The organism is Desulfobaculum xiamenense, from assembly GCF_011927665.1.
Classification (GTDB): Bacteria; Desulfobacterota; Desulfovibrionia; order Desulfovibrionales; family Desulfovibrionaceae; genus Desulfobaculum; species Desulfobaculum xiamenense.
This window is the reverse complement of sequence record NZ_JAATJA010000002.1, coordinates 171901-402586: the sequence shown is the minus strand read 5'-3', so window position 1 is coordinate 402586 and position 230686 is coordinate 171901. Positions and strand designations below refer to the sequence as shown.

At 65.3% G+C, this 230686-nt stretch carries 212 protein-coding genes, 4 tRNA genes, 1 other RNA gene and 2 riboswitches (1 of these 219 cut by a window edge); of the genes, 121 read left to right on the top strand and 96 right to left on the bottom strand.

The features are described 5' to 3' along the window. Nucleotides 1-355 precede the first annotated feature (355 nt). Both GGQ74_RS09720 and amrA read left to right on the top strand, forming a co-directional pair. On the top strand, nt 356-820 hold the full coding sequence (locus tag GGQ74_RS09720; RefSeq protein ID WP_167941363.1) for a hypothetical protein: 465 nt from the start codon (nt 356-358) through the stop codon (nt 818-820). Nucleotides 821-1265: 445 nt separating this feature from the next. Then, nucleotides 1266-1823, top strand: coding sequence for an AmmeMemoRadiSam system protein A (gene amrA / locus GGQ74_RS09715; RefSeq protein ID WP_167941362.1), 558 nt, complete (start codon nt 1266-1268; stop codon nt 1821-1823). Nucleotides 1824-1918: 95 nt separating this feature from the next. Here amrA and GGQ74_RS09710 read toward each other — a convergent pair whose 3' ends face one another. The 3 genes from GGQ74_RS09710 to GGQ74_RS09700 all read right to left on the bottom strand — a co-directional run bounded on the left by GGQ74_RS09710 (nt 1919) and on the right by GGQ74_RS09700 (nt 4710). After that, nucleotides 1919-2677, bottom strand: a complete 759-nt coding sequence (locus tag GGQ74_RS09710; protein ID WP_167941361.1) for an RNA methyltransferase — start codon at nt 2675-2677, stop codon at nt 1919-1921. A 30-nt stretch (nt 2678-2707) separates the two neighbouring features. Beyond that, nucleotides 2708-3808: a redox-regulated ATPase YchF gene (gene ychF, locus GGQ74_RS09705; RefSeq protein ID WP_167941360.1), complete on the bottom strand. Its 1101-nt coding sequence runs from the start codon at nt 3806-3808 to the stop codon at nt 2708-2710. A gap of 320 nt (nt 3809-4128) precedes the next feature. Then, nucleotides 4129-4710, bottom strand: a complete 582-nt coding sequence (locus GGQ74_RS09700; RefSeq protein WP_167941359.1) for a hypothetical protein — start codon at nt 4708-4710, stop codon at nt 4129-4131. 137 nt (nt 4711-4847) lie between these two features. On the opposite strand from GGQ74_RS09700, the gene aroC reads away from it, so the two are divergent. Continuing rightward, nucleotides 4848-5900, top strand: coding sequence for a chorismate synthase (gene aroC, locus GGQ74_RS09695; protein ID WP_167941358.1), 1053 nt, complete (start codon nt 4848-4850; stop codon nt 5898-5900). Nucleotides 5901-5957: 57 nt separating this feature from the next. Here the strand turns inward: aroC and GGQ74_RS09690 are convergent, their stop codons facing one another. From GGQ74_RS09690 to GGQ74_RS09670, 5 genes are all read right to left on the bottom strand, one after another. Next, nucleotides 5958-6896: a DUF1848 family protein gene (locus GGQ74_RS09690; RefSeq protein ID WP_167941357.1), complete on the bottom strand. Its 939-nt coding sequence runs from the start codon at nt 6894-6896 to the stop codon at nt 5958-5960. Between the two features lie 17 nt (nt 6897-6913). Further along, nucleotides 6914-7978, bottom strand: coding sequence for an aminofutalosine synthase MqnE (mqnE, locus tag GGQ74_RS09685; protein WP_167941356.1), 1065 nt, complete (start codon nt 7976-7978; stop codon nt 6914-6916). A 434-nt stretch (nt 7979-8412) separates the two neighbouring features. Beyond that, nucleotides 8413-9087: a phosphoribosylglycinamide formyltransferase gene (gene purN / locus GGQ74_RS09680; RefSeq protein ID WP_167941355.1), complete on the bottom strand. Its 675-nt coding sequence runs from the start codon at nt 9085-9087 to the stop codon at nt 8413-8415. 34 nt (nt 9088-9121) lie between these two features. After that, entirely contained in the window at nt 9122-10630 is a 1509-nt protein-coding gene (gene cobA, locus GGQ74_RS09675; RefSeq protein WP_167941354.1) for a uroporphyrinogen-III C-methyltransferase, read from the bottom strand. Nucleotides 10631-10844: 214 nt separating this feature from the next. Next, entirely contained in the window at nt 10845-13499 is a 2655-nt protein-coding gene (locus tag GGQ74_RS09670; RefSeq protein ID WP_167941353.1) for a valine--tRNA ligase, read from the bottom strand. 205 nt (nt 13500-13704) lie between these two features. On the opposite strand from GGQ74_RS09670, the gene GGQ74_RS09665 reads away from it, so the two are divergent. Then, entirely contained in the window at nt 13705-14970 is a 1266-nt protein-coding gene (locus GGQ74_RS09665; protein ID WP_167941352.1) for a BPL-N domain-containing protein, read from the top strand. Nucleotides 14971-15028: 58 nt separating this feature from the next. Further along, nucleotides 15029-16162 carry an AI-2E family transporter gene (locus tag GGQ74_RS09660; protein WP_167941351.1) on the top strand — a complete coding sequence of 378 codons (1134 nt, stop codon included), beginning with the start codon at nt 15029-15031 and terminating at the stop codon, nt 16160-16162. Nucleotides 16163-16518: 356 nt separating this feature from the next. Here the strand turns inward: GGQ74_RS09660 and GGQ74_RS09655 are convergent, their stop codons facing one another. After that, nucleotides 16519-17817, bottom strand: a complete 1299-nt coding sequence (locus GGQ74_RS09655) for a phenylacetate--CoA ligase family protein (protein ID WP_167941350.1) — start codon at nt 17815-17817, stop codon at nt 16519-16521. Between the two features lie 107 nt (nt 17818-17924). Between GGQ74_RS09655 and GGQ74_RS09650 the strand changes: the two genes are divergently transcribed. Next, nucleotides 17925-18746, top strand: a complete 822-nt coding sequence (locus tag GGQ74_RS09650) for a prepilin peptidase (RefSeq protein WP_167941349.1) — start codon at nt 17925-17927, stop codon at nt 18744-18746. Nucleotides 18747-18828: 82 nt separating this feature from the next. On the opposite strand, the gene trpA is transcribed toward GGQ74_RS09650, so the two are convergent. The 15 genes from trpA to GGQ74_RS09575 form a co-directional block, all read right to left on the bottom strand. Next, entirely contained in the window at nt 18829-19602 is a 774-nt protein-coding gene (trpA, locus tag GGQ74_RS09645) for a tryptophan synthase subunit alpha (RefSeq protein WP_167941348.1), read from the bottom strand. 53 nt (nt 19603-19655) lie between these two features. Beyond that, nucleotides 19656-20822, bottom strand: coding sequence for a tryptophan synthase subunit beta (gene trpB, locus GGQ74_RS09640; RefSeq protein ID WP_425338090.1), 1167 nt, complete (start codon nt 20820-20822; stop codon nt 19656-19658). Continuing rightward, nucleotides 20819-21505: a phosphoribosylanthranilate isomerase gene (locus GGQ74_RS09635; protein ID WP_167941346.1), complete on the bottom strand. Its 687-nt coding sequence runs from the start codon at nt 21503-21505 to the stop codon at nt 20819-20821. The genes trpB (GGQ74_RS09640) and GGQ74_RS09635 overlap by 4 nt, the downstream gene beginning before the upstream one ends. After that, nucleotides 21502-22278 carry an indole-3-glycerol-phosphate synthase gene (locus GGQ74_RS09630; protein ID WP_167941345.1) on the bottom strand — a complete coding sequence of 259 codons (777 nt, stop codon included), beginning with the start codon at nt 22276-22278 and terminating at the stop codon, nt 21502-21504. The genes GGQ74_RS09635 and GGQ74_RS09630 overlap by 4 nt, the downstream gene beginning before the upstream one ends. Next, nucleotides 22271-23299 (bottom strand): anthranilate phosphoribosyltransferase, encoded by a 1029-nt coding sequence (gene trpD, locus GGQ74_RS09625; RefSeq protein WP_245168228.1) that lies wholly within the window; start codon nt 23297-23299, stop codon nt 22271-22273. Before trpD ends, GGQ74_RS09630 begins: the two co-directional genes overlap by 8 nt. A 266-nt stretch (nt 23300-23565) precedes the next feature. Further along, complete coding sequence (locus GGQ74_RS09620) at nt 23566-24150, bottom strand: anthranilate synthase component II (RefSeq protein ID WP_167941344.1); 585 nt, start codon at nt 24148-24150, stop codon at nt 23566-23568. Beyond that, nucleotides 24134-25549 (bottom strand): anthranilate synthase component I family protein, encoded by a 1416-nt coding sequence (locus GGQ74_RS09615; protein WP_167941343.1) that lies wholly within the window; start codon nt 25547-25549, stop codon nt 24134-24136. Before GGQ74_RS09615 ends, GGQ74_RS09620 begins: the two co-directional genes overlap by 17 nt. A gap of 192 nt (nt 25550-25741) precedes the next feature. Next, nucleotides 25742-26506 (bottom strand): prephenate dehydrogenase/arogenate dehydrogenase family protein, encoded by a 765-nt coding sequence (locus GGQ74_RS09610; RefSeq protein ID WP_167941342.1) that lies wholly within the window; start codon nt 26504-26506, stop codon nt 25742-25744. A 40-nt stretch (nt 26507-26546) separates the two neighbouring features. Continuing rightward, entirely contained in the window at nt 26547-27884 is a 1338-nt protein-coding gene (gene aroA, locus GGQ74_RS09605) for a 3-phosphoshikimate 1-carboxyvinyltransferase (RefSeq protein ID WP_167941341.1), read from the bottom strand. A 22-nt stretch (nt 27885-27906) separates the two neighbouring features. Continuing rightward, nucleotides 27907-28131 (bottom strand): DUF2283 domain-containing protein, encoded by a 225-nt coding sequence (locus GGQ74_RS09600; protein ID WP_167941340.1) that lies wholly within the window; start codon nt 28129-28131, stop codon nt 27907-27909. A gap of 24 nt (nt 28132-28155) precedes the next feature. After that, nucleotides 28156-29313 (bottom strand): prephenate dehydratase, encoded by a 1158-nt coding sequence (gene pheA / locus GGQ74_RS09595; RefSeq protein ID WP_167941339.1) that lies wholly within the window; start codon nt 29311-29313, stop codon nt 28156-28158. Nucleotides 29314-29315: 2 nt separating this feature from the next. Then, nucleotides 29316-30290, bottom strand: a complete 975-nt coding sequence (locus GGQ74_RS09590) for a 3-dehydroquinate synthase II family protein (protein ID WP_167941338.1) — start codon at nt 30288-30290, stop codon at nt 29316-29318. A gap of 25 nt (nt 30291-30315) precedes the next feature. Beyond that, nucleotides 30316-31122: a 2-amino-3,7-dideoxy-D-threo-hept-6-ulosonate synthase gene (locus tag GGQ74_RS09585; protein ID WP_167941337.1), complete on the bottom strand. Its 807-nt coding sequence runs from the start codon at nt 31120-31122 to the stop codon at nt 30316-30318. Nucleotides 31123-31591: 469 nt separating this feature from the next. Next, the gene (locus GGQ74_RS09580; protein ID WP_167941336.1) at nt 31592-32392 is read right to left on the bottom strand and encodes a MogA/MoaB family molybdenum cofactor biosynthesis protein; all 801 of its coding nucleotides are present in this window, start codon (nt 32390-32392) and stop codon (nt 31592-31594) included. Between the two features lie 15 nt (nt 32393-32407). Continuing rightward, complete coding sequence (locus GGQ74_RS09575; protein WP_167941335.1) at nt 32408-33112, bottom strand: DUF1614 domain-containing protein; 705 nt, start codon at nt 33110-33112, stop codon at nt 32408-32410. 165 nt (nt 33113-33277) lie between these two features. Between GGQ74_RS09575 and rfbA the strand changes: the two genes are divergently transcribed. Beyond that, nucleotides 33278-34147 (top strand): glucose-1-phosphate thymidylyltransferase RfbA, encoded by an 870-nt coding sequence (rfbA, locus tag GGQ74_RS09570; protein ID WP_167941334.1) that lies wholly within the window; start codon nt 33278-33280, stop codon nt 34145-34147. A 97-nt stretch (nt 34148-34244) separates the two neighbouring features. On the opposite strand, the gene GGQ74_RS09565 is transcribed toward rfbA, so the two are convergent. The 7 genes from GGQ74_RS09565 to cbiR all read right to left on the bottom strand — a co-directional run bounded on the left by GGQ74_RS09565 (nt 34245) and on the right by cbiR (nt 42897). Then, nucleotides 34245-35528, bottom strand: a complete 1284-nt coding sequence (locus tag GGQ74_RS09565) for an EAL and HDOD domain-containing protein (RefSeq protein WP_167941333.1) — start codon at nt 35526-35528, stop codon at nt 34245-34247. Between the two features lie 28 nt (nt 35529-35556). Then, nucleotides 35557-36615 (bottom strand): N-acetyl-gamma-glutamyl-phosphate reductase, encoded by a 1059-nt coding sequence (gene argC, locus GGQ74_RS09560; protein ID WP_167941332.1) that lies wholly within the window; start codon nt 36613-36615, stop codon nt 35557-35559. Nucleotides 36616-36624: 9 nt separating this feature from the next. After that, nucleotides 36625-36891, bottom strand: coding sequence for a DUF1844 domain-containing protein (locus tag GGQ74_RS09555; protein WP_245168263.1), 267 nt, complete (start codon nt 36889-36891; stop codon nt 36625-36627). A gap of 66 nt (nt 36892-36957) precedes the next feature. Next, nucleotides 36958-38133, bottom strand: coding sequence for a pyridoxal-phosphate-dependent aminotransferase family protein (locus tag GGQ74_RS09550; RefSeq protein WP_167941330.1), 1176 nt, complete (start codon nt 38131-38133; stop codon nt 36958-36960). Between the two features lie 183 nt (nt 38134-38316). Then, nucleotides 38317-41058 carry a DNA polymerase I gene (polA, locus tag GGQ74_RS09545; protein WP_167941329.1) on the bottom strand — a complete coding sequence of 914 codons (2742 nt, stop codon included), beginning with the start codon at nt 41056-41058 and terminating at the stop codon, nt 38317-38319. A 46-nt stretch (nt 41059-41104) separates the two neighbouring features. Further along, nucleotides 41105-42115 carry a DHH family phosphoesterase gene (locus GGQ74_RS09540; protein WP_167941328.1) on the bottom strand — a complete coding sequence of 337 codons (1011 nt, stop codon included), beginning with the start codon at nt 42113-42115 and terminating at the stop codon, nt 41105-41107. A gap of 26 nt (nt 42116-42141) precedes the next feature. Then, complete coding sequence (gene cbiR, locus GGQ74_RS09535; RefSeq protein WP_167941327.1) at nt 42142-42897, bottom strand: cobamide remodeling phosphodiesterase CbiR; 756 nt, start codon at nt 42895-42897, stop codon at nt 42142-42144. Between the two features lie 158 nt (nt 42898-43055). Here cbiR and GGQ74_RS09530 point away from each other — a divergent pair, with 158 nt between their 5' ends. Continuing rightward, a complete protein-coding gene (locus GGQ74_RS09530; RefSeq protein ID WP_167941326.1) occupies nt 43056-43202 on the top strand; it encodes a hypothetical protein in 147 nt (48 codons plus the stop codon). Nucleotides 43203-43266: 64 nt separating this feature from the next. Here the strand turns inward: GGQ74_RS09530 and GGQ74_RS09525 are convergent, their stop codons facing one another. The 5 genes from GGQ74_RS09525 to thrB all read right to left on the bottom strand — a co-directional run bounded on the left by GGQ74_RS09525 (nt 43267) and on the right by thrB (nt 49681). Continuing rightward, entirely contained in the window at nt 43267-46407 is a 3141-nt protein-coding gene (locus GGQ74_RS09525) for a UvrD-helicase domain-containing protein (RefSeq protein WP_167941325.1), read from the bottom strand. Nucleotides 46408-46482: 75 nt separating this feature from the next. Then, nucleotides 46483-47796, bottom strand: coding sequence for an HD domain-containing phosphohydrolase (locus GGQ74_RS09520; RefSeq protein ID WP_167941324.1), 1314 nt, complete (start codon nt 47794-47796; stop codon nt 46483-46485). A 197-nt stretch (nt 47797-47993) separates the two neighbouring features. Then, entirely contained in the window at nt 47994-48515 is a 522-nt protein-coding gene (locus GGQ74_RS09515; RefSeq protein WP_167941323.1) for a hypothetical protein, read from the bottom strand. A gap of 16 nt (nt 48516-48531) precedes the next feature. Beyond that, entirely contained in the window at nt 48532-49137 is a 606-nt protein-coding gene (locus GGQ74_RS09510; RefSeq protein ID WP_167941322.1) for a hypothetical protein, read from the bottom strand. Next, nucleotides 49127-49681: a homoserine kinase gene (gene thrB / locus GGQ74_RS09505; protein ID WP_245168227.1), complete on the bottom strand. Its 555-nt coding sequence runs from the start codon at nt 49679-49681 to the stop codon at nt 49127-49129. The genes GGQ74_RS09510 and thrB overlap by 11 nt, the downstream gene beginning before the upstream one ends. A gap of 53 nt (nt 49682-49734) precedes the next feature. Between thrB and GGQ74_RS09500 the strand changes: the two genes are divergently transcribed. Both GGQ74_RS09500 and GGQ74_RS09495 read left to right on the top strand, forming a co-directional pair. Next, nucleotides 49735-51117: a type III PLP-dependent enzyme domain-containing protein gene (locus GGQ74_RS09500; protein WP_342448610.1), complete on the top strand. Its 1383-nt coding sequence runs from the start codon at nt 49735-49737 to the stop codon at nt 51115-51117. A gap of 91 nt (nt 51118-51208) precedes the next feature. Next, nucleotides 51209-51976, top strand: coding sequence for an MBL fold metallo-hydrolase (locus GGQ74_RS09495; RefSeq protein WP_167941321.1), 768 nt, complete (start codon nt 51209-51211; stop codon nt 51974-51976). A 92-nt stretch (nt 51977-52068) separates the two neighbouring features. Here GGQ74_RS09495 and purU read toward each other — a convergent pair whose 3' ends face one another. After that, nucleotides 52069-52932 (bottom strand): formyltetrahydrofolate deformylase, encoded by an 864-nt coding sequence (gene purU, locus GGQ74_RS09490; protein WP_167941320.1) that lies wholly within the window; start codon nt 52930-52932, stop codon nt 52069-52071. After that, entirely contained in the window at nt 52929-53408 is a 480-nt protein-coding gene (locus GGQ74_RS09485; RefSeq protein ID WP_245168226.1) for a pyridoxamine 5'-phosphate oxidase family protein, read from the bottom strand. Before GGQ74_RS09485 ends, purU begins: the two co-directional genes overlap by 4 nt. Before the next feature lie 61 nt (nt 53409-53469). Here GGQ74_RS09485 and GGQ74_RS09480 point away from each other — a divergent pair, with 61 nt between their 5' ends. The 3 genes from GGQ74_RS09480 to GGQ74_RS09470 all read left to right on the top strand — a co-directional run bounded on the left by GGQ74_RS09480 (nt 53470) and on the right by GGQ74_RS09470 (nt 55663). Then, on the top strand, nt 53470-54210 hold the full coding sequence (locus GGQ74_RS09480; RefSeq protein WP_167941319.1) for a TIGR04283 family arsenosugar biosynthesis glycosyltransferase: 741 nt from the start codon (nt 53470-53472) through the stop codon (nt 54208-54210). Then, nucleotides 54207-54887 (top strand): TIGR04282 family arsenosugar biosynthesis glycosyltransferase, encoded by a 681-nt coding sequence (locus tag GGQ74_RS09475; RefSeq protein WP_167941318.1) that lies wholly within the window; start codon nt 54207-54209, stop codon nt 54885-54887. Before GGQ74_RS09480 ends, GGQ74_RS09475 begins: the two co-directional genes overlap by 4 nt. A gap of 143 nt (nt 54888-55030) precedes the next feature. Continuing rightward, the gene (locus GGQ74_RS09470) at nt 55031-55663 is read left to right on the top strand and encodes a Crp/Fnr family transcriptional regulator (RefSeq protein WP_167941317.1); all 633 of its coding nucleotides are present in this window, start codon (nt 55031-55033) and stop codon (nt 55661-55663) included. Nucleotides 55664-55976: 313 nt separating this feature from the next. Here GGQ74_RS09470 and trpB (GGQ74_RS09465) read toward each other — a convergent pair whose 3' ends face one another. The 3 genes from trpB (GGQ74_RS09465) to rlmD all read right to left on the bottom strand — a co-directional run bounded on the left by trpB (GGQ74_RS09465) (nt 55977) and on the right by rlmD (nt 59664). Then, nucleotides 55977-57182 carry a tryptophan synthase subunit beta gene (gene trpB, locus GGQ74_RS09465; RefSeq protein ID WP_167941316.1) on the bottom strand — a complete coding sequence of 402 codons (1206 nt, stop codon included), beginning with the start codon at nt 57180-57182 and terminating at the stop codon, nt 55977-55979. A 240-nt stretch (nt 57183-57422) separates the two neighbouring features. Beyond that, nucleotides 57423-58007: a GDSL-type esterase/lipase family protein gene (locus tag GGQ74_RS09460; RefSeq protein ID WP_167941315.1), complete on the bottom strand. Its 585-nt coding sequence runs from the start codon at nt 58005-58007 to the stop codon at nt 57423-57425. 292 nt (nt 58008-58299) lie between these two features. Beyond that, on the bottom strand, nt 58300-59664 hold the full coding sequence (gene rlmD, locus GGQ74_RS09455; RefSeq protein WP_167941314.1) for a 23S rRNA (uracil(1939)-C(5))-methyltransferase RlmD: 1365 nt from the start codon (nt 59662-59664) through the stop codon (nt 58300-58302). Between the two features lie 85 nt (nt 59665-59749). On the opposite strand from rlmD, the gene GGQ74_RS09450 reads away from it, so the two are divergent. Continuing rightward, nucleotides 59750-59893 (top strand): hypothetical protein, encoded by a 144-nt coding sequence (locus tag GGQ74_RS09450; RefSeq protein WP_167941313.1) that lies wholly within the window; start codon nt 59750-59752, stop codon nt 59891-59893. Nucleotides 59894-60225: 332 nt separating this feature from the next. Here the strand turns inward: GGQ74_RS09450 and GGQ74_RS09445 are convergent, their stop codons facing one another. Further along, nucleotides 60226-61281, bottom strand: a complete 1056-nt coding sequence (locus tag GGQ74_RS09445; protein WP_167941312.1) for a TOBE domain-containing protein — start codon at nt 61279-61281, stop codon at nt 60226-60228. Between the two features lie 294 nt (nt 61282-61575). Here GGQ74_RS09445 and GGQ74_RS09440 point away from each other — a divergent pair, with 294 nt between their 5' ends. The 4 genes from GGQ74_RS09440 (at nt 61576) to GGQ74_RS09425 (ending at nt 66838) form a co-directional block, all read left to right on the top strand. Then, nucleotides 61576-62484, top strand: a complete 909-nt coding sequence (locus GGQ74_RS09440) for a sulfite exporter TauE/SafE family protein (RefSeq protein ID WP_167941311.1) — start codon at nt 61576-61578, stop codon at nt 62482-62484. A gap of 606 nt (nt 62485-63090) precedes the next feature. Next, nucleotides 63091-64473 carry an ammonium transporter gene (locus GGQ74_RS09435; protein WP_167941310.1) on the top strand — a complete coding sequence of 461 codons (1383 nt, stop codon included), beginning with the start codon at nt 63091-63093 and terminating at the stop codon, nt 64471-64473. A gap of 17 nt (nt 64474-64490) precedes the next feature. Next, complete coding sequence (locus GGQ74_RS09430; RefSeq protein WP_167941309.1) at nt 64491-64850, top strand: P-II family nitrogen regulator; 360 nt, start codon at nt 64491-64493, stop codon at nt 64848-64850. 233 nt (nt 64851-65083) lie between these two features. Continuing rightward, nucleotides 65084-66838 (top strand): histone deacetylase family protein, encoded by a 1755-nt coding sequence (locus GGQ74_RS09425; protein ID WP_167941308.1) that lies wholly within the window; start codon nt 65084-65086, stop codon nt 66836-66838. A 12-nt stretch (nt 66839-66850) separates the two neighbouring features. Here the strand turns inward: GGQ74_RS09425 and GGQ74_RS09420 are convergent, their stop codons facing one another. The 3 genes from GGQ74_RS09420 to ahbB all read right to left on the bottom strand — a co-directional run bounded on the left by GGQ74_RS09420 (nt 66851) and on the right by ahbB (nt 69623). Beyond that, on the bottom strand, nt 66851-67330 hold the full coding sequence (locus GGQ74_RS09420) for a cytochrome c3 family protein (protein WP_167941307.1): 480 nt from the start codon (nt 67328-67330) through the stop codon (nt 66851-66853). Between the two features lie 370 nt (nt 67331-67700). Continuing rightward, nucleotides 67701-68969, bottom strand: coding sequence for a glutamate-1-semialdehyde 2,1-aminomutase (hemL, locus tag GGQ74_RS09415; RefSeq protein ID WP_167941306.1), 1269 nt, complete (start codon nt 68967-68969; stop codon nt 67701-67703). Nucleotides 68970-69143: 174 nt separating this feature from the next. Then, on the bottom strand, nt 69144-69623 hold the full coding sequence (ahbB, locus tag GGQ74_RS09410) for a siroheme decarboxylase subunit beta (protein ID WP_167941305.1): 480 nt from the start codon (nt 69621-69623) through the stop codon (nt 69144-69146). Nucleotides 69624-69811: 188 nt separating this feature from the next. Between ahbB and GGQ74_RS09405 the strand changes: the two genes are divergently transcribed. From GGQ74_RS09405 to GGQ74_RS16485, 3 genes are all read left to right on the top strand, one after another. Further along, nucleotides 69812-70804 carry an NAD(P)H-dependent glycerol-3-phosphate dehydrogenase gene (locus tag GGQ74_RS09405; RefSeq protein WP_167941304.1) on the top strand — a complete coding sequence of 331 codons (993 nt, stop codon included), beginning with the start codon at nt 69812-69814 and terminating at the stop codon, nt 70802-70804. 243 nt (nt 70805-71047) lie between these two features. Then, nucleotides 71048-71215, top strand: coding sequence for a hypothetical protein (locus GGQ74_RS09400; RefSeq protein ID WP_167941303.1), 168 nt, complete (start codon nt 71048-71050; stop codon nt 71213-71215). Between the two features lie 22 nt (nt 71216-71237). Then, nucleotides 71238-72497: a ubiquinone/menaquinone biosynthesis methyltransferase gene (locus GGQ74_RS16485; RefSeq protein ID WP_342448609.1), complete on the top strand. Its 1260-nt coding sequence runs from the start codon at nt 71238-71240 to the stop codon at nt 72495-72497. Nucleotides 72498-72510: 13 nt separating this feature from the next. On the opposite strand, the gene GGQ74_RS09390 is transcribed toward GGQ74_RS16485, so the two are convergent. Beyond that, complete coding sequence (locus GGQ74_RS09390) at nt 72511-72708, bottom strand: DUF2065 domain-containing protein (protein WP_167941302.1); 198 nt, start codon at nt 72706-72708, stop codon at nt 72511-72513. Between the two features lie 82 nt (nt 72709-72790). Between GGQ74_RS09390 and GGQ74_RS09385 the strand changes: the two genes are divergently transcribed. From GGQ74_RS09385 to GGQ74_RS09355, 7 genes are all read left to right on the top strand, one after another. Next, a complete protein-coding gene (locus tag GGQ74_RS09385; RefSeq protein ID WP_209280144.1) occupies nt 72791-74104 on the top strand; it encodes a nucleotide sugar dehydrogenase in 1314 nt (437 codons plus the stop codon). A gap of 78 nt (nt 74105-74182) precedes the next feature. Beyond that, nucleotides 74183-74350 carry a hypothetical protein gene (locus tag GGQ74_RS09380; protein ID WP_167941301.1) on the top strand — a complete coding sequence of 56 codons (168 nt, stop codon included), beginning with the start codon at nt 74183-74185 and terminating at the stop codon, nt 74348-74350. 3 nt (nt 74351-74353) lie between these two features. Then, nucleotides 74354-75082 (top strand): futalosine hydrolase, encoded by a 729-nt coding sequence (mqnB, locus tag GGQ74_RS09375; protein WP_167941300.1) that lies wholly within the window; start codon nt 74354-74356, stop codon nt 75080-75082. 63 nt (nt 75083-75145) lie between these two features. Next, nucleotides 75146-75949, top strand: coding sequence for a 1,4-dihydroxy-6-naphtoate synthase (locus tag GGQ74_RS09370; RefSeq protein ID WP_167941299.1), 804 nt, complete (start codon nt 75146-75148; stop codon nt 75947-75949). Between the two features lie 52 nt (nt 75950-76001). Continuing rightward, the gene (locus tag GGQ74_RS09365; protein ID WP_245168225.1) at nt 76002-76991 is read left to right on the top strand and encodes a polyprenyl synthetase family protein; all 990 of its coding nucleotides are present in this window, start codon (nt 76002-76004) and stop codon (nt 76989-76991) included. 18 nt (nt 76992-77009) lie between these two features. Then, entirely contained in the window at nt 77010-79493 is a 2484-nt protein-coding gene (locus GGQ74_RS09360; protein WP_167941298.1) for a sensor domain-containing diguanylate cyclase, read from the top strand. Nucleotides 79494-79636: 143 nt separating this feature from the next. Next, nucleotides 79637-82648 carry an AIR synthase-related protein gene (locus GGQ74_RS09355; RefSeq protein WP_167941297.1) on the top strand — a complete coding sequence of 1004 codons (3012 nt, stop codon included), beginning with the start codon at nt 79637-79639 and terminating at the stop codon, nt 82646-82648. 403 nt (nt 82649-83051) lie between these two features. Here GGQ74_RS09355 and GGQ74_RS09350 read toward each other — a convergent pair whose 3' ends face one another. The 3 genes from GGQ74_RS09350 to GGQ74_RS09340 all read right to left on the bottom strand — a co-directional run bounded on the left by GGQ74_RS09350 (nt 83052) and on the right by GGQ74_RS09340 (nt 86278). After that, nucleotides 83052-84746, bottom strand: a complete 1695-nt coding sequence (locus GGQ74_RS09350; RefSeq protein ID WP_167941296.1) for a hypothetical protein — start codon at nt 84744-84746, stop codon at nt 83052-83054. Between the two features lie 72 nt (nt 84747-84818). Next, nucleotides 84819-85220 carry a cytochrome c3 family protein gene (locus GGQ74_RS09345; protein WP_167941295.1) on the bottom strand — a complete coding sequence of 134 codons (402 nt, stop codon included), beginning with the start codon at nt 85218-85220 and terminating at the stop codon, nt 84819-84821. Nucleotides 85221-85426: 206 nt separating this feature from the next. After that, nucleotides 85427-86278 (bottom strand): DNA polymerase III subunit delta', encoded by an 852-nt coding sequence (locus tag GGQ74_RS09340; RefSeq protein ID WP_167941294.1) that lies wholly within the window; start codon nt 86276-86278, stop codon nt 85427-85429. A gap of 193 nt (nt 86279-86471) precedes the next feature. Here GGQ74_RS09340 and GGQ74_RS09335 point away from each other — a divergent pair, with 193 nt between their 5' ends. From GGQ74_RS09335 to thpR, 7 genes are all read left to right on the top strand, one after another. Beyond that, on the top strand, nt 86472-86966 hold the full coding sequence (locus GGQ74_RS09335; protein ID WP_167941293.1) for a CinA family protein: 495 nt from the start codon (nt 86472-86474) through the stop codon (nt 86964-86966). A 789-nt stretch (nt 86967-87755) separates the two neighbouring features. After that, nucleotides 87756-89441 carry a nickel-dependent hydrogenase large subunit gene (locus GGQ74_RS09330; protein WP_167941292.1) on the top strand — a complete coding sequence of 562 codons (1686 nt, stop codon included), beginning with the start codon at nt 87756-87758 and terminating at the stop codon, nt 89439-89441. 26 nt (nt 89442-89467) lie between these two features. Then, nucleotides 89468-90478, top strand: a complete 1011-nt coding sequence (gene hydE / locus GGQ74_RS09325; protein WP_209280143.1) for a [FeFe] hydrogenase H-cluster radical SAM maturase HydE — start codon at nt 89468-89470, stop codon at nt 90476-90478. Then, the gene (locus GGQ74_RS09320; RefSeq protein WP_167941290.1) at nt 90475-91242 is read left to right on the top strand and encodes a nucleotide-binding protein; all 768 of its coding nucleotides are present in this window, start codon (nt 90475-90477) and stop codon (nt 91240-91242) included. Before hydE (GGQ74_RS09325) ends, GGQ74_RS09320 begins: the two co-directional genes overlap by 4 nt. Before the next feature lie 25 nt (nt 91243-91267). Then, nucleotides 91268-92566, top strand: a complete 1299-nt coding sequence (locus GGQ74_RS09315) for a nitrogenase component 1 (protein WP_167941289.1) — start codon at nt 91268-91270, stop codon at nt 92564-92566. 35 nt (nt 92567-92601) lie between these two features. After that, complete coding sequence (locus GGQ74_RS09310; protein WP_167941288.1) at nt 92602-93804, top strand: nitrogenase component 1; 1203 nt, start codon at nt 92602-92604, stop codon at nt 93802-93804. A 223-nt stretch (nt 93805-94027) separates the two neighbouring features. After that, on the top strand, nt 94028-94591 hold the full coding sequence (gene thpR / locus GGQ74_RS09305) for an RNA 2',3'-cyclic phosphodiesterase (RefSeq protein WP_167941287.1): 564 nt from the start codon (nt 94028-94030) through the stop codon (nt 94589-94591). Between the two features lie 66 nt (nt 94592-94657). Here the strand turns inward: thpR and GGQ74_RS09300 are convergent, their stop codons facing one another. Beyond that, nucleotides 94658-95146 (bottom strand): hypothetical protein, encoded by a 489-nt coding sequence (locus GGQ74_RS09300; protein ID WP_167941286.1) that lies wholly within the window; start codon nt 95144-95146, stop codon nt 94658-94660. A gap of 355 nt (nt 95147-95501) precedes the next feature. Here GGQ74_RS09300 and GGQ74_RS09295 point away from each other — a divergent pair, with 355 nt between their 5' ends. The 9 genes from GGQ74_RS09295 to GGQ74_RS09255 all read left to right on the top strand — a co-directional run bounded on the left by GGQ74_RS09295 (nt 95502) and on the right by GGQ74_RS09255 (nt 103257). Further along, a complete protein-coding gene (locus GGQ74_RS09295; protein WP_167941285.1) occupies nt 95502-95945 on the top strand; it encodes a universal stress protein in 444 nt (147 codons plus the stop codon). A 65-nt stretch (nt 95946-96010) separates the two neighbouring features. After that, a complete protein-coding gene (locus GGQ74_RS09290; RefSeq protein WP_167941284.1) occupies nt 96011-96457 on the top strand; it encodes a universal stress protein in 447 nt (148 codons plus the stop codon). 34 nt (nt 96458-96491) lie between these two features. Next, a complete protein-coding gene (locus tag GGQ74_RS09285) occupies nt 96492-96935 on the top strand; it encodes a universal stress protein (protein WP_167941283.1) in 444 nt (147 codons plus the stop codon). A 158-nt stretch (nt 96936-97093) separates the two neighbouring features. Continuing rightward, nucleotides 97094-98212, top strand: a complete 1119-nt coding sequence (gene hisC / locus GGQ74_RS09280) for a histidinol-phosphate transaminase (RefSeq protein ID WP_167941282.1) — start codon at nt 97094-97096, stop codon at nt 98210-98212. Then, the gene (gene cmk, locus GGQ74_RS09275) at nt 98205-98873 is read left to right on the top strand and encodes a (d)CMP kinase (protein ID WP_167941281.1); all 669 of its coding nucleotides are present in this window, start codon (nt 98205-98207) and stop codon (nt 98871-98873) included. The genes hisC and cmk overlap by 8 nt, the downstream gene beginning before the upstream one ends. 391 nt (nt 98874-99264) lie before the next feature. Then, nucleotides 99265-99660 carry a secondary thiamine-phosphate synthase enzyme YjbQ gene (locus GGQ74_RS09270; RefSeq protein WP_167941280.1) on the top strand — a complete coding sequence of 132 codons (396 nt, stop codon included), beginning with the start codon at nt 99265-99267 and terminating at the stop codon, nt 99658-99660. Between the two features lie 560 nt (nt 99661-100220). Beyond that, entirely contained in the window at nt 100221-101477 is a 1257-nt protein-coding gene (gene tyrS / locus GGQ74_RS09265; RefSeq protein WP_167941279.1) for a tyrosine--tRNA ligase, read from the top strand. 162 nt (nt 101478-101639) lie between these two features. Next, nucleotides 101640-102488, top strand: coding sequence for a UbiA-like polyprenyltransferase (locus tag GGQ74_RS09260; RefSeq protein ID WP_167941278.1), 849 nt, complete (start codon nt 101640-101642; stop codon nt 102486-102488). Nucleotides 102489-102852: 364 nt separating this feature from the next. Further along, nucleotides 102853-103257 carry a rhodanese-like domain-containing protein gene (locus GGQ74_RS09255; protein WP_245168224.1) on the top strand — a complete coding sequence of 135 codons (405 nt, stop codon included), beginning with the start codon at nt 102853-102855 and terminating at the stop codon, nt 103255-103257. Between the two features lie 613 nt (nt 103258-103870). On the opposite strand, the gene GGQ74_RS09250 is transcribed toward GGQ74_RS09255, so the two are convergent. From GGQ74_RS09250 to GGQ74_RS09190, 13 genes are all read right to left on the bottom strand, one after another. After that, nucleotides 103871-104299, bottom strand: a complete 429-nt coding sequence (locus GGQ74_RS09250; protein WP_167941277.1) for a F0F1 ATP synthase subunit epsilon — start codon at nt 104297-104299, stop codon at nt 103871-103873. Nucleotides 104300-104322: 23 nt separating this feature from the next. Next, complete coding sequence (gene atpD, locus GGQ74_RS09245; RefSeq protein ID WP_167941276.1) at nt 104323-105735, bottom strand: F0F1 ATP synthase subunit beta; 1413 nt, start codon at nt 105733-105735, stop codon at nt 104323-104325. Nucleotides 105736-105753: 18 nt separating this feature from the next. Continuing rightward, nucleotides 105754-106629: a F0F1 ATP synthase subunit gamma gene (locus GGQ74_RS09240; RefSeq protein ID WP_167941275.1), complete on the bottom strand. Its 876-nt coding sequence runs from the start codon at nt 106627-106629 to the stop codon at nt 105754-105756. Nucleotides 106630-106646: 17 nt separating this feature from the next. Beyond that, nucleotides 106647-108155, bottom strand: a complete 1509-nt coding sequence (gene atpA / locus GGQ74_RS09235; protein WP_167941274.1) for a F0F1 ATP synthase subunit alpha — start codon at nt 108153-108155, stop codon at nt 106647-106649. A 4-nt stretch (nt 108156-108159) separates the two neighbouring features. Then, nucleotides 108160-108711, bottom strand: a complete 552-nt coding sequence (atpH, locus tag GGQ74_RS09230; protein WP_167941273.1) for an ATP synthase F1 subunit delta — start codon at nt 108709-108711, stop codon at nt 108160-108162. Beyond that, complete coding sequence (atpF, locus tag GGQ74_RS09225) at nt 108708-109286, bottom strand: F0F1 ATP synthase subunit B (protein ID WP_167941272.1); 579 nt, start codon at nt 109284-109286, stop codon at nt 108708-108710. The genes atpH and atpF overlap by 4 nt, the downstream gene beginning before the upstream one ends. Before the next feature lie 87 nt (nt 109287-109373). Next, nucleotides 109374-109790: a F0F1 ATP synthase subunit B gene (locus tag GGQ74_RS09220; protein WP_167941271.1), complete on the bottom strand. Its 417-nt coding sequence runs from the start codon at nt 109788-109790 to the stop codon at nt 109374-109376. 154 nt (nt 109791-109944) lie between these two features. Beyond that, entirely contained in the window at nt 109945-110370 is a 426-nt protein-coding gene (locus tag GGQ74_RS09215; RefSeq protein ID WP_167941270.1) for a bactofilin family protein, read from the bottom strand. Nucleotides 110371-110427: 57 nt separating this feature from the next. Then, nucleotides 110428-111543, bottom strand: coding sequence for a rod shape-determining protein RodA (gene rodA, locus GGQ74_RS09210; RefSeq protein ID WP_167941269.1), 1116 nt, complete (start codon nt 111541-111543; stop codon nt 110428-110430). Beyond that, on the bottom strand, nt 111540-113327 hold the full coding sequence (gene mrdA / locus GGQ74_RS09205; RefSeq protein ID WP_167941268.1) for a penicillin-binding protein 2: 1788 nt from the start codon (nt 113325-113327) through the stop codon (nt 111540-111542). The genes rodA and mrdA overlap by 4 nt, the downstream gene beginning before the upstream one ends. Next, nucleotides 113311-113775 carry a hypothetical protein gene (locus GGQ74_RS09200; protein WP_167941267.1) on the bottom strand — a complete coding sequence of 155 codons (465 nt, stop codon included), beginning with the start codon at nt 113773-113775 and terminating at the stop codon, nt 113311-113313. Before GGQ74_RS09200 ends, mrdA begins: the two co-directional genes overlap by 17 nt. Before the next feature lie 9 nt (nt 113776-113784). Then, nucleotides 113785-114510, bottom strand: coding sequence for a rod shape-determining protein MreC (gene mreC, locus GGQ74_RS09195; protein WP_167941266.1), 726 nt, complete (start codon nt 114508-114510; stop codon nt 113785-113787). A 127-nt stretch (nt 114511-114637) separates the two neighbouring features. Further along, nucleotides 114638-115678 carry a rod shape-determining protein gene (locus GGQ74_RS09190; protein ID WP_167941265.1) on the bottom strand — a complete coding sequence of 347 codons (1041 nt, stop codon included), beginning with the start codon at nt 115676-115678 and terminating at the stop codon, nt 114638-114640. A 143-nt stretch (nt 115679-115821) separates the two neighbouring features. On the opposite strand from GGQ74_RS09190, the gene mnmL reads away from it, so the two are divergent. The 14 genes from mnmL (at nt 115822) to cydB (ending at nt 129298) form a co-directional block, all read left to right on the top strand. Next, entirely contained in the window at nt 115822-116790 is a 969-nt protein-coding gene (gene mnmL, locus GGQ74_RS09185) for a tRNA modification radical SAM protein MnmL/YtqA (RefSeq protein ID WP_167941264.1), read from the top strand. After that, nucleotides 116787-117269: a methylated-DNA--[protein]-cysteine S-methyltransferase gene (locus GGQ74_RS09180; RefSeq protein WP_167941263.1), complete on the top strand. Its 483-nt coding sequence runs from the start codon at nt 116787-116789 to the stop codon at nt 117267-117269. Before mnmL ends, GGQ74_RS09180 begins: the two co-directional genes overlap by 4 nt. 108 nt (nt 117270-117377) lie before the next feature. Then, nucleotides 117378-118760, top strand: a complete 1383-nt coding sequence (glmU, locus tag GGQ74_RS09175; RefSeq protein WP_167941262.1) for a bifunctional UDP-N-acetylglucosamine diphosphorylase/glucosamine-1-phosphate N-acetyltransferase GlmU — start codon at nt 117378-117380, stop codon at nt 118758-118760. A gap of 45 nt (nt 118761-118805) precedes the next feature. Beyond that, nucleotides 118806-119036, top strand: coding sequence for a cell division protein ZapB (locus tag GGQ74_RS09170; RefSeq protein ID WP_167941261.1), 231 nt, complete (start codon nt 118806-118808; stop codon nt 119034-119036). A 13-nt stretch (nt 119037-119049) separates the two neighbouring features. Further along, nucleotides 119050-119319 (top strand): cell division protein ZapA, encoded by a 270-nt coding sequence (gene zapA / locus GGQ74_RS09165; RefSeq protein ID WP_167941260.1) that lies wholly within the window; start codon nt 119050-119052, stop codon nt 119317-119319. Between the two features lie 20 nt (nt 119320-119339). Next, nucleotides 119340-119523: non-coding RNA, 6S RNA (gene ssrS / locus GGQ74_RS09160), on the top strand. A gap of 237 nt (nt 119524-119760) precedes the next feature. Then, nucleotides 119761-121362: a ribonuclease Y gene (rny, locus tag GGQ74_RS09155; RefSeq protein WP_167941259.1), complete on the top strand. Its 1602-nt coding sequence runs from the start codon at nt 119761-119763 to the stop codon at nt 121360-121362. A gap of 731 nt (nt 121363-122093) precedes the next feature. Beyond that, complete coding sequence (locus tag GGQ74_RS09150; protein WP_167941258.1) at nt 122094-122552, top strand: cytochrome c family protein; 459 nt, start codon at nt 122094-122096, stop codon at nt 122550-122552. 13 nt (nt 122553-122565) lie between these two features. Next, nucleotides 122566-124581: a methyl-accepting chemotaxis protein gene (locus tag GGQ74_RS09145; protein ID WP_167941257.1), complete on the top strand. Its 2016-nt coding sequence runs from the start codon at nt 122566-122568 to the stop codon at nt 124579-124581. A 297-nt stretch (nt 124582-124878) separates the two neighbouring features. Next, a complete protein-coding gene (locus tag GGQ74_RS09140; protein ID WP_167941256.1) occupies nt 124879-125253 on the top strand; it encodes a desulfoferrodoxin in 375 nt (124 codons plus the stop codon). A 39-nt stretch (nt 125254-125292) separates the two neighbouring features. Then, nucleotides 125293-125451 (top strand): rubredoxin, encoded by a 159-nt coding sequence (gene rd, locus GGQ74_RS09135; protein ID WP_167941255.1) that lies wholly within the window; start codon nt 125293-125295, stop codon nt 125449-125451. Between the two features lie 168 nt (nt 125452-125619). Continuing rightward, nucleotides 125620-126825, top strand: coding sequence for an FprA family A-type flavoprotein (locus GGQ74_RS09130; RefSeq protein WP_167941254.1), 1206 nt, complete (start codon nt 125620-125622; stop codon nt 126823-126825). 93 nt (nt 126826-126918) lie between these two features. Further along, the gene (locus GGQ74_RS09125) at nt 126919-128217 is read left to right on the top strand and encodes a cytochrome ubiquinol oxidase subunit I (protein WP_167941253.1); all 1299 of its coding nucleotides are present in this window, start codon (nt 126919-126921) and stop codon (nt 128215-128217) included. Between the two features lie 55 nt (nt 128218-128272). Then, nucleotides 128273-129298 carry a cytochrome d ubiquinol oxidase subunit II gene (gene cydB, locus GGQ74_RS09120; protein WP_167941252.1) on the top strand — a complete coding sequence of 342 codons (1026 nt, stop codon included), beginning with the start codon at nt 128273-128275 and terminating at the stop codon, nt 129296-129298. A gap of 352 nt (nt 129299-129650) precedes the next feature. Here cydB and GGQ74_RS09115 read toward each other — a convergent pair whose 3' ends face one another. Together GGQ74_RS09115 and GGQ74_RS09110 are read right to left on the bottom strand one after the other, a co-directional pair. Further along, nucleotides 129651-131117 carry a dihydrolipoyl dehydrogenase family protein gene (locus GGQ74_RS09115; protein WP_167941251.1) on the bottom strand — a complete coding sequence of 489 codons (1467 nt, stop codon included), beginning with the start codon at nt 131115-131117 and terminating at the stop codon, nt 129651-129653. Nucleotides 131118-131140: 23 nt separating this feature from the next. Then, entirely contained in the window at nt 131141-131827 is a 687-nt protein-coding gene (locus tag GGQ74_RS09110) for a TVP38/TMEM64 family protein (protein WP_342448608.1), read from the bottom strand. Between the two features lie 802 nt (nt 131828-132629). Between GGQ74_RS09110 and GGQ74_RS09105 the strand changes: the two genes are divergently transcribed. The 15 genes from GGQ74_RS09105 (at nt 132630) to metK (ending at nt 146711) form a co-directional block, all read left to right on the top strand. Then, nucleotides 132630-133871, top strand: coding sequence for a [FeFe] hydrogenase, group A (locus tag GGQ74_RS09105; protein WP_245168259.1), 1242 nt, complete (start codon nt 132630-132632; stop codon nt 133869-133871). A 10-nt stretch (nt 133872-133881) separates the two neighbouring features. Continuing rightward, nucleotides 133882-134223, top strand: coding sequence for an iron hydrogenase small subunit (locus GGQ74_RS09100; protein WP_167941249.1), 342 nt, complete (start codon nt 133882-133884; stop codon nt 134221-134223). Between the two features lie 474 nt (nt 134224-134697). After that, nucleotides 134698-134940, top strand: a complete 243-nt coding sequence (locus GGQ74_RS09095; RefSeq protein ID WP_167941248.1) for a TM1266 family iron-only hydrogenase system putative regulator — start codon at nt 134698-134700, stop codon at nt 134938-134940. Nucleotides 134941-134955: 15 nt separating this feature from the next. Beyond that, nucleotides 134956-136368 (top strand): [FeFe] hydrogenase H-cluster radical SAM maturase HydG, encoded by a 1413-nt coding sequence (hydG, locus tag GGQ74_RS09090; RefSeq protein WP_167941247.1) that lies wholly within the window; start codon nt 134956-134958, stop codon nt 136366-136368. A gap of 578 nt (nt 136369-136946) precedes the next feature. Next, complete coding sequence (locus GGQ74_RS09085; RefSeq protein ID WP_167941246.1) at nt 136947-137543, top strand: hypothetical protein; 597 nt, start codon at nt 136947-136949, stop codon at nt 137541-137543. Then, the gene (hydE, locus tag GGQ74_RS09080; RefSeq protein WP_342448607.1) at nt 137540-138544 is read left to right on the top strand and encodes a [FeFe] hydrogenase H-cluster radical SAM maturase HydE; all 1005 of its coding nucleotides are present in this window, start codon (nt 137540-137542) and stop codon (nt 138542-138544) included. The genes GGQ74_RS09085 and hydE (GGQ74_RS09080) overlap by 4 nt, the downstream gene beginning before the upstream one ends. After that, nucleotides 138537-139742: a [FeFe] hydrogenase H-cluster maturation GTPase HydF gene (gene hydF / locus GGQ74_RS09075; protein ID WP_167941245.1), complete on the top strand. Its 1206-nt coding sequence runs from the start codon at nt 138537-138539 to the stop codon at nt 139740-139742. The genes hydE (GGQ74_RS09080) and hydF overlap by 8 nt, the downstream gene beginning before the upstream one ends. A 402-nt stretch (nt 139743-140144) precedes the next feature. Further along, complete coding sequence (locus GGQ74_RS09070; RefSeq protein ID WP_342448606.1) at nt 140145-140468, top strand: AtpZ/AtpI family protein; 324 nt, start codon at nt 140145-140147, stop codon at nt 140466-140468. After that, entirely contained in the window at nt 140437-140868 is a 432-nt protein-coding gene (locus GGQ74_RS09065) for an ATP synthase subunit I (RefSeq protein ID WP_245168223.1), read from the top strand. Before GGQ74_RS09070 ends, GGQ74_RS09065 begins: the two co-directional genes overlap by 32 nt. Before the next feature lie 5 nt (nt 140869-140873). Continuing rightward, nucleotides 140874-141566: a F0F1 ATP synthase subunit A gene (atpB, locus tag GGQ74_RS09060; protein ID WP_167941244.1), complete on the top strand. Its 693-nt coding sequence runs from the start codon at nt 140874-140876 to the stop codon at nt 141564-141566. A gap of 81 nt (nt 141567-141647) precedes the next feature. Beyond that, on the top strand, nt 141648-141962 hold the full coding sequence (gene atpE / locus GGQ74_RS09055) for an ATP synthase F0 subunit C (protein WP_167941243.1): 315 nt from the start codon (nt 141648-141650) through the stop codon (nt 141960-141962). Between the two features lie 98 nt (nt 141963-142060). After that, nucleotides 142061-142696 (top strand): redox-sensing transcriptional repressor Rex, encoded by a 636-nt coding sequence (locus tag GGQ74_RS09050; protein ID WP_425338089.1) that lies wholly within the window; start codon nt 142061-142063, stop codon nt 142694-142696. 906 nt (nt 142697-143602) lie between these two features. Further along, nucleotides 143603-143703: riboswitch (SAM riboswitch) on the top strand. Nucleotides 143704-144009: 306 nt separating this feature from the next. Then, nucleotides 144010-144864 carry a pantoate--beta-alanine ligase gene (gene panC / locus GGQ74_RS09045; RefSeq protein ID WP_167941242.1) on the top strand — a complete coding sequence of 285 codons (855 nt, stop codon included), beginning with the start codon at nt 144010-144012 and terminating at the stop codon, nt 144862-144864. A 21-nt stretch (nt 144865-144885) separates the two neighbouring features. Beyond that, nucleotides 144886-145521 (top strand): DUF502 domain-containing protein, encoded by a 636-nt coding sequence (locus tag GGQ74_RS09040; protein WP_209280141.1) that lies wholly within the window; start codon nt 144886-144888, stop codon nt 145519-145521. A 17-nt stretch (nt 145522-145538) separates the two neighbouring features. Beyond that, nucleotides 145539-146711 (top strand): methionine adenosyltransferase, encoded by a 1173-nt coding sequence (gene metK, locus GGQ74_RS09035; RefSeq protein WP_167941241.1) that lies wholly within the window; start codon nt 145539-145541, stop codon nt 146709-146711. A 77-nt stretch (nt 146712-146788) separates the two neighbouring features. Here metK and GGQ74_RS09030 read toward each other — a convergent pair whose 3' ends face one another. The 5 genes from GGQ74_RS09030 to GGQ74_RS09010 all read right to left on the bottom strand — a co-directional run bounded on the left by GGQ74_RS09030 (nt 146789) and on the right by GGQ74_RS09010 (nt 151498). Beyond that, nucleotides 146789-148174 (bottom strand): MFS transporter, encoded by a 1386-nt coding sequence (locus GGQ74_RS09030; RefSeq protein WP_167941240.1) that lies wholly within the window; start codon nt 148172-148174, stop codon nt 146789-146791. Further along, the gene (locus GGQ74_RS09025; RefSeq protein WP_167941239.1) at nt 148171-148632 is read right to left on the bottom strand and encodes a MarR family winged helix-turn-helix transcriptional regulator; all 462 of its coding nucleotides are present in this window, start codon (nt 148630-148632) and stop codon (nt 148171-148173) included. The genes GGQ74_RS09030 and GGQ74_RS09025 overlap by 4 nt, the downstream gene beginning before the upstream one ends. Nucleotides 148633-148815: 183 nt before the next feature. Further along, nucleotides 148816-149613: a sulfite exporter TauE/SafE family protein gene (locus GGQ74_RS09020; protein ID WP_167941238.1), complete on the bottom strand. Its 798-nt coding sequence runs from the start codon at nt 149611-149613 to the stop codon at nt 148816-148818. A 59-nt stretch (nt 149614-149672) separates the two neighbouring features. Continuing rightward, nucleotides 149673-150701, bottom strand: a complete 1029-nt coding sequence (locus tag GGQ74_RS09015; RefSeq protein WP_167941952.1) for an alpha-hydroxy-acid oxidizing protein — start codon at nt 150699-150701, stop codon at nt 149673-149675. A gap of 62 nt (nt 150702-150763) precedes the next feature. Continuing rightward, a complete protein-coding gene (locus GGQ74_RS09010; protein WP_167941237.1) occupies nt 150764-151498 on the bottom strand; it encodes a FadR/GntR family transcriptional regulator in 735 nt (244 codons plus the stop codon). Nucleotides 151499-151648: 150 nt separating this feature from the next. Here GGQ74_RS09010 and GGQ74_RS09005 point away from each other — a divergent pair, with 150 nt between their 5' ends. The 5 genes from GGQ74_RS09005 (at nt 151649) to GGQ74_RS08985 (ending at nt 156711) form a co-directional block, all read left to right on the top strand. Further along, on the top strand, nt 151649-152572 hold the full coding sequence (locus tag GGQ74_RS09005; RefSeq protein WP_167941236.1) for an ArsR/SmtB family transcription factor: 924 nt from the start codon (nt 151649-151651) through the stop codon (nt 152570-152572). A 17-nt stretch (nt 152573-152589) separates the two neighbouring features. Next, complete coding sequence (ahcY, locus tag GGQ74_RS09000) at nt 152590-154017, top strand: adenosylhomocysteinase (protein ID WP_167941235.1); 1428 nt, start codon at nt 152590-152592, stop codon at nt 154015-154017. 258 nt (nt 154018-154275) lie between these two features. Beyond that, entirely contained in the window at nt 154276-155130 is an 855-nt protein-coding gene (locus GGQ74_RS08995) for a YitT family protein (protein WP_167941234.1), read from the top strand. A gap of 1 nt (nt 155131) precedes the next feature. Continuing rightward, entirely contained in the window at nt 155132-155950 is an 819-nt protein-coding gene (locus GGQ74_RS08990; protein WP_167941233.1) for an SAM-dependent chlorinase/fluorinase, read from the top strand. After that, the gene (locus tag GGQ74_RS08985) at nt 155947-156711 is read left to right on the top strand and encodes an adenosylcobinamide-GDP ribazoletransferase (protein ID WP_167941232.1); all 765 of its coding nucleotides are present in this window, start codon (nt 155947-155949) and stop codon (nt 156709-156711) included. The genes GGQ74_RS08990 and GGQ74_RS08985 overlap by 4 nt, the downstream gene beginning before the upstream one ends. A gap of 373 nt (nt 156712-157084) precedes the next feature. Here the strand turns inward: GGQ74_RS08985 and GGQ74_RS08980 are convergent, their stop codons facing one another. Continuing rightward, nucleotides 157085-158809, bottom strand: a complete 1725-nt coding sequence (locus GGQ74_RS08980; RefSeq protein ID WP_167941231.1) for an aldehyde ferredoxin oxidoreductase family protein — start codon at nt 158807-158809, stop codon at nt 157085-157087. 260 nt (nt 158810-159069) lie between these two features. On the opposite strand from GGQ74_RS08980, the gene GGQ74_RS08975 reads away from it, so the two are divergent. From GGQ74_RS08975 to GGQ74_RS08955, 5 genes are all read left to right on the top strand, one after another. Continuing rightward, nucleotides 159070-159654 (top strand): hypothetical protein, encoded by a 585-nt coding sequence (locus GGQ74_RS08975; RefSeq protein ID WP_167941230.1) that lies wholly within the window; start codon nt 159070-159072, stop codon nt 159652-159654. 125 nt (nt 159655-159779) lie between these two features. Further along, nucleotides 159780-161024: a molybdopterin-binding protein gene (locus tag GGQ74_RS08970; RefSeq protein ID WP_167941229.1), complete on the top strand. Its 1245-nt coding sequence runs from the start codon at nt 159780-159782 to the stop codon at nt 161022-161024. Between the two features lie 97 nt (nt 161025-161121). Continuing rightward, complete coding sequence (locus GGQ74_RS08965) at nt 161122-163065, top strand: molybdopterin biosynthesis protein (RefSeq protein ID WP_167941228.1); 1944 nt, start codon at nt 161122-161124, stop codon at nt 163063-163065. Nucleotides 163066-163187: 122 nt separating this feature from the next. After that, nucleotides 163188-163415, top strand: coding sequence for a MoaD/ThiS family protein (locus tag GGQ74_RS08960; protein WP_167941227.1), 228 nt, complete (start codon nt 163188-163190; stop codon nt 163413-163415). Nucleotides 163416-163418: 3 nt separating this feature from the next. Continuing rightward, nucleotides 163419-164270, top strand: coding sequence for a HesA/MoeB/ThiF family protein (locus tag GGQ74_RS08955; protein ID WP_245168222.1), 852 nt, complete (start codon nt 163419-163421; stop codon nt 164268-164270). 82 nt (nt 164271-164352) lie between these two features. Here GGQ74_RS08955 and GGQ74_RS08950 read toward each other — a convergent pair whose 3' ends face one another. From GGQ74_RS08950 to fliJ, 4 genes are read right to left on the bottom strand one after another with little or no spacing between them, the layout of a single operon-like run. Further along, on the bottom strand, nt 164353-166434 hold the full coding sequence (locus tag GGQ74_RS08950; RefSeq protein ID WP_167941226.1) for a hypothetical protein: 2082 nt from the start codon (nt 166432-166434) through the stop codon (nt 164353-164355). A 57-nt stretch (nt 166435-166491) separates the two neighbouring features. Next, nucleotides 166492-167265: a tRNA pseudouridine(38-40) synthase TruA gene (gene truA / locus GGQ74_RS08945; protein ID WP_167941225.1), complete on the bottom strand. Its 774-nt coding sequence runs from the start codon at nt 167263-167265 to the stop codon at nt 166492-166494. Nucleotides 167266-167268: 3 nt separating this feature from the next. Next, nucleotides 167269-167913, bottom strand: coding sequence for a MotE family protein (locus tag GGQ74_RS08940; RefSeq protein ID WP_167941224.1), 645 nt, complete (start codon nt 167911-167913; stop codon nt 167269-167271). Beyond that, on the bottom strand, nt 167873-168316 hold the full coding sequence (gene fliJ, locus GGQ74_RS08935; protein WP_167941223.1) for a flagellar export protein FliJ: 444 nt from the start codon (nt 168314-168316) through the stop codon (nt 167873-167875). Before fliJ ends, GGQ74_RS08940 begins: the two co-directional genes overlap by 41 nt. 263 nt (nt 168317-168579) lie before the next feature. Here fliJ and GGQ74_RS08930 point away from each other — a divergent pair, with 263 nt between their 5' ends. From GGQ74_RS08930 to GGQ74_RS08825, 22 genes are all read left to right on the top strand, one after another. Then, nucleotides 168580-169092, top strand: a complete 513-nt coding sequence (locus tag GGQ74_RS08930) for a DciA family protein (protein WP_167941222.1) — start codon at nt 168580-168582, stop codon at nt 169090-169092. After that, entirely contained in the window at nt 169089-169427 is a 339-nt protein-coding gene (locus tag GGQ74_RS08925) for a hypothetical protein (RefSeq protein WP_167941221.1), read from the top strand. Before GGQ74_RS08930 ends, GGQ74_RS08925 begins: the two co-directional genes overlap by 4 nt. Before the next feature lie 72 nt (nt 169428-169499). Continuing rightward, a tRNA-Gln gene (locus tag GGQ74_RS08920) sits at nt 169500-169574 on the top strand. 5 nt (nt 169575-169579) lie between these two features. After that, nucleotides 169580-169657: transfer RNA gene (locus GGQ74_RS08915), tRNA-Glu, on the top strand. 328 nt (nt 169658-169985) lie between these two features. Then, nucleotides 169986-170060, top strand: a tRNA-Gln gene (locus tag GGQ74_RS08910). Between the two features lie 4 nt (nt 170061-170064). Continuing rightward, a tRNA-Glu gene (locus GGQ74_RS08905) sits at nt 170065-170142 on the top strand. Nucleotides 170143-170387: 245 nt separating this feature from the next. Then, on the top strand, nt 170388-170885 hold the full coding sequence (gene tsaA / locus GGQ74_RS08900; RefSeq protein WP_167941220.1) for a tRNA (N6-threonylcarbamoyladenosine(37)-N6)-methyltransferase TrmO: 498 nt from the start codon (nt 170388-170390) through the stop codon (nt 170883-170885). A gap of 242 nt (nt 170886-171127) precedes the next feature. Continuing rightward, nucleotides 171128-172294, top strand: coding sequence for an efflux RND transporter periplasmic adaptor subunit (locus tag GGQ74_RS08895; RefSeq protein WP_167941219.1), 1167 nt, complete (start codon nt 171128-171130; stop codon nt 172292-172294). A 3-nt stretch (nt 172295-172297) separates the two neighbouring features. Further along, entirely contained in the window at nt 172298-175426 is a 3129-nt protein-coding gene (locus tag GGQ74_RS08890; RefSeq protein WP_167941218.1) for a multidrug efflux RND transporter permease subunit, read from the top strand. 72 nt (nt 175427-175498) lie between these two features. Further along, nucleotides 175499-175957, top strand: a complete 459-nt coding sequence (locus tag GGQ74_RS08885; RefSeq protein WP_167941217.1) for a MarR family winged helix-turn-helix transcriptional regulator — start codon at nt 175499-175501, stop codon at nt 175955-175957. 330 nt (nt 175958-176287) lie between these two features. Beyond that, entirely contained in the window at nt 176288-179380 is a 3093-nt protein-coding gene (locus GGQ74_RS08880; RefSeq protein ID WP_167941216.1) for an ATP-binding protein, read from the top strand. Further along, on the top strand, nt 179377-180327 hold the full coding sequence (locus GGQ74_RS08875) for a substrate-binding domain-containing protein (RefSeq protein ID WP_167941215.1): 951 nt from the start codon (nt 179377-179379) through the stop codon (nt 180325-180327). Before GGQ74_RS08880 ends, GGQ74_RS08875 begins: the two co-directional genes overlap by 4 nt. 9 nt (nt 180328-180336) lie before the next feature. Further along, nucleotides 180337-183525 (top strand): ATP-binding protein, encoded by a 3189-nt coding sequence (locus tag GGQ74_RS08870; RefSeq protein ID WP_167941214.1) that lies wholly within the window; start codon nt 180337-180339, stop codon nt 183523-183525. Nucleotides 183526-183581: 56 nt separating this feature from the next. After that, a riboswitch (cobalamin riboswitch) is annotated at nt 183582-183786 on the top strand. A gap of 130 nt (nt 183787-183916) precedes the next feature. Next, entirely contained in the window at nt 183917-185872 is a 1956-nt protein-coding gene (locus tag GGQ74_RS08865; RefSeq protein ID WP_167941213.1) for a TonB-dependent receptor, read from the top strand. Nucleotides 185873-185928: 56 nt separating this feature from the next. Continuing rightward, on the top strand, nt 185929-186636 hold the full coding sequence (locus GGQ74_RS08860) for an adenosylcobinamide amidohydrolase (RefSeq protein WP_167941212.1): 708 nt from the start codon (nt 185929-185931) through the stop codon (nt 186634-186636). Continuing rightward, nucleotides 186618-187526, top strand: a complete 909-nt coding sequence (locus tag GGQ74_RS08855) for an ABC transporter substrate-binding protein (RefSeq protein ID WP_167941211.1) — start codon at nt 186618-186620, stop codon at nt 187524-187526. Before GGQ74_RS08860 ends, GGQ74_RS08855 begins: the two co-directional genes overlap by 19 nt. Next, nucleotides 187526-188524, top strand: a complete 999-nt coding sequence (locus tag GGQ74_RS08850) for a FecCD family ABC transporter permease (protein WP_167941210.1) — start codon at nt 187526-187528, stop codon at nt 188522-188524. The genes GGQ74_RS08855 and GGQ74_RS08850 overlap by 1 nt, the downstream gene beginning before the upstream one ends. Further along, nucleotides 188521-189309, top strand: a complete 789-nt coding sequence (locus tag GGQ74_RS08845) for an ABC transporter ATP-binding protein (RefSeq protein ID WP_167941209.1) — start codon at nt 188521-188523, stop codon at nt 189307-189309. The genes GGQ74_RS08850 and GGQ74_RS08845 overlap by 4 nt, the downstream gene beginning before the upstream one ends. A gap of 228 nt (nt 189310-189537) precedes the next feature. Further along, nucleotides 189538-190755 (top strand): precorrin-6y C5,15-methyltransferase (decarboxylating) subunit CbiE, encoded by a 1218-nt coding sequence (cbiE, locus tag GGQ74_RS08840; protein ID WP_167941208.1) that lies wholly within the window; start codon nt 189538-189540, stop codon nt 190753-190755. Between the two features lie 48 nt (nt 190756-190803). Further along, nucleotides 190804-191070 (top strand): helix-hairpin-helix domain-containing protein, encoded by a 267-nt coding sequence (locus tag GGQ74_RS08835; protein ID WP_167941207.1) that lies wholly within the window; start codon nt 190804-190806, stop codon nt 191068-191070. Continuing rightward, nucleotides 191067-192038 carry a biotin synthase BioB gene (gene bioB, locus GGQ74_RS08830; protein WP_167941206.1) on the top strand — a complete coding sequence of 324 codons (972 nt, stop codon included), beginning with the start codon at nt 191067-191069 and terminating at the stop codon, nt 192036-192038. Before GGQ74_RS08835 ends, bioB begins: the two co-directional genes overlap by 4 nt. After that, a complete protein-coding gene (locus GGQ74_RS08825; RefSeq protein ID WP_167941205.1) occupies nt 192035-192592 on the top strand; it encodes a biotin transporter BioY in 558 nt (185 codons plus the stop codon). The genes bioB and GGQ74_RS08825 overlap by 4 nt, the downstream gene beginning before the upstream one ends. A gap of 257 nt (nt 192593-192849) precedes the next feature. Here the strand turns inward: GGQ74_RS08825 and GGQ74_RS08820 are convergent, their stop codons facing one another. Next, complete coding sequence (locus GGQ74_RS08820; protein WP_167941204.1) at nt 192850-195117, bottom strand: DNA topoisomerase 3; 2268 nt, start codon at nt 195115-195117, stop codon at nt 192850-192852. Nucleotides 195118-195424: 307 nt separating this feature from the next. Here GGQ74_RS08820 and GGQ74_RS08815 point away from each other — a divergent pair, with 307 nt between their 5' ends. The 7 genes from GGQ74_RS08815 to GGQ74_RS08785 all read left to right on the top strand — a co-directional run bounded on the left by GGQ74_RS08815 (nt 195425) and on the right by GGQ74_RS08785 (nt 203048). After that, nucleotides 195425-195823, top strand: a complete 399-nt coding sequence (locus GGQ74_RS08815) for a hypothetical protein (RefSeq protein ID WP_167941203.1) — start codon at nt 195425-195427, stop codon at nt 195821-195823. 152 nt (nt 195824-195975) lie between these two features. After that, nucleotides 195976-196737: a hypothetical protein gene (locus GGQ74_RS08810; protein WP_167941202.1), complete on the top strand. Its 762-nt coding sequence runs from the start codon at nt 195976-195978 to the stop codon at nt 196735-196737. Between the two features lie 161 nt (nt 196738-196898). Next, the gene (locus GGQ74_RS08805) at nt 196899-198728 is read left to right on the top strand and encodes a triose-phosphate isomerase (RefSeq protein ID WP_167941201.1); all 1830 of its coding nucleotides are present in this window, start codon (nt 196899-196901) and stop codon (nt 198726-198728) included. Beyond that, nucleotides 198703-199848, top strand: a complete 1146-nt coding sequence (locus tag GGQ74_RS08800; protein WP_167941200.1) for a potassium channel family protein — start codon at nt 198703-198705, stop codon at nt 199846-199848. The genes GGQ74_RS08805 and GGQ74_RS08800 overlap by 26 nt, the downstream gene beginning before the upstream one ends. 14 nt (nt 199849-199862) lie before the next feature. Beyond that, complete coding sequence (locus GGQ74_RS08795; RefSeq protein WP_167941199.1) at nt 199863-200375, top strand: cyclic nucleotide-binding domain-containing protein; 513 nt, start codon at nt 199863-199865, stop codon at nt 200373-200375. 134 nt (nt 200376-200509) lie between these two features. Further along, nucleotides 200510-201475, top strand: a complete 966-nt coding sequence (locus tag GGQ74_RS08790) for a radical SAM protein (protein WP_167941198.1) — start codon at nt 200510-200512, stop codon at nt 201473-201475. Nucleotides 201476-201701: 226 nt separating this feature from the next. After that, nucleotides 201702-203048 carry a glutamine synthetase family protein gene (locus GGQ74_RS08785; protein ID WP_167941197.1) on the top strand — a complete coding sequence of 449 codons (1347 nt, stop codon included), beginning with the start codon at nt 201702-201704 and terminating at the stop codon, nt 203046-203048. A gap of 186 nt (nt 203049-203234) precedes the next feature. Here the strand turns inward: GGQ74_RS08785 and hisG are convergent, their stop codons facing one another. The 7 genes from hisG to GGQ74_RS08750 all read right to left on the bottom strand — a co-directional run bounded on the left by hisG (nt 203235) and on the right by GGQ74_RS08750 (nt 210588). Further along, nucleotides 203235-204140 (bottom strand): ATP phosphoribosyltransferase, encoded by a 906-nt coding sequence (gene hisG, locus GGQ74_RS08780; protein ID WP_167941196.1) that lies wholly within the window; start codon nt 204138-204140, stop codon nt 203235-203237. Continuing rightward, nucleotides 204140-204514, bottom strand: coding sequence for a phosphoribosyl-AMP cyclohydrolase (gene hisI, locus GGQ74_RS08775; RefSeq protein WP_167941195.1), 375 nt, complete (start codon nt 204512-204514; stop codon nt 204140-204142). The genes hisG and hisI overlap by 1 nt, the downstream gene beginning before the upstream one ends. Nucleotides 204515-204534: 20 nt before the next feature. Then, nucleotides 204535-205590, bottom strand: a complete 1056-nt coding sequence (gene rlmN / locus GGQ74_RS08770) for a dual-specificity RNA methyltransferase RlmN (RefSeq protein WP_167941194.1) — start codon at nt 205588-205590, stop codon at nt 204535-204537. A 170-nt stretch (nt 205591-205760) separates the two neighbouring features. Further along, nucleotides 205761-207086 carry an HD domain-containing protein gene (locus tag GGQ74_RS08765; RefSeq protein ID WP_167941193.1) on the bottom strand — a complete coding sequence of 442 codons (1326 nt, stop codon included), beginning with the start codon at nt 207084-207086 and terminating at the stop codon, nt 205761-205763. Nucleotides 207087-207174: 88 nt separating this feature from the next. Next, a complete protein-coding gene (locus GGQ74_RS08760) occupies nt 207175-208446 on the bottom strand; it encodes a dihydroorotase (RefSeq protein ID WP_167941192.1) in 1272 nt (423 codons plus the stop codon). Continuing rightward, on the bottom strand, nt 208433-209383 hold the full coding sequence (locus GGQ74_RS08755) for an aspartate carbamoyltransferase catalytic subunit (protein ID WP_167941191.1): 951 nt from the start codon (nt 209381-209383) through the stop codon (nt 208433-208435). The genes GGQ74_RS08760 and GGQ74_RS08755 overlap by 14 nt, the downstream gene beginning before the upstream one ends. Before the next feature lie 41 nt (nt 209384-209424). After that, a complete protein-coding gene (locus GGQ74_RS08750; protein WP_167941190.1) occupies nt 209425-210588 on the bottom strand; it encodes an amidohydrolase family protein in 1164 nt (387 codons plus the stop codon). A gap of 252 nt (nt 210589-210840) precedes the next feature. On the opposite strand from GGQ74_RS08750, the gene GGQ74_RS08745 reads away from it, so the two are divergent. Next, nucleotides 210841-211635 (top strand): septal ring lytic transglycosylase RlpA family protein, encoded by a 795-nt coding sequence (locus GGQ74_RS08745; RefSeq protein WP_167941189.1) that lies wholly within the window; start codon nt 210841-210843, stop codon nt 211633-211635. Here the strand turns inward: GGQ74_RS08745 and GGQ74_RS08740 are convergent. Further along, the gene (locus GGQ74_RS08740) at nt 211625-211912 is read right to left on the bottom strand and encodes an integration host factor subunit alpha (protein ID WP_167941188.1); all 288 of its coding nucleotides are present in this window, start codon (nt 211910-211912) and stop codon (nt 211625-211627) included. The two genes, GGQ74_RS08745 and GGQ74_RS08740, sit on opposite strands and share 11 nt — an antisense overlap. A 437-nt stretch (nt 211913-212349) precedes the next feature. On the opposite strand from GGQ74_RS08740, the gene GGQ74_RS08735 reads away from it, so the two are divergent. Beyond that, the gene (locus GGQ74_RS08735) at nt 212350-213399 is read left to right on the top strand and encodes an elongator complex protein 3 (RefSeq protein WP_167941187.1); all 1050 of its coding nucleotides are present in this window, start codon (nt 212350-212352) and stop codon (nt 213397-213399) included. Between the two features lie 354 nt (nt 213400-213753). Here the strand turns inward: GGQ74_RS08735 and mazG are convergent, their stop codons facing one another. Further along, the gene (gene mazG, locus GGQ74_RS08730; RefSeq protein WP_167941186.1) at nt 213754-214602 is read right to left on the bottom strand and encodes a nucleoside triphosphate pyrophosphohydrolase; all 849 of its coding nucleotides are present in this window, start codon (nt 214600-214602) and stop codon (nt 213754-213756) included. Between the two features lie 4 nt (nt 214603-214606). Beyond that, nucleotides 214607-215239, bottom strand: a complete 633-nt coding sequence (locus tag GGQ74_RS08725; protein ID WP_167941185.1) for a CvpA family protein — start codon at nt 215237-215239, stop codon at nt 214607-214609. Nucleotides 215240-215610: 371 nt separating this feature from the next. Here GGQ74_RS08725 and GGQ74_RS08720 point away from each other — a divergent pair, with 371 nt between their 5' ends. The 7 genes from GGQ74_RS08720 (at nt 215611) to GGQ74_RS08690 (ending at nt 223418) form a co-directional block, all read left to right on the top strand. Beyond that, a complete protein-coding gene (locus tag GGQ74_RS08720; protein ID WP_167941184.1) occupies nt 215611-215862 on the top strand; it encodes a DUF4212 domain-containing protein in 252 nt (83 codons plus the stop codon). 39 nt (nt 215863-215901) lie between these two features. Beyond that, on the top strand, nt 215902-217677 hold the full coding sequence (locus GGQ74_RS08715; RefSeq protein WP_167941183.1) for a sodium:solute symporter family protein: 1776 nt from the start codon (nt 215902-215904) through the stop codon (nt 217675-217677). 78 nt (nt 217678-217755) lie between these two features. Then, nucleotides 217756-219678 carry a putative nucleotidyltransferase substrate binding domain-containing protein gene (locus GGQ74_RS08710; RefSeq protein WP_167941182.1) on the top strand — a complete coding sequence of 641 codons (1923 nt, stop codon included), beginning with the start codon at nt 217756-217758 and terminating at the stop codon, nt 219676-219678. Nucleotides 219679-219691: 13 nt separating this feature from the next. Continuing rightward, nucleotides 219692-220432 (top strand): 3'-5' exonuclease, encoded by a 741-nt coding sequence (locus GGQ74_RS08705; protein WP_167941181.1) that lies wholly within the window; start codon nt 219692-219694, stop codon nt 220430-220432. Between the two features lie 89 nt (nt 220433-220521). Next, nucleotides 220522-221451, top strand: a complete 930-nt coding sequence (locus tag GGQ74_RS08700; RefSeq protein WP_245168221.1) for a metal ABC transporter solute-binding protein, Zn/Mn family — start codon at nt 220522-220524, stop codon at nt 221449-221451. A gap of 16 nt (nt 221452-221467) precedes the next feature. Next, complete coding sequence (locus GGQ74_RS08695) at nt 221468-222487, top strand: ABC transporter ATP-binding protein (RefSeq protein WP_167941179.1); 1020 nt, start codon at nt 221468-221470, stop codon at nt 222485-222487. A gap of 448 nt (nt 222488-222935) precedes the next feature. Then, nucleotides 222936-223418 (top strand): hypothetical protein, encoded by a 483-nt coding sequence (locus tag GGQ74_RS08690; protein ID WP_167941178.1) that lies wholly within the window; start codon nt 222936-222938, stop codon nt 223416-223418. A 66-nt stretch (nt 223419-223484) separates the two neighbouring features. On the opposite strand, the gene GGQ74_RS08685 is transcribed toward GGQ74_RS08690, so the two are convergent. The 10 genes in view from GGQ74_RS08685 to GGQ74_RS08640 are tightly spaced (at most 59 nt apart) and all read right to left on the bottom strand, a layout consistent with a single transcriptional unit that may run on beyond the window. After that, complete coding sequence (locus tag GGQ74_RS08685) at nt 223485-224351, bottom strand: F0F1 ATP synthase subunit gamma (RefSeq protein WP_167941177.1); 867 nt, start codon at nt 224349-224351, stop codon at nt 223485-223487. After that, complete coding sequence (locus GGQ74_RS08680; protein WP_342448605.1) at nt 224348-225898, bottom strand: F0F1 ATP synthase subunit alpha; 1551 nt, start codon at nt 225896-225898, stop codon at nt 224348-224350. The genes GGQ74_RS08685 and GGQ74_RS08680 overlap by 4 nt, the downstream gene beginning before the upstream one ends. After that, nucleotides 225885-226646, bottom strand: coding sequence for a F0F1 ATP synthase subunit B family protein (locus GGQ74_RS08675; protein ID WP_167941175.1), 762 nt, complete (start codon nt 226644-226646; stop codon nt 225885-225887). Before GGQ74_RS08675 ends, GGQ74_RS08680 begins: the two co-directional genes overlap by 14 nt. 59 nt (nt 226647-226705) lie before the next feature. After that, the gene (locus GGQ74_RS08670) at nt 226706-226984 is read right to left on the bottom strand and encodes a F0F1 ATP synthase subunit C (protein WP_167941174.1); all 279 of its coding nucleotides are present in this window, start codon (nt 226982-226984) and stop codon (nt 226706-226708) included. Nucleotides 226985-227001: 17 nt separating this feature from the next. After that, nucleotides 227002-227694: a F0F1 ATP synthase subunit A gene (locus tag GGQ74_RS08665; RefSeq protein WP_167941173.1), complete on the bottom strand. Its 693-nt coding sequence runs from the start codon at nt 227692-227694 to the stop codon at nt 227002-227004. Continuing rightward, nucleotides 227685-227975: an ATP synthase subunit I gene (locus tag GGQ74_RS08660; RefSeq protein WP_167941172.1), complete on the bottom strand. Its 291-nt coding sequence runs from the start codon at nt 227973-227975 to the stop codon at nt 227685-227687. The genes GGQ74_RS08665 and GGQ74_RS08660 overlap by 10 nt, the downstream gene beginning before the upstream one ends. Further along, nucleotides 227962-228276: an AtpZ/AtpI family protein gene (locus GGQ74_RS08655; protein ID WP_167941171.1), complete on the bottom strand. Its 315-nt coding sequence runs from the start codon at nt 228274-228276 to the stop codon at nt 227962-227964. Before GGQ74_RS08655 ends, GGQ74_RS08660 begins: the two co-directional genes overlap by 14 nt. 5 nt (nt 228277-228281) lie before the next feature. Further along, nucleotides 228282-228665, bottom strand: a complete 384-nt coding sequence (locus GGQ74_RS08650; RefSeq protein ID WP_167941170.1) for a F0F1 ATP synthase subunit epsilon — start codon at nt 228663-228665, stop codon at nt 228282-228284. Next, complete coding sequence (atpD, locus tag GGQ74_RS08645) at nt 228662-230065, bottom strand: F0F1 ATP synthase subunit beta (protein ID WP_167941169.1); 1404 nt, start codon at nt 230063-230065, stop codon at nt 228662-228664. Before atpD (GGQ74_RS08645) ends, GGQ74_RS08650 begins: the two co-directional genes overlap by 4 nt. A 56-nt stretch (nt 230066-230121) precedes the next feature. After that, nucleotides 230122-230686, bottom strand: the 3' portion of a protein-coding gene (locus tag GGQ74_RS08640; RefSeq protein WP_167941168.1) for a universal stress protein. The gene runs 311 nt beyond the window's last position; the window shows 565 of its 876 coding nt (coding positions 312-876); its start codon lies off the right edge, out of view; the stop codon is at nt 230122-230124.

Below are 230686 nucleotides of genomic sequence, written 5' to 3'. Positions count from 1 at the left end.
AAGAAACTCCTTAAAACTCGGATTAATAGCTGAACTGAGAATAGTGTAATATTCACATAAACGCCTCATAAGGCATATACTCTCAAACATCCCCCACCTACCCCAATCATATACTAATCTTTCTTGCCTTATGCCGTCGAACTGTACACAACCAATGCTTGATTCATTAAAGCCCAACGCCGATATCGCTTTCGTTATAGGTGGATGCTATTTTTACAAATCAGACATCCAAAGCCACTATCCGTATCTGCGAAAATAGCAACAGCTTATTGACTTCTATATATAGGAACATTATCCACATTGGCGGCGCGTATAACGGTACACATATTTTTACCAACATTAAGGGAGGATGAAAATGGCTGAAATTCACACACTGAAAAATGAAGTCGCCACAAAAACATGGAACCTTGTTCTTCTCGCCGCTGCCACTGGCGGCATTTTCCCTATCATGTGGCTTTACAGAAAAGCTCCTATCATCAACAAGATTACAAAAATCACCGGCGTTAACGATCTGCTCATTATCTGGATCGCTGTTTGTGCTGGCCTGTGCGGAGTTTTCTCCTCCGACCCCACAAACGAACTGATGATCGGAATTTCGGGCTTGCTTGGTCTCGGCAACTTCGTTTTGTACATTACCGCAGCATTCAAGATGAAGACTCAAATCCAAGAGTACGCGCTGCATGAGCTCAAGCTCGACTTGCCCATGAACAGATTCTACACCTGCATCTTCAATATCTTTTATATCAACTACTGCATCAACGACATGGAAAACGTTTACAGAAAGCATCAGATCATGTCTGAAGCCCCCCAGCACGCCTAAAATACACCGTCATCCAGATGCCATTGTCATCCAATGGCATCTGGATGAGCCACATTTCAAGCCGCCTCCATTCATCTCGAATCCATCGACAAAACTCTACGGCTTGCATCCATCCCACTCCCCGCTGCCCCGGACCTCGGTCAAGCCCTCCCCTTGACAATCCTCACTAGGGCTTCGTCGCGCAAAGCCGCACGCCACGCCAAAGGCCCCCACGGTTATCACATATCGGGGCTCCAAGGGGCCAGCGGCCCCTTGGCCGGCGGAGCCTACGTCTTGCACCCGTCAACGAACGATACGCCCCGCCCACTGCGCCCCAACCGCCCACTGCCCCTACAGCCACTCCCCCCCAGCGCCGCGCCCCAGCCCACCGCACCCTTGCGCGCGACGTTGGTGGGACGTATTCTACGGGTATCGCAACGCATCACGCATCGGATGGAGGCCGCCAATGCCCGAAAGGTTCAGTTTCACGCTGACGGACGAAGAGAAGACCGCCCTGAAGGGCCTTGTGCGGCGCGCCATCGCCAGCCGTCTGGAGACGGGCCGTGCCGAGCCCGCCGGGGAGCCGCCGACGCCACGCCTGTTGGAGACGTTCGGAGCGTTCGTGACGCTGACCCTCGGCGGGCAGCTTCGCGGCTGCATCGGGCGCGTCATCGGCGACAGGCCGCTGTGGACCACGGTGCACGCCATGGCGCAGGAGGCGGCCTTCGGCGACCCACGCTTTTCGCCGCTCACGGCCGAGGAGTTTGGGCGCGTGGAGATCGAGATTTCAATCCTGAGCCAGTTGACTGTGTGCCCGAACCCGGAGTTGGTGACGGTGGGCCGCCATGGACTGCTCATCAGCCACAGGGGCCACTCTGGCTTGCTGCTGCCGCAGGTGCCAGTGGAATGGGGCTGGGACCGCGAGACGTTCCTGAAGCAGACCTGCCACAAGGCGGGCCTGCCGCCGGATTCGTGGCAGGAGCCAGGTGCGCAGATATTCTGGTTCGAGGCGGAGGTCTTCTAGCCTGGATGACGAAAACGCCACACACAGGGCGCACGACGCAAAAAAGGGGCACTCTTTGAGAAGAGCGCCCCTTTCGTCGTCATGGGAGTGGCGGTTCAGCCGTCCGAGCGGGAGGCCTTATCGGCGACCCACTTCACCTGACGGCAGATGCCCATAAGCATGTTGAACTCGCTGCGGCGGAAAGGCGCACGCTGGAGGAAGCGCCGCACGGGCAGCATCCAGTAGTCCGTGTTCTCGTCCTTCAGGTAGTCGATGGCCGCGAGCGTGTCCTTGAGATTGGCGAAGAGCAGTTCCATCTCCTCATGGGTGGCGAGGTTCGAGGTCACGGGGGTGGGAGCCGGTGCGTCCTCGGCCTCGGGATTCTCCACGGAGTGCTTGAAGCACTCGTAGAGGACCACCAGCACGGCCTGCGCGAGGTTCAGCGAGCTGGCCTCTGGCGAGGTGGGGATGGTGAGGAGCCGTCCGCAGATTTCGGTCTCCTCGTTGGTGAGGCCGCGATCCTCGGGACCGAAGACGACGGCCACGCGGCTCGCGCCCTGCATCTGGGCGACCATTTCCGAGGCGGCGCGCGACGGCGTCCACAGGCCCTTGCGCCAGCCGCCAGTGCGGGCGGTGGTGCCGTAGACGTGCTGGAATCCGGCAAGCGCCGTGGGCAGATCGTCCACCACGCGCATGGAACGCAGAATGTCCTCGCCCTTGGGCGTGGCCAGTGCGCCGGCGCGGCCCATGTCCCAGTTCCTCGGGGAGACGACCACGAGGTTCGGACAGCCCATATTGGCGCAGGCGCGCGCGGCACTGCCCACGTTCTCGGGGAACTTGGGGTGGAAGAGGACGATGGTCAAATTGTCGAGCATCCGGAATCTCCGAGCCGCGCGGAGGCGACCTTAGACGTTGAACAGGAAGTGCATGACGTCGCCGTCGTGGACGACGTATTCCTTGCCTTCCACGCGCAGCACGCCCTTGGCGCGGCAGGCGGCCTCGGTGCCATTGGCCACGTAGTCGTCGTAGCCGATGACCTCGGCGCGGATGAAGCCGCGTTCGAAATCGGTATGAATGACGCCCGCGGCCTTGGGCGCGGTGTCGCCCTCATGGATGGTCCATGCGCGCACTTCCTTCACGCCGGCGGTGAAGTAGCTGATAAGGCCGAGGGTGGCATATCCGGAGCGGATGATAAGGTCGAGACCGCTCTCGCTCACGCCGTAGGATTCAAGGAATTCGCGGTACTCCTCGTCCTCCATGCCCACAAGCTCCTCCTCCATGCGCGCGTTGATCTTGACCACGCCGGAGCCGGACTGCGCGGCGTATTCGCGCACGCGGGTGACGAATTCGTTGTCATCGACCAGCGCGTCATCGTCCACGTTGCAGCAGTAGATGATGTTCTTGTCGGTGATGAGCTGGAGTTCGCGCATGAGTTCGCGGCAGGCGTCGTTGTCGCGGCCGGGGAAGCTGGATGCGGGGCGGATGGCGCTCATGTGTTCGAGCAGCGCGGCGCAGCAGTCCACCTTGGCCTGAAGCTTCTTATCGCCCTTGAGCTGCTTGCGCATGCGGTCGAGGCGATTTTCGAGGGTCTGGGTATCGGCCATGACCAGCTCGGCCTCGATGACCTCGATGTCGCGAATGGGATCGACGGAGCCGTCCACATGCACCACGTCATCGTTCTCGAAGCAGCGCACCACGTGCAGGATGGCATCGGCCTCGCGGATGTTGGCGAGAAACTTGTTGCCAAGACCCTCGCCACGGCTGGCACCCTTCACCAGACCGGCGATGTCAATGAAGTCCACGGTGGCGTGGAGCACGCGCTGGGGGTGCACCAGCTCGGAGAGCTTGTCGAGGCGCGGATCGGGAACCGGAACCACGGCCTTGTTCGGCTCGATGGTGCAGAAGGGATAGTTCGCGCTTTCGGCGTTCTGGGCCTTGGTCAACGCATTGAAAAGGGTGGACTTGCCCACGTTAGGCAAGCCGACGATACCTATGCTCAGTCCCATGGGATGATCTCCGGAATTGGATTTGCGCGCGGCGGGCGGGGATGGATTGATCGAATGGCGCTGATTGTGCGGCCCCTGCGCGCGCGTTGCACGCAGTTCCTACCAGCGAAGAGGCCGTGCGGCAAGCCCCGCGTGAGCATGCCGAGCGGACGGTCATGCACGACGTGGGACCAGACGTTGGTTAAACGGGAAAATTCGGCGCGACGCGACGGCGTCAACGTCCCGCAGGCAATGCCGAAAGCGCCCTCGGCAGCGATGCGGCCGTGCGACACGGACAGCGAAAATCACACTTGCAGACATCGACGGCCGGTCGATGCATATCAGACCACGGACTTCCGCTTCTCCCGCCGCGTGGTACGTTCGCCCTCCGCCCGCGTTGCATCCTCGTCCGCAGCGGCCTCGGCATAGGCCTTCATGGCTCTGCGCCGGGCAGGGGTCAACTGACTGCGATCCTCGCCGTCGCCGGAATCAAAACTCATGGAGCGGGTGATCTTCCCATTGCCCTTGGCGTCGATCTTGGTGGCGTAGACGTGGACCTTGCCCTCGTCCTCGGGGTCCTGCACGGCCATGGCCAGGGTCTCATGGGCCAGCCCCGGCAGATGTTTCTTCGGGTCCTCGCCCTCGCGCTGGAGATACTCCAAAAAGCTCTCCTCGGCCCGATCGCGCTCCAGCTCCTCGGGCGCGCCCTTCGAGCGAACATACTCCCGCACATAGTCTATGCCCTGCTTGGGTAGCGCGGCGGCCTCGGCCTCGCTGCGTTCGCGCTCCTCACGCTCTTTCTCGACGGCACGGTCAAAGGCCTCCTGCGAGGTCGCTCCGCCGCGTGAGGCGCGCGTGCCGGGGGCACCGGACATGGTGCCAAAAACACTCTGCACCCCCGAGCCGATCGCTCCGATTTCCATGACGATTCCTCCAATGGCGGCAGGTTCTTCCGCCTACGACGGGGCATGCAGGAACCATACCCCCTGGGGGACGCCAAACTCCGCCCTTGGCCGGGCGGCGGCTTTTCTGCTAACGGTGTGAGGCATCGGGAGGAAACATGAGCGCAAACACCTTCGGCACACTCTTTCGGCTGACCACCTACGGCGAATCCCACGGCCCCGGACTCGGCGGCGTCATCGACGGCTGCCCGCCCGGCGTGGAGCTTTCCGAGGAGATCATCCAGCGCGAGCTGGACCGCCGCAAGCCCGGACAGGGCTCGGCATCCACAGCGCGAAAGGAGAGCGACACCGTACGCATCCTCTCCGGCGTCTTCGAGGGCCGCAGCACAGGCACGCCCATCGCCTTCCACATCGCCAACGAGGATCAGCGCTCGCGCGACTACTCCACCATCAGCGAGGTCTACCGCCCCGGCCACGCGGACTTCACCTTCGACGCCAAATTTGGTGTGCGCGACTATCGCGGCGGCGGACGCTCCTCCGGCCGCGAGACAGTCTCGCGCGTGGCGGGCGGCGCGGTGGCGCAGGCGCTTCTGGCCCGCGCGGGCATCGCCGTCACGGCCTACACGCTGGAACTCGGCAGCGTGCGCGCGCAGATTGCGGACCCGCAGGGCGCGCAGGACCGCCCCTTCTTCGCCCCCGATCCGGACATCGTCCCCCGCTGGGAGGAACTGGTGCGCGAGACCAAGGGGCGCGGCGACACCCTCGGCGGCATCGTGGAAATCGTCGCCACCGGCGTTCCCGCAGGACTGGGCGAACCCGTATTCGACAAGCTCGACGCGCGGCTTGCCTACGCTCTCATGGGCGTTGGCGCGGTCAAGGGCGTGGAGATCGGCTCCGGATTCGCCGCCGCCCAAGCCAACGGTAGCACCAACAACGACCCCATCACCCCGCAGGGCTTCGCCTCCAACAACGCTGGCGGCATCCTCGGCGGCATCTCCAGCGGCCAGACCATCGTGGCCCGCGTGGCCGTGAAGCCCATCCCGTCCATCTCCCGCGAGCAGCAAACCATCACCCGCTCCGGCGAGGCCACGACCATCACCGTGGGCGGCAGGCACGACATTGCGGCCATTCCGCGCATCAATCCCGTGCTGAAGGCCATGACACTCCTCACCCTCGCGGACTTCTGGCTGCTGCAAAAGCGCAACGCCTGACCGCCACGCCCCGGCGCGCCCCGGCCCACCCGTTCCGCACGCCCATGACGCCGGACGCTACAGCGGCAGCCTGAACTGACGCGGCCGCTCGGGCGGGACGTCAGGATGCCCCACCAGCGCGGGCGAGCCCGGATCGTGACGGGCCACCGTGGCCGCCACGGCCTGTTCGCTCGTGGTGGCATAGCAATAGGCGCAGCCGAAGCGGCAGGTGTCGTAGGCACCGATGTCCACAGACGGCACGCAGCGGCACAACGTCCGCTGTCCGCCATCGCGCCCGCCGATCACGGGCCGTCCCGCCACCTCCGAAGCGAGTTCCCCGTCGATGCACGCCCCGGCCGGAATGCCGTAGGGAGCAAGGTTTGCGGACTCCGCGCAGGCGTGGATGGCCATGCCGTTCTCCCGCGCGGCCTGCGCAAGGGCCCGCGCCGTGCTCCCCACCAATTCATGCTCTCCCCGCACGTCCTCGCAGCGCATGCCGTGCTGCCGGGCCAATTGCTCCAGCCGCCCGCCATTTCGCCGATACACGGCCAAGAGGCTCACGGCCACGCGCAGCGTCGAGCCGCGAAGCGCCCGCGCCAGACGTCCAAAGGCCTCGGCGTGGTATTCCGGCGGCGTCCGCTCCGAGATGATCACCGGATCGTACCGCCAGACCACGCGCCGAGGTCCAAGGCGCTCGGCAAGCCTGCGAAAGGTCGCCACCCGCTCGCAAAGCGGCGGCAGACGCGGCTCCAGTGCTTGCGGATAGTCGTTTAGCGTATACATGAAAAGATGCCTGAACCCCCTCTCGTCGAGGAGGTTCAGGCATCGAAAGAACGGTGCGGGATGTTTAGTCCAGAAGACGATGAGGTCCACGTCCTGCGGCGTTAGCGGCACGCGGCGGACCTGCTCCGGATTGCGCGGATTCACGGCCAGCGCGAAGCCCTCGCGGATGCGGCGCTCGAACCACGGCCCGTAGAAGGCCGGAATGTCGGTCCGCCTGCTGGCGCTGACGATCACTGTCGCCCCGGCGCGGCCTAGGCCCCTTCCGTCTCACGGAAGAAGGTGTCGCGCTCCACGGGCACGAATCCGGCCTGACGGATGGTCTCCTTCAGGCGCTCCACGGTCATGCCCTTGGGCGAGGACGCTCCAGCAGCATGGCCCACCTTCTCCTCCACGAGGGTGCCATCGAAATCGTCGGCACCGGCGTGCAGGGCCATCTGGGCGGGCTTGATGCCCGAGAATGCCCAGTACGCCTTGAGATGCGCCACGTTGTCCATGAACAGGCGCGAAATGGCGATCATGCGCAGGTAGTCCGCCCCGTCGGTGCCCTCGGCCTCCAGCGGGTTGTTCTTCGGCTGGTACTGGAGCGGGATGAAGACCTGGAATCCGCCGGTGCGGTCCTGCAAACTGCGCAGGGCGTCCATGTGCTCCAGCCTGTCGCGCCACGTCTCGATGTGTCCGAAGAGTAGCGTGCAGTTGGTAGGCAGGCCCATGCCGTGGGCCGTCTCGTGAATCTCCAGCCACTGTTCGCCGGAGAGCTTCTCCGGGCACAGGCGCTTGCGCAGCTCGGGCGAGAAAACTTCCGCCCCGCCGCCGGGCAGTGCGTCCAGTCCTGCCGCCTTCATGTCAGCCAGCACCTCGCGCACGCTGCGCCCGGTGTGCCCGGCCAGATAGGCCACCTCAACGGCGGTGAAGGCCTTGATGGCCACGCTCGGGCTTTCCTCGCGCACGGCGGCGATGAGGTCCATGTAGTAGGAGTACGGCAGATCCGGATTCAGGCCGCCAACGATGTGCACCTCGCGGATGGGCTCGTGGGCGCGCTCGCGGATTCTGGCGCGGATGTCGTCGATGGAATAGGTGTACGCGCCATCGTCCCCGGCGCGCTTGGAGAATGCGCAAAAACGGCACGCATTGGCGCACACGTTCGTGAAATTCAGATGCTGGTTGTAGACCCAGAAGGCCTTGTCGCCGAAGCGCCGTCTGCGGGCGGCCAGCCCCAGTTCGCCCAGCGTGTGGATGTCGCAGGATTCGGCGAGCACAAGCGCCTCGTCAACCGAGATGCGTCCGCCTTCCGCAAGCCTGTCGATGATCTTCTGCATGTCCCTTTCGCCTCGCATGCGTTTTCTGCCGCCGCGATGAAGCCCGCGACGCGTGGAGACCATACGGACACACGCCGCGCGAGTAAAGCCCCGCCTCCCGAACACCACGCAAAAGGCCCGAAACGGTAAAACCGTTCCGGGCCTTGTCGATTCGTATGAATGCGCTGGAAACGAGGCCTCCGGCGGTCGCGCATGGCCTCCGGCGGCCGGGCGCTGCCCGGACCCGGTCAAGGGGGTGACCCCCTTGACAATCCTCACTAGGGCTTCGTCGCTCAAAGCCGCACGGCTCGCCAAGGGCACCCACGTTTATCGCAGATCGGGGTTCCAAGGGGCCAGCGGCCCCTTGGCCGGCGGAGCCTACGTCTCGCACCCGTCAATGAACGATACGGCTGGCAACTGCGCCCGTGCGCTACGCCACGCGCTCGCCACCCGCCCTAAAAGCCCTCTTCGAGCGGCGGGCTGACCAGTGCGCCCTGCGGCTGCGCCGCGAGCGGCGCGTCCGAGGGTTCGAGGTGCACGTGGCGGTCGTTGACGCGCAGGCGTCCTTCGGCCAGCCACTTGATGGCCTGCGGATAGATGCGATGCTCGTAGGCGAGGATGCGCTCGCCGAGGGCCGCGCCGTCCTCGCCCGCCATGACCGGCACGGCGGCCTGAATGATCACCGGGCCGTTGTCCATGATCTCGTCCACGAAGTGCGCGGTGCATCCGGCTATTTTCACGCCGTAGGCTGCGGCGTCACGCTGACCGTGCACGCCGGGGAAGCTCGGCAGGAGTGCCGGATGGATGTTCACGATGTTGGGCGCGAACTCGCGGATGAACATCGGCGTCAGCAGCCGCATGAAGCCCGCCAGCACGATGACCTCCGCGCCGTGGGCGCGGATGATGCGGATCATTTCGCGGTCGAAGTCCTCACGCGAGGCAAAGGCGGCGTGCTCCACCACCGCGGTGGGGATGCCATGCTTGCGCGCCCGCTCGATGCCATTGGCATCGGCCCGGTTGGACAGGACCAGCCGGATTTCCGCGTCGATCCGGCCCGCCTCCACAGCATCGATGATGGCCTGGAGGTTGGACCCGCCGCCGGAAACCAGAACCGCTAAGGGCAGGGACATTCGCGTGCTCCTTGTTGCTGCGTGAGCCGTTGGCCTAGGCCTCAGCCAGTGCCCGCGCCAGCGCGGGGATGGTGTAGTCCTCGGGCTGGATGTCGGGAGTGAAGCCGAAGCCTTCGAGAGTCTTGGCCGTGACGGGACCGATGCAGGCCAGTTTCACACGGGGCTGATGCTTCCGCAACTCGTCCGGGGGCAACAGGCGGAAGAAGTTCTCCACGGTGGAGGAGCTGGTGAAGGTCACGAAATCCACTTCGCCCGCTTCGAGGCGCTTCACGAGGGCCTCGGGGCCGCTCTCGTTGAGACCGGTCTCGTAGACGGGCAGGATGCGCACCTCGGCGCCGACCTTGCGCAGTTCGTCGGGCAGCACCTCGCGGGCTACGCGCGCACGGGGGACGAGCACCTTGGTGCCCTGCCCCACGCCACGGGCGATAAGCCCCTCCACCACGTGCTCGGCGACGTACTTGTCGGGCACGAAGTCCGCACGGATGCCGCGCAGGGCGAGTTCCTCGGCCGTGGCGGGACCGATGGCCGCCACCTTGCGTCCGCCGAGGACGCGGGTGTCGAGATTCATGGATTCGAGCACGTTCCAGAAATGCCGGACGCCGTTGACGGAGGTGAAGACCACCCAGTCGTAGCTGTCGATGCCACCGATGGCCTCGCGCACCTCGGCATAATCCGGCAGCGCATTGATGCTGATGGTGGGGAACTGCATGACGCATGCGCCCTGTTCGCGCAGGATGTCGGCAAAGCCGCTGGCCTGCTCGCGAGCGCGGGTGACCACGACGCCCTTGCCCAGAAGCGGACGCTTCTCGAACCAGTTGAGCTTGTCGTGCAGGGAGCACACGCTGCCGACCACGATGATGGACGGAGCCTGAAAATTGCGGCGTGCCGCCTCGTCGGCCACGTTCTCCAGCGTGGAGACCATGGACTCCTGATTGCAGCGGGTACCCCAGCGCACGAGGGCGACGGGGGTCTTGGGATCGCGACCGCCGGAGATGAGACGCTCGGCGATCATGGGCAGGTTCTTCACGCCCATGTAGAACACGAGGGTGCTCTCGCTCTTGGCGTAGACGTCCCAGTTGTGTCCGGTGCGCTCCTTGGTGGGGTCCTCGTGGCCGGTGATGAAGCAGACCGAGGTGGTGTGCTCGCGGTGGGTCACAGGAATGCCCGCGTAGGCGGGCGCGGCCACGCCAGCGGTCACGCCGGGCACGACCTCGAAGGTCAGACCTGCGGCAATGAGTTCCTCGGCCTCCTCGCCACCGCGTCCGAAGACGTAGGGGTCACCGCCCTTGAGCCGGGCGATGGTCTTGCCCTCGCGGGCGCGCTCCACCAGAAGGTCGTTGATCTTGTCCTGCGGCAGGGTGTGATCGCCGCCCTTCTTGCCCACGTAGATGATCTCGGCACCGGGCTTGGCGTAGTTCAGGAACTCGTCGTTGGCGAGATAGTCGTAGACCAGGATATCGGCGGTCTCCAGAATCTCCTTGGCCCTGAGGGTCAGAAGCCCCGGATCTCCGGGTCCCGCGCCGATGAGATACACGTCTGCCATTCTGGCTCCTTTGCAGATGACTGCGGCAACAGGGGTGCGCCCCGTCTGGGTTCGAAATGCTGCGACGCGACGGAAAGCGCCCACGGACACGCCGCATTGCGCGGCCCCGCAGTACGTGACCGGGCACCCCGGCGTGCGCCGGGATGCCCGGTTGGCATTCCTGTCATGTCAAAGGCGGCGTCCCGTGGGGCACGCCGCCGGAGAGCGGCTCGGCCTAGGCCATGGCGTCGCGCAGACGCTGCTGAAGCCGAGCGAGCTTTTCCTTCTTTTCCTGGAGTTCAGCGGCCTTGGCACGCTCACCCTCGACCACCTCGGCCGGGGCGTTCTCCACGAAGGAGGTATTGGCAAGCTTCTTCTCGATGCCCGAGAGCACCTTGTCCACCTTGCCGAGTTCCTTGTCCATGCGCGCCAGTTCGACATCGAAGTCCACCGCGCCGATGAGCGGCACGAAAACCTCGTTGCCGGACACCACATGCGAGGCGCAGGCCTTGGGAGCGACGACGTCGGTCCCGGCGGTGACGCTCTGCACGCGGGCGAGGGCCACGATGAGGTCCTGATGATCAATCAGGAAGTCGCGGGTGGCGTCGTCGGTGGTGCGCACGAGCACGTCGAGGGGCAGGGACGGCTTGATGTTCAGCTCGCCACGGATGTTTCGCACGCTGACGATGACATCCTGCAGAAGCTGCATGTGCTCCACCACACCGGCCATGCGGCACTCGGGACGGCGCTCGGGATAGCGCTCGCTGGCGAGGTCGGCGTCCTCGTGTCCGGGCAGGGTGGCGTAGATCTCCTCGGTGATGAAGGGGATGATCGGATGGGCGAGGGTCAGCAGTTCGCTCAGCACGGTGTGCAGGACCTTCTGCGTCATGGCCTTGCGGGCCTCGTCCTCGCCGTTCAGGTCGCCCTTGATCATTTCGAGGTACCAGTCGCAGAACTCACGCCAAGTGAAGTTGTAGATCGCCTGCGCGGCATCGTTGAAGCGGTAGCCCTCGATGGCCTCCTGCACGGCGTCCTTCACTTCCTCGATGCGAGTGAGGATCCAGCGGTCGGCCACGCTCGATGCGTCGCGCACGTCCACGGCCGGAACTTCCTCGGGGAGGTTCATCATGGCGAAACGTGCGGCGTTCCACATCTTGTTCATGAAGTGGCGGTAGCCCTCGATGCGCTCCTCGGCGAGCTTCACGTCGCGGCCCATGGCCGCCAGCGCGGCGAGAGTGAGGCGCAGGCTGTCCGTGCCGTACTTGTCGCACATGATGAGCGGGTCGATGACGTTGCCGGTGGACTTGGACATCTTCTTGCCTTCGCCGTCACGGACGAGGGCGTGGATGTACACGTCGTTGAAGGGCACCTTGTCCAGGAAGTGCAGGCCCATCATCATCATGCGGGCCACCCAGAAGAACAGGATGTCGAAGCCGGTGCTCAGGCAGGACGTGGGGTAGAACTGTTCCAGTTCGCGGGTCTTGTCCGGCCAGCCCATGGTCGTGAAGGGCCACAGGGCGGAGGAGAACCAGGTGTCGAGCACGTCCTCGTCCTGCACGAGGCGGCTTGCGCCGCACTTGGGGCAGGTGGTGGGATCCTGACGGGACACGACAAGCTCGCCGCACTCCTCACAGGTCCACGCCGGGATGCGGTGGCCCCACCACAGCTGGCGCGAGATGCACCAGTCGCGGATGTTGTCGAGCCAGTGGAAATAGGTCTTGTTCCACGACGCGGGGTAGATCTTGGTACGTCCGTCCTCGACGGCCTTGGCGGCCTCTTCGGCGAGGCTCTTCACGGCCACGAACCACTGGGTGGACACGAACGGCTCGATGACCGTCTTGCAACGGTAGCAGTGGCCCACGTTGTGCTCGTGCTCGTCGATGCGCACGAGATGACCGGCCTCTTCGAGCATGCCGATGATCTTCTTGCGCGCATCGGGGCAGGTCATGCCCGCGAACTCACCGGCCTTCTCGTTGAGAGTGCCGTCCTCGTTGAGGATGGAGATGACTTCGAGGTTGTGCTTGCGGCCAAGCTCCCAGTCGTTCATGTCGTGGGCGGGGGTCACCTTCAGGCAGCCGGTGCCGAACTCACGGTCGACGTACTTGTCGCCGATGATGATGAGGCGGCGGCCCACCAGCGGCAGGATGGCGTACTTGCCAATGAGGTGATTGAAGCGCTCGTCCTCGGGATGCACGGCAATGGCCGTGTCGGCGAGCATGGTCTCGGGACGGGTGGTGGCGATGGTGATGTCGCCGGAGCCGTCTTCGAGCTTGTAGGTGATGTAGTGCAGGGCACCCTTCTCGGCGGAGTGATCGACCTCGTCATCGGCCAGCGCGGTGTTGCAGCGCGGGCACCAGTTGACGATGTAGTCGCCCTTGTAGATGAGGCCCTCTTCGTAGAGCTGCACGAACACCTCACGCACGGCGCGCGACAGGCCCTCGTCCATGGTGAAGCGCTCGCGGGTCCAGTCCACGGAGCAGCCCAGGCGGCGAATCTGGTTCAGAATCTTGCCGCCGTACTCCTCCTTCCACTCCCACACGCGCTCGATGAACTTCTCGCGGCCGAGATCCTCGCGCTTGAGGCCTTCGGTGGCGAGCTTACGCTCGACGACGTTCTGGGTGGCGATACCCGCATGGTCCATGCCGGGAACCCACAGCACCTTGCGGCCCTGCTGCCGGTTGTAACGGCACAGGATATCCTGCAGGGTGAGGTTCAGCGCGTGGCCGATGTGGAGCTGGCCGGTGACGTTCGGCGGGGGAATGACGATGGAATAGGGCTGGCCCTCGGCGTCCACGTCGGGGGTGAAGGTCTTGTTCTCTTCCCAGTAGGCGCGCCAACGGGACTCAACGTCCGCGGGCTCGTAACCTTTGGGCAGGGTCTTTGCTGCCATGGCGATTATCTCCTCGTCTTCACTTCTTGACGTAATTTCCGTAGATTCTCCCCGTCCGGGGAACGCGCCCGTTCATACACGGCCCGCAGATGGGATTCAATGACCATGTTGCGGAGCTGAAATCGCCGCAGCGAACGCGGAAGGCTCCGCCCGGACAAGCCACCGCGGAACAGCGCGGCACCACAGCCTAATGAGCACACACGCAATGTCAAGCATCTATATATACTGGGACGAGTCGCACCTGTGGGGTCTTCTGGCCTGGAGAGCCATCAAATCGTGGGGGTTGCCGCATCGTCTCGTACGCGGCGACGAAATCGCGGACGGCCTTCTTTCTGCCGAACCGCCCCTCATGCTGCTGGTTCCCGGCGGTTGGGCCCGGGCAAAATACGATCACCTCGGCGAGCAGGGCGTCTCCGAAGTCCGCAGCTACATCCGCCACGGCGGCGTGTACATGGGCTTCTGCGGCGGCACCGGCCTCGCCCTCACCGGGCCCTACGGTCTCGGCCTGTGCCCGTGGAAGCGCCGCGCCTTCACGGATCGCCTTCAGCACGCATGCAGCGGGCACATGTTCACCCGCCTCGGCGAACGCGGCGGCCTGACCCCGGACGTTCTGCCCGAGCGGCCGCTCATCCCCGTGTGGTGGCCCGCCCGCTTCGAGTACCAGCCGCGCGACGACGTGCGCGTGCTGGCCACCTACGAGGCTCCCGGCCCGGATTTCTGGGTGGCGGACCTGCCGCTGGACAGCATGCCCAAGCAGCCGCTGGCCGACCTCGAAACCCAGTACGGCATCCGCATCTGGCCGGAATTCATGACCGACCAGCCCTGCATCATTGAAGGCAATTTCGGCAAGGGACGCTATCTGCTGTCCTACGCGCACCTCGAAACGCCCTCATCGCCCGACGCCAACCTCTGGTTTGCGCATATCCTGCAGCGCCTGACGGGCCTGTCCCCCGCCGTAGGCTCGCCCTCGGTCCTGCCCGCGTGGAATCTCGACAGCCTCGAGCGCCGCTGGCCGGATGCTGCGGGCGGAGAGGCACTGGCCGCGGCCAAGGCCGCCCTCGAAGAAATCATCGCCCTCGGCATGGACCACCTGCTCATCTTCCGGCGCAACTCGTGGCTTCTGGGCTGGCGGCGCGGCATCCCCGGCGCGTACATCAATTCGCTCTACTCCATGGCCTGTCAGGCCCAGAACCTCGTGCCCACGCCCGAGGCCGAGGCCTACTGGAAAAACCACTGCGACGCCTTCCTCGAAAATCTCGACATGTTCAGCCACGGGCTGGCCGGATACCTGCTGGCCGAGCGGCTGGCCATGAGCGTTCCCGAATCGTCCGGCGACATCCCGAGCGACAGCCTGCGCGAGCAGCGCACCGCCCTCTTCGGCCAGCACATGCAATACGGCGGACTCTTCGCCAAGCTCGCCCGCGTGCTGGACAAGCTGCTCTGGCTGGCCCTTCGCGACGGAGGAGACTGACCCGGCGCAGCGCGCCACGAACCATAACGCCCGGCAGCGGGCACAGCGGGAGGTCCGCGTGTTTTCAGACAACCGCCCCTACACCCTCGACCGTGTCGTACGTCTTGCCCTGTCGGCGGGCGTCCTCGCTGCCGGGGTCTGGCTGCTGAACCTTCTGGCCGACGCGCTCATCCCCTTCGTCGTGGCCCTCGTTCTGGCATACCTGCTCAACCCGCTGACCGAGGTCATCGAACGCCGCATCGGCAATCGAGCCACGGCCGTCGTCGCCGCCCTCACCCTCGTGGGGGCGGCCATCTGGCTCGCCCTGTGGCTGCTCACGCCGGTCATCACTGGCGAAATCCGCCACATGGCGCGGCTCGTCGCCGAAATGGCCGACGGCTCCACCCTCGACCACAAGGCCCTGCAAAGCCTGCCCCCTGAACTCTGGCAGGCCGTCAAGGACACTCTCGCCCAGCAGAACGTGCGCGACATCCTCGCCTCGCCCGACGTCCTCTCCCTCGCACGCACCGTCCTTTCCAAGCTCCTGCCGGGGATGTGGGGAATCATGCAGGGCGCGGCCAACGCGCTCTTCGGCGTGGTCGGTCTGTTCGTCATCCTGCTCTATCTCGTGTTCCTGCTCATCGACTACCGCCGCGTACGCGAGGGCTGGACCCAAGTCATCCCGCCCGCCCGCCGCGAGGGCGTCACCGCCTTCATCGACGAATTCAGCACCGCCATGAGCCGCTACTTCCGCGCGCAGGCCGCCGTGGCGGGGCTCGTGGGCGTCCTGTTCGCCATCGGCTTCGGCCTCATCGGCCTGCCGCTTGGCATTCTCCTCGGCCTGTTCATCGGCCTGCTCAACATGGTGCCCTACCTCCAGATCGTCGGCTTCATCCCGGCCCTCGCCCTCGGCATCGTCCACGCGCTGGAGACCGGAACCCCCATCTGGACCGAAACCGCCCTCATCCTCACCGTGTTCGCCGTGGTCCAGATCATTCAGGACGCCGTGCTCACCCCGCGCATCATGGGCAAGGTCACCGGCCTGTCGCCAGCATTCATCCTGCTGTCGCTGTCCATCTGGGGCCAGCTCCTCGGGATGCTCGGCCTGCTCATGGCCATCCCCTGCACCTGCCTGCTCTGGGCCTACTGGCAACGCTACCTCGGCACACTCACCCCAGCCGCAGCACCCGCGCCGCCCGACAGCGACGCCTGACGGCACACGGGGCGCTGTGGCGCTGTGGCCAGCCGTATCGGTCTTTGCCGCATGCAAGCCGTAGGCTCCGCCGGCCAAGGGGCCGCTGGCCCCTTGGAACCCCGACATGCGATGGACGTGGGCGCCCTTGGCGAGCCGTGCGGCTTTGAGCGACGAAGCCCTAGTGAGGATTGTCAAGGAAATCATTTCCTTGACTGGGGTCCGGGGCAAAGCCCCGGCCGCCGGAGGCATCCCTCCCGCCCCCACGCCCGGCCGCCGGAGGCTTTTCCCCCCACACGTCAAACGTGAAAAAGGGGCGGCATCCGTCGGATGCCGCCCCTTGTCGTTTCGATATGGCGCAGGTGCGAAATGCGGCGTCAGTTGCCGTTTTCGCGGTCGTCGATGATGCGGCGGGTCTTGCCGAAGGAACGTGGCAGGCTCCCGTGATCAACGATCTCGATCCCGGCGCGAGCCATGAGTTGCTTGTGCATCACGCCGCCAACTGCGCGAGCGAGATCGGCGTCGCCACCGGAATGCGCATCACGGGCACGCTCGATGGAGATGGTCATGTTGTCGCGGCCTTCGACGCGGCTGAGGCGGACCTGATATTCCGAGGACACGCCGGGGAAGCCTTCGAGAACGGCGGCGATCTGACCGGGGTAGATGTTCACGCCACGGAAGATAATCATGTCGTCGGAGCGGCCCATGATCTTATCGTGGCGCGGCATGGTGACGCCGCAGGAACAGGTTCCGGGGATGAGCCGCGTGAGGTCGTGGGTGCGGTAGCGCACGAGGGGCGCGGCCTCCTTGCGCAGGGAGGTGAGGACCAGCTCGCCCACCTCGCCGGGGGCGACGGGCCTGAGCGTCTCGGGGTCGATGATCTCGGCGATGTACATGTCGGCCCAGTAGTGGATACCCTCGTGGGCCGGGCATTCGAGACCGGCACCGGGACCGTAGAGTTCGGTCATGCCGGAGATGTCGAAGCTGTCCTCAATGCCGAGAAGCTCCTCGAAGCGGCGGCGCATCTTGGGCGTGTGGGCCTCGGAACCAAAGATGCAGGTGCGCAGGCGCAGCTTGTCGCGCAGGCCGTGCTTCTCGACTTCCTCGCCCATGAGCAGCGCCATGCTGGCCGTGGAGCACATGCAGGTGACGCCCATGTCCGTGAGGAGCTGAAGCTGCATGTCGAGGTTGCCGGGGCCGACGGGAACGGCCATGGCACCGAAGTGCTCACAGCCAAGCTGGAAGCCGACGCCCGCCGTCCACAGGCCGTAGCCCGCGCAAATCTGGATGCGGTCGAGCCGGGAGAGCCCGGCCAGCTCGAAGCAGCGGGCCATCATGTTCTTCCAGTCGTTGACGTCCTTTTGCGTGTAGCAGAGCACCTTGCGCTTGCCGGTGGTGCCGCTGGAGGCATGGATGCGCACCACTTCCTCCTCGGGCACGGAAAGCAGGGGGAAGGGATAGCCGTCGCGCAGGTCCTCCACCGAGGTGAAGGGCAGATGCTGGAGGTCGTCGAGGCTCTGCACACCCGCCGGGTCGATGCCCGCCTCGCGGAATTTCGCGGCGTAGGCAGGGCTTCCGGCCGCTGCATGCTGCACCGTCCACTTGAGACCGTTGAGCTGGGTGTCGCGGATCTGTTCCTCGGAAAGAAGCGGAATGAAACGGTCCTTGTACTGCATACGCCGCAGTCTCCTTTGACTTGCAATGGGGCGCAAGCGTGTTCGCGCTTGTCCGAACCCCTAAAATTCATTAACGATCACGGCAGGAGTGCCCGAACCGGGAGACAATGCCTCAATTCAGGCCGCCGTTCAACCTCGGACCCAACACGGAATTGCGCATGGACCTCTATCTGCATGCATTCCAGGGGCTGGCCCTCGTACTGGGCCTGTGCCTCGGAAGCTTCTACAACGTCTGCATCCACCGCACGCTCTCCGGCGAGACCGTGACCAATCCGCCACGTTCGAAATGCCCAAAGTGCGGGCACTTTCTCGCATGGTGGGAAAACGTTCCCCTCGTCAGCTACCTGCTCTTGCGCGGTCGCTGCCGCCAATGCCACCTGCCCATCAGCCCACGCTATCCGATGGTGGAGGCCCTCACCGGCGTCGTTGCGCTGGCACTGGCGCTGCGCTTCGGCCCCGGCCCGCAGTGGGCCGTGCATATGGCCTTCACGGGCCTGTTCATCGTGACGAGCTTCCTCGCCTTCGACACGCGGATCATGCCCACGCGGTCCCTGCTCATCGGCGCGGCTGCGGCCCTCGTCGTCGCTCCCACGCTGCTTGGCGTTCCCCTGCGGGATTCGCTCTTCGGCGTAGCGGTGGGAGCCGGACTGTTTTGGGTCCTGCGCCTCGGCAGCGCACGCCTGCGCTCCGGGCAATGGCTCGGCGTGGGGGACATGGCGCTCGTCGCGCTTGCGGGAGCGCTCCTCGGCGTGGGACTCTTGCCCCCGGTCATCGCGCTTGGCGCGGCGCTCGCAGGGCTTGCCGCATTGGTTGGCAGACGCGGGGCAGAAGAATCCGCGAAGGCCCCCCTGCCCTTCGGCCCCTTCCTATGCATCGCCATAACGGCGGGCATCCTGTGGGGCCACCGCTGGCTCGCCCTTCTCGGCTAGCCAAACGAGGGCGGGGCGCACAGGCCGCCCCGCCTCGCGAAATCCGAACGCCCGCTCACGCGCGCGCCGGACGCCTTCGGGCCTAGCGCCCGGTCCAGACCTTCATGAATTCCCCGGCGCTACCACCGCCACGCAGGTGGGTGATGAGCGAACTGCCGAAAACCGCCGCGTCCGGCTTCTCGGCCATGGCCGCAAGCTGGTCCGGCGTTTTCAGACCGAAGCCGAGGGCCACGGGGATGTCAAAGCAGGCCCGCGCCTCGGCGATGGTACGCGCCACATCGCCGGAGATGTCCACCCGCTCGCCGGTGACGCCCATCACGCTAACCACGTAGCAGAAGCCGCCGAAGCCCTTGGTGTAGAGCTTCATGCGCTCGGCGGGGGTGTTGAGGCCCACCAGCGGCACCAGCGCGATGCCAGTGTCCGCCAGTGCGGCCCGCAGGTCTCCAGACTCCTCGAAGGGCAGGTCCGGGACGATGAATCCGTCCACCCCGGCGCGCGCGGCGTCCTTGGCGAGGCGCTCGTAGCCGTAGCGGAAGAAGGGATTCACGTAGCCCATGAGCACGATGGCCGCCCGAATGCCTGCACGCCGCCCTTCGAGTTCGGTCAGAATCCACGACAGGGTCACGCCGCGTTCGATGCACTCCAGCGAGGCCTGCTCCACGGTTGGGCCGTCGGCCACCGGGTCCGAGAACGGCACGCCGATCTCGATGACGTCCGCCCCGGCGGCGTCCAGCTCGGCCAGCACGTTCCAGAACTCTTGAAGCCCCGGAAAGCCCGCCGGGATGTAGGGGATGAGCGCGGTGCGGCCCTCGGCCCGCGCCTGCCGTATGCTCTGCGTCAGTTTCGATTCCTTCATGTTGTATCGCTCCACTGCGGCCATGCCGCGAAAGGTGTGAGCGGTTCCCGCGCCTACGCGCCGAGTCCCGCGATGATGCCGAGGTCCTTGTCGCCACGTCCGGAAAGGCAGACCACCACGTTGCTTCCGCGCTCGAAGGTGTCCGCGTTCTCAAAGACGTAGGCCAGCGCATGGGACGATTCGAGGGCGGGGATGATGCCCTCGCTGCGGCACAGCCGATGGAAGGCGCGCAGGGCCTGATCGTCGGTGACGCTCACGTACTCCGCGCGGCCCGAGGCATCGAGGAAGGCGTGCTCCGGTCCCACGCCGGGGTAGTCCAGCCCGGGTGCCACCGAATGCGAGGGCAGAATCTGCCCGTCTTCGGTCTGCAACAGCTTGCTCTTGGTGCCGTGCAGCACACCGTCGGTCCCCTGCGTCACGGTGGCGGAATGGTAACAGCCCGCCTCGCCGGTTCCCGCCGCCTCCACGCCCACCAGACGCACCTCTCGATCCTCCACGAAGGCATGGAAGATGCCGATGGCGTTGGAGCCGCCGCCCACACAGGCCACCACGGCGTCCGGCAGGGTGCCGAACTTCTCCACGCTCTGCTGACGCGACTCGTGCCCGATGACGGACTGGAAATCGCGCACCAGTTCGGGGAAGGGATGGGGACCGACCACGGAGCCGATGCAGTAGTGCGTGGTCGCCTGCTCGGCGATCCAATGGCGCAGCGCGGCGTTGATGGCGTCCTTGAGGGTGCGGGTTCCGCTCTCAACCGGGCGCACCTGCGCGCCCAGAAGCTCCATGCGCCGCACGTTGTGGGCCTGACGCTCCACGTCCGTCGCGCCCATGTAGACGATGCACTTGAGGCCGAGCATGGCCGCCGCCGTGGCCGAGGCCACGCCGTGCTGGCCCGCCCCGGTTTCGGCCAGAAGCGTTTCCTTGCCCATGTGGCGGGTCAGAAGCGCCTGTCCGATGGTGTTGTTGATCTTGTGCGCGCCGGTGTGGGCGAGGTCCTCGCGCTTGAGCCACACATTCACGCCAAGCTCGCGCGAGATGTTGCGGCACAGGTAGAGCGGCGTGGAACGGCCCACGTAGTCGGCCAGAAGCTGCGCATAGTCCGTGAGAAAATTGCGCGAACGCACGATGGTCTGCTGCGCCTCCTCCAGCTCACGAAGCGGCGGCATGAGCAGCTCGGGCACGAACTGCCCACCGAAATCGCCGAAGTATCCCTTCTTCATCCGATGCATCCTCCAGACCCGCGCGGTGCGTCCGCGCGGGGGTCGTTCGTTTCGTCAAACGTGCGGATGAGGCGTATCGCCTCGCGCACGAGGGTTTCATCCTTGATGCCGGGGGCGCTTTCAAGCCCGGAGTTGAGGTCGAAGCCGTCGGGCGCGACCAGCCGCAGCGCCTCGGGCAGCGTGCGCGGCGACAGCCCACCGGCCAGAAGCCACGGCACCGGCGCGCGAAGCGTGGATAGCGCCGCAAAGTCAAGCGTACGCCCGTGCCCACCGCCTGCGGTTCCCGCGTCCAGAAGCGCCATGGTCATGCACTGCGCATACTGCGCCATCTCCGCCGCAAGCCCCGCCACATCCGCATGGCGCTGCGGGCGAAACACGCGAATCACACGCCCCGGCCCCACGGCGCGGCAGCACTGCGGATCGTGCTCCCCGGCCAGTTGAGCGTAATCCAACCGGGCGCGGTCCATGATGTCCCGCACCTCGGCGGCGTCCTGCTCCACGAACACGCCCACGCGCAGGGCGCGCCCCGTGTCGATCTGCGCCGCGTTGCCCGGCTCTATGAAGCGCGGGCTGGCCGGATGGAAGATGAAGCCGACGAGGTCCGCCCCATGGCGGACACAGGCCTCGGCGTCCACCTGCCTCGTGATGCCGCACACCTTCACCAGTAAACGGCGCGGCGTCATGTCTCGCCCTCCCCGGACCGCAACCGCTCCAGAGCGCCCGCCGGGTCGCCGCCCTCCATGAGCGAGGTGCCGACGAGCACGGCGTCATAGCCTTTCGCAGCCATTTCCGCGACCTCCGCGTGGCGGGTGATGCCGCTGGCGCTGATCCATATCTCGCCGGGAATGCGCCGCGCGACCATCGCGCGCGACACGTCGAGGTTCACGGCCAGCGTATCCAGATCGCGATTGTTGACCTGAATCACCCGCGCCCCGGCCTGCCGTGCACGGTGGAGGTCCGCCTCGTCGAAGATTTCGGTCACGGCGGTCAGCCCCAGTTCGCGGCACAGGGGCACCAGCAGGGCGAGGCGCTCCACCGGCACCATCCGCGCGATGAGCAGCACCGCCGAGGCGGGCGTGGCCGCCGTGCGCCGCACCTGCAAGGGGTGCAGGATGAAATCCTTGCGCAGAAGCGGCAGCCCGCAGCCTGCAGCCTCGTCCAGAAACTCCAGCCGCCCGCGGAAATGCTCCTCTTGCGTCAGGACGGATACCGCCGCCGCGCCGCCCCTGGCGTAGGCCATGGCCACGTCCGCCGCCCGCAGTTCGGGGGCGATGTCCCCCCGGCTCGGCGAGGCGCGCTTGTATTCGGCGATGATCGCGCCCGGTCCCCGCCGCAGCAGCGATTCCACGAAGGACGGACGTTCCCCAGCCCATGGCGCGGGGAAATCCCCCGCCGCCGCCAGCGCCTCAAGCGCCGCAATCTCGGCCTGTTTGGCTTTCGCGAAGGCATCAAGCATGGAGCACCCGCTCCCCGGCTCCGGCGGCCAGTGCCGCACGCGCCGCGTCCATGGCCTGCGCCATGTCCATGCCGTCCTCCAACAGATGCACGCACATGCCGACGTTCAGCGCCGCCATGTCGCGCATGGCCTCGGGTCCGCCGCCGGCCAGCACCTCGCGCAGCACGGCCACGGCCTCGTCGCGTCCGGTCACGGCCACGGCCTCCGGCGCGTGCCGCGCGAAACCGTAGTCCGCTGGGTCAAACTCCGCCTCGCGCAGCCAGCCGTCGCGCACCTCCACCATCCGGTTCACGCCGAAGGGCGTCAATTCGTCGAAGCCCCCGGCCCCATGCACCACCGCCGCCCGGCGCACGCCGGTATTGGCGAGCACTGTGGCCATGCGCAGCAAAAACTGCGGCAGCGCCACGCCGAGAAGCTGATGCGTGGGCCGCGCCGGGTTGAGCAGCGGACCCAGCATGTTGAACAGCGTCCGACAGCCGATTTCCTTGCGCACGGGCATGATGTGCCGGAACGCCGGGTGGTACTCCGGCGCGAACAGGAACGCGAAATTGCAGCGTTCCAATTCCCCGGCAACGGCCTCGGGCTTCGTGGTCAGGGACAGGCCCACGGCCTCCAGCGCGTCCGCGCTGCCGCAGGTGCTCGACACCGACCGGTTGCCGTGTTTCACCACCTTGTAGCCCATGCCCGCCAAGGTCAGCGCCACCACCGTGGAGCAGTTGAAGCTGCACGTCGCGTCGCCGCCGGTGCCGCAGGTGTCGATGCGCGCTCCGCTCAAGCCCGGCACCAGCCGCGCATGCGCAAGGGCCGCATTCACCGCTGCCGTCAGTTCGCGGGCCGTCTCGCCCTTGGTCTTGAGCCCCATCAGGAAGGCCCCAGCCTGCGCCGGACTCATGGTCCCGTCCATCAGCCGCCGAAAGCTCTCGTCCGCCATGTCCTGCGGCAAATCCTTGTGAAAGGCCAGAAGCTCCAAGACCTCCGCCATGTGCATTCCCTTCGCGTCCGTTGTCTGCGTCATCGTCATCGTCATCGTCTCCCTTTGCGGGTTATGTGCGTGTGTCTGGCCGTATCGTTCATTGACTGGTGCAAGCCGTAGGCTCCGCCGGCCAAGGGGCCGCTGGCCCCCTGGACCCCCGACATGCGATAACCGTGGGTGCCCTTGGCGCACCGTGCGGCTTTGCGCGACGAAGCCCTAGTGAGGATTGTCAAGGGGGTCACCCCCTTGACCGGGTCCGGGCAGAGCCCGGCCGCCGGAGGCCTTTCCCCGCCGCACCTCGCCGCCCCACCCCATCACACGATGCCATCCGGGAACCGCGCGATGAGGCGGTCGCCATCCGGGGTGAGCACCGATTCGGGATGGAACTGCACGCCTGCCCATGGGCGGTCTGCGTAGCGCAGGCCCATGACCTCGCCCTCGTCGGTACGCGCGGTGACGACGAGGCGCTTGCGAACGTCCTCTGGCGCGGCGTCCACATCCACGAGGAGCGAGTGGTAGCGGCCGACCTCCACGGGATTCGGCAGGTCCGCGAAGAGGCCGGTGCCGTCGTGGCGGACGGGCGAGGTCTTGCCGTGCATGATGCGCTCGGCCTGCACCACGGGCGCACCAGCGAACGCGCCGAGAATCTGGTGCCCGAGGCAAACGCCGAACACGGGCACCGTCGCGGGCAGGCGCTTCAGGAATTCGAGGCACAGCCCGGCGGTCTCGGGACGGCCGGGTCCCGGCGAGATGCACACGCAGCGCAGACGGCCGGAGTCCGCCAGTTCGAGAACGGCGGGGTCGTCGTTGCGCAGGACCTTCGGATCGTGCCCGAGGCGCTGGAACGCCTGCACGAGATTGAAGGTGAACGAGTCGTAGTTATCAATCAGCAAGAACATCGCAGCCTCCGCGTCCGGTGAGGATTTCTCCGAGCACGCGCGCCTTGTTGGCGCATTCCTCCCATTCCCGCACGGGGTCGGAATCGAACACGATCCCCGCGCCCGCCTGCCAATGGAGCTTTCCATCGCGCACCCACATGCTGCGGATGGTGATGCCGGTGTCCATGTCCACGCGGTCCCGGTCCAGCCCAAGCCAGCCAATGGCTCCGGCGTAGGGCCCGCGCGGGCGGCGTTCGAGGTCGGCGATGATCTCCATGGCCCGCACCTTGGGCGCGCCCGAGACGGTCCCAGCGGGAAAGGCCGAGGCCAGCACGTCCAGCGCATCCAGCCCGTCGCGAAGCGTCGCGCTGACGTAGGACGTGAGGTGCATGACATGGGAGAAGCGCTCCACCTGCATGAACGTGTCCACGCTGACGCTTCCGGGGGTGGCGATGCGCCCGAGGTCGTTACGCCCGAGGTCCACCAGCATGACGTGCTCGGCACGCTCCTTGGGGTCGGCCAGCAGCTCGCGGGCGAGGGCCTCGTCCTCGGCGGGGGTGGCCCCGCGCCTTCGGGTGCCCGCGATGGGGCAGGTGGTGAGCTGCCCACCGTCGCAGCGCACGAGGAGTTCCGGCGAGGAGCCGAACAGCTCGATGCGCGGCAAGCGCATGAAGAACAGATACGGCGAGGGATTCACCTGCCGCAGCCTGCGGTAGAGCACGAAGGCGTCGCCGGAGAAGGTGGCCGAGAAGCGCGTGGAGAGCACAGTCTGGATGCACTCGCCCTGCCGGATGAGCTCGATGGCGTCGGCCACGGCGCGGGTGTAGTCGCGCTCGCCGGGGTTGGCGGTGACCTCGCCGATGTCCGGATTGACCATGGCTCGCGCCACGGCCTTCATGTCCACGGCGGGGCGCATGCCCGGGCTCAGGGTCAGAAGGCATAGCCTGCTACGCAGGTGGTCGAGGATGGCCACGCAGCCCGGCAGCACGAGGCAGGCCTCGGCGTCCTCCGGCGGCAGTGCCTCCGCGAGCTTTGGTTCGAACAGCCCGGCCGTGCCGTAGCCGAAATAGCCCACGAGGCTACGGGCGATGGACGGCAGGTCCTCGAAGCCCTCTTCCGGCTCGATGCGTATGCGCCGCATGGCCTCGCGCACGCCCTCGATAAAGGGCTGCCCCGCCAGTTCGCGAAGCGGCTCAAAGCGCGAGTCCCGCACGCCGACCTCCAGCCGTCCGTCCGCGCAGGACAGACGCAGAGCGAAATTCCACGCCACGATGCTGTAGCGGCCGAGCCTGCCGTCTACCTGCGCGCTTTCGAGCAGAATGCCCTGCTTCTGCCCCACCAGTCCCAGAAAGAGGCTGATGGGCGTCTGTATATCCGCCGGCATCCATCTGCCGTGTTGCCTCACCGTTATCTCGCTCATGTCGTCCTCCGCCGTTCGCGGGTTCCTGTTATGCGCACCATGTTTCGGACGCGCCTTGTTCCATTCTACGCCATATTTCGATTCGTCACACCGTCCCTGTCGCTTCGTCCGCCGTGGGCGGGAAACGAAAAGGGCCGCATCCCCGGGAGAGGATGCGGCCCTATGACTGTCGTGCTGACGACTGGCAAAAGGTTACACGTCTCCCCCTGAATTGCGCTCGCGCCACCACCAGTTGGCCTTTTCGGCCAGAAGTTCGATATCGCCGCCAGCGGCGATGTTGAGCATGGAACGGAATGCGCGCACGGATTCCTGCGTGAAGGGGTTGGCGTCCATGAGACCACAGAAGAGTTCCGCGTCCTCGGTCAGCATCTTGCGCGCCGCGTCGAGGCGGCGATTGAAGGACGGCGTGATGAAATTCTCCAGCTCAGGCCTGTCGGCCAGCGCGGCGAAGTAGGAGACCGTGGTCACGAAGTTGAGGCCCTGAATGGCGGCCATGGCGCGGTCGTGCTCCTCGGCCGTGGTGCGGAAGGGAGCGAAGCCCATCCGCGCGAAGAAGGCTTCCACCGCGTCGCGGGCCGCGTCGTCGCGTCCGGGGGTGACGGCCACGCGTGTCTCGCCGTCCTTCGGCTCGGGCCCGAAGAGCGGATGCGTGCCCACCACGGGGCCGGAATATGCGGCCAGCATGGCCTGCACGGGCTTGACCTTCACCGAGCAGATGTCGGCCAGAATCTGTGAGGCGTCCATGACTCCGGCACACATGACGGCCACGTCGACCATGGCGGCGGCGGGCACAGCCAGCAGCACGAGGTCGGCCCCACGCGCGGCCTCGGCCACCAGCGCAGGCGACAGCGGCCTGTCCACACCGCGCACGCCAAGACCAGCGGCTTGTGCGCGCGTGGCGAACAGCCGTCCCATGCGGCCCTGACTGCCAATGACGAGGATAGTCTCTATCTGCATGTCTCGTTCGTTCATCGTTGCATGTGTTGCGAATGGTTTCCTAGCGCCGGGGGTGGACCTTGGCCCACTCGTCCCAGAAGCCGGGGAAGGACTTGGACACGCAGCCGGGATTGTCGAAGGTCGGCCGCACCCCGGCCAGTTCCAGCACGGAAAGGCTCATGGGGATGCGGTGGTCGCCGTAGGTCTCGAAATCCACGGGACCGGGCGTGATGGCCGCAGGATCGATAATCAGCCCGTCCGAGGTGACCGCGACGCGGGCCCCCACCTTGCGCAGCTGGGTAGCCGTAGCGTCGAGGCGGTCGCACTCCTTGATGCGCAGGTGCGCCGCGCCGGTGATGACCGTGCGCGTGGCGGCCTGTGCGGCCACGACGGCCACGGTGGGCACGATGTCCGGACAGGAGGACATGTCGACCTCCACGCCGCGCAGACAGCCCGTCACCGGCGGGGCCACGAGTACACCGTCGGCCTGCCACGTGATGCGCGCGCCCATGAAGCCGAGAATATCGAGCATGGCGCGGTCGCCCTGCAGGGAATCCATGCGCAGGCCGGACACGGCCACGGGATGCGGCCCCACCGCGCCCGCCGCGAGGAAGTAGGAAGCGTTGCTCCAGTCGCCCTCGACGTCGTAATCCTGCGCACGGTAGCTACCGGGGCTGACCACGAAACGCACGCGGCCGGGAGCGGCCTCGTCCATGTCGCGCCAGTCGGCGTCGATCCATCCGTCACCCTGCGCAATCTGGACGCGCACCGGCACGCCGAAGTCGTCCATGATCTGCAGGGTGAGGGCCACGTACGGCCACGACACGACCTTGGCCCCCCCAAGGCCGACGATGGTTTCGGAACGACCGCAGGCGCAGGCCAAAAGCACGCCGGAGATGTACTGGCTGCTCTCGCCCGCGTCCACGAGCACCTCGCCGCCGGGAATGCCCGAAGCGGCAAGAACGAAGGGCGGATACCCCTTTTTCCCTTCCCATGCGAAACCCGCGCCGAGGTCTTCGAGCACGCTGGCAAGCGCGCCGATGGGACGCTCGTGCATGCGCGGCGCTCCGTGAATGCGGAAGCGCCCGTCTCCCGCCGCGACGACTCCCGTCATCAGGCGGCAGGTGGTGCCGGATTCGTGCACGTTCAAGTCCGCCGGTTCGTCCTTGCCGCCCATGGGCCGCCCCGCCACGCCATCGACGACGACAACGTCGCCCCGGCGTTCGATGACGGCCCCGCAGGCGCGCAGGCACCCCATGGTCCGTTCAAGGTCCACGCTGTCCAGAACCCCGGTCAACTCGCTTCTGCCCCCGGCAAGGGCCGCTGCGATGACGGCCCTGTGGGACATGGATTTGCTGGCCGGAGCCTTCACCCGGACGGTGGCATGCGCAATGTTCATGATCGTTCCGTTGTGTCGCGGTTTACAAAAGCCGCACGCCGTGGACGCTACGGCCGTTCATGGCCAGGTCCACGCTGCGGGGATCGTCGATGCGGCGCGAGGCGTCCCTGATCTCGAGATCGACGAGGGAGCCGTCGCTGCCGTATCCGAGCACGATGCCCGGCTTGTCGTAATCACACTTGCGCACGGGCGTTGTGGACAGCACAATCCGCAGCACGTCCTTCTGCGCGTCGTAATTCACCTTCATTCACGCACCCCTTTCAAGACGGTATCATTCCGGGCCATCGGCCCCGAGGTCCGCGGAAACGTCCAGCGACGGCCCCGCGGGGTAGCATCCCAGTATCCGCACGGTGTGGCAGCGCTCGCGCATCTCGGCCAGCGCCGAGGCGTATTCCCCGCGTTCGAGGTCGCACTCCACATCGACGAAAAATACGTACTTCCACTTCTCGCTCCGCATGGGGCGCGATTCCAGCTTCTTCATGTTCACGCCGTGGCGGGCGAAGACGTCCAGCACGCCGGACAGCGCGCCGGGCTTGTCGGGCAGCGTGAACAGGAGCGAGGTCTTGTCGCGCCCGCCGCCGCTCTCGCCGCCAATGCCGATGACCACGAAGCGCGTCCAGTTGTCCGGCAGATCCTCCACCCCGCGCGCCAGCACGTTGAGGCCGAAGATGTCCCCAAGGCGGACGTGGCCGATGGCGGCGGCGTCCGGCTCGTTCTGAACGCGGGCCGCAGCGGCGGCGGTGCTCTCCACGGGCACGAGCACGGCATTCGGCATGTTGGCCCGAAGCCAGCGCGCGCACTGGGCCAGCGGCTGCGGGTGCGAGTACACCCGGCGCACGTCGGCAAGCGAGGTGCCCATGCCGAGCACATTGTGGCTGATCTTGCAGAACAGCTCGCTCTGGATGCTCACGCCGAAGCGCAGGAACAGATCGAGGCTCTGGCCCACGGTGCCGTGCAACGAGTTTTCGAGCGGCACGATGCCAAGCTCGGCCTCGCCGGTGGACACGGCGCGGAACACGCCTTCAAGATCGTTCTGGGGGATGTAGTCGGCGCTGTGGCCGAGGAATTCGATGCCTGCGAAGTAGGAGAAGGTGCCCTCGGGACCGAGGTATGCCACCTGCTGGGGCCGCTGAAGATGGCGGCTGGAGGAGAAGATTTCGCGGTAGATGGCGCGCAGGTGGCGTTCGGGAAGCGAGTCGGCATGCACCAGCAGGCGCTCCATGACCTGCCGCTCGCGCACGGGTTTGAAGATGCAGTCCCCCGCGCCACGCTTGATGCGCCCCACTTCCAGCGAGCACGATGCCCGCCGGTTCAACAGCTCCACGATGCGCAGATCGAGTTCGTCGATCTCGCCGCGCAGGACGCCCAAACGCTCGTCGGCTTCGGGCTTGGCGGGGATGCGTGTCACGTCGTCTTTCTGGTCCGCCATGACTAGCCTTCCTTGATGTCTTCGCTGATGCGCATGCCGAAGTGCCGCCCCGCCGCGTCGGTCCGCACGAGAATCTCGTCGCCAGGCTTCAGTTCCACCACGGACACCGGCGAGCCGTCGGCGCGCACCACGCGGATGGTCTCCGCGTTCTGAAGAAAGACCCGCCCGAGCGTACCATCGGCGGTACGGGCCGTGACGAGCAGCATGGGCCGCACCTCCACCTTCACCCGACCCACCGTGGCAAGGGAGGTTCGTCCCGTCGCGTCCACGATGAGCACCTGCGTTCCGGCGGAAAGCTCTTCGAGGTAGTTGGTGCGGTCGCCGGGCATCACGACGTAGGCGTGCACGGCACCGGCGTTGACCCGAAACGGCCGCGCGGCCACGTAGGGATTGGACTCCGTCTCGGCATGGACGAGGACGGTAAAGGCGCTGGAATTGCCCACCAGCATGCCCTGTCCGCGCCGGAGCATGCTCAGTGTGTCCACGCACACGCGGTGGCCCAGCCCGGCCTGCTCCACGGCGGTGACCGTGGCGGTTTCGAGGTCGAGCACGCCCTGACTGAGCTTCAGCTCGGCCACGATGGCCTTGAGGTCCGCGGACGCGGACGGCGGAACCACGATGAAGTCCACGCCGCGCTCCAGAATGCCCGCCGCGAGCACTGCGCGCTCAAGAGATGCGACCTCGACGCCGAGGCCCTGCCCCTGCGCCAGAAGGTTCTCCACGGGGATGATCTCCCAGCCCTCGCGAAGCACCACACGCCCGCCAGCGGCCAGCGCCTCGGCGGCGGTCTTCTCGTCGTCCTTGCCACCAAGGGTCACGTAGGTGAAGGCGTCGGTGCCGAGCACCTCGGTACGGGCGAGGGTGGCCACCTTGTCCCGGTCGGCCGGGTCCACGATGACGCCGTCCACGCCGGATTCCAGCGCGAGGGTCACCAGATGCTTATCGAAGGGCACGGCCTGCACGAATATCTTCTTCATCGTCTCACTTCCCGTGTGGTTTGCGCTAGTCCAGTTCGTCGCCCATGAAGTCGACGGCCTGATCGAGATCCCAGTCCTTGTGGACGATGCCGTTGAGAGCCTTGAGGAGCAGTGTCACGTTCTTGTGCTGGAAGACGTTGCGCCCGATCGAGAGGCCGGAGCCGCCCGCCTGCACGCTGTCGTGCACCATGCGCAGAAGGTCGCGCGTGCTGTCCAGCTTCGGACCTCCGGCGATGACGACGGGGACGCAGCAGGACTCGGCGACGGTGGCGAAGCTGTCGGGGTCGCCGGTGTAGGGTACCTTCACGATGTCCGCGCCCAGTTCCTCGCCCACGCGGGCGCAGTGGCGGACCACCTCGGGAGCGTATTCGTCGGCGATCTTGGGGCCACGGGCGTAGATCATGGCCAGAACCGGCATGCCCCACTCCGTGGCGTGGGAGCTCACCTCGCCAAGCGCGTGCAGCATGTGCCGCTCCGTCTCGTCGCCGAGGTTCACATGCACGGACACGCCGTCCGCGCCGAGCTTCAGGGCGTCCTCCACGGTGCCGACCAGCGTCTTGGCGTTGGGCGAGGGGCACAGCGAGGTGCTGGCCGAAAGATGGATGATGAGGCCCACGTCGCGCCCGGCCCCGCGATGCGTGCAGCGCGGCAGGCCCTTATGCATCAGCACCGCGTTGGCGCCGCCCTCGGCGATCTGGTTCACCGTGCCCTTGAGGTCCACGAGACCGTAGATCGGGCCGACGCTCACGCCGTGATCCAGCGGGACGATGATCGTGCGTCGCGTGTTCCTGTCGAAAATCCGTTCCGAGCGAATGGCCTTGCCCAGCATCATGGCTGCGTCTCCTTGAAGATTGCGCCCCGTCGTGCCCGCACCTGCCCACAGCCCTCGGATGGAAAAAAAAGGGCCGCAGGCTTGATGCCTGCGGCCCCGATGAAGGCTGGTTTACAGTACGGCTACAAACCTCTCCATCCCTGACCGCAGGCCGGCATAAAATACATAAAGAACAGCCAGAAATACATCAGGCTGAACATGCTGCTGCGGGTGGAGGTGGTCATGGAGGTGTTGCACATTTGAAAATTTGTTACGCTCGCCCCCCGCGCTGTGTCAAGCGCTTTGCGAGGCGCATGCGAAACATCCCATTGCGTCGAGGCCTTGCGCGGGCTCTCAACGCGCGCGTTGATCGTTGCGAATTTTTCTTCGCCGTCTGCGGCCCCCGCCCGTCCTCGCGCCGCATAAACCCAAAAAGGGCGGCGCGCCCCACACGGAACGCGCCGCCCCTTCACTCAAAAAATCTCCTCGCCTAAAGCTGGGCGCAGTCGCTCGGGTCGCCCTGCAACTTCTCCATGGTGTGCTGGAGTGCGGGTAGCACGGCGGCAAGGTTCTCGCGCACGGCCTTGGGACTGCCGGGCAGATTGACCACGAGCGTGGTGCCAATGGTGCCCGCCACAGCCCGCGAGATGACGCCATGCGGCGTCTTGGCGAGGCTGGCGGCGGTCATGGCGTGCTCGAAGCCGGACAGACGCTTCTCGATGACCTTGAGCGTCGCCTCGGGCGTAATGTCGCGCGGGCCGACACCGGTGCCGCCGCTGGTGAGAATGAGGTCATAGCCCTGAAGCAGGGCGAGGTCCGACAGAAGCGCCTTGAGCTGACGCGATTCGTCGGGGATGAGGAACCCCTGACACAGGCACACGGGCAGCGTCTCGCGCACGGCGGCCTCGATGATGGGGCCGCACTCGTCCTCGCGCATTCCGGCAGCGCCCTTGTCGCTCAGCACGATCCACGCCACGCTGAAGCCGTCCTTGACGCAGGAGAAGCCGTAGGAACCGGGGACGAAATCCACGTTGGCCACGGCTTCGAGCACCGCGCCACGGCGGGCCGTGGCGCGGGGGTCCGGCGCGGGGGTCCAAAAGATGGAGCGAATGACGAACTCCTCGTCGCGCCCACGCGAAAGGCGCGCGCCGACGCCAGGCATCTGGTGCGGATGCTCCGGCCACAGGATATGCCCGGCCGAGGGGTAGGTCGGCAGCGGGGTCTGGTCCCCGACGCGAAACGAGAGTTCCGTTTCGGTGAGCAGAACGATGTCCTTGTATTGGGTCCGCATCGAAGGCCTCCTTGGTTAGGCGAGCAGAACGGCGATGATGCCGGTGACGAAGATTCCGTCGAAGGTTCCGGCTCCACCGATGGATAGAAGCGGCGCGTCGAGCAGTTCGCCGAAGCGCCTATCGACGAGATGCAGCACATCCGCACCGAGCAGGATGCCCATGCAGCCCGCGATGTAGGCCACCTGCGGCCCATGCCCCTCGGGCGCGAAAATGATGGCGGCCAGCGCGGCCACCAGCGGGGGCACGAGCATGGGCACGCCGATGCCGCGCCCCGGAATGGGACGCGCCAACGCATAGCATACCGCACAGACCGAGGCGAGGGCCAGCCCAAGCCCAACGGACGGACCGACCTGTCCGAGAAAGAGCACGCACAACAGGCAGGGGATCACGCAGCCGCCCACATTGACGGCCACCACCTGATCGACCAGCTCCATCTCCTGCGGGGAGACCTGAATGGAGCCGTTGCGATCCATGAACATGTGGCGCGGCCCGGCGGGCACGCGGACCACCCGCCCCGTGCGAAACAGGGGCAAGTTGACGCCGCTGCCGAAAAGCGTGGCCAAGAGGATGAGAAAGGCCTGCCCGGCGCTCAGTCCGAGCTTGCCGAAGGCCACGGTGACCAGCCCCACCTGCACAAGGATGAACAGCACGACGAGGGAAAGGAACAGCCCGACAAGGGCCAGCAGCATAAACGGGAAGGATATGAACGGGGGTCTCATGTCGAAATGATCACTCCTGCGGGGTTTCACTGTCTCCGAAAATGCTCTATCTTTCCGGACGGCAGGACGAAAAAACGGCCGCAAAGCCAAACGCCTGCGCACTCATGCAGACTAGCGCAGCCATCACGTGAAGTAAACGACACCGAATATCGCGAGGATTCGCCCATGAAAGGCATCATTCTGGCAGGCGGCTCCGGGACGCGCCTCTACCCGCTGACCCGCGCGGCCAGCAAGCAACTGCTTCCGGTCTACGACAAGCCCATGATCTACTATCCGCTGTCCGTGCTCATGCTGGCGGGCATCCGGGACGTGCTCATCATCTCCACCCCGCAGGACCTGCCGCGCTTTCGGGACATCTTCGGCGACGGCTCCCAGCTGGGCCTCAAGATATCCTACAAGGAGCAGCCCAAGCCCGAGGGCATCGCACAGGCCTTCATCCTCGCCGAGGACTTCATCGATGGCGAGCCGGTGAGCCTCATCCTCGGCGACAACATTTTCTACGGCCACGGACTGTCGGTCACGCTTCGCGCCTGCGCCCAACTGGAACGCGGCGGTATCATCTTCGGCTACAAGGTGCGCGACCCCGAGCGCTACGGCGTGGTGGAGTTCGACGAACTCCAGAACGTGGTGAGCATCGAGGAAAAACCCGCCAAGCCGCGCTCCAAGTACGCCGTGACCGGCCTGTACTTCTACGATTCGCAGGTGGTGGACATCGCCAAAAATCTCAAGCCCTCGGCCCGGGGTGAACTCGAAATCACCGACGTGAACAACGAGTACCTGCGCCGTGGCCAGCTCAAGGCCGAGTTCTTCGGGCGCGGGCTGGCGTGGCTCGATACCGGCACCCACGAATCCCTGTTGCAGGCCGCCAACTACGTGCAGGCCATTCAAGAACGCCAAGGCGTCATCGTGGCGTGCATCGAGGAAATCGCCTACCGCATGGGCTACATCAACGCCGCCCAGCTGGAGGCGCTGGCCTCGGACATGCTGAAGAACTCCTACGGCAAATATCTGCTGGAGGTCGCTCGGGGCGACTGATCCGCCCCCGCGCGGCTGCGGGTATCCCCATCGCGAAAACGAAACGCCCGGTCGGCACTGCCAACCGGGCGTTCTTCGTCGTGAAATCGAAACGGCCTCAACATTCCTCGCGTCCACGGCCGAGGATGTCCTGCGTCCACGCCATGGCCTGCACGAAGCATCGGTCGGCGTGCTCCTGCGTCAGGCCCACGGAATGCACGGCCTCGCGCACATAATCCCAATGCCCATGCTCGTAGGCGCGCGACAGGTCGAGCAGATGCTTGAGACGATTGTCCTGCCCAACCAGCGCCGCATAGACCTCGTCGTCCAGCGGAACGTTCTTCAGCACGACGTCCATGGGCTGGCCGAGCAGCGCATCGAGTAGCGAAAACAGGCCGAGCAGAAACATGGAATCCGGCGACACGCCGTAGCTCTTGGCCACCCCTTCGAGCATTTCGAGGAAGCGCCCCCGGTGCACGGAGAGAAACGCGACCTCGGCGGCCTTTCTAGAGGGACTCAGGTCCGACATGATGGCCACGCGCAGCCACTGGGCAAGCTGGCGCTGGCCGAGGAGCGTCAGCGCGCGCGACACGGAATCCACCTTGTAGCGCACGCCGAGTCCGGCGGAATTGATGTACTGAAACAGACGATAGGACAGGGACAGGTCGGACTGGATAATGCGGCCAATCTTGGCAACCTCGAAATCCGGCCGCCCCAGTTCCTGCAACAGTTGCAACTTGGCGATCTCGCTGGAGGATATCTTCTTTCCGGGGATGATCTCCGGCTTGGAAAAGAAGAAGCCCTGAAACAGCGTGAAGCCGAGTTCCTTGGTCAATTCGAAGGTTTCGAGATCCTCGACCTTCTCGGCCAGAAGCGTGCAGCCGTACTTCGCGAGCTTCTCCACGGTCTGGCGGATGCGTTCCGGATCGCCCCCCAGCCCGAGGATATCGACCTTGATGATGTCCACGAACTGCAAGAACGGTTCGAGTTCCGGCTCGCCCATGTAGTCGTCCATGGCGAGCATGAACCCGGACTGCTTGATGGCCTGAATGGCGTGCAGGACGTCAGGCTCCGGCCGCACATCTTCGAGAATCTCGACGATGGCGATGTCCGGCGGCAGAGCGAAGGCAGCGTCATCGAGGAGCAGCCTGCGCGGAAAGTTAATCAGCGCCCGCTGCCCCGGCTCCATGCCCGCGTGCGCCAGCAGGAACCCGTCGGCGATGACCTTGGTCGTCGCCATGTCGGAATCGGTGACGAACGCGCAGGCCGCCTCGCCGGAGCTGCGAAAGAGCAACTCATAGCCAAAGACGTTCTGCTGCACGTCGAAGATGGGCTGGCGCGCGACGAAGACGGACTCCGCCGCGCTGGTAATCTCGTCGCGCTCGTTGCACTTTGAAGGCATTTCAGTTCCTCGAAGGCAGGGCCGACTGCTAGGGAACAAGGGGAGCCAGTTTCAGGCCCTCGTCCACGGCAAGGCCGAGCATCAGGTTCGCGTTGGCCAGAGCCTGCCCCGATGCCCCGCGGCAGAGGTTGTCGATGACCGAGACCACGATGAGTCTGTTGGTGCGCGGATCGACGACAATCCCGATGTCGCAAAACATCGTCCCCCGCACGAAACGGGTCTCGGGCAGCGAGCCAAGGGGAAGCACCCGCACCCACGGGGAGTTCTGGTACATCTCGGAATATACCAGATGCGCCTCTTGCGGTGAAACGGTTTTTTGGAGCCGCGCGTAGGCGGTGGTGAGGATGCCTCGGTTGATGGGCAACAGGTGCGTGTTGAAGGAAACGGTCATTCCCGCCTGCCCGCACACGGCACCCAACTCCTGCTCGATCTCCGGCGTGTGGCGGTGACGGCCGAGGTTGTAGGCCCGAAACGTGTCGGACACCTCGCAGAACAGGGAGCCGACGCTAGCCTTGCGCCCGGAACCCGTGGTGCCGGACTTGGAGTCGATGACGATGCCGTCGGTCTCCACCAACCCGGCGCGAAGCGCCGGAGCAAGGCCGAGTATGGCCGAAGTGGGATAGCAGCCGGGATTGGCCACGAGCTGCGCCGTGCGCACGCGGTCCGCGTAGAATTCGGGCAGGCCGAACACGGCCTCGGGCAGAAGCTCCGGATGGCGATGCTCCAGCCCGTACCACTGGGCGTAGACCTCGGCATCGTGCAGGCGGAAGTCCGCCGAGAGGTCCACCACCTTCACCCCGCGCTCGACGAGGGCGGCGGCCATGTCCATGGCCGTGCCGTGGGGCACGGCCAAAAACACCAGCTCGCACGCGGCCGCGAGGTCGTCGGGGTCAGGCAGGGAAATGGTCAGCTCGCCGATGGGAAAGCCGGACAGCGACGGAAACAGGTCACGCAGGGTCTTCCCCGCCTCGGAGCGCGACGTGGCGCGCACCAGTTCCATGCCGCCGTGGCAGGCCAGAAGCCGTGCCAGTTCGATGCCCGTGTAGCCCGTCACGCCGACGAGGCCGACGGGAATGCGATGTGCCATGGGCGTCTCCTATTTCGTGTGCAGCACGTACTTCATGCGCAGTTCATAGAGCAGACCCGACAACAGTCGAGCTTCCTCGGCGTCCAGCCCACCCGTCGTCTTTTCCTCAAGCATGGACAGGATGTCGATGGTGTGCTTGGCCAGCGCGAGATTCTCCGCCGTGCGGCCGGACTCCGGCTCGGGCACCTCGCCGAGGTGCACCAGGGCCGAGGACGCAAGCGACATGACGAAGGTGGAAAACGTGACCTGCGGCAGGGGGATGTTCCCGGAGGACATCCGCTCCCGCGACTCGTCCACGGAACGCTTCTCGTCGGACATCTTCGATCTCCTTCGGATATGCCGTTACAGGAATGCCTCGGGCAGGCCCTGTTCGAGGGCGGCCTCGTAGGCGCGCATGCCGGTCTCCATGTACTCGCGCGAGGCGCTGTATCCGCCGCATGCGGCGATGGCGCGATCGAGCGCGTACAGCCCGGCCAGCACATCGCCGAAATCCACGTGGCCCATGTGGCCGAAGCGCACGATGCGGCCCTTCAGGCGATCCTGACCGCCAGCCATGATCACGCCATAGCGTTCGGCGCAGCAGGCCAGCACGGCGGAACCATCCACACCGGCGGGCAGCACGATGCTCGTGAGGCCCCAGGTGCAGTGATCGTCCTCGGCCAGAAGCGACAGGCCCATGGACCGGGCGGCGGCGCGCACCATCTGCGTCAAGGCCCACTGACGGCGGAACACCGCATCCAGCCCCTTCTCACGGAACATGGCCAGACAGGTGTGCAGGCCCATGAGCAGGTTGATGGGTGGGGTGAACAGCGTCTGGGAATTCTTGACGATCTTCTCGCGCTCACCGAGCAGGTTGAAATAGAATTCGCGGGGCTTGTTCTCTTCCACACGCTTCCACGCGCGCTCGGACAGGGCGAGGAAGGCCAGTCCGGGGGGCAGCATGAGGCCCTTCTGGGAGCCGGTAAGCAGGCAATCCACGCCCCACTCGTCCATGGGACAGGGCGAGATGCCAACGGCGGAGATGCCGTCCACGACAAGCATCACGTCGCGCTCGCGGGTCAGGGCGGCCAGCTCGCGCACGGGGTGCATCGCGCCGGTGGAGGTCTCGGAGGCCTGCACCAACACGCCCTTCACGTCGGGGTACTGGGCAAGTGCGGAGCGGACATGATCCACGGTGATGGCCTTGCCCCACGGCACGGAGATGATGATGGCGTCAACCGCGTGGGTGGAGGCGATCTCGCCCCAGCGCTCGCCGAACTTTCCGCCATCGACGATGATGACCTTCTCGCCCTTGCGGAAGAGGTTGTTCACCGCGGCGGTCATGGCTCCGGTACCGGAACAGGCCATGGAGATCACCGGCTGCTCGGTGCCGAACAGCCAACGCAGATCCTTCTGGATTTCGCCGAGCAGGGCCGTGAAGCCGGGCTTGCGGTGGTGCACCATATCCATGGCCAGCGTCAGGCGCACCGCTTCGGGAAGCGGCGTAGGGCCGGGCGTGAGAAGTCGCATCTTGTCCATCGTGTTCCCTTGTCCCTTGCGATTGAATGATGTTGCCGCGCATGCGCAGTGCCGTTCGCGCGATACGGAGAAGCGCTGCGCACGCGGACGCGCCGGAGCACGGCGGACGGCACACGCGGCACGATGGTGCAGGCGGCACGGTCCGAAGGCTCTCCGGCGCGCGAAGACTGCGGTGCGAACGCGCTAGTGCGCCTCGCCCCAGTTGCTCCCGGTGCCCCAGTCCACGACCAGCGGCACCGAAAGGTCATAAATCCCAGTCATGATTTCTTCAAGTCTGCGTCCTGCCCTTTCGGCGACGGCCCGAGGGGCCTCGATGAGCAGTTCGTCATGCACCTGCAGGATGAGCCGCGCGCCCATGGAACGCAGATCCTCGTCACGCCACGCGCGCAGCATGGCCATCTTGATGATGTCGGCGGCGCTGCCCTGAATGCGCGTGTTGATGGCCTGCCGCCGCGCCTGCGACTGATGGTGGGCATTGCGGGAGTTGATGTCCGGCAGAAGCCGCCTGCGTCCGGCCAGCGTGGTCACGAAGCCGTCGGTGCGGGCCTGCGCCTCCACCGCGTCGTAGAAGGCAGCCAGCCCGGACAGGCGCTCGAAATAACGCTCGATGAAACCCTTGGCCTCCTTGAGCGAAATGCCGAGTTCGCCAGCCAGCTTCTGCGGCCCCATGCCGTAGATGAGCCCGAAGTTGATGGTCTTGGCGCTTCGGCGCTCGTCTGGCTCCACGGCGTCCGGCGTGCGGTCGAAGAGGAGCGCGGCGGTGCGGGCGTGGATGTCCTCGCCATTGCGGAAGGCCTCCACGAGGGCGGGCTCTTCCGAAAAATGCGCCAGCACGCGCAGTTCGATCTGCGAATAGTCCGCCGCCACCAGCAGATTGCCCTCCGAGGCCGTGAAGCAGGAGCGCATGCGCTTGCCCATGTCGCCCCGGATGGGAATGTTCTGGAGATTCGGCCCGGAGCTGGACAGGCGGCCCGTGGCCGTGGCCAGCTGGTTGAAGGACGTATGCACGCGCCCGGCGGCGTCTGCGGCGCGAGGCAGCGGCTCCAGATAAGTGGAACGCATTTTCTCCAGCTTGCGCCAGCTCTGGATGTCCTCCACCACGGGATGCTCGGAGCGGATCTTCTCCAGCACCTCGAAGGCCGTGGACGGCAGGCCGCCGGGGGTCTTGCCGCGCGGCTTGAGGCCGAGGTCCGTGAACAGCACCTCCGCCATCTGCTGGCTGGAGCGGATGTTGAACTCGCGCCCTGCGCGCTCGTGGATGCGCACGGTGAGCGCGTCCAGCTCCGCCTGCACCTCATCGAGAAAGGCCGAGAGCGCGGCGGTGTCGATGGCTATGCCAGCCTCCTCCATGTCGGCCAGCACCGGGATGAGCGGCATTTCAAGCTCGCTCATGAGCGGCGACAGGTGCGCGGCGTCGAGGCGTCCACGCAGGGCAACGGCCATGGCCGCGGCCGTGCGGGCCTCGCCCTCCATGGGCATTCCCAAAAACTCAAGGGCCATGCGCTCGCGCAGGTGTTCCCAGCCGTAGTCGCGGTCCTCCGGCGAAAGCAGATAGCAGGCAAGGCCGAGATCGAAGAAACGTTCCGCCGGCAGGCTGCGCCACGCGTCGTCGGCCCGCAGCAGGTCCTTGACCGAGGGCACGGCGATACGGCGCGCGGCGGCCAGATGCTCCGCCAACTGCGCGGGCGTGCCGCACACGGCCCACTCCTGCCCCTTGATGCCCACCAGCCAGCGTCCGTCCTCGTCCGTAGGCACAAGGCCCACGTCGACACCGGCCACATCCGGCAGAGCGCGCGGCTCCGAGGCCTCGCGCAGGACGTAGGGCTCGCACAGTCCCTGCGTGACGGAGTCGGCGGCGGACTCGGCACATTCGGCGTCGGCAACCGATGCGGGCTGCGCGGCGGGAGCGGCGGGGGCCAGCCCGAACAGCGACAACTGCTGCGCGGCGGGAGCGGCGGATGCGGCAGGCCGCGTGGCCTCCGGAACCGGCTCCGGAGCGGGAGCGGGCTTTGGCGCAACCACCGGCCGGGGCAGATAGCTCGGCAGGGTGCGCAGCATGGTCCGGAATTCGTAGTGCGCAAGGAAGGCCTCCACCTCGTCGTAGACGGGCGGCTTCACGGCCAGCGCGGCGAGGTCGATGCCGGTGCAGACCTCGGTGGAGAGCGTGGTCAGGGTCCGGAAAAGGAAGGCGTCGTTCATACCGGTTTCCAGCTTGCGGCGCACCGACGCGGTAAACGTGCCCTTCCCCTCCACGATGGCGTCGCGCAAGGCCTCAAGGGTCGGGAACTGCTCCATGATCGTGGCGGCGGACTTGGGACCGATGCCCTGCACGCCGGGGATGTTGTCGGCCGAGTCGCCAATGAGCGCCTGAAAGTCCGGCCACTGGGCTGGCTCAAGCCCCGTGTCTCTACGGAAATCCATGATGGTGGTCAGCTTCTCGCGCTTGACGTCGGGGTCCCAGAGCACCACGGAATCGTCGAGGCACTGCTTGAGGTCCTTGTCCGCGCCGACGATGACCACGGGGCACTGGGCCTTCACACGGGCGGCCACGCTGGCCATGCAGTCGTCGGCCTCCACGCCCTCGGCCACGTGCAGCGGCAGGCCGAGCACGCGCACGGCGTCGCGCATCGGTTCGAGCTGCATGGCGAGGTCCTCGGGCATGGCCGGACGCTGGGCCTTGTACGGCTTGTAGAGCTCGTGACGGAAGGTCGGCCCCTTGCCGTCGAAGAAGACGCCGAGATACTCGGGCTTCTCGTCGCGCAGCAGGTTCATGAGCATGCGCAGGAACAGGTAGAGCGCGTTGGTGGGAAACCCGTCGGAGCGCTGCATATCGCGCATGGCGTAGTAGAAGCGGTAGGCGAAGGCGTGTCCGTCGATGAGGAACGCGGGAGACTGCTCGAATCCGAGACGATCTTTCAGGGACATTTAGGCTCCGTGCGCCGCGGCTGCGGCGGTGAATGGCGAGGCGCGGCTATTCTTCCCCCGCCTCGGCGGAGGGCTTGCGCACGCGCGTTTTCTTCGTTTTCAGACGGTTCCAGAGGAAGACTTCGACGGGGACGCCGTCAACGGCGTCGAGCGGTATCTCGGCGCGGGCCGCATTGCGGTGTCCGCCTGCGGAGCCAACGTCGCCGAAGCAGCGCGCGGCGAAGCGGCCCATGTCGCGCCGCAGGCCGTCGCCACGGAACACGGCCACCACGCGCCCGCCCGTGGTGCCGCTGATGACGGTCCACGCCGCACCCTGCACGCGCATGAACAGGTCCGCGAGGATGACGAGGATGTCCGGGCTGTCCACCTCCTCAAGGTAGGCGAAGATGCCCTGCCCCGTCAGGCGCAGCTTGAAGTAGGCCTGACAAAAGTAGCGCAGCCATTCGAGGTGGAATTCGCTGCGGTAGACCTTGCGCAGAAGCAGGTGGTCGGCGTGCTTCGACAGATACTGGAAGGCGCGCATGTCGGCCTCGCAGAAGGACCGCTCGAAGCTCGAAGTGTCGGTCTTTATGCCGTAGAGCAACGCCGTGGCCAAAAGCTTTCCGGGCCGGATGCGCAGGTTGTAGAGGTACTGCGTCAGGATGCTCGAATTGGAGCCGTACTCGGGCTTGATGTCCACATAATCCGCCGTGGCGGGCTTTTCCGCCGACAGGGGATGGTGGTCGATGATCACCGAGAAACGGTACTCCGAAAAGATGTCGCTATGGTGGGGCTGGGAGTCCACCAGCGCGAAGCGGTCGTACTGGGCGGCAACGTTGGGCGTGAGCCTGCGGGTGGGAATGCGCAGGCAGCGGATCATCTCTAGATTGTCCGGCCGGGATATCTCGTTGATGTGCGCGATGCCGCAGTCCTGCACGCGGCGGGCCATGATGCGCTTGAGGGCCATGGCCGAGGCCAGCGCGTCCGGGTCCGCGTTGATGATGATGAGCCAGCGCTCCTCGCGGCGGAACAGGGCCAGCATCTCGTCCAGCCGGGGAATAGAGCGGAAGTATGCCATCGTCGTCTCCAGGCGCGTGTGTCGCGCTAGCGGACCGACACCGCGCCGAGCATGTCGAGCAGAACACGCGCGGACTCCATGAGTCCGCGTTCCTCGAACACCTCGATGGTCAGCACCGCATCCGGGCGCAGTCGGTCCAGCATACGCTGTACCAGTGCTTGCCCCCGCTCGTCCAGTGCGGCGAGGGACAGATGGCGGCCGCCCGGCCCGGGCGCGTTAAGATGCAGCATGCGCACGCGGGCAAAATCCGCATCCTCCGCCAGAAACTCCTGTTCATAGGCCAACATGTGCCCCAAGTCCAGACACAGGGCCAGTCCCCGGTCCTCGGCCAGCCGCAGGTGCCGCGCGAGGTCGCACTCCCGCGTGTTCTCCAGAAGCAGGGCCGCCGGATCATACCCCGCGCCCTCCCAGCGGTCCGCGAAGGCCGCGAGCACGTCCGTGCGCGCCGGGGGGTGCAGCACGAAGGCCTGCGGCGAAAGAAACGCCGCCCGCGAAACGAGGCGCTCCACGACGCGCCACGCGGCATCGGCCCCGTCCTCCCACGGCAGATCCAGCGGCAGGTGGACGTGGTAGCGCAGCCCGAGCTGCGCCAGCCACGGCGGAAGATCCTCGTCCGTGTAGCGCAGGCAGGCGTCGGACTCGAAGAAGAGCAGCGCCACCTCCGGGAAAAGCCCCGCCAGATGGCGACAATTTTCCGCCACCCCGGAGGGGATCACGAAGGACGGCGCGGCCAGCACGCGGGGCGCACCCTGAATTTCCGCGACAATCTGCCGATAAGACATGCGTAGGCTCCGTGCGTCACGCGCCGGTTTTCCGGCAGGGAATGCCGCCGTCGCCCCGGGCCGGGAAACGAACCGGCCGCAGACGCTGGCGAAGCCCGCCGGGGCATGGATATTGCTGCTCACCCCAAAAAGGCAGACACACGGACCAGGAGGCCGCCATGAGCGCTTTCAAATGCCTGATGCAGCACTACCTCAATCCGCTGCACGTGTACTGCCGTCTGAGGGACATGGGCGTGAGCACCTCGCTCACCCGCCACATGTGTTCCGTCTACGAGCGGTACGTGTACAGAATCTTCTCGGCCTGAACGCCACAACCAGCCGCGGTATCCACAGGAGGACGGTCCGCGGCTCCGGCGCGCGCGAGGCCGACTACTCCCCGCCCCCAAGCAGGCCGAGCTGGCGCGTCTGGCGCACCACATGGCTGACCACCCGCGTCCGCGTCAGCAACTTCGCGTCGAGATCCGCGAGATACGGCGATGCGGACAGCCGAAGCTCCCGTCCGTAGAGCGTCCGCGACGCGGCATGGCTGAGATACAGCCGCCCACGCGCCCGCGTCAGCCCCACATAGAACAGCCTGCGTTCCTCGGCCTCGTCCGCCTCGGCGGCGTGGTTCGCGCTTCCCGTCAGCATTCCCGCCCCGGCAAAGGGCACTATGCCGTCCTCCAGCGCGGGCAGGAACACGGCCTCGAACTCAAGGCCCTTGGCCGCGTGCAGGGTCATGATCTGAATCTTCTCGGCCTTGGCGCGGACCTGATCGAGTTCCGACTGCAGGCCCACCCAGTTCAACAACCCCTGCCAGCCGCCGTGCTCGGCGTGGGCGCGTTCCAACTTGCGGAATTCCGGCCCCTGCCAGAACAGCGGGTCGAAGGGCCGCGCATCCTGAAGATAGGCGGCAATGCCAAGCGGACCGCGCTCGACGATGCGTTCCGGCAACTCCACGCGCTCGGCCTGTGCGTCGGCGGCGGGGCCGTCGATGCCGAGAGTCCGGCCCACGGCGTCCAAAAGCGCCGCCACGCGGGTATCCATCCAGAAGGCCTCGGCCTCGGGCACGGCGCAGGGCAGCCCCATGCGCTCCAGCGTGTTACGCAGGGTCGGGATGAGCGCCTTCATGCGCACCAGAATCGCCACGTCCCCCGGCGCGAGGCACGGGGAATCCGAAGCCGAATCGACCATGGTGTGGCTGGTGCCGCCCACGAGTTCGCGCACGCGCTCGCCGATCCACGTGGCCTCGCGCGCGGCGCTTGGCGCGGCGAAGAGCCGCAGGTCGGCCGCCACGTCGCAGCGCGCCACAAGGGCTGGACCACCGGGGACCACGGGCCGCGACAGATCAAGAACCTTCTGCGAGGAGCGGTAGTTCTCGGTCAGACTCACGACGTCCAGCCCCGGCCACGACGCTTCGAGGTATTCACGCACGTTGCCGCGCGCTCCACGGAAGGAATAGATGGACTGGTTGGGGTCGCCGATGGCGAAAAAGCCTCGCCCGTCGCGCCCGGACAGCGCGCGCACCAGCCCGAGTTGCAGGGCGGACAGGTCCTGCACCTCGTCTACAAGGACATGGGTGTAAGGATTGGCCCACGCGCCGGAATCGAGACTTCTGCGCCAGAAGACGAGCAGGTCCGTGTAGTCGGCGAGATTCAGGGCGGACTTGGCCTCGGCGTAGGCACGGGCCGCATCGGCCAGTTCGCCCGGTTCCTCCAACCGCTCGCGCACGAGGCCCAGCCGCTGCCACGCGGCGGACAGTTCGTGCCCGGACAGCGCCGGATTGGCCTTGGCGAACACGCGCCGGGACGCATCCTCGGTCAAAAGAATTGGTTCCTCCCCGCGCACCGAGGTCCAGCACTCGAAGGCCAGCGCGTGCAGCGTGTCGGCACGGGGCAGGGCCGCCTGCTCGCCGCGCATGTCCACGAGCCTGCGGCGCATTTCCGCCGCCGCGCGCCGGGTGAAGGTCAGGGCCAGAATGTGGCGGGGATTCTCTCCCGCGTCCAACAGGGCGTCGATGCGCCCCATGAGGGTCTGGGTCTTGCCGGTGCCGGGTCCGGCCAGCACGAGCACTGGTCCGGGACCGGCCGCGATGGCCCGCTTCTGCGCGGCGTTGTACCCCACGCCCGAGGTCTTGCCCTGCCCGGCGGTCTCCCGCTTCGGCGACGCGTCGTCTGAAACGGCGGCATCCGCACGCGGCACGGGCACGGCGCGCGGAGCGCGCGGCGCAGGCATGGTGATAAGCGAGCCACCACGGCGAATCTCGTCGCGCTCGGCAGGGGAAAAGACTGTGATGACGCCATACTGGCCGTCGAAGCCCGGCTGGCGCAGCACCTGCCCCCGGCGCATGCGGGCGATGCCCTCGGCCAGCGGAGTACTCACGTGGGCGATGTCCTCCAGCGGCACCTCCTGCAACACGGCCAACTCGGAACCAAAGCGGGCGATGAGCCGCCCGTAGAAGGCCTGCACCTTCTTGCTGGACGGGCCGACGCCAAGTACCTCGCCCACGATCTCGGGCAGGGGCACGAGGGAGCTGAATCCCGGCTGCCCCGAGGGCTGGAGGGGCGTCTCGCGGTCCGCCAGTTCCATCACCCGATTCAGCACGCCCACGGTCAGCGGCTTGCCGCACACGGGGCACAGGCCGCCACGGGCGCGGGTCTCCTGCGGGTCCATGACCACGCCACAGGCTCGGTGCCCGTCGAGGTGGTACTTGCCCTCCTCGGGGAAGAACTCCAGCGTGCCGAGGAAGCGGTGGCCGAGGGCCTCACCGCGCAGGGCGCGGTAGATGCCCTCGTAGGACATCTCGCCGCTAAAGAGATTGGCCTCGCGCGCGAGCTTCTCGCCGGAGTGTGCGTCGGAGTTGGAAATCATGCGATAACGGTCCAGAGCGGACCACATGCGGTTCATGTCCGGGTCCGAGGACAGGCCGGTCTCCATGGCGAAAATTTCGGAGGACAGATCGCCGAAGCACTCCTCCACGCTGTCGAAGCCGGACTTGGAGCCGAACAGCGAGAACCACGGCGTCCAGATGTGGGCTGGGACGAGGAAGGCGTTGGGACCGGTTTCGAGGACCATCTCCAGCAGGTCGCGGGCATCGAGGCCGAGGATGGGACGTCCGTCGGATTCGAGGTTGCCCACCTGCGCCAGCCTCCGGGTGAAGGACTTGGCCATGTCCAGCGTGGGCATGAACACGAGGTTGTGATTCTTGCGCACCCGCCCGCCGCGCTTGTAGATGCTGCTTATCTCGGTGCACAGCATGAAGCGCACGCGCCCCGAGAGCGGATAGCCCTCAAGCAGGGGAATCTCGCGCTCAAGGCGTCTGGGGTCGCGCAGGGTGAGCAGGCCGGAGTCGTCCTGCTCCAGCATGTCCTCGATTTCGGCCATCCACGCTGGGTGGGTGAAATCTCCCGTGGCGAGGACGTCGAGGCCCTTGACCCTCGCCCATGCGGACAGCGACCGAAGGTTCAACGCCTTGCTCGTTGCCCGCGAAAACCGTGAATGGATGTGTAGATCGGCTCGAAAGAGTTCCATGTGCTCCGTCGCATTGCAGAAGGTGTGTCTGGTGCGACGGAACTATAGAACCCAATCTGACGAGCTTCAAGCTCCTTATGTCCCGGTCCGCAGCGGCGCGGCCTCGATGGGACAGGAACTGGAAAAATTCTCGAAATCCCTGCGTGCCATGCGCTGGGCCTCCTCGCGCGTGCCGTTGCAGCGTCCGTAGCCGTCCAGCACCAAGCGCACGACCTCGCGATCCAGCGCGCCTGACTCGGTCATGGCATACAGCACTTTCGCCACATCGGGACGCGCCATGCCGCTGCGATAGGGGCGGTCCTCGGTAAGCGCCGTGAACACGTCGGCCACGGCCATGATGCGCGCACCGAGATCGAGCCGCGATCCGTCGAGATGGAAGGGATAGCCCGTGCCGTCGAGGCGTTCGTGATGGCGTCCGCTCCACGCGGCTATCTCGCGCAGGCCCGGCACTCCGGACAGCGCGGAGTTGGTGAAATAGGCATGGCCCTTCATGACGCCGTACTCGTCATCGGCCAAAGGCCCCGGCTTTTCGAGTAGCTCCGAGGAGATGGCCAGCTTGCCCACGTCGTGCAGGTTGCCCGCCACATGCAGCATGAGCGCCTCCTCGCGCCCAAGCCCGGCGAGGAGGCCCAGTTCCTCCGCCACGCACGCCACGCCGCGCGAATGGGTGGCCGTGAAGCGGCTGCGAAAATCCACCACATGCGCCACGAGGCGCGATACCTCCACCAGTTCCTCCGGCGTGAGCACCGTGGAGCGCGGCGCACAGGCCTCGCCGAGACCCACGATGCGATCCGGCGCGCCAAGCCCGCGCCAAAACGCCCCGGAGCGGCACAGGTCCAGCATCGGTCGGCACAACTCCGGAATGAACATCGTCCCCCTGCCGGATTCGATATGCGCGGCAATGCCGTCCAGATCAGGCGGTTCGCCGGGGCGGCGCGGGGAGAGCACATCCACGCGGTCCGCCAGATGCACGATGCCCGCGAGCCACAATAGCCCCCCATCGTCATCACACCGTTCATAATCCCTGAAGGGCACGTGATGCCTGCGGATGATGCGCGCCATGGTCGCGAAGCGCGCGGAACCGGCCAGCAGGTGGTAGCCCGTCTGCATGTGGCTTATGTCGTCCGTGTCGAACTGGAGGGTGTCTATGCGCGAACGCAGGGTGAACACGCCCACGTCGTGCAGCAGCGCGGCGAGAACCACGTCCGCCCGCTCCTCAGGGGTGGCTCCGGCGGCCTGCGCCAGCGCTCCGGCGATGTAGGCGGTCCGATGATGATGCCCGACGACAAGCGGGCTGATGAAATCCAGCACAGCTGATACCGCGCCCACCAGATCGAAAAACTTCACCCGCGGGAACGCTCCGGCCCGCGCCTCGTCGATCACACTCATGGTCGCACCTCCAACTATCCCCACTCTACCCCACGCAAGGCTTCGTGCAAGCCATTTCCAGCGTTTTGCCCGTCAGTCGGGCACTTGCGGCACAGAGGGACGCGAAACGCCACGAAATACATGAAAATCTATTTCGAAATCACAAAAAAGGCCTCCGTCCCAGTGGGGCGGAGGCCTTTGCACGTCGTTCGAAAAATCTAGTAGCGGGTCAGCGCGCCTTCGCTGGCGAAGAAGACCTCGCCGCCGGTGTCGTCGCCGGGGCTCTTGTCGACGTCGCCGTAACGCTCGGACGTGAGCTTCATGCGGTAGCCGAAGGTGATGAACAGGTCGTCTCGTGTTTCCAGCTTGTCGGGCCGCAAGATGAACTCGAACTCGACGCCCTCCGCCCGGTCGAGGCTGCGCGGCAAATACACCCGCAGGTCCTTGGCGATGACGTTGCCGTCGCGGTCGGAAAGGTAGGCGGCGAGCCACAGGTCCCCCACCCACTCGGCCCATCCGGGCACGGCGTCGGTCACGGGGTAGGCCCGGCCGCGCACGCCGAAGCGGTCGGTCAGCGGCACCACCGCGTAGTCGAAGCGCCAGAACTTCATGGGCAGGGACTGCCCCGCCTCAAGCACCCACGGCTGACGCTTGAGGTGCTTCACGCTCATGTGCGAACAGCCGGTCACGATGGCCGCGAGAACGACGAGGGCCGCTATCCACGCGACATGACGTTTCATGAATGCCTCCGGGCCGTTACTGGTTCAGATTGGGAGAACCTTGCACCAGCATCTCGGCAAGAGTCAAGTTCACTTTCGGCAACGCATGTATGCGCGATCCCAGAAAATCCATCTCCAGCGCGGCAAGGTCGCGATACAGGGGCGTGCGATCCAGCGGACGCAGATTCTGCGCCTCGGCGGTGACCTCGGTGAAACGCCAGCATCCGGGGTAGCGCTGCTCCACGGGCCGCCCGAGGGGACCGCGTCCCACCAGCGTATGCACCACGCCATGCAGGCGGCAAATCATAAGCCGATGCCGATACAGACCGCACAGGCCGTCGTCGTTGAGGGGGCACATGGCGTCGGGGCGCGTGCCAGCGGCGAGGCTCTCGTTCATGCTGCGCACGTAGTCGTGGGCGCGCTCCAGATACAGGGCGCGGCGCTCCTCGGGCAGCTCCTGCATGCCCTTCCACAGAAACGCCCACTCCACGTAGGTGTGGTGCTGGAAATAGCTCGTACAGCAGTTCTGCGGACAGTCCGCGCAGGTGAAGCCCGTCCCGGCGACGGTGGCGTCGTACTCCTTCTGCATGCGGGCATAGAGGGCCTCAAGACGTCTGAACACACCAACGCTGTTACGCTTCACGTTCGCCTTCCCGTTGATTGAGCCAGTCCCGAATGGCCTCGGCGCACGCGTCGGGACCAAGGCGACCCGAGTCCACGGTGAAGTCCGCGGCGGCCTCGTACAGGGGCAGGCGTTCGTTGAAGAGATCCTCCACGGTCTGGCCAGGGGCGATGGCCAGTCCGCGATCCGGATTCGCGGCCACGCGGGCGAGGATCACCTCACGCGCGGGGGCGAGGTACACGATGGGACCAAGCTCGCGCAGGCGGTCCATGCATCGCTTGCCATAGACCACGCTACCACCGGTGGAGATCACCGCGCGCCGCACGGCCAGACCGGAGACGATCTCGTCCTCGACCTCCACAAAGCGGTCGCGGCCGAAGGCGTCGGCCAATTCCTGAAGGGGGCGGCCGAAATGGGCCTCGATGAGCTGATCCGTATCGAGCTGCGGCCACCCGAGCAGGGCGGCCAGCCTGTTGCCGACGGTGGACTTGCCCGCACCGGCCATGCCGATGAGAGTCACGCATCCGCCGCCGGTGGCGTAGAGACTGCTACCTTTTCCAGACATGTATGATTCCGTTCGTTGCTGTCGTGATGAATCCGGCACAGCCGGAGAGGCCCGTGTACAATCTCTGGCGCGCCGGGTCCAGCCTTATGCCTGTTCCCTTCCGCGACGGCCCGTTGTATACCCGCCGCATGCGAAAGAGACTCTCCCCCACTGCAATGTCGCTCGCGCTCGTCCGCGCCCTTGAGGCCGGGGCCGTGCGCGACGAGGATACAAGCGTCCTGTTCCACGACCTCTCGCTCATCGAAGAGCGCGTTCGCGAACTGGGCGAGGCCTTCCCCGCAGACACCCTGCACGCGGTGGCCGTCAAGGCCAATCCCCTGCGCAAGGTTCTCCGGCACATCGAAACCCTTTCCAAACCGGGCACGGGTCCGCTCCTCGGCCTCGAAGCCGCATCGGAGCCGGAGTTCGAATTGGCGCTCTCCAGCGGCTTCACGCCGGAGCGCATCGTGTTCGACTCCCCGGCCAAGACCGTCCGCGAGCTTGGGCGCGCCATCGACCTCGGCGTGCACCTCAACATGGACAACCTGCAGGAAGTCGAACGCGTGGCCGCCATGGTGGCCGAACGGAATAGCGCCCCCACCGGTGGCTTCGGCATCCGCATCAACCCGCAGGTGGGCAGCGGCACCATCGGCGCGACCTCCGTGGCGGCGGAATACTCCAAGTTCGGCGTGCCGCTCAAGGTCTTCCGGAGCGAACTGGCCGAGGCCTACGCGAAGAATCCGTGGCTCACGGGCGTGCACGTACACGTCGGCTCGCAGGGCTGCCCCATGGACCAGATTGTCACCGGCATTCGCGCGGTGCTCGATTTCGTCGAAGAGGTCAACGCGGCCACCGGCGGGCGCATCCGCACCTTCGACATGGGCGGCGGCCTGCCTGCGGACTACGGTCAGGACGGCTTCGACGCCCCGGACTTCACCCGCTACGCCGCGGCGCTTCGCGAGCGCTGCCCGGAACTCTTCTCGGGCCGCTACCGACTCATGACCGAATTCGGCCGCGCCGTACACGCCAATGCGGGCTTCGCCGCCAGCCGCGTGGAATACGTGAAGCCGCAGGGCGACATCCGCACCGCCGTGATCCACCTCGGCGCGGACATGTTCCTGCGCAAATGCTACAACCCCGGCGACTGGCACCACGCCTTCACCGTCTGCGCCCCGGACGGCAGCCTCAAGAGCGGCGGCGAGCGGCCCTACCGCATCGCGGGTCCCCTGTGCTTCGCGGGTGACCTGCCCGGACGCGACGTGGTGCTGCCCGAGATCGAACCCGGCGACTGGATCATCATCCACGACACCGGCGCGTATACCCTGTCCATGTGGTCGCGCTACAACTCGCGCGCCGTGCCCGCAGTGCTCGGCTTCGACAGCCCGGACGCAACTGGCGGCGTCATCGTCCTCAAGCGCCGCGAGCGCCCCGAAGACGTGCTGCGCTTCTGGGAATAGCCATCCACGCGCGGGCACAGCGCTGCGCCGCGCGAACCCCCTTTCGGGGCGGGCCGGATGGTCCGCCCCACCCCTTCACGCGGAGGCGTCCATGCTCGTCACGTTCACGGGTGTCGGCGAGGCGTTCGACGAACGCATCCCCAACTGCTCGATCCTGCTCGAAGCCAACGGGGCGAACGGCCCCGTCACCGCACTTCTGGACTGCGGCTTCACCGCCGCGCACGCCTTCTGGCGCACGGCCCGCGCCCCCCTCGATCTCGACTGTCTGTGGATATCGCACTTCCACGGCGACCACTTCTTCGGCGTGCCGCTCCTGTATCTGCGCTTCTGGGAGGAGGACCGCACGCGTCCGCTCACGGTCATCGGCGGTCCGGGAGTGGAAGCGGCCCTGACGCAGGCCATGGACGCCGCCTATCCGCGCTTTCGCGAGCGCATGCGCTTCCCTGTCCACTACATCGAGGCCGAACCGGGCCGTCCCTTCACGGCCTGCGGGCTGAACTGGAACACCGCCTTCGGCGGCCACGGCCAACCCTGCCTCGCCGTGCGCGTGGACGACGGCGAACGCGCCGTGTTCTACAGCGGCGACGGCCGCCCCACGCCGGAAACCCTCGCCCTCGCCACGGGCTGCGACCTCGTGGCGCAGGAGGCCTTCAGCCTCGAACTGGACACCGAGGGCCACGGTACCATTCCCGGAGCCATCGACTTCGCCCGCAAGGCCGAAGCCAAGCGGCTGGCCATCGTCCACGTCAACCGCCGCGTGCGTCATGGCCGTACCGACGAAATCCGCGCCCTGCTCGCCACGGCGACGGACATCAACGCCTGTATGCCCGAAGCCGGTGACAGCCTGCGCCTCGGCTGATTCCCAGAGATTTCCACGCCACGCGAAAAGGGGCCGGAAGCGATGCTTCCGGCCCCTTTCGTTCGTGATTCGCGCGTCTGCTGGAGTACCGTCTACTTGAAGACGATAGTGCGGTTGCCGTAAAGGAGAATGCGGTCCTCCAGATGCCACTTCACCGCACGGGCCAGCACCTGCCGTTCGAGGTCTCGGCCGAGGTCCTTCAGGTCCTCCACGCTGTGGCGATGGGTCACGCGGGCCACGTCCTGTTCGATGATGGGACCGGCGTCCAGCTCCTCCACCACGTAGTGCGCCGTCGCGCCGATAACCTTCACGCCCTTGTCGTGGGCCTGCCGGTAGGGATCGGCACCCGCGAAGGCGGGAAGAAACGAGTGGTGGATGTTGATGATGCGGCGGGGATAGCGGCTGACCAGCTCCCCGGAGAGAATCTGCATGTAGCGGGCGAGCACCACCAAATCGGCGTTGCCCTCCAAAAGCTCCACGATGCGCTCCTCGCTGGCCTCCTTGTTGGCGGGGTCCACGGGAACGTGGTGGAACGGGATGCCGAAGGCCTCCACGGGCGCACGCAGGTCGTCATGGTTGCTGATGACCATGGAAATGTCCGTCTGGAGCTTACCACGCTTCCACAGCCACAGCAGTTCATACAGCGCGTGGTCGAACTTGGAGACGAGGATGGCCGTCTTCTTGCGCGGCTTGGCGTAGCTGATGCGCCAGTTCATGCCGAAGCGCTCCGCCACGACCTCGTCGAAGGCCTTCTCCAGCGTGGAGGCGGAGACGTCCATGTACGGCGTCTGAAATTCGAGGCGCATGAAGAAGTCGCCGCCCTCGGGGTCCGTGGAGTGCTGAGCGAGTTCCGTGATGTTCACGCCGTGGGAATAGAGGAAACTGCTCACGGCGGACACGATGCCCGGCCGATCCGGGCAGGAGATGAGCAGTCGGGCGATATTGTCGTTTTTCATGATTCGTTCCATCCGTTGAGCTTCGCGGTCATGCTCTCGATGTCGATGCGCACCACCGCAATGCGTTCACATGTCTTCTCCGGGAAATCCTCGTCCCGGAACGTTTCCTTCGCATACTGGGCCATCACGGCGCGCAGGCCGCGAAGTATCTCTTCGCGCCCGGATACGACATGCGCCGTGCCAAAGCCGACGACGCTCGCGTAGCGCATGCTCCATGCGCAGGGCGTCGCTCCGGCCATGGGCTCGCAATCCACGTCCACCTCGAAGCACACCTGCGGATTGGCCTGCAGAATGTCCATCTTGCGGCCATGCGGCCCGGAGTGCACATACAGGCAGCCCTCGCCGCAGCCAAAGCACACCGGGACCACGTAGGGCCGCCCGGCGTCGCACAGGCCAAGGCGCAGCACCCGCGCCCTGCGCAGGATGCCCCAGATTTTCCCGGAATCCCCGGTAAGCCGCTCCGGCCTGCCCATCATGGCCTCCCAATGCGACAATCATCGCATTTACAGCACTGTTCTGCGGCGCTATGACAGGGCCATGCATGAAGAAAGCGCATGGGCACCCGAACATCCAGCCGTCTCGATCATCATCCCCGTCCTTCGCGAGGCCGAGGGGGCAAACGCGCTCGTCGAGCACGTCCTCGCCCTGTCGCCCGCCGGAACGGCGGAAATCCTCATGGTGGACGGGTCAGAAAACGGGGATACAATAAAAGCCCTGCGCCATAAAGAGATTAAAACCCTCCTCGCCCCGCGCGGCAGGGCGCGGCAGATGAACGCCGCCGCACAGGCCGCCTCGGGCGACATTCTGCTCTTCCTGCACGCCGACACACGCCTGCCGCAGGACGCCCTGTCCCTCGTCACGCAAGCCGCTACGGACGGCTGCGTGGGCGGCGCGTTCACCCTGCGCTTCGACACCGATTCCCCCGGAATGCGCCTCATCGCCGCCGTGGCCAACCTGCGCTCGCAGCTCACCCGCGCACCCTACGGCGATCAGGCCCAGTTCTTCCTGCGCGACTACTTTCTCGCCATCGGTGGCTTTCGGGACATGCCGCTCATGGAGGACCTCGAAATCATGACGCGCATCCGCAGGCGCGCGGACCGCATCCGCATCCTCGACGCCGCAGTGACCACCTCGGCCCGGCGCTGGCGCGAGGAAGGCCTCCTGCGCTGCACGCTGCGCAACTGGGCGCTGCGCCTCGCCTACCACGCCGGAATCTCCGCGCACAGACTGGCCGCCTTCTACTCCTTCGGACGCACCACAACGGAGAAACGCCCATGAGCCGCCCCGCTGCCGCCCTCTTCTTCGTCAAACTGCCCGAACCGGGCAGAGTCAAGACACGCCTCGCCGCCGCCATCGGTGACGACCGCGCCATGCGCCTCTACGACGCCTTCGCCCGCGACCAGCGCGACGCGCTCCTCGCCTCGGGCTTGCACGTCATCGCCTGCTGCGATCCGGCGGCCTCGTCCCGGCGCTACCGCACATGGCTTGGCCAGAGCGTGGGTTACATGGACCAACGCGGAGACGACCTCGGCCAACGCATGGCAAACGCCTTCGCCGACGCCTTCGCCGATGGCCGCGAAGCAGCCGTGCTCACCGGCAGCGATGCCCCGCACATGCCCTCGTCCCTCGTCGCCGAAGCCCTCGCGCAGGCCACGTCCGTCGGAGCGGCCATCGCCCCGTCCCCAGACGGCGGCTACTCCCTCATCGCCTTCAAGCGCGACGCCTTCGCCCCAGAAATCTTCGAGAACATGCAGTGGAGCACCCCGGAAGTTCTCGCCACCACCCTCGATTCCTTCGCCCACGCAGGGCGCGCGGTGCATCTTCTGCCCGCCGTCGACGACATCGACACCATCGAGGACCTCGAAGCCCTCGTGCAACGCTTCGCCAACGGCGGCGGTCCGGCGCGCACCCTGCGCCTTGCCGCACAGTTCGGCATTGGCGAACAAGTGGACTGAAAGGCCGAAAGTCCCGCCAAATCCAGCATTCCGCCTGTTCCCACTTCGCGGCGCACAAACGTTGTCCGCAAGCGGGAAAGGCCGTATACAGAAGATTGCGGATCGGCATCGCTCCGCGCTCACACTCTCTTCCGGGGGCAGGCATGGGCAACCCGTCGAAAGGCTCCTTTCTGGTCAAAAACTTCCTGCGCTATTCCGTGATCTTCTCAGAAGGCACGCGCGGCGACACGGCCTATCTGCTCAAGGAAGGCATGGTCGAGATCTCCAAGGAGATGGACGGCAAGAAGAAGGTCTTCGCGCACCTGCGCCCGCCGTCCATGTTCGGGGAAATGGCCATCCTCCTCGATGACGAGAAACGTACCGCCACCGCCGTGGCGCTGGAGGACTCCAAGGTCGTCGAAATCAAGAAGTACGACTTTCAGGAATACCTGAAGCAATCCCCCGTCATCATCTCCACATTGGTCAACGTGCTGGTCCACCGGCTCAAGACCGCCACCGTCAAATCCCTGCGCGTCCCCAACCTCTTCATCGGCATCTGCAACGTCTTCGGACTCATGGCGCAGGGCGGCGTGACCACCTTCAACTACCTCGATACCCTCAACACCCTCGCCGCCACCTTCAACACGAACAAGGAAAGCATCGACAAGGCGCTCTCCATGCTCGAACAGCACAAAATCATCGAATTCTTCATGAACGACAACCACGAGAAGACCATCCGCCTCCTCGAAACCAAAGACCTCGCCCACAAGGTCGCCGAGCGCACCAAGGGTGCCTGACGCTCCGCCGCCCCGCGCAGCGGCTCATCGCTGTGGCCGACCGTTTCGGTCATTGCCACATGCAAGCCGTAGGCTCCGCCGGCCAAGGGGCCGCTGGCCCCTTGGAACCCCGACATGCGATAACCGTGGGTGCCCTTGGTAGACCGTGCGGCTTTGCGCGACGAAGCCCTACTGAGGATTGTCAAGGGGGTCACCCCCTTGACCGGGGTCCGGGGCAGCGCCCCGGCCGCCGGAGGCCTTTCTTTTGGACACAAAACGGCCCCGCTCGCCACATGGCGAACGGGGCCGTTCACAGTCGTGCTTCCTGCCGAAATTAGCGGTCGGTGATGGTGCCCTCGTGCAGCATGCGCTGGATCTGGGCCACGTCCTTGTCACCGCGTCCGGAGAGGTTGACGATGACGATCTTGTCCTGACCGAGGGTCGGGGCGAGCTTCAAGGCCTGCGCCAGCGCGTGGGAGGATTCCAGCGCGGGAATGATACCTTCGGAGCGCGACAGGGTGAAGAACGCGTGCACAGCCTCGGCATCGGAGGCGGAGACGTACTCGGCGCGACCGATGTCCTTCAGGTAGCTGTGCTCGGGGCCGACGCCGGGGTAGTCCAGACCGGCAGAGATGGAGTAGACCGGGGCGGGTTCGCCCTTGTCGTCCTGCAGCACGTAGGACTTGAAACCGTGCAGTACGCCGGGGGTGCCAAGGCTCAGAGTGGCGGCGTGATTGCCGGGGGTCAGACCGCGTCCGGCAGGCTCCACGCCCTGCATGCGCACGCCCTCGTCTTCGAGGAAGGGATGGAACAGGCCGATGGCGTTGGAGCCGCCGCCCACGCAGGCCACCAGATAATCGGGCATGCGGCCTTCGAGTTCGAGAATCTGCTTGCGGGCCTCGCGGCCGATGACGGACTGGAAGTCGCGCACCATCTCCGGATAGGGATGCGGACCAACGGCGGAACCGAGCAGGTAGAAGCTCTCGCCCGCGTCGGCCACCCATGCGGCGATGGCCTCGTCCACGGCCTCCTTGAGGGTACGCTGGCCGCTCATGGCCGGAACGACCTTCGCGCCCATCATCTCCATGCGGAACACGTTGAGCTTCTGACGTTCGATGTCCTCCGCACCCATGTACACCGTACATTCCATGCCCATGAGCGCTGCGGTGGCCGCGGTGGCCACGCCGTGCTGACCGGCACCGGTCTCGGCGATGATGCGGGTCTTGCCCATACGCTTGGCCAGCAGAATCTGGCCGATGGTGTTGTTGACCTTGTGCGCGCCGAGGTGGTTCAGGTCCTCGCGCTTGAGGTAGATGCGCGCGCCGCCAAGCTGGCGGGTCAGGTTGCCGCAGAAATAGAGCGGGGTGGGACGGCCCGAGAAGTGCTTGAGCAGGCGCTTGAAGTCGGCGAGGAAATCGTCGTCATCGCGGTAGCGCTCGTAGGCCTCGGCCAGTTCGGCCACGACGGGAAGCACCTCGGCAGGAAGAAACTGGCCGCCGTATTCGCCAAAGAAACCGTCCGCATTGGGAAGCATGGTCATTGTCGTACTCCTTCCGGTCGCGGGGCAGCTCGGCCGCCAGAAATGAAAAAACCGCGGCCAGTCTGCACTGCCGCGGTTGATGTGTCTGTCTTTCGGTTTTTTATTGTCGCAAAAGCATCACGCGCGGCTCTGTTACCAGAGCCACCACCAAGAAAAGCAGGAGGTGAGAGCGATGTGACACTTGCGCATGCGTGATCTCTACCCGCCAGTGGGCACCGCTGTCAAGCCCCCCTGCGAGAGCTAGTCGAACCACTCGCGCCAGCCGGGCCACTCCACCAGCAGGCGGGCCATGCGCGCGTAACCTGCGGAACGCGGATGGATGCCGTCCGACGCGCGCACGTCGGCGATGTAGTGCGCATCACCGCCAAGGCGTCCCACCATGTCGAAGTAGGGCACGCCGAAGCGTGCGCACACGGTGCCGAGGCGCATGGACAGCTCGGATATGCGAGCCGTGTGGCCAGGATCGGACACCGGAGGCGGCCCCACGAAAAGGGTGTCGTAGCCGCGCGCGGCCTCAAGCAGGATCTGCGTGTTCTCTGCGGCCTCGTCCGCCGTGGCGCGGGGGCGGGACCCTGCCATGGCCATATCGCCCACGCCGTAGGAGAACACCAACCGGGTGCGCAGGCCCTGCAATTCGCGGCGTTCGAGCTCGCCCCGCCAGCGGGCGAGGATCTGGGCGCTGGCGTCCCGGCGCACGCCGAGGTTGTAATAGGTGAGGTCCAGCCCCGCCGCGATATGCGGCGCGCACAAGCGTCCGGGCCAGCCGAGACATTCCGCGTCGCGCGTGCCGTTGACCAGCGAATCCCCGAAGAAGCAGATGACCATGTCGTTTCCTCCCTCATGCATGCGCAAACAGTGCGCAGTCTGCGGCACGAACCGTCGGACGCCGCATCCGCGTCATTGTGCCAGAACGGAGAAAAAGCGAAAGGGTCCGCCGGACGAACCAACGGACCCCTTTCGGAAATACGGACGCGACAGACCTACTCGCCGTTCTTCCAGGACTGCTTAATGTAGAACATGCACAGGCCCACCATCACCAAACCGAGAAAGAACCAGAAGAAATCCATAGTTCACTCCTTGCATGGAAAATTCAGATTCACATAACGGGATTTTCCCATCATTTCAACTCAAGAAGTGCCACGCACTCCACATGGGCCGAATGGGGGAACATGTCCACCGGGCACGCCTCCACCAGCCGATAGGACTGCGAAAGAAGCGCCACGTCGCGCGAGAGCGTCGCCGGATTGCACGACACGTAGACGATGCGCTTCGGCGCGGCCTTGGCGATGGCCTGCACCACGTCCTCGTGCATGCCCTTGCGGGGCGGGTCGGTAATGACGACGTCCGGGCGTTCCCCGCGCGAGGCGATCATGTCGCGCACGTCGCCAGCCACGAACTCGCAGTTGCCGATGCCGTTGAGCTTCGCGTTGGCGCGGGCATCCTCCACGGCGGACTCCACCGTCTCGAAGCCTACCACACGTCCGGCCGCCTGCGCCATGACCAGCGACAGCCCGCCGGAACCGCAGTAGAGATCCCACACGGTCTGCTCGCCGGACAGGGCCGCGTAGTCGCGCGCCTTGGCATACAGACGCTCGGCCGCGCCGGTGTTGGTCTGAAAGAAGGAATCCGGCGAGATGCGGTAGCGGATGCCGAGGACCTCGTCCTCGATGACACCGGGGCCAAGCGTCGCCACCACGCGCTCGCCAAAGGCGATGGCGCTTGGCGCGCGGCGTTCGGAATGCACGAAGGTGGTCACGGCGGGCAGGGCCTCCATGAGCTGCGCGCCAAGGGCACGAGCCACGGCGGCACCGGGACCAGCCGAAGTGATGAGATGCACCATGACCTGCCCGGTCGCGCGGCCCTCGCGCACCACGAGGAAGCGCCACAGGCCCTTGCGAGTGCGCGGATTCCACGACGGCACGCCGGAGTCGCGGCAGAACTCGCGGGCGCGGATGACGATGTCCATGGCCAGCGGGGATTGCAGGCCACAAGCCTCCACGTTGACGATGCTCTCGTCGGAGCCGCGTTTATGCAGGCCAAGCGAGAGATTACGCTCGCTGCCGCCACCGGAGAAGGCGAATTCCATCTTGTTGCGGAAGTGGAGCGAATCGGGCGAGGGCACGGTTTCGAGCACCTCGGGCGTCTCCTCGCCGCCAAGGCGCGACAGGCTATCCGACACGAAGCGCCGCTTCCAGAGAAGCTGCCCGGCCTGATCCATGTCCTGCAAATCGCAGCCGCCGCACTTGCCGTAGTGGGGGCAGAAGGGTTTCACGTCGTGCGGGCCGGACTCCAGCAGCCGGACGGTTTCCGCCTCGGCGAAGCGCTTCTTCACCGACGTGATCTGCGCCTCCACGCGCTGTCCCGGCAACGCTCCCTCGACGAAAAATACGAAGCCCTCGGCGCGTGCCACACCGCGTCCGCCAAAGGCCAGCGCGTCAACGGTCAGTTCCAGCCTGTCACCATTGTGAATATTTTCTCTCATTGCCCCACTTCCATTTTCAATCGACTTGACTTTTTCGATTTTTCATTCGATTTCAAGAACTCCAAAGCCAACGAGGAGGAGCACCATGGAAACCCTGTTCGAACTGATGCGCAATGCCTATCACAGCACCCCGCAGGGCTGGGTCGGCGTCCCGCTGATCTACATGTATATGGCGCTGATCGTGGGCACTGCCCTCTATCGCATTCGCCAGCACAAGAACCACCACTAGGCGGATACTCCGCGCCGGATGTCACCACTTTCCGGCCGGTGGTCAAGCAGATTTTCGCGAAAGGGCCAAGACGTCAGACCTGTCTGACGTCTTGGCCCTTTCGCGTTTGGCAAAAGGCAGCAACGCCGAAACACGTCCCCGTCTGCAACTCGGCAGGCACAGCGCGCGAACCGTCACGCCGCATGCGCCTATCCCCTACTCGGCAGAGCCGCCACCCGGCAGCCCCACCGAGGCTCCCCGCTTGAGAGGCGGGTTTCCGCCGCCGAGCGCATCCTCCCACATATCGCGGCGATGGCACGGCCCGGCGGCAGAGACAATGCTTCCGTCGTCGGCTAGTCCGCCCGCAGAATCACCGAAAAGGCCGAACACACCACCCACGCGGGCATGCCCGGCGCAAAGGCGCCCACGCGCAGGCTGTCCACGGTGACGATGGCGCAGATTTCCGTCCCGTCCTCCAGACGTACCACAACTTCCGCCGATACGTCGCCAAGGCCGACGCGCTCCACCACACCCGAAAAGACATTCCCAGACGCCACGGCGGGGCGCTGCGCCCCCGGAACGACCACCACCCACGGGGCCTTGATCTCCGCGGCCAGCAGCACGCCGGGGCGAATGCCCAACGCCTCCACGCTGTCGTTGGTCACCACGCTCGACACGTCGTGCCCGCCCAGTGTGCGCAGGGTCACCATCGACTGGATGCCACCGCGCGTCACGTCCACCACCTTGCCGTAGAAGGCGTTGCGCGCACTCGTGCGCCGGTCGGCCTCCTTCTCCACGGTCATGCGCTGGATGCGGCGCACATCGACATCCGAAAAATCCATCAGCGCGGCGGTGAGGTCCGCCGAGGCCTGCCCCAGAATGGCCTGCACCACGGTCAAGGGCACGTCCTGCCGCAGCAGTTCGATGGCACGGGAGCGCCGCAGCACCGAGGGGTTGCCGAACTCCTTGGGAAGCCCCAGCTCCTGCGCCCGCTCGTAGAACTTGCGACGCACGTGCCCCGGATCGAGGCTCAACAGCCGCCCCCGCCACGGTGCAAAATCCTCGGATTCCACGGCCTCGCGAAGCTCACCCGCCACGTCGCCGGGCAGGCTCACCTCGCGCCGCTCGCGCCCGAGGCGGCACACGCCGGTCGCGGCATCGAAATCGCGCAGTTCGTCAAGGGCCAACACCTCGCCAAGCTTGGCTCCCGTATGCCGCAGCACAAGGAAGACCAGACACAGCCGCCTGCGCGACACGCGAACGTCGCGGCGCGGCGAGTCCACGGCCCAGCGGCGAAACGAGGCGGCCAGCGCCTCCAGCTGCACCGTGTCGAGATGCTTCACGTCCCTCGGAATGGAAAAGATGCGCGCCGGATTCACTCTGCGCCCGACGCCGAACTGCTCACCCATGCACCCGTCCTCCGTATCGGAAAAACCATTGCTGCGGATGCCACGCCCCCTTCGCGACCAAAATACCCCATCATCCGGCAATACGCAGCCGCCGCCCCCGCAGCCGCCGCGCCCCCGAACATCACCGAGCCCGGCTTGCCATGCGGACGCCGAGCATCGCGCAAGCTATCCCCCCGTAAAGATTCCTGTCAACGCACCGTTGCATGGGCAACTTACACGAATACACTTTTTTTCGTGACAATTCATTCGAGAGCACCTAGCATTGAATCACGAGGCGGGCACAAGGAGGCACCCATGCAGTTCACGGTTTCCGGCGTTGACGTCGCAGTATGGATTCCACCACTCACGGCCTTCGCCATCTCCTTCTTCACGTCCATGGGCGGCATGTCCGGGGCCTTCCTGCTGTTGCCCTTCCAGATGTCGATCCTCGGCTTCACCTCGCCCTCGGTCAGCGCCACCAACCAGCTCTTCAACATCGTCGCCATTCCAAGTGGCGTGATGCGCTATGCCCGCGAAGGGCGCATGGTCTGGCCGCTCACGTGGGCGGTCGTCTTCGGCACGCTGCCCGGCGTTCTCATCGGTGCGGTGGCCCGCGTCCACTGGCTACCGGACCCCGTGCGCTTCAAGCTCTTCGCCGGGCTGGTGCTCCTCTACATCGGCGTCCGCATGGCCCGCGACCTCGTCTCCAACAGACAAAACGGTGCCGAACGTCGCTTCCGCGCCAATGTCCGCTCCGGTGCCGCCGCAGGAAAGGTCGACATTCTCGAAGCGTCCGCCACCCGCATCCGCTTCGCCTTCAACGGCGAAACCTTCACCGTGCGTACCCCCGCCCTCGTGGCGCTCACGTTCACCGTCGGCATCGTCGGCGGCGTCTACGGCATCGGCGGCGGCGCCATCATCGCCCCCTTCTTCGTTTCCATCCTCGGCATCCCCGTCTACGTGGCCGCAGCACCGGCCCTCATGGGCACCTTCGTCACCTCCATCGCCGCCGTGGCCTTCTACCAGCTCCTCGCCATCCTCAACCCCACCCTGTCCATCGCCCCGGACTGGGCGCTCGGCATCCTCTTCGGCATCGGCGGAGCACTCGGCATGGCCCTCGGCGCACGCTGCCAGAAGCACGTCCCCGCCAAGGCCATCAAGCTCATGCTCTGCGCCGTCATCGTCACCACCGCCACCCGCTACATCGTCGCGTTCTTCCTCTAGGGCCGTAATGCGTCACGCCACGGCATAAGCCGTGGCGTCACCGGGGCCGGGACGTATCGCTCCCTGCCACGCGTAAGGCGTTGGCTCCGCCGTCGCTGTGTCTGGGCGTATCGTTCGTTGCCATATGCAAGACGTAGGCTCCGCCAGCCAAGGGGCCGCTGGCCCCCTGGACCCCCGACTTGCGATGGACGTGGCCGCCCTGCGCCGACCTTTGGGCTTTGCCCAAAAATCCCCCCATATAAGGATTCTCAAGGGAATGATGTGAATTGCCATTCACATTATTCCCTTGGCTGGGGTCGGGGCAAAGCCCCGGCCGCCGAAGGCCAGAATTGGCCGCTATTTTTCATCCAAAGCCTTTTGCCAAGCGCTATTTCGAAGTTTTTCAATTTATCACATTTATGTTAATTTATATGTGTCAATTCTTGGCATTTATGTTAATTTTATAACAACACAACATGCACGTTTTGTCGGCCTTCCAAACAAAACGCTGCGAATACGCATAGTTATATATTTTGGCCCACATGTTGCTTTAGTTGGGGCATCGGCGCCTGAAACGCAGGCAACCACACGAACCCGCCGCTGGCGGTTGCACCATGGAGGTGCCCCATGTCCCCGTTCTGGTTCAGTCCGAAACGCCCGCTGTCTGTGCCGTTTCTGGCCGCGACGCTGTTGGCCGTCCTCGCCACCCTGCCCCATGCGGCGCATGCCGCCGAGGGCACCGAAGCGCTCAGCCAGTTCAACGCCAACATCCTGTGGACGCTCATCGCCGCGATACTGGTCATGTTCATGCAGGCGGGCTTCGCCATGGTGGAGACCGGATTCACGCGCGCCAAGAATGCCGGAAACATCATCATGAAGAACTTTCTGGATTTCTCGGCCGGGTCCGTGGCGTTCTTTCTGGTGGGCTTCGGCCTCATGTTCGGCGGCAGCATCGCCGGGCTGCTTGGCGGCAGCGACTTCGCGCTCATCGGCGTGGACGCCACCACGCCCGAAGGCATGTGGACGCTGACCTTCTGGTTCTTCCAGAGCGTGTTCGCGGCCACCTCGGCGACCATCGTCTCCGGCGGCGTGGCCGAGCGCATGAAATTCCCGGCCTACATCACGGTCAGCATGATCGTCACGGCGCTCATCTACCCCGTGTCCGGCCACTGGTGCTGGGGCGGACTGTGGGGCACCGAGGGCGGCTGGCTCGAACGCATCGGCTTCATCGACTTCGCCGGATCGACGGTGGTCCACTCCGTGGGCGGATGGCTCGCCCTTGCCGGTGCGCTGGCCGTTGGTCCCCGCGTGGGCAAGTACAACGATGACGGCAGCGCCAACGCCATTCGCGGCCACAACCTGCCGCTGGCCTCGCTTGGCGTGTTCATCCTGTGGTTCGGCTGGTTCGGCTTCAACCCCGGCTCCACCACCGTGGCCGACGGCACCATCGGCTACATCGCGGTCAACACCTCGCTGGCCGGAGCGGCCGGTGCGCTGGGCGCCATGATCACCGCGTGGACGCGCTACGGACACCCCGATCCGTCCATGACCCTCAACGGCGCGCTGGCAGGGCTGGTGGCCATCACGGCGGGCTGCTTCGAACTCTCGCCCATCGGCTCGCTGATCACCGGCTTCGGCGGCGGCGTACTGGTGGTGCTCTCCGTGGTGTTCATCGACACGGTGCTTCGCATCGACGACCCGGTGGGCGCGGTTTCCGTGCACGGCGTGTGCGGAGCGTACGGAACGCTCATGGTCGGCCTCATGGCCGCGCCGGGCTACGGATCGAACGTCGGCCTGCTCTACGGCGGCGGCTTCGGACTTCTGACGACGCAGCTCATCGGCGTTGGAGCAGTGTTCTGCTGGGCCTTCGGCATGGGCGTGGTCACCTTCGCCGTGGTCAAGGCCGTGATGGGCCTTCGCGTGAAGGAAAACGAGGAACTGCGCGGGCTCGACATCGTCGAGCACGGCACGGAGTCCTACGGCGGATTCCAGATCTTCACCACCGAATGACGCACGGGAGACAAACCATGAAACTCGTCATCGCATACATCAGGCCGGAAAGGCTGAACGCAGTGAAAAAGGCGCTCTACGCGCGGGATATCTTCAGCATGACCGTAACCAACGTCCTCGGCAGCGGCCGCCAGAAGGGATTCGTGGAAACCTACCGCGGCCTGCCGGTGGAAGTGAACCTGCTCAAGAAGGTGCGCCTCGAAATCGGCGTGAACGACAACTTCGAGGATGCGGCCATCGAGGCCGTAAGCGAAGGCGCACACACCGGTAGCGAGGGCGACGGCGTGATCTTCGTCCTCGACATCGCCCGCTCCCTGCGTATCCGCACCGGCGAAACGGACATCGCCGCCGTGGCCGCCACGCGCGTCACTGCCTAGCTTTCCCTCACCCCCCACATGCGGCCCGGAACCGGCATCAACGCCGTTCCGGGCCGCACGCATGTCATGGGGCACCCGCCCGCTCCCCGCATGGCGCATACCCGCGCCGCCCCCTTGCAAAGTTCCCGCATCAGGCGCATTGACTGGGAAGAACCGCCCGTCGGCGCATCCAGCGTGCCCTGATCGCAAGGCGCATGCCGCCCCCGGACGAAACGCGTCATGTTGGAGGTTCCATGTTTCGCATCCGCCCCATCTACGACACACGGCTGCCCGTCGATCAGGCCGCCGTGGCCCGCTCGCAGGAAATCCTTCGCGAACGCTTCTCCCTCGTGGCCGACAGCGAAATCGCCCAGCTTCCGGAACTCTTGAGCAATCCGTTCCTCAAGCACTACCGCTCCATCCTCTTCGTGGCCGAGAAGGCCCGCGCAGGGGTGCAGGGCTTCGCGCTTCTGTGTCACTTCCCGGATTTGCATTTCTGTTATTTAGATTTCATCTCCGTGAGCGTGGAGCATGGCGGGCGCGGTGTCGGTTCCGCCCTGTACGAACGCATCCGTGAGGAAGCCCTCGCCCTTGGGGATACGGCCCTCTTCTTCGAGTGCCTGCCCGACGACCCGGCGCTGTGCGCCGAACCGGACACGCTGCGGGACAACATCGCCCGCCTCAAGTTCTACGAGCGCTACGGCGCGCGGCCCATCATCGGCACGGCCTACGAGACGCCCCTCACCCCCGGCGGGGACTGCCCGCCCTATCTGGTGGCGGACCCGCTGGGCAGGCCGCTGCACATCCCGCGCGGGCGCATCCGCAAGATCGTGCGCGCCATCCTCACCCGCAAATACGCGGACACCTGCTCGCCCGAGTACATCGACATGGTCGTGGAGTCGTTCACCGACCCGGAGGTGCGCCTGCGCGACCCGCGCCACGTCCTGCCCGAGGCAGCGCAGGCCAGCGCCATCAAGCGGCGCAGCGCAGACGCGGGCATCGTCATGGTCATCAACGACCGCCACCAGATCCACCACATGCGCGAACGGGGCTACGTGGAGTCCCCGGTGCGCGTGTCGAGCATCCAGACGGCCCTCGAACGCACGGAACTCTTCGACGTCCTTGCCCCCCGGCAGTACCCGGAAAACGTCATTACCGCCGTGCACGACAAGGACTTCGTGGCCTACCTCAAGAAGATCTGTTCGCGCCTGCCGGAAAACAAGTCGCTCTACCCCTACGTGTTTCCGGTGCGCAATGCCTCGCGCCCCCCGCGCGAGCTTCCGGTCCGCGCCGGATACTACTGCATCGACACCTTCACGCCCCTCAACGCCAACGCCTACGCCGCAGCCAAGCGCGCCGTGGACTGCGGCCTCACCGCCGCCGACGCGCTTACCGAGGGCCGCAGGCTGGCCTACGCGCTGGTACGCCCGCCCGGACATCACGCGGAGCGCCGCGTGTTCGGCGGCTTCTGCTACTTCAACACGGCGGCCATCGCGGCGCACAGACTCTCGAAGCTCGGACGCGTGGCGGTCCTCGACATCGACTACCACCACGGCAACGGCACGCAGGACATCTTCTACGCCCGGCGCGACGTGCTCACCATCTCCATCCACGGGCACCCGCGCTTCGCCTACCCCTACTTCAGCGGCTTCGCCGAGGAGCTGGGCGTGGGCGAGGGACTGGGCTGCAACCGCAATTTCCCGCTCATGGAGCGCGTGACCGGCGAGCAGTACGCCTCGGTACTGCGTCGCGCGCTCGACCTCATCCGAGACTTCGAACCCATGTTTCTAGTGGTGGGGCTGGGGCTGGATACCGCCAAGGGCGATCCCACGGGAACGTGGAACCTCGCGGCAAAAGACTTCGCGGAGAATGGGCGGCTCATCGGCAGCCTCGGCCTGCATACCCTCGTGGTGCAGGAAGGCGGCTACCGCATCCGCTCGCTGGGCACCAACGCCCGCAACTTCTTCCTCGGTCTGTTCGAGGGCGCCAGCCGCTCCATCCGCAGCTAGCGCCCCGAAACATCACCGATGGCACCCCTTGCAGGCCACGGGACCTGCGTTGTGCCCCTCGGCGGAACGTTCGGCGTGGCAGCCCCGGCAGCTCGCCGGGCTGTCGTGGAAGGCGTTTTTGAAATAGCGACCGGAAGCCTTCTCGCGCGGGCAGTGCGGGGCCACCATGTCGTGGCATCCGGCGGACGAGCACCTTTCCGCCGCGCCAAGGCTCTCCATGGTGTGATGGCACAGGCCGCAACGCATGTGCCCATGGCGCGAATGGACGAAGGTCACCGCAGGCATCTGGGCGCGAAGCCCATGCGGACGCGCCACGACGACGCTGTCCGGCCGCGCGACGGGCATGGTGTTGGACAAGGCGCAAAACGGCACCAAAAGGCAGACCAGAACGACAAGGACACCGGCCACGCCGCGCCATGCGGCGCGCACCGGGACGTGAAGCGATGCGTCGACGGTTCCGCGCGCGGAACCACGCATGCCCATGGATGACATGAAAGACGAACTCCTCCGGTCCCGACTCGCCGCCGTACAGGCGGACTCGCCAACGGGACCGTATGATGCGTGAACAAAAAAGGCGGGCGGACCGGGGTGGGCCGCAGCGCTCGCGACGTCGCTCGCCGTGGGCGAGGCGTATCGTTCGTTGACCGATGCAAGCCGTAGGCTCCGCCGGCCAAGGGGCCGCTGGCCCCTTGGAACCCCGACATGCGATAACCGTGGGTGCCCTAGGCGCACCGTGCGGCTTTGCGCGACGAAGCCCTAATGAGGATTGTCAAGGAAATCATTTCCTTGACTGGGGTCCGGGGCAAAGCCCCGGCCGCCGGAGGCCTTCACCTCGACGGCCGGAGCGCTGAAAGGCGAATGCCTAGAACTGCACCTTGCTCACGGCGTCGAGGAAGTGGTCGTAGTCCTCTTCGGTATGGGCGAAGGACGTGAAGGAGCACTCGTAGCCCGAGGGCGCGAGGTTCACGCCGTTGGCGCGCATCTGGCGGTAGAAGCTGGCATAGCGCTCGCCGTCGGCCTTGCGGGCGCTGTCGAAGTCCGTGATCTCCTCGCGGGTGAAGAAGACCGTGAACAGGGAAGCGATGGTGTTCACCGTCACCGGTACGGACTTCTCCATGAAGAGGCCGGTCATCTCGTCCACGAGCTTCACGGTGCGGCGTTCGAGGGCGCCGTAATCGGCCTGTTCGAGCAGGCGCAGCGTGGCAAGACCGGCGGCCATGGCCACGGGGTTACCGGACAGGGTTCCGGCCTGATACACGTCTCCGCTGGGGGCCACGCGCTCCATAATCTCGCGCTTGCCGCCGTAGCAGCCCACGGGGTAGCCACCGCCGATGATCTTGCCGAGGGTGGTCAGGTCCGGGGTGATGCCGAAGCGCTTCTGCGCGCCGCCGAAGGACACGCGGAAGCCGGTGATGACTTCGTCGAAGATGAGCAGTGCGCCGTACTGCTCGGTCACGGCACGCAGGCCCTTGAGGAAGCCGTCTGCGGGCAGGACAAGGCCCATGTTGCCCGCGCAGGGTTCCACGATGACGGCGGCGATGTCGCTACCATGGGCGGCGAACAGGGCCTTGACGGCGTCGAGGTCGTTGTAGGGGGCAAGCAGGGTGTGGGCCACGGTCTCGGCCGGAACGCCAGGCGTGCCGGGAATGGACAGGGTGGCCAGACCGGAACCGGCGCTGGCGAGGAAGCTGTCGGAGTGACCATGGTAGTTGCCCATGAACTTCACGACCTTGCTGCGGCCGGTGTAGCCGCGCGCGAGGCGCAGGGCGCTCATGGTGGCCTCGGTGCCGGAGCTGACCATGCGCACCATCTCGATGGACGGCACGGCGTCGACAACGGCCTTGGCCATCTCGACCTCAAGGGCGCAGGGAGCGCCGAAGCTGGTGCCCTTTGCGGCGGCCGCTGCTGCGGCGGCGTTGACCTCGGGGTGCCCGTAGCCGAGGAGCATGGGGCCCCACGACATGACGAAATCGACCAGTTCGTCACCGTCCACGGTGGTCAACCGCGATCCGCGAGCGCTGTCGATGAAGATGGGGTCCACGCCCACGCTGAGGCAGGCGCGCACCGGGCTATTCACGCCGCCCGGGATGAGCGTCTTGGCCTGCTCGAACAGTTCCTGTGATTTGCTCATTGCTGTTGTCTCCGGCCCGAGTCCACGGCCCGCCCGACAAGAGCGGAAACGCGCCCGAAGCCTCGCCCCCCTGCGAAAAAGATATCGCGGACGCGCAGTGCGGGGGATTGCACAGGGTGGGCGTCCACGCGGGTTCCTTGGTCCGCCGTGTCCCGGCCGGGCCGGAAGCGTCGGCTAGAAGTATTTCATGGAGGACTTCTTGAGTTCCTTCACGCTTTCGAGCACGTCGTACTGGGTCACGCCGGTGGCGGCGATGATCTCCTCGACAACGAGCTTGTAATCGTCTGGATTCTGGCCGTGAATCATGGTGTAGATATTGTAGGGCCAGTCCATGCAGTTACGGCGGTGATAGCAGTGCGACACTTCGGGGCGTGCGGCCATGATGGCACCGACCTCGTCGATGTCCAGATCCGCCTCCACATACCACGCGACCATGGCGTTGTGGGCGTATCCGGCCTTCTGATGCCGAAGGGTGGCTCCGAAGCGACGGATGGCGCCGTCGGCCTTGAGGCCGCGCACGAGGTCGAGAACCTCCTGCTCGGTCACGCCCGCCTCGGCGGCGATATCCGCGAAGGGCGTCGGGCTGTCGGGCAGGGTGCCCTGAATCCTGCGCAGTATCGTGCGCTGCATATCCGTGAACGTGCGTGCTGCCATGCTGTATATCCTCGCGTTTGGGATGCATCCTGCGGAGAACCGCCGGACGGACCTGTGATACCGGAGCCTTGAGGCCGTTGCAACCGCCAACCTTGCCTTGGCAGGTGGCGCGGGATATGTACTCTCCGGAAATCCTAGGAAACAGGCTCGAAGCGCCGCAGAACCAGCAAAAAGGAGAATGCCGCATCATGAAGATCGCCGTCATCGGCGCGGGTGCGTGGGGAACCACACTCGCCAACGTCTGCGCCCGCAAGGGACACGACACCATCCTCTGGTCCCGCCAGCACGACATGGTCTCGCGCCTCAACCGGGAGCACGAGAACTCGTGGTACCTCCCGGGCATCGCCCTTGATCCGCGCCTCACCGCAACGACGGACATGGCGCACGCCAGCGAGAACGCCGAAATCTTCCTGTGGGCCGTCCCCGCGCAGTTCACCCGGCAGGCCATGGAAAACTGCGTGGAGCACCTGCCCTCGCGGCCGATCATCGTCTGCGCCAGCAAGGGCATCGAACTTTCCACGCACATGACCATGTCACAGGTGGTGGACGACGTGCTGGGCGATCTGCGACCGCACTACGCCATGCTGTCCGGCCCGTCCTTCGCGGACGAGGTCAGCCGCGACATCCCCACCACCGTCACCCTCGGCTGTGCGGACGAGAAGCGCGGCCGCGCCATCCGCGACGCGCTCTCCACCGAGCACTTCCGCATCTACACCACCACGGACTATCGCGGCGTGGAACTCGGCGGCGCATTCAAGAACATCATCGCCATCGCGGCGGGCATCGCCGACGGGCTCGACTTCGGCTCCAACGCCCGGGCGGCCCTCATCACGCGCGGGCTGACCGAAATGAGCCGCCTCGGCGTGGCGCTCGGCGCGCGGGCAGAGACCTTTCAGGGCCTATCGGGCCTTGGCGACCTCGTGCTGACCTGCACGGGCGACGCCTCGCGCAACCGGCAGGTGGGCTTGCAGATCGGCCGTGGCCGAAAGCTGGTGGACATCCTCGGCGAGATGCGCTCCGTGGCCGAGGGCGTGAAGACCACCGAGGCCGTGCACTCCCTCGCCATGGAGCTTGGCGTGGATCTGCCCATCACCAGCGAGCTCCATCAGGTGCTCTACGAGGACAAGTCTCCCCGGCAGGCCGTGGCGGAACTCATGACCCGCGACCTGCGCGACGAATAGGACATCTCGCGGACGCAGCATATCGCGCACGGCATGGCGAGCCGCCACGGCCCGCCATGCACTATGCCTCGACTCCGGGTTGGCAAGATGCTACAAGCCCCGGAAAAAGGGGGGTGGCCTACCAGGGTTATCTTCCTTTCCCGCCCGGTCGCTTTTGACTCGGTGGTCGAATGGCGTTTCCCCCCGGGCGGGTTTTTCAAGAAAGCGTGCGCACTGCGCCCGCCATCTCCATGGAGGCTTTCAGTGGACAAGCTACAGCAGCAGGCATTGCAGGTAACGAAGGAGATCGTTGTCAAGTTCATCGAGACGGGACGCATCTCCCCCACCAACTTCTCGGAGTTCTTCTCCAGCATCTACAGAGAGGTTCTGGCCACCATCTCGAACGACGACAACGCGCCCACCGAGCGCTAAACATCTCCGAGGCTCCACTCCCATGCAGAACATCGACCACGCCAGACACGCCGGACGGGTCGCCGGCATGTTCGGACGCATCGCCGACTGGTACGACTTCCTCAATCACTTCCTGAGCCTCGGGCTGGACATCTACTGGCGCTACCGGCTGGTGCGCATGCTGCGCCCCGGTCCCACCCGCCGCGTTCTCGACCTCGCCGCCGGCACGCTGGACGTGTCCCTCGAAATCCTCCGGCAGCACCCCGGCACGCAGGTCCTGTCCATGGACTTCGCGAAGCCTATGCTGCTCAAGGGCCGCCGCAAGCTCAAGCCCGGCACCCACGCGAACATTCTTCCCGTGCTGGCCGATGGCCGGAACATCCCCCTGCCCGGCCACAGCGTGGACAACGTCACCATCGCCTTCGGCATCCGCAACATCCGTCCCCGCGAGGACGCCTACGCCGAAATGCTGCGCGTGCTGGTGCCCGGCGGGCGCATGTGCATCCTCGAATTCGGCTCGGGCCGCAATCGCATCTGGAAGGGCCTCTACAATTTCTATCTGAACAAGCTCCTGCCCCTCATCGGCAGGGTCTTCTCCGGCGACGAAAAGGCCTACGCCTACCTCGCCGACACCATCTGCGCCTTCCCCACCGCGCCGGAACTGGCCGATGAAATCCGCGCCGCAGGCTTCGAGCAGGTGTACCACGTACCGCTCATGTCGGGCATCGTGAACATCCACGTAGCCCGCAAGGCCGCGGCGGCCGAAGCGCCCGCCCCCGCACCCGCCGCGCGCGTCACCGACGCCGACGGACGCTCCGCCCTCGAATTCAACGCGCAGGCCGTGGCCGTCGCCCTCGCAGGGCTTGACATGGCCGCCCGCGCGCACGAAGCGACCGCCACCGAGGACGCGCCCGAAGCCGCGCAGCCCACCGAGACGACCGCACCCGCGGCACCGGCGAAGGCCGAGGTCCCCAAAGCGGAACCGGTTGCGGAACCCGTGGCACCGAAGGCCGAAGCGCCCGCCGACAAGGCCCCGGCCTCCGAACCCGTCGTCGAGACTCCCGTGACGACCGAGGAGCCAAAGTCCAAGATGCCCGAGGCTGCGAAGACGGAACCCGCCAAGGCGGCTCCGGCGCAGGCGGCACCGAAAAAGGCCTCGAAGAAGACCACGACGACGAAGGGCACGAAGGCGGCCGCCAAGGCAGCAAACGAAACGAATTCGGCCGCGGCGAAGAAGCCCGCGGCCAAGACGAAAAAGAAGAAGGCGACGACCAAGAAGGCCGCGCCCGCGAAGAAGAAGTAACGACGCGCCGGGATCAGGACCGCGCGAACCAGACCAGCAGCAGCCCGAGAATGGCTGCCGTAAGCCCGAGCGTACGCAGCTCGGACGGAGGTCTGTCGGCCAGTGCACGCAAAATGCGCTGCATGTGGTTGGCGGCCAATGCGTAGAAGACGCCTTCGAAGACGAACGCAAGCCCGATCGCTGCGGTGAAGAGCTTCCAGTCGAACTGCATGCGTCAACCTACATTCGCCGCCCCGCCGTGTCCACTCCCGCGCGTTGCGCCCCAGTGGGAAATATCAAGGAGCATCAAGAGCATGACGACATTCGAACAGCTTGCCAGCAAGCAGAAGCCGCTGGCCGTGGTCGGTCTGGGTTACGTGGGCCTGCCGCTTGCGGTGGCCCTGTCCCGCCATTTCCAGATCATCGGCTTCGACATCTCCGCCCGCCGCGTGGATGAGCTGCGCAAGGGCACCGACCGCACCGGCGAAGTGGCCCCCGACAGGCTCACCGCCGCGGAGATCGAATACACCTGCGACCCCGCCGACCTGCGCCGCGCGGGGCTGATCATCGTGGCCGTGCCCACGCCCATCGACGCCAACCGCCGTCCGGACCTGACTCCCGTCACCGGTGCCAGCCGCACCGTAGGCGAGAACCTGTCCCCGGACACGGTCATCGTCTACGAGTCCACGGTCTACCCCGGCCTCACCGAGGACATCTGCGTGCCCATCATCGAGGAGCGTTCCGGCCTGACCTGTGGCCGCGACTTCTTCGTGGGCTACTCGCCGGAGCGCATCAACCCCGGCGACAAGGTGCACACCCTCGAAACCATCGTGAAGATCGTGGCCGGTCAGAACGAGGAAACCGCCGACCTGCTTGCCCGCGTCTACGGCACTGTGGTCGCGGCGGGCGTTCACCGCGCGTCGAGCATCAAGGTCGCCGAGGCGGCCAAGGTCATCGAGAACACCCAGCGCGACCTCAACATCGCGCTCATGAACGAGCTGGCGCTCATCTTCGACCGCATGGGCATCGACACCATCGAAGTCCTCGAAGCCGCGGGCACCAAGTGGAACTTCCTGCCCTTCCGTCCGGGTCTGGTGGGCGGTCACTGCATCGGCGTGGACCCCTACTACCTGACCTTCAAGGCCGAAGAGATGGGCTTCCACCCGCAGGTCATCCTCGCCGGTCGCGAGATCAACGACTCCATGGGCAAATGGCTGGCCGAATCCATGGTCAAGAAGCTCATCGGACGCGGCTGTCTCGTCAAGGGCGCGCGTGTGGGCATCCTCGGCCTCACCTTCAAGGAAAACGTGCCCGACCTGCGCAACACCAAGGTCGTGGACATCATCCACGAGCTTCGCGAATACGGCATCGAGATCGTCGTGCACGATCCCATGGCCGACCCCGAGGAAGCCCAGCGCGAATACGGCCTCACCCTCGCCGGACTCGACGAGTTCACGAATCTGGACGGCCTGTTCCTCGCCGTGTCCCACAGGCAGTACACGGAGCTTTCCGCCGAGCGCATCGCCGGATTCTTCGCCGATCCCGCCAAGGGCATGCTCATGGACATCAAGGGCTTTTTCGACCGCGCCGCCATCGAGGGCGCGGGCATGGGATACTGGCGGCTCTAGCCGCCACGGGAGGACGCGATGAGTGACGACATGCGTCGCATCATCTGCTGGCAGGACTGCTGAGCGGGCTATCGGGAGATGAGTTTGCATCTCCAGGATCTGCCGTCCGGCGGCCTCCTCGAGGCCGAGGTGGACTATGAAGGCCTGATCAAGGTCGACATCATCCTCCGCCACCGGGGCGCGAGCCTCGTCTCGCGCGAGCGCCTGCCCTCCGCCCACTACCTCGTGACGATCAGGAAGGACTGAGCGATGCTCGCCCTCGTTTTCGCCACCGCGCGCGAATGTTCGGCCGCCCTGCCCCAGCTCCATCCTGTGCCGGAGCAGGGCGGCTGGTTGCGCTCCGCCGTGTGCGGTCGCGACGCGTTCGTGCTGGTCACGGGCCTGTCCCCGATCAATGCGGGGCTGCATCTGGGACGTCTCGTCGCCTCGCAGTCCGGCATCGACGGAGTGCTGAACCTCGGCGTGGCCGGAACCCTCGACGACGCCGCGCTGCCCCTCGGGGCAGTCTGCGCGGCCAACGCCGAACTGTGGCCGGAGTATGGCCTCAACGGCCCGAACGGCACGGACCCGCAGGGCATCGGCTTTGCGCTACACGACGGCCCGGCGGGCCGCGTCTTCGACCGCATCGACCTCGACCCGGCCCACGCGGCCCGGGCCATGGGCCTGACGCTTCCAGCCCACTGGGCCCGCGCGGGCATGCTCACCGTGTCCGGCGTGACGGGCACGCCGCAGCGCCTGAGCATCCTGCGCGAGCGCTATCCCGACGCGCGGACCGAAGGCATGGAGGGCTTCGCCCTCGCGCTGGCCTGCGCGCAACTGGGGCTACCCTTCCTCGAAATCCGCACCGTGTCGAACCGCGTCGGTTCGCGCGCAGCAGAGGACTGGAACCTGCCCCAAGCCCTTGAGCGCCTCGCCGAAGTCGCCACAACGCTTCTCGGCGGCGCATCACCCGCCGGGACCGACGAACCGATCCCGTAAACGGGCGCGACGGCACTGCGCGACGACGCGGTAGCCACCGCCGCCCGACATATGGACGATACGATGAACACTCCCTTAAGCGTCGCCATTTCCCCGTGTCCCAACGACACGTTCATCTTTGCGGCATGGATCCTCGGCCTCGTGCCCGAGCGCCTGTCCCGCCCGGTCCGCTTCTTCTGGGCCGACGTGGAGGAGCTCAACCAGTCCGCCGCAGCGGGCCGCCACGACGTCATCAAGCTCTCCGCCGCAGCAGCCCTCGCCCTGTCCGACGACTACGAGATCCTGCCCTCGGGCGCGGCCTTCGGCCACGGCGCGGGACCGAAGCTCGTCACCCGGCCTGACGCACCCGCCACGCTACGCACCATCGCCGTACCGGGCCTGCACACCACGGCCTACACGGTGCTGCGCGCGGCCCTGCCGCAAGGCTTCACGCCCGTGCCCATGCTCTTCTCGGACATCGTGGACGCCGTGCGCGAAGGCCGAGTGGACGCCGGTCTCGTCATCCACGAGACGGCCCTCGTCTACGCCCGCCACGGCCTCGAACTGCGCATGGACCTCGGCGCATGGTGGAACGCGCAGGGCGTCAGCGCGCCCATCCCGCTTGGCGTCATCGCCGCCCGGCGCGACCTGCCGCCCGAGGACCGCGACGCCGTCGTGGCCACCATCCGCGCCAGCCTCGCCCACGCCCGCGCCGCCCGCGCCGACATATGGCCGCTGGTGCGCACGCTGGCGCAGGAACTCGACGACGAGACCCTTGAACGCCACATCGCCGCCTACGTGAACGATCTGAGCGACGATATGGGCGAAGCCGGACGCGCCGCCCTTGATCTGCTCTCCAGACTTGCCTCCGGCGCGTCTATCGGATAGGGACCACCCAGTTTCCGCTGACCACTATTGCCTTGCTATGCGGCAGGGTAACATGGATAATACACCGCCTATGCAGAAGATCATCGCCCTGTACCTTGAACGCGAGCTGCCGCGCATCAACGCGTTCCTTCAGGCAGAGACCGACAGGCTCGACGAAAGCGTCCGCCCGCCCATCCAGCATGTGCTCGCCGCGGGCGGCAAGCGCCTGCGCCCGTTGCTCACGCTCCTCGCCGCGCGCGCCCTCGGCGCCGAAGGCGACAAGGCCTATCCGCTGGCCTGCTCTCTGGAGATGCTCCACTCGGCAACCCTTCTGCACGACGACATTCTCGACGAGGCGGACCTGCGGCGCGGACGCAAGAGCGCGCACATCGTGTTCGGCCGCTCCGAGACCATCCTCGCGGGCGACGTGCTGCTGGCGCTGGCCAACCGCCTCGTGGCGGACTACGGACAGCCCCGGCTCACGGCCATCCTCTCCGAGGCCATCATGCGCACCGCCGCTGGCGAGGTGAAAGAAATCGCCAACGTCCGCAACACGGAGCTGACCAACGAGGCCTATCTGGACATCATCACCGGCAAGACGGCCTATCTCTTTCAGGCGGCCTGTGAATGCGGAGCCATCATCGCCGGGTCCGGCCCCGAAATCGAACAGGCCGCGCACGACTACGGCCTCTACCTCGGCATCGCCTTCCAGCTGGTGGACGACGCGCTGGACTACGTGTCCCCGTCCGACGTCTCCGGCAAGCCCTCCGGCGGCGACCTGCGCGAAGGCAAGCTGACACTGCCGCTCATCGGCTATTTCAACTCCCTCCCGGCCGACCGGCGCGCGGAGCTGGAAGCTCGCTTCCGCGACAACGCCCTCTCCGAGGTGGAAACCGCTGCCATCCTCGACGAGATCACGCGGCTCGGCCTTGCGGACCGCACGCGCGAGGCCGCCGGTAAGTATGCGGAAAGGGCACGGGAAGCCCTGCGCTCATTCCCCGACCGTCCCGAGCGCGAGGTGCTCGACGCCATCCTGCACTACGTGCTGGCCCGGCAAAAATGATCGCGAAGCACAAGCGCCATGCATGAACACCTGAAGTCGGTCCTCACCACGGCCAGGCAAAGCCTGGAACAGACGTTCCCTCCCGCAATGGCGCAACTGCTGCGTGAGCTGGTCAAGCAGGAACCGAACTTCGAGGCCATCGCCAAGGTCATCCAACTAGACCCGGCCATGAGCGCGGCCATCCTCAATCTCGTCAATTCGCCGTTCTACGGCATGAGCCGCGGCATCACCGACCTCAAGCGAGCCGCCGTGGTCCTCGGCACGCGGGAGATCCTCAAGATCGCCCTGTCCGTGGCCTATCTCCAGTCCCGCTCCAGCATCTCCCGGCATGCAGGCCCGGAATCCTTCGCCAACTGGCGGATGGTGGTCTGGTCCGCCATCGCGGCGGAGCTGCTGGCGGAACGCCTCGCCCCGGAGGCCATGCACAAGGCCTACCTGTGCACCCTGCTCAAGGACATCTCCCTCGTTGCGCTGGCCGGAGCGGGTGAAACACCCCTGCCCAGCAGCACGCCCGGAACGCCACTCACGGCTCTCCAGCCGGGGCAACTCGAAGCCGAACGTGACCTGTGGTCCATCGACCACGGCGAACTCTCCACCGAACTGCTCTCCCTGTGGGGCATTCCGGATCTCGGCTGTGACGGCATCCGCCACCACCACGACCTCGCGGGCATCGACGGCCATCCGCCACTCACGCAGGCCATCATCCTCGCAACGCGCTGGGCGGAACTGGTCAACGACTGCGGAGACGTCCACTCCCCGGACTCCATCGTGCTGCTGGCGAACCTCACCCGCTACACCGCCGCCTACACGCCCGAGGAACTCAATCACCTGCGCCTGACCTGCCTCGAACGCTTCCGCTCCATGCTCGCCACCATCGGCATCGACGAGGCGCACCCGAGCCATCGCCTCTACGAGCATTCCGTCCAGTCCATGCAGAGCTTCCACTTCCAGAGCATGGAAATCGCCGGAACCGACGGCGGAACCGACGGTGTGGCCACCCTCGTCGCGCGCCAGCTGCGCTGGAACTTCGGCCTCGACGAATGGAACCTCGCCCTGCACGAACCGGGGCTGAACCGCTTCAGCCTCTACGCCTCCCGCCCCGGCAGCGGAGTCACGCCGCTTGGTGCGGCGCAGCAGCTCGACGACCTGCCATGGGACATCACCGGCCATCGCGTCGACCTCTCGGCCTTCGGCTCGCAGTGGGGCGAACTACGCCTGCGCGCCAACTGCCACGCCGACGAATCGGAACTCGGACTCTACGTCCGTTTCCTGAGCCGCGCCCTGGAGCAATACGCCAGACGGCAGGCGGTTCTCGTCTCCAAGGCCAGAACCTTGGACAATCTGCCCGTGGGCGTGGCGCGGCTCGATGCGCAGGGTCGCGTGGCCGAAATCAATCTCCGTCTGTTCGACCTGCTCGGCAACCCGCGAAACCCCAAGGGCCGCACCATGGCCGACTGCCTCGGGCAATCCGGCACGACGGTCCTCGGCGCGGACTGGGACAGCTTTCTCACCACCCCGAGGCGCACCGCGTTCAGCAAGATATTCTTTCTGAACAGCACAACGGACGATGCCCACTGCATGTACCTCTGTGCCCATCGGCAGACCGGGGGCGAAATTCTGTTCATGATCGAGGACATCACCGAACTCACCGCCGTGCAGAAGCAGGCGCTGCAGCACGGCGAATTCCTCGGCCAGATCGTGAAATCCATGCAGGACGTGGTGCTCACCGTCAGCGCAACGGGGCTCATCGCCTACGCTTCCCCCGCCTACGCGGACGACCTGACAGGTCGCAACCTCTTCGAGTGCGCCACCCCCGCCACGGAGGACTCCGCCATGTGGGGGCCGGAAGCCCTCGCCTCGGCCACGAGCCCCATCGAGGTTCTGCTGCGCCTCGACGCCAAGCGCAGCCTCAATCTCGAACTGGTCGTCAGCTCGCTCCTCGGCGCGATGGGCGGCACCCCGAGCTACCTTGTGGTGGGGCGCGACCTCACGGAAATCCGGCGGCTGGAAGACAAGCTGCGCAGGCAGGCCACCCGCGACGGTCTGACCGGCCTGTTCAACCACTACCAGTTCAATGCGCTGCTCGAACGCGAGATGCAACGCAGCCTCCGCACGGGCCGCCCCCTCGGTCTGTTGTTCTTCGACCTTGACGGGTTCAAGGAAATCAACGACACCCGGGGCCACCAGGCCGGTGACGAACTGCTGCGTGAAATCGCACAGGCTTTGCGTGCAACCATCCGCAAAGGCACGGATTTCCCCTGCCGCTACGGCGGCGACGAATTCGCCGTCATCGCCACAGAATCAAGTGCTTCGGGCCTCATGGCCCTTGCCGAACGCATCCACGCGTTCGTGTCGAACCGTTTTCGCGGCACCGTGGGCATGAGCATGGGCGCGGCCCTACTCGCTCCCCACGAAAAGCCCGAAGACCTCCTGCGCAGGGCGGACAAGGCCGCCTATGCCGCCAAGGCCGCGGGAGGCAATCGCATCTGTTGGGCGGACTGACCCCCGCCCCGCTCCACAGCCGTTTCCACGTACGGAAACGGCTCGAAGGGACCGGGCCGCATACGCGGACCCGGCATCATCATTTCCGGGACACCGGGGCCGTCTGACCGGCCCGTGCAGCACGACAACAGGGAGACAAGTCAATGCTCAGGCGAGTTGAGTTGGGGCTTAAGAAGCATGTCACGGACACGGTGGGCCAGAAGGTCGCCCGCGGCATCAGCCGGGCGACTGGCGTGCCCGTGGACGACTGCCGCATCATAAAGGTCTTCACCATTCAGGGCGTCGACGACGCGGGCATCGCCCGGATTCTCGACGCCGCCGCGCTGCACGATCCCGTGCTGCACGAGGTTTCGCTCGAACCCTTCGACACCGCCTTCGACTGGACGCTGGAAGTCGGCTTCCGCCCCGGCGTCACGGACAACGAGGGCCGCACCGCCCGCGAGAGCGTCGCCCTCGTTCTCGGCCTGAACAAGGCCGAGGCCGAACGCATCGCCGTATTCACCTCCACGCGCTACCTGCTTTCCGGTGACCTCTGCGAGGAAGACGTGGCGCGCATCGGCCGCGACTACCTCGCCAACGAGCTCATCCAGCGCTTCGAGTACAAGAGCGCCGCGCAGTGGGCCGCCGAACCCGGCTTCGCCGCCAAGGCCGCGCAGGTCACCGGCGAGGCCCACGACGAAGTGGCCGAGGTGAACCTCGACGCCATGAGCGACGAGGAGTTGGTGGCCTTCTCCCGCGAGAACACCCTCGCCCTCTCCCTCGAAGAGATGAAGGCCATTCGCGACCACTTCCGCGAGTCCGCCGTCATCGCCGCCCGCGCCGAGGCAGGCCTCGCCGCCCGCCCCACGGACGCGGAGCTTGAAGCGCTGGCCCAGACCTGGTCCGAGCACTGCAAGCACAAGATCTTCAGCGCCAAGATCGACTACGAGGACCGCGAGAACGGCACCCGGAGCACCATCGACAGCCTGTTCAAGACCTTCATCATGGACTCCACCGCGCGCATCCGCGAACAGCAGGGCACGAACGACTTCTGCCTCTCCGTGTTCAAGGACAACGCGGGCGTCATCACCTTCGACGAGAAGCACAGCGTGTGCATCAAGGTGGAGACCCACAACAGCCCCTCCGCGCTCGACCCCTACGGCGGTGCGCTGACCGGCATCGTCGGCGTGAACCGCGACCCCATGGGCACCGGCATGGGCGCGAACCTCGTCTGCAATACGGACGTCTTCTGCTTCGCCTCGCCCTTCCACACCGGCGAACTGCCTCCCCGCCTGCTGCACCCGCGCCGCGTGCTCGAAGGCGTGCGCGAGGGCGTGGAGCACGGCGGCAACAAGTCCGGCATCCCCACGGTCAACGGTTCCGTGGTCTTCCACGACCAGTACCTTGGCAAGCCCCTCGTCTTCTGCGGCACCATCGGCATCATGCCCCGCGAAGTCGGCGGCAAGCCCAGCCATGAGAAGGCCGCCCTCCCCGGCGACTTCATCGTCATGTGCGGCGGCCGCATCGGCAAAGACGGCATCCACGGCGCGACCTTCTCCTCCGAGGAGCTGCACGAGGGTTCCCCCGCAACCGCCGTCCAGATCGGCGACCCCATCACCCAGCGCAAGATGTACGACTTCCTCATGCGCGCGCGTGACGCGGGCCTCTACAACGCCATCACCGACAACGGCGCGGGCGGCCTGTCCTCCTCCGTGGGCGAAATGGCCGAGTTCAGCGGCGGCTGCCGCATGGACCTCTCGCAGGCTCCGCTCAAGTACGACGGCCTGCGTCCGTGGGAAATCCTCCTCTCCGAGGCGCAGGAGCGCATGACCCTGGCCGTCTCCAAGGAGCAGCTCCCCGCGTTCCTCGCCATGGCCGAGGAAATGGGCGTGGAAGCCTCCGTGCTCGGCGAATTCACCGACACCGGCTACTTCCACGTCACCTATGGCGACACCCCCGTGGCCTACCTGCCCATGGACTTCCTCCACGACGGCGTGCCCCAGATGCACCTTACCGCCGTGTGGGAACGCCCCGGCGACGAAGACCCCTACATGCCGTTCTTCGTCACGGATCAGGGCGCACTGCTGCGCAAGATGCTCGGCCGCCTCAACGTGTGCTCCAAGGAGTACATCGTCCGCCAGTACGACCATGAAGTGCAGGGCGGAAGCGTGGTCAAGCCCCTCACCGGCGCGAAGAACGACGGCCCCTCCGATGCGGGCGTCATGCGCCCGGTGCTCGGCTCCACCAAGGGCATCGTGGTCTCCCACGGCATCTGTCCCAAGTTCTCCAAGCTCGACACCTACTGGATGATGGCCTCCGCCATCGACGAAGCTGTCCGCAACGCCGTGGCCACCGGCGCGAACCCGCGCCACATGGCCGGCACCGACAACTTCTGCTGGTGCGACCCCGTCCAGTCCGAGCGCACCCCGGACGGCCAGTACAAGCTCGCCCAGCTCGTGCGCGCCAATCAGGCGCTGGCCCACTACTGCCAGGCCTTCGGCGTGCCCTGCATCTCCGGCAAGGACTCCATGAAGAACGACTACACCGGCGGCGGACAGAAGATTTCCATCCCGCCCACGGTGCTCTTCTCCGTCCTCGGCATCGTTGACGACGTGAACCACGCCGTCACCTCGGACTTCAAGGCCGCAGAAGACCTCGTCTACATCCTCGGCCTCACCCGGCCCGAACTCGGCGGCAGCGAACTCTCCGACATGATGCGCGCTCCCTTCTCCGAAGTGCCGCAGGTCGACGCCGTCTCCGCCCGCGAACGCTACAACGCGCTGCACAAGGCCATCACCTCCGGCCTCGTCACCGCCGCGCACGACCTCTCGGACGGCGGCCTCGCCGTGGCAGCAGCCGAAATGTGCATCGGCGGCCGCACCGGCGCACGCATCGACCTCACCCGCGTGCCGGTCTGCCCCGCCAACATGGCCGATACCGACATCCTCTACAGCGAGTCCAACTCGCGCCTGCTCGTGAGCGTGAAGCCCGAAAACCGCGACGCCTTCGAAGCCATCTTCGCAGGCCAACACTTCGCCTGCATCGGCGAGGTCACCGGTGCCGACACCCTCCACGTCGATCACGACGGCAAGACCATCATCGCCGAAAATGTCGAAACCCTCGCCAGCGCATGGAAGGGAACCTTCGGCACCAACGGCTCCGGCGCCAACGCCTAACCGCGCACCGCCACGCCAAGACGCCAACGGCCCGTCTCCGCAAGGAGACGGGCCGTTTTTTCGGTGCAGTGGCTGGGCGTGTCGTTCGTGGCGCTTTGGCTGGGCGTATCGTTCGCTTAAGGGTGCAAGACGTGGCCTCCGGCGGCCGGGCTCTGCCCGGACCCGGTCAAGGGGGTGACCCCCTTGACAATCCTCACTAGGGCTTCGTTGTGCAAAGCCGCACGGCTCGCCAAGGGCAGACGGCCTATCGCAAATCGGGGTTCCAAGGGGCCAGCGGCCCCTTGGCCGGCGGAGCCTACGTCTTGCATCTCTCAATGAACGACACGGCCCGCCACTACGCAAAAAAAGGGCAGCCAGTGGCTGCCCTTTCGATTAATTCGCATGGACCGACGCGGATGCTGAACTAGGCGAGTTCCTTGGCCAGCGCGGCGATTTCCTCGCGGATGATGCGCGCGGCGGCGGCGGGAAGGGCCGTCTCGATATGGCCTTCGAGGTCCGCAACGATGGAGGCGCGCAGTTCGCCACTGAGGGCTTCGGTCATGGCCACGCGCAATTCCTCGCGCAGATCGGCCAATTCTTCGCTCAGCGCACGCTTGAGGGTCGTGGCCAACTCCTCCTGCAACTCGGCCTTCATGGCGGCCTTGAGTTCATCGAGGTCCTCGGCGGTAATAGCCGGGGCTTCGGAAGCCGGAGCTTCGGTGGGAGTCTGCGCAAGGCGCTCCTCAAGGGCGGCGAAACGCGCATCGAGCTTTTCGTCGATCTGCGCGCCAAGGCCGGTCTCAATGGCGGCAATGCGCTCGCCAAGACCGTCGAGAATTTCCTGCGGGACCGAGGGCGGGACCATGGCCGCGGGGGGCTGCTCCTCGGCCACCGGGGCCTGGGCGGCTTCCGGCTCCTCGGGCAGCGCCATCTCCTCCGGCAGTGCCATTTCCTCGGGCTGCGGGGCGGATTCCGGCTCCTCAAGATCCGGCAGGGGCATCTCCTCGACGGGAGCGGACGGCTCGGCCGCCTCGGATTCCTCCTGCGGCAGTTCCGCCTCGGTCACGTCGAAATCCGGGACCTCCATATCAATATCCGAGGACTCCGGGAATTCGAGGCTGTCGAGGTCGGCATCCTCGGGAAGCTCAAGACCGGCAAGATCAGCCAGATCGCCGAGGTCACCCAAGTCACCGAGGTCGCCAAGGTCGTCCGCGCCTTCGGCTTCGGGTGCCTCTTCGGGCATCTCGGAAATATCTTCGATGGCGGCGGCTTCCTCGGCGGCAGGAGCGGCTTCAGGCTCCATGTCCGGTTCAGGAAGCTCCATGTCTGGCTCGGGCAGTTCCATGTCTGGCTCGGGCAGTCCCATGTCTGGCTCGGGAAGCTCCTCGGTCAGGTCGGCGGCGGTCTCCTCGGCCTCGGCTCCGAAATCCTCGGGGAGATCGGCCAGCAGGTCTTCGGGGAGGTCGCCAAGGTCCGCCAGGGCGTCATCCATATCCGCCTCGGCGTCCTTGAAAATCTGTTCCTCGTCGGGAAGCACGGGCGCGGCGGGCTTCGCCTTGGGCGCGCCGCCTTCGAGGCCGTCGAGCAGGTCGTCAAGCCCGCTCAGATCGATGTCCTCACCTTCGGATTCGGGCGCGGCGGACTGGTCTGCGGCGGCGATGTCGTCGAGGGAACTCAGGTCGATGTCGTCGCCCTCGTCTTCCTCCTGCGCCTCGGCGGCCTTGTCGGGCGCCGCGTCGAATTCGGCCTCGGCCTCACCGAGGAGCGCATCGAGGTCGTCCACATCACCAAGATCACCGAGGTCACCCAAATCACCAAGATCGTCCCCGGCATCTTCGGCAGCGGAGAGCACGTCTGCGGACGTGGCCTCGGAATCGCTGGCGGGGGCGGTTTCCTCGTCATCGAGACCGAAGTTCTCATCGAGGTCGGAGAGGTCTATCTCGTGGACGTCGGCGGACTCGCCGCTTTCGTCATCGGAAAACAGCTCTTCAAGCTCCTGCTCGAAGCTGAGGTCCATGTCCTCATCCGACGAGCCTTCTCCGCCGTCGGAGAGATCGCCCTTCTTGATGATGTCGGTAAGTTCGAGGATGTCCTCGTTGTTGCCGTCTTCCGGGACCATGGCTCTACCTCGTTTTCCGTGAACATTGGGAAAAGGAGGGGCCGCGGCGCGGCCCCTCCGTGGACTGCATCCTTATTCGGGATGGCAAGCGGACTTCTTGCAGCCGGTAAGCTGCTTCTTCTTGTCCTTGTCAGAACCGGCAGCCTTAAGGTGGCAGCTGATGCAAGAATCAGCGGCCTTGACCTTCTTGGCGTGCATGGCCTGGTAGTAGGAGCTTGCGTCCTTGGCCTTCTTGTCGAAGTTGTCGTGGCAGCCCGCGTCGGAGCACTTCTTGATGGCGGAAGCGCCATCCCACTTGTGGTGGCAATCCTGACACTTGGCATCCTTGTGGGTGCCGTGGTTGAAAACGACGGCCTTAGCGGTCTTCGCCATTTTCAGGCCATCGGCAGGAGCGTCGGCTGCGTTCAGCACCGGCAGCGCACAGAAGCACGCAACGGCGAAGCAGACCACGCACAGAGAAAGAATCTTCTTCATCTCGCGTTTACCTCCTCATAGGTAATGGTAAAGTATTCACATCGTTCTCACTATTGCACCATGCAGCCGGTGTCAAGCGGGATGCCGCCGGATTGCCGCCAACTGGCGGCCGCCAAGGCATGCGTGCAGATGATAGCACACACCGGCCAAGGCGCAAGCAGTGGCAATGCGGAACCGTCCGTTTTCCGTGATGATGTGTTCCTAAATCAGCGCGCGACGGTTCGCGGCCGGGGGCGTCTGGCGAGACGATAGATTCTTGTGGCCAGCCAATCGAGCACCATTGCCGGGTTGACGGGAGTCGGCAGATTGAGAGCGTCCTCGGCATGGGCGAGAACGAGTTCGAAGGTCTTGAGGGTGGCGAGGTCGAAGCGCCCGAGCACCGGACCAAGATTCGCGGCCTGACGCCCCGAGAGCACGTCGGCCAGTTCGCGCCTGCACCCCAGCACCACGGACAGCGCCACATCGCGCGTCACCGCGCCCTTGGTGCCGGTGCGCTTGAACCATCCGGAACCGCTCTGGACGAATCCGGCGAGTGTGCGCAGCCAGTCGACGGTTTCGGCGTCACTGCCGAGACCGTGCGGCCATGGCATGGTCAGCACCCAACTGCGGGAGACGAGGGTCGGCAACAGGCGCTCGCGCTGCGGGGCGAGCAGCACGAACAGCGTGCCGGGGCACGGTTCCTCAAGCGTCTTCAAAAGCGCGTTTGCCGCCGCCACGATAAGCTCCTGCGCCTCGGCAAGGATGACGACGCGCCTGCCGTCCCCGCGCGGCGGCTGACCGAACAGGGGCTTGAGTTCGCGGATGTCGTCGATCTTGATCTTGCCCTCGCGTCCGTCGAGGAGCTTCACGTCCGTGTGGACGCCCTGCGCGATCTGCACGCAAGCGTGGCAATGCCCACAAGCCGAGCGCGTGGCGCAGTTGTTCAGGGCGGCCCAGTGCATGGCCATGTCCACCCGCTCGGCCACGGAGCCGCCTTCCAGAAGCAGCACCTGTGGCGGGTCCTGCACGAGGTGGTCGAGGATGTCGCGAATGCGCCGGGTGCGGGTGGTGTCGGTCATGTGGGGTGGACTCCGGGTCTCGCGGCGTCGAGCCGATACGCTGATCGGAACGCGCCGCGCTGGTTGCCGTTCGTTTTCCGGACCGCCTGCGGGCGGATGCCGTCGCAGCGACGGACCGGATTCCCGGGGTGTACCGCAAGCGGGGTTGTATGGCAAACCGCTCGCTGCTATCCCTGTCCGAGGAGATCGCACAATGCAACACTCTGATGATATGAACGAAATGATCGAACGATTGGGCGACGCGCTGCGCGAACGCGGCTGGTTCGCCTCTACGGCGGAATCCTGCACCGGCGGGCTGGTGGCGCACCTGCTAACCAACGTCCCCGGCAGTTCCGAGTGGTTTCTGGGCGGCGTGGTGGCCTATGCCAACGAGGTCAAGACAGGACTTCTGGGCGTGCCCGAAGCCGTGCTACGCGCACACGGCGCCGTAAGCCGCGAGACCGTGCTGGCCATGGTCGAGGGGCTGTGCCCACTGGTCAAGGCCCACTGCGGCGTGGCCGTATCGGGCATTGCCGGACCGGGCGGCGGCACGCCGGACAAGCCCGTGGGCACGGTCTGGATGGCGTGGAACGTGAATGGAGCGCGTAACGCGCAGGTCTTCCACTTCGAGGGCGGGCGCGACGCCATCAAGGCCGCAACGGCCCGGCAGGCCATCGCCGGACTACTGGAACGCGTGACGCACGGCTGAATCACGGGAGCCGCCGAACCGGCACAGACGGCGGCCCCCATCCGCCCCGCAACGGCTCCGGATAAAATGCCCGCCCCCTCGGACGCGAAAGGTCCGGGCCACCGTCGTGTCTCGGGAACCACCTTCCAAGCCCGCCAATGCAGTGCACGCGCCGTCCAATCAAGAAGCGTTTCGGTATGATTCTTTTTGCCCGCCTTTAGCCAATTTTCGTCCGTCACACCTCTCTTCAGAATGCTTTTCTGCACGCAATATACGCCACTCACGCATGATGCGGACCGCATCCACAGCGATACATAACGCTCGTTGCGCACGCATTGGTAATCAGAATATCATTTTCAAAATTTTAGATACTGCATGCTACCACTTGCTTGACAAGTAACACCAACGGCTCTATCTTCGCATGGCCGTATTTCGTGTTCATGAACGCATCCTGCGGGAAGGTATGTACTGAACCCAAGGGGGAGCGTGCAGTGACGCTTGACTCTTCCCGCATGCGCGCCATCTGCGTTCCCTTTCTCCATCCTTCGGCATCGCCGGGGGACTCCTGCCGAGGGGGAGCGCCAAAATGCAGCCCACCAACGCCATCCTACGGGATCGCCCCGCCATGCCCACTCCTTGGAGCATGCGGTGGACTGCGCACTTCTGCACACCCCGCACCAGTCCCTCCTCGCCCTTGCGGCGTGCGTCCCTGCCCGCCTGCGCCCATCGCGGCGGCGTCGCCACAACAGACCGATCCATCACCGATGCCGGGACTGCGCACGCCCCGGGCATCCCAGCCACTGGAATCTCATGATGCATGCATACAGGGAAGCCGCAGAATGCCGTGCCGAGGCCCCATGCGGATATGAACCGCGCGAGGAAATCGTCTGCCCGGGCAACACATTCGTCATCCGCGTCCGTCTAACGGGCGGCCGCGTGGTCGAGGCCTGGAGCACCGGCAAGATGATGCGCAACATGGGCGTGATCCTGAAGGGCGAGCTGGACGCCAGCGGCCACGCCCGCTTCGTCCAGCAAGCGCATTGTCTCTGCAACGACGGCCACGCGCTGGCCGCGGTGCGGGCCATAGAGAATCTCGCCGGGATGGAACCATCGCGCGAGGCACAGCTCGTGCGCGGGCTGGTCCAGAGCCTGCGGTGCGTTCAGGAGCATCTGCTCCATGTCTACCAGTTCCATCTGGACGACTGGGCGAGCCTTTCCGCCGCCCTGCGCGCCGATCCCGCGAACTGCGCCCGACTGGCCCCGCGCTCGCCCCTGCGGGCGCAGGACTACCGTCAGGCGCAGACGCGGCTGGAGGCCCTCGCCCACGGGCAGGGCATCGCCAAGCGCGACGGCGAAAGCCGCGAGCATCCCGAATACAGGGGTGCGCCGGAATTTCATCTGACACTTCGGGCGCACGGATTGGAATCCCTCGCGGCGCAGGGAGCCATCAACGCCGCCCTGAAGCTCCTGGACTGCGGACCGAACGGATTCAAGGCCTACCATGTGGGCGGACTGCCCGAAAATCTGGACCTCTGCGCGGACGTGCGGTGCGAACTGCGCAAGCAGCTCGCCCAGTGCCGCGACTTCGTGACGCGGACCTTCCTGCCCGATCTGGAACTGCTGGCCCGGACCTATGCGCATATCGCGAATCTGGGGGCCGGAAGCATCTTCCTCTGCGGCGACGACTACGGGCCGCGCTCCGAGGCGGGGGCCTTCTTCCCCGGCGGGCTTGTCTGTCCGCCCAGCGCCGCACGGGACGGCAGCGACCACTGGACCAGCGGCCCCGCCCTCGGCCCGGTCCACGAGGAGCACTACCCGCGCTGGAGCCTCCCGGACCGCAACCGCTACCGCCTGACGCCCTCCCAACCCGGCCCGCTCTTCCGGCTGGACACGGGTGCCTTCGCGTGGCTGCCCGTTCCGCGCCACGGGGAAGAGGCCTGCGAGGTGGGGGCCCTGTCCCGCATCATGGGCGCGTGGGCTAGCAACCGGGACGGCGTGCAACGCGTGATGCAACGCACCATGGACGCCTGCGGTCTTACCCCGGCGGCCCTCAACTCCACCCTCGGGCGGATTTTGTCCCGTGGCGTGGAATCGGCCGTTCTGGCCGAGGCCGCCCTGGGCTGGCTGGACGAGCTGGAATCGCTCCCGGCCGTGAAGGGCACACGTGCGTGCGACGATCCAATCCTGCCGTCCTCTGGGGTTGGCACGGGCGTGGTGGAAGTGCCACGCGGCACACTGACCCACACCATCCGGCTGGAGGAGCGCCGCATCGCCGCCCACGACTATCTCATCCCCTCGCTGTGGAATTTCTCCCCGCGCGATTCGCAGGGCCAACGCGGCCCGCTGGAGCGGGCGCTTCTCGGCGCTCCGGTGTCCAGCCCCGAACGTCCGCTGGAAATCCTGCGCACCGTGCACGAACTGGACCCCTGCAACGCCTGTCTGGTGGTCATCGAAAACGCCGACACCGGCGACATCACCACCGTCAGCGCCAAATGACATCATCTGCAACAGGAAACCGGAACATGAAGCGAGAAACCATTCTAGACGCCCTGCGCGACGAGGCCAATCAGCAGGCGCTCTTCGCCGAGGCCGATCAGGTGCGCCGGGCGCAGGTGGGGGACGCGGTGCAGCTGCGCGGCGTCGTCCACTTCTCGAACTACTGCAAGCGTAACGACCTCTACTGCGGGCTGGCCCTGAACAACACCCAGTGCAAGCGCTTCCGGATGGACGAAGACCAGATCGTGGACACCGCGCTGGCCGTGGCCGAGGCCGGGCTAAACACCGTGGTGCTCCAGTCGGGCGAGGATCCGCACTACACCTGCGCCATGCTCTGCTCCATCATCGAGCGCATTCTGGACAAGGCGGACGTGGCGATCACCCTGAGCCTCGGCGAGCGCTCGCGCGAGGACCTCGCCGCCCTCCGATCCGCCGGGGCAGAGCGCTACCTCATGAAGCACGAGACCATGAATCCGCAGATCTATTCGCGCATGCGCTCCGGGCTCAAGCTCGACGACCGGCTGCGCACCATCGAGACACTGCGGGAAACGGGCTTCCAGACCGGCGTGGGCAACATCGTGGGCCTGCCGGGACAGACGCTCGAAGACCTCTGTGACGACATTCTCTTCTTCCAGAGCTTCCAGCCGGACATGATCAACATCGGCCCCTTCATCCCCCACGCGCAGACGCCGCTTCGGGACGAGGCCACCGCCGACGAGGAACTCATGCTCCGGGTCTTCGCCCTCACCCGCATCGTGACCGGCAACACGCACATGGCCGCGGCCAACACCGTGGCCACGCTGGACCCGGACAACGGACAGTACCGCGCCCTGACCCTCGGCGGCGCCAACGTCATCATGCCCAACTGCAATCCCTTCCGGAAAAGCAAGGCCGACAAGGTCGAGTACGAATTCCAGATCACCACCCGCAAGCGCTACGTCTCCGTGGACGAGGCGCGCGGCGTGGTGCACCGGGCCGGACGGACCGTGGCCGACGGAAAGGGACACTCACTCAAAATGCAAGGAGAACGGCTTTGATCAAGGTTGCGATCTACGGCAAGGGCGGCATCGGAAAGTCCACGGTGACGTCGGGCATCTCGGCCGCGCTGGGACTTGATGGATATAGGGTCATGCAGCTCGGCTGCGATCCCAAGACCGATTCCACCATCAATCTTCTGGGTGGCACGCCCCCGCCGCCCATCCTGCAGTACATGCAGGAGAACGGCCGCCCGGACCGGCTGGACGCCGTGGTCCGACAGGGCTTCGGCAACGTGGCCTGCATGGAGGTGGGCGGCCCCACCCCCGGCGTGGGTTGCTTCGGCCGCGGCATGCTCACCGCCTTCGAACTTCTGGATGAAATGGGCGCCTACGAGACCTACAAGCCGGACGTCGTGCTCTATGACATCCTCGCCGACATCGTCTGCGGCGGCATCGCCGTGCCCATGCGCGAGGGCTTCGCGGACAAGGTGTGCATCGTCACCTCTGGCGAGAAGATGGCCCTGCTGGCCGCGAAGAACATCATCATGGCCCTGCGCAACTTCGCGGACCGCAACTACGCCCAGCTCGGCGGCCTGATCCTCAACTGCCGCGACATGGCCGACGAAGTGGAACGCGTCACGGACTTCGCCGAGGAGATGGGAACGTCCGTCATCGGCATCATCCCCCGCGACAGGGCCATCCACACCTTCGAAGAGGAAGGAAAGACCATCGTTGAGGGCGACCGCACGCTGCCCACCTCGCAACGCTTCTTCGACCTCGCCAAAACCATCGTCGGCTTCGGTGCTGAACGAAAAGCCGTCTGAACGCACGGCGAACAAGGAGAACCATATGGATTTGGATCACGCGGGGATCAGGCTGGAGCACCTGCGAAAGAAACCCGACTTTCCCTTCGCGCCCCTTGAGGGCGTGGGGCCGAATCTTGCCGGATGGGGCGTCATCGAAACCTGCCTGCTGCTGCCCGAGTCCGTGGCCGTCATGGCCGGACCGTCGGCCTGCCTGCGCCACTCGGCCTTCATGGCCCACGCCCGTGGCTTCACCGACCGCTTCCACATGCTCTGCCTGTCCGAACTGGACATGACCCTCGGCAACCATCTGGACAAGGTGGAACGAGGCGTCGCCGATATCATCGCCCGGCGCGACGAGAAAGTGGTCTTCCTCATCGTGGGCTGCCCGGACTACATTCTGGGCACCGACTTCTCCGGCGTCATCAGGCGGCTGGAGGAAAAGACCGGTAGGAGGATCATCCTCGGGGCCATGGCCCCCATCACCATCGGTCTCAAGGAATCGCCCTTCACTTCGGCCTACACCTCGTTCTTCGAATTCCTGAAGCACGAGCCGCGCCGCCTCGACGACGGCGTCGTGAACCTGCTTGGCACCTTCATGCCGCTTTCCGAATCCGGGGAGCTGTATCAGGTGCTGACCGAGGCCGGGATGGAGACGGTGGTGCAGATTCCCCTGTGCCGTGATCTCGCGGAATTCTCCCGCATGGCCCACGCGCGGGCTTCGGTGGTCCTGCATCCCCTCGCCAACGGCCTGTGCGGAAAGATGGAGCAGGAAATGGGCATCCCCAGTTGCTTCGCGCCCACCTCCTACGGCTTCTCAACCATCAGGGAACAGTACGGTCTGATCTCCGAGGCCATCGGACGAGCGCTGCCCATCGATGACCGGGAGCAGGAAGCCCGCCGGGCCGCCGAGCCGCTGCTCGCCGATCTGCGCGGCAAAAAGACCGCCGTGGGATGCAGCATCAACGGCAGCCCCTTCGAACTGGCGCTATTTCTGGTCCAGAACGGGCTGAGCGTGGACACGATCTTCGCCCGCGGCACCATCAAGCCCTACGAGTGGGAGCTCGTGGAGCGACTGCGCGCGGTCAAGCCGGACATCATGGTCTACAACGCCTCGCATCCCGCCCTGTGCGGCAGGACCGAATCCTTCGACGACGTGGAACTCGCCTACGGCGTGGACGCTGGCATCTACTGCGTCAACGCGGCGAACGTTCCCCTCTCGCGCTATCAGGAGCAGAAGTACGGCTACGAGGCCACGCTCTGGATGCTCGAACAGACCCACGAGGCGCTGGAGCATCCGGTGAGCAACTACGAGTGGATCTACGGCCGCAACTTCCTCATCTGAGGATAACGGCACACCGCAAGACACAAGGATTTCACATGAAGGAATATCATCGCCTTCTGCCCCTCGCCACCGGCTACTTCGGAGTCAGCTCCGCCCTCTACGATTTCGAGGGCCTCGTGGTGATCTACGGTCCGGCCGGGGGAGCATGGCACATCAACATCGAGGACGAGCCGCGCTGGTATCGCGGCCCGGCCACGGTCGTGGGCGCGGGCCTGCTGGAGATGGACGTCATCCTCGGCAACGACGACAAGTTCATCGACAACATCGTGAAGACGGCCAAGGGCCTGAATCGCCGCTTCGTTGCCCTTTCTGGAACGCCCATCTCGGAGATCATCGGCACGGACCTCAAGGGCTTCGCGCGGACCATCCAGGCCCGCACCGGCATGCCGGTCTTCATGGTCCCCACCGCCGGTTCCGAGCCCTATCCCGAGGGAGCGTCCAAGGCCTTCCTCGCGCTGGCCGACACGTTCATGGATCCGGCCGCCCCCCGGCGGGAACGGGGCGTCAACGTCCTCGGAGCCATCCACCTCTCCACGGGTCGCGAAAACCATCTGGAGCCGCTGCTTCAGGCCATCGAGAATGACGGGCACGAACTGGTGGGCGTATTCTCCGCGCCCCGCCACGACCGGACGGACCCCCTCGAAGGCGTGCGGCAGGCTCCGGGCGCGGCCATCAACGCCGTGGTCTCCACAAGCGGTCTGGACCTCGCCGAGCGCATGTTCACCGAGTACGGCATCCCGTACGTGACGGGCATGCCCGTGGGCCTTTCGGCGCGCGACGCCTTTCTGGCCATGCTGCGCGGCTCGCAGACCGTCCCCGCGTCCACTCCCCAACGCGCGACGTCATGCAAACGCGCGCTGGTCATCGGCGAACCTGTGCTCGGCTACGGTCTGCAACACTGCCTGCGAAACGACTTCGGCGTTCCCCGCGTGGACGTGATCTCCGTCACGCCGAGCGATCCGATCTTCCGGGAGTCTCCGGGCCGCGTGGGCCTGCTGGCAGAGCGCGGTCCCCATGACCGGGACACGGACGACGAACGGACCATCGCGGCGCTCATGAACGAGGCGGACGTCGATCTCGTGGTGGCCGACCCCTGCTATCAGGCACTGCTGGAAGGCTCCGCGACCTTCATCCCGCTGCCGCACATCGCCATGAGTGCGCGCATCCACTGGGACATGCCGTACGAATACGCCGTGGACGCCGGATACGAGTATCTCGCCGCCGTTCTCCCCGCGTAGCCCTATCCATCAAACACACCTCGGGCTTCGCAGACCATGACGGCCTGCGAAGCCCGAGGCATCCGCATCCACGGCGCGACCGCCATGCCGGGAAAAGAGCGCCGTGGGAAGACATCCCAAAGAAAATCGGCAACAATGGGCCATCGCCGCGCGCCGGTAGCCGCCTCCTCTCCCGCCTCCCCCACCACCGATTCGGCATGCCGCAGCGGCTGGAGGAATCGACATGACGACCATTCGGGCCTTCGTTGGCATCCCACTTCCCGAGGACTACCAGAAACAGTTGGAACGCATGGCGCAGTGGCGCGGGCGGCTTTCCTCCCGCACCAGTTGGACGCGGCCGGGCAACTGGCACGTGACGCTGCGCTTTCTGGGCGACGTGGCGGAAGACCACGTGCCGCAGGTGCGTCACGCGCTGTCTGGCGTACGTTTCGACGCCTTCGAATTTCGTGCTGGTGGGTGCGGAACGTTTCCCCCAAAGGGAACGCCGCGCGTGGTCTGGGTCGGCGTGGCGCAAGGCGGCGAGGAACTCGCCGGATTGGCGCGGGCCGTGGAAGAGGCGCTCACGCCCGTGGGCTTTACGCCGGAGGCACGCGGATTCTCGCCGCATCTCACCGTGTGCCGGGTGAAGGATGCCGGACGCGATCCGTGGAGTGATATGCTTTCGGAGTTCGGGAAAATGGAATGGCCCACGGTGACCGTGGACCGTTTCGTACTGTGGCGGAGCCGTCTGACGCCCGGCGGCCCCCGCTATGCGGCGCTCTCCGAATATCGGGCCACATCCGTGTGACCCGCTGGCTTCGGCGTTGGTTCGTGGCGCGACGGTGTCCGTCCGATGGACCGTCGCTATCGGGCGCTATTCGATGTAGTCGCCCCGGTTGAGCTTGATGCGTTCCGTGACGGCCATAATCTCCACTTCGTCGACGAGGGCGTTCATGCCGGGATTGTCCTTGGCGAGGCCGGGCCACTTCTCGCGGATACCGGCAATGCCGTTCTCGATGCCCCGAAGGGTTCCCTCGGCCTGACGCAGGTTGGTGCTGGCGGAGCCGAGATTTTCGGCATAATTTTCCCATTCGTCCAGAACGGTTTCCAACTTCTCCATGGCTTCTCGCCCCGTCTGCGCGGATTCACCGGACCGGTTTGCGCCCTGCGCCGCGAGAATCTGGCCGGTCAGCAGACCGGACAGGGGAGGTGTGGGAACCGCGCCCCGCGTCTTGGACGCTTCCCCACTCTTCCCGATCTCGCCGGCGAGCAGGCGGCCGAACTCCTCGTCGTCCCCATGGACGCGCTTCTGCTTGGCCTGTTCCTGCTCATAGGCCTTGATCTGATCAGGACGGATTTTCATGGCACACTCCTATCCCGTATGGTGTTTCCACGTGTGAAGCAAATAGCTTGCCAACGAGGAACGCATTCGCAACATACTGATTTTAAAGGACTTCGCCGCTGGGCCCTCGGCATTTTTTTCCCCGCGCATGGCCCGGTGGAGAAACCGCCGCGCCGCGAGGCAGACTCGCTCAAGTCGCCCAGCCAGCCCATGTCCGACAACATACTGGATAAAAAACTCCTTGTCTAACAAGCCTTCGTGCGGTTACTTGTATTGTGTGAACATCCTGATTTGCCAATTGGTTTCTCCATCGTACCCGTAAAGGGAGGACAGCCCGTAGCGGCTTGTGGGCGCAAGCACCAACCGGAGGAATGACATGGTTCAAGTGAACAGGATTCTGTGCGCCGTCGACTTTTCCGATTACAGCCCGAGCGTTGCCTCATATGCCCAGGCCCTCGCAAAGTGCATGAATGCGGAGATCATCGTTCTCTACGTCGCACCGTCCCTCAACCAGTATGTAGGATTTCACGTCCCGCCGTCGAGCATCGAGAATTTCGTCGGGGAGATCGTGTCCGGGGCCGAAATGACCATGGACACCTTCATCGACGAGAACTTCACCGACGTATCCGTGACCGGAAGGGTCGCCACCGGATACGCCGCCGAGGAAATCCTCGAAACGGCACACAACGAAAAGGTGGACATGATCGTCATCGGCACGCATGGCCGCAAGGGTATCGACCGCATACTCTTCGGTTCCGTGGCCGAGAAGGTGGTCAAGGGCTCGGCCTGCCCGGTCCTGACCATCCGTCCCCAGAGCTGACAGACCGGATGAAGCATCCGGACCGTCGGCCCCGCGCCGACGGTCCGGACACACCGGAGGCGCACATGCCAACGATCCGCAGAATCCTCTGTGCCATAGATTTCTCGGAACACAGCCCCATCGTGGCCGACTACGCCCTCGCCCTCGCCAAATCCACCGGCGCTGAACTCACCGTCCTCTACGCCGCCCCCTCCTTCGACCAGTATCTCAGCTTCGACGTCCCCCTGACCCACATCGAGGATCTCGTCGGCGGCATCATGAAGGGCGCGGCCGAACGCATGCGCGCCTTCGTGGCCGAGCGCTTTCCCGGCATGAAGGTCACCCCCCGCGTCACCGCGGGCTATCCGGCCCAGGAGATACTGGGCGAGGCAAGGAACATGAGTGCCGATCTCATCGTCATCGGCACCCACGGGCGGCAGGGCGTCGACCGCATCATCTTCGGCTCCGTGGCCGAAAAGGTCGTGCGAAGCTCCTTCTGCCCCGTACTGACCGTACGGCCACGCGCCGTCTGACGCGGGCCGGGGAGAACACCACAGGAGGAGCGTGATGATTCAGGTCAACAGGATTCTCTGCGCCGTCGATTTTTCCGAGCACAGCGAGAAGGTGGCCGAATACGCCGAAACCCTCGCCAAGTGCATGACCGCCGAGGTCGTCGTCTTCTACGCCGCCCCCACCCTCGAACACTATGCGGGCTTCGACGTCCCCGCCAGCAAGCTCAACGCCCTCGTGGGCGACATCGCCGAAGGCGCTCGCAAGAGCATGGAAGAATTCATGTCCCGCCACTTCAAGGACGTCTCCGCCCGAAGCCACGTAACCACCGGCTACCCCTCGGACGAAATCCTCCACGCCGCCCGCGACTTCGACTGCGACATCATCGTCATCGGCTCCCACGGACGCACCGGGCTCAACCGCATCATCTTCGGCTCCGTGGCCGAGAAGGTCGTCAAGTCCGCGCCGTGCCCCGTATTCACGGTGCGTCCCCGCTCCTAGGCCGCAATCCCGGCGGGCCGTCCATCCGGCGGCCCGCATTTCCCCGAGTTGACTTTCCCGCCGGATTCCATTCTCATCTCCGCCTCATGGTGGAACATCCACCGCCGTCATCCGTTCGGCGCATTCGCGTCCGCACACACAATCGCGAGGCACACGTCATGGATCTTCAGAAGACCGTCCGGCCGCAGGTGCCGGATTTCGAGCCGTACAGCCCCGGGCTGGCCATTGAGGAAATCAGGGAGCGCTACGGCCTCGGCCGCGTCATCAAGCTCGCCAGCAACGAAAACCCGCTTGGCACCTCCCCCGTCGTGCAGCAGGCGCTGGCCGAGAACGCCGCACTGGCCTTCCGCTACGCGCAGGCGGGAACCCCGCGCCTCAACCGCGCCATCGCCGAACATCTGGGCGTACCCGAAGGGGCCATCGTCACCGGCAACGGCTCCGACGAAGTCATCGACCTCATCGTGCGCGTCAAGGCGCGCCCCGGCGTGGACAACGTCATCGCCTTCAAGCCGAGCTTCTCCCTCTACAGGCTCCAGTCCAAGCTGTGCGGCGTGGAATTCCGGCAGGCCCCGCTCAATGCGGACTTCTCCTTCCCGTGGGACGACCTCCTCGCCCTCGCCGACGAGAACACCGCCCTGTGCTTCGTGACCACCCCGGACAATCCGTCCGGATACGCGCCCACCGCCGCCGAACTCGAAGCCCTCGCTAGGCGTCTGCCCCCGCAGTGTCTGCTCGTCATCGACGAAGCCTACATGGATTTCGTGGAGGATCAGGACGCCCACTCGCTTCTTTCCCGGCGCGATGAATTCCCCAACGTCGCCTTTCTGCGCACCTTTTCCAAGATGTACGGCCTCGCCGGGCTGCGCCTTGGCTACGGCGTATTGCCCGAGTGGCTTGGCGACTACTGTCGCCGCGTGAAGCTGCCCTTCTCCGTCAACGTGCTGGCCGAAATCGCAGGCATCGCCGCGCTCGCGGACCGGGACTTCGTCTGTGCCACCCGCACCGCCGTCTGCGAAGGCCGCAGCTATCTGCGCACCGAACTCGAATCCATGGGCTTTCGCGTCCACCCCTCCCACGCCAACTTCATCCTCGTGGACATGCCCGCCGACGCGCCCTTCGACGCCTCCGCCCTCGTGGAAGGCCTCCTGCGGCGCGGCATCATCATCCGCCCCCTCGGCAGCTACAGCCTGCCGCGCTCCGTGCGCATCACCGTGGGCGACGGCGAGGAGAACCGCGAATTCATCCGCGCCGTTCGGGAGTTCATCGCCAATGCCTAATCCGCTCATCGTCACCATCGACGGCCCCGCAGGCGTCGGCAAAACCACCCTCGCCCGCAGGACCGCACAGGCCCTCGGCGTGGCCTACCTCGACACCGGGGCCATGTTCCGCACCACCGCGCTGGAACTCGGCCCCGGCGCGTCCGACCTCGCGGATTCCGAGCTCGTCGCCCGCCTCCAGTCCCTGCGCTTCGAGCTCTCTGGCTGCGGCGAAAAGTCCGTCCTGCGCGTCAACGGGCGCATCATCGGCGACGAAATCCGCACCGAGGACGTCGGCACCATGGCCTCGCGCATCGCCACGCTTCCCCTCGTCCGCGAATTCCAGTGCACGGCCCAGCAGGCCATCGGCAGCGGAACGTCCCTCGTCGTCGAGGGGCGCGACATGGGCACCGTGGTCTTCCCCCACGCCACCTGCAAGATCTTCCTCGACGCCACGCCCGAGGTTCGCGCCGAACGCCGCTACCACCAACTGCGCGACATGGGCCGCGAGGCCGACCTCGCCGAACTGGCCGAACAGATCCGCCAGCGCGACGACCGCGACCGAAATCGCCCCGTCGCCCCGCTGCGCCCCGCAGACGACGCCGTCGTCATCGATACCTCCAGCCTCGACATCGATCAGGTCTTCGAGGCCATCCTCGCCGCCGTCCGGGCCGCCGCCTAGCGCGGCGGCCTTGAGGCCGTGGGCGAGGCGTATCGTTCACGGCACCATAGCAGGTCCTCGCATGACCGGGCCGTATCGTTCACTGCGAGATGCAAGCCGATAGCTCCGCTGGCCAAGGGGCCGCTGGCCCCCTGGACCCCCGATATGGGGACAGTGGCAAAGCCGAAGCGTTCGCAATAGGGACGCGGTCCATCGCCTATTCGGGGATCCAAGGGAGCCGCGCTCCCTTGGCCGCCGGAGGCCGCGTCTTGCACCGGGCCGCGAACGACAACGTCCATCCACGGCTCCTTGATGGGCACCTTGCCACCTTGGGCTGGCGCTGCAAATCGTCATTTTGCGCCGTAAATACGAATTTAAACGATGACCGGCTGTGAACAACAGGAGTGTTGCTGTGGAAAAAATGACGATCGTCACGCATATGCGAGAGGAGCTGGTCAACGTCACGTCCGCGCTCAACGAGCGCATCCGCGAACGCGGCTGGGACAACGGTGCCGTTGTTCTGTGGTGCCCGCACACCACGGGCGCGCTCACGGTGAACGAGGCGGCGGACCCGGACGTCGCGAGGGACATCGTGGTGGGCATGCGCGGGCTGGTGCCGCACCGGGGCGACTACCGCCACGCAGAGGGCAACTCCGACGCCCACATCAAGACCAGCCTCTTCGGCCCCGGACTCACCCTCATCGTGGACGGCGGACGACTTCAGCTCGGCACGTGGCAGGGCGTCTACTTCTGTGAATTCGACGGCCCTCGCACGCGCTCGCTGTGGATGCAGTGGCTACAGGGCTGACGCCAAACCATGGCCGAGCCGTATCGTTCATTGCCACATGCAAGCCGTAGGCTCCGCCGGCCAAGGGGCCGCTGGCCCCTTGGAACCCCGATTTGCGATAACCGTGGGTGCCCTAGGCACACCGTGCGGCTTTGCGCGACAAAGCCCTAGTGAGGATTGTCAAGAGGGTCACCCCCTTGACCGGGTCCGGGCAGAGCCCGGCCGCCGGAGGCCCTGCCCCGCGCAGCGGGCCTGTCTCAAACGCAATGCCTCTTGCATTTGACTCCACCCGCGCCACGGGATACAACCCATTCCTCGCATCCAAGACATTCAGGAAAAGCATGATGACGACCAGAATTCACGCCCACCACCGATTCACTTTTCCAGCCGCGGCATCGTCGCGGCCTCGCCGTGCATTTGCCTCCGCCCTTCTCGGGCACCTGTATACGCTCAGCCTGTATTGCTAGCCCGGCGCATTCACCGGGACCAGCGCCGGGCATTTTAAGCGTCCCCCTCCCCCGTTTCCATCCACACGTCTTTTCACCGGCCCACAGGGGCACAACATATACAGGATGACCACGATGAACATCATCGACGAACTCAAATGGCGCGGCCTCATTTTCCAGACCACCGACGAAGCGAAGCTGCGCGAGTACTTCGAAACTTCCGGCCGCACGCTCTACTGCGGCTTTGACCCCTCGGCCAAGAGCCTGCACGTGGGCAACATGGTGCCCCTTCTGGCGCTTTTGCGCTTCAAGAAGGCTGGCCACACCCCCATGGCGCTCATGGGCGGCGCGACGGGCCGCATCGGCGACCCCAGCGGCAAGGATCAGGAACGCCAGCTGCTCGACTACAGCATCATCGACAACAACATCGACTGCATCCGCAAGCAGGTCCACCGTCTGTTCGGCGACGACACCCCCGTGCTGAACAACTACGACTGGATCAAGCAGATGAACCCCATCGACTTCCTGCGCGACATCGGCAAGCACTTCACGGTGAACGAGATGATGCGCAAGGAATCCGTGCGTCAGCGCATCGTGCGCGACGAGGTGGGCATCTCCTACACCGAATTCAGCTACATGATTCTCCAGTCGCTGGACTACGAGCACCTGTTCAGGACGCGCGACTGCAAGCTCCAGATCGGCGGTTCCGACCAGTGGGGCAACATCACCGCTGGCACGGAGCTCATCCGCAAGAAGTCCAGCGGCGAGGCCTTCGCCCTGACCTTCCCGCTGCTGACCACGGCCAGCGGCGCAAAGTTCGGCAAGTCCGAGAAGGGTGCCATCTACCTTGATCCGACCATGACCTCCCCGTGGGAGTTCTACCAGTTCTGGATCAACGCCGATGACCGTGACGTGGAACGCCTGCTCAAGTTCTTCACCTTCAAGACCGAAGACGAAATCAAGGCCCTCGTACAGCGCATGGAAGAGGCTCCGCACCTGCGTGAAGCCCAGAAGGCGCTGGCCGAGGAAATGACGATCATGGTCCACGGCCGCGAGGAGTTGGACAAGATTCTCGGCGCGGTGGATGTGCTCTTCGGCGGCGGCGATATCGCCACCGTCGACATCGCGACACTGCGCGCCGCCATGCAGTCCGCGCCCAGCGTGGAATACGCCGCCGACGCCCTGCCTCAGCTGGCAGACATGCTGGTGGACCTCGGGCTGATCAAGTCCAAGGGACAGGCCAAGAAGGACATTCAGGCCGGTGCGGTCCGCGTCAACGGCGAGCAGGTGACGGACATGGTCCACACGCCGCAGCCAGCGGACTTCCTCCACGGTGAGGTGCTGCTCATCAGAAAGGGCAAGAAGCACTACGGACTCGTGGTACTGAAATAGTTACACGCAAGCCCGCCGTCTCCGGATGGCGGGCTTGTTCACTTTCGGCCCGCACATTCCGGGCCCGGACCGGGCGGCCCGGCGCGCCACATGGCACGCATCAAGAACGCAATCGCAACGCGCGACACCACGCCCGGCATTCAACACCTTTCGGAGGCATCCATGGACAAGTTTCTCGCACTGTGCAGGATGGTGAAGATCGAGCACTCGGTCTTCGCCCTTCCCTTCGCCTACATCGGCGTCTTCCTGGCGGCGGGCGGCTGGCCCGGCCTGCGCGTCTTCCTGCTGCTGACCCTCGCCATGGTGGCGGTGCGATCCTTCGCCATGGCCTTCAACCGCCTCGCGGACCTCAAGTACGACGCGAAAAACCCACGCACGCAGAACCGCCCCCTCGTCACCGGCGAAATCACCGTGCGCGAGACGTGGGCATTCCTTGCCGGAACCGCCGCCGTGTTCGTGCTGGCCTGCGCCGGGCTGAACACCCTGTGCCTCGCACTGTCGCCCGTGGCGCTCTTCGTGGCCGGCGGCTACAGCTACCTCAAGCGCTTCTCCATGCTCTGCCACTACTGGCTGGGCAGCGTGCTCGGCCTCGCCCCGCTCGCGGGCTGGCTGGCATACGAGCCAACCTTCACCCTACCCGCCGTGCTCTTCTTCTTCGGCGTGACCTTCTGGGTCGCGGGCTTCGACATCCTCTACTCCTGTCAGGACGTGGAGTTCGACCGCGAAAACGGCTTGCACTCCGCACCTGCCAGCCTTGGCATCCCCACTGCGCTGGCGCTGAGCACCTTCGGCCACGTGGTGACAGCCATCCTTTTCGGCCTCGCCGGATGGGCCGCGGGCGCAGGCGCGTGGTACTACCCCGTCTGGGCCGTGGTGGCGGGAATCCTCGTCTACGAGCACACCCTCATCAAGGCCGACGACATGAGCCGCGTCAATCTCGCCTTCTTCACCCTCAACGGCGTGATTGCCGTCTTCCTCTTCGTGGGCGTGCTGCTGGGCCTCTACCTGTAGAGCCCCGCCCACCACATAAAGCCACCATCAAGCGGCCACCGGACACTTCCGGCGGCCGCTTTCGTTTTGCCCGCAGGTCGGTGGCACACAGGGATGCCCAGCTTCTGCCCTGTCAGGACCACGCGAAACGCACACGTTCAATGCCCTGCGCAACGCTCCCCAAAAGCGACGCTCGACGCGCCCCAGCCAGCAACGCCACCCAGCGGAACACGCCAATGTTATCCACAGGCCATCCGCACCCAAATCAACGACAACGGGACCAAATTGCTTCTTACACTGTCCACGGTTCGCCGGAATTGGTATTGTGCACAGGATGCTGTCGGCAGTGAAAAGTCTTAATCATGTCGCCGAACGGAGGAACCCGATGACTATGAAATTCGCGCTTCTCGCGCTTGTCGTTGCTTGGCTGGCATGGGACGTCGGCGTGGCGGCTTTCGGCATCGCACAGCGCCCGCCATGGGCCTTGAAACGGCTCCTCGCCCAACGTGGGGAACCGCCCGTACTCCTCGACGTCAGGACACCGCAGGAATTCGCCATATTTCATATACACGACGCCGTGAACGTCCCGGCTCCGCAACTGCCCACCCCGGAGCAGCTCATGGACTGGAAGGGCCGCGATACTGTGGTCATCTGCATGACCGGGCACCGCTCGCCCATCATGGCATGGCGGCTGCGCAAAGCAGGGCTGGGTACGGTTTCGAATCTGACATGGGGGATGGTCGGCTGGAAGCTCTTCGGTGGCGAATCGGTCAGAAGCGCAGAACCGTAGGGCCGCACCCGATGCGGGCGGCGCGGGGCGTGGCCGCTGCGCGGGCGAGGCCTTCGGCGACCGGGGCGCTGCCCCGGACCCGCTCAAGGACCGTGGGCCCTTGAGAATCCCAACTAGGGCTTCGTCGCGCAAAGCCGTACGGTACGCCAAGGGCAGACGGCCCATCGCAGATCGGGGGTCCAGGGGGCCAGCGGCCCCTTGGCTGGCGGAGCCTACGGCTTGCATCTGGCAGGGAACGACACCGTCGGCCAAGGCGACGACACGGTGCGGCGACACGGCAACGCGCTACGCGCTACGCGGGTGTGGCCTTCGGCGACCGGGGCGCTGCCCCGGACCCGGTCAAGGGGGTGACCCCCTTGACAATCCTCACTAGGGCTTCGTCGCGTAAAGCCGTACGGTCTGCCAAGGGCAGGCGGCCAATCGCAGATCGGGGGTCCAGGGGGCCAGCGGCCCCTTGGCCAGCGGAGCTATCGGCTTGCATGTGGCAGGGAACGACACCGTCGGCCACGACGACGTGGGGACGCGAGACGATTGGGGCGAAGGGAAAAAAGGAAGGCGGACCGTCGGTGACGGTCCGCCTTCTCATAGGGGCGATAGGGACTATGCCGTTTGGCTACATTTCGCAGGTGCCGGCCGCGGTGGCGCGGTCACGGCAGGAAATGCGGGCCAGGGAGCGAGCCAGGGAAGCCTGAACCCGCGCATAGTCGATTTTCTCCTGCCGCTGCGCAAGGCGCTGCTCGGCGCGTTCGCGGGCCACGCGGGCACGCTCGACGTCGATCTCGGCGGCGATTTCAGCCACCTCGGCAAGGATGGTTACCTTGTTGTTGGAGACTTCTGCGAAGCCTCCGGCGACGAAGACGTAGAACGTCTTACCGCCGTCCTTGTAGTACAGACTCCCCACCCTCAGGGCCGACAGGAAAGGGATGTGGTTCGGCATGATACCGAATTCGCCCTCGAAACCGGGGGCACCCACGTATTCCACTTCCTTGCTCAGGACGAGCCGGTCCGGGGTGACGATCTCCAAGTGCAACGATCTGGCCATAGCTTCCTCCTGTTAACCAGGACTTAGGCCTGGGCCTGACGCGCCTCGGCCTTGGCGAGAGCCATCTCGATGCCGCCGACCATGTAGAAATCATTTTCATTCATGTCGTCGTGTTTGCCATCGAGAATCTCGCGGAAGGCGCGAATGGTATCCTCCAGCTTAACGTACTCGCCGGGAGTGCCGGTAAACACTTCGGCGACGTGGAACGGCTGAGACAGGAAGCGCTGGATCTTACGCGCACGGGCAACGGTGAGCTTGTCCTCGTCGGACAGTTCGTCCATGCCCAGAATCGCGATGATGTCGCCGAGATCCTTGTACTTCTGCAGAATCTGCTGCACTTCGCGAGCGGTCACGTAGTGCTCCTCACCGAGGACGTGGGGGTCCAGGATGCGGGAAGTGGAGTCAAGCGGATCCACCGCGGGGTAGATGCCGAGCTCGGCGATCTGACGGGACAGAACCAGCGTACCGTCAAGATGCGAGAAGGTCGTCGCCGGGGCCGGGTCGGTCAAGTCGTCAGCAGGGACGTAGACCGCCTGAACCGAGGTGATGGAACCCTTCACGGTCGAGGTGATGCGTTCCTGCAGGGCACCGAGGTCGGTACCCAGGGTGGGCTGGTAACCCACGGCGGAAGGCATGCGGCCGAGGAGTGCGGACACCTCGGAACCGGCCTGCGTGAACCGGAAGATGTTATCGATGAACAGGAGCACGTCCTGTCCTTCCTCGTCGCGGAAGTACTCTGCACAGGTCAGAGCGGTCAGTGCGACGCGGGCACGGGCTCCCGGAGGCTCGTTCATCTGGCCGTAGACCAGAGCGGCTTTCTCCAGAACGCCAGCGTCCTTCATTTCGTGGTAGAGGTCGTTGCCCTCACGGGTACGCTCACCAACACCGGCGAACACGGAGATGCCGCCGTGCTGCTTGGCGATGTTGTTGATCATCTCCATGAGAATAACGGTCTTGCCGACGCCTGCGCCGCCGAAGAGGCCCATCTTGCCGCCCTTGGGGAAGGGGATGAGCAGGTCGACGACCTTGATGCCGGTTTCGAGCAGCTCAATCTTGGTGCTCTGCTCGGTGAAGGCCGGAGCAGCCCTGTGAATGGGCAGTTCCTTGACGGCCTTGATCTCGCCGAGTTCGTCCACGGGACGACCCACGACGTTCATGATGCGGCCGAGAGAAGCCTTGCCAACCGGCACCGCGATGGGCTTGCCAGTGTTGACGACGGCCATGCCGCGCTGGAGGCCTTCAGTGGCGTCCATGGCGATGCAGCGGCAGACGTTGTCACCCAGATGCTGGGAGACTTCGACCACCAGATTCGGCGCATCGGTATTGTTGGGGTTCGTGATGTCAAGCGCGGTCAGGATATTGGGCAACTGACCCGCGGGAAATTCGACGTCGACAACGGCGCCGATAACCTGAACGATTTTACCGTTAGCACTCATAGCAATAATGCCCCCTTCTTATCCATTCAGCGCTTCTGCGCCGCCGACGATATCCATAAGCTCGGTGGTGATGGCGGCCTGACGGGTCTTGTTGAAGATGAGCGTCAGGGATCCGACCATGTCGTCGCAGGCCTTGGTGGCGTTGTCCATGGCGGCCATTCGCGCTGCGTGCTCGGACGCGGACGTGTCGAGCATGCCGCGGTAGAGCTGCACCTTGATGAAGCGGGGGAGCAGTTCGGCCAGAAGGCCTTCCACTGCGGGCTCGTAGACGTATTCCGCACCGGCTCCGACTTCGGCCTCTTCGGCCTCGCCCGGGGTGATGGGGAGCACGTTCAGAGCCACAGGCTCCTGCTTCGCCATGTTGATGAACTGACCGTAGACAACCGTCACCTCGTCCAGCTCGCCGGACAGATAGCCGCCAATGATCTCCATGCCGACCTTGTTGGCGAGGGAGAAGTCATAGTGTCCCATGGCATCGCCGAGTCCGAGTGCGATCTCGTAGGAGGTCTTCCTGAAGAAATCGCGACCCTTCTTGCCGATGCAGTAGAACTTGACCGTCTTTCCCTCGGCGGTCTTCTGGGCAGCCAGCTTCGAAGCCATCTTGATGAGGTTCGCGTTGAAGCTGCCGCACAGACCGCGGTCGGAGGTGACCAGAACGATGGCCGAGGTCTTAATCTCCTCGCGGACCTCAAGGAGGGGATGCGCTTCGGCATCCGCTCCGGTCGCGAGGTCGCCAAGCATCTCATAGAACTTGTCGGCGTAAGGGCGGAAGCGCTCGATTCGATCCTGGGCGCTACGCATCTTTGCCGAGGCCACCATGTTCATGGCCTTGGTGATCTGCTTGGTCTTCTTGACCCCGACGATCTTCAATTGGACATCCTTGAGCGAAGGCATGTCGTTACCTCCTCAAGTTAAGCCTGGAAGCTCTTCTTAAACTCAGCGATGGCGGAACGAAGCTTGCCGTCGATCTCGTCGTCGATGACCTTCTTGGTCCGGATGCCTTCGAGGATGTCGGCCTTGGAATTGCGCAGGAAGTCGATGAATTCCGTCTCGCACTTCCGGATGGCTGCGACCGGGACATCGTCCATGAAGCCGCGGGTCGCCATGAACATGGCGGAAACCTGCTCTTCAACCGGCTGGGGCTTGTACTGGGGCTGCTTGAGCAGCTCGACCAGGCGGGCACCACGGTTCAGCTTCTGCTGAGTGGCCTTGTCGAGGTCGGAACCGAACTGCGCGAAGGCAGCCAGTTCGCGGTACTGAGCCATTTCCAGACGCATGGTACCGGCAACCTGCTTCATGGCCTTGATCTGGGCCGCGCCGCCAACTCGGGAGACCGAGAGGCCGACGTTAATGGCCGGACGCACGCCAGCGTTGAAGAGGTTAGGCTCCAGGTACACCTGACCGTCGGTGATGGAAATAACGTTGGTCGGGATGTACGCGGACACGTCGCCTGCCTGGGTCTCGATGATGGGCAGTGCGGTCATGGAACCGGCGCCGAGGCTGTCGTTGACCTTCGCCGCACGCTCGAGCAGACGGGAGTGCAGGTAGAAGACGTCGCCGGGGAAAGCCTCACGTCCCGGAGGACGGCGGAGCAGCAGGGACATCTGGCGGTAAGCGGTAGCCTGCTTGGAAAGATCATCGTAGATGATGAGGCAGTGCTTGCCGTTGTCGCGGTAGTACTCACCCATGGTCGCACCGGCGTAGGCAGCGATGAACTGCAGCGGAGCGGGCTCGGACGCGGTGGCCGAGATGATGGTGGTGTACTCCAGGGCACCGTGCTTGCGCAGCACGTCGGCCACGAGGGCAACGGAGGCCTTCTTCTGGCCGATGGCAACGTAGATGCAGTGCACATCGGAATTCTTCTGGGCCAGGATGGCGTCGATGCAGACGGCGGTCTTGCCGGTCTGACGGTCGCCAATGATCAGCTCGCGCTGACCACGGCCGATGGGGGTCATGGCGTCGATGGCCTTCAGGCCGGTGTACATCGGCTCGTGAACGGACTTACGAGCGATGATGCCGGGAGCCTTCAGCTCGACGGGACGGGTCTCCTTGGCGTCGATCGGTCCAAGACCGTCGATGGGCTGGCCAAGGGGGTTGATGACGCGGCCCATAACCGCATCGCCGACCGGCACGGAGAAGATCTCGCCGGTACGCTTGACCGGGTCGCCTTCCTTGATGCCCGTGTCGTCACCGAGGAGAGCGACACCGACGTTGTCCTCTTCGAGGTTGAGCGTCATGCCCTTGAGGCCGCCGGGGAACTCCAGCAGCTCCATGGCCATGACGTTCTCCACGCCGTGGACGCGGGCGATGCCGTCGCCCACGTAGAGGACCGTACCGGTTTCGGTCATCTCCACCTTGGATTCGTAATTTTGAATCGAATCCTCAATGATTTTACTGATTTCTTCAGCCTTGATCTGCATGGCCCTACTCACCCCTTTTGATCTGTTCTTTCATACCGTGAAGCTGAGCGCGCAAGCTAGCATCCAAAATCTTGTCTCCTACCTTGAGCACCACGCCACCGAGGATTCCGGCATCGGTGGCGAAGTCCAGCACCAGCTCCTTGCCCAGCTGCTCGGCAAGCTGCTTGAGAACCTCGTCCTGCCGGGCCTGCTCGAGGGGCGTCGCGGTGACCAGTTCACCACGAACGACACCGCGGGCATCGTCCAGCAGAACACCAAAGTAGGCTTCGATATCCGGCAGGATGGACAGGCGTCCCTTGTCTGCCAGCAGGAACAGGAAGTTCCTGACGGTGGGATTGGGATCCAGCTTAGACAGAATCTTCTCCACGATGGCTTTCTTCTCGTCGATGCTGAAGATGGGGTTCCGGAAGATCCGAAGAAGATCCGGGTTGCTCTCCAGCACGGCACTGAATCCAGCCAGGTCCTTGCCGTACGTCTCGATTTCGGAGGCGCCCTTCTGCTGTCCAATGGTGAACAGCGCCCGGGCGTATCTGCGTGCTACGATATTGGCAATCAATTGAGCACCACCTTCTTTAATGAGTCGTCGACGAGCTTGTTGTGCTCGGTGGCGGAGAGCTTCTCCGTCAGGAGCCTTTCAGCAGCCTCGACAACCAGCTCCGCCACTTCGGCGCGCACAGACTGGATGGCTGCGCGGCGCTCCTGCTCGGCAGTGAGCTTGACCTGGGCGGTGATCTTCTCGGCATTCAGCTTTGCAGCCTCGATGATGGATGCCTTGAGCGACTCGCCCTGCGCACGGAACTCAGCCAGGATGGCCTCGCGCTCCTGCTCGATGTTGGCGATGTTCTTCTCGACCTCAGCCAGCTTCTTCTCGGCCTCTTCGCGACGGTCGGCCAAGTCGGCCAGCTGGGTCTCGATCTGCTTGCGGCGCCCGACGAAGAGTTCGGCGATCTTCTTTCCGGCAAACTTGTAGATAATGCCGATGAAGATGACGAAGTTGACGACACGGAGCAGGAAGTCCTTCCAGTTCAGCCCGTGTCCGCCGTGCGCGCCGCCGGCCTCGGACGCATAAGCGACCGATGCCACTGCCAGTACGAGCAGCAGAGCCGGCACGATTCGTTTAAGCCCTTTCAACGCGAAACCCTCCTTTCCATCCGGTTCTTTGGCTTGAGCAAAAGACGTGAAGGCGAAGCCCCGTGGGGTTTCGCCTCTTGCGCGTGATTAGCCGAGCACCTTGGCAACGACCTTGCCAGCCATGCCGTTGACCTGGGCCTTGAGATCGTCCATGCAGGATTTGATCTCGGCGGCGACAGCGTCGCGCTCGGCCTTGAGTGCGACAGCGGCCTTGGCATTGGCGGCTTCGATGATGCCCTTCTCTTCCGCAACGCCACCTTCACGGAGGTCATTGCGAATTTCGACACCGGAACGGCGAGCCTCTTCGAGCGCTGCGGAATAGTTCTTCAGCTTCTCCTGAGAGGAGGCATTGAACTTTTCGGCATCCTCGAGACAGCCGGACATCCGGTCATTACGCTTCTTGATGATTTCCCGGATGGGGCGGATGAGAAGAAAGTTCAGAACAATCAACGTGACCACGAAGTTCACAAACTGAATAAAAAAGGTGATATCGAGATCAATCATACGCGCCCTCTCGGAGGTTGTGAATTATTGAGCAAAGTCAAACGGGCTTTAGCCGATTTCAGGTACCCTGTCAAAACATTTTTCTAAATCGACGTGTTAACGACGGCTATTCCTGCATTTTCGGAGCGGGTACAATGGAGAACCGTATTGTGCTTCATTTCGTCACTGCAAGTGTGGGTCGCGTTGCAGTGGCGAGACCGACAGTGGAACCCGTTGCACCGCTACGGGCGTCATCGACGGGCTTCTCCGTCTTCTTCGTACCCATGCTGACCTGTCCTTCGAGAACAGCTCCTTCCTCCATCATCAGCACGGGCGTGGACATGCTTCCGTCGAAATTGGCGGTCTTGTGCAGGACGACCTTGGCCAGCGCCCGCACCTCGCCCTTCACCCGGCCGCTGACGATGAGCTGGCCGACATGCAGCGTGCCCTCGACATGCGCCTCACGGCCAATGACCAGAGTCCCCTCCGACTCGACCTCGCCATTGAAGCTGCCGTCGATGCGGACGGAACCCTTGAATTCCAGACGCCCCTGATACGTGGTTCCGCTACCCAGAAAGGCGTTGATCTCGTCGCGCGCCATGGTCGCTCTCCGTTGCGAGAGGTTCTCCGCAGTCCGTTTCGCACGCCGCCGAATGGTCTAGGCGCGCTTGAACACGAACCTGCGCATGGAAACGTTCAACACGAGTCCGATGAGGCTCAGATTCACGACAGTGGCACTGCCGCCGTAGCTGATGAACGGCAGGGGTATTCCCACCACCGGCATGAGTCCAAGAACCATGCCCATGTTGATCAGTATCTGCCAGAAGAAATAGAAAAAGACCCCGGCGGCGAGAAAGCTGCCGAATCGGTCCTTTGCGTCGTGCGCCGTGAGGTAGATTTGATACAGGAAGAGACAGAAAAGGGAAAGGAGAAACATGCACCCGATGAAGCCCCACTCCTCGCCAAACACCGCGATGGCGAAGTCCGTATGCTTCTCGGGCAGAAAACGCAGCTGGCTCTGTGTGCCGCTCAGAAATCCCTTACCCCACAGGCGTCCGGAGCCGATGGCAATCTGGGACTGGATGATGTGATAGCCCGCACCAAGGGGGTCGTTGCCTGGGTCAAGGAAGGTGAGAATGCGTCGCTTCTGGTAGTCGTGCAGGAAAAACCACGACATCGGCAGCAATACGGGCACAAGAATCATCAGCGGCTTGAACACCCGCATCTGGATGCCGCGATACAGCACCAATCCGCCAAGCAACAGCAGTACGGACAGGCCTGACCCCAAATCGGGCTGCAATATGATGAGCCCGGCAGGCACCATGCCCACGGCCAGCACGCCGAACAACTGGAGCCAGTCCAGAGGACGCTGCCCCTTGGAGAGCAGCTTGGCCCCGATGAGCAGGATGGAGATCTTCGCCACTTCGCTCGGCTGGAGATTGAAGAAGCCGAGATCCAGCCAGCGCCGCGCGCCGTAGATGACCTTGCCGAAAACCGGCACGCAAAGAAGCAGCAAAAGTGTGACCAGAAACATGGGTACGGCGAGCGTCTTCAAGTGCCTGTAATCGAACAGCATGAACGTGATCATGCCGCCGAAGCCCATAAGCCCCCACAGGAACTGCTTCTTGTAGAACGGATTCAGGGACAGGCCGTCCTCGAGACGGAAGCCACTGGCCGAATAGAGATTCATGACGCCCACACCGAAGAGGAGCAGCGTCAGGCCCACGAGGGACCAGTTGATGTGCAGCAGTATGCGTCGATCGATGGGGGTCATTTCTGCTTCCCGAAAAGGTGCTCGTACACGCCCTTGAGCATGGGGCCGGCCGCGGAGCCGCCGTGTCCGCCGTGCTCCACCATGCACACCGCCACGTAGGTCTTGCCGTCCTTCTCGCCGAAGGACGCCAGCCACGCGTGGTCGCGCTCCTCGTAAGGCATCTCCTCCAACTTGCGGCGCACGTCCCCTGCCTTGAGCTTGAGACGCACCACCTGCGCGGTGCCGGTCTTTCCGCCGATGACGGCATCACGCCGCTTAAGCCGACGCGCCGTTCCCTGCTCCACGGTCTCCACCATGGACCGCACCAGAAGCTGCCGCTGTGCGTCGGTCAGTGGCAGGTGCCCCTGCCGCTCCGGTTCGCCACCGGCGAGCAGCGTGGGACGCAGGATGTCTCCACCGTTGACCAGCGCGCCGATGAAGCGCGCAACCTGCAACGGGGTGACCAGCGTATAGCCCTGCCCGATGGCCAGGTTCAGGTTCTCGCCGCCCTGCCATGACTCACCGAAGCGTCTGCGCTTCCACTCGCGCGTGGGGATCAGCCCGCCCTTCTCATGCGGCAGACTGATGTCCGTCTTGTGGCCGAAGCCGCAGGTCATGGCGAACTCGCTTATCTTGTCCACGCCGAGACGGCTGCCCATCTCGTAGTAGTACACGTCGCAGGACTGGGTGAGGGCCTGCAGAAAGTCGATATGACCGTGACCGTGCTTCTTCCAGCAACGAAAGATGTGCCGCCCAAGCTTGACCTGCCCCGAGCAGTACACGCGCTCGGACGGGGACACCCCGTTGACCAACGCCGCGCCGCCCACCACAAGCTTAAAGACCGAGCCGGGCGGATAGGCGCTCTGCACCACACGGTTCTGCAGCGGATGCATGGGGTCGTCGCGCAGCTTCTCCCACTGCGGGCCGGAAAGACCGGTCACGAACCAGTTGGCGTCGTAACTCGGCTGGCTGACGAAGGCCACCACCTCGCCGGAAAATGGCTCCATCACGACGATGGCACCGGCCTGCCCCTCAAGCATCTCGTGGCAACGCGCCTGCAGTTCGAGGTCGATGGACAGGCGCAGGTCCTCGCCAGCTCTGGGCGGGCGCATGACGTGCTGGCTGAGGCGACGACCGGTGGCGTCCACTTCGAGCTGCCGCAAGCCCTTGGCACCGCGCAGGCGCTCTTCGAGTGTAAACTCCAGACCGCCCTTGCCCACGTTGTCGCCGAGGCTCAGGGTCGGGTCCTTCTCCAACTCTTCCTCGTTGGCCTCGGCCACGTAGCCGAGCACATGAGCCAGAAGCGGTCCCTGCGGGTAATAGCGACGCGGACGGACCACGATTTCGAGTCCCGGCCAGAACAGGGCGTTGGATTCGATACGCGCCACCTGCTCGAAGGAGAGGTCCGGCACGAGGATGAGCGGCTCGAAGGGCTTCACCCGACGCCGCCCCTTGGCGTATTTCGCCTCAAGGGTCGCGAGGTCAATGTCGGTCCACACGGCGATCTGGTCCAGCGTGGCCTTCACGTCGCGCACATCCTCGCGGATCAGTCCCAGCGCGTAGGCGGGCTGATTGACGGCCACGAGCACGCCGTTTCGGTCGCGGATAAGCCCTCGGGGAGCGTGCAGCAGTTCCTGCCGCAACTGGTTGTCCCGGGCCTTCTGGGCGAACTCCTCGCCCTTGTGGACCTGAAGGTACCAGAAACGCAGCACGAACAGGCCAAAGAGCCCCCATATGAGCGCCTGCAGCAGGAACAGGCCGAAGCGCGGAGGGGCCTGACCTTCAGGTTCAAATTGGGCTGCCATATCGTACCCAGTTCTTATACATCGAGTAGGTAAGACCCCACTGGACCGGGAAGAATCCCGCCTGCAACAGGCCTTCCAGAAGAAGCCTGTGCCACGGCACGGCAAGGTCCTGCAACTGCACCATGAGTTCGGTAAGCGCAATATGCCAGACGCCGAGGAACAGCCCGATGAGGGTTATGAAAAGGAAATTCGTGGACTCAAAGACGCCGCGCCCGGCGAGAAACGCCCCGACCAGCGCCGCATACCAGAGAATCCCCGTGCCGAACGCGAGGCCGGATGTGCCCTCGATGACGAACATCCAGAACAGGCCCATCCACACGGCGGAGCGCACGCGGCGCTCCTGCATGAGGATGACCAGCCCCGGCGCGAGGAAATCCACGCCGGGCACCAGCCGTTGCAGCCAGATGCCCGCAACGGTGAAGCCCGTCCACCAGACAAGCGGATGCATGTTCGCCCCCTAGTCCCTGGCCCCGGGAGCCGGTTCGGAGGCATCGACCACGCGCCGCAGCACGAGGGCCTCCTCCACATTGCGGATGTCAACCAGCGGCTCGGCCTGCACGGTCAGGAACAGCGAGATGTCCGAGCGTTCCACGCCCACCACGCGGGCAACGGGAATCCCCTTGGGGAAGATGCCCGCCAGCCCGGACGTGACCAGCAGCTCGCCCACAGCCAAGGGGGCGTTCTGGGGCACGTAGCGCACCTCCAGAAGGCCGTCGTCGCCGCGCCCGCAGAGCACGCCGCTGATGCGGCGCTCCGAGCTGATGACAGGGAGTTTGCTGTTGATGTCCGTGATGAGCAGAACCGTCGCCGTGGCGGGACCGGTGCGCAGCACGCGGCCCAGTATGCCGTCGGCGGTGCCCACAGGGTCGTTGACGCCAACGTCGCTCATGGTGCCCTTGTCCACGACGAGCGTGTCGAGGACGGCTCCGGGACCAAGACGATGCGCGATGACCCGCCCGCCCTGCACGGTCCACCCCGGCTGGGGCGCGAACGACAGGAGCCGCCTGAGGCGGGGAACCTCGGCGGCTTCTTCGCGGAGCATGGCCACCTGCATCTTCAGCGTGTCCATCTCGGCCTTGAGTTCGGCATTCTCTTCCCGCACGTCTACGAGGTAGACGTAGTTCCGCCACAGTTCGGCGGACGAATCAGCGGCCCAGCGTCCGGGCTTGAGCACCGCGCCCACGAATTCCAGCCCCGTATGCCCGGAAAGGGCGTCAAGGATGCCGGTCCTGAGGTTCCAGGTGAACAGGCTCAGGTACGCGAACAGGGTGGCAAGCAGGACGCAGACAATGCCTTTCTTCGATCGGAGGTTAATCGATCGTTACCTCCTTGAGGACGTCCAGATTGTCGAGGGCTCGGCCGGAACCGAGCACGACGGTCGACAGGGGATCGTCCACGACGGTGATGGGCAGTCCGGTTTCCTCGCGCAGCAGCTGATCCAGCCCCTTGAGCAGCGCTCCGCCGCCCGTGAGCACGATGCCACGGTCGACGATGTCCGCCGCCAGTTCTGGCGGGGTCTGCTCCAGTGCGATGCGGCAGGCCTGAACGATGGCGTCCACCTGCTCGGCGATGGCCTTGCGGACCTCCTCCGAGGTGATGGTGATGTTCTGCGGGATGCCGGACACGAGGTCACGGCCCTTGACCGACATCTCCACCTCGTGGGACGAGGGATAGGCGCTTCCGGCCTGGATCTTGATGGTCTCGGCGGTGCTTTCACCGATGAGCATGTTGTACTTGCGCTTCACGTACTGCATGATCGCCTCGTCCATCTTGTCGCCGCCCACGCGGACCGACTTGGAATAGACGATGCCGGACAGGGATATGACCGCCACTTCCGTGGTGCCACCGCCGATGTCCACGACCATGTTGGACGTGGGTTCCGTAATGGGCAGATTTGCGCCGATGGCCGCAGCCATCGGTTCCTCGATAAGATAAACTTCCCGGGCGCCAGCGCTCTCGGCGGACTCCTTCACCGCGCGTTTCTCCACCTGGGTGATGCCCGTGGGAACGCAGATGATGATTCTGGGGCGCACCAGCCGACGGCTGTTGTGCACCTTGGTGATGAAGTGCCGAAGCATGGCCTCCGTGATCTCGAAGTCGGCAATGACGCCATCCTTCATGGGCCGGATGGCGACGATGTTCGCGGGGGTGCGGCCGAGCATGAGCTTGGCCTCAAGGCCTACGGCCAGCACCTTCTTGCCGCCCTTGTTGTCCTGTTTCACGGCAACGACGGACGGCTCGCGGAGCACGATGCCCTGACCCTTGACGTAGACGCAGGTGTTGGCCGTGCCCAAGTCTATGGCGAGATCATTGGAGAAAAATCCGAGAACCGTATCCAAGATTCTGGACATAAACACTCTCTTGGGTCAATGAATTCGTGGAATTTCGATGAGCTGAAACAATCCGGTTTCAGCCAGCGTCGTCACCATGAGTTAGTATACAAACGCCCGGCATCAGGCAAGGGTTCGTTTCCAAAATCATTCTGGCACATTCGATGAACCGATACCACGGCCTCTCGGCCCACCTGCACCGCCGCTTCGGCACCCGCATCCGCAAGATACCGCTGGACGCGGGCTTCACCTGTCCCAACCGCGACGGCACGCTCTCGCGGCGGGGCTGCGCATTCTGCAACGGCCAGGGCTCGGGAACGGGGCTGCATGCCGACGGCATGGACATCGAGGGACAATGGAACCGCTGGCGCGCTCAGCTCGGCGCGAAGCACCACACGGACCGCTTCATCGCCTACCTTCAGTCGTTCTCCAACACCTACGGCCCCATCGAACGGCTCGAACGCGTCCTGTCGCGCATCACGAGCCTGCCCGGTGCGGTCGGCCTGTGCATCGGCACCCGGCCCGACTGCCTCGACGACGACAAGCTCGACCTGCTCGCCGCGCTGCCGCTGCCCGAGGTCTGGCTGGATCTCGGCCTCCAGTCGTCCAATGACGACACCCTGCGCCGCATCAACCGCGGGCACGACTCCGCCGCCTTCGCCCGCGCCACACACGCCGCCGCCGATCGCGGGCTCGCCGTGTGCGCCCACATCATCATGGGGCTGCCCGGCGAAGGCCCGCACGACTTCCTGCGTAGCGCCCGCTTCGTGAATGCGCTGCCCGTGCGCGGCGTGAAGCTCCACAACCTCTACGTCTGCACCGGCACGCCCATGGAGCGCATGTTCAAAGAGGAAAACTACTGTCCTCCATCGCTCAATACCTATATACAAAGCGTCATCGGTGCACTTGAACTGCTGCGGCCAGAGATCGTGATCCACCGCCTCGCCGCCGACCCCGCACCGGGCGAACTCGTCGCCCCGGACTGGGCCGCCGACAAGCGGGAAATCCACAACGCCATAAACCGGGCGCTCGCCGCCGCCGACACCTGGCAGAGCCGGGCCTTGGCACCGCACGCGCCCATCCCGACGATATTCGACCCCACCATCCCGCATCCGGAGGACGTCGCGCCATGAGAACCCGCCGCACGGAATGCATCGCAGCCGGCCCCCTCGCCCTCGACCTGCACTGGGACAACGGCGTCCTTCTGCGCACGGAACTCTCCGCGCGCGGCGAACGCACTCCCTCGCCACAGCTCACCGACGCCGGAGCACTGCTCCAGCAGGCGCTTAGCGCCTACGTCAACGGCGAGGACGTCGCGTGGCCCCGCATCCCCTACGCCATGCACGGCCTCTCGCCCTTCACCCGCACGGTGCTCGTCACCCTTCGCGACACGGTGGGCCGTGGCGAGACCGTCACCTACGCAGAACTGGCCGCGCGCGCAGGCTCCCCCCGCGCCGCGCGCGCTGTTGGCCGGGCCATGGCCACCAACCGCTGGCCGCTTCTCATCCCCTGCCACCGCGTGCTCGCGGCAGGCGGACTCGGCGGATATTCCCTCGGGCTCGACCTCAAGCGCCTGTTGCTGACCATCGAGGGCGTCGCCCTCCCCGGCTAGCCCAACTGGACAAGCGCACCGAACGAAGAGTAAAGGCTCACTGGTACGCGGCGGACTCGCCGCGACCGCATACCCGATACCCATCGAAGACAATCGAGGAACCGATACATGATCGACGCGACTCTCAATGCCGGGGCGCTGGTCCTGGCCGCCGGAAAGGGAACGCGCATGCGTTCCGACAAACCCAAGGTGCTGCACGCCATTCTCGGCGAACCCATGCTGTGGTACATCCACCGCGCCCTCGACGGCCTCGGCCTGCGCGGCGTGTGGACAGTCATCGGCCACGGGGCGGACATGGTCCGCGCGGCCTTCCCCGACGTCCCCGCCGAGCATTTCGTGATGCAGACCGCCCAACTCGGCACCGGCCACGCGCTGAGCGAGGCATGGCCCGCCCTTGAGGCCGCCGGTCTCGACTACGTACTCGTGGCCAATGGCGACACGCCCCTCGTCCCCTCTGAAAGCCTCGAACGCCTTGTGCGCGAATCCGTGGACGCCGGGGCGGACGTCGCCTTCATGAGCCTGACCCTCGACGACCCCGGCGCATACGGCCGCGTCGTGCGCGACGCCGAAGGCCGCGTGCGGGCCATCGTGGAGGCCAAGGACTTCGATCCCGCCGTCCACGGCGGCGAGGTCCGCGAGATCAACGCGGGCATCTACTGGCTGCGCATGTCGGCCGTGGCCGACCTTCTGCCCCGGCTGAGCAATACCAACGCCAGCGGCGAATTCTACATCACGGACCTCGTGTCCCTCGCCGTGGCCGACGGCCTCGTCGTGACGGCCACCTCCGGCGGCAGGGATCCCCAGCTTCTCGGCGTGAACAGCCCGGCCGAACTGGTGCGCTCCGAGGAGCTCATCCGCTCGCGCATCGTGGACGCTCTGCTGAACTCCGGCGTGTGCATCCACTCGCCATCGTCGGCGGTCATCGGCCCCCGCGCGCAGATCGCGCCCGGCTGCGAACTGCACGGGCCCTGCGAAATCTACGGCGCTACGCGCGTCGCCTCCGGCACGTCCATCGCCTCGCACTGCTGGATCACGGACTGCGTCATCGGCGAAGGCACACAGGTGAAGCCCTTCAGCCACCTCGAACGCTCGACTGTGGGCAACGGCTGTCAGGTCGGCCCCTACGCGCGGCTGCGCCCGCAGGCCGTCATGTGCGACGAATCGAAGGTCGGCAATTTCGTGGAGATGAAGAAGGCCGTGCTGGGCCACGGCTCCAAGGCCAGCCACCTGACCTACCTCGGCGACACCGAGGTCGGCACGGACGTGAACATCGGTGCGGGAACCATCACCTGCAACTACGACGGCGTGAACAAGCACAAGACCACCATCTGCGACCGCGCCTTCATCGGCAGCAACACAGCGCTGGTGGCACCGGTGACCGTGGGCGAAGGCGCGCTGGTGGGCGCAGGTTCGGTCATCACCCGCGACGTCAGCCCCAAACACCTTGCCGTCACCCGAGCCAAACAGGTGGAACTTCCTCGAAGGAAATAACACATTTCTTGATTTTGAACTCTGAACAGGATAGAAAATTCGCCTATGGATGCCCTGAGCCAATTGGAAGCCCGAATTGATTCGATTCTCGCCAAGAACCGGGTTCTGGAGGAGGAAAACCGTCGACTTCGGCGCGAACTTGAGGACGGCAAAAGAGAGCTCGAAACCGAGAACCGTACCCTCCGGGACGAAATCGAGCGGGAACGTTCCGCCAAGCGGGATGTGCTCGCCAAGATAGACGGTCTCCTGAACAAGCTTCAGGTCGAGACCGAATAACGGAAGGTCCCCGATGCCGAGCTATACTCTCTCCGTCCTTGATCTGGAGGTTTCCTTCAAGGCGAAGGCCGACCATACGCGAGTTCTCAAGGCGAAGGAGCTTCTTGAAGAACGGTACCGGGAACTGACACAGCACGGTAGACGACTCAGCAAAGAAAAGCTGTTGACATTCCTGGCTCTGGGGTTGGCGGATGATCTGCTCCAGAGCACTCGGAAACTCGAAGAGCTGGATGGGAAACTCTCCGGTCTTCTCACGAAGATCGACAACGGCGGTACCCCGTAGTATAGGCGTATGACATGCGTATCTCCCTGGGGAGTTCGTGATTGAGGAACGATTTTTGAGCCAACACTTCCAAAACGGGAGCGGCTTTCAGACCAGCCCGTGCGCAGACCCGCTCGACCGGGGAGCCTGACGGCAGGCACAGTTGCACCCACCTTGCACATGCAAGGTTCAAAAGAGTTCCCGACACGGCGCCCCGGGGTAGATATATATATTTGGTTGCGGATAAACACCTTAACCCTGCATGAAACGAACAGGACTTTCCTAAACGCCTTACACGACCCGCCGTCCCACATGCCCAACCGGGCATTCCAGCCGCGGCTGCCTCCGGCCGCTCTCTTCTCCGACGTACCGCGCTTCAGCCACGCCGCTGGCAGGAAGCATGAAGCCCTGCCGATACGGTATCGGGTCAGCGGCACCCGTAGCGCATAAAAGGAGAGTGCCATGAGTTTGGCTGTATTATTCGCCGCCATTGTCGGAGCGGCAGTGGGGGCCTCAGCGGGATACATCCTGCACAATTACATCGCCTCGAAACGCCTTGCCGGTGCCAAGGATCTGGCCGAGCGCATCCTCGATGAGGCGCGCAAGGAAGGTCAGGCCCAGCGCAAGGAGTTCATGCTTCAGGCTCAGGACGAAATCCTCAAGCTTAAGAAAGAGATGGAGTCCGAGTTCAAGGACAAGGAAGCTGAATTCAAGGATCTCGCCGCAGACCTCAAGGAACAGGAACGCGAGGTTAAGAAGCGCGAGGCCCGCAATCAGGAAAAGGAAGAACGCTACGAGCACAAGGCCGAAGAGCTCAACAGCAAGGAATCCGAGCTCGTAGCCATGGAGAAAAGACTCTCCCGCCTCGAACGCAAGATCGTTCAGCGCGAAGAGGAAATCGACGAGCTTGAGCGCCAGAAGCTCAGCAAGCTCGAAGAAATCTCCGGCCTTACCGCAGAGGAAGCCAAGGCGCGACTCATCGACGAAATCGAATCCCAGACCCGCCACGACGCCGCAAAGCGCGTCCGGCAGATCGAAATGGAAGCCAAGGAAACCGCAGACCGCAAGGCCAAGGAAATCCTGGCAACCGCCATTCAGCGCTACTCCGGCGACTACGTCGGGGAGCAGACCGTTGCGGCCGTCAACATTCCCAGTGAGGACATGAAGGGCCGCATCATCGGTCGAGAAGGCCGCAACATCCGCGCCTTCGAGGCCGCCACCGGCGTCGATCTCATCATCGACGACACCCCCGAAACAGTCGTCCTCTCCGCCTTCTCGCCCCTGCGCAGGCAGGTCGCCAAGATGTCCCTCGAACGCCTCATCAGCGACGGACGGATTCACCCCGCCCGCATCGAGGAAGTCGTCAAGAAGGTCGAACAGGAGATGGACGTCAAGGTCCGTGAAATCGGCGAGCAGGCCACCTTCGACGCTGGCGTGCACGGCATCCACCCCGATGTCGTCAAACTGCTCGGCCAACTCCAGTACCGCACCAGCTTCTCCCAGAACGTCCTCCAGCACTCGCTGGAAGTCGCATCCCTGTGTGGAATCATGGCCGCCGAGCTCGGCCTCGACGTCAAGAAAGCCAAGCGCGCAGGACTGCTGCACGACATCGGCAAGGCCGTGGACCACGAGGTCGAAGGCCCCCACGCCCTCATCGGCGCGGACCTCGCCAAAAAGTTCGGCGAAAGCAAGGAAATCATCCATGCCATCGCCGCTCACCACGAGGACACCCCGCCCTCGACCGTGCTCGCCATCCTCGTGCAGGCCGCGGACAGCGTCTCCGGCGCTCGCCCCGGTGCCCGCAAGGAACTACTCGAAAACTACGTTAAGCGCCTCGAAGAGCTGGAAGGCATCGCCACCAGCTTCGAAGGCGTCTCCAAAGCCTACGCCATTCAGGCAGGTCGCGAAATCCGCGTCATGGTCGATTCCGAACGCATCGACGACGACAAGACCTACCTGCTCTGCAAGGACATCTCCAAGAAGATCGAGGATAACCTCACCTACCCCGGACAGATTCGCGTGACCTGCATCCGCGAACGCCGAGCCGTGGGCTACGCCAAATAGGCCACCCCCACGTCAGTACGACAACAAGGCCGGGAAGGGTTCAACCCCTTCCCGGCTTTTTTTGCGCCAACTGCCCAGCACAGCGGGCAGGCCGCAGCGCCGTAAGGTCGCAGTGGGCGGGGCGTATCGTTCAACGACCGATGCAAGACGTAGGCTCCGCCGGCCAAGGGGCCGCTGGCCCCCTGGACCCCCGATATGCGATGGGCCGTCTGCCCGTGGCGAACCGCCCGGCTTTGCGCGACGAAGCCCTAGTGAGGATTGTCAAGGAAATCATTTCCTTGACTGGGGTCCGGGGCAAAGCCCCGGCCGCCGGAGGCCCTTTTTCCTCCCGTCCCTGCTCCGCGCAGCGGTTCATCGCTGAGGCCAACCGTATCGTTCAATGACCGATGCAAGACGTAGGCTCCGCCAGCCAAGGGGCCGCTGGCCCCCTGGACCCCCGATATGCGATGGGCCGTCTGCCCGTGGCGAACCGCCCGGCTTTGCGCGACGAAGCCCTAGTGAGTATTGTCAAGGAAATCATTTCCTTGACTGGGGTCCGGGGCAAAGCCCCGGCCGCCGGAGGCCTCTCTCCTTTTCAGCCAATCTCCGAATGCACTGCCACAGGCGGAAATCCTGACGCGACGACGGCGGACCGAATGTATTCCAAAGTTCATGAGACATTTCATGATGTTGACAATGTCTGGCATTGCGGCAATACAGATGGCAGAACCTTGAAGAGTGGGAGGAAATGCATGCGAATCCGGCTTGTTGGAGCGCTTGTCGCACTGGCGTTGGTGTCTGCGGCCCCGGCCTTGGCACAGGATGCGCGGTATCTCGGTTCCGCGGCCTGCGCCGAATGCCACGAGAAACAGTACGAGAACTTCCAGAAGTACGCGAAGAAGGCGAAGTCGTCGCACAGCATCCAGATCATGGCGTCGGACCTGACGAAGGACGAGGTCCGCGAGTGCTATGGGTGCCACACGACGGGCTACGGGCAACCCGGCGGATTCAAGAGCTTCGACGAGACACCGGAGCTCGGGCATGCGGGGTGCGAGGTCTGCCACGGCCCCGGCTCGACACACGTCGAGGAAGGCGGCGATCCCTCGCTGATCAAGGGGACGCTGAACATCAAGGACTGCGAGCACTGTCACAACGAGGAGCGCGTCGGAACGTTCAACTTCAAGCCGATGCTCTACGGCGGCGCACACTAGGGAGGGGGCGACCATGAGTTTCTACAGCAGATCCCTACGATTGAAGATCCTCGTCCCCATCTCCTGCATCACCATCCTGACCTTCGGCATCCTCGCGGCCACGAACTCCCTGTGGCATCGCCAGACCACCACCGACATCATCAACCAGTCCGCGACGCGCATCTCCGCCACGCTGCTTTCGGCCATTGAAGAGCCTATGAGTGTCGGCGACAACGAGGGCACAGAGCGACAGTTGCGCAAGGTGGCGGAGAATTTCCCGGACGTTTCGGTATTCCTGACCAACTTCCGCGGCAACGTGACCTATTCCACCATTCCCGAGACGCTGCGCAGGAATCTTGATGAACTCCGCCCGGAACCGGAACTCGGCGGACTGCTTGCGGCAAGCCTCGGCAGCGAGACGCATTCCGGGGTACTGGCGACAGTGGACGGCAAGCCCTGCTTCGTGGCGGTCAATTCCATTCCCAACGAGAAGAGCTGCCACCACTGCCACGGCGCGTCACAGCCCATCCTCGGTGCGATGGTCCTTGTGCAGGACGTCAGCGCCCAGTTCGCGGACCTGCACGCCTCGGAACGCATGAGCTTCGGCATCTCCATAGCCGGTGCGATTTTCCTGCTGCTGGCGCTTCTGGGATTCCTCAAGCGCATGATCCTGAACAAGGTCTCGTGCATCGCCGACATCAGCGACCGCATCCGCAAGGGCGACTACGAAGCCGAATTCGACACCTGCGGCGAGGACGAGTTGGCCGTCCTGTCCGAGAATCTGCGTGAGATGGTCCGCACGGTCCAGAATCAGTTGCAGTACAACCGGGGAATCCTCGAAGGCATCATCATCCCCCTCGTCGTCACGGACGAGAGGGAGCGCGTGACCTACATCAACGATCCCATGCTAAACATCCTCGGCATCGACCGGTCCGGTGCCACGCGGCAGAGCTTCCCGCAACTGTTCGACGGTTGCGAGGCCCTGCGGGGCGACGCCGTACGCCGACTGATCGCCGATGGCGCAAGCCGCAACGGCGAGACGAGCGTGATGCGTGCGGACGGCGAGCCAGTCTCCGTGCGCTACGAGATTTCCGCCCTGCGCGACGCCACGGGCGCGGCGGTCGGAGCCATCGCCATGATGATCGACCTCACCAAGCAGGAGGAGGACAAGGCCCGCATCCGCGCACAGCGCGAGAACCTGTTGCAGGTGGCCGATCAGGTCACGTCCGTGTCCACCTCGCTGTCCGACGCGGCGGCGGACCTCACTCGCCAGATGGAGGAACTGACGCGGGGCATGGAGGAAACGGCCGGGCAGACCAGTCAGGTCGCCGCCGCCATGGAGGAGATGAACGCCACCGTGCTGGAGGTCGCCAAGAACGCTGGAACGGCGTCGGACGCGTCCAACACCGCGCGCGACGTGGCCAAGGATGGCGGCAACGAGGTCGGCAACACTGTGCAGGAAACCCGCCAGATGGCCGAAACCACCCTCGGGCTGGCCAAGACACTCGGCGATCTGTCCGAAAAGGCAGAGAATATCGGACAGGTCATGTCCGTCATCAACGACATCGCTGACCAGACGAACCTGCTGGCCCTCAACGCCGCCATCGAGGCAGCACGCGCTGGCGATGCGGGACGCGGCTTCGCCGTCGTCGCCGACGAGGTTCGCAAGCTGGCCGAAAAGACCATGACGGCCACGCAGGAGGTCCACCACGCCATCCGGGCCATCCAGCACAGCGCGCAGGAGGCCGTCGCGGAAATGAACCACACCCGCGAGCGCGCCCACCATACCGAGGAACTGGCCGAAAACGCGGGTAACGTGCTCACCAACATCGTGTCGCGCTCCGAATCCATCGCGGACATGGTGCGCTCCATTGCCACGGCTGCGGATCAGCAATCGTCCACCAGCGAGGAGATCAACCTTAACCTCTCCACCATAAACCAGCTGTCGCAGGACATCTCACAGCGCATCACGCAGGCCAATTCATCCATTCGCGACGTGGCCGGAATGGCCGAGAGGCTGAACCGGCTTGTGGACAAGTTCCGGGAATAGCCAACGAACGCGACAAGCATCATCATGCAGGGGGGAGTTGCTTCGCACTCCCCCCTTTTACTTTGCGACCTGATCAGGAATCCGCGTAGCGCGTGCATTTCCACGCGGGATTGCCCACCGTTCACATTGAGGATATAGAAAATGGTGGACCCCGATATGCTTTCAGAGCCTACAGGGGGCATGTATCCGGAAACCAGGAAAAACTTTTCGCCGGGGCTTGCCAAACCCGAACCTAAACGATAATGGTTCCTAATAACAAATCACGAACAACCTTCCGTAATACAACAGGAGGACGACATGCCCGAGGTTCTTGAGATCTACAAATGCAACGCATGCGGCAACATTGTCGAAGTCGTCCACGGCGGCGCGGGCGAGCTGGTCTGCTGCGGCGAACCCATGAAGCTCTTCAAGGAGAACACCGTGGACGCCGCCAAGGAAAAGCACGTTCCGGTCATCGAGAAGACCGCTGACGGCTACAAGGTGAGTGTGGGCAGCGTGGCCCATCCCATGGAGGAGAAGCATTGGATCGAGTGGATCGAGCTGGTGGCCGACGGCAAGGCCTACCGCCAGTTCCTGAAGCCCGGCGATGCTCCCGTGGCGACCTTCTGCGTAAAGGCGGACAAGGTCAGCGCGCGCGAATACTGCAACCTGCACGGCCTGTGGAAAGCCTAGGGGCTTTCGGCAAAACTGACCGCCAATGACGGAGAAATCATGAGCAAATACGTCTGTTCCCTGTGTGGCTATGTGTATGATCCCGCCGAGGGCGACCCGGACAGCGGCGTCGCACCCGGCACCGCCTTCGAGGATCTGCCCGCCGACTGGACCTGCCCGGTCTGCGGCGCGTCCAAGGCGGACTTCGAGAAGATGTAGCACCCCGGCCACCGCGCGTTCGGCCTCATCGGACGCGCGGCGGCCTTGCTCGGGGTGCGGCGCGACACGTCCCGCACTCCGCGCAAGGCCGGATTCGGCCAAACGGCACACCCCCGCCCGCCGGGCGGTTGACACGAAACTGAACACGACAGATCGGAAAGGAAGGACATGAGACCGGTAGAAATCAAGAAGGACGTTTTCTGGGTCGGCTGCATCGACTGGAACGGCATCGACTTCCACGGCTATTCCGTTGCGCGCTTCGGCACCACCTACAACGCCTATCTCGTCAAGGACGAGAAGATCACCCTGTTCGACACCGTGAAGGCTGAATTTCGGGACGAGTTCCTCGACATCCTCTCGCAGGTGGTCAACATCGAGGACATCGACTACATCGTCGCCAACCATCTCGAACCGGACCACGGCGGCCTGCTGGCCGAACTGGTGGAACGCGCCAAGCCCGAGAAGATTTTCTGTTCGCCCATGGGCCAGCGCGCCATCGAGGCCCATTTCCACCCGCAGGGCTGGCCCATTGAGGCCATGAAGTCCGGTTCGTCCATCTCCCTCGGCAAGCGCACCGTGCAGTTCGTGGAAACCCGCATGCTGCACTGGCCCGACTCCATGCTCTCCTACATCCCCGAGGACAAGCTACTCATCTCCAACGACGCCTTCGGCCAGAACGTGGCCGCATCCGAGCGCTTCGCGGACGAACTGGAGCGCGGGTTCCTCAAGCGCCGGATGATGGAGTACTACGCCAACATCGTGGTGCCCTACTCCCCCGTGGTGGAGAAGACACTCGACGGCGTGGCGGACCTCAAGCTCGACATCGACATGATCGCCCCAGACCACGGCGTGATCTTCCGCGGAACCGAGGACGTGAACTTCGCCCTCGACACCTACCGCGAGTTCGCCGAGCAGAAGCCCGCCAACCGCGCGGTCATCGTCTACGACACCATGTGGCACTCCACCGAAAAGATGGCCAAGGCCATTGCCGACGGCCTGCTGGACGAGGGCGTGTCCGTACGGATCATGCACCTCAAGAGCTACCACCACTCCGAGGTCATGACCGAAGTCTTCCAGGCCGGAGCGGTGCTCGTGGGCTCGCCCACGCACAACAACGGCATCCTGCCCCTCGTGGCCGACATGCTGACCTACATGAAGGGCCTGCGCCCGCAGAACAAGATCGGCGCGGCCTTCGGCTCCTTCGGCTGGAGCGGCGAATGCGTGAAGACCATCACCGAATGGCTCGAATCCATGAGCTTCGAGATGATCGACCCGGTCAAGACGAAGCACGTCCCGGACCGGGCATCCCTCGACGAGTGCGTGGAACTCGGCCGCGCCGTGGGCAAGGCGCTCAAGGCGAAGATCGGGGCCTAGGCCCAGCACGTAAAGACGGCTCCGGACGCGACGGCCCGCGTCCGGAGCCTCGACGAACGGATCGGGACAACCCGCTAACAAGGGGGGCGCACCATGGACGCACTGTTCCTCTCGCGGCTGCAATTCGCGGCGGCGACCATGTTCCACTTCATTTTCGTACCGCTCACGCTGGGGCTGTCCATCCTCGTCGCCCTCATGGAGACCAGATACGTCTCCACCGGCAACGACATCTACAAGCGCATGGCGAAATTCTGGGGCAAGCTGTTCCTCATCAACTTCGCCCTCGGCGTGGTGACCGGCATCACCCTCGAATTCCAATTCGGCACCAACTGGTCGCGCTATTCGACCTACGTCGGTGACATCTTCGGCTCGCTTCTGGCCATCGAGGCCACCGTGGCCTTCTTCCTCGAATCCACGTTCATCGCGGTGTGGGTCTTCGGCTGGGATCGCATCTCGCCCAAGCTGCACCTCATGGCCATCTGGCTGGTGGCCATCGCCTCCAACCTCTCGGGCCTGTGGATTCTGCTCGCCAACGGCTTCATGCAGAACCCCGTGGGCTACACGCTGCGCGGCGGACGGGCCGAACTGGCCGACTTCATGGACGTCGTCACCAACCCCTTCGGCTGGATGCAGTTCTTCCACGTCATCCCCGGAGCGCTCATCGTGGCGGGCTTCTTCATCATGGGCATCTCTGCGTGGCACCTGCTGCGCAAGTCCCACCCGGAGTTCTTCCGCAAGTCTTTTGCCTTCGGCATGTACGCGGCGCTCATCTTCTCCGTGTTCACCGCCTTCGAGGGCCACATCCACGGCAACGAGGTGGCGCTGCTCCAGCCCGCAAAGCTCGCGGCCATGGAAGCCCACTGGGAGACCACGGACAACGCCCCCATGTACCTGTTCCAGATTCCGGACGAAGCCAACGAGGAGAACCTCGTGGAGATGTTCCCCATTCCGGGACTGCTCTCCATCCTCGCCTACAACGATCCCTCGGCCACGGTGAAGGGCCTCAAGGACTTCCCCAAGGAGGACCGCCCGCCCGTCACCATCACCTTCCTCGCCTTCCGCGCCATGGTCGGCCTCGGCAGCCTGTTCATCGCGCTCTCGGCGCTGGCGTGGCTGGTCCGCAACCGACTGGAGGACTACCCGCTGCTGCTCAAGGCGCTGGTGTGGTGCATCCCGCTGCCCTACCTCGCCCACCAGGCAGGATGGATCGTGGCGGAGGTCGGCCGTCAGCCATGGATCGTCTACAACCTGATGCGCACCTCGGATGCCGTGTCGCCCATCACGGCGCAGCAGGTCGGCTTCTCCCTCGCTGCGCTGACGGGCATGTACCTGCTGCTTGGCGCGGCGGACATCTTCCTGCTGTTCAAGTACGCCCGCAAGGGCCCGCAATAGGTCGTAGCGGCATGAAACGGGTCTCCAAGAACTTCATACCCGACGAGGTACCGGCATGTTAGAGACGACATGGTTTCTGCTCTGGGGCATCCTGTGGGCCGTCTATTTCATCCTCGACGGCTTCGATCTCGGCATGGGCACCATCATGCCCTTCATCAGCCGCAACGAGACCGACCGCCGCACCATCTACAACGCGGCAGGTCCGTTCTGGGACGGCAACGAGGTGTGGCTCGTCACCGCGGGCGGCGTGACCTTCGCGGCATTCCCCGCCGCCTACGCCACGCTGTTCTCCGCCATGTACTCGGCGCTGTTCCTCCTGCTGTTCGCGCTCATCCTGCGCGGCGTCTCCTTCGAGTTCCGCTCCAAGGTGGACAGCGCGGCGTGGCGCTCCATCTGGGACGTCTGCCACGTCGTTGGCAGCTTCGCCCCGGCCCTGCTGCTCGGTGTGGCCTTCGCCAACATCTTTCGCGGCATCCCCATCGACGCGAATGGCGTGAATCAGGAAGGCCTGCTCCAGCTCCTCAATCCCTACGGACTGGCGGGCGGAGTGCTCTTCGTCATCATGTTCGTGCTGCACGGGGCCATCTGGCTCGGCATCAAGTCCCACGGCGAACTGCATGACCGCGCGGTCTCCCTCGCCACCAAGGCCTGGCCCGTGCTCATGCTCTGGGCCGTCACCTTCGTGGTCTACACCGCAGTGGAGACGAAGCTCCTCGCCAACTACATCCAGAACCCGCTGTTGCTGGTCATCCTGATCGGCGCTGTTGCCGGCATGATCGCCATCCGCCCCGCCCTCGGCCATGGGCACCTGTGGCGGGCCTTCGCAGCCTCGGCCACCGGCATCGCAGGCACCACGCTCTTCGGCGTGGTGGGCATGTACCCCCGGCTGCTGCCCTCCAGCCTCAACGACGCATGGAGCATGACCATCCAGAACTCCGCGTCCTCCCCGCTCACGCTCAAGATCATGCTCACCGTGGCCCTCGTCATGGTCCCGGTGGTCATCCTCTACCAACTGTGGGTGTTCAAGACCTTCTCCCACAAGATCACCAAGGACGACCTCGACTACGAGGAAGCCTACTAGGCGCATGTCCCATCGAATCATGGGTGTGGAAAACTCAAACACGCAAAAACGGCCCGACCAGCACTGGTCGGGCCGTTTTCCGTTCGTGGGCGCATGGCCTGTCGTATCGTTCACGCCCCGCCGCTGCGCGGGGCAGGGCCTCCGGCGGCCGGGGCTTTGCCCCGGACCCCAGTCAAGGAAATGATTTCCTTGACAATCCTCACTAGGGCTTCGTCGCAAAAAGCCGCACGGTGCGCCGAGGGCACCCACGGCCATCGCATATCGGGGTTCCAAGGGGCCAGCGGCCCCTTGGCCGGCGGAGCCTACGTCTTGCACCCGTCAATGAACGATACGGTCCACCACTGCGACGGCTCTACTCGTCCACGGCCTTGCCGAGGGTGCAGGCGTTGCCCTTGTAGTTAAAGAAGAGCTTGAGCGTACGGCGGACCTTGTCGGAGAAGATGCGCGGGCCGAGGTAGCTCCCAGCGACGCGCTTGTTGATCTCGGCGAAAGTCGGATACGGGTGCACGGCCCCGGCGAGGGTGGACAGGCGCACGCCGCCGTTCTGGATGGCGACCCACTCGGCGATGAGATCACCTGCCGACGGCCCAACGATCTGCACGCCCACCGGACGCCCACGGTGCAGAAGCAGCTTGATGCGCCCAAGGGCCTCGTCCTCGGCGATGGCACGGTCATTGGTGGCGAAATCCTCGATGATGACCTCCACGTCCAGCCCCTGCGCCGCGGCACGTTTCTCGTTCAGGCCGATGCTCGCGAATTCGGGGCGGGTGTAGGTGCACCACGGCAGGTGTGCGTAGTCGGCGCGGCGGGGAATGCGAAAGATGGCGTTGGAAACCACGATGCCGCCCTCGTATCCGGCGGCGTGGGTGAACTGGTGATGCCCGGTCACGTCGCCAGCGGCGTAGATGTGCGGCTGACTGGTGCGCATGCGCGAATCGACGGGCACGCCTCGGCGGTCGTGCGTGACACCAGCGTGGTCGAGGCCGAGGCCTTCAACATTGGCCGAACGCCCAAGGGCGACAAAGAGCGCATCGGCGGCAAGGGGCTGTTCGCGTCCCTGCGCATCGACAATGGTGACCTCGACGCCAGCGCCAACGCGGCGCACCTCGCGCACGGTGACGCCAAGGTGGCACTCAACGCCCTCCGAAATAAGCGTACTGCGCACGATGTCGGCCATGTCGGCATCCTCGCGCGAGAGGAGCTGCGGACTGCGCTGCACGATGCGCACGTTGGAGCCGAGGCGACAGAAGGCCTGCGCCAGCTCGCAGGCGATGGGTCCGCCACCGAGAACGATCATGCTCGCGGGGAGCGCATCGAGGAAAAAAATCTCGCGGTTGGTGAGGAAGGGAACCACGTCCGCGCCGGGAAACGGCGGCGGCGCTGCCGACGAGCCGGTGGCCACCAGCCATGACCGAGCGGAGAATCGCCGCCCGCCGACATCCACGACATGATCATCAATGAAATGGGCCTCGCCGAACTCGACGCGCACGCCGAGGCCGCAGAAACGCTCCACGGAGTCGTGCCGCTGGATGACGGCCTGCACCTCGCGGATGCGAGCGGCGATTCGGACAAAGTCCACGGGCGGCAGATCCACGGGAGGAAGGCCGAGACGCTCGGGGTGACCCATGCGATGATAGAGCGAGGCCGAGGCAATGAGCGCCTTGCTCGGCACGCAGCCGTAATGCAGACAGTCGCCGCCAAGGGACGGCTCGCGCTCGACAAGCAGGGTCCGTGCGCCAAGCTGGCCACTGCCCGCCGCCACGGTAAGCCCGGCCGCTCCGCCGCCGATGATGCCCATGTCGAAATCGTACGAAGCCATGCCCCCCTCCAGCGTTGGAGATGTCAGGACAAGCCGCGCCGCGCCCGGACGAATACGATGACGCGACGCGCCACGAGCGGGAACAGCCCGAGCGCGGCGAAGGACGCGACAAGCGAGGGCGACAGGATGCCCGAAAGGGATTCGATGCCCGCCAGCTCGCGCCCGGCGTTGACGTAGACCATGGTCCCGGGAAGCATCCCGACCTGCGATACCCAGTAGTAGGTGGACAGCGGCATGCGCGTCAGCCCCATGGCGAGGTTGATGGCGAAAAAGGGAAAGGCGGGAATGAGCCGCATGGTGAAAAGGTAGAACGCGCCTTCGCGCTCCACACCCCGGTTCACTGCGGCAAGCCGATCCCCGAAGCGCCCCTGCACCCAGTCGCGCAGGATGAACCGGGCCACGGCCGTGGCCAGCGTCGCCCCGATGGTGCTGGCGAAGGAAATAATGACCAGCCCCATCCAGAAGCCGAACAGCCCGCCGCCAAGGAGCGACATGACCGTGGCCCCGGGTACGGACAGCGCCACCAGTACAACGTAAACAATGAAATATGCGGCCACGACGCCCACCGTATGCTCGGCGTAGAGCGCGGCGAAGGCCGCCTGCTGCGCCTTGACGGATTCGAGGGTCAGAAAGCGCCCGAGGTCCAGCGCGAAGTACGCCGCAACCAGCGCGGCGATAATGATGAGCAATGCGACTTTCCGTGCGTTCACGCGAATCTCCCGTATAGCACCCGCATCATGCGGAACGTGCGTTTTCGAAAGTATGCCCCAAAGCGTCACGGCTGACCAGCGAGCCCGCCACAGCCACGCTCTGCCGGAACCGCGCCACATGCGGCGCACGCCACCCCTGCACGACGACGCACAGATGACGCCCGAACCACGGTAGCATTTTTGTCGTTTACGTGACACGTCAGATGCACGACATTCGGTATATTGTGTTGACTCGGCCCATGGCATGCGGCAGGATACGTTTTGCTTTCGGGTTCCGTGCACATCGACACCTCCGTACTGAACCCATCCATCCGCCAGTCCCGTCCCACACGGGGCAACTGATGCCTATCTCCCACGGGGTTCGGAAATTCCCCTGCCCTCGGGCACAATTTCCATCCGGCGACCCTCTGCGGCCTCCGGGCGATACGCCCGGAGGCCGGCGGGGGTCCGCACGTGCGCTCGGGTGCATATGCATGCGCAGTAATTAGTATTGCATATTGCATTTTCCCCCACCATTCGTGTAGGGGACAGCCGTCCCATCCAAATTTCCGCATTTCACCGTTCCTTCCGCGTACAACGCCCTACATACCGTTCGTGACAACAATTTCGTTTTGATATTCCTATTGTAAGATCGAATAAAAAATTGTATCCATCACGCAGGTTTCATTGGAGGTGTTGAACAACGCGGGTGCAAGCCCGCACAAACAACGGAAGGAGGATCGCCATGTCAGGTTGTAAGGCACAAAAGCCGCCTGTCGAGCCGGTCGACCTCTCCGGCATCGCCCCCGTAGGCGCGGGCAAGATGCAGGAGATGGAGTCCATCCGCTACATGATGAACGCCCCTCACGGCGTCGAGCCGGACGAGCTGTTCTTCGTGCAGGTGGACCCCGAAAAGTGTGAAAACTGCGGCGAATGCGAAAGCTACTGCCCCACCGGAGCCATTCAGGAAAACGCAGACGGCGTCCACATGGTCGTCGATCCCGCTGCCTGCATGAACTGCGGCCAGTGTCTGGCCAACTGCCCCTTCGGTGCCATCTACGAGAACGTGTCCTTCGTCGATGAGATCTTCGAGAAGCTCAAAGATCCCAACACCGTCGTCGTGACCATGCCCGCCCCCGCCGTGCGCTACGCCCTTGGCGAATGCTTCGGCGAGCCCACCGGCAAGTTCGTCAGCGGCAAGATGCACGCAGCCCTCAAGAAGATGGGCGTCGATTTCGTGTGGGACACCGAGTGGACCGCCGACGTCACCATCCTCGAAGAAGGTACCGAGCTGATCAACCGCGTGAAGACCGGCGACATGCCGCTTCCGCAGTTCACCTCGTGCTGCCCCGGCTGGATCAAGTTCTGCGAGACGTTCTACCCCGACCTTCTCCCGCACCTGTCCACCTGCCGGTCGCCCATCGGCATGATCGGCCCCATGGCCAAGACCTACGGTGCGGAGCAGACCGGCGTTGACCCCAAGAAGGTCTACACCGTCTCCATCATGCCCTGCGTGGCCAAGAAGTACGAAGGTCTGCGCCCCGAGCTGAACTCCAGCGGCTTCCGCGACATCGACGCCACCATCAATACCCGCGAACTGGCATACATGATCAAGAAGGCCGGCATCGACTGGGCGACCCTGCCCGAGATCGAGCCTGACCCGGCCCTCGGCATGTCCACCGGCGCGGCGACCATCTTCTGCGCCAGCGGCGGCGTCATGGAAGCGGCTCTGCGTCTGGCCTACGAGGTGCTCTCCGGCCAGAAGCTCGCCAACCCCGACATCAAGGTCGTGCGCACCCACGAAGGTATCAATACCGCGGACATCGACGTCCCCGGCTTTGGCACCGTGAAGGTGGCTGTGGCTTCCGGCCTCGAAAATGCTGCCAAGCTGTGCGACGAAGTGCGTGCGGGCAAGTCCCCCTACCACTTCATCGAGATCATGACCTGCCCCGGCGGCTGTGTGAACGGCGGCGGACAGCCTCTGGACCCCGACGTCCAGGCTTCCCTGTTCCGGAGCATGATCGCCAAGGTCAACAAGCGCTTCCATGCGCGCAAGCTCGCCTAAGGAGGAAACCATGCAAAACGTCGCCAAGCTGACCCGTCGTGGTTTCATCAAGGCCGCTGGCATCGCGTGCGGTTACGCCGTCCTCGGCGTGAACCTGACCCGCGAGGCCGCAGCCGCAGCCATGGAATTCATCGGCCTGCGCCAGGCCTCCGTCTACAATGCGGACGCCAACATCTATAAGATGCGCAAGTCCCAGGAGAACCCCACCGTCATGTCGCTCTACGCCAAGGACGGTTTCCTGAGCGAGGGTCCCTGCGGTCACAAGTCGCATCACCTGCTCCACACCCACTACTTCGACCGCGCCGCCAAGGTGCAGGCTCTGAAGGACAAGGGCGTGGAACTCAAGTTCTAGCGCTTACGCAACGGGCAGCCTGCGGGAAGGACCTACCGGTCTGAACCAGAGGGCGTCGCCCTTCGCGCCCCTCCCTCCCCCACGCCATCCTCCGCCGGGTTCGCGCCCGGACGGCTCATCTCCTTTGCGCATTCACGTAACACGCTGATATCATACGGCTTTCATAAAATTACCCGTTGACATCCCCGCCAAAACATGTGTAGGGGCTACAGACACACGAAACGAAAAATCGTGTTACCGATATGCGCAATACGACCTGCGGGGAGGACTCACGTCTGAACCAGAGGGTGGCCACGCGCGAGTCATCGGCGACACGCGGGAACGCCCGCACCACCATCGCCCAAGGCTCCCCCGCCTCCCTCCCCTCTTCGCAGAGCCGTTCGAAACATCGCAACCGCAACAGCGCCGTCGGCGCGGACAGCTCCCGCCGACACTGCGCAAGGCTTGCCCGAAACGGCCACGGAGACCTACGCTATGGAAAAACGCATCGGCGTCATCGGCATCTTCATCCAGAACAGATGCGCTGCGGCGGCCGCAGTCAACGACATCCTGTCCGAGTACGCTGACATCATCGTCGGCCGCATGGGGCTTCCCTACAAGGAACGGGGTGTGAACGTCATTTCGCTCATCATCGAGGCGTCGACCGATCAGGTCGGCGCAATGACCGGACGACTCGGCCAGCTCGACAATGTCAAAGTCAAATCCATGCTTGTATAGAAGGGAGGCGGAGCCATGAAAATCGACACCACCGACGCAAGAGACTTCATCGACGAATCTGCAATCTGGAGCACCATCGAACGCACCGAGAACCCGGACCCGTCCCTCGTGCGCGAGACGCTGGCCAAGGCCCGCGAGCGCAAGGGCCTGACCCAGTTCGACACCGCAGTGCTTCTCCAGAACAAGGACCTCGAACTCGACGAGGAAATCTTCTCCACCGCCCGCGAGGTGAAGAAGGGCATCTACGGCAACCGCCTCGTGCTCTTCGCCCCCCTCTACGTCACCAACGAGTGCATGAACCGCTGTGCCTACTGCGGATTCAAGGCCGACAACTCCGACCTCGACCGCCGCACCCTCACCGACGAGGAACTCTCCAGCGAAGTGCGCGTGCTTGAGGATCTGGGCCAGAAGCGCCTGCTGCTCGTCTACGGCGAGCACCCCACCCTCGACGCCAAGTGGATCGCCCACACCATGCAGGTGGTCTACGACACCGTCTCCGAGAAGTCCGGCGAGATCCGCCGCGTCAACGTCAACTGTGCCCCGCTCGACGTGGACGGCTACCGAGCCCTCAAGGACACCGGTATCGGCACCTACCAGTGCTTCCAGGAGACCTACCACCGCAAGACCTACGAGAAGGTCCACCTCTCCGGCCGCAAGACCAACTACCTGTGGCGCCTCAACTCCCTGCACCGCGCGCAGAAGGCGGGCATCGACGACGTGGCCATGGGCGCGCTCTTCGGCCTGTACGACTACCGCTTCGACATGCTCGGCCTGCTCCAGCACGCCGAGGAGCTCGAAAAGATGTTCGGCGTGGGCCCGCACACCATCTCCTTCCCGCGCCTCGAACCCGCGCTGGGCTCCGAGATGTCCTACAATCCGCCCTACCCGATCAGCCTGCACGACTTCAAGAAGGTGGTCGCCATCCTGCGACTGGCCGTGCCCTACACCGGCCTCATCCTCACCACCCGCGAGAACGCCGAGTTCCGCAGCGAGCTAATCAAGGTCGGCGTGTCGCAGATTTCCGCCGGTTCACGCACCTACCCCGGCGCGTACACCGACCCCGAATACGACCGCCCCGACGTCCAGCAGTTCTGCGTGGGCGACAGCCGCTCCCTCGACGAGGTCATCCGCGACGTGGTGCAGCAGGGCTACCTGCCCTCGTGGTGCACAGCCTGCTACCGCCTCGGCCGTACTGGCGAGCACTTCATGGAACTGGCCAAGAAGGGCTTCATCCAGACCTACTGCCATCCCAACGCCCTCATGACCTTCAACGAGTACCTCAACGACTACGCCTCCCCCGAGACCCGCGAGGCCGGTCGCATCCTGCTCGAAAACGAGGTCGCCGGAATGGCCGACGAGAAGCGCCGCGACCTCGTCAGCGAACGCATCAAGCGTATCGACAGCGGCGAGCGCGACCTGTACTTCTAGGCCCGCTTCGACTACCCCGGATCATGCGCCCCGGCCAACGGACCATGCGAAAACATGGCCTCCGGCGGCCGGGGCTTTGCCCCAGCCACGGCACCCGTACGCTCTGCGGGGCATGGCCTCCGGCGGCCGGGCTCTGCCCGGACCCGGTCAAGGGAATGATTCCCTTGACAATCCTCACTAGGGCTTCGTTCCGATAAGCCGCACGGCCTGCCACAGGCAGACGGCCCGTCGCATATCGGGGGTCCAGGGGGCCAGCGGCCCCTTGGCTGGCGGCGCCTACGGCTTGCATGTGGCAATGAACGATACGGCCCAGCCACGGGAAAGACCGCTGCGCGGGGCAATGCCTCCGGCGGCCGGGCTCTGCCCGGACCCGGTCAAGGGAATGATTCCCTTGACAATCCCCACTAGGGCGTCGTTCCGATAAGCCGCACGGGCTGCCACAGGCAGACGGCCCGTCGCATATCGGGGGTCCAGGGGGCCAGCGGCCCCTTGACTGGCGGAGCCTACGGCTTGCATGTGGCAATGAACGATACGGCCCGGCCACGGGGAGGCCAGCCATCGCCCTGAAAGGACGCTCCATGATTGCCGTCACCGGAATCGCATCACTCGACATCCCGGCCGCTCTGGCGGCCGCGCGGCGGCGCATCGTGCTGCATGCCGCCATCTACGGAAACTTCGCGGACTCACCGACGCACGCGGCAGCCCTTGAAACGGCGCTATCGCATCCGGACTTCGGCGGACTCGACGTGGTGAGCATCCGCCCGGAGACGGAAGGACGGGCCATGCGCGACTTCCTCGATGCGCTTCGCGAGGGCTGGACGCCAGAGGCCATGGCGGAACACGTCGCCCGTTCGCGGGAGTTTCTGCATGGCCTCGCACGGCGGCATCCCGGCCGCGTCCGCCTGTACGAAACCGCGCGCCCCGGCCTGTTTCCGGCTCTCATCATCGACGACGACATCCATTTCGGGCACTACGCCCGCTCGCCCATCCCCGCGCCGGAAGGCTTCTGGTTCCACGTCCACGCCGACGTGGAGCGCCTGAGCGCCTGGCTGCGCTCCGGAAACATTCCGCCACACGCCACGGCCGACGAACGCGCCGCACTGCGCATCGTGTCCGAATGCCTGCGGGCCATGGACGAGTCAGCCCCCGCCACTCGCGAGGACATTTCCGCATGAGCATGAACGTTTCCGAAATTCTCGACCTTCTCTCCGGCGCGGACGACGCCGGTCTCTACGCCCGCGCAAACGCCACGCGGCACGACGTGTTCGGCGACGACATCTTCCTGCGCGGCATCGTGGAATTCTCGAACCACTGCTGCCGCCGCTGCAACTACTGCGGCCTGCGTGCGCCCAACGCCCACGCCACGCGCTACCGCCTCGACCGCGAGCAGATACTCGACGCGGCGGCGCTTTTGCCCGCCGTGGGCTTCGGCACCCTCGTGCTGCAATCCGGAGATGACTTCAGCTACAGCGCCGAGGACATCGGCTCCCTTGTGCGCGAGATCAAGGAGCGCTTCCACATCGCCGTGACCCTGTCCCTCGGCGACCGCACGCGCGACGAATTCGCCCTCTGGAGGGACTGCGGAGCGGACCGGTACCTCATCAAGCTGGAAACCACGGACGAGACGCTCTACGCCCGCTGCCGTCCGGGCGAGAACCTCGCCGACAGACTCCGGCGCATTGAAGAACTGAAGGGACTCGGCTACGAGGTCGGCTCGGGCGTCATTACGGGGCTTCCGGGCATGACGGAGGAGATCCTCGCCCGCGACATCGAGCGCTTGAGCGCCCTCGGGCTGGACATGCTTGCCGTGGGGCCTTTCGTGCCGCACCCGCAGACGCCGTTTGCCGACGCGCCCCACGGCGACCTCGACGTGAACTACCGCGCGGCGGCGCTCCTGCGCGTCATGAATCCGCAGGCCAACATCCCGGCCACCAGCGCCCTCGACGCTCTGGAACCGGGAGCGCGACGCACGGGCCTCATGCGTGGCTGCAACGTCATCATGCCCTCGCTCACACCGCAGGACGTGCGCGCCGCCTACAACATCTATCCCGGCAAGAACACCTTCGCCTCGGACGCACTCGCCTTCGCAGACGAGGTCAAGACCATGATCCGCGAGCTGGGGCTTGTGCCCTCGGCCTCGCAAGGCTTTTCCCCACGGAGGAACACCAATGTCTGATACGGCCCCCCGCGGCGTCCGGCTGGTCATCGCCCTCGCAGGACGCAGAAACGCTGGCAAGTCGTCCCTGATCAACGCCCTGTGCGGGCAGGACATCGCCATCGTTTCCGAACATCCGGGCACCACCACGGACCCCGTCGCCAAGCACTACGAGCTTCTGCCCTTCGGCCCGGTGACCTTCTACGACACGGCCGGTCTCGACGACGAGGGCGAGCTGGGCACGCTGCGCATCGAGGCGACGCGCAAGGTGCTCTGGCGCGCCGACGTTGCGGTCATCGTGGTCGGTAGCGAGGGCATCACCAACGCCGAGCGCGACATCGCCAGCCGCATCCGCGAACTGGACATCCCCTGCGTCGTGGCCTTCAACAAGCGCGACCTGCGCGGACCTTCCGAGGCCGACGCGGCATGGTGCGCGCAAAACGGCCTGACGGCCGTCGAAGTCAGCGCTCGCGAGGGCCTTGGCGTGGACGCGCTCAAGACTGCGCTCATCGACGCCATCCCCGCCGAAATGCGCGAGGAGCCGATGCTGTGCGCTGACCTCGTCACTCCCGGCCAGTGGGTGACCTGCGTGGTGCCCATCGACCTCTCCGCGCCCAAGGGCCGCCTCATCCTGCCGCAGGTGCAGGTGCTGCGCGACATCCTCGACGCCGACGCCACGGGCATCGTGGTCAAGGAGCACGACCTCGCGGCCTCCCTCGATAACATGAAAGACGCCCCGGCGCTGGTGATCACGGACTCGCAGGTGGTGGACGCCGTGGCGGCCACCGTGCCCGAATCCGTGCCGCTCACGACGTTCTCCACCCTCTTCGCCCGCTACAAGGGCGACCTCGCCTCGCTGGTGGCCGGGGCGCAGGCCATCGACGCGCTCAAGGACGGCGACACGGTGCTCGTGGCCGAAGCCTGCTCGCACCACGCCATGGACGACGACATCGGCAGGGTGAAGATTCCGGCATGGATGAAGCGCTACACCGGCAAGGACCTGCATTTCGAAATCTACGCCGGGCACGACTTCCCCGAGGATCTCGAACGCTTCGCCCTGTGCATCCACTGCGGCGCGTGCATGCTGAACCGCCGCGAAATGCTGCGCCGCATCCGCGAGTGCCAGCGGCGCGGGGTTCCGGTCACCAACTACGGCGTGGCCATCTCAAAGCTTCAGGGCGTGCTGGCGCGCATCATCCGGCCGCTTGGCATGGAGTGAGCGTAGGGCCGAGGCGTCGTGTCCATCCGGAATCAGCGGCGGCCCGAGCCTTCCACATGACGGGGCGTCGCCCTTGAGGACCACGCCCCGTCACGCGCACACCGCAAAGGGCCGAAGCCTCGAACGTGCGGAACATTGCGCAGGGGCCTCGCAGGGGCATACACTGGACGAAAATCCTGACCGCCGCACATTTTCTCTGGCGTAACGGGACGTTCGCGAGTAGCATCCGCGCGCTGCTTCATCCCCGCATCCCGGACCACGCACCGCGCGGCCCGGACGCACGCACCCGCAGGAGCAGTGTCGATGCGTGTGCAGAAGGGGTAATGCAGAGGGCATGTCCCGGAAAATGCAACGATTATCCGTTGACTTGCTCGGCTTGGTCGTGATAGGAGCCTGCTGTTTGTGAATGTTTGCACGAAAGCAGGCCGCCACAACAAGGGGGCTGCGATCATGTTCTTTGGCAATCGGAAGAAGAATGAACGGCCTCTTCTCGATCTCATGGGGGACGTGGGCACCATCGGCATGCACATGGTGGCATCCACGTTCGTCGGGCTGGCCATGGGGTACTACCTCGACAAATGGCTCGGCACGAACCCGTGGTTCCTTTTGATCTTCCTGTTCATCGGCATTGCCGCCGGATTCAAAAACGTGTACGAGCAGGCGATGCGAATGATGAACGGGAAGGACACGAAAGATGAGAATGAAGACGATAAACGAAACGGTTGAGGCACGGCTGTACCGGATGGGCTACACCCTGCGGGATGTACGAATCCTCGTTCGCAACCAGCTGTATCTCGCCGCCGCATCGTGTATCGCAGCCGCAGGCCTTGGCTGGATGATGCCTTGGCTTTTCGATTTCGCGGCAGGAGCGCTGCTCATCACGTTCAATTTCTCTTCCCTTGCACGTTTCGCACAACATCTGGTGCATAAACGTGAGGGCGCCATCAGCCGTCTGCTCCTCGGCTTTTACGGGCGTCTTCTCTTGACCGGGCTTGCACTGCTTGCATTGATCGCATGGGGAAACGCGGTCGTCGGCGCATTGCTGGCAGGTCTTTCCACGGCAGTGGTCACGATTCTCATCTGGGGCGCCGCCCAGGTGATAGGGAAAAACGCGAAGGAGGCGTAAGGAAAATGGCAGCTGGTGGTGGTTTACCGCATCCGGTTCTTCTGATTCCCAACGCGCTTGACGCCATGGGAATCCATGTCCCGGTTCACATCAGCCTGACGTGGACCGTCATGCTGTTGCTCTTCATCACGGCTTTCATCGTCAGCCGCAACCTGAAGATGGTTCCGGGCAAGCTTCAGAATCTCTTCGAAATCATCATCGGTGGTCTCGAAGACTTTGTCGTCACCAACGTCGGCGAGGACGGCCGCAAGGTCTTCCCCGTTCTGTGCGTGCTGTTCCTGTTCATCCTGCCCCTGAACTGGGTGGGTCTCGTTCCGGGCTTCGACGCACCGACCGCCAACGTCAACACCAACGCCGCCATGGCGCTGTTCCTGTTCCTCTACTACAACTGGATCGGCATCACGCGTTGGAAGTTCGGCTACATCAAGCACTTCATGGGCCCCATTCCGGCCCTGGCGCCGCTGATGATGATCATCGAGTTCGTGAGCCATCTGTCCCGTCCGCTTTCGCTGACTCTGCGACTTTTCGGCAACATCAAGGGTGAGGAAATCGTTCTTATCCTGATGTTCTCCCTGGCTCCGCTGCTCGGCACGCTGCCCATGTACTTCCTGTTCGTGCTCGCGAAGTTCATCCAGGCCTTCATCTTCTTCATGCTCGGCATGATCTACCTGAAGGGTTCTCTGGAACACGCGCATTGATCCTAAGGGATCACGAACGTCCCAACTGGGGGAAACGGTCATTTGACCGATTTTATACTAACTATCTGGAGGTTTTTCTCAATGCGTAAAGCTCTTCTGACCGTTCTGAACACCGTTGCTCTGGTTGCCGTTGCTTCCGTCGCTTTCGCCGCTGACGCCGAAGTGGCCACCGCTTCCGTCTGGGCTTCCGCCATCGGCATGGCTATCGCCGCTGCTGGCTGCGGTCTTGGTCAGGGCATGGGCCTGAAGGCCGCTTGCGAAGGCACCGCCCGCAACCCCGAGGCTTCCGGCAAGATCACCGTTACCCTGATTCTGGGCCTGGCCTTCGTTGAGTCCCTGGCCATTTACGCCCTGGTTGTGAACCTGATCCTCCTCTTCGTTAAGCCTTTCGCTTAGGACGAAGTTTTGCTAGAGTGGGGGCCGCGCCACGGCGCGGCCTTCTTTTTCAACTTTTTTGTTAAAAATTTCACATGACTTTCGGATAAATTACAAAAGTGAAAAGTCAACACATTCCAAGAGCCACTATTCAGAGGATGGCCGTCTACATTCAGGTTCTGGAGAACCTCCAGCGAGATGGCAAGAACGTCATCTCCTCGGAACTCCTGGCCCGGACCTGCGACGTCAACCCCTCCCAGATCCGCAAGGACCTCGCCTACTTCGGCGAATTCGGCGTCCGCGGCGTCGGGTACTACGTGCAGGATCTCATCACGAGCATCAAGCAGGCCCTCGGCGTTGACCGGGTCTGGAAATGCGCGCTGGTCGGCGTGGGCAACCTCGGTCGCGCCCTGCTCAACCACCGCGAATTCCGCCTGCGCGGCTTCCATATCGTCGGCGCGTTCGACTGCGATCCCTTCAAGATCGGCGAAATCGTGTCCGGGCTGGAAGTGGTGTGCTCCAGACGGCTGAAGGAAAAGGTCGACGAACTGGGCATTGAGGTCGGCATCATCACCACGCCGCCCGAGCGCGCCCAGCGTGCATGCAACTATCTCGTGGACGCGGGCATCAAGGGCATCCTGAACTTTGCCCCCGCACGCATCGAGGTGCCGGACGACGTGAATGTGGAGTACGTGGACTTCTTCCACCACTTCTACGCCGTCGCCTTCAACGTCACGCTGGCGTTGCAGGACTAGCTTCACATCCGTCGCGCCCGGCGCGGCACGTCCATCTGTCCAATTGAGGAGAGGGGCGAAGGGTGCCAAACGGCACGCAGGCCTCTTTCCCGGACTTTTGCAAACTTTTTTCGGCCGCAATTCACACGTTCCGCTCCGGGCCTCGATCCAGCACCACCCTTCGGCTCCACATCGCCCACGTCTTCGACCACAGCATTTTCGCGCAACCCTGACGTGTCTTTACGCCGCGTCAGGGTTGCGCACGCCGTTTTCATCTTCGCACAGGAAAGCGTCCGGCATCGGACATGTGCCGTGCTGCATTCTCCACCGCGCAAACAACAGTCACTCCACGCAGTGACGCATACGCGCCAAATATGTGCGAGCGACGGTCACTCCCCCCGACATCTCCGCACGTCACCAGCCGTCCACGTCACGCCCGTCGAACAAAGAACCGCAAAAGTTCACGCGCCAACAAACAGCCAAACATCGTCGCGTCTTTGGCTCGTCCATAAACATCAGCCCAAGCCGGTTCTTCCCAGTCTCGCGCGTTACCCGGCGGCCCCAACCATGCGACCGCCGTTCAGCCTCCCACCTCTCCAGTCCGTCCGCCCATCGCAAACGCACGCACCGCAAACCGGCTGCCCTCCCCAACACCGCGCCGCTTTCCCGTCGCTCTCCTCCGCCAACCTCCCCCACATCGCAGCTCGCCCCGCTGCCCGTCAGACGTGTCTTCGTCAACGCGCACCCATCGTCCCGTCGCTCTCCTTGACTCCCCTCCCACACCGACATCCGCCCTCCTGTCCGGCGCAAAACCACCCCCGTGCGGCAGGAATTTCGCGACTTCCCAGCCATGCGCAAAAAAACGCTTGTCATCCCGGCTGGTGATGCATATATTGAGTTTGCCTCATATAGAGGCGCATTGACATATGATCATGCAGAGAGGCGCGAGGGACCTGGCCCCATGACCGCCCGGCAACCTGCCACAAAGGCAAGGTGCTAATGCCAGACCCGTAAGGGACCCATGGAGACTCAGCTTCACGGACAATGAGACCCTCCACGGCGGAGGGTCTTTTTTTTGGCTCATCACGCGGGACGACGGGAAGGCGAAGGGACAAAACGGCATAGCCCACCCCAGCCATTGCACATCGCCGTCTCGATAGTAGGCGCTCAAGCATGATGCATGCATGAAGAGCCAGAAGCGGAGCCTGCACGACGACATGCGCGTCGCGACACATGCCAGCAAGCACTCTGCGCAAAGCTTGTGGACACGACTCGCTGCATGTAATAACTTCCCGTATTGTCCAGAGATTCTTCTGGCCTAGGAGCATCGACGAATGCAGATCATCACCGATCCGCGCGAATTTCAGAACATCGCCATGGCTGAGCGCGCGGCAGGACGCACCACCGCGCTCGTTCCGACCATGGGCTACCTGCACGATGGCCACAAAAGCCTCATCACCCACGCGCGCGCCAACGCGGACCGGGTCTACGTCAGCGTCTTCGTGAATCCCACCCAGTTCGGACCCAACGAGGACCTCGCGGCCTACCCCCGCGACCTCGACCACGACGCCAAGCTCGCCGAGGCAGCCGGAGCGGACATCCTCTTCGCGCCCAAGCCCGAGGACATCTACCCCGAGGACCACGCCACGTGGGTCGAGGTGCCGAGCCTTGCCAAGCACCTGTGCGCCAAGAGCCGCCCCATCCACTTCCGGGGCGTGGCGACAGTGGTTTCCATCCTGCTGCATCTGGCGCTGCCCACCTTCGCGGTGTTCGGCCAGAAGGACTGGCAGCAGTTGGCCCTGCTGCGCCGCATGGCGCGCGACATGCACATGCCCACGGAGATCGTGGGCTGCCCCATCGTGCGCGAGGCCGACGGGCTGGCCCTCAGCTCCCGCAACGTCTACATGACGCCCGAACAGCGCGCCTGCGCCCCGCATCTGCGCAAGGGCATCCTGCACATCGCGGACCTTGCGGCCAAGGGCGAGCGGAACGCCGCCGCGCTGCGCGAGGCCCTCACGGCCTACTACGCCAAACACATTCCCATGGGCGTCATCGACTACATCGAATTCGTCCATCCCGAGAACATCGTGCCGGTCACGCGGCTCGACGAGCCGACGCTGGTGGCCATCGCCGTGAGCATCGGCAAGTCCCGACTTCTCGACAACATGCTCATTCCCGCGCTGGCCTAGGCCAAAGCGGAGGAGACTTCCATGTTCAGGACCCTGCTGCGCCATATCAAGGACGCGCTGAAGGCAAACCTTCTGGCCGGAATACTCGTGGTCACGCCGCTGGCGGCCACGGGCTTCTTCCTCAGCCTGCTCTTCAAGTGGGGGGACAAGGTGCTGCTGCTCATACCCGAGCCATACCGCCCGGAGCAGTACCTGCCGTTCAAGGTTCCCGGACTGGGAATCATCATCCTGTTCATGTTCCTGTTTCTGGCTGGCGTTCTCGGCCGGAACATCCTCGGGCGGTTTGTGGTGCGCATCGGCGAGGCCCTCCTCAACAACATCCCGTTGGTGAACAAGTTCTACAACGCGGTGAAGCAGCTGGTGAACACCATCCTCAACGGTGGAAACAAGGACTTCAAGCGCGTGGTACTCATCGAGTTCCCGCGCAAGGGCATATGGGCACTGGCCTACGTCACGGGTACCGCCGTGGGCGAGATTCAGCGCCGGACTGAGAAGAAGGTCGTCAACGTGTTCGTGCCCACCACCCCCAACCCGACATCGGGCTTCTACCTCATGGTGCCCGAGGAGGAACTCATCCCCCTCGACATGAGCGTGGAGGACTCGTTCAAGGTCCTGATATCCGGCGGAATCATCAACCCTGAATCGAAACAGGTTTAACTTTCGGAGGAAAGACCATGGTACACAGCACCGGACGCTACCACTTCACCTCGGAATCCGTGACCGAAGGCCATCCCGACAAGGTCGCCGACCGCATTTCCGACGCCGTCCTCGACGCGCTGCTCGCTCAGGACCCCGACTCCCGCGTGGCATGCGAAACCCTCGTGACCACCGGCCTCGCCTTCATCGCCGGTGAAATCACCACCAAGGGCTATGCCGACCTGCCCCGCATCGTGCGCGATACCATCCGCGAGATCGGCTACACCAGCTCCGACATGGGCTTCGACGCCGAGACCTGCGCCGTCATCTCCTCCATCGACAAGCAGTCCCCGGACATCGCACAGGGCGTGGACCGCGAGCATCCCGAGAATCAGGGTGCAGGCGATCAGGGCATGATGTTCGGCTTCGCCTGCAACGAGACCGATACCCTTATGCCCGCCCCCATCTACTGGGCGCACAAGCTGTCCCGCCGCCTGACCTACGTCCGCAAGGAAGGCATCCTCGATTTCCTGCGTCCTGACGGCAAGACCGAAGTCAGCTTCGTCTACGAGGACGGCAAGCCCAAGTTCATCGACACCGTCGTCGTCGCCGCCCAGCACGACGAGAACATCGCCTATCAGGACCTGTGCGACGCCATCCGCGAGAAAGTGATCTTCGAAACGCTGCCCAAGGAATACATCGACCCCCAGAAGACCCGCATCTTCATCAACACCACCGGCCGCTTCGTCATCGGCGGCCCCATGGGTGACGCTGGCCTCACCGGCCGCAAGATCATTCAGGACACCTACGGCGGCATGGGCGCTCACGGCGGCGGCGCGTTCTCCGGCAAGGACCCGTCCAAGGTGGACCGCTCCGGCGCGTACATGGCCCGCTACATCGCCAAGAACATCGTGGCCGCCGGCCTGGCTCCCAAATGCGAAGTCCAGGTCGCCTACGTCATCGGCGTGGCCGAGCCGGTCAGCACGCTGGTCACCACGCAGGGCACAGGCATCGTGCCCGACGACATCCTGACCAAGGCCGTCAACGAGGTCTTTGACCTGCGCCCCTACCACATTCTCAAGCGCCTCGACCTCAAGCGCCCCATCTACTCCCAGTCCTCCTGCTACGGTCACTTCGGCCGCGAGCGTCCGGAATTCACCTGGGAGCACACCGACGCGGTCAACGACCTGCGCACGGCCTGCAAGCTCTAGTTCGACGCCAATCGCACACGCGAAAGGGGCGCAAGCCATATGGCTTGCGCCCCTTTTTTCATCTCATGAAATCCGATCTACTCCGCGCGTTCCGGCATAGGCGCGCGCAGAGACAGAAGCACACCCACCGCGCTCAGCATCACAAATCCGGAAAGCGCCACGTGCATGGCCCGCAGATACGCTCCGCTGGTCGCGGCGCTCACCGCGGCGTCGCCCATCACGCTCGACAGGACGAAGCCGATGCACACGATGCTCGCGGTCATGCCCGCCGTGCGCATGCCACCGGTCATGGCCGAAGCCATGGCGTAGTGGCGCGGGGTCACACTGCCCATGATCACGCTCATGTTCGGCGTGGCGAACAGGGCCGTGCCCATGCCGAAAAACGCCAACACCAGCATCACCCACCATGGTTCCGTGGACGGTCCAAAGCGCAGGGCCAGCAGCAGTCCCAGCGTACCAAGCGCCATGCCCACCGTGGCCACGCGGTGCGGCGGCAACCTGTCGGCCATGCGCCCGCTCACCGGAGCGAGAGAGGCCATCACCAGCGGCTGCACAATCAGCAGCGCTCCAGCCTGCCCCGGCGTCATCCCCAGCACCGTCTGGAGGTACAGACTGGTCAGAAACGTCACGCCGAACGTCGCGGCGTAGTTGATGAACTGCACGGCGCTCGCATAGGCGAAGGACCGATTGGTCGCCAGAAGTCCCATGTCCAGAAGCGGCGCTTCGGCTCTGCGCTCCCACCATGCGAAAACGCCCAGCAGCGCGAGCCCGCACAGGACCATGACCTTGCCGGGCACGCCGCCCCACTCCGCACTGCCGAAGACCACAAGCCCGAAACCCGCTGCGCTGGTCACCAGCCCGCCCCAGTCGAAGCGTGTGCCATCTCCCTTGCGCGGATGCACATCAAGCCCGCGCACGGCCATGATCAGCGCAACGAGGCACGCCGCCATGCCCAGCAAAAACACCCAGCGCCAGCCGAGGTGTGTGGTCACCAGCCCGCCCAGATATGGACCGGCCGAAAGCCCCACATACACGCCCGCGACACTCAAGCCGATGGCGCGGCCGCGCTCCTCACGCGGAAAGACCTCCGAAATAATGGCGAGACCCGTGGCGATCTGGGCAGAGCTGCCAACCCCCTGCAACACCCGCAGGCCGATGAACAACTCTATGGACTGCGCGAGTGCCAGAAGCAACGACGCCACGGTGAACGTGGTCACGCCGCAGACGAACACGAAACCACGCCCGAACATGTCCGATGCCCGCGCGAAAGGCAGAAGCAACATGGACGCCGTGGCGATGTACGCCGATTCCACCAGCCCCAGCTCCACGGCCCGCGCCCCGAAATCATGCCCGATGACCGGCAGCGCCACAGCAATGGCCGACAGCATGAACGGCACGGCGAACTGGGTGGCCGTCACCGCGAAAAGCACGCCGCGCCGACGCGACGCCTCGTTCCCGCTCATGATTCCTCCTCGTCCAGCGCGCGCTGCACGTTGGCCATCATCCGGTCCATAATGTCCAGTGCCACGCGGCGCTCGTCCTCGGAAAGGCCCTCGAAGAGCACCTCGTTCTCCCTATCGAGCACCGCGTAGAAATCATCCGCCATCCGCCTCGCCCGCTCCGAGGGGAAAACCAGCTTCTGCCGCCTGTTCTCCGAATTCTCCCGACGCGAGACAAGGCCCTTGGACTCCAAAAGCGCCAGCGCCCGCGCCGTGGCGGAACGGTTCACGCCCACCCCCGCCGCCAGCTCGTCCTGCGTCAGGCCCTCGCAGGCCAGCAGTGCGCACAGATAGGGAATCTGCCCGTGCCCGATATCCATCGACTCCACCAGTCGATCGAGAAAGGCGGAATTGAGCCGCGCCAACCGCGTGACCCGGTACCCCGGTGATGTCCTGCGGCGCGCGACAAGAGGATGTTCCATGTCTCTTCCTTTGTTGCATAGTAAACTGTTCACAAGCGAACAGTGCCTGCTTCTCCCACGAAAGTCAACGGCGGCAGGTCCGGATCAACCGAACCGCCGCCGCAACATTGCGCGCCCACCCGCATGACCGGCGGGACCGGACCGGCTCCGGCCCCGCCAGCGCGAGAGGAGGAACGAGACTGCCTAGAACAGGCTCCACAGCATCCGCGTGCCGACCACGAAGAGCAGCACGGCGAACACCTTCTTGAGGGTGGACACGGGAAGCGAATGTGCGAGCTTCGCGCCGAAGGGGGCGGTGAGCACGCTCATGGACAGGATGCCCACCATGGCAGGCAGATAGATGTAGCCCACGGTCCACTCGGGCCGCCCCGACACGCCGAGACCATTGATCAGAAAGCCGAGGCTGCCAGCCAACGCAATGGGCAGGCCGATGGCCGCCGCCGTGCCGATGGCGCGATGGATGGCCATGTTGCACCACGTCAGGAAGGGCACGGACAGCGTGCCGCCGCCAATGCCCACAAGGCTCGACACCATGCCGATGACGTTGCCCACGCCGAAGATGCCCGCGCTGCCCGGAAGCTCCCGCGAGGCGCTAGGCTTCTTGCCCATGAGCATCTGGTAGGACACGTAGTACAGAAACACGCCGAAGAAGGCCTTAAGCACGTTGGTGGGCAGTTGCGCCGCCACCCACGCGCCGAGGAAGGTGCCGGTGAGAATGCCGGGGGTGATGCGCCAGAACACGCGCCAGTCAACGGCACCGCGCCCGTGGTGGGCGCGCATGCTCGACAGCGAGGTGAAGATGATGGTGGCCAGCGACGTGCCGAGCGCCATGTGCAGGATGTGCTCGTGCGCGACGCCCTGCCAGCCGAAGGAGAAGGTGAGCATGGGCACGATGACCAGCCCGCCGCCGATGCCGAGTAGCCCGGCCAGAACCCCGGCAAACGCGCCGAGGACCATGTACAGCAGAAGTGAGGACAGCATGATCGTTACCGCATTCCCTTTCGCGCGGGCGGACGGACGCGCCGACCGCCCTACGCCCGCTACCGTTTGAAACCGTAAAGGATACGCCGGTCCGCCTCGGCCACGTTCGCGCAGCCGGTAAGGACCATGGCCTGCGTCAGCTGGGCCTTGAGCGCGGCGACGTACGCCGCCACGCCCTCCTGCCCGCCGCCGATGGCGGCCACGGCAAACGGACGGCCGATCATGACCAGATCCGCGCCAAGGGCCAGCATCTTCAGCACGTCCACGCCGTCGCGCACGCCGCCGTCCACAATGATGCAGATGCGTCCGTGCACCGCCTCGGCGATGTCGGGCAGCACCTCGGCCGTGCCCGGCGTGTGGTCGAGCACGCGTCCACCGTGGTTGGAGACCACGATGGCGTCCGCGCCGACCGTGATGGCCAGTTCGGCCTCGTCCACGGTCATGACGCCCTTGAGGATAAACTTTCCGCCCGCAGCGTGGACCATGGCGATGATCTCGCGAAGCTGCTCCGGCGTCTTGGGCGACACGGGGCGACCCATCTTGCGCAGGGTGATGAGGCCCGCCGCGTCCACGTCCATGCCGAACACGCGCGCGCCGGTATCAAAGGCGGCCTCAAGCTTCTGCTCCAGTTCCTCGCCGTCCCACGGCTTGATGAACACAATGCCGTGGCCGTCCACCTTGCGGATGCCGCCAAGGGCCGCGTCGATGATGAACGGCGGCACGCCGTCTCCCGTGCAGCCCACGATGCCCGAGGCCCGGCAGCCACCGAGGATGGCGTCCACGTAGGCGTCCTCGCTCAACGCGCCACCCATGTTGAACGACACGCCGCCGATGGGCGCGGCCAGCACCGGAATGTCGAAATCGAGGCCAAGGGCGCTGGTTGCGGTGTCGGGCTGGGCCGCACCGTGCATCAGGCGCATGTTCAGCTTCACCCCGGCCAGCGCGGTCACGTTGGCCCGAAACGCGGAACCGGTTCCCAGACCGCCCATGCCCGGCACCTCGCCGGAGCAGGCGCGACCGTCGCACACGGGGCACACCCGGCAGTATCCCTTCATCGCCTCGCGGGCGCGCGCCCGAACGTCCTTCATCTCCATGCTCGAAACTCCTGTTTGATTCGTTGCCATGCGGCAGGCCAGCCCGCCGCGTCACCCTACGCGAAATCCCCGTCCGGAAAGAGCATGGCGCACACGCGCTCCAGGTGTCCACGCATGGCGCTCTGCGCACCCTGCACGTCCCCGGACTCCACCGCATCGAGAATCCGCCCATGCGCGGCGAGGGACGCCTCGCTACGCTCGGCCGTCACCAAGCCATCGTCACGCACCTCGTCCAGCACATCGCGCATACGATCGGTCAGCTCCGCCAGCAGGGCGTTGCCGCACATGCGCGAAAGCCGCTCGTGAAAGAGCGCGTCCGAACTCCCACCCGTGCCGCCGGTGGCCACTTCGGCCCGCTGCGCGTCGAGGATATCCCGCAGCGCCGCCACGTCGTCCCCGGTGGCGTTGCGCGCGGCCATGCCCGCCATGTGCGGCTCCAGCAGAAGCCGCACTTCGAGCATCTCGCGCAGTCTGCGTCGCCCGGCGGCGATGGAATCCGCCAGCCCGGCGATGAACTCGCCCCGGCGGTTGTGCGCCACATAGGTGCCGCTGCCGGGGCGGCTCTCCAGCACGCCCTGCTCCGAGAGCACGCGAATGGCCTCGCGCACGGAACTGCGCGACACCCCAAAAACCTCGGCCAGCCGCCGCTCCGGCGGCAGCCTGTCGCCCGGTGCAAGCTCGCCGGAAGCGAGAAGCCCGCTTATGCGTTCCACGATTGCCTCGTACACGGATGCCCGGCTCACGGCCTCGACCGTCCGAAACACCTCCGAAGGCAGTGTCTTCACGCCCATGGTTCAGACCTCCAAATTGGTCTGACCAAAATACCAAACAGACCAATTCTGTCAATCACCATTCTTGCTCGCCCCGCCCAGCCACAGCACGCCGCACCCCTTTGCGGGCCTTGACGCACGTGGCAATTCAGCATATGATGATATCTCAATATGCAAATACTCAACTTTGCCAAGGCCATCGCCGATCCCACCCGCCTGCGCCTCATGAGCATCCTGCATGAGCACGAACTGGCCGTGGGCGAGATCGTCGAAGTCCTCTCCCTCAAGCAGTCGCGCATCTCGCGACACCTGAAGATTCTGTCCGACGCAGGTCTCGTGCAATCGCGCCGCGACGGGCAGTGGGTCTTCTACACAGGGACGCCGCGCGGCGAAGCCCGGCGCTTCCTCGATGCCATCGATTCCTTCGTGCGCAACGAGGAGGAGCTTGCGGAAGACGCGACACGCGCCACACGGGTCGTTGCCGCACGCCGCAAGGAGACGGCCCGCTTCTTCGGCTCCATCGCCGGGGACTGGGACCGCATCCGCCACGAAACACTCGGCGGGCTGGACATCGCGGGTATCGTGGCGAAGCGGATGCACGGTGCCACCACGGCAGCAGACCTCGGATGCGGCACGGGCGGCCTGCTGAATGCGCTGGCCACGCATGCGCAGCGCGTCATCGGCGTGGACAACTCGACGGAGATGCTCGAACGCGCCCGCGAATCCTTCGGCGAACGCGCCGGGGCCAGCGGCAGCGTGAGCCTGCGCATCGGCGACCTCGAACATCTTCCGCTTGCTGACGGCGAGGCCGATTTCGCGGTAATGTGTCTGGCACTGCACCATCTCGCCTCGCCCGTAGAAGGCGTACGGGAGGCGCACCGCGCGCTCGCGCCGGGCAGCCGCTTCATTCTGGCCGATTTCGAAAGACACGAACTGGAATCCATGCGCACCGAATCCGGCGACCGCTGGCTCGGCTTCGACCCGGACACGGTCCGCGCGTGGCTCACCGATACGGGATTCACCATCGCCAACGAGGATCGCTTCGACCTGCCGTCGGGCCTTGGCCTGCGGCTCTTCGAGGCGGTGAAACAGTAATTTCCGGAGGAAACATCATGGCAAACGTCAAGCCTTTGGACCTGAGCCTTCCCTATCTCGTCAGGGACATCAGCCAGGCCGATTTCGGCAAAAAGGAAATGCAGCTCTCCGAGCGCGAAATGCCCGGCCTCATGGCCATCATCGAGAAGTACGGCCCCCAGAAGCCCCTGAAGGGCCTCAAGGTCACCGGCTCCCTGCACATGACCATCCAGACCGCCATGCTCATCAAGTGCCTCTACGAGCTTGGCGCGGATCTGCGCTGGGCGTCCTGCAACATCTTCTCCACGCAGGACCACGCCGCGGCCGCCATCGCCGAGTCCGGCATGGCCAAGGTCTTCGCCTGGAAGGGCGAGAACCTCGAAGAGTACTGGTGGTGCACCGAGATGGCCCTCACCTGGCCCGACGGCTCCGGCCCGGACCTCATTGTCGATGACGGCGGCGACGCCACCCTGCTCATCCATCAGGGCGTGAAGGTCGAGAAGAACCCCGCGCTGCTCGACGAGCACACCGACAACAAAGAATTCCGCATCATCATGGACCGCCTCGCCGCCAGCGTGAAGGCTGACGCAGGCAAGTGGACCCGCATCGCCGCCAAGGTGCGCGGCGTGTCCGAGGAGACCACCACCGGCGTCCACCGCCTGTACCAGATGCAGGAGAAGGGCGAGCTGCTCTTCCCGGCCTTCAACGTCAACGACTCGGTCACCAAGTCCAAGTTCGACAACCTCTACGGCTGCCGCGAGTCCCTCGCCGATGGCATCAAGCGCGCCACGGACATCATGATCGCCGGCAAGGTCGTGGTCGTCGTTGGTTACGGCGACGTGGGCAAGGGCTGCGCCCAGTCCATGCGCGGCTTCGGCGCGCGCGTCATCGTCACCGAAATCGACCCCATCTGCGCGCTTCAGGCCGCCATGGAAGGCTTCGAAGTGACCACCATGGACGAGGCCTGCACCATGGGTGACATCTTCGTCACCGCCACGGGCAACTACCACGTCATCCGCGGCGAGCACATGGAGCGCATGAAGGACGAGGCCATCGTCTGCAACATCGGCCATTTCGACAACGAAATCGACATGGTCTACCTCGAGAACACCCCCGGCTGCACCCAGGTCAACATCAAGCCGCAGGTGGACAAGTGGACCCTGACCTCCGGCCGCAGCATCATCATGCTCGCCGAAGGCCGTCTGGTGAACCTCGGCTGCGCCACCGGCCATCCGTCCTTCGTGATGTCCAACAGCTTCACCAATCAGGCGCTGGCACAGATCGACCTCGCCAAGAACGACTACGAGCCCTGCGTCATGATCCTGCCCAAGACGCTGGACGAGGAAGTGGCGCGCCTGCACCTCGCCCGCCTCGGCGTGAAGCTCGACACTCTCTCCAAGGAACAGGCCGACTACATCGGCGTACCCGTGGAAGGCCCCTACAAGGCCAGCCACTACCGCTACTAGTCCACACGGTTCCGACTTCGCCTCGCACGCCGCCCCGCTCGTCAGAGCGGGGCGGTTTTTTCGTGGCCGCAAACACACCCCGCGAAACGAAGAAAACGCGCCATACCGCCAAGGTCTGGCAAAGGGCGCATCTTCCTGTTATCGTTGCGACAATCGTTCCCGTCACAACGGGGTTTCCTTTTGCGCCGAAGACTGGCACATGTGCCGTGAACGGCTGCCGCACGGTGCGGCGGCCACATGCCCTCTGGAGGGGGCGACATGCGACGAGACATCACCTATTCCGTTCCCTGGAACCTTGGCCTGATCACCATCGGCACCGCGCTCTTCGCGCTGGCCGTCAAGAGCATCGCCGTGCCCCACGGCTTCATCTCGGGCGGCATCGCCGGTCTGGGCATCCTGCTCTACTACCTCACGGACGCACTCACGCCCGGCATCTGGCTGTGCGTGCTCAACATCCCGGTCTTTCTCATCGGCTGGTTCGCCGTGAGCCGCCGATTCTTCTTCTATAGCCTCTACGGCACGGTCGCCATGGTGTTCTTCGTGGACCTCATCGACTGGAAATTCCCCGTGCAGGACCCATGGCTCGCGGCCATGGCGGCGGGCACCATCTTCGGCGCCGGGCTTGGCATCGCCTTCCGTTCGCTCGGTTCCTGCGGCGGCACGGACATCGTGGCCGTGGCCCTCAACCAGCGCTACAACCTGCGCATCGGAACGGTGAACTTCAGCTTCAATCTGGCGCTTTTCGCATGCAGCATGTACTATCTCGACGTTGACCGCGTGCTGTACTCGCTGGCCACCGTGTTCATCGGCGCGCAGGTCATGGAATACTTCCTCGGCATGTTCAACCAGCGCAAGATGGCGCTCATCATCTCGGACAAGACCGAGGAGATCGCCAAGACTGTGCTCAAGGACCTGCACCGTGGCGCGACCTACCTCTACGGAAGGGGGGCCTATTCCGGACGGCGCAAGCGCATCCTGCTGACCGTGGTCAACAACATCCAGGTCAAACGGCTCGAAGAGGCGGTCTACACCATCGACCCGCAGGCGTTCACCATCGTCGAAAGTCCGCTGAACGTCCTCGGGCACAACTTCTCCCGCAGGAAGGTCTATTGACGTGAAGACACCCGTGGCTCTGCTGTCCGACTTCGGAACCGGCGACCCCTACGTCGCCCAAATGAAGGGAGCGATCCTGCGCATCAACCCCGACGCGCTCATCGTGGACGTGACCCACGGCATCGAACCGTTCAATCTCGCGCAGGGCGGGTTTCATCTCAATGCGACCCGCCCCCACTTCCCGCAGGGAACCATCTTCGTCGCCGTCGTCGATCCCGGCGTGGGCGGCACCCGGCGCATCGTCCTCCTCGAAAAGGACGGCCAGCGCATCCTCGCCCCGGACAACGGCCTGCTCGGCCTCGTGCTGGCCGCCCCCGGCGAGGCCCGCGCCTTCGACATGAGCGCCCACATCCGCGCCCGCGCCGACATTAGCCACACCTTCCACGGGCGCGACGTCTTCGCACCGCTGGCCGCGCGCCTCGCCCTCGGCGAAGCCCCCGAAAGCCTCGGGCCACAAATCCCCGTGGACGCCCTCCAACGGCTGGACTGGGCCGCACCACAGCCCGCCGCAGACCGACGCGCCGTCTCCGCCGTGGTCCTGCACGTGGACCGCTTCGGCAACTGTATCCTCAACATCCCAGACGCCCCGTGGTTCGACACCTTCTGCGCATGGTCCGGCCTCGCGCTCTCCTCACGCCGACACAGCGCCTCCGTGGTCTGCGCGCAGATCTACTCGAACATTCCCCTCGGCGCCCTCGGCCTCATGCGCGGCAGTCAGGGCTATCTCGAACTGTCCATGAATCAAGCCTCCGCCGCCCGACTCCTCTCTGCAACCTGCGGCACCCGCATCACCCTCTCCGCCACCGACGACGCATCATGAAAACCTTTGTTCTCTCCTTCACCGCAGCCTTCGGATTCCTCACGCGCCTCGCGCCGCCCCGCATCTACGACGACAAGGTCTTCGCCGCCACCATCGGCTGGTTCCCCCTCGTCGGCTTCGTCCTCGGCACGCTCCTCACCGCGCCCTTCGCCCTCGGCGTGCTGCGCGGGCAGCCATGGATTCAGGCGTGGCTGCTCCTCGGCGGCTCCCTCGCCCTCACCCGTGGCCTGCACTGGGACGGCTGGGCCGACCTCTTCGACGGCTGGGGAAGCAACGCGCAAGGCCAGCGCTTCTGGGACATCGTCAAGGACAGCCGCACCGGAGCCTTCGGCGTCATCGCCCTCGTCATGGGCCTGTCCGGACAGCTCCTCCTCCTGCATCAGGCCCTTGCCGCCGAAGCCTACACCGCCGTCGCCTTCGCCTTCATCCTCGGCCGCAGCCTCGCCGCATGCACTGCCTTCTGCGGGCGCTCCCTCGTCCGCGCAGGCAACGGAAAGCTGTTCCTCGCCGGGGCAACCGTCCCCGTCATCCTCCTCGTCATCGCGCAGACCCTCTTCGCCGCGCTCTTCGTCATCCCCCCCATCACCATCATCCCGACCCTGTGCCTGTGCCTGCTCGGCCTCGTCGAACTCGTCACCCTCGCCCGCAGAAACGAGGGCATGAACGGCGACTTCCTCGGCGCAGCCGTCATCTGGGGCGAAATCTCCGCCCTCCTCGGCTGGTGCATCGCCGCCAACATGAATCTGCCACTACTGCCATAGGCCAGGCGCATCGCTCGTCGCTGTGGCCGGGGCGTATCGTTCGCGGCCACATGCAAGACGCAGGCTCCGCCGGCCAAGGGGCCGCTGGCCCCCTGGACCCCCGATATGCGATAGGCCGTCTCCCCTTGGCAGACCAACCGGCTTTTATCCAATAATTTCAATATATAAGGATTCTCAAGGGAATTATTCCCTTGAGCGGGGTCCGGGGCAGCGCCCCGGCCGCCGGAGGCGATTTTCCCCCCTGCCCGGCCGCCGCAGGCCCATTTCCCCCCTTCGCGACGCGACGGTCGTACCGTCTACCGCAGGCACGAAAAGGCCCCAGCCAGACCGAAGCCTGACCGGGGCGGGATGGAGATCAGATTGATACGACGGGCTAGAAGGTCTTGGCGGCCTGCAGCTCGTCGTCGGTGTAGTCCCACGTGACGTTGTGGGGCGGCAGTGCTTCACGGAACCAGCGGGGGAGCTGATCGTCGTGCTTGGTGAAGCCTGCGTCGGCGTTGAAGGAATGTTCGTCCTTGAGCACCTGCACGCCGAGGGCCAACACGTCGTCCGGGGTGATGGAGCCGCCGTAGCGCGCATTGAGCAGATCGCACATGACCTGCATGGCGTCCGGCGTATCAAGGACGGCGAAGGCCACGAACAGGCACATGCCCGAGGAGTCGATGGCGGCAGTGGCGATCTGGAGGTTCTTCGAGAGCTCGATGTTGCCTTCGTCCTTGTGCCCGTCGACGTCGCCACCGACCTTGAGGACGTTCTGGCACACGGCGTAGCCCGCGGTGTGGTCGCCGCCCATGGGGTTGGTGGCGTAGGTCACGCCCACGCCCTTGACGGCGCGGGGGTCATAGGCGGGCAGGGCCTGATTCTTAACCACGGGCACACGGTCCACGCCGAGGGCGGCGGCGGTGTAGCCGGTGCCATTGCCGATGATGCGGCCCATGGGGTCGGCGGTGCCGATCTTCTTGAGCAGTTCGTAGGCGGCGGGTCCGTCGCCCCACGGGATGAGTCCGCCCTCCATGGCGATGGCCACGGTGTTGCCCATCTCGATGGTGTCGATGCCCTTCTCGTCGCACAGGCGGTCCATCGCGGCGATGAGGTCGAGATCGTGAATGAGGGAATTCGGCCCGAAGGCCCAGAGGGTTTCGTACTCGAAGCCGGAGGTGACGTATTCGCCCTTCTCGTCCACGTAGCGCTGCGAGCACTGCATGACGCAGCCGGGGTGGCAGCCCTCGTGAACCTTGCCGCCGCGCTTCTCGATGGTCTCGCTGAGCTTCTCGCCCGAGACGTCGGCGGCGTGATCAAAGCGGCCGGTGCGGAAGTTCTTGGTGGGCAGCGCTCCGGCCTCGTTGATGATGTTGACGAGGATGGCGGTGCCGAATCCGGCCAGTCCCTGCCCAGTGACGGGGTGGTTCTTGAGGATTTCGGTCCAGCGCCGGTTGGCGGCCTTGAAGGCCTCCTTGTCGGCGTACTCGATGCCGGAGGCGTCGGCGTCATCCACGGCGATGCAACGCACGCGCTTGGAACCCATTACCGCGCCCATGCCGCCGCGCCCGGCGGAGCGGGCGGGATTGCCGTAGGGGTCGGAGAACTGGATGGTGGCGGCCTGCATGCACTGCTCGCCAGCGGTGCCGATAAGCGCCACGGCGGCCTTGCCGCCGAAGAAGTCGTTCAGGACGTCCTGATAGGCGTAGTTGTCCCGACCGCCACGCTCGGGCGCGTCGAAGAACTCAACGCCGTCCTTGTGGATACGAATGGCGGTGAAGGGCGCGTCGCGCTCGGGCTTGTCTTCGAGGATAACGGCCCCGATGCCGAGCTTGGCGAGCTTTTGAGAAACGATGCCGCCGGAGTTGGATTCCTTGATGGTGCCGGTGAGCGGAGACTTCGCGCCCACGGAGATGCGGCCGGAGTTGGCGGCCATGGTGCCGGAGAGCAGACCGGGCGCGAAGACGAGCTTGTTCTCCTTGGACAGGGGATGCGCGTTCGCGGGAACTTCGCGACGGATGATGCGAGAGGTGAGCGCGCGGCCGCCGAGGCCGGAATACTCGCCCATCTCCTCAATGGCGCAGGTACGCTCACGGGTGTTGATGCGCAGAATCTTCATCGTGTTTTTCCTCCAGATTGCCGTCTGGTAAACCGTTGCTTCAATGATCCAAACCTATTAGCATCTACGTACAAAGCGAAAGCATTGTCAAAATGCCGCAAGGCGTAACAATGGATATTTCTGGTCATTGCAGCACGCAACGCCATGCGAAGCATTCCGTTCACGACAGAAAACAACGACAAACAACAGATACGAACCGCAGAGGGCATCAATTTTTGTCGAACAAAAATCCGTTCTCAAATGGCTCCCCCACGTCCGGCGTGACGGTCCACGTCGCTCCGGAGGCGCTGGGCCTGCTGGGCGCGCTGCTCCACACGGGCGTCGGGCTGCGGATTGACGGCCCCATGAGCGTTCGCGCGCTCCTGACCGGTCCCCTCGGCCTCGATACCGGATACGTGGAGCGCGAGGTGAGCACCATTTTCCTCGACGGGCACCCCGTGGACGACATCGACGCCGCCGTGGTGACACCGGGCTGCGAATTGGCGCTTTCCGGCCCACTCCCGGGCGTCTGCGGCATCACCATGCGCAGGGACAGCCCCGTGGCCCGCATGCGCAGTTCCATCGCCTACGAAGCCCCGCATGACGACGCGAAACGCGGCGCGGGGACCGTCACCCTGCGCATGTTCAACTTCGTGTGCCGCGATGCGGGACGCCACGCGCTGGCCGCAGGGGTCCTCGTCCCACGCGCTCGACTGGCCGACGCGCTGGCGGCGCTCGCGCGTGAAGATGCACAGGCCCTCCGCTCTGCCCGCCGCGACGAAAAGGAGGTTGCGCCAGAGGTCCTTTTCGCATGGCTTCGCGAAACGCCGGACGAGGACACGCTGTTCACGGCAATTTCGGCCTGAACCGGAGCCTGCGACCGAACGATGCCGACCGGGATTTGGATTTGGGCATTTGCAATCGCCGATTCTTGCGGTAAGGCAAAGCAAACCATTCCCGTGACAATTCGGGATGTTCGATCGGAGGACCAGTGAAGAAAGGCTTTTTCCATGTGGTAAGCCCCACCGAATTCAAGGGGCTTCTGAAGCGCTTCCCCGCGCTTGCTGCAGCCGAAGCAGGGCTGCTGGAGGCCACTGGGCGCACGCTCGCCGCAGATGTCGCCGCACACGAGGACCTGCCCATGGTCAACCGCTCGTGCATGGACGGCTACGCGCTTTCGGCCCGCGACGCCTTCGGGGCCACCGAGGGCAACCCCGCCTATCTCGAATGCACAGAGCATCTCCCCATCGACAGAATTCCGGACACCCCCCTCGCTCCGGGGCACTGCGTAGGCATCGTCACCGGTGGCACCCTGCCCGAGGGAGCGGACGCGGTGGTCATGGTCGAGCACACGCAGGAACTCGGCGCGGGAACCATCGAAATCCGCAAGTCCGTGGCCCCGGCAGAAAACGTGATGCTTCGCGGCGAGGACGCCCGCGCCGGACACACCGCCCTGCCCGCCGGAACCCTGCTGCGCCCGCAGGAAATCGGCCTGCTGGCCGCGCTGGGCTATGCCCGCGTCCCGATCCACGCCCGCCCTAGGGTCGGCATCATTTCCACCGGAGACGAGCTGGTGCCCGTGGAATCCGTTCCCGCACCGGGCCAGATACGCGACGTCAACTCCCACGCCCTCGGGGCGCTGGTCCTCGGTGCAGGGGCGGAGGTCACACTCTACGGTCTCGTGGCGGACGACGAGGACAGCCTGTGCGCCGCCGTGGAACGCGCCGTTGCGGAAAACGACGTGGTCTTTCTCTCCGGCGGCAGTTCCGTCGGCGTGCGCGACCTCACGCAGACCGCCATCGAACGCCTGCCGGATTCCGAAATCCTCGCCCACGGCGTGGCAGTAAGCCCCGGCAAACCCACCATCCTCGCCCGTGTGGGCAACAAGGCCGTGTGGGGACTGCCCGGACAGGTCACCTCCGCGCAGGTGGTCATGCTCGTATTCGGCCTGCCCTTCCTGCGCCATCTGGCCGGGGACGCCGAAGCCTTTGGCGACGCCCGCAAAAATCTGCGAAGCGCCACGCTGGCCCGCAATATCGCCTCCAAACAGGGGCGTGAGGACTACGTGCGCGTGCGCATGGAGCACCGCGAGGACGGCAGCCTCGCCGCCGTACCAGTCCTCGGCAAATCCGGCCTGTTGCGCACCATGCTGCGCGCCGACGGCCTGATCCGCATCCCGGCGGACACCGAGGGACTTTTCGAAGGCCAGACCGTGGACGTCTGGCTGTTGACCTGATCCGGTTGTCCCACGCGGGCGGCCCGCCGCCCCGCCAGCGACCGGAACGCATCCGCACGCACCAACGCGACGGCCACGCCGTACGCCGGAGGCACACATGAAGCGCAACATCTATCTCGACACCGTTCCCATGGACGAGGCCGTCGCCAAAGTCCGCGCCCTTCTCGACAGGCACGCGCTCATCGGAACCGAAACCGTGCCCACCCATGAGGCAACGGGCCGTGTGACGGCCGAAGCCGTGTACGCGCGGCTGTCCTCGCCCACCTACCACAGCGCGGCCATGGACGGCATCGCCGTGTGCGCCGAACGCACCTTCTCCGCCCGCGAGGACGAGCCGCTACGCCTCGCGCCCGGAGAATTCGTTCCGGTGAACACAGGCAACGCCCTGCCCAAAGGCATGGACGCCGTCATCATGATCGAGAACGTGGTCATGAACGCCGACGGCACGGCCAGCATCGAGGCCCCAGCCTTTCCGTGGCAGCACGTGCGGCGCATCGGCGAGGACATCGTGGCCACCGAACTGCTCATCCCCCAGAACCACGAACTGAACGCCTACGACATCGGGGCGCTCCTCTCCGCTGGCATCTGGGAACTCTCCGTGCGCGAGCGCGTGCGTGCCTGCTTCATCCCCACCGGCGACGAGGTGCTGGACTTCCATGACCGCCCCGAGCCGCGTCCCGGACAGGTGGTGGAGAGCAATTCGCAGGTCTTCGTCTCGCTGGCGCGGGCATGGGGCATCGACGCCCGCCGCGTGCCGCCGGTGCCGGACCGCCCGGAGGCCCTCACCGCCGCCGTCACGCAGGCGCTGGCCTCGGACGCGCACATCGTGGTCATCGGCGCAGGATCGTCCGCCGGAGCCAAGGACTACACGCGTTCCATCATGGAGAGCGTGGGCACCGTGCTGGTACACGGCATCAAGGCCATGCCCGGCAAGCCCTCGCTCCTCGGCGTGGCGGACGCCGCCCACGGCGGCAAGCTACTGGTTGGCGCGCCGGGCTATCCGGTCAGCGCCGTGGTCTGTTTCGAGGAACTGCTGGCTCCGCTGGCCGCATGGCTTGAGGGCCGCGTCCGTGGCCGTCGCAGAACCGTCGAGGTGGAACTCACCCGCCGCGTGCCGTCCAAGCTCGGCATGGAAGAATTCCTACGCGTGTCCATCGGCCACGTGGGCGGCAAGCATGTGGCCACACCGCTTTCGCGCGGGGCAGGCATGATCACCACCATGACCCGCGCGCAGGGCATCTGCCGCATTCCGGTCAACAGCGAGGGCGTGGATCAGGGCGAGCACCTGCGCGCCGAACTGCTGGTGCCCGAGGAAGCCCTCGAACGCACGCTGGTCACCGTGGGCAGCCACGACAACACCATCGACCTGCTGGCCGACGCGCTCATGGGACTCGAAAACCCCATCCGCATCGCCTCCACCCACGTGGGCAGCATGGGCGGTCTCATGGCCGTCAAGAACGGCTCCTGCCACATGGCCGGAACGCACCTCTTCGACCCCGAGACCGGCGACTACAACTTCCCCTTCATCAAAAAGTACCTGCCCGACATGGACACGGTGCTGGTGAACCTCGCCGTGCGCCATCAGGGCCTCATCGTGGCTGCCGGCAACCCCAAGGGCATCACCGGCGTGGCGGACCTCGCCCGCGACGACGTGCGCTTCATCAACCGCCAGCGCGGCGCGGGCACGCGCATCCTCCTCGACTGGCACCTCTCGCAGGCGGGCATCGCCCCGTCCAGCGTGGCGGGCTACGACAAGGAAGAGTTCACGCACATGGCCGTGGCCGTGAACGTGCTCACCGGAGCGGCGGACTGCGGACTGGGTATCATGGCCGCCGCGCGGGCGCTTGGGCTCGACTTCGCGCCCCTTGCCCGCGAACGTTACGACCTGCTCATCCCGAGGGCCTGCCTCGACGACCCGCGCGTGCAGGCGGTGCTGGCGCTCATCAAAACCGAGGACTTCCGCACACGCATTGAGGCGCTTGGCGGCTACGAGACCGCGCTGACCGGGCAGATCATGACGCCCGGCCTGCCGCTGCCCTAGACAGGACAGACAAGAACGACAAGGGCGGCGCTTCATGCGAAGCGCCGCCCCTGAACGTGCCACCGGACTACCGCGCCGTCGCGCGGCTTGCCTTTCCACCCGTTTTTGCCACAATACGCACCATGAAGATCACCGTGAAATGCTTCGCGACACTCAAGTCGTTCGAACCGGCCGAGGCCGAGGCCTTCGAGCTTCCCGATGAAACCACCGTCGGCGGCCTCATGGGCATTCTGGGCATCGACCCGGAAGAGGTGAAGATCATGTTCATCAACAGCAGGCACACCACGCCCGAGGCTGTCATCGCCGACGGCGACCGCGTGGGCCTGTTTCCTGCCGTGGGCGGAGGCTGAACCATGGGCAACGCCGATCCCCTCGGCCTGCGCATCCGCGAATGCGCACGGCCAAAGTCCATGCCCGACGACACACCCTATCTGAGCATAGGCCTCGACGCCACGGCGCAGCTCGCCGCCGAATTCCGCGTGCCCCTGCGCGAGGTGGAGATCGCCGCCCTCGGCGCAGGCGTGGTGCCCGAGCACTACGTGCGCAACTTCCACACCGTCGACATGACCGGACAGGCGCGGCTCCTGTCCTCCCGCGCGGCCCTCGTGGGCCTCGGGGGGCTAGGCGGTCTGCTCATCGAGGCCATGGCCCGCATGGGCGTGGGGCGCATCGTCGCGGCCGACGGCGACCGCTTCGAGGAAAGCAACCTCAACCGCCAGCTCACCTCGTCGAGCACGCTGGTGGGCCTGTCCAAGGCCCGCATCGCCGCCATGCGCGTGGCCGACGTGAACCCCGCCGTGGAGTGCGTAGCCCACGAATCCTTCGCCGACGAGGCGGACATGGCCTCCATGTGCGCCAGCGCGGACGTGGCCGTGGACGCCCTCGGCGGGCTGGACAACCGCCCCGCCCTACAACGCGCCGCCACCAGCGCGGGCATCCCGCTGGTCACCGCTGGCATCGCCGGGCTATCGGGCTACGTGGCCACCGTGCTTCCGGGGCAGCCCGGACCGTCGGACTTCCTCGGCACGGGACACGCGGCCGAGGACAGTCAGGGCAGCCCCGCACCGGGCGTCTATGCCGCAGCCAGCCTGCAATCAGCCGAAATCATGCGCATCCTCTCGGGCCAGCCCCCGGCGCTGGCGGGCCGGATGCTCGTCTTCGACCTGCGCGACGCGAGCTTCGAGACGGTGACCATCGTCGAGTGAGGCGACGCCTCACCGCGCCCCACATCCTCCGCCACGAGCACGAAGCCCCTATCGTGGCCCCAACCGTGCGACACTGGCGCGGCTAGCTCTTCACGTTCAGAATCCCGCCTCCGAGCGCATCGCGGACCTTGGCCGCAAGAGCCTTGCGCCGCGTCTCCGCCACGCCCGTCAGCAGCCCCGTGGCTTCCAGATAGGGATTGGCGTCCCGCTCCGAGGTCGTGGCCAGCGAATCGATGACCTCGGAAAGCGATGCCCGCTTGTGCAGGTCGAACTCCCGCTCCACGGACGGCCCAGGGTCCACGAGGGCCGACGGCGTGAGCAGACGGTCATACAGACTCGGCGTACGCGCCCGCACGGATGCCGAAAGAAGCGCGGGCACGAAGCCGTCACTGCCCGCCAGCAACTCCCGCGCCGCCGCCGGATCGCGCACAATGCCCTCCCAAAACGCATCGCCGTCCACCCACAGCAGGCGCTCCGCCGTGAACTCGCTGACGCCAAGCCCGCCCAGTCCATTCCTGCGCGCGGTGAACGGTGCCCGCCAGCGCTCGGCGAATCCGTCCTCGAAAAGATCCTGCACCGGCAGCACGGCGCTTCGCAGGTCGTTGTAGGCATTGACCACGTCCGTAAAGCGATCCTGCACCTCGGTGAAGGCCTCCACGAGGGAAAGCGGCAGGCTCTCCTCGCCCGTGCCCGACTGGGCCTGAACCAGCACCCGCCCCCGGTCGAGGGAGAATATCCCCGTCTCCGAGCTCATCTCCACCCCGTCCACGGTGACCGAGGCGTCCGCGCCCGGCGTGGCCGTGGACGTCATGCCCAGAAGGTCCAGCAAATCGCCGGATGGCGCGGAGGACCAGCCCGTCCCGTCGTAGAAGGCGTCAATCCCGGTCTCTTCGTCATACAATGCGTTATACGCAGCGGGTGTCGTTTCGTTCCACGCCGCGCCGTCGTATTCGTAAATGCGGTCCTGCACCCAGCCGTTTGCCGTGGCTGTGGCCACGTAGCGCTCGCCGCCCATGGGAGCGGCGGGCAGGCCGCCGGTCGGATCAAAGAAACGGGTGACGTCCCCGAGCCACGGACCGCCATAGTCCTCCAGAAACAGCCGCTGCCCGAGCTTGGGCGAGGCGAGTTCCACCTCCAGATAGCGCCCCTCGGCCAGAAGCGGTGCGCTGTCGAGACCGGAGGAGCGCTCGCCATCGCGAAGCGTGGCGCGAAGGCCCGTGGTGGTGGAATTGATGGAGTTGGCCACGGCGGTGAGCACCTCGTCCCACGTCATGCCGTCCTCGATGCCAACGGAGATGGTGCCGCTCGCCCCGCCCACGGTGTAGCGCAGGCGATGCTCGCCAGCGGTCACCCCGGCCACTGCCTGCGGATCGAACACCGTGGAGCGGATGGACGTTGGCATGGCGCGGGAATTGACGCGAACGTCGTAGGTGGACAGAGAGGCGGGTCCGACGGGGGCATCCGTCTGCGTGAGGTCGAGAGCGGCGATGAGGTGGCCGTTTGTATCCGCGAATTCCACGTCCTGATCGGCGTGGGCGGCATTGACCGTCACGGCGAGGACGGCTCCGGTGCGGTTCAAAATATCGAGCTGATTGCGGGGGGCGTTCTGGCGGATGACCTGCGCCTGTACGGACAGCGGCAGGTTATTGATCTCCGCGGCGAGCAGGTCGAGGATTTCCCCCCAGTCTGCTCCGTCAGGCACGTCCACGGTCACGGTGCGGGACTGGCCGCCCTGCGTGACGCGGAAGGTGTAGGACGTGCCATCGAGGCCCGTGTCGGCATAGGGATCGCGACCGCGAGAGAAGTACTTGTAGAAACGGGAGGCCTCGTCCTGACCGCGCACTTCGGCTACGAGGCGTCCGGCCAGCTCGTCCGAGGCATTGGACGGTGTGATGAGACGTGCGCGGGACAGGGCGTCCTCCACCGGCCACGAAAAGCGCGACAGCGAGGACTCCAGCGCCTCCACCCGCGCCGAAAGGCCTTCCACCACGCCGGTGGCCAGCCTGCCGTAGCGCATGCGCCGCTCGGCCTGCTCGTAGCGCCACGCCACGCGCGAGTCGAAGGCCATGCGTTCGAGGGCGGAGGTGACGGCCTTGCCCTCGCCCGGTGTGCCCACCCGCATGTTCACGGAGGCCAGAAGAGCCTGAAAGTCGATACTGACCATGACCCCGCCCGGAGGTTGACGCGCGAACGCGCAAAGGCGGGAAGAACGCGAAGGACGCTAGGCCTGCCCGGAATCCGGCTGCGCGTAGACCACGGTTTCGAGGCACAGGCCCTGCGGCGGCGCGGTGGGATAGCGGTACGCGCTGCGATCCGTGGCGGCCAGAACGCGGGAGACGTCCTGCGGGGCGAACTGCCCACGGCCCACGGCGACCATGAAGCCCATCATGTTGCGCACCATCTGCTTCAGGAAGCCGTCCGCCGAGAACCGCCAGACAATCTCATCCGGCGTCTGCCCGGCGTGGCGCGTCAGCGCATGCACCGTGCGCACGGTGCTCTTCACGGGAGTGCCCGCGTTCTGGAACGACCGGAAATCGTGCTCGCCCATGAAGAGTGCCGCAGCGGCATCCATGGCCTCAAGGTCGAGCGGTCCTGCCTTCCAGACAAAATTCCGCCTTTGCGGAATACTGTATCGGCCATTCAGCCACAAACTATAGGCGTAGGTCTTGGAGACGACGCTGTAGCGCGCATGCATGGACTCGTCCACGATGCGCGCGTCGATGATGGAGATGGCGGGGTCGATCTGGGCGTTGATGATGTGCTGCCAGTCCAGCGCGGCCTTGGCGTCTGGAATGTCCACGTGCGCCACCTGCCCGAGGGCATGCACGCCGGAATCGGTGCGCCCCGAGCCGTGGGCGCGCACGGACACGCCGCACACGCGCGAGACCACGTCCTCCAGCGCACCCTGCACCGTCTGGCCCGCTTTGGCCGCCTGCAACTGCCAGCCGCAGAAATCCGTTCCCTCGTAGGCGAGGGTCAACCACAGACGCGCCATGGGTTACTCGAAGGGAATCTGGAGCCGCGTGAGCTGCTCGGCCAGTCGCGCCGCCTTCTTGGCGTCCACGAAGGAGAGAATCTCGCCAGCCTGACGCCCGCGCATGCCCGACAGAATCTTGACGGCCTGACGCTCGTCCATGGTCTCCAGCACCTGCGCGGCCTGCTTGGCCTTCATGTTGGAGAACACCTCGACGAGATGCTTGTCCTTCTTGTCCTTGACGGCCTTCGCCTCTTCGAGCATGCGCTCGATCTGCTCGCGGGTCTTCTTCAGCTCCGCCATGTCGCGGGCGATCTTCTGCTCCAAGGCCTTGAGGTCACGCTCGCGGCGGTCGAGGTCTTCCTGCATGCGCGTGAGCGCATCGCGGCCAAGGGCCGGTTCGGCGGGAGCCTGCGCCTGCGCGGCAGGGACAGCGGCCGGGGCGGGAGCATTCTGGGCGTGGGCCACGGACGGACGCACGGCATCGAGCACGACGGAACGCGCCGCGTCCGCCACCTGCGCACGGCCGGAGCGCGCGACGTCGGTCACGGGCGCAAGGGCCTGCCAGCCGAGGACGGCCAGCAGACACAGCTTGAACAGGGCCAGACACATAAGGCCCTTGAGTATCCTAGAAAGTCCCAGCCCCGAAACGAAGCGTCGCCATTTCATCGGCTTCCCTCTGCTCCCTCGCGTTTTCTTCCAGACGGAAGGCGGCCTCCTGCGAGGCGCGCATCCGTTCCAGCAATTTCCTTTCCTTGGCCTTGGCCACGAGATCCTGACGGCGAGCGTTGACCTCCTTGGCCCTGCGGAACAGCTCCTGCTCCGCCTCGGCGAGGTCGTGCTTCAGCCTGTCGCGATACATCCGCCACAGCCACAGATCGCCTTCGGAGAGCCGCGTGCGCCCGTCGAGGGCGGCCTCGTGCCGGGCCAGACCGTCGCGCAGGCGGTCCACCAGCGCGGTCTGCTCGTTGTGGGCGCGCACGGCCACGGCCAACTGCATTCTGGCCTGATCCTCCAGCTGGGCGCGAAATTCCAGCACCCGCTGCAACTTGAATCGAAACCGTCCCGCCACGTCGCCTCCGAAGTCTTCCAAGCGTCAACCGCGCGTCGCCACGCTGGCTGCGATGAGACAGTAGCAATATCCGGGCCGTCGGACGACCGGGGCACTGTAACAGGCCGCACCCCGAGGCGCAAAGTGCAGATTGCGTGGCGCGGCGGCGGCCTGCGCGTCGCGGCGATGGGCAAACGCCCGCCAGCCGCCCGCAACGCCCGCCATGGGGCTTGCGGTTCGGCGCGGGATGTGTTGGTCTGCCTGTCGAGGAGACACATCCCGACATGGAACGAATGGACGCCCTGCTTCAGGCCCTCTTGAGGAAGCACGACCCCGACGGCATGCAGCAATGCCTGCGCAGGCTGTGGCGGCACTGGCCGGACATCGTCGACGAGCACATCGCCGAGATGGCCAAGCCCATTGGCCACCGCAAGCGCACGCTGCTCATCGGCGTGGAGGATTCCATGATCATGCAGGAACTGACCTTCTACTCTCCACGCATCCTCCAGCAGGTCAACGACTTCCTCGGGACGCCCCTGTTCGACAGGGTCATGCCCGAACTCATCAGGGATCGGATGTCCCTCGACGCGATCCGCAGGGAGCTTGCTCCCCTGCCGCGTCCGCAAGCCATCCGCCCCGCGACGCTCGGCACCAAGGCCGGGACGTTCGCCCCGGATTCCGCCGTGGGACGATGCTACGAAGCATACGTGAGGCTTTTCGGAGACCGGAACCGCCCAGATTCGGACGGCTCCCGATCGCTTCATGCACATATACCCAAGGAGGACATCAGACGATGAGCGAAGCACTCACCTTCCAGCTGAAGAAGCCGCTCGAAAAGATGACCGTGAAGGAACTGCGCGAGCTCGCCATCCGCGAGGCCCCGCAGATTACCGGAGCCTCCGGCATGGAGAAGCAGACGCTTCTCTCGGCCATCAAGGAGACCCTTGGCATCGCCAACCACGAAGAGGGCGCGCCGAACCCGTATCAGGGCCAGATCGCATCCCTCAAGGGCACCATCCACGAGCTTCAGACCGCCAAGCTCGACACCACGGACAAGACCAAGCGCAAACTCATCCGCAGGAAGATCAACAAGCTGAAGAAGCACACGCGGCGCATGGCCCACAACGCCTAGCGGCCGCCGAAATTTTCCTGTAGAAAAGAGTTGACAGCAACGGCCCAAACCCGTAAATCGCAAATTCCGTGTTGGCGGATCGTCTAATTGGCAGGACGCTGGATTCTGGCTCCAGTAGTCAAGGTTCGAGTCCTTGTCCGCCAGCCAACACTGTCCCCATCGTCTAGCTCGGCCCAGGACACCTGCCTTTCACGCAGGCGACAGGGGTTCAAATCCCCTTGGGGACGCCATGAGCGTCAAGCCCTCCGGAGAAATCCGGAGGGCTTTTTCGTTGTGGGCAAGGCGCGGCGACGAGGGAAAGGTCGCACACGTGACCACGGCGGAGTATGCGCGAAGTATACGGAGCCGTCACGACACGACGTTTCGCGACGCGGCCTGTCGCATGGCAGCGCCCGGCTCGCCCTCTTGAGAGAGAGCACCTCTCCCCGCGCCCCTCTCCGCACGCCGTCACCCCGCCCGGCCATGAACGCCGCGCCATCCACGCCTCCCTTTTGCCCCCCATCCGCATTTTCCATTTGACAGCCCTCCGTTTTGCGCGTAGATGCCTACTTCCTTTGTTGGCGGATCGTCTAATTGGCAGGACGCTGGATTCTGGCTCCAGTAGTCAAGGTTCGAGTCCTTGTCCGCCAGCCAACAAGTCCCCATCGTCTAGCTCGGCCCAGGACACCTGCCTTTCACGCAGGCGACAGGGGTTCAAATCCCCTTGGGGACGCCATGAGCGTCAAGCCCTCCGGAGAAATCCGGAGGGCTTTTTTGTTGTGGGTGAAATCCGCGTGGCGCGTCGCACCCCTCGCCATTGAGACGAATGTGAATGAGTATAACGGCGAAATGCCGACTCTGCCATGTGGAAAACTTTTCACCGCCCGCGCAGGCCAGTGCACCCCCTCAGTCCACGCTTGCCCCCCGCCGCCCCGAGGGGTAGACCGAAAGCATCACGCATTTCATCAAGGACGCGACACCATGACCACCTTCGAATTCTCCCCCATCGGCACCATCCGCTCCCCCTTCCGCGAGCTTGCGGGCATGCCCATCCAGCCCACCGGCGCGCAGGACGCCATCGGCTACATCGACATCGACCCCAAATACGCCAAGGGCCTTCACGACCTCGACGGCTTCTCGCACATTATCCTTCTCTACGCCTTCCACGCCTCGCACGGCTTTTCGCTTACGGTCACGCCGTTCATGGACGACACCCCGCGCGGCCTCTTCGCCACCCGCGCCCCCAAGCGCCCGAACCCCATCGGTTTCTCGGTGGTGGAACTGCTCGCCGTGAGTGGAACGCGCCTCGACATCCGCGGCGTGGACATCCTTGACGGCACGCCGCTGCTGGACGTGAAGCCCTTTGTCCCCCGCTTCGACGCGCCGGACGCCACGCGCATCGGCTGGCTGGAGGGCCGCGACGGACAGAGCGAAACCCGCCGCGCCGACGACCGCTTCATCGAAAAAAACTTTTCCTGATCCCCACAGGAAACCGGAACGGGGCGTCCACCGCCCCGTTCGCACCTGCCGCCGCTCCGCAGGAAACTCAAACACACCCACGCGTTCCCCCTCGCCGACACACCCTCTACAAGTGCAAAAACCCGCACAGCGCATGGCTTGACAAGCCACCGGAGCGCTCATATATCTGGCACTCCAAAACGATAGCAAGCTAATTATTATTTCCCTATCAAAAAGCAACTACAACGAACGGAGAGTTTCCCATGTCGAAAGTTGGACGTCTGACGCTCCTCTGCCTGCTCTTCGCCACAGCCCTCATGAGCGGCTGCACCGAAGGCAACGCCTCCAAAGGTTCGGGCAAGACCCCGCCCCCGCCGCTGGTCAAGGCGCAGGTCGTCGAACGTAGCGACATACCGCTTACGGTCGAGTACGTTGGCCAGACCGCCGGTTCCCGCGAGGTCGAGGTCCGTGCCCGCGTGGGCGGCATCCTTCTCAAGCGCGCCTACGTGGAAGGCAGCCCCATCCGCGAAGGCGAGCTCATGTTCACCATCGACCCCGAGCCGTTCCGCGCCGATCTGGCACAGGCCAACGGCCAGTTGGCCAGATGCAAGGCCACGCTCCAGCAGGCAGGCCTTGACCGCGATCGCATCCTCGCACTCTATGCCGACGGCGCGGTGAGCACGCAGGAACGCGACAACGCCATCACCGCCTACGACGCTGCCGAGGCCGACGTGCAGGCCGCCAGCGCCCGCGTGCGCGAGGCCGCCATCAATCTCGGCTACACCGAGGTCCGCGCCCCCATTTCCGGCATGACCAGCAAGGAGACGCGCTCCGAGGGCAGCCTCGTCAGCACCGATGCCGCCGGCAGCCTGCTGACCACCATCACCCAGCTCGACCCGGTCTACGTGAATTTCTCCATACCCGGCACCGAGGCCCTGCACTACCGCAAGCTCGCGGCCGAAGGGAAGTTCTCCGTCCCGACCGACGGCTACACCGTGCGCATCCGCATGAGCGACGGCGCGGTGTATTCCGTTCCCGGACGCATCAACTTCTCGGACAAGCAGGTCGACCCCATGACCGGCTCCATCCGCTCGCGCGCCGAGTTCTCCAACCCGCAGGGCCAGGTGCTACCCGGCCAGTTCGTGCGCGTGCTGCTTGATGGCGGCGTACTCACCAACGCGCTGCTCATTCCGCAGCGCGCCGCGCTGTTCACGCAGAGCGGTCCCATCGTCTACGTCCTCGACGACAAGGGCATCCCCTCCCCGCGTCCCGTGGTTCTCGGCGACACCGTCGGCGAATCCTTCATCGTGGAAAGCGGCCTCGAAGGCGGCGAACGCATCGTGGCCGAGGGCGTGGTCAAGGTCCGCCCCGGCATGCCCGTGAACGTGGCGGGCGCGGCCCCCGCCGCGCCCAAGGGTGCGGAGGGCTAATCCGTGATCTCACGCTTCTTCATCAACCGCCCCATCTTCGCCACGGTCATCTCGCTGCTGATCACGCTGGGTGGACTGCTGGCGATCGAAACGCTGCCCATCGCGCAGTACCCGGACCTCGTGCCGCCGGAGGTCAACGTCTCCACGACCTACCCCGGCGCCAGCGCCGAGGTCATCGCCCAGTCCGTGGCCGCTCCGCTGGAGCAGCAGATCAACGGCGTGGACAACATGCTCTACATGCGCTCCTCCAGCTCCAGCAGTGGAGCGCTGAGCATCAGCGTCACTTTCGCCATCGGCACCGACCCCGATCAGGCCACCATTAACGTCAACAACCGCGTGCAGGCGGCTCTGGCCACACTGCCCGAGGAAGTGCGCCGTCAGGGCGTCACCGTCAGCAAGCGCTCACCGAGCATGCTCCAGGTGCTCAACATCGAGTCCGACGGCCGCTACGACACGGTGTTCATGGGCAACTACGCGCTGGTCAACATCCTCGACGACCTCAAGCGCCTGCCCGGCGTGGGCGACGCCATGATCTTCGGCCAGCACGACTACTCCATGCGCGTGTGGCTCCGCCCCGACAAGCTCGCCCAGCTCAAGCTGACCCCGGCCGACATTGCCGCGGCCATTCAGGAGCAGAACGCCCAGTTCGCAGCGGGCGGCATCGGTCTCGAACCGCTGTCCAACCCCGTGGAGCTGACCTACACCGTCACCACGCAGGGCCGCATGGTCACCGCCGAGCAGTTCGGCGACATCATCCTGCGCGCCAATCCGGACGGCACGCTCCTGCGCCTCAAGGACGTGGCGCGCCTCGAACTCGGCGCATATAGCTACAACGTGGAAGCCAAGCACAACGGCAACCCCTGCGTGGCTCTGGGCGTGTTCCTCGCCCCCGGCGCCAACGCCCTCGACACCGCCGACCGCGTCACCGCCAAGATGCACGAACTGTCCCAGCGCTTCCCGGACGGCATCACCTACCAGATCCCCTACGACACCACGACCTTCGTGCGCATCTCCATCCACGAGGTGGTTCAGACGCTGTTCGAGGCCATGGCGCTGGTGTTCATCATCATCTTCGTCTTCCTCCAGAACTGGCGGGCGACGATCATCCCGAGCCTCGCTGTTCCGGTGTCCATCATCGGCACCTTTGCCGGCATGTACGTCCTCGGCTTCTCCATCAACACGCTGACGCTCTTCGGCCTCGTGCTGGCCATCGGCATCGTCGTGGACGACGCCATCGTCGTCATCGAGAACGTGGAACGCATCATGTCCTCCGAGGGGCTTTCGCCCCACGACGCCACCGTCAAGGCCATGGAAGAAGTCACCGGCCCGGTCATCGCCATCGTGCTGGTCTTGTGCTCCGTGTTCGTGCCCGTGGCCTTCATGGGCGGACTGGCCGGCGAGATGTACAAGCAGTTCGCAGTCACCATCGCCGTGTCGGTCATCCTGTCCGGCATCGTGGCGCTGACCCTGACCCCGGCCCTGTGCGCCCTGCTACTCAAGCCCGGCCACAGCGAACCGGCCCTGCCCTTCCGCTGGTTCAACAGCTTCTTCGGAAGCGTCACCTCGGGCTACACCTCCGGCGTGCGCTTCCTTCTGAAGCGGACGCTCGTGGGCGTGCTGCTCTTCGCGGGCCTGTGCTTCTGCACGTGGGGCCTGTTCCAGAGGGTGCCCGGCTCGCTGGTCCCCAACGAGGATCAGGGCTTCCTCGCCTCCGTGGCCTTCCTGCCTGACGGCGCGTCCCTCTCGCGCACCGGGGTTGTCATGGACAAGCTCGACGAAGCCATCCATTCCAACGCCGCCGTGGCGGACACCATCACCCTCTCGGGCTACGACCTGTTCTCCGGAACCTACAAGACCAGTTCCGGAACCAGCTTCGTCAACCTGAAGAAATGGGACGAGCGTGACGAGGCCCATTCGTCCTATGCAGTGGTGGGCGACATCTTCCGCACCTCCTACGGCATCACGGACGCCATGGTCCTCGCCTTCAACCCGCCGCCCATCAACGGCATGAGCAACACCGGCGGCTTCGAAGGCTACGTGCAGAGCCGTGGCGGGGCGGATCTCCGCCAGCTGTCCGCGCAGGTTCGCGCCTTCGTGGCCGAGGCCTCCAAGCGCCCCGAGATCGGCAACCTCAGCACCACCTTCAGCGCCAACGCGCCCCAGCTGCACGTGCATCTGGACCGCGAGAAGGCCAAGGCCCTCGGCGTGCCGGTCAACCGCGTCTTCCAGACCATGCAGGCCACCTTCGGCGCCTACTACGTCAATGACTTCAACAAGATGGGCCGCACATTCCGCGTGCAGATCCAGTCCGAATCCGACTACCGCAGCACCCCCGAGGATCTGCGAAACGTCTACGTGCGCTCCGAGACGGGCCAGATGATCCCGCTCACCGCGCTGGTGAACATCGAGCAGACCGTCGGCCCCGACGTGGTGGAACGCTACAACGTGTTCCCCGCGGCCAAGGTGGTGGGCGGCCCCGCGCCGGGCTACAGCTCCGGTCAGGCCCTCACGGCCATGGAAGAGGTGGCGGCCGCAACGCTGCCCGGCGACTTCACCCTCGCGTGGACCGGCTCCGCATATCAGGAGAAGGCCACCGGCGGCACCTCGTCGCAGGTGTTCCTACTCGGCCTGCTCATGGTGTTCCTGATCCTCGCAGCCCAGTACGAACGCTGGACCCTGCCGCTGGCGGTCATCATGGTGGTGCCCTTCGCCATGTTCGGCGCCATCACCGCCAACTGGGTGCGCGGGCTGGCCAACGACGTCTACTTCCAGATCGCGCTGGTCACGCTCATCGGTCTGGCGTCCAAGAACGCCATCCTCATCGTGGAGTTCGCGGCCATGAAGCACCGCGAGGGACTGAATATCGTCGATGCCGCCATCGAGGCCGCACGCCTGCGATTCCGCCCCATCGTCATGACCTCGCTGGCCTTCATTCTGGGCTGCCTGCCACTGGCCATCAGCCACGGCGCAGGCGCGGCCAGCCGCCACTCCATCGGCACGGGCGTCATTGGCGGCATGCTCGCCGCCACGTTTATCGCAACCTTCTTCATTCCGTCCTTCTACAAGGCCATCGCGTCCCTCTCGGAACGCATCAGGAAGCCCCGGCCCGCAGCCGAGGTGAAGGAAGCCTAAGTTGGAACCGCGCGGGGGCGGGCACACCACCCCCGCGCGATAACAGGCCATCCGCCTGCACCGGAGCATCGCATGGACCCGAAACTGTCAGAAATCTTCAACGGCAAGCAACGTGAACTCGGCCTACTCATCGCCGAAATAGCCCGCGAATGGCGGCTTCGCCTCGACGAGCGCATGAAGCCCTTCGGCATGAGCGGCGCCCGCTGGGTGGCACTCTTGTGTCTGCAAAAGATCGGACCGACCTCCCAGAAGCATCTCGCCGAGACCATCGGCGTGGAAAGCCCGACCCTTGTCCGCCTGCTGGACCGGCTCGAACAGGACGGCTGGGTGCTTCGCGAGGTCTCCGAAACGGACCGCCGCAAAAAGCTGGTACGCCTGACGGCACAGGCAGGCAGCTTCCTCGACGACTTCGAGCGCATCGCCATCAGCCTGCGCGAGGAGATCATAAAGGGCATTCCCAAGGACGAACTGGAGACCTGCACCAAGGTGCTCGTCGACATCCGCGCCAGCCTCTTCAGGCTGGCCCAGTAGTCCACAACATACAGCGACCACCCGTCGGCAGCGGGCTCCCTCCGCTCCGACGGTCTTCCCCTACGCGTGGCCGGATGTTCCGACCACGCCCGCGAGGAGGGGGCCTCCCTCACCCCCACCAATCCCCCTCGTGCCCCCTCCTCGTCCCCCACGCATGCGCAGGCGGCCATCGGCCGACCTGCGCATTTGCTTTGCACGAAGGCAGACCGCACGCCACCCGTCTTCCCCAATGTTCTCCGATGGTGTAACAATGAGGGAATCTCCCGGACCGGGCAGCGCTCCATCCCGTTCCGGAAGGTGCGACACGCAGTCCGCCATCCGGCGGTCGTCATGAACATGGCAACTCCGGGAGTCTCCATGCCCCTGCGGATGACCATCCGCGGCAAACTCGCCGCAGCATTGGGCCTTCTCGCAGCGCTGACCATCGCAGCCTGCGTCATGGTCGTCCTCGAATTCCGCGAATTCGGTGACGCGGCCATCGCCCTGATGCGCACGGTCATCCCCGCCATGCACGAGGACATCCACCTTGCGGCGCAGGCCAGCATGATCGCGGAACGCGCACAGGCCATGGCCAGCGCACCTTCCGGCAGGGCCGTTGAATCCATCCACGACCACATGCGCGATATCGTGGAAACCCTGCACGATGCATCCCCACCCCAGACCGCGCGCGAAGAATCGTTGTCCCGAGCCATTGCCAGCGTCCCGCCATTGTTGCCCCTGCTGCGCGACGAGCGGCTGGCCATCCTCACCCTTGACGCAACCATCGGCGAAACCCTTGCGCGCGCCCGCCGCCTCGCGGACACGGCATCCAACACGGTCACGCTCCCCGCTGCCGACACATGGCGGGCCGTCGCCCTCCTGCACGAAGCCGCGCTGGCGACGGACCTCGAAACGGTCGAACGCCTCGCAACGCGGTTCCAGAGGCTGCACAACAGCCTCGAAGCCGCAGTCCCCGCGAGCACGCCCCCAAGCGACACGCAAAACGCCGCCCTGCACAGCCTGCTTCGCACCGGGATGCAACGGGAAAATCTCTTTCATCTCTGCACGCTACGCATTGAGCACCGCAGAAACACGGACAGGATACTCTCCCAACTCGGAGCGCTTGCCGAAACCATTTCCGTCAATGCGCTGGCGACAGCCCGGGCGGAACTGCACCGGACACAAGACACCGTGCTGCGCATGCACCCGCTTATCGACCTCGGCCCGGCCTTCGCCGCAGCCACCGCCGCCATCGGCATGCTCGCGGCCCTGCTGATCCAGCGCCTCATCGTCGTGCGCACCGTCACGGACCGTCTTCGCGCCCTGCACGAGGTGGTTGTCCACCCCACAAGAGTCCATGACGATCTCGGCCGCCTTGCCGACGGGCACGACGAAATCTCCACACTCGCCGCCGCGCTACGCACCGCGCAAAGCGCCGCACGCGAAGACGCCGCGCACAGGCAGGACGCCGAGGACTCCCTCCACACATGTCGCGAACGTCTGGACCATATCTCCCGCATGCTGGAGCTTGGCGTGATAATCGTGGACAATGCCACGGTCATCACGCAGGCGAACGAGGCGGTCGGGAAAATCCTCAACGTCCGGCCCGAGGTCCTCCTCGGTAAGGCGTTCACGGAATTCGTCCCGGAGCGCCTGCACACGGAGCTTCGCCGCAACGTCATTTTGCGCGAGTTGGGGCAGACCAGCCGCTACGAGATCGACCTCGCCCGCCCCGACGGCAGCGACGTGCGCTGCGCCATCAGCGCTGCCCCGCTCATGGACCAGAGCGGACGCAAGACGGGAACCATAGCCCTGCTCGACGACCTCACGGAAAAGCGCCGCATGCTTCGACAGCACCAACAGTGCGAACTGCATCGGCACGTTCTGTTCGACAACGCCCCCCACGGCATGCTGCACCTTGCCACGGACGGCCGCGTCATCGACTGCAACGCCCGCTTCGCCACGCTGACGGACATCGACCGCGCGGCATGCATCGGCATATCCCTAACGGACGATGGCCCGAACGAAGAGCTGCGCATCGCCGCCACGCGCGCCATACACGGCAGAAAGTCCGTCCACGAAGGCCCTTGCTCCTTCCTCCCCGGACAGACGCCGCGAGCGTTGCGCATCACCTTCACGCCGCTGCTTCCGGGAGCAAGCCCGACCGAGGCCTTCGCCGTGGCGGAGGACGTCTCCGAGTCGCGCAGGCTCGAACGCTCGCTGGCCGAAGCCTGCGAGGCCGCCGACATCGCCGCGCGCGCCAAGGCGCAATTCCTCGACAACATGAACCACGAAATCCGCACGCCGCTCAACGCGATCCTCGGCCTGACGCATCTCGCGACGCGTCAGGCCCCGAACCCACGCATCCGTTCGTATCTGGATCAGATAGGTGCCGCAGGACAAAGTCTGCTTGGCCTCGTCAACCGACTGCTCGACATCTCCGACATCGAGGCTGGCCGCCTCGCCATGGACAATCAGCCCTTCAATCTCGAAGACGTCATGGACGCCGTGAACGCCTTCGCGGCCCCAATGGCCCGCGACAAGTCCCTCGAACTGCTCGTGCGCATCGCCCCGGACACACCAACCACCCTCGTCGGGGACGCGGCGCGGCTGGAAATGGTGCTGACCAGTCTCGCCGACAACGCCATCAAGTTCACCCCGCAGGGGCACGTCGTCATCGCCGTCGGTCCCGAATCCGCACAGGACGAGCGTGTCACCCTGCACTTCAGTGTCTCGGATACGGGCATCGGCTTCCCGCCCGAGCTGGCGCACGGCCCATTCGCGCCCTTTTCGCCCGGCGACGCCTCCAGCACGCGCCGACACGGCGGAAGCGGCATCGGATTGGCGCTGTCCAACCGCCTCGTGGAACTCATGGGCGGCGAGCTTCGCATCGAAGCCAGCGAGACGGGCACCGTGGTGAGCTTCTGCGCCACCTTCGAAAGACACCACCGGACACTTCGCAGGCCAGACCGAATTCCACGCTCCCTCGTCGGACTCCGGGCGCTCGTAGTCGATGACAACCCCGCATCCCGCGAAATCCTGCGCGAGCTTGTCGAGTCCCTCGGCATGCGGGCCACCGAAGCGACAGACGGCACGGACGCCCTGAACCTCCTGCGCTCCGCCCCACCGGATTCGCCCTTCGCCCTCACCCTCATGGACTGGGGCATGCCGGGCATGAGCGGACTGGATGCCGCACGAGAGCTTCTCGGGCCGGACTGGCCGCGCCCGCGTCCTCGCATCATCATGGTCACCGCCCACGCGCGGGAGAAGATCCGCGCCGCCGCCAAGGGCATTGGAATCGACGCGATCCTCATCAAACCCGTCAGTGCACACGCCCTCATCCGCACCATCACCATCCTGTTCACGGACGACGCGAATACTGCGGCAGGCACGCAAACCGCCCCTCCCGACGGGGGGAACCGAAACACGGAGAATACGCCATGAACTTGAAATCGGCGCTCGTCCTCGCAGCACTCGCCATGCTGCTGTCCTGCCCGCTCCCAGGACGGGCCGAAGGATCGAGAATCTTCCTCGTCTCGCACGCTGGAGCCGGGGATCCGTTCTGGAAGATCGAATTTCGCGGCGCCATGGACGCCGCGAAAATGTGCGCAGCGCAACTGACCATCCTCGCGCCGGACATTCCAAACGACATCGTCCGCCAGACGGAACTGCTGGAACAGGCCATCGCCGCCGCCCCGGACGGCATAGCCACCACCATTTCGCACCCCACGGCGCTCACGTCGAAGCTGCGCCTCGCTCGCGAACGCGGCATTCCCGTGGTCGCCTTCAACGCCCTGCCCCACGACGTAGACAGACTCCGCACGCCATTTCTGGCCTATATCGGCATGAACGACCACAGCGCGGGAGAAGCGGCCGCACGCCGCGCGCTGGCTTCAGGCCGCCTGCGCACACGGGTGGCCGTCGCCGTGCAGCAGCCGGGACTGACGGGCCTGACCTCCCGCCTGAACGGCCTGCGTAACATCTTCGAAGAACAGGGAATCATTGTCGATGCGCTGGATGTGACGTCCGACCCGGACGTGGCGCGACAGGTCGTCACGGACCATCTCCGCCTCCGCCCGGACACATCCGGGCTCATCTGCCTCGGGCCGATCGGCACGCACGCGCTGGCACCGCTGGTCAAGAAACGCGGCTCCGCCCTGTACTTCGCCAGCTTCGACATCACGCCGCTCACGGTCCAGCTCATCCGCGAGGGCACCATGGACTTCACCGTGGACCAGCAGCCCTACATGCAGGGCTTCATGTCCGTGATGCTCCTCGATCTCGCCGCGCGCTACGCGCTCACGCCTGCGGACATCGACACCGGCGTGGGCATCGTGGACGCGGAGAACGTCGAAACCGTGCGTGCACTCGCACGCGAAAACGTCCGCTAGGCCAAAGGCATGACCATGGTCCGCCTGCGCAAATCACTACGGATGAAGCTCCTCGTGCTCATCCTGCTCCCGGCCACCTTCGTGGCCATGTTCGGGAGCGTCACCTCGTCGCTCATCCTCATCAGAGAATCGAGGCAGGCGGGCAATACCGCGCTGGAGGCTGGCCTTGGCGGTCTGCGCGAGAATCTGGCCAGAGCGTTCTTCGACTTCAAGGACAGCCTCCTCCACGAATCGCGCAACCGCGCCATCCTCTTCCGGGCCAGATCCGCCTTCGAACTGTCCGATGACGACGCGGACCTCCGACCGGACCTGTACTTGAGCGTCATCCGGGAATTGCAGATCGTAGCCCGCAACAAGGGATACGATCAGGTCGCCCTCTACGGCCTTTCAGGCCTCGTCGCATACGCCACGCCCGGTAGCTTGCGCATCGTGACGCGAAGCGCGGACGGCGAAATCGTCCACCACGCCCCGAGCAGCCCCTCGGCCATCATCCGTTTCGCAAGCCCGATGTGGAAGAATGTGGTCCCGGCCCAGAACCTGCCGCAGACCCTGTCGCTCCCCCTCGGGCCATTGGTCGAATGGCAGGTCGGGGAACGAGGGCTGGCCCTTCAGGGCGTCGCCCCACTACGCACCCGGATTCTCGACCCGGACACACTGCAGGAACGCGACGAGGTGGTGGGAGCCATCCTCTTTCGAAAGACGCTCGACGACTCGTGGCTGCGCGGGGTGCACAGCACGCAGAGCGTGGAGCTGGCCGTCTTCGATGCCTCGGGCGCGCGCGTGGCCGCAAGCGCATCAGCCCTCCCCACACGCCTCGCTCCCCCGGCGGACGACGGAACCTTTTCCGCCACGGCGGACAACACATCCTTCCTCGTCCTGGCACACCTCTTCGAGCGCAAAACGAACCCCATCGGCACCATTGCGGCCTTCATCTCGCGAGACGCGCTCATGGGACACGCCCGCGCCATCATCCTCTTCCAGCTCGCCGGTCTTGGGCTCGGCTTTCTGCTGGCCGTCGGCATCTCCATCGCCGCAGGGCGCAGCTTCATCCGCCCCGTGACACGAATCAGCCGCCAGATGTCCGAGATCGCCGACACGCAGGATTTCACGCGCACCATCGATGTCACCTCTGAGGATGAACTCGGGCAGTTGGCCACGTCGTTCAACGACATGGTCGACCGCCTCAACGGCGCGTACCGCGCCCTCGTGCGCTCGCAGGAAGAACTGGAGGAACGCGTCCGCGAGCGCACCGACGACCTGCGCGACATCAACGCCGCGCTGGAGCGCGAAATCGCCGAGCACCGCAACACGGAGGAAGCCCTGCGCATCGCCAAGGCGGCCGCCGAGGAGGCCGTTCGGGTCAAAAGCGAATTCCTCGCCAATGTGAGCCACGAAATACGCACGCCCCTCAACGCCATCATCGGCATGGGCCACTTGATCCGCCGCACGCAGCTCACCGATCGCCAGCGCGACTATCTGGAAAAAATCGACACGGCATCCCATTCCCTGCTCGACATCATCACCAGCATCCTCGACTTCTCGCGCCTCGAAGGCGGCATCATGTCCGTGGACGCCGTGCCCTTCGACCTGAACGACCTGCTGCGCCATCTCGGCGAAGCGCTGGCCCGCAAGGCACAGGACAAGCCCATCGACGTGCTCTTCGATACGCCACCGGACCTGCCGTCGTCCCTCGTGGGCGACGCCATGAAACTGCGGCAGGTGCTCGACAGCATCACGGACAACGCCATCCGCTTCACGCAGCAGGGCGAGGTGGTCGTCTCCATCCGCACGCTACGTTCGGACGAATCGTCCGTGCTCATGGAATTCTCTGTGCGCGACACCGGCATCGGCATGTCGCAGGAAAAGGCCGCCCGCCTTTTCGCCCCCTTCACGCAGGGTGACCAGACCCCCACGCGCAGGCACGGCGGGGTGGGCATCGGCCTTGCCCTGTCGCGGCGGCTCGTCGAACTCTGCGGCGGAGAAATGCGCGTGGACACCGCGCCAGAGCGCGGCACCACCGTCACCTTCACCATTCCCCTCCTGCCGGGCGCGACGACAGTACGCCCGGAACGACTGCCCGACACGAACTGCCCACACAGGGCGCTCATCGTCGATGATAGCCCGACGGCGCGCCTCATCCTCGCGAATCTGCTCGAAGACATGGGGCTCGAAACGCAGCAGGCCGAAACGGCGACCGAGGCCCTCGCAAGCCTACGCAAGGCAGACGGCGGGCCAACCCCCTTCGACATCGTCATCCTCGACTGGCTGATGCCCGGCATGGACGGTATCGACGCCGCCCGGGCCATCCTCGACGACACGACACTCGACAATCCGCCACATGTCGTCCTCGCCACGGCCTTCCCCCGCGAAGCCCTCGCCCAGCGCGCCCCGGACCTCGCGCTAGACGCGGTACTGATCAAGCCCATCACCCCGACGGCCCTGCGCGATGCCATTTCGGAGCTGTGCGCCCACGCGCAGCCCCGGCCCCCGTCTGGCGCACAGGACGCGCTACGGGCTCCGGCCTCGACGCATGGAGAGCATCCGCAGGCCCCCGTGGTCAGCGTCGAAACGCTGGCTCTCCCGGACGTGCTGCCCGGCGTGGACATCGCCCTCGGCATTCGCCGCACGGCTGGAAATCGCGAAGCCTACCGCGCCCTGCTCGCGCGGCTCGTCTCCGAACACGCCACGACGATGAACCGCCTACGCGACGCCATCCGCATGGGCACCATGGGCGAGGCGCGCCGACTCGCCACCTCCCTTGCGGTGCTCGCGGAAAACGCGGCAGCCTTTGCACTCCACACCGCCGCGACCGACCTGACGCAGGCCCTGCGCGACGGACGCGATCCTAAGCCGCTCCTCGAACGGCTGGAGGAGTGCGTAAAGCCGCTGGGCGCAGCCCTCACCGCCGACGGACAACGCCTGCAAAAAACCGCCAGACACAACGCAGGGGACGACAGCCCCGACGCGCTGCGTCTGGCCATGATCGAGGAGCTTCTTCCGCTGCTTGCGCAGCGCAAACCCACACGCTGTCGCCCCCTGCTCGAACGCGTGGAAGCCGAGGACTGGGGCGCGGAGATGGCCCCCCTCGCCGAGCGCCTCGTCTTTGCCGCACGCAGCTTCCGATACGACGAAGCCATCCGCGCGGCCCACGAGCTATCGCAACGCCTATTGCCAGCCGAAGAACCACCGCAACCTTGACACGTTGCGGCGCGTCATGCTCTTGTCATCTGTTGGGTCGCATCCGCTTGCGGACGGCGACACCTGTTCCCGCGGGTCCCCACTGGGGGGATAATTGGGAAGTCCGGTGAAAGACCGGCGCTGGCCCGCAACCGTAAGGGGGGACGAAAGCCGCAATGGCCACTGTCTACGGCGCACCGCGAAGGCGGACGCTACGATGGGAAGGCGCGGCGAGTAGGACGATCCCCAAGCCGGGAGACCAGCCCGCGGGAGTGTGTAGTTCACGGCTTCGAGGCTGAGCCATGGCACAAGGGATGACGGGTACGCCATGCCCGGAGTTGAGCGTCCCCTGCCGAAAATATCACACCCCTCGAAGCCTCCTCTTCGCCTGCATGAAGAAGGAGGTCTTTTCATGCGCTTCGTTCCCGCCGCACTGCTTGCGGCCTGCCTGTTCCTTCAGCTCCCGGCCTTCGCGGCCAACGCGGCCGAACCCGAGGCCGCCAAGGCTCCGGTCTTCGAGATGGACGAGTACGTCGTCACCGGCACCTCTTCCGCTACGCAGATCCGCGACATCGCGAAAAACGTCACCGTCATCACCCGCGAGGACATCGAGAAGTCCTCGGCGCAGAACCTCGTCGATCTCCTCGGTCGCGAGCAGGGCCTCACCGCCCGCCACAACTTCGGCACGGACTCCTGGGCCGCCATCGACATGCGCGGACAGGGCGACGGCGCACCCACCAACGTCCTCGTGCTCGTGGATGGCCATCGCCTGAACACCACGGACCTGCGCTCGCCCGACCTGACCACCGTCGCCCTCAGCCAGATCGAACGCATCGAGATCGTGCGCGGACCGGGCAGCGTGCGCTACGGCAACAACGCCATCGGCGGCGTCATCAACATCATCACCAAGAAGGGACGCGGCGTGCCCTCCGGTGGCAGCCTGCGCGCGCAGTACGGCTCCTACGCCACCAGCGATCTGAGCGCGAACCTGCACGGCTCCAAGGACGCCCTGAGCCTCGCCGCCAGCGCCGCGTGGCACGAGTCCGACGGCTACCGCGACAACAACGAGCTCGACCGCAAGGACCTCTCCGTGGCCCTCGGCTTCGATCCCTCCGACAATGTCTCCCTCGGCCTGACCCTTCTGGCCCACGAGGACGAATACGGCATGCCCGGCGGCGTTGCCGCCGCCAACGCCGATGACCGCGACCTGCGCACCGGCGCAAGCTCCCTCACCGACCATGGCGAAACCCGCGACCAGCGCGTGATGGGCAACGCAGACTTCGACTTCGGCTCCGCAGGCACGCTGGCCACCACCCTCGGTCTGCGCCACCGCGAGAATCCCTACGTCTGGTATAGCGCCTCCAAGATCGAGGAAGACACAGTGGACTTCTCCGCCGCGCACACCCTGCCCTTCGACCTCCTCGGCCGCGAGCATTCCGTGACCGCCGGCGTGGACGGCTTTAGCACGGGCTACGAGCGCACCAGCGGCTCCTCCACGGCCATCGACGCCGACGTCACCAGCCTCGGCGGCTTCATGCAGGGCACCTTCGCCCTCACCGAGGACCTCTCCTTCCAGATCGGCGGACGCTACAACTCCTTCCGCACCGAAGGCACCTTCAAGGGCAATGACGTCGAGCGCATGTGGAACAAGACCGTGTACGACCTCGGTCTGGTCTACTCCCTTGGCGAGATGGGTAGCGTGTACGCCACCCACGCCACGGGCTACCGCACGCCCTGTGTGGACGAGCTGGGCAAGGCCGTCTCCGGCCTCAAGCCCCAGAGCACGAAGAACTACGAGATCGGCACCCATCTGAAGCCGCTGGACAACCTGTCCTTCTCCGCCGCCGTCTTCCGCGTGGAGAACGAGGACGAAATCTACTATGACGGAACCGCGATGGGCGGCGCAGGAGCCAACGCCAACTACGACGACAAGACCATTCGCGACGGCGTGGAACTGGGCGTGAAGTACCTCCCTGTGGAGCCGCTGACCCTGTGGGCCAACTACACGTGGATGAAGGCCACCTTCGACGACACGGACGAAACCGTGCCCCTCGTGCCCGAAAACACGGTCAGCGCCGGTCTCGACTGGCAGATCATCAAGCCGCTGACCTTCTCGCTGTCCGGCACCTGGGTCTCCGACCAGTACCGCGGCAGCGACACCGGCAACGAATACGACAGGCTCAACGCCTACACCGTGGTGGACACCAAGCTCACCTATCGCTACAGCGAAAGGCTGACGCTCTTCTGCGGCGTGAACAACCTCTTCGACGAACTGTACTCCACCCTTGCCTATGCCAGCTCGTGGAGCGTCGACGACTACCCCATGCCGGAGCGCAACTTCTTCGGCGGAATGGAGTGGACCTTCTAGGTCCGCCAAACGCGAAACACGGCGGGCCCCCGGCAACGGGGGTCCGCATTACGAACATGGACACGCCCCACTACGCACTGGAACACACCGCACGCCTCGTGCACATCAGCCTCCCCACCCCGCGCGAGGTGCTCTCGTGCGCCGTGCTTGGCGGCGGGCTGACGCGGGCCTCGCATCTCCTGAACCTGCGCGTGGAGCACACGCCGGACGCCCCGTCCGCGCCCTTTGTCCCGCCCGAGCACACGCTGGCCGACGTCTGCCGCGCGCACGGCTGGGCAGGCACCACGGTGGGCATGATGACCGCCGCGTCCATGAACTCCTTGCGCATGGTCACCCTGCGCGAAGGTGATGTGGACGTCGCGGCACTCGTCACCTCCGGGCTGTCCAACGCCCGCCGCGCCGGAGACCGCGCCGACTGGCGCGCCTTTGCCGACGCGCCCTGCGCTCCGGGCACCATCAACATCATCATCCTGACCAACGCCCGCCTCTCGCCCGCCTGCATGGCCGAGGCCCTGTGCGTGGTCAGCGAAGCCAAGGCCGCCGCGTTGCAGGAGCTGGACGTGCGAAGCCGCGTGTCCGGCGGCGTGGCCACCGGCACCGGCACCGACGCCACGGCCGTGGTCTGCGGTCCCGGCCCGGTGGACGTGCGCTACTGCGGCAAGCATGTGCTCTTCGGCGAAATGCTCGCCCGCGCCACGGCGCAGGCCCTGTCCCAATCCCTCGAATGGTACCGGGAGCACAGCCAATGCGCCGCCACGGTCTAGCCGCCCTCGTCCTCACGCTGGCGCTGTGCGCGTGCGCCGCGCTGGCGCAGGCCGCCGAGCTTCGCCGCGTGACGGACCAGACCGGGCGCGTTCTCGACATCCCCGCGCATCCCGTGCGCGTGGTGGCGCTGGCCCCGAGCGTCACGGAAATCGCCTTTGCCGTGGGTGGCGGACCGCAACTCGTCGGGCGCACCCAGTTCAGCGACCACCCCGCACAGGCCGCGCCCCTGCCCGTGGTCGGCACCTATGTCTGCCTCGACGTGGAACGCATCGTGACGCTCTGGCCGGACCTGTGCCTCGCCGTGCGCGACGGCACGCCCCGCGACACGGTGGATGCCCTCGAACGCTTCGGCATCCCAGTCTTCGCCGTGGAAAACGGCACACTGGACAAGGTGGTGGACTCCGTCCTCGCCATCGGCGACGCCCTCGGGCGCACCAAAGAGGCCCGCACCGTGGCCGACAACATGCGCCGACGCATCGACGCCGTGCGGGAAACGGCCGCCCACGCGACCACGCGCCCCGGCGTGCTCTATCAGATCAACGCCGAACCCATCATCGCACCGGGATACGGCACATTTCTCGACGAAATCATTCGGCTGGCCGGGGGACGCAATCTCACGGCCGCCACCGGGGGCTATCCCCGCTTCACCATGGAGCAGGCCATCGCCCTCGCTCCCGAAGTGATCATCGTCCCGTCCATGGACCGCGCCAGCACCTTCGCGCGGGCCGCCGCCGCATGGCGCGAGTGGCCCCACGTCCCGGCCGTGCGCGATGGGCGCATCCACCACGTGAATTCCGACCTCTTCGACCGCCCCTCCCCCCGCCTCGTGCAGGGGCTGGAACACATGGCGCGCCTGCTGCACCCCGAACTCTTCCCCGGAGACCAGTGATGCGCGGCGCAGGCACCCTGTCCCGCATTGCGGGGGCCATCCTCGCCTCGTCCGCGCTTCTGGCCGCGGCCTGCGCCCTCGGCCTGTGCGCCGGGTCCAGCGGCTTCGACCCGCAGGCGCTGGCCGCCCTGTTCACCGGCGCGGAGGCGGACCCGGTGACCTCGGCCATCATCCTCAAGCTGCGCCTGCCGCGCGTTCTCATGGCCATGGCCGCCGGAGCGACGCTGGCCACGGGCGGGCTGGTCATGCAGGCGCTGTTGCGCAATCCGCTGGCCGAACCGTACATCCTCGGCGTATCCGGCGGTGCCGCCGTGGGCGCCATCGCCGCACTCATCCTCGCCCTATCGCACACGGCCTCCATGTTCGCGGCCTTTGCCGGGGGCGTACTCACCCTGCTCCTCGTGCTCTGCGTGGCGCGGGGACGCGGGCTTGCCGGGTCCGATTCGCTCCTGCTCTCGGGCGTGATGATCAACGCCTTCTGCTCCGCCCTCATTTTGTTCTTCGTGTCCATGGTGCCAGACGACCGCGCCTCGGGCGTGCTGCACTGGCTCATGGGAACGGTGCCCGCCGCCGGGGCGGACAGGCTGGCCCTCACCGCCAGCGCCGTGCTGCCGGGCCTCGCCGTGATCTTCCTGCTCTCGCACCGCATGAATCTGCTCACCATGGGCACGGACACCGCGCGCTCCCTCGGCGTGGGCGTCAAGCGGGTGAGCGCTGCGCTGCTCCTCATCACCACGCTCATGGTCTCCGCCGTGGTCTGCCAGACCGGACTCCTCGGCTTCGTGGGCCTCGTGGTGCCGCACATTCTGCGCCTCGTGCTCGGGCCGGACCACCGCGTGCTCGTGCCCGCCTGCGCCCTGTGCGGCGCGGCGTTCATGGTCATCTGCGACACGCTGGCCCGCACCCTGCCCGCACAGGGCGAAATGCCCGTCGGCGTGCTCACGGCAATGATCGGCGCACCGCTGTTCATCCTGCTGCTGCGGAGAAGCCGCCAATGACGGCCATCCGCGCCCGCGACCTGCGCTTCGCCTACAACGGCACCCCCGTCCTCGACGGCGTGAGCCTCGACGTGCCCGGTGGTAGCCTGTTCACGATCATCGGCCCCAACGGCTCGGGCAAGAGCACGCTGCTGCGCCTTTTGGCCGGGTTGCTGCGCCCCGGCGCGGGGCGGGTGCTCCTCGGCGAGCGCGACATGGCGCGCATGACGCGCTCGGCGCGCGCCCGCGCCATCGCCATGGTCCCGCAGACCATCCCCGACAGCTTTCCCTTCACCGTGGAGCAGACCGTGCTCATGGCCCGCAGCGCCCGTGGGGGCCTCCTCGGCATCGAGACCGCCGCAGACCGCGAGGCCGCGCGCCTCGCCATGCGCTACACCGGCATCGAAAATCTCGCGTCCCGCACACTCGACCGCCTGAGCGGCGGCGAGCGTCAGCGTGCCTTCATCGCCCGCGCCGTGTGTCAGGAAACGCCGATCATGATCCTCGACGAACCCACCGCCGCGCTGGACTACGCGCACCAGACGCAGGTCATGGACCTGCTGTCCCGCCTCGCGCGGGAGCGGGGCACCACGGTGGTTCTCGTCTCCCACGATCTGAACCTCGCCTCCCTCTACGCGGACACGCTCGTGCTCCTCGCCTCGGGCCGGGTGGTCCGCAGCGGCGCACCCGAGGACGTCCTGCGCCCCGAAGTCCTCGAACCCGCCTACGGCTGCCGCCTACTCATCGACACCGCCCCGGACACGGGACGCCCGCGCATCATCCCCCTGCCCGGCCAACGCGGCTAGGCCTCCCGCCGCTCGCCCCCTGCACCGCCCGGCCCGACACGCCGAAATCCCCCGCGTCACGGGCCGCAACGCGAACCCCGCCTTTTCTTTGGACGATTCTTCCGGAAATGGTATGGTTGCCCAGACCCCACACCGTCGCACGCCCAGCGGACGCGCCCCGACAGGCCCCCGACAGGCCCCTGACAAGCCCCTGACACGCGCCCGCACCGCCAGCCCGGAGGAGCCCGCATGACCATCCACATCGTCGGCCTCGGCCAGAATCCCGAGAACATCCCGGACAACTCGCGCACCCTCATCGACATGGCACAGGTGCTGTGCGCGACACAGGACGACCTCGCCTGCTTCGACGACCACCCCGCCGAAAAGATTCCCCTCGACGCGCCCATCGACGAGGTCTGCGCCCAGCTCTCGGCACGCCAGTCCGACGGGCTGGAGGTGGTGGTGCTCACCGGCGGCGACCCGCTGTTCTTCGGCATCGCCGAGGCTCTGGTGGATCGCCTCGGCGCGGACGAGACCCGCGTGCATCCCGGCGTAACCATCGTCCAGACCGCCGCCGCACGCCTGCGGATTCCGTGGCAGGACGTGCGCACCGTCAGCCTGGGCGGGCAGGACGACAACCAGCCCCTGTTCTCCGCCCTGCTCCAGTCGCGCTGGGTGGCCGTGTACACCGACGCCCGCAACATCCCCTCGGCCATCGCCCAAAGCATCCTCGACAAGAGCGGCGACACCCACCGCATGTGGGTCCTCGAAGACCTCGAAGACGACCGCGAGCGCATCGACCGCTACACCCTCGGCGAGGCCCGCAAGAAGAGCTTCTCCCCGCGCAGCATCGTCATGCTGGAACGCGTGGCCCAGCCCGAGGTGCCCCTCGGCCTCGGCACGCCGGACGACCTCTTCATGCGCGAGACGGGCCTCATCACCAAGGGCCCTGCGCGGGCCGTGGCCATCGCCGCCCTGCGCCTGCGCCCGGAATCCGTGCTGTGGGACCTCGGCGCGGGCTGCGGAGCCCTCGGCATCGAGGCCTCCAGCGTCGCCTACAACGGCCGCGTGTTCTGTGTGGAAAAAAACGCCAACCGCGTAGCCATGATCCGCGAAAACATCCGTCGCACCGGGGCCTACCTCGCGGAGATCGTCCACGGCACCATGCCCGGCTGCCTTCCGGACCTGCCCGACCCGGACCGCGTGTTCATCGGCGGCGGCCTCACGCAGGACGCGGACACGCTACTCGGAGTGGTCTGCGCGCGCCTGCGCCCCGGTGGCCGCCTCGTGGCGCACGCCGTGCTGCTCGACACCCTCACCCGCGCCCGGCAGATTCTCGACGAATGCGACTGGCCCTACTCCGTCACCCTCATTCAGGCCGGAGAATCCGCCCCGCTGGCCGGGGACCTGCGCATCGCCGCGCACAACCCCGTATTCGCCCTCATTGCCGACAAGCCTGACGCCTAGCCCACGGGGCATTTGTGTCCCCGCGCCTTTCGCGCTACAACCCCGGCCATGACCGCAACGCTCAAGGACCTGCAACGCATACCCGGCGTGGGGCCAAGCCTCGCCCGCGACCTCGCCGACCTCGGCTATCGCGGCGTGGACGAGCTATCCGGCCACGATCCGCAGCGGATGTACGAGCGGCTCATGGAGCTGCGCGGCCAGCACATCGACCGCTGCGTCCTCTACGTCTTCCGCCTCGCCGTATACTTCGCCGAGGGCGGACGCGAACCCGACCGCCTCAAGTGGTGGAACTGGAAGGACTCCAAGACATCATGACATTCCGAGAACTCGCGGACCGGGTGCTCTCCGGCATCCCGCTGTCCGATGACGACGTAGCCACCGTTGCGCACGCAACAGGAACGGACGTGGACGACCTCTGCGCGCAGGCGCTGCGGGTCAAGGAGCACGTCTTCGCCAACCGCGTCAGCCTGTGCTCCATCATCAACGCCAAGAGCGGACGCTGCTCCGAGGACTGCCGCTTCTGCGCCCAGTCCTCGCACCACGCCACGCAGAGCCCCCACTATCCCTTCGTCGGCGCAAAGCGCATCCTCGAAGCCGCGCAGGCCATGAAGGCCGCCGGGGCCAGCCGCTTCAGCGTGGTCACCAGCGGCAAAGGGCTCTCCGACGCGGACTTCGACGAACTGCTCGACACCGTGCGCGGCATCCGCGCCCTCGGCCTCGCTGCGGACGCCAGCGTGGGCATTCTTGCGCCGGAACGGTTCGCCGCATTGAAACGCGCCGGGCTTTCGGGCTATCATCATAATCTGGAGACGGCCCGCAGCTTCTTCCCCGCCATCTGCACCACCCACGACTACGACGAGGACGTGCAGACCGTGCGCGACGCCATGGCCGCAGGGCTCTACGTTTGCTCCGGCGGACTGTTCGGCATGGGCGAAAGCTGGGCGCAACGCGCCGAACTGGCCAGAACGCTTGCCGAACTGGGCGTGCCCTCGGTGCCGGTGAACTTCCTGCATCCCATCCCCGGCACCCCGCTGGCCACGCGCCCCGTGCTCTCCCCGGAGGAAGCCGCCAAGATCGTCGCGCTCCTGCGGCTCATGCTCCCGGACCGTCACATCCGCATCTGCGGTGGGCGGCCCACCGTCTTCGGCGAGGACCGCATGCGCGTGCTACGCTGCGGCGCAAGCGGACTCATGATCGGCGACTACCTCACCGTGAAGGGCAACGCCGTCGCCGCCGACCTCGCCGACCTACAGGCCATGGGCCTCGAAGCGGAGAACCGATGAACGCACCAGACGAGTTCGGAACCCTCGAATCCCTCCACAAGCTGGTGTGGACCGCCATGCTCGCGGCCACCATCTCCATCGGCGCGTACCTACACTTCCCCATCGGGCCTGTGCCCTTCTCCATGCAGCCCTTTTTCGTCTTCCTCGCGGGCTACATCCTCGGCCCGGTGCACGGCGCGTTCTGCGTCGCCCTCTACATCGGCGCGGGGGCCATCGGCCTGCCCGTCTTCGCCGGCGGCAACGCCGGCTTCGCCTACCTCCTCGGCCCCACCGGCGGCTACCTCGCCGGTTTCGCCGCAGCCGCCACCCTGTGTGGCATGACCACCCGAAACGGCGACACGCCGCAATGGCTCCCCGGCCTCGCCTGGGGAGCGCTCGCCCTCGCCGCCACCTACGGCATCGGCGCATGGCGACTCGCCGCCGCCCTCGACATGCCGTGGGCCAAGGCCATCGCCATCGGCGTCGCCCCCTTCATCCTCCCCGACGCAGTCAAGATCGTCGCCGCGCTGGCCTGCGCACGCTTCATGCGCCAGCGTGGACTCCTACGTCTGTAAACCGACACATTGAGCACGCCGCGAGAGGCAAAGAGATGCCTCCGGCGGCCGGGGCGCGGCCCCGGACCCCGCTCAAGGGAATAATTCCCTTGAGAATCCTTATATATTGGAATTATTGGATAAAAGCCGCAACGTGAGCCAACAGTGACCACGCCCATCGCCTCATCGGGGTTCAAAGGGGCCAGCGGCCCCTTGGCCAGCGGAGCTATCGGCTTGCACCCGTCAGCGAACGATACGCCCAGCCACTGCGGCGGGGGCTAATCCTCGAAGAACAGGTCGAGTCGGCCGTCGGTGAGACGAAGATTGGCGTTGAAGCGCTTGCCCTCGCGGGAGACGAAGCGTCCGCGCTTGAAGGTGCGGCCCTTGTCGAGGAGGTCGCGCATCTGGTTGGGGAGGATTTCGCCGCCGAACATGCGGCGCTTGATGCCGAAGGAGCATTCTCCGGCGAGCGTCCCCTCGCATTCGTAGACGTCCGGCTGTTCAAGGACCTTGCGCCCGCACAGGGGGCACACGCCCATGACCTCGCCAGCGTGGCGAGGAGCCTCGCGCGGGGTGTCCTCGATGGGGAAGCCGTCGGCGTCGTAGCGCACGGGAGCGGGTGTCGGCGCGGCAGGCGGCGCGGGGGATGGTGGTGTCGCAGGGTTCGGCGCCGATGCGACGGGAGCGCCCATCCGCGGCGGAGCCACGGGGAAGCCGTCACGGTCGAAGGCGCGATGATTGCGAATGGCGTGCACGTTGCGCCACACGCTCTCGCGCACGGCCTGCATGAATTCGCCATAGCTGAATGAGCCGCGCTCAATATCGCCGAGCTTCTTCTCCCAGTCGCCGGTGAGTTCGGCGGAGGTGACGTCGGGCAGATGGGCGGAAATAAGATCCACGGCGTGGCAGCCGGTGTCCGTGGCCACGAGCTTCTTGCCGTCCTTCTCCACGTATTTGCGGGAAAGCAGGGTCTCGATGATCTGGGCGCGGGTGGCCGGAGTACCGAGACCGCGCTCCTTCATGGCCTCGCGCAACTCCTCGTCGTCCACCAGCTTGCCTGCGGTTTCCATGGCCGCAAGGAGCGAGGCGTCGGTGTAGTGCGCCGGGGGCTTGGTCTGATGCTTGCGGGATTCGAGTTCCGTGACCGTGACGCGGGAGCCCTTGCGCAGGCGGGGCAGCGGATTGTCGGCGGCTGTACGCCACGGCTCGGCGGCGAGCCAGCCCCGATCGCTAAAGACCTTTCCGGTGGCCTTGAAGCGTTCCTCCTCCACCACAACCCACACGGTGCTGGCGGCGAACTTCACGGGCGGCAGGAAGGCGGCGATGAACCGGCGGCAGACCATCTCGTATACGCGCCATTCGTTTTCGGAAAGGGCGTTGCGATCGGCCTTGCGCGCCGTGGGAATGATGGCGTGGTGATCGGAGACCTTCTTATCGTTGACGCAGGCGAAGCGCTTGGCTCCGGCGTCGCCTGCCTCGGTGATGCGCGTGGCGGCGTCGGCGGCAATGTCCGGGAACAGATGGTAGACCGCGCGCAGATGCGACAGACACTCCGCGAAGAGGTCCGTGGTCAGGTAGCGCGAATCGGTACGCGGGTAGGTCAGGAGTTTCTTCTGCTCGTAGAGGGCCTGCGCGATGGTCAGCGTGTCCTTGGCCGACAGCCCGTAGCGCGAGTTGGCCTCGCGCTGGAGGGTGGTCAGGTCGAAGGGCAGTGGCGCGGCCTGCTGGCGCTGCTGGCTCTTGGTGCTGTCCACCACGCCCTCGCGGCCGCGACACTTGTCAGCGATGGCCGAGGCCTCGGCCTCGACGTCCACGCGGGTTTCGCGAAATTCTGGCGGCCGATGCCATGTGGCGGAGAAGGACTCGCCCTCGCGCTCCATGGTGGCCTCAACGGTCCAGTAGTCCTGCACCGTGAAGTTTTCGATCTCGCGGCGGCGATCCACCAAAAGGCGCAGAACCGGAGTCTGCACACGGCCCACGGTGATGAGCTGGCGGTCCTTGAGCGTGAACAGGCGGGAATAGTTCATGCCGATGAGCCAATCCGCCTCGGCGCGGGCAAAGGCGGCCAGCCCGAGGTTGCGCTTCTTCTCGCCGGGGACGGTGCCCTCCAGCGCTCGGCGCAGGCCCTGCTCGGTCATGTCGTTGGCCCACAGGCGGCGGATGGGCTTGGAGCATCCGGCCATCAGGTAGATGCGCCGAAAGATAAGCTCGCCTTCGCGCCCGGCGTCGGTGGCGTTTATGACCTCCTCGACGTCGTCGGCGTTCATGAGGGAACGGACCACCGCGAACTGCCGCGCCGAACTTTCAAGGACGGCCAGCTTGAATTTGCGGGGAATCATCGGGAGCTGGTTCATGCTCCAGCGTCCGGCCCACGCCGGGTCCTGTTCCTCGGGTTCGGCGATGTTCACCAAATGCCCCACGGCCCAGGTGACCACGTGCCGGGCGTCGGCGAGATAGCCGTCGCCCCGCCGGGAGTTCACGCCGAGAACCTTGGCGATTTCGCGCGCCACCGAGGGCTTTTCCGCTACGATGAGTGTCCGTGCCACGTTATGGGATGCCTCCGCTCTTTGTCCGCCGAACATGGCGGCATGTGCATCCCCATACCTTCGAACAGGCCAAAGGGAAAGGGCTGGCGCACACTTCGACGCAGCCGCACACGGGTTCGGCCCGCAACCGACCGTCAATGCGGAAAAAGTGCAGGCCGAAAAGTCCCACCATCCGCACATTCCCATCCCATGGCTCGACATGCCCCGCCAAGTGCCATAATCTGTGACAATGGCTATCCCCCCTGCGTTTTCGGACCATGGCAGGCGGGACGCCGCCGCGAACACACGAACCGGGGGGGGAGGCACCATGCCGTTCGCACAGGCTTTGGCTTCGGGATTCATGGTTGGGATCGGGGTCATCGGTCTTCTGGCCGCAACACAGGCGCTCTTCTTACCGCTTGGGCTTCTCGGGGCCATGCGCGAGGACGGCGCGAGTCCGGCGCAAGCCGCCACGCGGGCTCTGGCCGACGCCAGACGCAGACTTGGCACCATGGCCCTCTTCTGGCCAAGTGTCCTCGTATTCTGCGTGTTCCTCGAACTGACCCTCGCCTACGAGGGGCAGGGCGTCCTGCCGTACATTCTTTCGATATGCTGCGTCTTCGGCTCGGTGGGGGCGGTGTTCCTGACATTTCACGTGGCGGGGCGGCGTAATGACGCACCCGTGTCAGATGGAAATGCCACAGCCAGCGAAGCGAAGCGCGACTGAAAAGCCCCGCGCCCCGTGCGAAACAGCGCGCGTCCGCGCGGTTGGGATAGGGCTGGGGAATGCGCCTGTCGGCCCTCCGATAATGTTTCCATGTTTCGTGACGTGTGATAGGGGAAGCTGTCCCGAGGGGGGAAAAGGAGAACGAACAGACGATGTCCAAGGCGTGGATCAGGGCCAAGCGGCCGGATTTCGTGCGCGACGTGGTGCGCGACTTCTGCCAGGTGCACCGCGAACTGGAGCGGGAATTTCGGCATTTCGACAAGACCGGTCATGTCGATTTCACCGTGATCAGGAATCTGCTGGGGCAGGAAACCAACAAGGGCCTGCTGTGGCGGCTCAAGGACACGGCGCATCTGCTGTTCAAGAAGAACGCCTCGGAAAACGGGCTTCTGGGCCAATTCCTCGACTGGAGCATGGGCTACATCTTCCATGACACCATGAAGCTCAAGGAAGACGCCTACCAGCAGCAGAACTACGCCCCATGGTTCCGCGAGCTGCAACGCCGCCAACTGCCGGAGAACGCCCGCCACGTCTCGCAGGAGCTGATGCGCGTGCTGGATCAGACCAACGAGAGCATCCAGCGCGAGGTCAACCGCATTCGCTTCATCCTCTTCAACTGCCGCAGCCTGCTGGTGGAGTATCTGCCCCGCCACCGCGACAACGAACTGCTGGCCCGCTTCTTCCTCGCCAGCGAGGAACTGGTGCGCGAGGTCTTCGGCAGCGGCTACCCACGCCTCGTCAAGGCCATCTATGACGACGAGCCGGAACTCATGTACCTGCTGGCCGCACGCAGCCTGCGCACCGGCGGCTGGCGCGAGGACGCCCTGCGCGCCCTTGCCGAGGCAGAACGCATGAATCCCCACCACAACCTGCTTGGCGAGGAACGCGAGCGCATCACGGCCAAGCGTTCCTAGACTCCGAAACCCGCCGTGCGCAAGCCTTGGCGCACGTTCCACGACGATGCACGCTCCCGGCGCTCTTGCAGTCGTCCGGCATTCTGTTATCTTTTTTCGTACCCTGGGGCGGGATCATCCTGCCTTGGCCCATATATCCCCACACCAAGGAGCTTTTCAGAATGCCGTTCCTCCACTTCAACCGGCCCACGAACATGGCTCTGCAAAACCCGGACAAGCCCGAGCTTTTCAGGGACAATTTCCCCTACACCAAGATCGGCCGCGTGAACTTCGACGACCACTTTCTCATTCCGCGTCCTGCGGAACCGATGTTCATCACCGACACCACCTTCCGCGACGGCCAGCAGGCCAGACCGCCCTACACCGTCGCCCAGATCGCAACCATCTTCGACTTCCTGCACAAGCTCGGCGGGCACTCCGGCCTCATCCGCCAAAGCGAGTTCTTCCTGTACTCCAAGAAGGACCGTAAGGCCGTGGAAGCCTGCATGGCCAAGGACTACAAGTTCCCCGAGGTCACGGGCTGGATCCGCGCCAACGCAGACGACCTGAGGCTGGTGAAGGAAATGGGCCTTCACGAGACGGGCATGCTGACCTCCGTGTCGGACTACCACATCTATATGAAGCTCGGGAAAGACCGCCAGCAGGCCATGAACGACTATCTGGCCATCGTGGAGAAGGCGCTGGAATGGGGCATCGTGCCGCGCTGCCACTTCGAGGACGTCACCCGCGCAGACATCATGGGCTTCTGCGTGCCCTTTGCCGCAAGGCTGATGGAACTGGCCAGCGAAAGCGGCCTGCCCGTGAAGATTCGCCTGTGCGACACCCTCGGCTTCGGCGTGCCCTACCCCGGCGCGGCGCTGCCGCGCTCCGTGGCGCGCATCGTGCGGGCCTTCACGGACCACGCGGGCGTGCCTAGCCAGTGGCTGGAGTGGCACGGTCACAACGACTTCCACAAGGTGCTCGTCAACGCCGCCACGGCGTGGCTCTACGGCTGCTCCGGGGCCAACGGCACCCTGCTCGGCTTCGGCGAGCGCACGGGCAACGCCCCGCTGGAGGCGCTGGTCATCGAATACATCTCGCTCACCGGCGAGGACGACGCCGCCGTCACCGAGACCATCTCCGAAATAGGCGACTACTTCGCCCGCGAGCTGGACTACCACATCCCGGAAAACTATCCCTTCGTGGGGCGCGACTTCAACGCCACCAGTGCGGGCATCCACGTGGACGGCCTCATCAAGAACGAGGAAATCTACAACATCTTCGACACCACCAAGATCCTGCGCCGCCCCGTGCCCATCATCATCACGGACAAGACGGGCAAGGCGGGCGTGGCCTACTGGATCAATCAGCATCTCGACCTCTCGGGCGAGGACCGCATCGACAAGCGCCACCCCACCGTGGCGGCCATCGCCGAACACATCGCCCGCGCCTACGAGGGCGGACGCACCACGCACTTCTCCAACAAGGAAATGAAGGCGCTGGTGAAGCGCTACCTGCCCGAGCTGTTCCCCTCGGAATTCGACCACCTCAAGCGCATCGCCCACAAGCTGGCCGCGCGCATCATCGAGAAGCTCTCCACCCAGTGCGAGATCCGCAGCATGGACGCGGACAACGTGGAGCGCTGCATGGACGGATTCCTCACCGAGTACCCGTTCATCCAGTACATGTACCTCATCGACACCACGGGCCATCTCACCGCCAGCGCCGTCTGCCACGACGAGGACCGGCCCAAATACAAGACCTACGACTACACCACCGACTTCTCGGGCCGTGAATGGTTCACCGTGCCCATGCGCACCGGCAAGCTGCACGTGACGGACTTCTACAAGTCCCACTTCACGGGCAAGCTGTGCCTCACCGTGTCCACCCCGGTGGACGACGAGGATCTGGAAATCCAGGGCATCCTCGGCGCGGACATCCGCTTCGAGGAACTGCTGAGACGCCACGAGGCGCTGGCAATGGAGGATGACGACCACGAGGACGGCGTTTAGGAATCCATTCCACAAGCTCCTGCTGTTCATCGCCCTGCTCCTGTGCCTGAGTTCGGTGGGCTTCTACCTCATCGAACTCAGGCCGCAGGGCCGCGACGACTTTCTGAGCGCCGTATGGTGGGCGGTGGTCACGCTGACCACCGTCGGCTACGGCGACCTCGTGCCCGCCACAACCGAGGGACGGATTCTGGGCCTTCTGGTCATGATCTCTGGAATCGGCATGGTCTCCACGCTCACGGGCAACCTCGCCTCGCTCATCGTGGAGCGCCATGCCAAACGCCGCAAGGGGCTGCTCAAGGTGAACCTCTCCGGACACGTCATCATCGTCGGCTGGAACTCCTACGCGCCCAACCTCGTCCGCACGCTCAAGGAAACAGGCGTGCTGCGTGGGTCCGAACTCACCCTCGTCAACAACCTCCCCGCCGAAGAACGCGAGGCGCTGGCCTTTCAGCTCGAAATGGAAAACCGCCTGCACTTCGTCTACGGCGACCCCACCCACGAAAACGTCATCCACCGCGCAAGCCCCACGCAGGCCCGCGTGGTCTACATCCTGAGTCAGGCGGGCATGCCCCCGCAGGACGCGGACCAACAGAACCTCTACGCCGCGCTCATCGTGCGCGGGCTGGCCCCCAAGGCGAAAATCTACGCCGAGGTCATGCTCGCGGAGAACTACACCCACCTCCTGCGCGCAGGTGTGGACGAAATCGTAGCGCGCGGCGAGATGACCTCCCTCATCCTCGGACTGATGGGCGCGACGCCCTCGGTGTGGCCCTTCCTCCAGCGGCTGGTGGGCGTGCAGGGGCCGGGTTGTCTCGACTACCGGGCACTCTCGGCGGACGAACGTCGCATGAACTGGGGCGAGCTCGTCGCGACCCGGCAGACTGGCGCCGGGGAACTGCCCCTTGCCCTGTGCAAGGAATCCAGGGACCTAAACCTCAAGGACATGCTCGACGAAGGCTCCGCGCTGGACCAGTTCATCCTCGAACTGTTCACCGCCACGGGGCAGCAGACCTCCCTCGGCCAGAGCGGTCCGGACATCCTCGTCAATCCAGAACAGGCCCAGCCGCTGGCGGACTACGACGGCATTCTGTTCCTCAAGCCCGCGGCGAGCGGGGGCTGAAAGCGAGGCCACGCATGGACAAATTCCAGTGGACGAACGTCGCCCTGTTCGCGGACTTCCCGCCCGAGGAGCTCGAACGCGTCAAGCCCATCTTCTCCACCTTCAGCGTGGACAAGGGCGAGAAGCTCATCGCCGAAGGCGACACCGGTGACGAAATGTACATTCTTGTAAAAGGACGCGTACGCATCACCAAGTCCATGCTCATCAAGGGCATGAGCGTCCCGCTGGAGGAGCTCAAGGACCCGCGCAAGGTGCTGGCCACCCTCGACGGCGCACTGTGCCCGCTATTCGGGGAAATGGCGCTCATCGACCGCGACACCCGCTCCGCCACGGTGGAGACCCTCGAACCCTGCGAATTCCTGCGCACGGACCGCGCCCGGTTCTTCGACCTGCTGGAGCGCGAACCGATCATCGGCGTGCGCCTGCTCACCGCGCTGTCGAAGCGTCTGGCGGCCACGGTGCGCAAAAACAACTCGGAACTCATCAAGCTGACCACGGCCCTCGCCCTTGCGCTCAGCCGCGCGTAAGGCGCATCACCTCCCGCCAACTCCATCTTCTTTCCCTTGAATACCGGTCGGTTGCATGCCGGCTGTCCCACAAGACACCCATCCGTTTCATTCCCGTCTTGGCAGCGACGACGGGAAGCGTGTAGAGTGATTCCATGGAACCGTCATACATCGCCCTGCATCGAAGTGGTGAACTGGTCCGCCGCGCCGAGGCCGCCGTGGCCGCGCTGGAGCGTTGCGTCCTGTGCCCGCGCAGCTGCGGCGTGAACCGCATCGAAGACACGCGCGGTTACTGCCGCACGGGGCGGCTGGCAGGCGTCGCCAGCCACGACCTGCACTTCGGCGAGGAATCGCCCATAAGCGGCTCGCGCGGGTCGGGCACCATATTCTTCACCCACTGCAACCTCTCGTGCGCGTTCTGCCAGAACCGGGAGGTGAGCCACATCCACGAATTCCCGGAGGCGGAGGGGCATCCGGTCACAGCGCGAGAGCTAGCCGGGATGATGCTGTCGCTTGCCCGGCGCGGCGCGCACAACATCAACCTCGTCTCGCCCTCGCATGTGGTGCCGCAAATTCTCGAAGCGCTGGTCATCGCCTGCGAGGAGGGCCTCAACCTGCCGCTGGTCTACAACTCCGGCGGCTACGACGCGCAGGAAACCCTGCGCCTGCTGGACGGCGTGGTGGACATCTACATGCCCGACGCCAAATTCTGGAGCAGCGACGCGGCCAAGGCCTACGCCGACGCACAGGACTATCCCCAGCGCGCCCGCGAGGCCATCGCCGAAATGCACCGGCAGGTGGACGACCTCGTGGTCAACGACGACGGCATCGCCGAACGGGGACTTCTGGTGCGTCATCTGGTGCTGCCGGAAGGCCTTGCGGGCACGAAGGACTGGATGGTCTTCCTCGCGCGGCTCTCGCTCAACACCTACGTCAACGTCATGGCCCAGTACCGCACCTGCGGCCCGGCGGCGAAGCGCCGCGAACTGGCGCGCTCGCCGACGGGCGCGGAAATAGCGCAGGCCAAGCGCATGGCCCGCGAGGCTGGCCTCTCCCGCCTCGACCAACGCGAGGCGGAGTTGGCGAAGTTTCTCATCGACGGGTTGCTTGGTGGTGCGTAATTTTGTCAGATTAACATTTTGAGTATTTTTTTCGTTATTGAAAGCCCTTTTGTTTACACAAATGTCAGAATAAAAAATTTGCCATAGGGCCAGCTTTCTGCTATCCCGCTGATCAGACAACATTTTGTTCTTCTGGCCCGGGTTTTGATATGTGCCCGGGCAGTTCCGGACGACAAGGGCCAACAGACCTTTTCACGAATACACCATTTTCCGGAGGGATCACCCCATGGAACAGACGCCGGTATTCAACTGCAAGAACGCGGATGACGTTCTCAAGGCCGTACGCGACTACAACGTCAGCTTCGTACAGTTCTGGTTCATCGACATCCTGGGCACGCTGAAAAGCTTCCAGGTCACCCCGAACGAGCTTGAGGCCGCCTTCGAGGAAGGCATGGGCTTCGATGGCTCCTCCATCCTCGGCTTCACCCGCATCGAGGAGTCGGACATGGTGGCCATCCCCGATCCCACCACCTTCCAGATGGTGTCCTGGCGGCCCACCGAGCGCCCCGTGGCGCGCATGTTCTGCGACATCAAGCTGCCCGACATGACCCCCTACGAGAACGATTCCCGCTACGTCCTCAAGAAGGTCATCGCCAAGGCCGCCGAGAAGGGCTACACCTTCTACGTTGGCCCCGAGCTTGAGTTCTTCGTGTTCGGCAACTCCCGCAAGCCCGACCCGCTGGATGTGGGCGGCTACTTCGATGCGCCGCCGCTGGACCTCGGCAACGACATCCGCCGCGAAATCATCTTTGCCCTTCAGCGCATGGGCGTGCAGGTCGAGTACTCCCACCACGAGGTGGCTCCCTCCCAGCACGAAATCGACCTGCGCTACAACGAAGGCCTGCTGATGGCCGACATCGCCATCACCTACCGCGTGGTGGCCAAGGAAGTGGCCCGCAAGCACGGCGCGTACGTGTCCTTCATGCCCAAGCCCATCTTCGGACAGAACGGCTCCGGCATGCACGTGCACCAGTCCCTGTTCAAGAACGGCCGCAACGCCTTCTTCGATCCCAAGGACCCCAACGGCCTCTCCGGCGAGTGCAAGTCCTACATCGCGGGCCTGCTCAAGCACGCCAAGGAATTCTGCTGCGTCACGAACCAGTGGGTGAACTCCTACAAGCGTCTCGTGCCCGGCTACGAGGCTCCGGTGTACATCGCCTGGGCCCAGCGCAACCGCTCCGCCCTCATCCGCGTGCCCATGTACAAGCCCGGCAAGGAAGCGGCCACCCGCATCGAGCTGCGTAACCCCGATCCGGCGGCCAACCCCTACCTCTGCTTCGCCGTGCAGCTCGCTGCTGGCCTCAAGGGCATCGAGGAAGGCTACGAGCTCGGACCCGCGGTGGAGAAGAACATCTTCGCCTTCACCGAGAAGGACATGGACACCCATGGCATCGAGGCCCTGCCCGGCGATCTCTACACCGCCGCCAAGACCCTCGAAGCGTCCGAACTGATGAAGGAGACCCTCGGCGAATCCCTCCACAGGAACCTCGTGGAGAACAAGCTGGCCGAGTGGGACGAATACCGCACCCACGTCTCCGAATACGAGATCAACAGGTACCTGCCGGTCCTGTAATCACGACCTCCATAGACCCCTCAGAAGCACACACGGGAGAGCCTCCGGATCGGCCGGAGGCTCTCACCGTTTTTCGGGGGACACGCCGTCGGCTCCCTACCCCGACGCCCACGTCCACCGAAAGGCAAAGGCCCCCTTCCTCGCGGAAGGGGGCCTTGTCGTATGGATCGAAACGGCGCGGTGCCGTTAGATGATCTTGTTCAGCGGGTACTCGATGATGCCCTTGGCACCAAGGTCCACAAGCTTGGGGATGAGGTCGCGCACCACGGACTGACTGACGATGATCTCCACCGACACCCAGCTCTTGTTCCACAGGTTGGCCACGGTGGGCGCGGTGATGGCCGGAAGCTCGTCGAGGATGGCGGGGATGCGGTCCTCGGGCACGTTCATCTTGAGGCCGACCATGGATTCCGCATCCAGCGCACCCTTGAGCAACATGTCGATCTGGCGGATCTTCTCGCGCTTAAAGGGGTCTTCCAACGCCTTGCGGTTGGCGATGAGCTGGGTGTTGGACTGCATCAGCTCGGCTATGATGCGCAGGCCATGGGCCTTGATGGTGGTGCCGGTCTCGGTGACCTCCACAATGGCGTCGGCAAGGCCTTCGACGACCTTGGCCTCCGTCGCGCCCCAGGAGTATTCAACCTGCACGGGAATGCCCGCGTTCTCGAAATATTCCCGCGTGAAGTTCATGAGCTCCGTGGCAACCTTCTTTCCGGCAAGGTCCTCGGGCCGGCGGTAGGGGGAATCGCCCGCCACGGCCAGCACCCAGCGGGCCGGGCGGTTGGAGACCTTGGAATAGATGAGGTCGGAGATGACCACCACGTCCTTATCGCAACCGGTCTCGTGGAGCCAGTCCTTGCCGGTGAGGCCGAGGTCGAGGGTGCCGTCCACCACGTAGCGGGGAATCTCCTGCACGCGGCAGAGATTGCACTTGAGGTCATGGTCGTTGACGTCGGGAAAGTAGTTACGGTGATGCTGCCGAAGCTTCCAGCCAGCCTTGGCCAGAAGGGAGATGGTGGCGTCCTGCAGCGATCCCTTGGGGATGCCGAACTTGAGGATGTTCCCGTTGCCGTTTCCGTTGGTGGCAGCCATTACCTGTAGACCTCCTTGGGGTCGAAGACCATGGGCGAGCATTCGCTCACCTCGCCGTTTACGAGTTCGCGGAAGAAGCAGGATCTGCGGCCGGTATGGCAGGCCGCGCCGCCCACCTGCTCGATCATGAGCACGAGGGTGTCGTCGTCGCAGTCGATGCGGATGGAACGCACCTTCTGCACGTGGCCGCTGGTGCCGCCCTTGTGCCACAGGCACTGGCGGCTACGGCTCCAGTAGTGGGCCTCGCCGGTTTCGAGGGTGCGCTTCCACGCCTCCTCGTTCATGTAGGCCAGCATGAGCACTTCGCCGGTGTCGGCGTCCTGCGCGATGGCGGGGACCAGCCCGCCCTGCTTGTCGAAATCCGGTGCGAACATTGTGAACCCTTCAGTGACGTTTAGGACTCGGAGATGTGTTTCGCCTTGAGCTGCCCGCACGCCGCCGCGATGTCCTGCCCCTTGCTCTTGCGCAGGATGGCGGTGAGCCCTTTGGCCCAGAGGATCTTCTCGAAGGCGAGAATGTCGTCCGGGTGGGGGGCCTTGTACGGCGCGCCGGGCGAGGGGTTGTAGGCGATAAGGTTGACCTTCGCCTTGCGCCCGCCCAGAAGCTTCACCAATTGCCGTGCGTGCTCGGGTCTGTCGTTGACGCCGCGCAGCAGGATGTATTCGTAGGTGACGCGTTCACGGGGCTTCAGGGGGTAGCGGTCGAGAACCGCCATCAGCTGGTCCAGAGGCAGCTGGCGGGCCGCCTTGGGCATAAGCTGTTCCCGAAGCTCCTGCGTCGGCGCATGCAGGGAGATGGCGAGCTGAGCCAGCCCACAATCCCCGAGCACCTCCAGTCCTTTAAGGATTCCGACGCTCGACACCGTGATTCTCCGGCTGGAGAATCCCAGTCCCTTGTCGTGCGTCATGGTCGTCAGGGCGCGCACCATCTCCGTCACGTTGAGCAGCGGGTCGCCCATGCCCATGAAGACGATGTTGCGCAGCGGCGCGACGTCGTCCTCGTGGGCGGCGATGTATTCGCGCGCAACGAGCACCTGCCCGAGAATCTCGCCCATGGTCATGTTGCGGGTCAGCCCCATCTGGCCGGTACTGCAGAAGGTGCAGGCCATGGGGCAGCCCACCTGCGAGGACAGGCACTGCGTGGTGTGCCCCTCCTCCGGGATGAGCACAGTTTCCACGAGTTCCCCGTCCGCGTAGCGCAGCAGGAACTTCACCGTTCCATCGCTGCTCACGGCGGTCTTCTCGATGTCGGGCCAGCCGATGAACGAGGCCTCGGCGAGCTTCTCCCTGAACGCCTTGGAAATGTTGGTCATCTCCGCGAAGTCGCGGCAGCCTTTCTGCCACAGCCACTGGAACACCTGGTCCGCCCGGTATGCGGGTTCGCCAAGGGAGCGGATGAATTCGCGCAGATCGTCAAGGGTCAGGTCGAGCAGGTTTTTCTTCGTATCCATAGTCCTTCCGGTTTCGGTCTCGCGCGGTCAGCGCGGACCGGTTTCCCCGTCCGGCCGGAAATCGGCCGTGGCCGGGAAACGAGATGACGGCGCGGGCGCACCGTTGCGCCCGCACCGTTCGCTTGTCGCCTATTTGGCCGGGATTCTCAAGGGGTCGCCAAACGTCTCCATCAGGAGAGGTTCTCGCGCTCCTTGTAGCGGATGACGAATTCCACGGCATCCGGCACCGAGGCCACATCCCCCGCGACCTGCGCCTGAAGCAGCGCCTCGCGGATAAGCCCAACGCTGGGGCCGGGGTGCAGGCCGGTGAATTCCATGATCTCGTTGCCATTGAGGAGCGGTTCGAGCATTTCCTCGGGGGTCTCGGTGCGCTCCATCATCTTCATGTTGTGATTGAACTCGGTGTAGTTGCCTTCGCGGGCCTTCACCGATGCGCGCTCCATCTCAATGATGCGCTTGTGCTCGCTAAGGGCCATGAAGCGGCGGATGCCCCGGTCCGTGAGCATGAAGCTGAAGCGCTTGTGGTTGCGCACGAGGTTGCAGACGAGATCCACATCCTCCGACGCAAAGCGCAGGCGGTTCATGATCTTGCGGGTCACCTGCGCACCCACGCGGTGGTGCTGGTAGAAGTGCCAGCTGCCCTCGAAGAACTCGCCGGTGTAGAGCTTGCCCACGTCGTGGAACATGCAGGCGAGGGTGCCCTTCCAGTCGTAGGCACTCTCCTCAGGGTAGTGGCGCATCACGCTCAGGGTGTGCTCGAAGACGGTTTCCTCGATGTCGTCGTTGCGGCGCTGCACCACGCGGGACAGGGCCGCGACCTCGGGGATGAGGCCATGCAGGAGCTGGCAGTCGAAGAGCAACTGCACGAACTTGTGCATGTTCTCGGCCTCGACCTTGCGCCACTCGTCCATGATGTCGGACACGGAGACGTAGTCGAGAATGCGCCGCGCGCCACGGACGATGGCCAGCCAGGTGTTCTCCTCGATGGGGAGATTGTAGTTGGCCGCGAAACGCAGGGCGCGCACGCCGCGCAGGTAGTCGCGCTTGAGGGTGTCGTCCGCAAACCCGGCGAGGCACACCACGCCGCTTTCGAGGTCCTTGAACCCGGAATAGCGGTCCTTGGCCTCGGGCAGATACGGACAGGCGAGGGTCGGCGGCAGGTCGCCATGCTCTTCGAGGCGCTTGAGCAGGCGCGGCGTCATACGCGACACGCACTCCTCGGGGTACGCGCCATCCTCGGCCTCGATGGGATAGAAGCGGTAGAGCACCTCGTTCTCGCGCAGCGCGGCGAGAACCTTCGGCTCGTTGGGATGGGCAATTTCCGGGAACAGCTTGTCGAGTCCCTTGAAATCGATGTCAGTGGCAATGTCGAGTTCGACTTCCTTGCCTTCCTCCATGATCTCCCGCTGCAGGCGGGCGTTGATCACGTAGGCGTCGTAGCCGTTTCGCATGATCGTCTTGCAGATGCCAACGGCGTCCTTGTACGGCTCGCTCATGTATATCACTCCGTTTGACGTGTCGTGTCAGGCGCAGGTTTCCATTCGATACGGAAGGAACGAACTATATGAAGCCTCCGCCGGAAGGTCAAACCACACGTTTACCATTCACGTACAGGAACGCGGTACGTCCGGGCATGGTCCGCCCGAGAAGAGGGGTGTTCCTGCCCTTGGAATGCATGGTCTGCGGGGAAACCACCCACGACGCCGAAGGATCGTAGAGCGTGAAGTCCGCAGGATCGCCCGGCGCAAAGGCGCACACGGGAAGCCCGAAGGCCTTGGCCGGGGCCGTCGCCCACGCCCGCACGAGGTCGTCGAGGGACAAGACACCCTCGTCCACCAGCCCCATGGTCACGCACAGGGCCGTATCCAACCCGGAGATGCCGTTGGGGGCCTGCGTGAAGGGCACTTCCTTCTCGTGGGCGGCGTGGGGCGCGTGGTCGGTGGCCAGCATGTCGATAACACCGGTACGCAGGGCCTCGCGCATCACCTGCACATGGTCCATGGTCCGCAGGGGCGGATTGACCTTGGCCGCCGTGTCGTAGCCCTCCACCGCGTCCTCGGTGAGGAGGAGGTAATGCGGGCAGGTCTCGGCCGTGACGCGCACGCCGCGCTCCTTGGCGCGGGCGATGAGCTCCACGGACTCGCGGCAGCTCACGTGGGCGATGTGGATGGGCAGGCCCAGATACTCGGCCAGCAGCACATCGCGCGCCACCTGCAGGCTCTCGGCCACGGTGGGCTGACCCTTGAGGCCAAGGCGTGAGCTGATCGCGCCCTCGTTCACGCCAACGCCAAGCGCCATGTGCGGGTCCTCGCAGTGGTCGATGACCGTCAGCCCGAAATCGGCCGCATATTCCACGGCGTGGCGGAACAGCTCGGAATTGGCCACGGGCATGCCGTCGTTGGACACGGCGCGGCAGCCCGCCGCGGCAAGCTCGCCCATGGGGGCAAGCTCGTGGCCCGCAAGGCCCACGGAGAGCGCGCCCACCGGGAACAACCGGGGCCCGCCGCCGGGGAACGCCTCACGCGCGCGGTCGAGCATGCGTTCGGTGACGGCGGCGTTGTCGTTGACCGGGTCCGTGTTGGCCATGCACATCACGGAGCCGAAGCCACCGTGGGCGGCGGCGGACAGGCCGGTGGCGATGTCTTCCTTCCACTCAAAGCCCGGTTCGCGCAGGTGGGTGTGCACGTCGATAAGCGCGGGCAGCAAGACGAGGCCCGAGGCGTCAACCACGGGAGCATCGCCGTAGCCCTCGCCCGAGGCGGGGCGCAGTTCGAGAACCTTGCCGTCGGCAACGCACAGGTCATGAGCCTCGCCGCGCCACAGCGCGTTTTTGATCACGAAATCAGGACTGGACACGTTCGCCTCCCTGGTCCTTGCGGGTTATCAAGAGGAAGAGCACGGCCATGCGCACGGCCACGCCCGAGGTGACCTGATCGAGGATCAGGCTCTCCGGCATGTCCGCCAGTTCGGAGGAAACCTCCATGCCGCGGTTCACCGGGCCGGGATGCATGATGCGCGCGCCCGGATTCATAAGCTCCAGATGCCTGCGGCCGAGGCCGAAGGTCCGCGAGTATTCGCGCAGGTCCGGCAGCAGGCCATCCTGCTGGCGCTCCAGCTGCAAACGCAGGCACATCACGGCGTCCACGCCGCGCACGGCCTCGTCCAGATCGTGGAACACCTCCACCGGCCACGTGTCCAGACGCGGCGGCAGCAGCGTACGCGGGCCGCACAGCCGCACGCGCACACCGAGCTTCGTCAGCAGATGCACGTTGGAGCGTGCCACGCGGCTATGCGTGATGTCGCCAAGGATGAGCAGCGTGCGTCCCTCGAAGCGCCCGTCCCACACCTTGCGCAGGGTGTAGGCGTCGAGCAGGGCCTGCGTGGGATGGGCGTGCCAGCCGTCACCGGCGTTGACCACCGCGCAGTCGAGGCGTTCGGCCAGAAAACGTGCCGCGCCGCTTCGGGAATCACGGATGACGATGGCGTCGGGATTCATGGCCTGCAGGGTGAGGCCCGTGTCCTTGAGGGATTCGCCCTTGGTCAGGCTACTGGAGCTCTTGGCCAGCGAGAAGCTGTCCGCCGAAAGGCGCTTGGCGGCCATATCGAAGGATGTCTTGGTTCGCGTGGACGCTTCCGCAAAAAAAAGAACCACGCTCTTGCCTTTGAGCGTGGGTACTTTTTTAACGGAACGGGTGTTGACCTCCATGAAGGAATCGGCAGTCTCGAATATTCGCTGCGCGTCTTCCACGGAGAGGACGTCTACATCAAGCAGATCTTTGTATGGCCAGTGCATATGGTCCCCCGAATGCTGTTGAGGACCGGGAGAAGCCCCGGTCAGAAAAATTCGCGCATGGCGTCAGGCACCACGCTGTAGCGTGCCGGGCGTCCCGGCTCGATGCTTCCGGCCTGTGCGTCGGCCCCCACGGCTCGCGCCGCGTTCGTCGTCATCCACTCCACAGTCTGCGCCGCGCCGATGCGACCCTCGGAGCCGGTCACCACGGCCATAGCCTCGTTCCAGAGGTTCAGATCCGTATTGGACGACAGGCTGTCCGTGCCGAGGCACAGGTTCACCCCGGCATCGCGCAGGGCCTCCCACGGAGCGCGGCCCACGCCGATGTAGGCGTTGCTGCGCGGGCACAGGCACACGCTTGCGCCGCGCCCGGCCAATGTGGCGATGTCCGCCGCGTCGAGTTGCACGCAGTGCACGGCCAGCGTCCGCTCATCCAATAGCCCGAGGCTGTCGGCATAGGGCACAGGCCGCATGCCCGGTGCGGGATGGTCCTTCGGTACCACACGCACGTGGAGCATGTCCGCGAACTCGCCCCGGCCCGTGGTCAGCGTCTCGATCTCGTCCGCATGCTCGGCGAGGTGCATGCTGAAGGTCCGCCCGTGTCGCTGGCACCAGTCGTGCGCGGCGCGAAGGGTCTGCGGCTTCGTGGAGTACAGGGCGTGTCCGGCGGCCACCACGCGCGCGGCGGCCTCCTCCGGCAGATCGCGCACGTGCTCCGGCCACGCGAGGCCGTCGTCCGGACCGCCATGACCGAAGAACTCCGCGCCCAGCCAGTAGCCGATGCCCCGTGCGGCAAGCGCGGCGCTCACGCGGGCCGCGCTTCGTCCGCAGTGGTCGAACACCCACGCCGTCCCGCAGGCATCAAGCTCATCCATGGCCGCCTCCATGGCGGCTTCGGACAGCTCCTGCGCGGGCTGCGAGATGAGGCTTTGGACCCATGCGGCAAAGCCCCGTCCGGACACGGTGGTTCCGCGCAGGTGCGACAGTTCCAGATGCGTATGCGCATTGACGAGGCCGGGCACGACCCATGCGTCGCCAAGGTCCGTCACAGGTCCGCTCCAGCACCGCGACACCTCGCGGCGTGGTCCAAGCTCGGCGATGCGTCCGTCGCGCACGACAAAAAGCGCATCCTCGATCCACGAGGACGCGCCTGGTTTCGGCAAAACACGAGCCGCGCGCACCGCATATGTCCGCTGGGCGTATTGCATCGCCGCCACCATAACGATTTTTCCCAAAAAGGCCAGCGACGAAAGCCGCCCCCGCTCCGCCGAGGCCACACCGGGCGTGCTGTTCATAAAAATGCGAATTAAAACGAACTGTTACTGTTGTTTTGAACATTTCGAACATCCACAGGCCACGGCGTCCCCCACCCCGGCGTTGTCGCCGGTTCGTGTTGCAGGGGGCACTGGTCATCATGTAGAACGTGGACTCCCAACCAGATCGTCAACACCCATGGAGACATGATGTCCGCCTTCCGCCCCGCCCTCGTCGTCCTCTGCCTCGCCGCGTGCGCCATGCTCGCGCTCACCGGCTGCGGCAAGTCCCGCATTCCCGACGCCTCGCCCGTGCCCTCCGCCCCACGTCCTGCACCGAGCGTGCACGGCCACACGGCGGGTCCGGTTCCCAAGGCAACCTTCCGGCCCTACACGGTGGACGGCAAGCGCTACCATCCCCTGTCCAGCGCCGACGGCTACCGGGACTCCGGTCTGGCCTCGTGGTACGGGGAGCCCTTCCACGGACGCAAGACCTCCAACGGCGAGACCTACAACATGTACGCCATGACCTGCGCGCACAAGATCCTGCCCATGAATACGGTGGTCCGGGTGACCAACCGCAACAACGGCAAGAGCGTCGTGCTGCGCGTCAACGACAGGGGGCCCTTCGTGGGCACGCGAATCGTGGATCTTTCCTATGCGGGGGCAAAGCAGATCGGGGTGCTGGGACCGGGCACCGCGCCGGTCACACTCGAAGCGGTGGGCATGGCCGGAGACTCGCCGCGCTCGGTGTCGCAGACGATGGCTTCGGCCAGATACTTCATTCAGATCGGCTCGTTCCGGAACCGGGACAACGCGGAGCGTCTCGTACGGGAACTTGAGGGTCGCGGCTTCGCGCAGAGCCGCATTCAGCAGGCGGACATCGACGGCGCGACGTTCTGGCGCGTGCAGGCTGGGGCCGTGGCGGGCATGGATCGCGCTCGGCAGACCCATGCCCGACTCGAAAGACAATATCCCGGCAGTTTCCTGCTCACGGATTGAGTTCGGCCCGAAACTTCCGCGAAAGCCTGAAGACTACGACCTTGCGCGGCGGCAGCACAATGGCTTCGTCCGTCTGCGGATTGCGCCCCTTGCGAGCGCGCTTGTCGTAGGCCTCGAACTTCCCGAACCCGCTGATAAGCAGGGAATGGTCGCGCTTGACGGCCTGCTTCATGATCTCCAGCAGGGATTCGACGTGGCTTTTGACTTCCGCGCGGTTTCTGTCGACCTTTTCGTAGATACTGTCGACAATGTCGGCTTTGGTCAGCGTCTTGCCCATGTGGTCCTCCTCCGTTCCCCCGGTTTGCAGTCGGTTTTCCGAAAGGTCCGGCACAACCGGACCATTTCTTCGATGTTTATGATCGGGGCAATCTTCACGGCGCTGGGAGCCGTCTCTCCCTTCCGGGGGAGACCGTGGGGACGGATACCGCCATCCCGCCGCTTCGCAGGCGGACGCACCTACTGCGCAGGCATCCCTACGGACACCACGCTTTCGGCGCGTTTCGGGACAGCATGAGATCAGCCCCGTGAAGCACCCTGTGAATACATTGCAGACTACGCAATTATCACAATATGTTCCATAGACGATTTCGGCTCGAAACCAGTATGAGGCTCAGGCTGGGGAGGCGCAGGCGCCGCCCCCGAGAGGCAGAGTGAACACGCATCGAGCGTACCTAAAATCTTACCTAACCTTTTCTATTCTATCAAGTAATTTCAATGAACGTCACGCAGCGTCCCGTCACGGCCCCCGTCACCTTCCGCCACCCGGCACCGCAGGCCCCGCGCACGCGCATCTGGCCAGCCTTCATTCCCTTCGCCGGATGCCCGTTTCGCTGCGTCTACTGCGCCCAAAACGAAATTACCGGACAACGGACGGAACAGTTCGAGACAGTATACGACAATCTGGCGCGTGGACTCAACAACGCGCTTAAAAAAAGTACAAATTCCCTCGAATTGGCCTTCTACGGAGGCACATTTACGGCCCTACCCGAGGAGTGGATCGCCCGATTCCTCGCCCTCGCCCGCACTTTTCGGGATCGGGGGCTCATCACCCGCGTGCGCTGCTCCACCCGGCCCGACGCCGTGACACCAGAGCTCCTCGCCCGCCTGCGCTCCATGGGGCTCGACATGGTCGAGCTCGGCATCCAGAGCTTCGACGACACAGCCCTCGCCGCCACCGGACGCGGATACTCCGGCGACACCGCCCGCCGCGCCTGCGACAACGTCCTCGCCTCCGGACTCTCTCTCGGCGTCCAGCTCATGCCCGGACTGCCCGGGCACACCGCCGACGCCTTCGCCGCCGACATCCGCACCGCCTGCGCCCTCGCCCCCGAAGCCGCACGGCTCTACCCCTGCGTCGTGCTCGCCCACACGCCCCTCGCCGCACGCTGGAAACGCGGCGACTACACCCCATGGACCCTCGACCGCACCATCGACGCCCTCGCCCCGGCGCTCCTCGACCTCTGGGCCGCCAATATCCACATCATCCGCATCGGCCTCGCCCCCGAGCAGGACATGCAAGACGCCATCCTCGACGGCCCATGGCACCCCGCCATGGGACAGCTCGCCCGCTCGCGCGCACTGTTCCTCCACATCTCCCGCCGCATCGCCGAACTCAACCACGCCCCCACGCACCTCGTCTGCCCACGCCGCTTCCAAAGCGACCTCCTCGGGCACGCCAACTCCATGCGCGACGCCTACGCGCACATCGGCCTGCCAGCCGATGCCATCACCTTCGAGGACACCAACACCTTCACCCTGCGCTAGGCCACACGCCGCGTAGCGCGTCGTTGGCGCTAGGTCGTGGAGGGCTGGCCGTGTCGTTCGTTGCCACATGCAAGACGTAGGCTCCGCCGGCCAAGGGGCCGCTGGCCCCCTGGACCCCCGACATGCGATAGGCCGTCTGCCCTTGGCAATCCGTTCGGCTTTGCGCGACGAAGCCCTAGTGAGGATTGTCAAGGAAATCATTTCCTTGACCGGGGTCCGGGGCAGAGCCCCGGCCGCCGGAGGCAAACTTTTCGCGCATGCCCAGCCGCCGGAGGCAAATTTTTCGCCACAAAAAAGGGGACCGACGCGCGGTGCGCATCGGTCCCCCTTCATTGGCGTACGGGATGGCGGAGGCTATCTGGCCTTCACGCGCTCCCAGAGTTCGTTCTTCTCGTCGAGGGACAGGTCGGCGATATCGCGACCTTCCTGACTCGCGAGCTCTTCCATGGCGTTGAAGCGGTTGAGGAACTTCACGTTGGCGTCATCGAGGGCCATGTTAGCCTTGAGGCCGTGGCGGCGTCCGTACTCGATGAGGGAGAAGAGGTAATCGCCGAACTCCTCCTGCATGCGTTCCTGATCGCCAGAGGCCTTGGCTTCGAGCCATTCCTGCCATTCGCCGTCGAGGTGGCGCTTCTGGTCCTCGTCGTCGGCCCAGGTGAAGCCGACGCGAGCGGCCTTGGAGTTGATGCGATAGGCCTTGAGCATGGGCGGCAGGCCTTTGGGCAGGGACTCGAAGACGCGCTTGGGGGCCTCGCCCTCGCCGTTCTTCTCGGAACGCTTGATGCGCTCCCAGTTGACGAGCAGTTCGTCCTGCGAATCGACGTGCAGGTCACCGAACACGTGGGGGTGACGGCGAACCATCTTGGCGCGGGCGTAGTCGAGGGATTCGGCGAGGGAGAAATGCCCTGCTCGCTCGTAGAGTTCGGCCACGAAGTAGAGAAGGAAGGCCACGTCGCCCAGCTCTTCCATGACCTCGGCGCGGGTGGCCTCGGTGGAATGGGCGGGAATGTCGTGCCGAATGGCCTCGGCCAGTTCGAAGGCCTCCTCAAGGATGTAGTCGGTCATGGTCCAAGGGGTCTGTTCCTTGTCCCACGGGCAGCCGTTTTCGCCCAGAAGGCTCCGGATGACGCCGACGAGTTCGGTCAGCGAGCGTGCGGAGTCCGCGTCGCCAGCCACGGCGACGCCTTCTTTCGTTGCAGTCATGACGTTATTCCCCGGTCCCGTTGAGGGACTTTTTCATTTTGTCGAGAAGTTCCATGGATTTCTGGCCGAGATCGCCGCCGGTGGAGTTGCCGCCGGACAGGAAGCGGTCGAGGGCCTCCTCGCGCTCAAGACGCATGCGTTCGCGCAGGTCGGAGGGGTCGAAGTGGCGCATCTTCTCCGGGGTGAACTGCGAAAGCATCTCCACGCCCGAGTGCAGATACGGCGCGATGCGCGACTGCTTCACGAATTCGGCCTCGGGCATAAAGGCCCCGAGCGCCACGAGGATGATGCAGCAGAAGGCACCGGCCTTGGCCATTCCCACCGCCGCGCCGCCGGGGATATCGACCCACAGCACGGGCATGATGCGAAACAGCCGCACCAGCACCCACGCGCAGAACGACACCGCGAGCATCACACCGACGAACACCGAGACGTAGGACAGGAAATGTAACAGCCCGGGACTCTTGAACCACGTGGCGTAGAAGTCCACCAACAGGTCGTTGCGGGTGTTGGCCAGCCAGTAGGCCAGAATCAGCCCGAGGGTGGAGGCCACTTCCTTGATCAGTCCACGGAAGGCTCCCCGGATGAAGAAGAACGCGGCGATGGCAATGAAGACGACATCAAGGAAGTTGAACATGAAGGGAATTCCTTGTCGAACGGGCCCTGAAGGCCCGGTGTGGCGTCTGGAGAACCGCGCGGGAATCCGCGCGCCGCAGCCTGAAACACTCAGCGCTTCCTAGCAGAACCTCGCCCAAAGGTGAATAGCCGTGCGGCCCCACCTCAGCGAAGGGACGGCCGCCATCCCGAATCGGGCGGCGGACGGCGCATCGAAGCCGCCGAACGGCATCTTAGCCATCCATTCCCGATTGGCGACACACTTCGAACCGTTCACCGAATACTGCGTGCGCAGACTGTGATACCATCATACACTCACTGCATCCATCATGAATCCGGCAATGGCTTCCGCCGACCGGCCGGAGCGTCACACAGGCGGACAAGGAGGGCGTCATGCAGGACAAGATGCGTGAATACTGGAAGCACAACATCCGGTACATGGCCATTCTGCTCGGCATCTGGGCCACGGTATCCTACGGATGCGGCATCCTCTTCGTCAATCAGCTCAACGCCATACGAATCGGCGGGTTCCCGCTGGGCTTCTGGTTCGCGCAGCAGGGCTCCATCTACGTCTTCGTGATCATCATCTTCGTCTACCATCTGCTCATGCGCCGTCTGGACCGCGCGTACGACGTGCACGAATAGCCCCGCCGGGGGCGGACACCACAAGGCAAGGAGAGCGCCATGTCGATTCAGACCTGGACATACATCATGGTCGGGCTGACCTTCAGCGTGTACCTGACCATCGCGTGGATGTCGCGCGTGCGCGACACCAAAGGCTTCTACGTTGCCGGGGGCGGCGTGCCCGCGCTGGCCAACGGCATGGCCACGGCGGCGGACTGGATGAGCGCGGCGTCGTTCATCTCCATGGCGGGCATCATCTCGTTCCTCGGCTACACCGGCGCGGTGTACCTGATGGGCTGGACGGGCGGCTACGTGCTGCTGGCGCTGCTGCTGGCCCCGTACCTGCGCAAGTTCGGCAAATTCACCGTGCCGGACTTCGTGGGCGACCGCTACTACTCCAAGAGCGCACGGGTGGTGGCGCTGGTGTGCGCCATCTTCGTCTCGCTGACCTACGTGGCCGGGCAGATGCGCGGCGTTGGCATCGTCTTTTCGCGCTTCCTTGAAACGGACGTGAACACCGGCGTGCTCATCGGCATGGTCATCGTGTTCATCTACGCCGGGCTTGGCGGCATGAAGGGCATCACATGGACGCAGGTCTCGCAGTACTGCGTGCTCATCGTGGCCTTCCTCATCCCGGCGGTGGCCATCTCCATGAAGATCACCGGCGTGGCCATCCCGCAGCTCGGCTTCGGCGGCACCATCATCGACGGCCCGGACGCGGGCAGGCACCTTCTGGAGACGCTGGACGCCATCGGCACGGACCTCGGCTTTCGCGAGTACACCTCGGCCTTCGGCGCGGGGAACAAGTCCATGCTCGACGTGTTCGCGCTGACCATGTCGCTCATGGTGGGCACGGCCGGGCTGCCCCACGTCATCATCCGCTTCTACACGGTGCCAAGCGTGCGCGCGGCGCGGCTTTCCGCCGGATATGCGCTGCTGTTCATCGCCATCCTGTACACCACGGCCCCGGCGGTAGCGGCCTTCGCCCGCTACAACATGATCGGCACCATCAACGAGAAGCCCTACGTGCAGGCCCCGGCATGGTTCACCAAGTGGGAGCAGACGGGACTCATCGCGTGGGTGGACAAGAACGGTGACGGGCTTGTGCAGTTCCGCGCGGGCGATGCCTTCAGCGGCAAGCCCAACTTCATCGACGGACGCGGAGCCGTGGGCCAGCGCCTCGTGGCCAACGCCGTGACGCCCTCGACCAACGAGCTCTACGTGGACCGCGACATCATGGTCCTCGCCAACCCCGAAATCGCCGGGCTCGCCCCGTGGGTCATCGCGCTGGTGGCGGCGGGCGGACTGGCTGCGGCGCTGTCCACGGCCTCTGGCCTTTTGCTGGTTGTGGCGTCAAGCATTTCACACGACCTGTACTACCGCATCATCAACCGCAAGGCCTCGGAGAAGCAGCGCCTGCTGCTGGGGCGCATCATGATCGGCGTGGCCGTGTGCGTGGCGGGATACTTCGGCGTGAATCCGCCGGGCTTCGTGGCGCAGGTGGTGGCGCTGGCCTTCGGCCTTGGCGCGTCGAGCTTCTTCCCCATCCTCGTGCTCGGCATCTTCTGGAAGCGCACCACGCGCGAGGGAGCCATCTGCGGCATGATCGCGGGCATCGGCTTCACCATGCTCTACATCGTGCAGACCAAATTCATGGGCATGGGCTGGTGGTTCATGGGCATCAGCCCCGAGGGCATCGGCTTCGTGGGCATGCTCATCAACTTCGCGGCCACCATCGGCATCTCCACGTTCACGCCTCCGCCGCCGCCCGAGGTGCAGGAAATGGTGGAAAGCGTGCGCTACCCGCGCGGCGCGGGTGCGGCCATCGATCACTGATCGCGATTCCCCCGGGAGGGTGCCGCCTCCCGGGGGACACCACGCCGAGCGGCACGCCCCAAAGCCCGCGAGGTCACCATGCACGACGACGTCTTTGCCGCGCAGCCTGCGGAAATCATCCCCTTCCTGAAGCGCGTCCTGCCCTTCTCGGAGCTGGACGACGCCACCCTCGCGGCCCTCGCCCGCACCTGCACCATCGACTTCCAGCCCAAGGGAACGCGCCTGCTCACGCAGGGCAAGACCACGGTCGAACACCTGCTCATCATCCAACGCGGCGGGGTGAAGCTCTATCTCATGCAGGAACAGGGCGAGGACCGGCTTGTAGACTATCGCGGCGAGGGCGGTATCGTGGGGGCACTCGGCATCATCCGCAACGCCCCGGCCAGCCTCACGGCGGACACCATCGAGGACACCTTCGTCTTCCGCATGCCCGCGGCCGAATTCCGACGGCTGGTGGAGACGCACCCCGCCGTGTCCCGCCACTTTCTGAAGAACCTTTCGGAGCACTACGTCTCGCGCGCCTTCTCGGAGCTACGCCGCCAGCACGCGGACCTGTGCGCCGACAGCCCGCTCACCCTGTTCTCGACCCGGCTGGGGGACATCGTGCACCGCGAGCCGCTGGCCATCGAATCGGGCCGCAGCGTCCGCGACGCGGCGGCGATCATGATGGCCGAGGGCATCGGCTCGCTTCTGGTGACGGCACCCGACGGCAGCCCGGCGGGCATCGTCACGGACAAGGACCTGCGCCGCGCCGTGGCCGAGGGCGAAGACCCCGCCGCACCCGTGGAATTCATCATGAGCGCCCCGCTGGTCACGGCCAGCCACCGCGACATGTGCTTCGACGCGCTGCTTTCGATGATGGCCCGCCAGATCCACCATCTGGCCGTGCTGCGCGAGGGGCGGGTGACGGGCATGGTCACCTCGCACGACATCATGGTCCTTCAGGGGCGCTCCCCGGTGTCCCTGTTCCGCGAGATCGTGGCCCAACGGACCCTCGAAGGCCTTCATCCCCTGTCGCAAAAGGTGCCGCTGGTGGTCGGCTCGCTCATCGAGGAGGGAGCCAAGGCCGGAAACATCACGCGCATGATCACCGTGCTGAACGACCTCATCCTCGAAAAGCTCCTGACCATGCTTCAGGACCGCATGGGTCCGCCGCCGGTGCCCTTCTGCTGGATGCTCATGGGCAGCGAGGGACGCCGCGAGCAGACCTTCCACACCGATCAGGACAACGCCCTCATCCACGGCGACCCGGCCGACGCGGAGGAAGCCGCGCGGGCGGAGGCCTACTTCGCGGCCTTCAGCGCAGAGGCCATCGAACATCTGGGGCGCTGCGGCTATCCGCCCTGCCCCGGCGGCATGATGGCCTCCAACCCGCAATGGCGCATGCCCTTCGCCCGTTTCCGGGACTTCTTCGAGGGCATGCTCATTCTGCCGGAACCGCGCGAGGTGCTCAACGCCACCATCTTCTTCGACTTCCGCCCCGGCTACGGCCACACGGAACTGGGCGAGGCCCTGCGGCGGCACGTCACGGCCCACGCATCGCGCGAGGGCGTATTCCTGCGGCATCTGGCGCGGGATTGCCTCGCCGCGCGCCCGCCGCTGTCGTTCTTTCGCAGCTTCATCGTGGAGAAGGACGGCGAGCACAAGGACACGCTGGACCTCAAGACGCGCGGCCTCGTGCCCTTCGTGGACTTCGCGCGGCTCTTCGCCCTGCGCCACGCCATCGCCGAAACCAACACCCTCGATAGGCTACACCTGCTGGCCGAGGGCGGGCACATCGCGGCGGACCTCGCCTCCGAGGCCGCCGAAGCCTACGAGTTCCTGATGCAGCTTCGCCTCGTGCATCAGATGCGCCAGATTCGCGAGGGCCGCGAGCCGGACAACCGCGTGCGCCCCGACGCTCTCTCGGAACTGGAAAAGAAGACCCTCAAGGAGGCCTTCACCGTCATCTCCGGCCTTCAGGGCTTCATCCGCGATGTCTTTCGCCTCAACGTGGCCTGACGGGGAAATGCGCATGCACGCCAGCCGACGAAACACACCGACTCCATGGGCACGCCTGCTCGCCCTGCTGCGCGGCGAGACGACGCACCCCGCCCTCGCACAAAACCGCGAGCGCTTCGCGAGCCTCGATCAGGACCGGCCCCTTGCAGAGTACGAATTCACGGTGCTCGACACGGAACTGACCGGACTCTCGCCGCGCACGGACGAGATCGTGTCCATCGGCGCGGTGCGCATCCGGGGGCTGACCATCACGGCGGACAGCTTCTACACCCTCGTGGCGCCACGCGGACGCGTACCCAAGGTGGCAACCATGATCCACCGCATCACCCCGCAGATGCTGGAAGGCGCTCCACGCCTGCGCGAGGTGTTTCCGAGCCTGCTCGACTTCCTCGGGGACTCGCTCATCGTGGGGCACAACGTGGGTCTCGACATGTCCTTCCTCAACCGCGCATCGCTGGACATCCTCGGCGGCAGACTGCGCACGCCCTGCGTGGACACCATGCGCCTCGCACAAGTCTACCGACAGGAACGCTGGGAAAACTACTACGACCAGTTCGATTCGCGCGTGTCCTACCAGCTGGGCGACCTGTCACGCAGCTTCGGCCTGCCCGCCTTCGACCAGCACAACGCCTTCCACGACGCCATGCAGACCGCCTATCTCTTCCTGTTTCTGGTCAAGAAACTGCGCTCCGGCGGCATTGAGACCCTGCGCGACCTCTACATGGCCGGACGCAGCTGGCGGTGGTACATGTAGACAATGCCCCGACGCGGGCCGGGCATTCTGCGCCAATCATTGACAGGAGCGGGCCACGGGGGGATAGACCGGGGGCAAGGAGAATGATCATGCGCCTTTGGAACACGCTTCTCGTCTGCCTCGTCCTGTGCGCGGCATGGACCGCCCCCGCCTTCGGCGGCCCCGTGCACGTTTCAGTCAGCATCCTTCCGGAACGCTACTTCGTCGAACGCATCGGCGGCGGGCACGTGGATGTGCAGGTCATGGTGCCCCCCGGCGCTCAGCCTCATTCCTACGATCCCAAGCCCGGCCAGATGGCGCGCCTCGCCAAGGCGGACCTCTACCTCGCCATCGGCGTGCCCTTCGAGGCGGCATGGCTGCCGCGCTTCGCCTCCGCCAACCCGCGCATGCGCATCGTGGACCTTGCCGCCGGGCTGGAGCGCATCCCCATCTCCGGGCACCACCACGAGGGCCATGGGCACCACGGCCACGACGGCGAGCACATGGACCCGCACGTCTGGCTCTCGCCGCGCAACGCGCTGATCATGGCCGACATCATCCGCGACGAGCTCGCCACCATCGACCCCGATCACGCCGAATACTACGCGGCGCAGCACCGGGCGCTGGCCGACGACATCACCGCGCTGGACAACGAACTGACGTCCCTCTTCGCCACGCTGCCGCCGGACTGCGCGGCCCCCGCCAATGCCGACGGACGTTGCGCGTTCATGGTCTTCCATCCCTCGTGGGGCTACTTCGCCCGCGACTACGGCCTGCGCCAGATCGCCGTGGAGCAAGACGGCCGCGAGCCTTCGCCGAGCGACCTCGCGCACCTTGTGCAAAGCGCCCGCACGGCGGGTGTCCACGTCATCTTCGTACAGCCGCAGTTCTCGCGGCGCGGCGTGGAGGCCATCGCCCGTGGCATCGACGGGCAGGTCGTCCCGGCGGACCCGCTGGCGCACGACTGGCTGTCCAACATGCGCTGCGTGGCGCGTGCGTTCCACGGCGCACTGCGGCCCGCCGACGCCCTTGCCTTTTGACGCGCGACACTGCACCATGCGTGCCCATCAGGAACCGCACCGGGGCCCTGCCCAAGCAGCCCAAGGGAGAACAGCCATCGACGACTTCATCCGCATCGAACGCCTGAAGAAGCACTACCCCGTGCAGGGCGGCCCCCTCGGCACCACGCGCGGCGTCGTCCACGCCGTGGACGGCATGGACCTCTGCGTGCTTCGCGGCGAAACCATCGGCCTCGTCGGCGAATCGGGCTGTGGCAAGTCCACCCTCGCCCGTCTGCTGCTGCGGCTGGAGCGCCCCACCGAGGGCCGCATCCTGGTGGACGGGCAGGACATCTGGCAGGCGGACCACGCCTTTCTCAAAGGCTACCCGCACCGGATGCAGATGATCTTTCAGGACCCCTTCTCCTCGCTCAATCCACGCCGCAGCATCGGCGCGACGGTCGGCGAGGCGCTGGCCATCCACGGCATGCCCCGCGCCGACCGGGCACGGCGCGTCAGCGAGCTCTTGGGCCTCGTGGGGCTACGCCCCGAGCACGCGGCCCGCTACCCGCACGAATTCTCCGGCGGGCAGCGCCAGCGCGTGGCCATCGCCCGCGCCCTCGCCCTCAACCCGGACTGCGTGGTCTGCGACGAACCCGTCTCCGCGCTGGACGTCTCCATTCAGGCGCAGGTCATCAATCTGTTGCAGGAATTGCAGGACCGCCTGAACCTGACCCTCGTCTTCATCTCGCACGACCTCGCCGTGGTGGGCTATGTGAGCGACAGGGTGGCCGTGATGTACCTCGGCAGGCTCATGGAGCTGGCCGACAGGCAGACCCTCTACGCCGCACCCCGCCACCCCTACACCCGCGCCCTGCTCCACGCCGTGCCCGTGCCCGATCCCGAGGCGCGCGGCGGCACAGAGCGCGTCGGCGGCGACATCCCAAGCCCCATCACCCCGCCGCCGGGATGCCCCTTCCACCCCCGCTGCCCGCAGGCCGTGGACACGTGCTCCCGCAGCATGCCCGAGTGGCGCGAAGTCGCCCCCGGCCACTTCGTCGCCTGCCATCTGGCCTAAACGCCCTGCGTGACGACGTGAGTCGCATGGCGGGTATGGCCTCCGGCGGCCGGGCACGGACGAAATGTTCGCCTCCGGCGGCCGGGGCGCTGCCCCGGACCCCGCTCAAGGGAATAATTCCCTTGAGAATCCTTACATATTGGAATTGTTGAATAAAAGCCGCAACGCGCGCCAACGGCGACCACGTCCATCGCCTCATCGGGGTTCCAAGGGGCCAGCGGCCCCTTGGTCGGCGGAGCTATCGGCTTGCATGTGGCAATGAACGATACGGCACGGCCATGGAGCCTACGTCTCGCACCCATCCACGAACGATACGCCCAGCCACAGCGCCAACACGACCAATTGAGGTTGCGGGACGGGCACATTGCCCTTGACGCCGACCGTCCGGATGCCTACTTGTGAACTTCTGCACAACGCAATCCCTGACCGGAATGGAGGCATAAGCACTATGGCGAGCACGCTCAATCACGCCGTGGCCGACGTGGCGGAAGTCATGAAATTCGAGAACTGGCTGCGGTTCTACTTCATCGAAGCCGAAGAGGGCGAAGCCCTGCGCATCGGCATTCCCGCCGACACTCTCGCCGACGTCGAGCAGAAGTTTCCCCATCTCTTCGAACTGGCCAAGCGCTACGACGGAAGCCTCATCGACTACCAGCGCTCGTGCACCGAGGTCTGTGCCCACGTCGCAACCATCTACGACGGCACCAAGTACCCTCCGGGACTGGTGGACAAGACCTTCGACACCAAGGAGCTGAAGCTCGAAATGTACCTCTTCGGCCTGTGGATGCAGGGACACGAGTCCGTGCTCGACGAAGAGTACATGGATTTCGGGGAATGGATGACCGCCTTCGAGTCGTGGAAGGGAAGCGACGAGGTGAAGGATTACCTCTCGCGCCTGACGGACGTGGGCTCGCAGGACGCCGTCCAGTAAGTAGCCCGTAGATTCGGAAGTTTTTGGCCCCCGTCGCCTCGCGCGTCGGGGGTCTTTTCGTCTGCGTCACACGGCGGTGGCATCGCCAAGCAGGGCCTCGAAACCCGCCGCGACCTCCAGCAGTTCGGCCGTGATCATGTACTGACGCAGTTCGCGGTGGCGCATGGACAGTTCGTCGCGCATCTCCTCAATGTTCTTCTCGGCCCGCTGCATAGAGGCGAGACGCGCGGCGTTCTCGGCGGCCATGGAGCGCCCGAAGGCGCGATAGAGCGAAATGAACAGGTACTGCCCGAAGAGATGGGCGAAGAACTCACGCCGGGGCAGGCCGGACATGGGCAGGTTGCGCCGGGGCCAACCCGTGGCGCGGTGCTCCTCAAGCCATGCGGCGTCGAGCGGCAGGACGTGCAGAACCTGCGTGGCGAAGCCGCCACCCTGCGCAGGGGCGTTGTGCACCACAACCAGCGGCCCCGGCTGCTCGGGCAGGGCACGCACGGCGGCCATGGCAGCCGTAGCGATGCCCGCCAGACCGGCGGGCTGGGCGACGTTCACGGGCACGGCGCGTCCCGCGTCGGCCAGTGCGGCCACCACCCGCTCGCCCGACGCCCACATGTCCACGCCGTCCGAAGCGTCGAGTTCCGATGCCACCTCCAACGCCCGCAACGCCACGGCCTCGTTGAAGGTGCCGCACAGCCCCTGATCGGCCCCCACCACGAAACACACGGCCCGCCCCCGCGCGGGCATGGGCCGCAACCCGCCACCACGCAGGAGCACGCGCCAGCACTGGTCGCTTATGCCTGCGTAGGCATCCAGCGCCTCCACGGCCCGCTCGAACTGGCGCATGTTCACCGCAGCCAGATTCTTCATGGACGTGACCACGGAGAGCAGGCTCCCCGCCGTGGCGATGCGCTTCTCCAGGGCTTCGAGGGTGATCATGGCACCCCGCTTCCGGCGTCCGGGGTCGGGGCCGCATCGGCGAAGACGCGGTCGATGATGCGGTCCAACTCGCCCCACACGGCATCGTCCTTTCCGGCGGCGAGCAGGCGCTCCTCCACGTCGGGACGTCCGGACAGCGCATCGGCCAGACGCTCACGCAGGGCGGGCATGGCCGCGACGTCAACGGCGTCGAACGCGCCACGCGTCACTGCGTAGAGTAGCGCCACCTGCCGCGTGGCGGGAAGCCGCTCGAAGCGCCCCTGCCGAAACGACTCGCGCACGCGTCGACCATGCTCCAGCGTACGGCGCGTGGCATCGTCGAGGCGGGTTCCGAAGCGGGCGAAGGCCTCCAGTTCCTGAAACTGCGAATATGACAGACGCAAATCTCCGGCCACGCGGCGATATCCCGCGTGCTGCGCCCGCCCGCCCACGCGGGACACGGAACGTCCCACATCCACGGCGGGCAGCTGGCCCTTCCGGAACAGGTCGGGATTCACGTAGATCTGCCCGTCGGTGATGGAAATGAGGTTGGTCGGGATGTAGGCCGCGATGTTCTGGGCCTCGGTCTCGATGACCGGGAGCGCCGTCACGGAGCCGCCGCCAAACTCGCCGCGCAGATGCGTGGCCCGCTCCAGAAGCCGCGAATGCAGATAAAAGATGTCGCCGGGATAGGCCTCGCGCCCCGGCGGCCGCCGCAGCAGCAGAGACAACTGGCGGTAGGCCACGGCATGGCGAGTGAGGTCGTCATAGACCACGAGCACATCGTGCCCGTTCTCCATGAGATATTCGGCCATGCTCGCCGCCGCGTAGGGAGCCGAATAGATGAGGCCCGGCTGCTCGCCGCCCTCGGCCACGACCACCACTGTATATTCCAGTGCGCCCTGCCCGCGCAGGGTGTCCACCACGCCCGCCACGCTGGAACTACGCTGGCCCACGGCGCAATACACGCACAGACACTCACGCCCACGCTGATTCAGGATGGCGGACAGGGCCACCGAGGTCTTGCCCGTCTGCCGATCGCCAAGGATCAGCTCGCGCTGGCCGCGCCCCACAGGGATGAGGGCGTCGACCACGGTGATGCCCGTCTCCAGCGGACGCTGCACCGGCGCGCGGTGCATGATGGGCGGAGCCTCGCGCTCCACGGGCCAGCGGGCAGCAGCGTCCACGGGGCCGCCGCCGTCCAGCGGCCGCCCGAGGGGGTCCACCACCCGCCCCAAAAGCTGTGGCCCCACGGGGACATCCAGCACGCGCCCGGTGCGCACGGCCTCATCCCCGGCGGCAAGGTCTCCGGCCGGGTCCAGCAGGACCAGACCGAGCCTGTCGGGCAGAATATCCATGACCAGCGCGGACACGGCACCGCCAAGGACCACCATCTCGCCCGCGCCCACGCCGCCGAGGCCCTCGGCCCACGCGATACCCTCGCCCACGGCGATGACGCGGCCCACCTCCTCGGCGTGCAAATCATACTCGTAGCCGTCGAGGGCGCGGGACACGGCCTGCGTCCCGCTATCGAGCGCGGCGTCGAGGGAACGCTCATTCCCGCTCACGTCGAGCCTCCTTCGGCCGGGAAACGGCGGACAGCGTCCGAAGCACCCGCTCCTCCAGCCCATCGAGATAACCATCCAGCGTCCAGCACAGGCGCGTGTCCCCCGTCTCAAGCCGCATGCCGAGGCCAAGTTCCGGAACGGGGACGAAGGCAACGTCCGTCACCTTTGGGAAGACCTCGCGAAGTCCCTGATCGACCATGGTCCGCGCCGACGCGCCGACCTCGGTTCCTGTGCCCACTCGCACGGCTCCCGCCGCATGGGCGTCCGTGGCGGCGCGCACCTCACGCAGGAAGGCCGAGGCGATGCGCTCGTCAAGCGCGCTGTCCCCAAGGTCCGAAAGCGCCCGCCGTGACACGGCAAGCACCTCCGTGGCCACGCGCTCGGCCAGCGCGCGCTCGAACTCGGCGCGTTCGGAGTCGAGGGCCTCCAGCCAGCGCACGCGCCGGGCTTCCACCTCGCCGCGCACGCGCTCCTCGGCGCGCTCGCGCCACGCCTCCACCTCGGTCCGCGCCCGCTCCATGAGCACGCTTCGCTCGTCCTCGAAGGCCTCGCGCTCGCGCCGAAGCTCGTCGGAGCGGGCCTTGGCCTCCTCGCGGGCGGCCTCGGCGTCGCGCACGCGCGCGGCCACGGCCGCCTCCCGCGCGTCCACGGCCCGCAGAATGGGACCGTACAGGAAACGCTTGAGCAGCCAGATCAGAATCAGGAAATTCACGATCTGCGCGACTACCGTGAACCAGTCGATGAGCACGCCGTTTCTCCCTTTGTCTGCCAACGCGGCATTGCGCGTCGCACGCCGTTCAACGGTCCTCAACCACCGACCTTGGACAGGAAATAGTTCCAGTACGGATTGGCGAAGAGCAGGATCATGGTCACCACGAAGGCGTAAATGGCCGTGGATTCGACCATGGCCATGCCCACGAACAGGGTGCGGGTGATGGTGCCCGCCTCGTCGGGCTGCTGGGCCAGCGAGTTGAGGGCGCGCCCGAGGGCGTGGCCCTCGCCGATGCCCGGACCGATGGCTCCGAGGCCGATGGCCAGTCCGGCGGCGATGATGGACGACGCGGCGATGATGGTCAGGCTGTCCATGGAAACTCCTTGTCGGTTCAGTGTTGGCTTTCCGTCTCGATTCCGGCGGCGATGTACACGGCGGCAAGCACCGCAAAAATGTAGGCCTGCACCATGCCCAGAAGAAGCCCGAGGGCCAACATGGGCACAGGCACGAAAAGCGGCGCAATGACCAGCAGGATCGCCCCCATCATCCGCCCGCTCATGACGTTGCCGAACAGACGCACGGCAAGCGCCATGGTCCGCGACAGCTCCGCGAACACGTTAAGCGGCAGCATGAGGGCCGTGGGCTGGAGATAGTTGCGCAGATAAGCCCGAAACCCCACGCGCATGATTCCGTGGGCCGGGACGAGCACGAACACGCACAGCGCCAGCGCCACCGTGGTTGAGAGCGACCCCGTGGGAGCGTCGAACCCGGGGATGCTCCCCACGAGGTTCGAAACGGCGATGAACAGGAACAGCGTGGTCAGAAAAGGCATGAGCCGCCCGGCGTCGGCATTGAGAATCTCGCGCGCCTGCCCCAGCGCGGCGAGGACTGTCGCCTCCAGCACTGTCTGCCAGCGAGGCACGCGCACCCCGGCCAGAATGTCACCATGAGCGACCATGCGCCGCGTCACCAGCCACGACGCACCGACCAAAAGCACCATGACCAGCCACGTCAAGACGATGGTCCGGTTGAGGACCGCAGGCCCGAAGCGCCAGTAGACGGCCATGTCCGGCGTTATTTCCATGCCCGCACTCCCGCGCCCAGACGGCGGACCATGACGCCTCGCACGGCCACGAAGCCGACCATGCTCGCGGCAAGCGCCAGCGGCCCAAGCGCCAGAGCGGACCAGAAGCCCGCCAGCGCGAGAGACAGGCGCACCACATAGGCCGCGGCAAAGGCCGCGCGCGGTCTGGCGCGGCCCGCGAGCCCGCGCAGGCTGAGCCACAGCCCACCGAAATAGACCACGCCGATCAGTCCACCCCAGCCAAGGGCCAGAGCCAGCGATGCGGGATCAGTGGGTCCCATGGTCGCGTTCCTCCTTGTCGCGAAGAATGGAGCGGCGCTCCCTGCCCACCCAGTAGGCGGCGTGGGCGCAGCCCACGAACAGCCCCAGCGCCAGAAGCATCAGCGTCCACGAATAGCGCCCCGGACGCGAAAGATCGATCCACAGGCCAATGAAGGCACCGGCCAGCACCGGGACGGCCACGGCCCACCCCACCAGCCCGAACATGCCAAGCCCTCGCAGCAGTTCCGGACGGTTGTCCCGCCGCCCATGGAGTCTTCGCCGCTCCTGCCGATCCACGTCTCCAGCGAACTTGTGCGTCACGCCCGCTACCTCGCTCCGAAGTCCAGAACTCCGCGTACGAACCGCGCCTCCAGCCGGGCCATGGCCGTCCGGGCCGCGCGTTCGGCGTCATCGAGATCGGCGGTCATGGCGTCCACGGCCTCGCGCAGGTGCCCCAGCTCGCCGGAGACGGCATGCCGCGTGGCCACGCGCACCGTGTCGCCATCCTTGACCAGCAGCCCGCCATTGACGGCCACGAAGCGTTCGCGGCCATCGCCCCCCCACCACGACAGGATGCCCGGCACCAGCGCCGTGGCCATGTCCACGTGGCGGGGCTTGAGGCAGAACCAGCCGTACGCGCCAAGCGCCACGACCTTCGCGGCCTCCTCCTCCAGAAACACGGAGAGCGGTAGCACGATGGACAGCCTCACGATGCGCCTCCCCGGCCGTGGGCCTCGTCCACCTCGCCGATCATGTACAGGGCGGACTCCGGCATGTCGGCGAATTCGTCATCGAGGATGCGCGCACAGCCCTCCACGGTCTTTTCCGGGTCCACCATGCGCCCGTCCAGCCCAGTGAAGTGCCGAGTGGTGAAGAACGGCTGCGTCAGAAAGCGCTCCAGCCTGCGGGCGCGAAACACGGTGCGCCGGTCATCGCGGGAAAGCTCCTCCAGCCCGAGCATGGCGATGATGTCCTTGAGCTCCTCGTACGTGGCCAGCGTACGCCGCACCTCGCGGGCAACGTCATAATGGCGCTGGCCCACCACGTCGGCCGACAGCATGCGCGACGAGGATTGCAGCGGGTCCACCGCCGGATACAGGCCCTCGCCAGCGCGCTTGCGCGAGAGCACGATGCTGGCCGAAAGGTGCGCGAAGGTGTGCACGGCGGACGGGTCCGTGAGGTCATCCGCCGGGACGTAGACGGCCTGGATGGACGTGATGGCAGCCCGGCGCGAACTGGAGATGCGCTCCTCCAGTTCGGCAAGCTCCGTGGCCATGGTCGGCTGATAGCCCAAGCGCGACGGCAGCCGCCCCATGAGTCCCGACAGCTCCATGCCCGCCTGTATGAACCGAAAGATGTTGTCGATGAGCAGGAGCACGTCGCGCCCCTCGGCGTCCCGGAAGTGCTCGGCCATGGTCATGGCGGGCAGGCCCACGCGGAAACGCGCGCCGGGCGGCTCATTCATCTGTCCGAAGACCATCACCGTGGAGGCCATGACTCCGGAGTCCACCATGTCGCGGTACAGCTCCTCGCCCTCGCGGCAGCGCTCGCCGATGCCACAGAAGATGCTCACGCCCTTGTGACGGCCCGCCATGTTGTTGATGAGCTCGGTGATGACCACGGTCTTGCCCACGCCCGCGCCGCCGAACATCCCAGCCTTGCCGCCGCGCTCCAGCGGAGCCAGCAGGTCGATGACCTTGATGCCCGTGGGAAAGAACTCCTCGCCCGCCACACGCTCCGACAGGGGAGCGGGGCTGGCGTGAACGCTGTGACGCTCGGCCTCTGGCGCGGGCTTTCCATCGATGGGGTCGCCGAAGACGTTGAACACGCGCCCGAGCAGCGCGTCGCCCACCGGGGCCTCCAGCGTGCGGCCCTCGCCGCGCACCACATCGCCGCGTGCCAGCCCCTGCACGGGAGTCAGCGCGATGCAGCGCACCCGCGCACGGTCCAGATGCGCCGCGGCCTCCAGAACGGCCGCACCCTGCGGCCCGGCGCGCAGGAGCGTGCGCAGCGGCGGCAGTTCGCCATCGAAGCTCGCGTCCACCACACCACCGCGCACGGCGTCCACCACGCCCTCGAATGTTCCGTTCCCGGTCCGGGATGCCGTCACCCTGCGCCCTCCTGCCTGCGGACCCCCTGCGCGGTCCGGTTCCGCGTTTTTCGATGCTACGGGCGCACCCACAGCACGGCGCCCACGAGTTCGCGCATGAGATTGACCGAGGTCGACCCCATAAACAGGCGCTTGAACAGTCCGCCGCCACTGCCCGTTCGTCCGAGAGCCACCACGGCGTACATGCCGTCCTCGGCTTCCTCCATGATGGCGCGCCACGGCGGCGTTCCCTCGCGCACGGCGATACGGATGCGCGATTCCGGAACGCCGTTGGCGGCGAGAATCTCCGTGGCCCGCGAGAAGATATCGTCCGTCTCGCGGTGGGTGCGCGTGCCGGACGGCACCACGCGCATGAGGCGAATGTAGTGCTCCGGCTCGTCGGCGAGCATGAAGCCCACATGGTCGGCCATGCGATAGCTCGCGTCGGAGCCATCCAGACACAGGAGCACGTGCTGACGGTGCTTCTCCGGCCAACGACATATCCACATGGGCGCGATGGACTCGTGCCCGATGATCTCCTTGCTCACGCTGTCCTCGGCCAGCAGTTCGAGCCGGGTCAGCCCGCGACGGCCAAGAACCACCGCGTCGTAGAGGCCCTTCTCGCCCTCCTGAAGGATGTCC

Coding starts and splice junctions, on each gene's coding strand:
- GGQ74_RS09720 (WP_167941363.1), top strand. CDS start 356: ATGGCTGAAATTCACACACTGAAAAATGAAGTCGCCACAAAAACATGG.
- amrA (WP_167941362.1), top strand. CDS start 1,266: ATGCCCGAAAGGTTCAGTTTCACGCTGACGGACGAAGAGAAGACCGCC.
- GGQ74_RS09710 (WP_167941361.1), bottom strand. CDS start 2,677: ATGCTCGACAATTTGACCATCGTCCTCTTCCACCCCAAGTTCCCCGAG.
- ychF (WP_167941360.1), bottom strand. CDS start 3,808: ATGGGACTGAGCATAGGTATCGTCGGCTTGCCTAACGTGGGCAAGTCC.
- GGQ74_RS09700 (WP_167941359.1), bottom strand. CDS start 4,710: ATGGAAATCGGAGCGATCGGCTCGGGGGTGCAGAGTGTTTTTGGCACC.
- aroC (WP_167941358.1), top strand. CDS start 4,848: ATGAGCGCAAACACCTTCGGCACACTCTTTCGGCTGACCACCTACGGC.
- mqnE (WP_167941356.1), bottom strand. CDS start 7,978: ATGCAGAAGATCATCGACAGGCTTGCGGAAGGCGGACGCATCTCGGTT.
- purN (WP_167941355.1), bottom strand. CDS start 9,087: ATGTCCCTGCCCTTAGCGGTTCTGGTTTCCGGCGGCGGGTCCAACCTC.
- cobA (WP_167941354.1), bottom strand. CDS start 10,630: ATGGCAGACGTGTATCTCATCGGCGCGGGACCCGGAGATCCGGGGCTT.
- GGQ74_RS09670 (WP_167941353.1), bottom strand. CDS start 13,499: ATGGCAGCAAAGACCCTGCCCAAAGGTTACGAGCCCGCGGACGTTGAG.
- GGQ74_RS09665 (WP_167941352.1), top strand. CDS start 13,705: ATGTCAAGCATCTATATATACTGGGACGAGTCGCACCTGTGGGGTCTT.
- GGQ74_RS09655 (WP_167941350.1), bottom strand. CDS start 17,817: ATGCAGTACAAGGACCGTTTCATTCCGCTTCTTTCCGAGGAACAGATC.
- GGQ74_RS09650 (WP_167941349.1), top strand. CDS start 17,925: ATGCCTCAATTCAGGCCGCCGTTCAACCTCGGACCCAACACGGAATTG.
- trpA (WP_167941348.1), bottom strand. CDS start 19,602: ATGAAGGAATCGAAACTGACGCAGAGCATACGGCAGGCGCGGGCCGAG.
- trpB (WP_425338090.1), bottom strand. CDS start 20,822: ATGAAGAAGGGATACTTCGGCGATTTCGGTGGGCAGTTCGTGCCCGAG.
- GGQ74_RS09635 (WP_167941346.1), bottom strand. CDS start 21,505: ATGACGCCGCGCCGTTTACTGGTGAAGGTGTGCGGCATCACGAGGCAG.
- GGQ74_RS09630 (WP_167941345.1), bottom strand. CDS start 22,278: ATGCTTGATGCCTTCGCGAAAGCCAAACAGGCCGAGATTGCGGCGCTT.
- trpD (WP_245168228.1), bottom strand. CDS start 23,299: ATGACGATGACGCAGACAACGGACGCGAAGGGAATGCACATGGCGGAG.
- GGQ74_RS09620 (WP_167941344.1), bottom strand. CDS start 24,150: ATGTTCTTGCTGATTGATAACTACGACTCGTTCACCTTCAATCTCGTG.
- GGQ74_RS09615 (WP_167941343.1), bottom strand. CDS start 25,549: ATGAGCGAGATAACGGTGAGGCAACACGGCAGATGGATGCCGGCGGAT.
- GGQ74_RS09610 (WP_167941342.1), bottom strand. CDS start 26,506: ATGCAGATAGAGACTATCCTCGTCATTGGCAGTCAGGGCCGCATGGGA.
- aroA (WP_167941341.1), bottom strand. CDS start 27,884: ATGAACATTGCGCATGCCACCGTCCGGGTGAAGGCTCCGGCCAGCAAA.
- GGQ74_RS09600 (WP_167941340.1), bottom strand. CDS start 28,131: ATGAAGGTGAATTACGACGCGCAGAAGGACGTGCTGCGGATTGTGCTG.
- pheA (WP_167941339.1), bottom strand. CDS start 29,313: ATGGCGGACCAGAAAGACGACGTGACACGCATCCCCGCCAAGCCCGAA.
- GGQ74_RS09590 (WP_167941338.1), bottom strand. CDS start 30,290: ATGAAGAAGATATTCGTGCAGGCCGTGCCCTTCGATAAGCATCTGGTG.
- GGQ74_RS09585 (WP_167941337.1), bottom strand. CDS start 31,122: ATGATGCTGGGCAAGGCCATTCGCTCGGAACGGATTTTCGACAGGAAC.
- GGQ74_RS09580 (WP_167941336.1), bottom strand. CDS start 32,392: ATGCGGACCCAATACAAGGACATCGTTCTGCTCACCGAAACGGAACTC.
- GGQ74_RS09575 (WP_167941335.1), bottom strand. CDS start 33,112: ATGAGACCCCCGTTCATATCCTTCCCGTTTATGCTGCTGGCCCTTGTC.
- rfbA (WP_167941334.1), top strand. CDS start 33,278: ATGAAAGGCATCATTCTGGCAGGCGGCTCCGGGACGCGCCTCTACCCG.
- GGQ74_RS09565 (WP_167941333.1), bottom strand. CDS start 35,528: ATGCCTTCAAAGTGCAACGAGCGCGACGAGATTACCAGCGCGGCGGAG.
- argC (WP_167941332.1), bottom strand. CDS start 36,615: ATGGCACATCGCATTCCCGTCGGCCTCGTCGGCGTGACGGGCTACACG.
- GGQ74_RS09555 (WP_245168263.1), bottom strand. CDS start 36,891: ATGTCCTCCGGGAACATCCCCCTGCCGCAGGTCACGTTTTCCACCTTC.
- GGQ74_RS09550 (WP_167941330.1), bottom strand. CDS start 38,133: ATGGACAAGATGCGACTTCTCACGCCCGGCCCTACGCCGCTTCCCGAA.
- polA (WP_167941329.1), bottom strand. CDS start 41,058: ATGTCCCTGAAAGATCGTCTCGGATTCGAGCAGTCTCCCGCGTTCCTC.
- GGQ74_RS09540 (WP_167941328.1), bottom strand. CDS start 42,115: ATGGCATACTTCCGCTCTATTCCCCGGCTGGACGAGATGCTGGCCCTG.
- cbiR (WP_167941327.1), bottom strand. CDS start 42,897: ATGTCTTATCGGCAGATTGTCGCGGAAATTCAGGGTGCGCCCCGCGTG.
- GGQ74_RS09530 (WP_167941326.1), top strand. CDS start 43,056: ATGAGCGCTTTCAAATGCCTGATGCAGCACTACCTCAATCCGCTGCAC.
- GGQ74_RS09525 (WP_167941325.1), bottom strand. CDS start 46,407: ATGGAACTCTTTCGAGCCGATCTACACATCCATTCACGGTTTTCGCGG.
- GGQ74_RS09520 (WP_167941324.1), bottom strand. CDS start 47,796: ATGAGTGTGATCGACGAGGCGCGGGCCGGAGCGTTCCCGCGGGTGAAG.
- GGQ74_RS09515 (WP_167941323.1), bottom strand. CDS start 48,515: ATGAAACGTCATGTCGCGTGGATAGCGGCCCTCGTCGTTCTCGCGGCC.
- thrB (WP_245168227.1), bottom strand. CDS start 49,681: ATGTCTGGAAAAGGTAGCAGTCTCTACGCCACCGGCGGCGGATGCGTG.
- GGQ74_RS09495 (WP_167941321.1), top strand. CDS start 51,209: ATGCTCGTCACGTTCACGGGTGTCGGCGAGGCGTTCGACGAACGCATC.
- purU (WP_167941320.1), bottom strand. CDS start 52,932: ATGAAAAACGACAATATCGCCCGACTGCTCATCTCCTGCCCGGATCGG.
- GGQ74_RS09485 (WP_245168226.1), bottom strand. CDS start 53,408: ATGATGGGCAGGCCGGAGCGGCTTACCGGGGATTCCGGGAAAATCTGG.
- GGQ74_RS09480 (WP_167941319.1), top strand. CDS start 53,470: ATGCATGAAGAAAGCGCATGGGCACCCGAACATCCAGCCGTCTCGATC.
- GGQ74_RS09475 (WP_167941318.1), top strand. CDS start 54,207: ATGAGCCGCCCCGCTGCCGCCCTCTTCTTCGTCAAACTGCCCGAACCG.
- GGQ74_RS09470 (WP_167941317.1), top strand. CDS start 55,031: ATGGGCAACCCGTCGAAAGGCTCCTTTCTGGTCAAAAACTTCCTGCGC.
- trpB (WP_167941316.1), bottom strand. CDS start 57,182: ATGACCATGCTTCCCAATGCGGACGGTTTCTTTGGCGAATACGGCGGC.
- GGQ74_RS09460 (WP_167941315.1), bottom strand. CDS start 58,007: ATGGTCATCTGCTTCTTCGGGGATTCGCTGGTCAACGGCACGCGCGAC.
- rlmD (WP_167941314.1), bottom strand. CDS start 59,664: ATGAGAGAAAATATTCACAATGGTGACAGGCTGGAACTGACCGTTGAC.
- GGQ74_RS09450 (WP_167941313.1), top strand. CDS start 59,750: ATGGAAACCCTGTTCGAACTGATGCGCAATGCCTATCACAGCACCCCG.
- GGQ74_RS09445 (WP_167941312.1), bottom strand. CDS start 61,281: ATGGGTGAGCAGTTCGGCGTCGGGCGCAGAGTGAATCCGGCGCGCATC.
- GGQ74_RS09440 (WP_167941311.1), top strand. CDS start 61,576: ATGCAGTTCACGGTTTCCGGCGTTGACGTCGCAGTATGGATTCCACCA.
- GGQ74_RS09435 (WP_167941310.1), top strand. CDS start 63,091: ATGTCCCCGTTCTGGTTCAGTCCGAAACGCCCGCTGTCTGTGCCGTTT.
- GGQ74_RS09430 (WP_167941309.1), top strand. CDS start 64,491: ATGAAACTCGTCATCGCATACATCAGGCCGGAAAGGCTGAACGCAGTG.
- GGQ74_RS09425 (WP_167941308.1), top strand. CDS start 65,084: ATGTTTCGCATCCGCCCCATCTACGACACACGGCTGCCCGTCGATCAG.
- GGQ74_RS09420 (WP_167941307.1), bottom strand. CDS start 67,330: ATGTCATCCATGGGCATGCGTGGTTCCGCGCGCGGAACCGTCGACGCA.
- hemL (WP_167941306.1), bottom strand. CDS start 68,969: ATGAGCAAATCACAGGAACTGTTCGAGCAGGCCAAGACGCTCATCCCG.
- ahbB (WP_167941305.1), bottom strand. CDS start 69,623: ATGGCAGCACGCACGTTCACGGATATGCAGCGCACGATACTGCGCAGG.
- GGQ74_RS09405 (WP_167941304.1), top strand. CDS start 69,812: ATGAAGATCGCCGTCATCGGCGCGGGTGCGTGGGGAACCACACTCGCC.
- GGQ74_RS16485 (WP_342448609.1), top strand. CDS start 71,238: ATGCAGAACATCGACCACGCCAGACACGCCGGACGGGTCGCCGGCATG.
- GGQ74_RS09390 (WP_167941302.1), bottom strand. CDS start 72,708: ATGCAGTTCGACTGGAAGCTCTTCACCGCAGCGATCGGGCTTGCGTTC.
- GGQ74_RS09385 (WP_209280144.1), top strand. CDS start 72,791: ATGACGACATTCGAACAGCTTGCCAGCAAGCAGAAGCCGCTGGCCGTG.
- GGQ74_RS09380 (WP_167941301.1), top strand. CDS start 74,183: ATGAGTTTGCATCTCCAGGATCTGCCGTCCGGCGGCCTCCTCGAGGCC.
- mqnB (WP_167941300.1), top strand. CDS start 74,354: ATGCTCGCCCTCGTTTTCGCCACCGCGCGCGAATGTTCGGCCGCCCTG.
- GGQ74_RS09370 (WP_167941299.1), top strand. CDS start 75,146: ATGAACACTCCCTTAAGCGTCGCCATTTCCCCGTGTCCCAACGACACG.
- GGQ74_RS09365 (WP_245168225.1), top strand. CDS start 76,002: ATGGATAATACACCGCCTATGCAGAAGATCATCGCCCTGTACCTTGAA.
- GGQ74_RS09360 (WP_167941298.1), top strand. CDS start 77,010: ATGCATGAACACCTGAAGTCGGTCCTCACCACGGCCAGGCAAAGCCTG.
- GGQ74_RS09355 (WP_167941297.1), top strand. CDS start 79,637: ATGCTCAGGCGAGTTGAGTTGGGGCTTAAGAAGCATGTCACGGACACG.
- GGQ74_RS09350 (WP_167941296.1), bottom strand. CDS start 84,746: ATGGTCCCGGAAGACGGCAACAACGAGGACATCCTCGAACTTACCGAC.
- GGQ74_RS09345 (WP_167941295.1), bottom strand. CDS start 85,220: ATGAAGAAGATTCTTTCTCTGTGCGTGGTCTGCTTCGCCGTTGCGTGC.
- GGQ74_RS09340 (WP_167941294.1), bottom strand. CDS start 86,278: ATGACCGACACCACCCGCACCCGGCGCATTCGCGACATCCTCGACCAC.
- GGQ74_RS09335 (WP_167941293.1), top strand. CDS start 86,472: ATGCAACACTCTGATGATATGAACGAAATGATCGAACGATTGGGCGAC.
- GGQ74_RS09330 (WP_167941292.1), top strand. CDS start 87,756: ATGATGCATGCATACAGGGAAGCCGCAGAATGCCGTGCCGAGGCCCCA.
- hydE (WP_209280143.1), top strand. CDS start 89,468: ATGAAGCGAGAAACCATTCTAGACGCCCTGCGCGACGAGGCCAATCAG.
- GGQ74_RS09315 (WP_167941289.1), top strand. CDS start 91,268: ATGGATTTGGATCACGCGGGGATCAGGCTGGAGCACCTGCGAAAGAAA.
- GGQ74_RS09310 (WP_167941288.1), top strand. CDS start 92,602: ATGAAGGAATATCATCGCCTTCTGCCCCTCGCCACCGGCTACTTCGGA.
- thpR (WP_167941287.1), top strand. CDS start 94,028: ATGACGACCATTCGGGCCTTCGTTGGCATCCCACTTCCCGAGGACTAC.
- GGQ74_RS09300 (WP_167941286.1), bottom strand. CDS start 95,146: ATGAAAATCCGTCCTGATCAGATCAAGGCCTATGAGCAGGAACAGGCC.
- GGQ74_RS09295 (WP_167941285.1), top strand. CDS start 95,502: ATGGTTCAAGTGAACAGGATTCTGTGCGCCGTCGACTTTTCCGATTAC.
- GGQ74_RS09290 (WP_167941284.1), top strand. CDS start 96,011: ATGCCAACGATCCGCAGAATCCTCTGTGCCATAGATTTCTCGGAACAC.
- GGQ74_RS09285 (WP_167941283.1), top strand. CDS start 96,492: ATGATTCAGGTCAACAGGATTCTCTGCGCCGTCGATTTTTCCGAGCAC.
- hisC (WP_167941282.1), top strand. CDS start 97,094: ATGGATCTTCAGAAGACCGTCCGGCCGCAGGTGCCGGATTTCGAGCCG.
- cmk (WP_167941281.1), top strand. CDS start 98,205: ATGCCTAATCCGCTCATCGTCACCATCGACGGCCCCGCAGGCGTCGGC.
- tyrS (WP_167941279.1), top strand. CDS start 100,221: ATGAACATCATCGACGAACTCAAATGGCGCGGCCTCATTTTCCAGACC.
- GGQ74_RS09260 (WP_167941278.1), top strand. CDS start 101,640: ATGGACAAGTTTCTCGCACTGTGCAGGATGGTGAAGATCGAGCACTCG.
- GGQ74_RS09255 (WP_245168224.1), top strand. CDS start 102,853: ATGACTATGAAATTCGCGCTTCTCGCGCTTGTCGTTGCTTGGCTGGCA.
- GGQ74_RS09250 (WP_167941277.1), bottom strand. CDS start 104,299: ATGGCCAGATCGTTGCACTTGGAGATCGTCACCCCGGACCGGCTCGTC.
- atpD (WP_167941276.1), bottom strand. CDS start 105,735: ATGAGTGCTAACGGTAAAATCGTTCAGGTTATCGGCGCCGTTGTCGAC.
- GGQ74_RS09240 (WP_167941275.1), bottom strand. CDS start 106,629: ATGCCTTCGCTCAAGGATGTCCAATTGAAGATCGTCGGGGTCAAGAAG.
- atpA (WP_167941274.1), bottom strand. CDS start 108,155: ATGCAGATCAAGGCTGAAGAAATCAGTAAAATCATTGAGGATTCGATT.
- GGQ74_RS09220 (WP_167941271.1), bottom strand. CDS start 109,790: ATGATTGATCTCGATATCACCTTTTTTATTCAGTTTGTGAACTTCGTG.
- GGQ74_RS09215 (WP_167941270.1), bottom strand. CDS start 110,370: ATGGCGCGCGACGAGATCAACGCCTTTCTGGGTAGCGGAACCACGTAT.
- rodA (WP_167941269.1), bottom strand. CDS start 111,543: ATGACCCCCATCGATCGACGCATACTGCTGCACATCAACTGGTCCCTC.
- mrdA (WP_167941268.1), bottom strand. CDS start 113,327: ATGGCAGCCCAATTTGAACCTGAAGGTCAGGCCCCTCCGCGCTTCGGC.
- GGQ74_RS09200 (WP_167941267.1), bottom strand. CDS start 113,775: ATGCATCCGCTTGTCTGGTGGACGGGCTTCACCGTTGCGGGCATCTGG.
- GGQ74_RS09190 (WP_167941265.1), bottom strand. CDS start 115,678: ATGTCCAGAATCTTGGATACGGTTCTCGGATTTTTCTCCAATGATCTC.
- mnmL (WP_167941264.1), top strand. CDS start 115,822: ATGAACCGATACCACGGCCTCTCGGCCCACCTGCACCGCCGCTTCGGC.
- GGQ74_RS09180 (WP_167941263.1), top strand. CDS start 116,787: ATGAGAACCCGCCGCACGGAATGCATCGCAGCCGGCCCCCTCGCCCTC.
- glmU (WP_167941262.1), top strand. CDS start 117,378: ATGATCGACGCGACTCTCAATGCCGGGGCGCTGGTCCTGGCCGCCGGA.
- GGQ74_RS09170 (WP_167941261.1), top strand. CDS start 118,806: ATGGATGCCCTGAGCCAATTGGAAGCCCGAATTGATTCGATTCTCGCC.
- zapA (WP_167941260.1), top strand. CDS start 119,050: ATGCCGAGCTATACTCTCTCCGTCCTTGATCTGGAGGTTTCCTTCAAG.
- rny (WP_167941259.1), top strand. CDS start 119,761: ATGAGTTTGGCTGTATTATTCGCCGCCATTGTCGGAGCGGCAGTGGGG.
- GGQ74_RS09150 (WP_167941258.1), top strand. CDS start 122,094: ATGCGAATCCGGCTTGTTGGAGCGCTTGTCGCACTGGCGTTGGTGTCT.
- GGQ74_RS09145 (WP_167941257.1), top strand. CDS start 122,566: ATGAGTTTCTACAGCAGATCCCTACGATTGAAGATCCTCGTCCCCATC.
- GGQ74_RS09140 (WP_167941256.1), top strand. CDS start 124,879: ATGCCCGAGGTTCTTGAGATCTACAAATGCAACGCATGCGGCAACATT.
- rd (WP_167941255.1), top strand. CDS start 125,293: ATGAGCAAATACGTCTGTTCCCTGTGTGGCTATGTGTATGATCCCGCC.
- GGQ74_RS09130 (WP_167941254.1), top strand. CDS start 125,620: ATGAGACCGGTAGAAATCAAGAAGGACGTTTTCTGGGTCGGCTGCATC.
- GGQ74_RS09125 (WP_167941253.1), top strand. CDS start 126,919: ATGGACGCACTGTTCCTCTCGCGGCTGCAATTCGCGGCGGCGACCATG.
- cydB (WP_167941252.1), top strand. CDS start 128,273: ATGTTAGAGACGACATGGTTTCTGCTCTGGGGCATCCTGTGGGCCGTC.
- GGQ74_RS09115 (WP_167941251.1), bottom strand. CDS start 131,117: ATGGCTTCGTACGATTTCGACATGGGCATCATCGGCGGCGGAGCGGCC.
- GGQ74_RS09105 (WP_245168259.1), top strand. CDS start 132,630: ATGCAGGAGATGGAGTCCATCCGCTACATGATGAACGCCCCTCACGGC.
- GGQ74_RS09100 (WP_167941249.1), top strand. CDS start 133,882: ATGCAAAACGTCGCCAAGCTGACCCGTCGTGGTTTCATCAAGGCCGCT.
- GGQ74_RS09095 (WP_167941248.1), top strand. CDS start 134,698: ATGGAAAAACGCATCGGCGTCATCGGCATCTTCATCCAGAACAGATGC.
- hydG (WP_167941247.1), top strand. CDS start 134,956: ATGAAAATCGACACCACCGACGCAAGAGACTTCATCGACGAATCTGCA.
- GGQ74_RS09085 (WP_167941246.1), top strand. CDS start 136,947: ATGATTGCCGTCACCGGAATCGCATCACTCGACATCCCGGCCGCTCTG.
- hydE (WP_342448607.1), top strand. CDS start 137,540: ATGAGCATGAACGTTTCCGAAATTCTCGACCTTCTCTCCGGCGCGGAC.
- hydF (WP_167941245.1), top strand. CDS start 138,537: ATGTCTGATACGGCCCCCCGCGGCGTCCGGCTGGTCATCGCCCTCGCA.
- GGQ74_RS09065 (WP_245168223.1), top strand. CDS start 140,437: ATGAGAATGAAGACGATAAACGAAACGGTTGAGGCACGGCTGTACCGG.
- atpB (WP_167941244.1), top strand. CDS start 140,874: ATGGCAGCTGGTGGTGGTTTACCGCATCCGGTTCTTCTGATTCCCAAC.
- atpE (WP_167941243.1), top strand. CDS start 141,648: ATGCGTAAAGCTCTTCTGACCGTTCTGAACACCGTTGCTCTGGTTGCC.
- panC (WP_167941242.1), top strand. CDS start 144,010: ATGCAGATCATCACCGATCCGCGCGAATTTCAGAACATCGCCATGGCT.
- GGQ74_RS09040 (WP_209280141.1), top strand. CDS start 144,886: ATGTTCAGGACCCTGCTGCGCCATATCAAGGACGCGCTGAAGGCAAAC.
- metK (WP_167941241.1), top strand. CDS start 145,539: ATGGTACACAGCACCGGACGCTACCACTTCACCTCGGAATCCGTGACC.
- GGQ74_RS09030 (WP_167941240.1), bottom strand. CDS start 148,174: ATGAGCGGGAACGAGGCGTCGCGTCGGCGCGGCGTGCTTTTCGCGGTG.
- GGQ74_RS09025 (WP_167941239.1), bottom strand. CDS start 148,632: ATGGAACATCCTCTTGTCGCGCGCCGCAGGACATCACCGGGGTACCGG.
- GGQ74_RS09020 (WP_167941238.1), bottom strand. CDS start 149,613: ATGCTGTCCTCACTTCTGCTGTACATGGTCCTCGGCGCGTTTGCCGGG.
- GGQ74_RS09015 (WP_167941952.1), bottom strand. CDS start 150,701: ATGAAGGACGTTCGGGCGCGCGCCCGCGAGGCGATGAAGGGATACTGC.
- GGQ74_RS09010 (WP_167941237.1), bottom strand. CDS start 151,498: ATGGGCGTGAAGACACTGCCTTCGGAGGTGTTTCGGACGGTCGAGGCC.
- GGQ74_RS09005 (WP_167941236.1), top strand. CDS start 151,649: ATGCAAATACTCAACTTTGCCAAGGCCATCGCCGATCCCACCCGCCTG.
- ahcY (WP_167941235.1), top strand. CDS start 152,590: ATGGCAAACGTCAAGCCTTTGGACCTGAGCCTTCCCTATCTCGTCAGG.
- GGQ74_RS08995 (WP_167941234.1), top strand. CDS start 154,276: ATGCGACGAGACATCACCTATTCCGTTCCCTGGAACCTTGGCCTGATC.
- GGQ74_RS08985 (WP_167941232.1), top strand. CDS start 155,947: ATGAAAACCTTTGTTCTCTCCTTCACCGCAGCCTTCGGATTCCTCACG.
- GGQ74_RS08980 (WP_167941231.1), bottom strand. CDS start 158,809: ATGAAGATTCTGCGCATCAACACCCGTGAGCGTACCTGCGCCATTGAG.
- GGQ74_RS08965 (WP_167941228.1), top strand. CDS start 161,122: ATGAAGCGCAACATCTATCTCGACACCGTTCCCATGGACGAGGCCGTC.
- GGQ74_RS08960 (WP_167941227.1), top strand. CDS start 163,188: ATGAAGATCACCGTGAAATGCTTCGCGACACTCAAGTCGTTCGAACCG.
- GGQ74_RS08955 (WP_245168222.1), top strand. CDS start 163,419: ATGGGCAACGCCGATCCCCTCGGCCTGCGCATCCGCGAATGCGCACGG.
- GGQ74_RS08950 (WP_167941226.1), bottom strand. CDS start 166,434: ATGGTCAGTATCGACTTTCAGGCTCTTCTGGCCTCCGTGAACATGCGG.
- truA (WP_167941225.1), bottom strand. CDS start 167,265: ATGGCGCGTCTGTGGTTGACCCTCGCCTACGAGGGAACGGATTTCTGC.
- GGQ74_RS08940 (WP_167941224.1), bottom strand. CDS start 167,913: ATGAAATGGCGACGCTTCGTTTCGGGGCTGGGACTTTCTAGGATACTC.
- GGQ74_RS08930 (WP_167941222.1), top strand. CDS start 168,580: ATGGAACGAATGGACGCCCTGCTTCAGGCCCTCTTGAGGAAGCACGAC.
- GGQ74_RS08925 (WP_167941221.1), top strand. CDS start 169,089: ATGAGCGAAGCACTCACCTTCCAGCTGAAGAAGCCGCTCGAAAAGATG.
- tsaA (WP_167941220.1), top strand. CDS start 170,388: ATGACCACCTTCGAATTCTCCCCCATCGGCACCATCCGCTCCCCCTTC.
- GGQ74_RS08895 (WP_167941219.1), top strand. CDS start 171,128: ATGTCGAAAGTTGGACGTCTGACGCTCCTCTGCCTGCTCTTCGCCACA.
- GGQ74_RS08885 (WP_167941217.1), top strand. CDS start 175,499: ATGGACCCGAAACTGTCAGAAATCTTCAACGGCAAGCAACGTGAACTC.
- GGQ74_RS08880 (WP_167941216.1), top strand. CDS start 176,288: ATGAACATGGCAACTCCGGGAGTCTCCATGCCCCTGCGGATGACCATC.
- GGQ74_RS08875 (WP_167941215.1), top strand. CDS start 179,377: ATGAACTTGAAATCGGCGCTCGTCCTCGCAGCACTCGCCATGCTGCTG.
- GGQ74_RS08870 (WP_167941214.1), top strand. CDS start 180,337: ATGACCATGGTCCGCCTGCGCAAATCACTACGGATGAAGCTCCTCGTG.
- GGQ74_RS08865 (WP_167941213.1), top strand. CDS start 183,917: ATGCGCTTCGTTCCCGCCGCACTGCTTGCGGCCTGCCTGTTCCTTCAG.
- GGQ74_RS08860 (WP_167941212.1), top strand. CDS start 185,929: ATGGACACGCCCCACTACGCACTGGAACACACCGCACGCCTCGTGCAC.
- GGQ74_RS08855 (WP_167941211.1), top strand. CDS start 186,618: ATGCGCCGCCACGGTCTAGCCGCCCTCGTCCTCACGCTGGCGCTGTGC.
- GGQ74_RS08850 (WP_167941210.1), top strand. CDS start 187,526: ATGCGCGGCGCAGGCACCCTGTCCCGCATTGCGGGGGCCATCCTCGCC.
- GGQ74_RS08845 (WP_167941209.1), top strand. CDS start 188,521: ATGACGGCCATCCGCGCCCGCGACCTGCGCTTCGCCTACAACGGCACC.
- cbiE (WP_167941208.1), top strand. CDS start 189,538: ATGACCATCCACATCGTCGGCCTCGGCCAGAATCCCGAGAACATCCCG.
- GGQ74_RS08835 (WP_167941207.1), top strand. CDS start 190,804: ATGACCGCAACGCTCAAGGACCTGCAACGCATACCCGGCGTGGGGCCA.
- bioB (WP_167941206.1), top strand. CDS start 191,067: ATGACATTCCGAGAACTCGCGGACCGGGTGCTCTCCGGCATCCCGCTG.
- GGQ74_RS08825 (WP_167941205.1), top strand. CDS start 192,035: ATGAACGCACCAGACGAGTTCGGAACCCTCGAATCCCTCCACAAGCTG.
- GGQ74_RS08815 (WP_167941203.1), top strand. CDS start 195,425: ATGCCGTTCGCACAGGCTTTGGCTTCGGGATTCATGGTTGGGATCGGG.
- GGQ74_RS08810 (WP_167941202.1), top strand. CDS start 195,976: ATGTCCAAGGCGTGGATCAGGGCCAAGCGGCCGGATTTCGTGCGCGAC.
- GGQ74_RS08805 (WP_167941201.1), top strand. CDS start 196,899: ATGCCGTTCCTCCACTTCAACCGGCCCACGAACATGGCTCTGCAAAAC.
- GGQ74_RS08800 (WP_167941200.1), top strand. CDS start 198,703: ATGACGACCACGAGGACGGCGTTTAGGAATCCATTCCACAAGCTCCTG.
- GGQ74_RS08795 (WP_167941199.1), top strand. CDS start 199,863: ATGGACAAATTCCAGTGGACGAACGTCGCCCTGTTCGCGGACTTCCCG.
- GGQ74_RS08790 (WP_167941198.1), top strand. CDS start 200,510: ATGGAACCGTCATACATCGCCCTGCATCGAAGTGGTGAACTGGTCCGC.
- GGQ74_RS08785 (WP_167941197.1), top strand. CDS start 201,702: ATGGAACAGACGCCGGTATTCAACTGCAAGAACGCGGATGACGTTCTC.
- hisG (WP_167941196.1), bottom strand. CDS start 204,140: ATGGCTGCCACCAACGGAAACGGCAACGGGAACATCCTCAAGTTCGGC.
- hisI (WP_167941195.1), bottom strand. CDS start 204,514: ATGTTCGCACCGGATTTCGACAAGCAGGGCGGGCTGGTCCCCGCCATC.
- rlmN (WP_167941194.1), bottom strand. CDS start 205,590: ATGGATACGAAGAAAAACCTGCTCGACCTGACCCTTGACGATCTGCGC.
- GGQ74_RS08765 (WP_167941193.1), bottom strand. CDS start 207,086: ATGAGCGAGCCGTACAAGGACGCCGTTGGCATCTGCAAGACGATCATG.
- GGQ74_RS08755 (WP_167941191.1), bottom strand. CDS start 209,383: ATGCACTGGCCATACAAAGATCTGCTTGATGTAGACGTCCTCTCCGTG.
- GGQ74_RS08750 (WP_167941190.1), bottom strand. CDS start 210,588: ATGCAATACGCCCAGCGGACATATGCGGTGCGCGCGGCTCGTGTTTTG.
- GGQ74_RS08745 (WP_167941189.1), top strand. CDS start 210,841: ATGATGTCCGCCTTCCGCCCCGCCCTCGTCGTCCTCTGCCTCGCCGCG.
- GGQ74_RS08740 (WP_167941188.1), bottom strand. CDS start 211,912: ATGGGCAAGACGCTGACCAAAGCCGACATTGTCGACAGTATCTACGAA.
- GGQ74_RS08735 (WP_167941187.1), top strand. CDS start 212,350: ATGAACGTCACGCAGCGTCCCGTCACGGCCCCCGTCACCTTCCGCCAC.
- mazG (WP_167941186.1), bottom strand. CDS start 214,602: ATGACTGCAACGAAAGAAGGCGTCGCCGTGGCTGGCGACGCGGACTCC.
- GGQ74_RS08725 (WP_167941185.1), bottom strand. CDS start 215,239: ATGTTCAACTTCCTTGATGTCGTCTTCATTGCCATCGCCGCGTTCTTC.
- GGQ74_RS08720 (WP_167941184.1), top strand. CDS start 215,611: ATGCAGGACAAGATGCGTGAATACTGGAAGCACAACATCCGGTACATG.
- GGQ74_RS08715 (WP_167941183.1), top strand. CDS start 215,902: ATGTCGATTCAGACCTGGACATACATCATGGTCGGGCTGACCTTCAGC.
- GGQ74_RS08710 (WP_167941182.1), top strand. CDS start 217,756: ATGCACGACGACGTCTTTGCCGCGCAGCCTGCGGAAATCATCCCCTTC.
- GGQ74_RS08705 (WP_167941181.1), top strand. CDS start 219,692: ATGCACGCCAGCCGACGAAACACACCGACTCCATGGGCACGCCTGCTC.
- GGQ74_RS08700 (WP_245168221.1), top strand. CDS start 220,522: ATGCGCCTTTGGAACACGCTTCTCGTCTGCCTCGTCCTGTGCGCGGCA.
- GGQ74_RS08695 (WP_167941179.1), top strand. CDS start 221,468: ATGCGTGCCCATCAGGAACCGCACCGGGGCCCTGCCCAAGCAGCCCAA.
- GGQ74_RS08690 (WP_167941178.1), top strand. CDS start 222,936: ATGGCGAGCACGCTCAATCACGCCGTGGCCGACGTGGCGGAAGTCATG.
- GGQ74_RS08685 (WP_167941177.1), bottom strand. CDS start 224,351: ATGATCACCCTCGAAGCCCTGGAGAAGCGCATCGCCACGGCGGGGAGC.
- GGQ74_RS08670 (WP_167941174.1), bottom strand. CDS start 226,984: ATGGACAGCCTGACCATCATCGCCGCGTCGTCCATCATCGCCGCCGGA.
- GGQ74_RS08665 (WP_167941173.1), bottom strand. CDS start 227,694: ATGGAAATAACGCCGGACATGGCCGTCTACTGGCGCTTCGGGCCTGCG.
- GGQ74_RS08660 (WP_167941172.1), bottom strand. CDS start 227,975: ATGGGACCCACTGATCCCGCATCGCTGGCTCTGGCCCTTGGCTGGGGT.